A 230,686-nucleotide genomic window follows, 5' to 3' on the forward strand; every position below is an offset into this window, starting at 1 on the left:
TTGCAAGCGATTCCGCGGCCTGCGCTTGTGTAGGAGAGCCCCGTCCGCTCCGCCAAATAAAACGCCCCATTCGAAAGAATGGGGCGTTTTTGTTTGTACTCGGTATTCACCATGCAACGATTGCTGCTCAGGTTGAATGACAAATTTACGCGACACTCCCCAAATAAATGTGAGTTTCATGTATTTTTTCTCTATGGAAATGTTTAAACTAAGCCTGAATTTGCAGTTTCTCAAAAAACAGGAGACCGGCACACGCCGGGGCAGACATGTGTTTGAGGGAACCCGGTCCGCTTTGTGCGGGCCGAGGAAGAAGGGCGTGAGCCGCTCCCCAACGATGTGAGAAGAACCCAAGAGATGGTCAGGCGGATTCGCAAGGTCGTGCAGTGTCATGGACAAACAGGGAAAGCGTGACGACGCGGGGTGATGTCGTCCGGCCTGGGCCTGCACGTAGGCATCTAATGGGATCTACAAGGGGGTAGCGATGAAGCTCGCCAATTTCAACATTGGCGTCCGCCTGGGCGGCGCATTTGCAATAGTCTTGCTGCTGATCGTGGTCACGGCCATGGTCGGCGTCAGGAACCAGTCTTCCAACAATGCTGAAATCAACAGCATCGTCAACGAGAAATACCAGCTCATCGCCTTGAGCAACCAGATCAAGAACAATGGCTACAAGGCCAACGCAGTGCTCTCCAACATCCTGCTGGCCACCACGCCGGAGGCATCGGCCCGGTACATGGATGACTATGCCGGCTTGCGCCGTGCCAACACCGAAGCTTACAAGAAGCTGGAAGGTCTGCTCGATTCCGACAAGACCAAGGCCCTCTATGCAGAACAGACCAAGGCCCGTTCGGCCTATGGGGTGACCGTCCGCAAGTTCTTCGAGCTGATGAAGACCGGCGAGCGCGCCGAGGCCACTACCTTGTACCAGGGCGACATGTCGCGCCTGCAGGTGGATTACTTCGTCATGGTCGACAAGATGGTCAACTCGCTGGCACAGGAAATGGTGGACGATTCCGCGCAGGCCGCTGAAGACGGTCAGCTTGCCGTGATCCAGATGCTCGTGCTGGCAGCCGTGGCCGTGGTGGTGGCCTCGGTGATCGGCGTGCTCATCACGCGCTCCATCACCGCTCCCGTGCGCCACGCCGTCGTACTGGCCGAAGCCGTGGCTCAGGGCGACCTGTCCTACCGCCTCGATGCCGCGGGCAAGGACGAAATCAGTCGTCTGCTGCAGGCGCTGCAGCACATGAGCGATAACCTGCATGACACCGTCTCCAACGTACGCAATGGCACCTCGGCCATCGACATGGCCGCGCGCGAACTGGCACAGGGCAATCTGAGCCTGTCGGATCGCACCGAGCAGCAGGCCAGCTCGCTGGAAGAAACCGCCTCGGCCATGGAGCAACTGACCTCGGCGGTGCGCCAGAATGCCGACAACGCCCGCCAGGCCAGCGAGCTGGCCGTCTCGGCCTCCGACGTGGCAGTGCGGGGCGGGGCATCGGTGGAGCAGGTGGTCAACATCATGAGCGCCATCAGCACCTCCTCCGGCAAGATCGCCGACATCATCACGGTCATCGACGGCATTGCCTTCCAGACCAACCTGCTGGCGCTGAACGCCGCGGTGGAAGCGGCCCGCGCCGGTGAGCACGGACGCGGTTTTGCCGTCGTGGCCAGCGAAGTGCGTGGTCTGGCCCAGCGCAGCGCGGTGGCCGCCAAGGAAATCAAGTCGCTCATCGAGGGATCGGTCGGCCACGTCAAGGCCGGCAGCACCATCGTCGAACAGACCGTGGAGACCATCGATGAAGTCATCGCCAGCATCAAGCACGCCACCGACCTGATCACCGATATCAGCGCCTCCAGCAAGGAGCAGAGCGAGGGCATCGAGCAGATCAACCAGGCCATCAGCCAGATGGACCAGATGACCCAGGAAAACTCGGCCCTGGTGGAGCAGAACGCCGCCGCCTCCAAGGCCCTGCAATCGCAGGCCGAACAGCTGTCGGCACTGATGGGGCGCTTCCGTCTGAGCGAATTGCTGGCCCATGCCTACGCCACGCCACCGCGCAATGGTCCGCGCGAAAAGATCATTCAGCCCGAGCTGTCCCTGATCCAGGGCTGATGCCTCAGCCGGGCGGCGCACCCGCCGCCTGATCCCGGTTCCGCGAGGAGACCGCGCCCGCTTCATCACTGCGGGTGCGACAAGAACAAAGCGTCCCACCATGAACAGCTGCCGCACCAGGCCATCAAGCGCCTGGCAGTCGGCTGGCGGGGGAGGGCGCGCGTCCGTCGCGCGTGTCGTCATCGCCTGCGGGGCGTTGCGCGCGGCCTGCCCACGTCCTTGCCCAGAAAGGTTCGCCATGACGCTCCACCACTCTCCCGCCGCCGCCGAGCAGTTGTCCGATCCGCGCCAGGCCCTGGCCCACGCGCGCATTCACTCCTTCATCGAGGCCTATCGCAACGAAGGCTATCGGATTGCCGACATCGATCCCCTGGGCACGCTCTCCGTGCCCGAAATCCCCGCCTTGCTGCCACAAAGTCATGATCTGAAGGATGAGGACCTGGCCCTGGCCCAACACCGCTTTCTGGATGGGCTGGGTCTGACCAATGTGAAGGAATTGACGCATTTTCTGAGTCGGCTCTATTGCGGACCGCTCGGGCTGGACGCCAGTGGCGTGCGCGATGAAGCGCGCCGCCAGTGGCTCTTCGCCCGGCTGGCCACACGCGACCCCGGTGCCGAGCCGGGAGCCCAGGAGCGTGCCGCCGTGCTGGCCCGGCTGGCTGCTGCGCAGCAGTGGGAGCACTATCTGCAGCAAGACTATCCGCAGGCCAAGCGTTTTTCCCTGGAGGGTTGCGAAGCCCTGCTGGTGTTGATGGATGCCCTGGTCGAACGCAGCAGCTTCTATCAGCTGGAGCGATTGTTCCTGGCCATGCCGCATCGCGGCCGCCTCAATCTGCTGGTGAACCTGATGCAGATGCCGGCCGCCGACATCGTGGCCTACTTTGATGCCAGCCGCACCACGCAAGCGGCAGCTGAGGCCGTGGACCTGCCCTACCACCTCGGTGCCGAGACCGTCCGCGCCACTGCCCATGGCCCCCTGGGCCTGTTCATGGCCCACAATCCCTCGCACCTGGAGAGCGCCTATCCCGTCCTGCTGGGCATGGTGCGCGGCTATCGCGCAGCGCATCCGCAATCGGCCATGCCAGCCTCGGTGGTGATCCATGGTGACGCCGCCTTCTGCGGCCAGGGCGTGGTGATGGAGTCGCTCAAGCTGGCCCAGCATCCCGGCTACACCGTGGGCGGTACGGTGCATGTGATCGTCAACAACCAGATCGGTTTTACCACGCCCAATCCGCTCGATCCCCTCAATCATGGCTATTGCACCGACATCGCCCGCATCGTCGGCGCGCCGGTACTGCACGTCAATGCCGACCAGCCGGAGGCGGTGTTGCGGGCGGCGCGCATGGCCTTTGACTATCGCATGCAGTTCGGCGCCGATGTGGTGATCGACCTGGTCGGCTATCGCCGCTGGGGTCATGCCGAACAGGACACCGCAACCGTGACCCAGCCCCTGCTGCACGGTTTCATCGACAAGCATCCGCCCGTCACGCAGCTCTATGCCCAGGCCGGCTGGCCGGGTTCGGAGGAGGGGGCGGCGTTGCTGGCAGCCAGCAGCCAGCAGGCCCTGGCGGGGTTCCGCGGCAGCCGTGCGTCGGCTCCGGCAAGCGCTCGGAGCGCAGCCGCCTTGGCCGGCAAGCCCGCGGCGCCAGACCTGCAGCGCCTGCGCCAGTTCGTCGAACGCATGACGCGCCTGCCCGAAGACTTTGCCACCCATCCCGCCATCACGCGACTGATCGGCCAGTGGCAGGACTGCGTCAGTACGCCCGATCAGCCCTGCAGCTGGAACTTTGCCGAGAACATGGCCTATGCCTCCTTGCTGTGGGAAGGGCGGGGCCTGCGCATTTCGGGCATGGATGTGCAGCGCGGCACCTTCATGCAGCGCCACGCCGTGTGGCATGCGATCGATGCCGCGCAAGGCGTGCAGCAGGCTTTCTGGCCGCTGCGCCAGGTGGCCGCGCCCGGCACCGCGCTGGAGGTGATCAATTCGCCGCTCAGTGAAGAAGCCGTACTGGGATTCGAATACGGCTTCAGCGTCCAGGCCGCTGCCGGTAATGGCGCTGGCGCCCTGGTGATCTGGGAGGCCCAGTTCGGTGACTTCGTCAATGGCGCCCAGATCATGATTGACCAGTACATCAGCTCAGGCCGCGGCAAATGGGGCTACCCCTCGGCATTGACCGTGCTGCTGCCGCATGGCTATGAGGGCGTGGGACCGGAGCACTCGACCGCTTATCTGAGCCGCATGCTGCTGCTGTGCGCTCAACAGAACCTGCGCGTGGCCTGTCCGGCCAGCTCGGCGCAGTGGTTCCACCTGCTGCGCGAGCAGGCGCTGCAGGCAGACTGTCCACTGGTCGTCTTCACGCCCAAGTCGGTGCTGCATGGCCAGGCGGGTTCGCAGTCGCCGTTGTCGGCGCTGTTGCAGGGCGGCTTCCAGACGCTGATGCCCGACGCCGAGGCACTGCCGGAAGAACAGGTGCGGCGGGTGGTCCTGTGCAGCGGCAAGGTGTATTACGACCTGGTCGATGGACGGACCCGTGCCGGCGATGTGCGGACCGCCTTGCTGACCGTGGAGCAGCTGCATCCCTTCCCGCAGGACAGGCTGGCTGAGGTGTTGCGCAGCTATCCGAACCTGGAGGAAGTGATCTGGGTGCAGGAGGAAGAACGCAAGCAGGGTGCCTGGCTGTGCGTGCGCGATGCCATCGAAGCATCCTTGCCGGCACAGGCAGGACTGCGGGCGGTGACCCGCCCTGATACCGATTCGGGACCGACCGCCTCCAAGACCCGTCATTACGCCCAGCAAGCGGCGCTGGTAGAGGCCGTCTTCCCGGTGTAGGTCGCGGAACTTGCGCCCGCAGAACGAAAAAAAACGGTGTACTTCATCCTGAAGTACACCGCCCACCCCCTCCGGTTTCCCCGGTATCCGTCACAGCTGACGTTGTAGTCCTTACCTTGGCGCATGGTCAAGCTGCAGTGCAATGGCGGCGGCATGATCCTTGGGTCAAAAGCGCGTCATGCCGGCCTGTCGGCCATTCATTCCATCATTTCTTCATTTCTTCATTCATCCGTTCAGTACGTCAGCGTCACGGTCACGGTATCCGAATAGGAACCGGCCAGCGGCGTCTGGGCTGCCGGGATCTGGCCATAGACGGTCAGCGTCTGGGTCAGGCCGGAACCGGTGCCGGTCAGGGTATCGGTGCCAATGGTCGAACCCCAGTTGTTGCTGCGGGCCGAGTCGCGGTACAGCGCATAGTTCAGGGTGCCGCCGCCGGCTGCGCTCATCTTGCGGTTGCTCACCGTGGAGCCGGTGCCGGTGCCGGCATCCAGGCCGACGTTGTAGGCAGTGCCGTTGGTGCACAGCACGGTAATGGTGCCGGTCTGGTTCACCACGCTCTGGGTGTAGGCGCCGAAGGCGATGGCCGAACCAACCACGGTGCAGGCGGCGACCACTGAAGCGCTGATGGTCAGCGTGCCGCTGGCCGTGGCAGCAAAGGAGGTGGGTGCGCTCGAGGCCAGCACCACGGCGGCGATGGAAGCGGCGACGAAACGATTTTGCTTGATGAAGAACATGCTGTTTCTCCTTGTCTGGCTGCCCCGTCCTCGCCCCTTGCAAGAACTTCCCTGTGCAGCGTTGGTATGGAGACACTTTAATTTCTCAGGCCCGTCACCGGCATCCGGCGATTCCCTAGCCCCCCGTCCTTTGGTGTCAGGGAAAACCTGAATCGCAACGAGAACGCCTCTCAAGCTCATCCGTACCACCCGGCGGCGCGCTCAATAGGTGATGAGCACCGTCAAGGTATCCAGATAACTGCCTGCCTTGACGTTCTGGCTGCCGGGCACGCGCCCGTAGACGGTATAGCTCCTGCTCACCGGCGCCAGCAACTGCAGCAGGTATCCATCCGTGATGAAACCGGTGCCGGAGGAGCCATCCCCCCACACCTGGGTGCGCGCGGCATCGAGATAGGTCTGGTAGTTCAGGCTGTTGGTGCCGCTGAGCATCTTGCGCTGCGCATAGGCGCCGCTGCTGCCGGCGCTGAGCTTGACGGTATAGGCGATCAGCAGCGAAACGGTGGCCTGGCAGGTCACGGTGATGCTGCCGCTGTTGTCGATGTGGTTGCTCGACTGCGGGTCATAGAGCCCGAAGGACACCGGATTGGACGCCGCCGAGCACAGCTGCTGCGCCTGTGCCGGCAGGCAGCCGGTGACGATGGCCAGCGCCATGACGGCCAGGGGCAGGGGATGGATCTGGTTCTTCATGTGCTCTCCATGATGCGGGCCGCCCTTCAACGGCAGATCACGACTTCATTGCGCATGCCGCCGTCACTGCGCGCCGGCGGCGTCAGCGTGGCCTGGCAGCGCGCGCCCGAGGGCAACAGCACATCCAGCGTGTTGACCGGCCCGAGCTCCTGCAGATAGCTCACGCCGTCGTAACCGACCGGTGCCTGCAGGCCGCTTTCGCGCACGCGGATGGACGATCCCAGGGGAATGAATTCACCCTTTGCATCCTTGAGGATGAGGGTCACATCGGAGGCGCGCCGGGCATTGAAATGCAGCACCACGCCCGCGCGGTCACGCGGCCGCACGTATTGTTCGGACTGGTCCAGTTGCAGCGTCAGCGGCAGGTCCAGCACGTCCACCGAAATCTTGTTGACGTCATAGGCACGCAGGTCGGTGAGCAGCAATTGCCCCTTGTCGTCGGTACGGCCGACGTAGCGGTTTTCGTTGTAGATGCCCACGTTCTTGACGCCGCTGGTATCGACTACCGCAAAGCTGTCATCGATCCAGTCGGTAGCAAAGGCGCTGCCGTCCATGAAGGCCAGGGCACCGCGCGCACCCAGACGCTCACTGGAGACCTGGGCCGATTGCGAGGCTGCCGCGCTCAGGCTGCCATAACGACTCTTGTAGTTGAGCTGGCCGATGCGCTGGCGATAGCTGCCCTCGGTATCCTGCAGTTGCCAGCCGAGGTCGCCGATGGCCACCGTCGAACGGCTCGCCTGCAGCGTGCTGGTACGCTGGCCATTGTTGTTGCTCACGCTGCCACCGGCCACATCCCGTCCGCCGAAGGGGATGATCAGGCCGATGGTGGCGCCATAGCCGCTGTTGCGGAAGTCCCGGTACGCCGTCAGATAGAGGTTGCTACTGCTGCCCACGGACTTGAACCAGGTCAGGGTGACGGTCTCGCTGTCGGCCAGGCTGCTGGTGCCGAGGTCCGTGAAGAGCAGCGGACTCTTGCTGCGCGCATAGGCCAGGCTCAGTGAGCCGTAGTCACGCAGGTTCAGGCCCAGCGTGGCCAGCGTGGCGCTGCGCGCGACCGGGGCGCCCTGCAGTGCGCCGATATCCTGGTAGCCGCGGGTGGACTGGGTGCGCGACAGTGACAGGCTTACCGGATCGGCGTTGCGCTCGATGGCCAGCGACACCTGCTGACCCGAACTGGCCTGGCTGCTGCTGGCCGCCAGCGAACTGGCCAGCACCGCCCGGTTGCCCAGGTTGAAGACGGCGCCGCCACCGGCCAGCCCGAGTTGGCGCATGGCTTCGGCATGGCCTTCCAGCGTGAGCCAGTCGCTCATGCCATGGCGTGCCGTGCCGGAGAGCGCGAACTGGCCGTAGTCGTTGCTGCGCAGGCCGTAGTTGCGGCGCACCCAGCCACCCTCGGCCGAATAGGAAGACAGGCCCGGTTTCAACAGCCGGTCGGTGGCGTAGAAGTTGATGGTACGGAAGGTCTGGCGCCCCAGTTCATCGGTGACGGCCACGGCGATCTGCCCGGCGCCGCTGGCAATGGGCGGCTGGCGGATCTCGAAGGGGCCGGGGGGGACCGGCTGCGAGAGCTGGCGTACGCCGTTGACGAACAGGTCGACGGTGGAGGGCACCACCGTCTCGCCGCCCAGCGATGGCGTCGGGAAGCGCACCAGGTCCGGCCGCAGGTTGAAATCCGAAGCGTACTGGAAGCCGCCCAGGCGCACCGAGCGGCTCCACGCAAGACTGCCATTGATGACGTCGCCCAGGCGATAGCGCGTGAGCGTGGCCGGGTCCGAATAGGTATAGGTCGATTCCAGCCGCGCCGATACGCCGCCGCTGTTGCCGGCATAGCCCAGGCCGGTGGAACTGAAGACACTGCTGCCGGAGAACCAGCGGGCATCGAACAGCCCGCCCAGTGCATGCTGGTTCTGGCTGCTGGAGGCCAGCAGGTCGTAGTTCAGCACCAGCCCGCGCCCGCCCGGTGACAGGGGGACCTTGCTGGTGATGCTGGCGGCGTCGATGTCGGTGGTATTCATGAAACGGGCTGGAACCGTCAGGTTGATCCTGGCGCCGGCCTCGTCGAGGTCGACCGCCGTGGCAATGGCGCGCAGGGCGATGAGCTCTTCATCGGCGCCATCGACCCGCAGCCTGAGGCTGCGCAACTCCGCCGCCGTGGCATAGAGCGCCTGCTGGCGTCGCGTGAACTGCGCCACCAGGCTGGTGCCCCGGCCATTGATGGAAACCTCCAGCAAGAGGATCTCGTCCCCCGGCTCGGCCGCCCGTGCCAGCGCCACCATGGCCATGAGCAAGACCAGAGTGAGGCAGAGCAAGCAGCGTGCCGCGCGAATCAAGGCACCACGGTGAGTTCGGCCTCAATCGGCCCGGCATCGCTGCTGGCAGTCAGCTTGACTCGGCTGCCCACGGCAAGCGGGGTGTCGTTTTCGATCAGGTATTGCCGGGTGATGCCGGCCAGGGTATAGGGATTGCCGCCGGCCGGGGCACTCAGCTTCTTGCCATTGGGCAGCGTCAGCGCCAGGTCCAGCAGGCGCGCGCGCCGGTTGCCGCTGTTCTCGACCTGCAAGCGCAAGGGCTTGCCGGCGCGCAGCTGGTATTGCAACTGGGCCTTGGGCGGCGTCACCGGTGCGATGAACACCGGCATGGAAATGCGGAACTTGAAATTGATGGTGGCACCCTCGGTCGCCGAGGGGATTTCATCGATCAGCAGACGATAGGCGATCTCGCTGGGCGCGGCAGGCTGTTTGGCCACCACCCGGATCACCTGTGAAGCACCGGGCGCCAGGTTGAACACCGGCGGACTGATGATCAGGTTTTGCGTGGGCTGCAGCTCATCCTTGCTGTCGGCCTGCTGCCAGTCGTAGGCGCGCAGTTGCAGCGAAACGTTGTGACTGTCGTTGTTGACGATCTTGATCACGCCAGCCGTACGCGAGGACGAGAGCTCCAGCACCACCGGGGCAATTTCGAAATTGGAGGCCTGGGCCATCGGCCATCCCCCCGCCAGTGTCAGGCAGGCCAGCGCAGTCGTACGCACCAGCCGCCCCCCTATGGATGCTGAACTCGTCACGCCAGGACATCTCCACTCTGGTTGTCAGATCGTTGTCAGTTTTTTGCTAGATTAAAACGAAACAGGACAACAAGTGTGAAGAAAGTTGCAAGTGAGCCACACAATGTGATCAATAATCAAGAAAATATTTGCTCAACAGTAACCGTCAGGCGCCGGCGCAGAGCACTTGCCCAAGAAAAATGGCGCACTCTCCGGCAAGAGAGTGCGCCAAGGCATGTCGGTACCGGGCGCTGCGCGCCCGCCCTCAGGGTCAGTAGGACAGAGTAATGGCCACGACGTCGCTGTAGCTGCCGGCACGAGCGGTCTGCCCGCTCGGGATGTAGCCATAGACCGGGATGTTCTGGGTGCTGCCATTGCCCACGCCAGCCACGGTATCGCTGCCGTTGCTGTTGCCCCAGGAACGGGTGCGTGCGGCGTCCTGATACAGACCATAGTTGAGCGTATTGACGCCATCGGTCGTGCTCAGCTTGCGCGTGGCCACATTGGCACCGCTTCCGGTCCCGGCATCCAGGCTGACGGTATAGCTGGTGCCATTGGAGCAGGCCACGCCGATCTGCGCGTTCTGCTGCAGCGCGCTGGCGGCATAGGTCCCGAAGGGCAGGGCGGCGCTCTGCACCACGCATTGCGAGGGCACGATGGCCGAAACGTCGAGGTTGCCAGTGGCAGAGACAGCCAGCGCATCCAGGTTGGCGCAGCACAGCAGGCCGGCCGCCAGTAACAGGGAATGGGAATTTTTCATCAGAAGACGCGCCGTCAAAGCTCAGGAAAAGACCCTGAAAAAACAGGTAAACATCGGAATCTATTATAGAATTAATTCGAATAAACAATCGGAAAATGCCGGATGCCGATGCAGGATGCGCTTCTCCTGCTGCATCCCCGCAACAGCGTTTTCCATGAATTCGAAGAATTTGGTTCCATTTGCTGACAGAAAGAAAACAGTTGATATCGGATTGCCATCACACCGATATCGGGACAGGCAGCAAGGAGAAACTTCGGCAGCCCCATTCAAGCCCTGGCGCAGACAGGGGGGCGGGCAGCCGGGGGGGAATGCCGAGGTCGCATCAGGCGGCGTTGGCATGCGCGGTTCCCGTCAATGCAGATGTGTGAAAAACCGTGCAGCCTTGCTTCATGCACGCCGCTTTCGGGCCGATGGTCGGGTAACCGGCTGTCAAGCCGGAAGCGTGACTGGCAGACCAATGAAACGTGAACCATGCCGATAACTAGACAAAGCGGACTGGCGCGCGCCAGCACCGGCATTTTCTTCCTGCTGGCCCTGCTGCTGTCGCTGGGGGTAGCTGCATTTTCCTACCACAGCGTGCGCGATTTCGAGCAGCACGCCGTGTGGCTGCAGCATAGCCACCAGGTGATCAACAAGCTGGAACAAACCAATTCCACCGTACGCGACGTGGTCAGCAATTCGCGCGGATTCGCGCTGTCGGGCCGGGAAGAATATCGCGACGGCTTCGATACCGGCCAACGCCAGATCACCGTATTGCTGCAGGAGTTGCGTGAGCTGCTGAGCGACAACCCGCAGCAGACGCGCCTGCTGCGGCAGACCGAAGAGCTGGTGCAGCAGCGTCTGCAGTTGTCGCGCCAGTTGATGGCATTGAGCCCCGAGCAGGGGCGCATCCGCGTGCTTGAGGGCAAGGCGCTGAGCGATCATATCCGCCAGGGCTTCGAGCAGATGAAGGGCAACGAGAACGCGCTGCTGGCCACGCGCGCGCGTGACACCGCGATGAGCGCGAATCTGACCATCTTCATGGTCATCAGCGGCAGCCTGCTGAGCATGGCGCTGCTGCTGCTGGTCTATCGCAAGCTGCGCAAGGAAATGGCGCGGCGGGTGGAAGCCCAGCAGCGCGCCCAGGCCTATTCGGACGAGATCGAGGACCTCTACAACAACGCGCCCTGCGGCTATCACTCGGTGGACGAGAGCGACAAGGTCATCATCAAGATCAACGATACCGAACTCAAATGGCTGGGCTATACGCGCGAACAGGTGGTCGGCCGCATGACCCAGGCCGACCTGCTGACCCCGGCCAGCGCCCGGCGTTATGCCCAGGAGCTGCATCCGCAGTTCCTGCTCAAGCGCGAGATCAGCGGCATCGACCTCAATTTCCGGCGTGCCGATGGCAGTGAATTCACTGCATTGGTGAACGCCACGGCCATCCCCAGTCGCGACAACAGCAAGCTCATCAGCCGCACCGTCATCTATGACATCTCCGAGCGCAAGCGCGCCGAGGAAGAGATCGAGGCCCTCAATGCCGACCTGGAACGCCAGGCCCAGCATCTGCACAACGTGAACAAGGAACTGGAGAGCTTTTCCTATTCGGTCTCGCACGACTTGCGCGCGCCCCTGCGCGCCATCTCCGGTTATGCCATGATCCTGGAAGAGGATTACGCCCATGCCATCGACGAGAAGGGACGCGAGCAATTGCAGGTGATCCGGCGCAACGTGCGCAAGATGGATGCGCTGATCAATGACCTGCTCAAGCTGGCCAAGTCCACCACCGGTGAACTGACCTTGCAGCGCTTCTCGATGGAGGAACTGGTGGGTCAGGTGGTGGCCGGTCTGCAGCAGGAAAACCCCGGCGTGATCTTCGAGGTGGCGCATCTGGAAGGCGCCGTGGCCAATCGCGGCCTGATTGCCCAGGTATGGGAAAACCTGCTTGCCAACGCCGTGAAGTTCAGCAGCCGCAGCGAACAGCCGCGCGTGCGCGTGACCATGCAGGCCGATGCCGAAGAATACGTCTACGGTGTGCACGACAACGGCGTCGGCTTTGACATGCGCTATGCCCACAAGCTCTTTGGCACCTTCCAGCGCCTGCACCGCCAGGAGGAATATGCCGGCACCGGCATCGGCCTGGCGCTGGTGCAGCGCATCGTGGTGCGCCACACCGGCCGGGTATGGGCCGAGAGCAAGCCCAGGGAAGGTGCCAGCTTCTACTTTGCGCTGCCACGCAAGGGGGTGGTCCCCAGCCTGGGCGAGTCGCGTCGCTCTTCCGACGAAAATTGAGGAGGTCAACTCCGTGAGCCAGATTGAGAGACAGGTCCCATGAGCATTCCCCTGCGCGTACTGTTCGTCGAAGACATGGAAGAAGACGCCGTGCTGATGGTGCGCGAGTTGAAGCGCGGCGGCTTCGATCCGGCCTGGGAACGGGTCGACGACGAACAGGCCCTGTTGGCGGCGCTGCAGGCGCAGCGCTGGGACATCGTCATCTCGGATTATTCCATGCCCATGTTCTCGGGCGTGGAAGCCTTGAAGCTGGTCAAGGCCCACAACGACCAGACGCCCTTCATCATCGTCTCCGGCGTGATCGGCGAACAGACGGCGGTGGAAGTGATGAAGGCCGGCGCCCAGGATTACTTCTTGAAAAGCGCCATCGCCCGCCTGCCGCACGCGGTTGACCGCGAGCTGCGCGACGCCCAGGCGCGGCGCAAGCAACGCGCCAGCGCCCAGGCCCTGCGCGAGATGCAGGCGCGCTTCAATGCCTTCATGAACGCGGCCCCCATGCCGACCTGGATCAAGGATGCGCAGCTGCGCTACAGCTACGTCAACCCGGCGCAATCGGCTTTCTACGGCATGACCCCGCATGACATGGATGGCATGACCGATGCCGAGCTGATGACCACGGGCGGTGCCGAAGCCTCGCGCGAATACGACCGCAAGGTGCTCGAAGAAAAGTGCGAGCTGCACACCCAGGAAACCGTGTTCGACCATAACCACAACGCCCGCATCCTCGATGTGGTGCGCTTCCCGATCAGCGGCGAAGGCAAGGGTGACATGGTGGCCGGTCTGGCCATCGACGTTACCGAGCGCGAGCAGTCGCGCCGCGAGCTGGAGCTGGCGATCCAGCGCCAGCAACTGCTGTCCTCGCGCGTGATCGAGGTGCAGGAGCGCGAACGCCAGCACCTGGCGCGCGGCCTGCATGATGACGTCGGCCAGTCGCTCACCGCCCTGAAGATCAACCTGGAAACCATCAAGAAGACCGGTTCTCTGGAAGGCCCCTCGCTGCAGAACGGCATCGACATCGTCACCGCCGTGCTGGCCCAGGTGCGCAGCCTGTCGCTGGACCTGCGCCCGCCGCAGCTGGACAACCTGGGACTGATCGCGGCCCTGCGTTCCTACGTGGAGCAGAAGTCCAAGCTGGCCAACGTGCATGGCTGGTTCGAGAGCAGCGGCCATGACGGAGAATTGCACCACGACATCGAGAACACCGCCTTTCGCATCGTGCAGGAAGCGGTCACCAACATCCTGCGCCATGCGAAGTGCCAGAACATCTGGGTCAAGATCGACCGCCAGCAGGATCAGGTCTATCTGAGCATCCGCGATGACGGCCGTGGTTTTGACATCGAGCGTGCGCGCAGCAACGCCATTTCCGGCACCAGTTTCGGCCTGCTCAACATGGAAGAGCGGGCGGTGCTGGTAGGCGGCTCCATGGATATCACTTCGGCGCCCGGCGCAGGGACGGAAATCGTCATGCACCTGCCGGTCGCCCCCATCGTCAGGAGGATGTAAATGCTTACTCGAATCATGCTGGCCGACGACCACGCCCTGGTGCGCAGCGGCATCAAGGCCCTGCTCACCGCCATGCCGGGCGTGGAGGTGGTAGGTGAGGCCTCCGATGGCGCCGAGGTCATCGAGATGATCCCGCAATTGAAACCCGACCTGGTGCTGCTGGACATCGCCATGAAAGGCATGAACGGCCTGGAAGCGCTGCGCCGCCTGCGGGGCGAGTACCCGACCATCCGCTTCCTGATGCTGTCCATGTATGGCAGCGAGGAATACGTGATGCAGGCCTTGAATGCCGGGGCCAACGGCTATCTCTTCAAGGATTCGGCCGCCACCGAGCTGGAAAAAGCCCTGTATGAAGTAAAACACGGTCGCCAGTATCTGGATTCGCACATCTCGCGCGAGGCGCTGGATAACTATATGAAGCGTGTTGCACAAAACGGTACGCCCGTCGAAGTGCTGACCCCGCGCCAGCGCGAAATCCTGCAGTTGATCGCCGAAGGCAACAATACCAAGGAGATCGCCTACCAGTTGAACGTCAGCGCCAAGACCATCGAGACCCACCGGGCGCAGCTGATGGAGCGCCTGGACATCCGCGACGTGCCCGGCCTGGTGCGCTATGCCATCCGCACCGGGATTGCCACTCCGGACAAGTGACAAAAGCCTTGAGTGAAGAGATATTCACATTCAGGAAAATTCTGAGTTTTTTTGAAAATGCCTGTGCAATAATCCCCTGACAGTACGGGAATCGGCGTCGGTACTGGTGTGAAGCAGAGCGCCGATGCTGGAACGAAGCCGCAGGGCAGCTGCCGCAGTCACCTTGACTGGTCGGCGTTGCCTCCGGGGATGGGCGGGGCAGGCGGCAACGCGATGCAGGATGACTGTGATGTGGTCATCCAGACAAGAACGGTTCCAGCGTGACATTTATTGAAGAAAGCGATCCATCCATGGATATCGAGCAATATGACATCATCCTCGTCGACGACAGCCCGGAAGTGGCGGAGTTGACACGCCTGGCGCTGGGCAGCCGCAAGCTGGCCGACAAGCTGACCTGGTTTGCCGATGCGGAGCTGGCCGAGGAATTCTTCTTCCAGGGGGAATACGCCAATCGCCGCGACCTGCACCCCTACCTGATCCTGCTGGACCTGAACCTGCCGCTGATGAGCGGGCACGATTTCCTGAAGATCATCAAGTCCAATGCCGCCACCTCGCACATTCCGGTGGTGATGTTTTCTTCTTCGGACGACCAGCGCGACATCAACCAGAGCTATGAACTGGGCGCCAATGGTTACGTTGTCAAATCCACGGACCCCAAGGAGTTCATGGGGACGGTGGCCGATACCGGCATTTACTGGCGCAACCGCAATCGTCCGGCGCGCGGGGATGAGGCGGCCACGCCCTGAGCGGCGCGATACGCCCACGAAAAAGCGCGGCCTGGCCGCGCTTTTTTCATGTCTTCATGCCCCGTGCCCGGGGATGCGTTTCACCCCGGAAATTGCCGCAGACCTTCCAGGTCATTGATGGTGATGCTGCCATAGTCGACCTTCAGCAGGCCCGCCTTTTCCAGCACTTGCAGGGCCTGGTTGGCGCGTTGGCGCGAGGTGCCGGAGAGGTTGCCGACTTCCTCCTGCGAGATTTGCAGATTCAGGCCGATGCCCGGATTCAGATAGGGATTGAACAGCGCCGCCAGGCAGCGCGCCACGCGGGCATCCGGCTCCAGCATGCGGTCGTATTCCACCAGCGAAATGAACAGCGCCAGACGCTCGTTCAATTGCGTGACCAGGAAGCGGTTGAAGGGGATGCTGTTGTCCAGCAGCCAGATGTAGGTGGCCTTGGGCATGTACAGCAATTCGCTCTCGCGCAAAGCCACCACGTCATACCTGCGCGGTTCGTCCTTGAGCAGCGAACCCTCGCCCAGCCAGCCGCCGTTGGCCATGCCCGCAAAAGAGACGGTCTTGCCCTCGGGCGAGACACTGCTCATCTTCAGCAAGCCTTCATGTACGCCGATCCAGTGCGCCACCGGATCGCCCTTGCGGCAGACGTAACCGCCGGCCGGGATCTTGCGGCTGACTACCTCCGCCTCGACCCGGGCCAGCTGTTCTTCGGTCAGCGCCTGCGCCCAGATGCTCTTGGACAGCATGCGTCGAATTGATGTCTCCATGATGATGCGTCGCAATATCGAAAGTTTTGTCAATTGTCGGTGAGATGACATCCACTGGCAACCACTCAAACTACTATCATCGCAAAAAAGGCCCTGACCAAAAGGTCTGGCCAAACAAAGAGACAGGACGGCTGGCATGCCAGACATCATGACTGCGGCAGTAAGAGCAGCGTAAGCCTGGCAGCACAGACTGATCCCACACCGGATTCGTATCCTCATGCAATCCCATGAAGGAAACGGATCTTTCGAACCTGCACAAGAAGGTGGGAAATGGTGGAGACGAGACAAGACAAGCAAGCCGCGACCTTTCCGCGGCTGTTGCAGGCACATGCCCAACGACGCCCCGAACGGGCGGCCTTCCGCGAGAAGGATCTGGGCATCTGGCAGACCACGACCTGGCGCCAGGTGGCCGAGGAGGTGCGCAGCTTTGCCTGTGGCCTGGCCGCATTGGGTTTCAAGCGCGGCATGAGCCTGGCCATCATCGGCAACAACTGCCCGCGCCTGTACTGGGCCATGAGCGCGGCCCAGGCGCTGGGTGGCATGCCGGTGCCGCTGTATCAGGATGCGCCTGCGGCTGACATGGCCTACGTGCTGGCCGATGCCAACGTCGACTTCGTCATGGCCGAAGATCAGGAGCAGGTCGACAAGGTCTTCGAGATCAAGGAAAACCTGCCCCGCATTGCCCACGTCATCTATGACGACGAGCGCGGCATGCGCAACTACCATCAGCCCGAGCTGCTGTCCTTTGCCCGCGTGCAGGAACTGGGCCGTGCCTACGAACATGCGCATCCGGGATTCTTCGAGCAGGAGGTGGCGGCGGGCTCGCCCGATGACGTGGCCATCATCCTCTACACCTCCGGCACCACCGGCAAGCCCAAGGGCGTGTGCCACTCGCATCGGGCCATGATCACCACCGCTACCACGCTGGTGGAATTCGATCATCTCGACGAGAACGACGACATCCTCTGCTATCTGCCGCTGGCCTGGGTCGGAGACTTCCTGTATTCCTTCGCGCAGCAGCACGTGGCCGGCTTCTGCCTGAATTGCCCGGAGTCGCCCAACACGGTCATGAGCGACCTGCGCGAGATCGGCCCGACGTATTACTTTGCACCGCCGCGCGTCTACGAAAACATCCTCACGCAAGTGATGATCCGCATCGAGGATGCCGGCTGGATCAAACGCAAGATGTTCCATGGCTTCATGAAGGTGGCGCGCCGGGTCGGCATGCGCATCCTTGATGGCAAGCCGGGCGTGTCGCTGGCAGACCGCCTGCAATACGCCATCGGCAACCTGCTGGTCTACGGGCCGCTCAAGAACGTGCTGGGCATGTCGCGCCTGCGCGTGGCCTATACCGGCGGCGAGGCCATCGGTCCGGACCTGTTCGACTTCTATCGCTCGCTGGGCATCAACCTCAAACAACTCTACGGCATGACCGAGACCTGCGTGACGGTCTGCATGCAGCCCTCCGGTGACGTCAAGCTCGATAGCGTGGGCCGTCCCATGAAGGGCGTGGAAGTGCGCATCGATGCCAACGGTGAAGTACTGGTGCGCTCGCCGGGCCTGATGAAGGAATATTTCAAGCGGCCCGATGCCACCGCCGAAGCCATCGACCAGGACGGCTACTTCCATACGGGAGATGCAGGTTTCTTCGACAGCGACGGCCACCTCAAGATCATCGACCGCGCCAAGGATGTCGGCAAGATGGCAAGCGGCAGCATGTTCGCGCCCAAGTACATCGAGAACAAGCTGAAGTTCTTCCCCTTCATCAAGGAAGCGGTGGCCTTCGGCAGCGGTCGCCAGCAGTGCATGGCCTTCATCAACATCGACATGGATGCCGTGGGCAACTGGGCCGAGCGTCGCAACCTGCCCTACAGCGGCTACACCGACCTGGCCGCCAACCCGGCGGTCTACGAGCTGGTGCGCGAGTGCGTGGAAAAGGTCAATGCAGACCTGGTGGCGGACCCCTTGCTGGCCGATTCGCAGATCCATCGCTTCCTGATCCTGCACAAGGAACTGGATCCCGACGACGAGGAGCTCACCCGTACCCGCAAGGTCCGGCGCGGCTTCATCGCCGACAAGTACGCAGTGCTCATCGAGGCGCTCTACGCAGGCCACGCGTCGCAGTACATTGAGACCCAGGTCAAGTTCGAGGATGGTCGCCAGGGCATGATTTCGGCCGACCTCAGAATCGCCGACGCCAGGACCTACCAGACGCTGCAAAGCGCCGCCTGAGCCGCCCGCAGTCCCGTCCCGGAGGCGTCATCGCATCCGGCTTGCAGCGTAGCCCGACCAGACCACCGCTGAATGAACACCACCATGAAACGACACCTGAGTTCCGAAATTCTGCCTGCGGGCCTGCCGCCGGTGGCCAGCCCCGATGACCAAGCCCCGGTGGTGGCCGCCAATGGCCGCCGCATCGGCGAGGTGATCCTCGATCTGCAGAACATCTCGCTGTCCTTCGGTGGCGTCAAGGCGCTCACCGATATTTCCTTCAACGTGCGTGAGCATGAGATCCGCGCCATCATCGGTCCCAATGGCGCCGGCAAGAGTTCGATGATCAACGTCATCAACGGCGTCTACCATCCGCAGAAGGGCAGCATCCTCTATCGCGGCCAGCCCCGCCTGGGCATGCACCCCAGCAGCATCGCGCGCCAGGGCATCGCCCGCACCTTCCAGAACATTGCGCTCTTCAAGGGCATGACGGTACTGGACAACATCATGACCGGCCGCAACACCAAGATGCGTTCCGGCCTGCTCTCCAACGCCCTGTGGTGGGGGGCGGCCCGCAACGAGGAAATCGAACATCGGCGCAAAGTCGAAGAAGTGATCGATTTCCTCGAAATTCAGCACATCCGCAAGACGCCCGTGGGGCGCCTGCCTTACGGCCTGCAAAAGCGTGTGGAACTGGCGCGCGCACTGGCGGCCGAGCCGCACATGCTGCTGCTGGACGAACCCATGGCCGGCATGAACGTGGAAGAAAAACAGGACATGTGCCGCTTCATCCTCGATGTCAATGACCAGTTCGGTACCACCATCGTGCTCATCGAACACGACATGGGCGTGGTCATGGATATCTCGGATCGTGTGGTGGTACTGGATTACGGCAAGAAGATCGGTGATGGCACGCCCGATGAAGTGATGTGCAATGAAGACGTGATCAAGGCATACCTCGGGACTTCGCACTGAGCGCTGCAAGCCCCGGAACATCTTCATCTTCAAACGATATAAACAATATAAACAATAAAAACAACAAGACGGCAGGCAAGGAGACGACATGCAATTCTTCCTCGAAGTCACCCTGAGCGGATTGCTCTCGGGGCTGATGTATTCTCTGGTGGCGCTGGGCTTCGTGCTGATCTACAAGGCATCCGGCGTATTCAATTTTGCCCAGGGCGCGATGGTGTATTTCGCCGCGCTGGCGGTGGTGGGGCTGATGGAGAAGGGCATGCCGATGTGGGCCGCCATCATCGGCGCCTTCGCGGTCATGATCCTGGTGGGGTTGGCGACTGAACGCTTCGTGCTGCGCAAGCTGGTGAACCAGCCGCCGATCACCTTGTTCATGGCCACCATCGGTCTGACTTTTTTCCTGGAGGGCCTGGGCCCCTTGCTCTTCGGCAGCGAGGTGCGGCCCATCGATCTGGGCATCGTCGATGAACCGATCCAGTCGGTGATGGACAGCATGGGGATCGGCATTTCCAAATTTGACCTCTTCGCTTCCGGCATGGTGGTGGCCTTGGTGGCGGCGCTGGCGCTGTTCTTCCAGAAGACCAAGGTCGGTCGCGCTCTGCGTGCGGTGGCCGACGATCACCAGGCGGCGCTGTCTCTGGGCATCCCGCTGCAGCACATCTGGGCCGTGGTGTGGGGCGTGGCCGGGTTCGTGGCCCTGATTGCAGGTCTGCTGTGGGGTTCGCGCAATGGCGTGCAGTTCGCCCTGACCATGACGGCCTTGAAGGCGCTGCCGGTGCTGATCCTGGGGGGCTTCACGTCGATCCCGGGTGCCATTGTCGGCGGCCTCATCATCGGCGCCTCCGAGAAGCTGGCCGAGATCTACATCCCGCCGGTCATGCAGGACGCCTTCGGCGGCAACTTCGGTGGTATCGAAGGCTGGTTCCCGTATGTGTTTGCGCTGCTGTTCCTGCTGGTGCGCCCGGAAGGATTGTTCGGCGAGCGGCATATCGACCGTGTATGACAAAACGCTGATTCCAATGTTGGCGATATGTCGCCACAGGTGCCATGCAGGAACAAGGAGAACATGATGCTGTACCGTGAAGCCGGACAATTCAAGACAAGCTACATCGCCGACAGTCAGATCTTCCCGATCCGCCAGGATCGCATCCTCTTTACGCTCTTCATGGTGTTCGCCTTCGTGGGCGTGCCGCTGTTGGGCAATGAATACTGGTTCTCGGCCATCCTGGTGCCGTTCCTGGTGTTTGCGCTGGCCGCACTCGGTCTGAACGTGCTGACCGGTTACGCCGGTCAGCTCTCGCTGGGGTCGGCGGCCTTCATGGCGGTGGGGGCGTACGCGGCCTACAATTTTCAACTGCGGGTGGAAGGCATTCCCATCGTCGCCACGCTGCTGCTCTCGGGTGGCTGTGCCGCGCTGGTGGGTGTGCTGTTCGGGCTGCCGTCGCTGCGCATCAAGGGTTTCTATCTGGCCGTGGCCACGCTGGCGGCGCAGTTCTTCGTGGTGTGGGCGCTGACCAAGTTTCCCTGGTTCTCCAACAATTCCTCCTCGGGCGTGATCAGCACCCCCAAGATCGATTTCTTCGGCATCGCCATCGACAGTCCGGTACGCAAGTATCTCTTCGTGCTGGGCGTGGTGAGCGTACTGGCGCTGGTGGCCAAGAACCTGGTGCGCTCCTCCACCGGGCGCGCCTGGATGGCAGTGCGCGACATGGACGTGGCCGCCGAAGTGATCGGCATCCCCTTGATGCGTACCAAGCTGACCGCCTTCGCAGTGAGCTCCTTCTACTGCGGCGTGGCCGGTGCCCTGTATGCGTTCTGCTACCTGGGCTCGGTGGAACCGGACGGCTTCTCGCTGGACCTGTCCTTCCGCATCCTCTTCATGATCATCATCGGCGGCGTGGGCAGCATCCTCGGTTCCTTCCTGGGGTCGGCCTTCATCCTTCTGCTGCCGATCTTCCTGGACAACGCGCTGCCGCCGCTGGCAGCCCTGTTGCACCTGCCCTTCACCAATGCCACCGTGTCGCACATCCAGATGATGATGTTCGGTGCCCTGATCATCTTCTTCCTGATCGTCGAGCCGCACGGGCTGGCACGACTGTGGCAGATCGCCAAGGAAAAACTGCGCCTGTGGCCGTTCCCGCACTAGGCGCACAAGCAGCAACGAGGTAGGTGGAGGCCGGGATGCCGGCGTCCGATAAAAGTCGGCAACGACAACAACAAGGAGACGAGACCATGAAGAGCATCAAGCATCTGCGGCAACTGGTGGTAGCCACCGCCTGCGCCGCCAGCCTGCTGTCGGCAGCAGTGCCGGCGCTGGCACAGAGCAGTGACCAGTTCATCGCCATCCCCAGCTACCGGGTCGGCCCGTATGGTACCAACGGCCAGTCGTATTACGGCGGCTATGTCGATTACCTCAACTACGTCAACCTCAAGGAAGGCGGCATCAACGGTGTCAAGCTGTCCTGGGAAGAGTGCGAGACCGAGTACAACAACGCCAAGGGCGTGGAGTGCTACGAGCGCATGAAGAACAAGAATACCGTCACCCACGGCACCGCCATCAACCCCATGGCCACCGGCATTTCCTACGCGCTCATCGACAAGACCGCCGAGGACAAGGTGCCGCTGGTGATGATCGGCTATGGCCGTACCGATGCGGTGGATGGTTCGGTGTTCCCCTATGCTTTCCCGCTGGTGACGACCTACCAGATGCAGGTCTCGGCCATCGTCAAGTATCTGACCGGCAAGAACAATGGTTCGCTGGCGGGCAAGAAGATCGTGTTCCTGTATCACGATTCGGCCTATGGCAAGGAACCCATCGTGGCCTTGCAGGCGGAGGCTTCCATCGGCAAGTTCAAGCTGGTGGAGATCCCGGTGGCCCACCCCGGCAATGAACAGGGCGCGCAATGGCTGCGCATCCGCCAGGAAAACCCGGACTACGTGATCTTCTGGGGCTGGGGCGTGATGAACCAGACGGCGCTGAAGGCGGCGCAGAAGGTCGGCTATCCGCGTGACAAGATCATCGGTTCCTGGTGGGCCGGCTCGGAAGAAGACACCATCCCCGCCGGCGAGGCCGCCAAGGGTTACCTGTCGGCCACCTGGAACGTGGCCGGCAAGGATGTGCCGGTCATTGCCGATATCGACAAGGTGGTCTATGGCGCGGGCCGCGGCAACATGCAGGACAAGAACAAGCTCGGTTCCATCCTCTACAACCGTGGCGTCTCGGCCGCCATTGCCACCGTGGAAGCGGTGCGCACGGCCCAGGACAAATATGGCAAGGGAAAGGTCATGAGTGGCGAGCAGGTGCGCTGGGGCTTTGAAAACCTCAACATCACCGATGCCCGCCTGAAGGCTCTGGGCGCCACCGGGCTGCTGCCGGAGATCAAGACCTCCTGCGAGAACCATGAGGGATCGGGCAAGATCAAGATCCAGCAATGGGATGGCAGCAAGTGGGTGCTGGTGTCGGACTGGATCGAGGGCAACAAGAACCTGATCCACCCCTTGTTCAAGGCATCGGCTGCGAAATACGCAAAAGAAAAAGGCATCACTCCTGCCTGCATGAAGTAGGCGCTTGCGCCGGCGGTTTTGCACGTCTCCCACGGCCGCCGGTGCTTTTTTGGGAATGCGAACGACCATGAATGCCACACCGATCCAGACCAGTGCCGCTCCCTCTGCCGCCCCGGCAGCGGTAGCCAAGGCGCTGGCCATCAACAACATCGAAGTGATCTATGACCACGTGATCCTGGTCTTGAAGGGCGTCTCGCTGGACGTGCCCGAAGGCAAGATCGTGGCACTGCTGGGCGCCAATGGCGCAGGCAAGAGCACGACCCTGAAGGCCATTTCCAACCTGCTGCACGCCGAACGCGGCGACGTCACCAAGGGCAGCATCGAGTTTCGCGGCGAGCGGGTGGACCGCATGACGCCCAATGACCTGGTCAGGCGCGGCGTGATCCAGGTGATGGAAGGTCGGCATTGCTTCGGCCACCTGACGGTGGAAGAAAACCTGCTGACCGGTGCCTACACGCGCGGCATCAGCCACTCCGAAGTGAAGCACGAACTGGAAAAGATTTACGACTATTTCCCGCGCCTGAAGGTGCGCCGCAAATCGCAGTCCGGCTATACCTCGGGCGGCGAACAGCAGATGACCGCGATCGGGCGCGCCATGATGGCCAAGCCTTCGATGATCCTGCTGGACGAACCCTCGATGGGCCTGGCGCCGCAGATCGTCGAGGAGATCTTCGAGATCGTCAAGGACCTGAACAGCAAGGAGCGGGTCTCCTTCCTGCTGGCCGAGCAGAACACCATGGTCGCGCTGCGCTATGCCGATTTCGGCTACATCCTCGAAAACGGCCGCGTGGTCATGGAAGGCGCGGCCAGCGAGCTGGCCGATAACGAGGACGTCAAGGAGTTCTATCTCGGCGTCTCCGGAGGCGGTCGCAAGAATTTCCGCGACATGAAGTTCTATCGGCGCCGCAAGCGCTGGTTGGCCTGAGGGAGGGCATCATGTCCGATCCCAGGCAGGGTGTGGCCGAGCTGGACGCGCTGGAACGGCGTGATCCGCAACAGCGTGAAGAACAGTTGATGCGTGCGTTGCCGCAGCTGGTGGCACGGGCGCAGGGCGCGCCGGGCTGGGCGCGCATCCTTGCGGGGGTGGATGCGGCGGCCATCGGCTCGCGCGCGGCCCTGGCGCAATTGCCGGTGACCCGCAAATCCGATCTGAAGGAATTGCAGACGCGTGAGAGTCCCTTCGGCGGCTTGAATACCACGCCCGCGCGGCAACTGCGGCGGCTCTTCGTCTCGCCCGGTCCGATCTTCGATCCGGAAGGCCAGGGCGCCGACTGGTGGCGCTTTGCCAGCCCGATGAAGGCGCTGGGCTTGCAGGCCGGGCATATCCTGCAAAACTGCTTTGCCTATCACTTCACGCCGGCTGCCTTCATGGTCGAGGGCGCGGCGGCCAGGCTGGGCTGTGCGGTGATCCCGGCCGGTATCGGCCAGACCGAATTGCAGGTCAATGCGATGGCGGCCTTGAAGCCCGATGCCTATGTGGGCACGCCCTCGTTCCTCAAGATCATCATCGAGAAGGCACAGGAGATGGGCGCGGATATCTCCAGCGTGCGGCGCGCGCTGGTCAGCGCCGAAGCGCTGCCGCCGTCGCTGCGCAGCTGGTTCCATGAACACGGCGTGCCGCAGGTGCTGCAGCTGTATGCCTCTGCCGACATCGGCAACATCGCCTACGAAACCATGAGTGAGGGCAGGGTGCATCCCGGCATGGTGCTGGATGAATCGCTGATCCTGGAAATCGTGCGGCCCGGCACGGGCGACCCCGTGGCTGAGGGCGAGGTTGGCGAGGTGGTGGTGACTTCCTTCAATCCCGACTATCCGCTCATCCGCTTCGGTACCGGCGATCTCTCGGCGGTCGTGCCGGGGGCGTCTCCGTGCGGGCGTACCAATACCCGCATCAAGGGCTGGATGGGACGGGCCGACCAGACGACCAAGGTGCGTGGCATGTTCGTGCATCCTTCGCAGGTGGCCGACGTCTTGCGCCGCCATGGCGATGTCTTGCGGGCGCGGCTGGTGGTCTCGGGCGAGATGGCCAATGACGTCATGACCCTGCATTGCGAAGTGGGTGACCCGGAAGATCCGGCCATCGACGTCTCTGCACTGGCCGGCAGCTTGCGCGAGGTGACCAAGCTCAGAGGCGAAGTGCTGCTGGTGGCGCCGGGCAGTCTGCCCAATGACGGCAAGGTCATTGAAGATGCGCGGAAATACGAATAAGTGAAGTAACTTGCAGAGGATCGAAGGTACAGGGCGATTTGCGCTTGTGCAGGTGAAGCTTCGCGCATAAAATCGGTAACGGAACATTGGTTCCAACGTCGCTCGGACGGTTCCGGGCGCTGACGTGAAAGACCTCCATGACGCAATCCGCCGATTCGCGCGATCCCTCGCGCACGCCTGCTGTTACTTCTTCACCTGCCACTTCCCCGGACGCCTTCCCGGTCAGCTTCCCGCGCATTGACCGGCTGCCGCCCTACGTCTTCAACATCACCGCCGAACTGAAGATGGCTGCCCGCCGTCGTGGCGAGGACATCATCGACATGTCCATGGGCAACCCGGATGGCGCCACGCCACCGCACATCGTCGAGAAGCTGGTGGAAGTCGCGCAGCGGCCCGATACGCACGGCTATTCCTCCTCCAAGGGTATTCCGCGCCTGCGCCGCGCCATTGCACACTGGTATCGCAGCCGCTACGAAGTCGATTTCGATCCCGACAGCGAAGCCATCGTCACCATCGGTTCCAAGGAAGGCCTGGCGCACCTGATGCTGGCCACCCTCGACAAGGGGGATACCGTGCTGGTACCCAATCCCAGCTACCCCATCCACATCTATGGCGCGGTGATCGCCGGCGCCAACATCCGCTCGGTGCGCATGAGCCCGGGCGTGGATTTCTTCGACGAGCTGGAACGTGCGGTGCGCGAGAGCTATCCCAAGCCCAAGATGATGATCCTGGGCTTTCCCTCCAATCCGACCGCGCAATGCGTGGAACTGGAATTCTTCGAGCGCGTGGTCAAGCTGGCGCGCGAACACCAGATCCTGGTGGTGCATGACCTGGCCTATGCCGACATCACCTTCGATGGCTGGAAAGCGCCGTCCATCATGCAGGTGCCGGGTGCGCGGGAGGTTGCAGTGGAATTCTTCACGCTCTCCAAGAGCTACAACATGGCCGGCTGGCGGATTGGTTTCATGGTCGGCAATGCCCGGCTGGTGGCGGCGCTGGCGCGCATCAAGAGCTATCACGACTATGGCAGCTTCACGCCCGTGCAGGTGGCGGCCATTGCGGCCCTGGAGGGCGATCAGTCCTGCGTGGAGGAAATCCGCGCCAATTACGAAAAGCGCCGCAATGTCCTGGTCAAGGGCCTGCACGAGGCCGGCTGGATGGTCGATATTCCCAAGGCCTCGATGTACATCTGGGCGCGCATCCCGGAACCGTATCGCTCCTTCGGCTCGCTGGAGTTCGCGCGCATCCTGCTGGAACAGGCCAAGGTCTGCGTCTCGCCCGGCATCGGTTTCGGTGAGTACGGCGACGAGTATGTGCGCTTCGCCCTGATCGAGAATGAATCGCGCATCCGCCAGGCCATTCGCGGGATCAAGACCATGTTCAAGAACGCCAAGGGCGGCTGACCCGGGGCCTGCCGGTGTAAAGACCGGAACCGTGCCGGTGGGGCCGCTGTCGTACAAAAATATTCACCCTCTGATTATTTTATATGATGAAAAAAATAATATTCGCCAGCCTGGTGGCGCTTGGTTCGTCCGCGGCTGTGCTGCCGCTTGCCCAGGCGCAGGTGTCGGTCAACATCAACATCGGTGCACCGCCGCCGCCGCGCGCCGAACCGCTCCCGCCGCCGCGTCATGGTTATGTGTGGGCACCCGGCTTCTGGGATTGGGATGGTCATCGCCACATCTGGCGCGAAGGCCACTGGGTGCGCGAGCGCCCCGGCTATGTGTATGCCGCGCCCGTATGGCGTCAGGGGCCGCGCGGATGGGAGCTCGATCGCGGCGGCTGGCGCGGCGGTCCGCCACCGGGTCACGGGCCGCGTCACCATCGTGATGATGACGACCACCGTGGTCCGGGACGCGGACACGACTGCCCGCCGGGTCATGAGCGCAAGGGGGAGTGCTGAAATGCTGATGCAGCCTGCATGAACTGAAGTGATGAAACGAAACGGCCGCAACGTCTTCACGTTGCGGCCGTTTTCGTTGGCGGGCCGCGCGAAAGCAGACGGAATCAGGTCTTGTCCATCAGCGCGGAGACCGCAAAGGAGACGATGCCGGCGGTGACGCAGATGACAGCCAGGCGGTAATGCGGAATCAGCTTGCCGATCCAGGGCAGCAGGAAGTACAGGACGATGGCGATCAGGATGCTGGTCAGAAGTCTTTTCATTGTCGTGGCGGGAGGTTGAACGCTGGTCGCTATGATAGTGCGATTTGTTGGGGGCTCCTAGTCAAGGATTGCCTGCAGTCGTGCAAGCGCATCATCAATCACGAAGTCAGGGGCCGTCTCGATCTTCTTGGCACGCCTGGCTTCGAGGTCCAGCATGCGGATCTGATTCACCAGCGCTGCGCCCTGCGTCTTGGTGCCGGCGCCACTCAGGGGGACGGCAAATCCGGCGTGCCTGGCAAAATCGCCGCCCTGGGTAATGGGGGCGACCAGAACGGTGCCCATGACGTTGAACACCGCCGTGGACAGAATCAGCACAGGGCGACTCTCGCCGCGCTGTTCCCGACCTGAGGCCGGTTCCAAGTTGACGACCACAATGTCGCCACGCTCGAACTTGACACGTCTTACCATGTTTCACGGCCCACTGGTTTGAGCTTGTTCCAGGCGGCCATGTCGGCAGGTTCCGGCGCGCTGGTATCACATTGTTTGACCAGATCGGCCAGCGCATAGGCATGACGCTTCGGTTTCAGCAAAGCCCCTTCGGGACGAATGTCCACGCAGAGCTTGTCGCCCAGCTTCACATTGAGCAGGCTCAGAAATTCGGTCGACAAGCGTACCGCCGCGCTGTTACCCCATTTTTGGATCGAGAGTTCCATATGTACCTCCGTAATGTAGATACATTGTATAAACGTGGATTGTACGGGTCAAGCATTGTGCAGCTGTGTTCGGCGTTGGTTTTTCAGTTGCATTTGAGGTTGGACTGCGCACATGCCGCATCTTGCCTGGACGGCGCGGTGGCCGGTGCAGTGCTTGCTGCCCCGGTCGCCCCCGGCAGCGGTGTGGCACCGGGCGGCAGCTTGTCGTCGACCTGCTCGTTCTGGCGGCCACCGCCGTGGGCATTGAAGAAGTTGATGACGGTGCGCGAGGTGTCCAGGTTCTGCGAGGACTTGCCGCCATTGACGATGGGCACCACGCCGCCCGGCCAGGCATGGCCGCCGCCCTTGACCTCGTAGAGCACCACGGCTTGCGGGTCGGTCTTGCTGGCGTAGGTGTACTGGCGAATGGTGGTGCCGTCGTTGGCGGTGTCGGGGATGTCGGTCACGGTCGGTCGTGGATTGGCACCATCGGCCTTGATGAAGGCTTCGATGCTGCGCGCCACCGAGATGCGCGGCAGCTGCGAGACTTCCTGCTTGCCGATACCCCCCAGGAAGGGGATGAAGGGGTCGTCGCTGCCGTGGATATGCAGCAGCGGCATGGGAGCCTTGACCGTCTCGGGCGGCACGTCCAGCACCGCGCTGACCACCGCCACCGCCCGGAACAGTTCGGGCGCTTCGGCAGCCATGCGATAGGCCATCATGCCGCCGTTGGAGACGCCCACCAGATAGACGCGCCGCGGATCGGCCAGGCCATCCTTGACCAGCTTGTCGATCAGGGCGCGCAGGAAGGCGACGTCATCCACCTTGTGCATCTGCGCATAGCCGCAGCAGCCGCCCGAATTCCAGGTGCGCGCATCAATGGCCAGCCCGGTGCCGTTGGGATACACGATCATGTAGCCGGCGGCTTCGGCGATCTCGGTCAGCCCGGTGGCGCGCGCCATGAGCGAGCCGCTGGAGCCACTGGCATGCAGCGCGATGATCAGAGGTTGCGGCTCACCGGGCGCGGCACGTTCGGAAAAATACGCGCGCGAGAGATTGCCGACGCGGATCGTCTTCAGGGACAGGTCAACCGCGTGTGCCGGTGTGGACGCCAGTACGGCAAGGCCGCACAGCGCCGCCAGCAGGCGGCGGCGCAAGGGCCGGACACGAACATTCGGGGGCAGGAGACTACGGTAGCTCATGACGGGCGGGATGCGTTTGCAGGGATGGGCGCCATGTTAACGCGCAGCGCGTGCTGCCGCAAAGTGATTTACACCCTGCGCCACCCGCAACAGGCGCCCAGCGCGGATCGATCAGTCGCGCGCGGGAATGTTGAGCCCGCGCACCACCGCCGGCCGTGCCACGAAAGCTTGCAGTGCCCGTGCCACATGGGGGAAGTCCTGGAAGCCGACCAGCTCGGCGGCCTCATAGAAGCCGATCAGGTTGCGGATCCACGGGAAGGTGGCGATGTCGGCGATCGAATAGGCATCGCCACCCAGCCACTGGCTTTGTGCCAGACGCCGGTCCATCACGCCCAGCAGACGTTTGGTTTCGTTGACGTAACGGTCGCGCGGACGCTTGTCTTCGTACTCCTTGCCGGCGAAGCGGTGGAAGAAGCCCAGCTGGCCGAACATCGGACCTACGCCGCCCATCTGGAACATCACCCACTGGATCACCTGGTAGCGCGCGGCGGCATCGGCGGGCAGAAACTGGCCGGTCTTCTCGGCCAGGTAGAGCAGGATGGCCCCCGATTCGAACAGCGGCAGCGCTGCACCACTGGGGCCATTGGGATCGATGATGGCGGGGATCTTGTTGTTCGGGTTCAGCGACAGGAACTCCGGTGACATCTGGTCATTGGTCTCGAAGCTCACCAGGTGGGCTTCGTAGGGCAGGCCGGTTTCTTCCAGCATGATCGAGACCTTCACGCCATTGGGCGTGGGCAGCGAATACAGCTGGATGCGCTCGGGGTGCTGGGCCGGCCATTTTTGATTGATGGCGAAGGCGGACAAAGCGTGACTCATGAGATCGGACTCCTAGGCAACGGATATGAGGGGGTCGCGGTCCTGGGCGAATTTCTCGAAGGCATCGACCGTCACGGGCCGGCAGAAGTAATAGCCCTGGTAGGCATGGCAGCCGGCATCGGCCAGGAAGGAGCGCTGGGCATCGGTTTCCACACCCTCGGCGATCACCCCCAGCCCCAGGCTCTGGGCCAGGTTGACGATGGTCTTGGCTATCGAGGCGTCGTTGGGATCGATCAGGACATCGCGCACGAAAGACTGGTCGATTTTAAGCTGATTCAGCGGCAGCCGCTTGAGGTAGGACAGGGACGAATAACCGGTGCCGAAATCGTCCAGCGAAAACTCTACGCCGTAAGCCTTCAAGGCAAACATCTTCTGGATGATGTCTTCCACGTTGTCCACCAGCAGGCTTTCGGTGAGCTCCAGCTTGAGGCGGCGCGGATTGGCGCCGGTGCGCTCGATGATGTCCAGCACGGTCTGCACGAAATCGGCCTCGCGCAATTGCGGCGCGCTGACGTTGACGGCAATGCTGAGCTCGGCCATGCGCGGCCGCTTGGCCCAGACGGCCAGCTGCTTGCAGGCGGTTTCCAGCACCCAGTTGCCCAGCGAGAGGATCAGTCCGGTTTCTTCGGCCAGCGGGATGAAGTCGCCCGGGGGCACCATGCCGCGCTGCGGATGCTGCCAGCGTACCAGTACTTCGGCACCGGTCACGCGACCACCCTCGACCACCTGCGGCTGGTAGTGCAGCAGCAGCTGCTCCCCTTCAATGGCCTTGCGCAGGCCGGCTTCCAGGGTGGCGCGTTCCAGCACGGCGGTCTGCATGGCCGGGTCGAAGAAGCGCAGCGCATTGCGGCCGGTTTCCTTGGCCTTGTACATGGCCAGGTCGGCCTGCTTCATCAGTTCATCCACCGAGGTCGCCCGCCCCAGGAAAACGGTGGCGCCGATGCTGGCAGTGGTGCGATATTCGACGTCGTCCAGCTGGTAGGTGGCGCCCAGCGCGGCGAGGATCTTCTCGCCGATGGCGCGGGTCTGGGTGGCGGCTTCCTGCTGGGTATCGCTCAAGGATTCGAGCACCACCACGAATTCATCACCGCCCACCCGCGCCACCGTATCGTTTTCACGCACGTTGGCCAGCAGGCGCTGGGCCACCTGTTTCAACAGGGTGTCGCCCTTCTCATGGCCGACGGTATCGTTGAGGGTCTTGAAGTGATCCAGGTCGATGAACAGCAGCGCGCCGCAGGTGCGGGTGCGCAGCGACAGTGCGATGGCCTGCTTGAGGCGGTCCAGCAGCAGGGTGCGGTTGGGCAGGCGGGTCAGGGCGTCGAAGAAGGCCAGCTCGCGGATGCGTTCCTCGGCCAGCTTGCGGTCGCTGATGTCGTGATGGGTGCTGACGTAGTGGGTGACCTGGTTGTCCTTGTTCTTGACCGCCGAGATGGTCAGCCACTCGGGATAGACCTCGCCGTTCTTGCGACGGTCCCAGATCTCACCCTGCCATTTGCCGAAGCGGCGGATGCTCTCGCGCATCTCCTGGAAGAAGGCCGGACCATGGCGGTCCGAGCGCAGCAGCTTGGGATGCTTGCCGACAATTTCCTCGGCGGTGTAGCCGGTGATCTCGGTGAAGGCCTTGTTCACGCGCAGGATCTTGCTGTTGGCGTCGGTGATGAGCATGCCCTCGCGCGAATCGAAGGCTACTGCCGAGATGCGCAGTTCGGCTTCGATCTGCTTGCGCTCGGTGATGTCGCGCGCACTGGTGCGGAATCCCGTGAAGCTGCCCTGGGCATCGGCAATTGGCGCCGACGACAGCGACAGCCAGAACACCGTGCCATCCTTGCGTACGCAGCGGAATTCCACGTCCTCGCGCTTCTGGCCATCCATGCAGCGCGCCAGCTCGGCGCGTATGCGGTGCTCGTCGTCGGGATGGACGATGCTGCCGATGAAGTCCGGCATGCTCAGGCATTGTTCCACGGTATAGCCGGTGTAGTCGCGCACGGCATGATTGATCCAGCGCGGGCGGCCATCGCGGCCCCACCAGACTTCCCAGTTGACGGTGCAGTCGGCGATGGCGCGGAACTGTTCCTCGCTGGCGCGCAGTTCCGCCGTCATCTTCTCGGCCAGACGCACGGCGCGCTTGCGGCTGGACATCATCAGCCAGGCCAGCAGGGCCAGCGTGATGCTCAAGCCGATGCCGGTGGCAGCGATGAGCTGCTCGGCATTGCGCCCGAACTGGGTGGTGAAGGCGTCGGTGGTGCTGATGGAGAGGGTCCAGTTGTGATTGGCCACCACCAGATATTCATCGGCCTGCAGGCGTGGGCGGTGCAGCGGGGCGCTGGCCAGCGGCGAGCGGTAGAGCAGGTCCTGCGGGTCCCGCGTGACGCCGTCGAAGAGCATGAAGGCGATGGTGCGGCTGCTCTCGCCGTACAGACTGGCGATCACATCGCTCATGCGGAAGACCGCATGCACCCAGCCGATCAGGCTGGCGCGCCGCTCGGCGATGGTGGACTGCGGCTGGCCGCGCTCGTACAGCGGCAGGTACATCATGAAGGCCGGTGTGGCCGGCCCTTCACCGGCCAGTTCGATCTTGCCGGAGACGGTCGCCATGCCGGAGTCGCGCGCCTTTTCCATGGCCGCGCGTCGCACCGGATCGGACCACTGGTCGTTGCCGAAGGGGAGACGGTTGCGGCCCACGTAGGGCTCGCGCAGGATGGTCGGGGCATAGGCCGGGCGAGCTCCCGCCGGGCGGATCTTGTAGTCCGCCAAGCCCTGGCGCGCCATGCGGGCCAGATGGGCATCGAGTTGCCGGGCCGGCACCCACTCCTCGATGGAGATGGCCTGGATGCCGGAAAAATTGGCGTCCAGGTTGAGCGCCTCGACATAGTCGCGGAACTGGTTGCGGTCGATGTTGCCGGTGGCCGAGATCAGACCCTGCACCCCATGCAGCATCTGTTCGTAGGAAGCCATGCGCTGCTCGATGCGGCTGACGGTCTCGCGCAGCACCGAGGCGAACTGGGTATGGACCTCCTTGGCGGCGGCGTCGCGTTCGTGGTCCCAGGCGGTCCAGGTGACGCCCAATCCTGTGGCCAGGATGATCAGGGGCAGCAGGATCTGGCGTATCCAGTTCACGGCTTGCTCTGGAATTGGACCATGGCTGCCGCCAGTTCCGCATTGAAGTACTTGCGGAAGATGCGCAGCACCGTACCATCGGCCAGCATGCCATTGACCAGGGCGCGCCATTTTTCCTGCTCGGCGGGGGGCAGGGCCTGGCGCGACATGATCAATCCATGCAGCACCGAGGGATCCTCGAAGCTGATGATGGTGGTGGCCTCGCGAATGCGCTTTTCTCCCACCACCGGATAATCGAAGGGCTCCATGATCATGCCCTGGATGCGATTCTGCAGCAGCGCCTCATAGAGCGGCTCCAGCCCGCCGGCCAGGGTGACGCGATTGGCGGCGGCCAGTTCGTCCACCACACGGTTGGCGTTGCTGCTGTAGCGGAAGCCACGGATGACGCCAAGCTGGAAACGCTCGCTGCGGGCGATATCGGCCAGCTGGGTGATGCCGGCATCCTTGCGCACCAGCAGGTAGTACTTGTTGCTGAAGTACCAGGCGAAGGAGGCGAATCTGTCGCGCTCGGCATTGGTGATGCCGGAGAGGCTGAAGTCCAGCGCGCCTGACTCGATCAACTGCCAGATGCGCGCACGCGACATGAGACTGACGTTGACCTTGCAGCCGCTGCGGCGGATCAGCTCATCGGCAAAATCCTTGTCGATCCCCGTATCGGTGGCCGCAGAATAGAGCAGGCCGTGATCGTGCAGGGCCAGCGTGTAGGCTCGTGAACAATCGGGACCGGCCGCCGTGGAAGAACCGGCGACATCGGCAGCGTGGGAAGGGGAAGCCGCCAGCAGGGCCGCAAACAGGGTGGCCGCGTTCGCACAGGCACGCACTGCGCGATTGCGAAAGAATCGACTGAAAATACTGGCCCCCATGAATACGCCACACCGTGGACGCCGTCTTGCGCTCCTGAGGCGATGCCGCCTCCGGTGCACTGCCGTGTCGTCCTTCCCTGAAATCACCGCATCTGAAACGGTGCCCTGATCTGTTGTTCTGTGTCTGCCGCCCGTGGAGGCGGTGGTGTCATCACCTGCTCTGCTCACATGCGGGACACGTCAGCAAGAACGGGGCTGCACCAAACGCCGAGCGATGTTACCCGAGCAGATTCCATTGCGCAACAGAATGCGTCGCGGCCTGCAAGGGCCGGCTGCACGGGGCCGCGCGGCGTGTGCACGGGAGTGGAAAAAAGCAGTGGCCAGGGTGCACGCAGGGGCCGTCATGCGCACAAAAAAACCGGTATTTCCCAAGTGGAAACACCGGTTTCTTCTTCCTGCGGCGAACCGCCGATCATGCGCGCGCGGGGGCTCAGATGAACATGCCGCCCGAGACTTCCACCCGCTGGGCATTGATCCATCCGTTGTCCGGACGCAGCAGGGAGGCCACCGCCGCGCCGATGTCATCGGGCACGCCGACCCGGCCCAGTGCGGTCTGGCTGGCGACAAAGGCGTTGAGCTCGGCATTGTCGCGCACGCGGCCTCCGCCGAAATCGGTCTCGATGGCGCCCGGTGCCACGGTATTGACGGCAATGCCGCGCGCGCCGAATTCCTTGGCCATGTAGCGCGTCATCACTTCCACGCCACCCTTCATGGCGGCATAGGCAGCGTAGCCCGGCAGGGTGAAGCGTGCCAGCCCGCTGGAGATGTTGATGATGCGGCCACCATCGGCCAGCAGTGGCAGCAGCGCCTGGGTCAGAAAGAACGGCCCCTTGAGATGCACCTTGTAGAGCGCGTCGAAGTCCGCTTCGCTGGTCTCGGCGATCGGGCCATAGATGCCCATGCCGCCGTTGTTGATCAGATAGTTGAACTGGCGGACCTGCCAGACCCGGTACAGTGCATCGGACACTTGTTGTGCGAAGGCCGTAACACTTGCGCTGTCGGCCAAGTCCAGCTGCAAGGCCACCGCCGGTACACCGAGGGCTTCGATTTCTGACACTGCGGCATCGGCAGCAGTACGGTTGCCGACATAGGTCAGGAGGATGCCCACGCCTTCGCGGGCCAGGTGCAGGGCGGTGTTCTTGCCCAGGCCCCGGCTGCCGCCGGTGATCAGGGCGATGCGGGGAGAAGTGGGGGTGGAAGCAGGTTGGGCGTTCATGTCGGGCTCCTTGGTTGTTGAGGAGCTCAGTATATTGAGAAGAAATTTAAGAATAAATTTAGGATTTACTATTAGACTTTTCAGAATTGAATAATAATCAGGCGAGCACATGAACCAGTTGGATACCCTCAAGATCTTCCAGCGCGTGGCCGAACTGGCCAGCTTCAGCGGTGCGGCGCGCCAGCTCGGGCTGCCCAACGCCAGCGTGTCGCTGGCCGTACAGCAACTGGAGCAGATGCTGGGTACGCGCCTGCTCCAGCGCACCACGCGGCGCGTGCAGCTGACCGCCGATGGCGAGGCCTTCTACCGGCGCAGTCAGGAACTGCTGGATGAATTCGAATCCTTGCGCGGCATGTTTCGGGCAGGCGGTCAGCCTTTGAGCGGCAAGTTGCGGGTCGACATGTCCAGCGCCATGGCGCGCGAAGTGGTGCTGCCGGCCTTGCCGGGCTTCCTGGCGCAGCATCCGCAACTGGAGATCGAACTCTCGGCCAGTGACCGCCGGGTGGACCTGGTGGCGGAGGGATTTGATTGCGTGCTGCGTACCGGCACGCTGGATGACTCCTCACTGGTGGCGCGGCCCATCGGCCACCTGGTGCAGATCAACTGCGCCAGCGCCGCCTATCTGAAACGCCACGGCACGCCGCGTACGCTGGAGGATCTGGCGCAGCACCAGCTGGTGCATTACCGGCAGGTGCTGGGCGGACGTTCGCCCGGATGGGAGTGGTTCGATGGCCGCCAGACGCACACCCTGTCCATGGCCGGCAGCGTCACGGTCAATGGCACGGAGACCTATTACGCCGCCTGTCAGGCCGGCCTGGGACTGATCCAGTTGCCGCTGGTGGGCGCGCAGAAACGCAAGATGCTCGACGGCGGCAAGCTGGTGGAAGTGCTGCCGCAATATCGACCGGCCCCCATGCCGGTCACGATCCTGTACGCCAGCCGGCGTCACGTACCGGCGCGGCTGGCGGAGTTCATGGACTGGCTGCATGCGCTGATCTTTCCGCTCACGCAGGAGGGCGGTCTCACACGCTGAGCAGCCCGCTCAGGCCAGCATGGTCTGTCCGACCGGATCGATGGTGACGGTGCCGCGTCCGATCTCGATGACGCGGCCGCCGACCTGGATTGCGCCCCCGGCATCGACCGCAAGATGCAGGCGTGACGGACGGTCCACGGCCGCACCCTGATCGATGGCGTAGCGCGCCGGCAGCGTTGCGCCGGTCGCGATGAGCCAGCCACCCAGGTTGGCGCAGGCCGAGCCGGTGCCTGGATCCTCGGCCACGCCACCGCCCTGCTTGGTGAAGAAGTAGCGTGCCAGCACCTGATCCGGGGCGGCCTCATCGAAGGCGAAGACATAGGCCGTCTTGCGTCCCAGACTGCTCGCCGGCCAGCGTTCCAGCAGGCCGCTGTCGGGGCGGGCGCGGCGCACTGCCGCAGTGGAACGCAGGGGAATGAGGAACTGGTCGGCGCCGGTATCGACCCACATCGGATCAGCGGCCAGGTCGCCCGCCTCCAGCGCCAGCAGCGCCGCCACCTCGGCACGCGACAGGGGCGAGGGCGCCGTGCGCGCGCCACCGGGGCAGGGCGCGGTAAAGGTCCAGACATCGCCACGGGCGGTGACGGGCACCACGCCGGCCTTGAATTCCAGGGTCAGGGCATCGCCGCAGCCGCGCAGCTCGCGCACCACCTGCGCCGTACCCAGCGTGGGATGGCCGGCAAAGGGCATCTCGTAACCGGTGGTGAAGATGCGCACCTGCGCCTCGGCAACCGTGGAGGGGAAGATGAAGGTCGTCTCCGACAGGTTGAATTGCAGGGCCAGTGCCAGCATGGTGGCCTCATCGAGGCCGCGCGCGTCTTCGAACACGCACAGGGGATTGCCGCCGAAGGTCGATTCGGCGAAGACGTTGAGCAGGCGGTAAGCGTAGGTGGCAGGCATGAGGGTCTCGCAGCAAGGTCAGGGAACCTGCGCCAAAGCGCAAGCAGGAAGGCCGATTGTAGCGATGGCCTTCGCTGCGAGACAGGTACAGTTCACTCGTCTACGGCAATACAGTCACGGCCCAACTGTTTGGCGCGGTACAGGCGGCGGTCGGCCTGTTCCAGGAAGGCAATGCGCTGGTCCATCGGCGAAGGCACGATGGTGGTCACGCCCAGACTGATGGTGATGTGCGGGGAGACCTGCGACTTGGCGTGCGGCAGGGCGGCCTCATTGATCAGCGTGCGGCAGCGCTGGGCGACCTGCAGGGCCGCCTTTTCATCGCACTCGGGCAGGATCAGCACGAATTCCTCGCCGCCATAGCGGGCAAAGAAGTCACGGCTGCGGGTGGCGCTCTGGCTGAGCAGTTGCGCGACCTGCTTGAGACAGTCGTCGCCACGGATGTGGCCGTAATGGTCGTTGTACTGCTTGAAGTAATCAATGTCGAGCATGATCAGCGACAGCGGCGCGCGCGTGCTGACCGCATTGGCCCATTCCACTTCCAGCGCCGAATCGAACATGCGGCGGTTGGCCACGTTGGTCAGACCGTCGCGGTAGGACAGCGCTTCCAGCTCCTTCTGCAATTCGATCAGGCGTGCCTCGGTCTTCTTGCGCTCGGTGATGTCGAACATGAAGCCGATCAGCGAATTGGGGCTGCCATCGGGATTGCGCACGACATGCACCACGTCGCGGATCCAGACGTGCTCGCCATCGCGGGTCAGGGCGCGGTAGTCGGCCTCGTGATCGGCGCCGGCCTTGGATTGCGAGATGCAGAAATTGACCACCGCCTCGCGGTCTTCGGCGTGGATGCGCATGGCCCAGTCGTCGGCCGTCCTCCAGCTCTCCGGCGTCCAGCCCAGCAGTTGCTCGATCTGCGGGCCGATGTAGGCGAACTGCATGGTGCTCCAGTCGATTTTCCAGGGAATCGCCTTGGTCGATTCCAGCAGGGTTTTGTAGACGGCGCTGTCGGGTTCCATCTGTTCTTGGGTGGGATTGCTCATGGCTCTCTGTGGCGGCTTCGTTGTGCTGTTGTTGTCGAGGGGAAATGCTGCAGCGATGCAGTGCAAAAAATTTGCCGGTTAGCATAACGCGACTTGCTGTCAGGAAGATGAAAAACCGGTCGAAATCCGCCTCACGCGCCCCAAAGATTGTCATGAGGCAATGCGGTGGTGCAGGAAGGCGGTAGCGAAAACGGGTTATCGTTTTTTCTTATACCCCTATCCTCATTCGGTATTTCCGGATTCCGCGGACCTGCGGATAGACTTCAGTCACAGCAGTTTTCGAGACGGAGATTGTTGTGTGGACCGCTACCACGGTCGATGTGTCTGGCAGTGATGTGCCGTACCCGGTGCTGTAATGGCAGACGCTATCTGAAACAAAAATTTTGGAGACAAGCAATGCAATTCCGTTCGGCAGCTGAGCCTGCCGCAGCGGCGACGCCAACCGTAGAAGGCGTTCGCGACTGCGCACAGGCTGTGACCCCAGTGAGCGCTCACTCGCCGGTCCTCGACCAGACACCCGGCACCCCCGCGACTGACGGCTTGCATACCGTCACCGCACACTTGACTGACCGGACAGACAACCGTACCGGACCAGTGACAGACACTTCCGGACTGGCCCCTGTCAGTCTGGACGACAAATACACCGCCACCGAAGGCGCCATCTATCTCTCCGGCATTCAGGCGCTGGTGCGCCTGCCGATGCTGCAGCAGATCCGCGACCGCGCGGCGGGCCTCAACACGGCCGGTTTCATTTCCGGCTATCGCGGCTCGCCCCTGGGCGGACTGGACGAAGCCCTCTGGCACGCCCAGCCGCACCTGGCCGCGCACCGCGTGAAGTTCCAGCCCGGCGTGAACGAAGACATGGCCGCCACCGCCGTCTGGGGCACGCAGCAGGTCAAGCTGATCGGTCCTTCCGACTATGACGGCGTCTATGCCATGTGGTACGGCAAGGGGCCCGGCGTGGACCGCTGCGGTGATGTGTTGAAGCACATGAACCACGCCGGCACCTCCGCCCAGGGCGGCGTGCTGCTGGTGGCCGGGGATGATCACGGGGCCTATTCCTCAACCCTGCCGCACCAGTCAGACCACATCTTCTCGGCCTCGATGATCCCGATGCTCTATCCCTGCAACGTGCAGGAGTATCTCGATCTGGGCCTGCATGGCTGGGCCATGTCGCGTTATTCCGGCTGCGTGGTGGGGTTCAAGGCGCTGGCCGACACCGTCGAGTCCAGTGCCTCGGTGGATGCCGATCCCTTCCGCGTCGAGATCCGTCTGCCGACCGATTTCGTCATGCCTGCGGGCGGCCTCAATGCACGGCTTTCCACCGATACCCTGGGCGTGCAGGCGCGCAAGCAGGAAGCGCTGATGCAGGATTACAAGATCTATGCCGCGCTGGCCTACGCGCGGGCCAACAAACTCAACCGCGTGATGATCGATAGCCCGCGCGCGCGGCTGGGCATCATCGCCTCCGGCAAGTCCTATCTCGACGTGCTGGAAGCCTTGTCCGAGCTGGGTATCGACGAAGCCTTCGCCGCCGACATCGGTTTGCGCCTGTTCAAGGTCTCGATGCCCTGGCCGCTGGAGCCGGAGGGCGTGCGCGAGTTCGCGCAGGGCCTCGACGAGATCCTGGTGGTCGAAGAAAAGCGCCAGATGGTCGAATACCAGTTGAAGGAGCAGCTCTACAACTGGCGCGACGACGTGCGTCCGCGCGTGATCGGCAAGTTCGACGAGAAGGGTGAGTGGGTCGCGCCGCGCGGCGAATGGCTGCTGACGTCCAAGGCCGATTTCTCGGTGGCCCAGATCGCGCGCGTGATCGCTGCACGTATCGCGCGCTTCCATACCAGTGACCTGATCAAGGCGCGCCTGGCCTTCCTCGATGCCAAGGATGCGGTACTGACCAAGGCCGTCAACACGCCGCCGCGCCCGGCCTGGTATTGCTCGGGCTGTCCGCACAATACCTCCACCCGCGTGCCTGAAGGCAGCTTCGCGCTGGCCGGTATCGGCTGCCACGTGATGGCTACCGCCATCTATCCGGAATTCAACAAGCTGACCACCCACATGGGCGGCGAGGGCGCGCCCTGGATCGGGCAGGCGCCATTCTCCAAGGTGCCGCACGTGTTCGCCAACCTCGGCGATGGCACCTATTTCCATTCGGGCTATCTCGCCATTCGCGCCGCCGTTGCCGCCAAGGTCAACATGACCTACAAGATCCTGTACAACGATGCCGTGGCCATGACCGGTGGACAGCCGGTCGATGGCACCGTGTCGGTACCGATGATCGCGCAGCAGATGGCTGCCGAAGGCGTGCAGCGCATTGCCCTGGTCTCGGAGGACATCAGCCGTTACGCCGACCGCAGTGGCCTGCCGCAGGCAGTGAGCCTGCACGACCGCAAGGACATGGATGCCGTGCAGCGCGAGCTGCGCGAGATTCCAGGCGTGAGCGTCATCATCTACGACCAGACCTGCGCCGCCGAAAAGCGCCGCCGCCGCAAGAAAGGCGAATTTCCCGATCCCAACGAACGGCTCTTCATCAATGCGGCCGTGTGCGAGGGCTGCGGCGATTGCGGCGTGCAGTCCAACTGCACCTCGATCCTGCCGCTGGAGACCGAACTGGGCCGCAAGCGCGTCATCGACCAGTCTTCCTGCAACAAGGATTATTCCTGCGTGAAGGGCTTCTGTCCCAGTTTTGTCACCGTGACTGGCGGCCAGTTGAAGAAGTCGCGCACCGGCGTCCACAAGAAGGGCGCGCCCGATGATTTCGGTGCGCTGCCCGAACCGGCCATTCCTTCCTGCGAGACGCCCTTCAACATCCTCATCAACGGCATCGGTGGCACCGGGGTCATCACCATCGGCGCACTCATGGGCATGGCCGCGCATCTGGAAGGCAAGGGCGCGTCGGTGCTGGACATGACCGGCATGTCGCAGAAGAACGGTTCGGTCACCTCGCACGTGCGCATTGCTGCCCGGCGCGATGCCATCCGTGCCCAGCGCATCGCCACCGGCGAGGCCGACCTGGTGCTGGGCTGCGACATGCTGACTGCCGGCGCCTTCGATGCCATTTCCAAGATGCGCCCTGGCCGGACGCGGGCGGTGGTCAACCTGCATCAACAGCCGCCCGGACAATTCGCCAGGAACCCGGACTGGCAGTTCCCCGTCGAGGAAGTCAAGGCGCTGATCCTGGAATCGGTCGACCAGCAGGCCGACTTCATCGATGCGACGCGCCTGGCCACGGCCTTGATGGGCGACGCCATCGCCACCAATCTCTTCATGTTGGGCTATGCCTGGCAGCGCGGTGAACTGCCCTTGAGCGAAGCCGCGCTGCTGCGTGCGATCGAACTCAATGGCGTAGCGGTCGAGGCCAACCAGACCGCCTTCCGCTGGGGCCGCCGTGCCGCCGTTGACCTGCGCCGCGTGGAGCAGATCGCGCTGCCGGCCCAGCCGGTGGTGGTGCATCTGCCGCAGTCGCCGGACCAACTGATCAAGCGCCGCGTGGCCTTGCTGACCGAGTATCAGGATGCGTCTTACGCCGCCCGGTTCATGGAAGTGGTCGAAGCCGTGCGCGCCGCCGAAGCGCCACTGGGCAGCGACAAGCTGACTCTGGCCGTGGCCCGCAATCTCTCGCGCCTGATGGCTTACAAGGACGAATACGAGGTGGCGCGGCTCTATACCAACGGCCAGTTCCAGAAAGAACTGGCGCAGCAGTTCGAGGGCGACTTCACGCTCAGCTTCAATCTGGCCCCGCCGATCTTCGCGCGCAAGGATGGACAGGGCCAACCGATCAAGGCCCGCTATGGCAGCTGGATGATGAGCGCCTTGCGGCTGCTGGCCCGCTGCAAGGGCTTGCGCGGCGGCTTCTTCGATGTCTTTGGACGTACCGAAGAGCGCCGCATGGAGCGCGCGCTGATCGTGCAGTATCGCCAGATGATGCTGGACCTGCTGCCCAAGCTGACCTCCACCAACCTGCCTGTGGCCATCGCCCTGGCACAGTTGCCGGAACAGGTGCGCGGCTTCGGTCACGTCAAGCAGCAGGCCGTGCTCGCGATGCAGGCACGCCAGACCACGTTGCTGGCCGACTTCGCCCAGGCCGCCCAGGTACAGGGCGTGAGGCCGGCTGCGGCCTGAGCGAGCGGCCAATGTCGCGCCGGTGACAACTGCCCGGCGCGAATTCCATTAAGCTAAGGCCCGAGGCGGCATGCCACCCTGCGCCCGCCCGCACGGCCTGGATAAAACAATGAACAGGAGACAAGCATGGATTTTGAACTCAACGAGGACCAGCTGGCCTTCCAGCAAAGTGCGCGCGACTTCGCTGCCCGTGCGATGGCACCTTTTGCGGCCAAGTGGGACGAAGAAGCGCATTTCCCGCTGGACGTGATCGCCAAGGCAGGCGAGCTGGGCTTCTGCGGACTCTATACGCCCGAAGAAGTCGGCGGCCTGGGCCTCTCGCGCCTGGATGCCACCATCGTCTTCGAGGAACTGGCGCATGCCTGTACCTCGACGGCAGCCTATCTCACCATCCACAACATGGTCAGCTGGATGGTCGCCACCTGGGGCCATGCGGAACTGAAGGAGGAGTGGTGCGAGCAGCTGGCAGCCGGCCAGAAGATCGGCTCCTATTGCCTCACCGAGCCCGGTTCCGGGTCGGACGCGGCCTCGCTCAAGACCACGGCACGCCGGGTCGACGACTTTTATCTCATCAACGGTTCCAAGGCCTTCATCTCGGGGGCGGGCAGTACCGACCTGCTGGTGGTGATGGCCCGCACCGGCGGCCCCGGTGCGCGCGGCGTCTCGGCCATCGCAGTGCCGGGTGACACCCCCGGCATCAGCTACGGCAAGAAGGAAAGCAAGATGGGCTGGAACAGCCAGCCCACCCGCACCATCAGCTTCGACAACGTCAAGGTGCCGGTGAGCCACCTGCTGGGCGAGGAAGGCGAGGGTTTCGTCTTCGCCATGAAGGGGCTCGATGGCGGGCGCATCAACATTGCCACCTGCTCGGTGGGGGCGGCGCAGGCGGCGCTGGACGCGGCCCACGCCTACATGAAGGAGCGCAAGCAATTCGGCCGTCCGATTGCCGACTTCCAGGCGCTGCAATTCAAGCTGGCCGACATGCAGACCGAGCTGGTGGCCGCGCGCCAGATGGTGCGGCTGGCGGCCACCAAGCTCGATGCCGGCTCGCCCGAGGCGACCACCTATTGCGCCATGGCCAAGCGGCTGGCGACCGATCTGGGCTTCCGCGTCTGCAATGAGGCGCTGCAACTGCACGGCGGCTATGGCTATATCCGCGAATATCCGCTGGAACGCTATTTCCGTGACGTGCGGGTGCACCAGATTCTGGAAGGCACCAATGAAATCATGCGCGTGATCATCTCGCGCAACCTGCTCGGCCGCGACACGCTGGACGACATCCGCTGAACCATCCCGAGGAAACGCATGAGCACCTACACCAATCTGAAGCTGGAAAAATGCGGCCACACCGCCGTGCTGACCCTGTCCAATCCGCCCGCCAATACCTGGACCCGCGAGGCCCTGGCCGATCTCACCCGGCTGGTCAAGGACCTCAACGCCGACCGCGAGATCTACACCCTGGTCGTGACCGGTGAGGGCGAGAAGTTCTTTTCCGCCGGCGCCGACCTCAAGCTCTTCGCCGATGGCGACAAGGCCATGGCGCGCGAGATGGCGCGCCGTTTCGGGGAAGCCTTCGAGACCTTGTCGGGCTTCCGGGGCGTCTCGATTGCGGCCATCAATGGCTACGCCATGGGCGGTGGCCTGGAGTGCGCCCTGGCCTGCGACATCCGCATCGCCGAAGAGCAGGCACAGATGGCCTTGCCGGAAGCCGCCGTGGGCTTGCTGCCCTGCGCGGGCGGCACGCAGAACCTGCCCTGGCTGGTCGGTGAAGGCTGGGCCAAGCGCATGATCCTGTGCGGAGAACGCGTCAATGCCGACACCGCCCTGCGCATCGGCCTGGTGGAAGAGGTGGTGCCCAAGGGCCAGGCGCGCGAACGTGCGCTGGCGCTGGCCTTGCAGGCCGAGAAGCAGAGTCCGTCGTCGGTGGCGGCCAGCAAGCAGTTGATCCAGGGCGCGCGTCACAATCCGCTGGGCACCCTCCTGCAGACCGAGCGTGAACTCTTCGTTGATCTCTTCGATACGCAGGATCAGAAGGAGGGCGTCAATGCCTTCCTCGAAAAGCGCGCACCGAGCTGGAAAAACGCCTGAACAGTTCGGCACATGGCCTGACGTTTTCTGCGCCATGACTCCAATATTGGCCGCTGGTCTTCGCAAAGCTCATCTGACGCCGCAGCGCTGCATGCTCTGCGGCGTTTTATGTTTTTGTGTTAACGTGACTGGCTTCGTCGTCACGTCCGCCTGCGCCCATGCCCATCCTCTACCGTACCGACCTTCGCCTGACCGCCGATCAATTCATCGACATTCTTTCCCGCACCTCGCTGGGCCCGCGCCGTCCGTTGGAGGACCGCGACTGCATGCAGGCCATGGTGACCCATGCCAGCCTGATGGCCACCGCCTGGGATGGTGATCTGCTGGTCGGTGTGGCGCGCTGCGTGACCGATTTCGTCTATGCCTGCTACATGTCGGAACTGGCCGTGGATGAGCAATACCAGCGCCAGGGCATCGGCAAGGAACTCATCCGTGCCGCCCGCAGCCGCCTCGGGCCGCGCTGCCGCCTGCGCCTGCTGGCCGCCCCCGATGCGAGCGACTACTACGGTCATATCGGCTTCGCCCACAGCCCCCGCTGCTGGGAGCTGACGCCGGGAAGTGAACTTAAATAACGCTATAAATCATTTATAAAGATTAACCATGATCGAGATTCAAGCTTATCGTCCGGAACACGCACAGGGCGTGGTCGATGTCATCCTGCCGATCCAGCAGGAAGAGTTCGGCATTCCCATCACCCTGGAGGGGCAGCCCGACCTGAAGGATATTGCCGGTTTTTACCAGAAGGGCCATGGCAATTTCTGGGTCGCGCTCGATGGTGGCAAGGTGGTGGGCACCATCTCCCTGCTCGATATCGGCAACGCCCAGGTGGCACTGCGCAAGATGTTCGTGGCGGCCAGCCATCGCGGCAAGGAGCATGGTACGGCCGCGCGCCTGCTGGACGGAGCCATCGCCTGGGCGCGCGCGCAGGGCGTGCGTCAGATTTTGCTGGGCACCACCGACAAGTTCCTGGCGGCGCATCGCTTCTACGAGAAAAACGGTTTCCGGCTCATCGAGAAGAGCACGCTGCCGCCTGCCTTCCCGGTGATGGTGGTCGATTCCCGCTTCTACGCACTGGACTGCTGAAGCGCTTGGGACTTCACAGCCGGCGCTGGCTGTCGACCCCGAAGTAGAACCATTCATTGCCCGGCAGGGCGCGCGGGTTGGGGAAGACGATGTAGCCGTCGCCCGGCGCCAGCACCGCCTGGCCGCCGTGCCGGTGGCCGATCAACTGACCCTGGTGTACGCGGTCAAAGCTGGACCATTCCCGGGTGAAGCGGTCCTCGGCATGTTCCATGTCGATCACGTCCACCAGGCGGATCAGCTGGATGTCGGCCAGCGGCGGTTGCAGGGGCACATCGATCATGCCGTGCAGGGCCAGTGTCTGGAGGATGGCGTGATAGGCGACTTGCGGCGCTTGCGGATCATCGTGCTGGCCACATTCCAGGGTCACGCCGTATAAACCCTTGCTGCGCGCGTATTCGGTGGTGCCCACGCCATACTGGCGGTCCAGCAGGTCGGGAGAAACCGCATGGCCTTGCTGGCGGCGGCGCTCCACCCCGCGCACATAGGCGCCCATCCATCCTTCCACCACGCGCTGGCAGCCCAGGTGCGCCACCATGCGCGCTTCGGCGGCCTCATGCGCAAAGGGTTCGACCTCGCCGCCATTGTCTTCCGGGCCGAGCATCGCAAAGGGCATGCCGCCGGTATGGAAGGAATGCAGGTCGAGCAGGATCTCGTGTTCATCGATCCACGGACAGAGCACGTTGCAGAGCTGGTCCTCGAAGTTGGCGGGGGCCGGGTGCGGGCGCAGGTTACGGTTCAGGTTGCGGTCGCCCTGGCGTTGCTGCTTTTGGTAGGCCAGCGGATTGGTCACCGGCACCAGCGTCAGCAGGCCGCGCTGCAGGCGCAGTTGCCCGCTGTCGAGTTCGTGCTGCAGGCGGGCGATGGCCTGGGTACCGCAGGTTTCATTGCCGTGCACGGCACCGAGGACCAGCATGCGCGGGCCGGGGGCGAAGGCCGCATATTGCAGCCTGCGCAGGGAAGAGGGAAGGGAATCGGACGTCATCGGGTGGCACACAGAGGAAGCGCAAAGGGCAACGATACCCCGGTTCGGGCGGCGCTGCCAGTCGCAGCGGCCCGGCATCAGCGCAGCGGCTCCTGCCAGCCAGGCGTGGCAGCGGTCGCCACGGCATCGTGCGCATGCAGGCTCTCAAAGTGCGACACGCGTACCGAGCACGCGGCAAAGCGCGCTTCCAGCGCCTGTTGCAGGCGGCGTGCCGCATCTTCCACGTACATCAGATTGGCGCCGTTGGCCAGAGCGAAGGCTTGTTCGTCAGCGCGTCGCACCGCGGTCTGCACGGCCGTGCCCAGTGCTGCTTCGGCGGTATCGATCAATGCCACCAGCGGGAACTGCGCGGCATCGCCGCCGACCGCAATGCTCAGCTCGGCCTGACTGCGCTGGCTGTGCGGCGTGGCCACACTCGCATGGCGCGCGAGCCAGCCCAGCGCGACCTCGCGACCGATGAGCTCCTGCTGCGCGAAGTCAGCGGCAAAGGCATCCTGCAAGGCCTGTCGCGATAGCGCTGCCGAGCAGGGGCAAGTGGAAGAATAGGCGACGCTCACCTTCAGGCGGATATCGAGCGTGTCATCGCGCAATTGCGCTGACAGGCTGACCGGATAGCTCTTCCAGCCCGTCAGATCCGGCGTGACCAGCGCGGCCCGCTGCTGCAGCAAGGCGAAGTCCAGTCGCAGCAACGCGGCACGTGACTGGCAATCGGTGTGGCTCTCCCGCATCTGCCGCAGCAGCGCACGCACGGCGGCGGGCGTCAGACCTGATCGTTGCGCGAAGGCATCCAGCAGCAGGTACAGTCGCGACATGTGGATGCCCTTGGCCTGCGGATCGGGCAGGTCCACCGCGACCTCGGCGCTGGCGGGCAAGCGTGTGCCGTCTTCCAGCCGCAACGGCAGGGCGATGCCGCACATGCCCACCCAATGCAGGGGCAGGGCGATGCTGGCGGGTTCATCACGGGCGACGTCGGGCAGGGGACTACGTTGATGGACCAGGGCCATGCCGATCACTCCCAGGCGGGGAAGGGATCGCTCATGCGCGCCCAGCCCATCGGCCCTTGCGCCATCTCGGCATCGGTGAGCAGGCAGGCTTCGAGCTTGGTGGTCAATGCCGCCTGATCCATGTCCATGCCGATCAAGACCAACTCCTGGCGCGCATCGCCGACATTGTCATCCCACTGTTCCAGGATGAAATCGATGGATTCCTGATCCTGCGGCCACTTCTCGCGCGGTACGGCGGCCCACCATTTGCCGGCCAGTCCGTGACGGCAGACGGCACCGGCCTGCGACCACGAACCCGCATGGGCCGGGCGTGTAGCGAGCCAGAAGAATCCCTTGGAGCGCACCACGCCGGGCCATTCGCTATTGATCAGATCGAAGAAGCGCTGCGCATTCATGGGCCGGCGTGCGCGCCAGGCGAAGCTGGTGATGCCGTACTGTTCGCTCTCCGGGATGTGTTCGCCGCGCAGTTCCTGTAGCCAGCCGGGGGCCTGGCTGGCCTGTTCGAAATCGAACAGGCCGGTGTTCAACACCTGGTCCAGCGCGACCTTGCCGAACTGCGCGGTGACGATGCGCGCACGCGGATTGAGCTTGTGCAAGATGGCGTGCAGCCGCTCCAGGTCCAGCGGCGAGACCAGATCCAGCTTGTTGAGCACGATCACATCGCAGAATTCGATCTGCTCGATGAGCAGGTCGACCACGGTACGGCTGTCTTCCTCGCCCATTGATTCACCACGCTCCTGCAGGCTGTCCTGGGAGCTGTAGTCCTTGAGGAAATTGAAGGCATCGACCACCGTGACCATGGTGTCCAGCCGCGCCACATCGGACAGGCTGGCACCCTCGTCATCGGTGAACGTGAAGGTCTCGGCCACCGGCAAGGGTTCGGAGATGCCGGTCGACTCGATCACCAACTGATCGAAACGGCGTTCGCGCGCCAGCTTGCGCACTTCCATCAAGAGATCTTCGCGCAGGGTGCAGCAGATGCAGCCATTGCTCATCTCCACCAGCTTTTCTTCCGTACGCGAGAGATCGGCGCCGCCATCGCGCACCAGGGCCGCATCGATGTTGACTTCCGACATGTCATTGACGATCACCGCCACGCGGCGGCCTTCGCGGTTGTGCAGGATGTGGTTGAGCAGAGTGGTCTTGCCGGCACCGAGGAAGCCGGAAAGCACCGTCACGGGAAGCCGGCGGTCGCCGGGCTGGCGTTGGGGGGAGGTCATGGGAGTGTGGAATCAGGGCAAGGGTGGACGGGGAAAGTCGCCGTCTGCGAATGGGCTAAAACGGCATGAATGCAACTGAGTTGCGAATATCTCATAAATGCAACCATGTTGCAAATAGGGGCGGCATGCCGCATTGCGTAGTCGGGGGATGGCGGCGTGCCGGCTGCCGGTAGGAAAACCGCGCTTGTGCTAGCATTGCGCCTCGCAACAAGGAGGTTTCATCACATGTCCCAGATCTTCCCGTACAGGGGAAACGCCGTCATCCCGGAGATCAAGAAGCTCGACAACGGCAAATTCATGGCTTGCTTCGTGATTCACGAAGGCAAGGATGGCAGTGGCAAGCTGCGTTACCAGCGCAAGGCGCCCACCAATGAATTCGATACCGAAGACGAGGCGATCGCCTACATCCTCGATTTTTCGGGCGACTGGATCGACGAAAATCCCATGTGATCCCCACCGGACGCCGTCTTCGCGGCGCTGCAGGGCACAGGCAAGAAGAGCCGCACGGATCCCTCCGTCGGCTCTTTTGCATTGGCGCTGCGACAAATTGTCACATTCGCAGGGGCCACCGCAGGGCCTACAATCGCGACCCTGTTCTCCTGATCCATGTCGATGGCACCCGCCATCCTCTCCGCCATGACCACCACCTCCCCGCCCGCCACCGCTGCCAGCCCGACCGCCCGTACGGCCACTGCGACACCCTCGGCCCTGCATGCGGTGCTGTTGCGCCTGCACTTCTACATCGGTCTGTTCGTCGGTCCTTTCGTGCTGGTGGCGGCGCTGACCGGCACACTCTACGTACTGACCCCGCAGATCGAATCGCATCTCTATGCCACCCAGCTCTACAACCAGAGCTCGGGCCAGGCCAGGCCGCTGGCCGAGCAGGTGGCCGCCGCGCAGGCATTCCTGGGGCCGCAGGCGCGGCTGTTCGCGGTGCGACCGGCCAGGGCCGCCGGATGGAATACCCGTGTGATGTTCAGCCAGTCCGGTCTGGGCGATTCGGAGAGCCGGGCCATCTTCGTCGATCCGGTGAGCCTGCAGGTCAAGGGCGACCTGGTCGTCTATGGCACCAGTGGCGTGCTGCCGCTGCGGACCACGCTGGATTACCTGCACCGCAACCTGATGCTGGGCGAGCTGGGCCGCAACTACAGCGAACTGGCCGCTTCCTGGCTGTGGCTGGCTGCGCTGGGCGGAGTGTGGTTGTGGTGGCGCGGTCGGCGGCGGCGTACCGGCGCCCCAGCGCGCGTAGCGCGACCGCTGAACGTGCGCCGCATCCATACGCTGGTGGGCTTGTGGATCGTGCTCGGACTGGTGTTTTTCTCGGCCACCGGACTGACCTGGTCACGCTGGGCCGGTGAGCGCGTGGGCCAGATGCGTACCCAACTGGGCTGGATCACGCCATCGGTGTCGACGCAGTTGCAGCCTGGCGCAGCGGCCATGTTCATGGGTGAGCACGCCGATCACATGGGCGCGCATGGCATGCCGATGCCGATGCCCGAGGCCGGTGACCCGGCCCGCTTCGACATGGTGCAGCAGATTGCCCGCGCCGGCGGCATCGACGCGGCCGATATCGAGATTCGTCCGCCACGTGCGGCTCACCAGGCCTGGGTGGTGCGCGAGGTGGATCGCTCCTGGCCGACCCAGGTGGATACGGTGGCCATCGATGCGGATCGCATGGCCATCACCAGCCGGGCCGATTTTGCGGATTTCCCGTTGATCGCCAAGCTGATCCGCTGGGGGGTGGATGCGCACATGGGCGTACTGTTCGGCGTCGCGAACCAGATCCTGATGGCGCTCTTCGGGGTGGCCCTGACCGGCTTGATCGTGTTGGGCTACATGATGTGGTGGCGTCGCCGCCCGGCCGCGGGCGCCAGCCTGGCGCCCTTGATCCAGGCCGTGATGCGGCTGGCGCCGGTGCAGCGTGCAACGCTGGCGGTGCTGGCGCTGTTGCTGGGATGGAGCCTGCCACTGATGGGCGCAAGCTTGTTGCTGTTCCTGCTGGTGGATGTGATCCGTTATACCCGCGCTGGCCGCGCTACGGTCTGATCATTCACCGCGCTGGCCGTCGGCGCTCTGCTCGAACCACTCACTGCCGCGTTGCACGAAGGTCTGCGATGCGGCCAGCGCAAAACTCTTCACTTCGGGCTGCCAGCCCAGTCGATGCACCACGATCTGGTGTGCCTCCACCTGCAGCACGTTGAAGGAATTGCTCTCGCCGCGGCCACGGGTGGAGGTGGCCGTGCCCGCCTGCACCACCAGGGCCGAATAACCGGGGATGTGATAACGCCCGGCGCTGCTGACGGCCGAACTGGTATGCACGTGACCGGCCAGCAGCAGGTCGGCCCCGCACAGCGCGAAGGCGCGCATGGCCGGTACCGCCTGGCCGACCAGGCCGTGATGCTGCGGGCCCGGCGGCAGGTCGAAGGGGTGGTGGGTGACGATGATCTTGACCAGGTGATCGCCCACCGCGGCCAGCTCGCGCCGCGCCAGTTCGATCTGGCGATCATTGACGCGGCCATCCTGGATGGTCAGTGAGCGGGCGGTGTTGATGCCGACCACGGCGATTTCATCATCGACATAGCGCGGCTGCAGATCGGCGGTGATGTGGCGCTTGTACTTGCGCAGCGGCTGCATCAGGCGTGCGGCCACGTTGAAGAGCGGCACGTCATGATTGCCCGGCACCACCAGCCGGGGGAGCGGCAGGGCATCCAGAAACTGCCTGGCCTGCTTGAACTGGCTGCTGCGTGCGCGCTGGGTCAGGTCGCCGGAGACCACCACCAGGTCTGGCTGCAACTCATGCACCTGGGCAATCAGGGGTTCGATGATCTCGGGATCGGTGCGTCCGAAATGCAGGTCCGACAGATGGATGAGGGTGCGCATCAGTTCTCCCCCAGCAATTTGTCGAGCAGTCCGGGTGGGCTGTCGTTGCCGGTTTCCGGCACCGCGGCCTGCGGCACGATCACCGTCAGCGAGGCCGGACGGATGCGGTAGTGCAGCGGGGTCTGCATCAGATTGACTTCGCCATCGGTGGCCACGCGCATGCGCTTTTTATGGGTCTCGATGTGGATCTCGCTGCAGGTCAGCACGTCGAAGTCCTGCGCTTGCTGCAGGCGACCGAACAGCGCATGCAGGGCCAAGCGCAGCAGGCCCCAGCGTCCGGTGCGGTGGCAGACGTAAAGACTCAGTTGGCCCTCGGTGAGGGTGGAGCGCTTGCCGATGTCCAGGCCGCTCATCAGGTATTCGTTGTTGCCGATGAAGACGAAGGGCGTGCGTCGCCAATGTTCCTTGCCATCGATGGACAGACGCACCCGCAGGAAGGGGTAGCGCCGCAGCGCCCCCATGGCGGCCCAGGTGAAGGCCAGCCATTTTCCCCGGCCCAGGCGCGCCTGCTGCTTCTCGCGTTCGCGCACGATGTCGGGATAGAGACCCAGGCTGGAATTGTTGATGAAGGGCGCGCCATTGACCTCGCCGCTGTCGACCTTGAGCCTGCGCCCGGTGGCGATGTTGGCGATGGCCTCGTCCAGCGTCAGCGGGATGTTGAGGTCCTTGGCGAAGTGATTCAGCGTGCCCAGCGGCAACACGCCCAGCGCACTCTGGCAGTGCGGATCGGCCAGCAGGGTCGAGGCCACCGCATTGACGCTGCCATCGCCACCGCCCACGGCGACTACGGCGATCTTGTCACGCACGGCAGTGCGCGCAGTCTGGAGCATGTCTTCGCCGCTGCGTGCCAGATGCACCACGGCGTGCAGGCCATGACGTGCAAATGCCTCGGTGATATGGGTCGCCAGTTCCTCGGCGTGGCCGCCCCCGGCGCGGGCGTTGATGGCGGCTACCACGTCAGGGCGGCGTGCCGGGTCGGGGTGGCCATGGCGGGCGGGCAATGCCTGGGTCGTGTCTTGTTCTGTCATCCGCTGGGAGTGGGAATGTGGTTTCAGAGCCTGTTGGAGCGCGGCTGCGCGCAATAGTGCCGCTGCCATGTGAACACCACGGTCGTCCACAGTGCGAACCAGGCTGTTCCCAGCAGCATCGCACCCAGCACGTCGCTCAGGAAATGCGCGCCCAGGTAGACCCGGCTGAAGGCGGTCAGCGCCACCAGCAGCAGGGCTGCGCCAATGACGGCGGCCTGCACGCCGCGCTCGCCGGTCTTCAGGCGTGCGCCGATGGCCGCCGTCACGCCCGGCTGGTTGAGCAGGTAGGCGGCCAGCATGGCGTAGAGCAGGGTGGCACCGATGGTGTGTCCACTGGGAAAGCTGTAGCTGTGCGACACCAGGATGGGGTCCTCAAAGCGGGGACGCAGGCGCGCGAAGATGTGCTTGAGCGTGAAATTGCACAGCATGCCGCCGGGCAGCACCAGCAGCAGGTCGGTAACCCAGGCCCAGCGCTGTTTGCGGACCATGTGCCAGAGCAGAAGTCCCCCCATGAGCAGCACGTCGATGGTGCCGTGCAGATGCGTATAGCCGAGCACCAGTTCGGTCAAGGGGGAGAAGGCATGCTGGTTGAACCAGTCTGCCAGTTGCTGATCCAGGCGCGTGAGTTCCCCCTTGCTGCTGACCTCATAGGCGATCAGCGCAAACAGCATGGCCGTGGCCAGCACGGCCATCAGGCCCGTGGTGAGCGGCAGTCCGAGGTGGTGGTCACGCGCCATGCGGGCGCGCAGGAAACGCTGGAGGGAAGGAGCGGAAGAAGAGTGTCGTTCTGTCATCCGGCCATTCTAACCTCAGCCCCCCGTGCCCCGGCAAGGGGCCGGGGTGGTGCCGGTCAGATCAGGCGCAGGGATCGTTGCCCAGCGCGATGGCGCGCAGAGCCGCCAGATCGCACAGCTCGACATCGCGGTGGTTGACCTCGATCACGCCGGTCTTCTTGAAGTTGGTCAAGAGCCGGCTCACGCTCTCCACGGCCAGGCCCAGGTAGTTGCCGATTTCCTCGCGGGTCATGCGCAACTGGAAGCGGGTCGAGGAATAGCCCCGGCTGGCATAGCGGGACGACAGATTGAGCATGAAGGCGGCCATCTTCTGCTGGGCGGTCATGCTGCCCAGGGTCAGCATGACGCGTTGCTCGCGCGAAATCTCCAGGCTCATCATGCGGTGAAACTGACGCAGCAGGGTGGGCATGTCGCGGAACAATTCTTCCAGGCGCGTAAAGGGAATTTCGCAGACTTCGCTGTCTTCCAGTGCCACGGCTTCGCACAGGTGGTGGCCTGCGCCGATGGCATCCATGCCCAGCAGTTCGCCGGCCATCTGGAAGCCGGTAATCTGCTGGCCGCCATTGGTATTGCCCTGGAAGGTCTTGAAATGCCCCAGGCGAATGGCATAGAGCATGTCGAACTTGTCATTGAGGCGGTACAGGCTCTCATCGCGTTTGACCTTGCGGCGGCGGTTGATGACCTGCTCCAGTCGCTGCATGTCGCCCTGGTCCAGTCCCATCGGCAGGCACAACTGGTGCATGCTGCAGGCCGAGCAACTGGCGCGCAGCGCGTGCAGGGTGAGCGGAGGCGGCGACTGGATGGGCGTGTGGGCAGGTAGGCTGGACATAAGCGTTGGATTTTCCTCTATGTTGTGGCGGCGTCGGCTGGCCAGGGTTTGGCGTGATGATATGTGATTGCGCCACATTGTCATGCAGCTGCGCAGCTATTTTTTCCCTACTTTTACCACAGTTCTTGCCTGCAAAACGCATCTGCAGGGCGAGCAACCGAAACTTTCATCGTTTCCGCCATTGACTTGTTTTTTGGTTACGCCAGTCATCGATTGCTTCACTTCACCATTGTCAGCACGGCGCGAAACTGCGGATGTTCGCTTTCGCGCAGCCATTCATAGGCCACCATTTCCAGTGTCACCGGGGTGGCACCGGCCGCGCGCAGGCGGTCGAAGGCGGCATCACGGTCCTGCGCACGGCGTGACGCGCAGGCGTCCAGCAGAGGCAGGACGCGGTAGCCCTGTTGCAGCAGTGACAGCGCAGTCTGCAGCACGCAGATGTGGGCTTCGCAGCCGGCCACGATGATCTCCCGTACCACCGGGGGAATGATCGGCAGCAAGCCGTCCGCGCAGGCGTCGAAATGCTGCTTGGACAGGGTCTGGTCGCACAGGCGGGCGATCTCCGGATGGTTGGGGCCCAGCTTCGCGGGCATCTGTTCGGTGGCAAGTACCGGTACCCCCAGCAGCCGGGCGATACTGGCCATGCGCACCAGCTGCGCCAGCATGGCCCGGCCTTCGTGGAGGGCAGGCAAAAGTCTTTCCTGGGGGTCGATCACCAGCAGGGCCGATTGATGGGCATGGATCAGCATGGAAATCCTGTCATGTGGGGTTGGCAGAAATTGACGGTCTTGTGTCATTGACGCCAAACGGGTGGGAATCCGACAATTTTTCCATCATTGACCCTCCGGAGCAAATCCATGCTTTCCTCCTTGTCTGCCGCAGCGCGCGATGGCCGCCGCAACGCCGCCGTGCTGGCCGTGTGCCAGGGCCTGTTCACCTGCGCCATCTCGATCGACCTGACCCTGACCGCGCTGACCGGCTGGCAACTGGCCCCGGACAAGGCGCTGGCGACCCTGCCGTTTGCCCTCATCACGGTGGCCGGGGCGGTGGTGACCTGGTTTGCCGCCTTCCTGATCCAGCGCCTGGGACGTCGCTTGTCCTTCGTGCTGGGGGCAGCCAGTTGCTGTATCGGCGGGCTGATTTCGGTGTGGTCGGTCTGGCATGCGCAGTTCTGGACCTTCTGCGTGGGGACGGCGCTGGTGGGGGTATTTCAGGCCTTTGCGCAGTATTACCGGCTGGCCGCTGCCGATGCTGTCGAGGAGAGCGCCAAGAGCCGCGCCATTTCGACGGTACTGGCCGGCGGCGTGATCGCGGCCCTGATCGGTCCGGCCCTGGCGGCCTGGAGCAAGGACTGGTTTGCGGCAGCGTTGTTTGCCGGTGCCTATCTGGTGGTGGCGGGCATGGGACTGTTGTCGGCGCTGGTGCTGCTGCTGTTCTATCGCGACCAGGCCGGGCCGGTGGCGGTGACCTCAGCGGAGGACCTGACCCCGGCGCGGCCGCTGTCGGCCATTGTGCGGACGCCGATCTTCATGGCCTCGGTCGCCAACAACGTGGCGGGCTCGATGGTGATGATGTTCATCATGACCGCGGCACCCCTGGCGGCGGTGGCCTGCCACCATGGCATCGACGACGGCGCGGCCATCATCCAGTGGCATCTGGTGGGCATGTACGCGCCGTCCTTCTTTGCCGCACGCCTGATCCAGCGCATGGGCCTGGGCTCCGTGCTGCTGGCAGGACTGGGCATGAACCTCGGCTGCGCCCTCATCGCCATGTTCTCGACCACGCTGCCAGCCTTCTACGTGGCCTTGCTGCTGCTGGGGATAGGCTGGAATTTCATGTTCGTCGGCGGGACCACGCTGCTGGCGCAGTCCTATGCTCCCTCCGAGCGTGCCAAGACCCAGGGCCTGGCCGAGCTCATGCGCTATGCCGCCACTGCGCTGGCCACGCTGGGTGCCGGTCCCTTGCTGGCCCGCTTCGGCTGGGAGACGCTCAATACCGCCATCCTGCCGGTGCTGCTGCTGTCGGCCCTGGTCACCTTGCGCTGGATGTGGTCCCGACGTGCCGTACCTACGGCACTCACGGCGGGTCTGCGCTAACATCGGAGCATGAATGCCATGACCCCTGAGCTTACGCCCATGCCGTCTCCGCACCCTGTGCGCAACGTGGTCGTGCTCGCCTATGACGGCATGAATCTGCTGGACCTTTCCGGTCCCATGCAGGTGCTGGCCACCACCAACCGCCTGCAGGGTGGCGAGATTTATCGCCTGCACGTGGCCTCGGCCGGAGGGGGCGCGATCCTCACCAGCGCCGGCCTGCCGGTGCTCACGCATCCTCTGTCCTCGCTGGATGGCTTGCTGATGGCTGATGGTCTGCATACCCTCATCTCTCCCGGGGGCAGCGTGGGCGAGCGTTTCAGCATCGATACCGCCCTGGTCGCGTGGATACGCCAGGCCGCGCCGCGCGCGCAACGCGTCTGTTCAGTCTGCACCGGTGCGTTCCACCTGGCCGAGGCGGGTGTACTGGATGGCCTGCGCGTGACTACGCACTGGGCTTCGGTCCAGGAACTGCAGCATCGCTATCCGGCGCTGCAGGTCGATGGCGAGCCGATCTATATCCGTCAGGGGCGGATCTGGACCTCGGCGGGGGTGACGGCCGGCATCGACTTGACATTGGCACTGGTGGAACAGGATCTTGGCCATGCCGCTGCCATTGCGACGGCACGGCAACTGGTGATGTTCATCAAGCGTCCGGGCGGTCAATCGCAGTTCAGCACCTCGCTGGCCTCGCAGGCCGCCGGGGCGGGACGCTTTGCCGAGCTGCATGCCTGGATCGCCGGCAATCTGGAAGGGGATCTGCGCGTAGAGAACCTGGCGCGTCAGGCCAACATGAGTCCGCGCACTTTTGCCCGTCTGTATGTGGCCGAGACCGGCCGTACGCCGGCACGCACGGTGGAGTTGATGCGCCTGGAGGCGGCACGCCGGGCGCTCGAGGAAACCCGCCTGCCGCTCAAGCGCATCGCCAGCCAGTCCGGCTATGGGGAGGAACAGAACCTGCGCCGGGTGTTCCTGCGCCAGCTGGGCGTGAGTCCGGGGCAGTACCGAGAGCGCTTTGCGGCAGCATGATTCCTGCGGCTGCGCACGCCCCGGCTGATCATCCAGACATGCAGCGGCATTACCAGGAACCGTGTTTGCAGGACGCAATACAGGCAGTCGCAGCAGGTTCCGCTACGTCGTGCAGGGGCTGCTCGGCAGCGTGGACATGCAGTCTGAGACCGGCGCCCAGGATCGACAGCAGCAACAGCATCCGCTCCACGCTGACGGCCCCCGGATTGCCTTCGATCTCGGCGATACGCGCCTGGCTCACGCCCACGCGCGCACCCAGTTGTGCCTGGGTCATGCCCTGCTGCTTGCGCAGGGCGCGCAGATGCTCGCGCAACTGGGTCGACAGACTGATCGGAAAATCGTTGACCATGGAGACTCCCTCAAGACAAAGATGTGGCAGGGGTGGCACTGAGGTCGGATTTCCTGAGGCGTGGCTGCCGAGGAAAATATAGGGTGAATACAATAAACCGCAATATAAGAATAGTCTTGTTTTTTGTATTTATCGGTACAACCCGATAAATTCTATTTATCGTCTTTGGCTTGTATTTCGTGCTGCGGCTTGTTGTCGGGAGACAAGGCAGTCAGTGCCGCCAGCGAATCCAGCCACCACGACAGCGCCGGACCGGCCGGATGGTCGGGCTTGTAGACGCACTGGATGGGCAGTTCGGTCCCTTGGGGCGGGTGATGGATGGTACTGATGCTGACCAGCCGTCCATTGTCCAGATCGCTGCTCACCACATGCAGCGGCATGTTGCCCCAGCCCATGCCGGCCCGCAACAGGGCGTGCTTGGTACCGAGATCGCTCATGCGCCAGGTCAGCCGTGAATGTACCGAGAAATCCTGGCGCGCCGTCAGTTCGCTGCGGTCGGACAGCACCAATTGGGTTTGCTGTTGCAGCAGCTTTTCGGAAATGCGTCCCTTCACCTTGGCCAGCGGATGGTCCGGCGCGACCACCGCCACCAGCTGCACGCTGGGCAGGGTAATGCGCAGCAGGTTGGGCGGCGTGGTCGGCAGGGTCCCGAGGATGCCCAGCATCGAACGTCCATCGATGACGCGTTCGGCCACGGCGCCCAGGGCCTCCACCTCCAGTCGCACCGTCACCGCCGGGAAAGCCTGGCGAAAGCGCTGCAGCAGGTCCACCAGGCAATCGGTGGGAAAGAACACATCCACCGCCAGCGACACTTCAAGCTCCTGCCCGCGTGCGTAGGAACTGGCCCGCACCTGCAGCGAATCGACATGATCCAGCACTTGCCGCGCATCGGCCAGCAGAGCCGCCCCCGGACTGGTCAGCTGCGGCCGGTAGCCGCTGCGGTCAAACAGCAGTACCCCGAGCTGCTCTTCCAGCGTGGCGATGGCATAGCTGACGGCCGACTGCGCCCGCGACAGCTTGCGCGCCGCAGCCAGGAAACTGCCGCTGTCGGCCACCTGCACGAAAACCCGCAACTGATCCAGCGACAGACGTTCAATATTCATGGGGCTCCCGCCATGGTATGGAGTGACGAAGTGCTCACTATATCTAAAATTTAGATAATGATTATAAAAAGATAATCAGTTTTATCGGAAGCCGAAGTTGCCTATTCTGTCGTCACTGGCTGCAGCGAAGGCCGTAACGGGCGCAGCATGAAGCGAGGAGCCGGTTCGATGATTGGCATCGGCCAACATCGGGCAATATCAGGCAACATCGGGCAACAACAAGATTGAAGGCAGTACGGCATTACAACTCAAACACAAGGTCGTTCACCCAACACTACAGAGGCTTACCATGATCACGCACTACAACACCTTCCGCATTGGCCGCGTTCTGCTGGCTTCCCTGTTCGTCATTTCGGGCATCTTCAAGATTGTCGGCTTTGCCGGCACCGTCGCCTACTTTGGCAGTCTGGGACTGCCGGTCCCGACCCTGGCCGTGCTGGTCACCATCCTGGTGGAAGTCGGCGGTGGTCTGCTGCTGATGACCGGGCGTGGTTTGCGCCCCGTGTCGCTGGTGATCGCGCTCTTTACCGTCGGTGCGACGCTCTCGGCCCACCATTTCTGGACGATGGAAGGCGCAGCTGCCCAAGGTCAGATGATTCACTTCCTCAAGAACGTGGCCCTGATCGGCGCGCTGCTGCTGGTGTCCTCGATCGACCCGCAAGCCCGGCCGGAAGAAAGCCGTTGAGCCTGACGGCGCAGCGTTGCACCCATCACCAATGATTGACCGGTCCGCCCCCACGAAGGGCGGGCTTCCCAAGGAGAAACAAGCATGAGCACCCCCTACACCCGTCAGATCGAACGCCTGGTCAATGGCATCCCTACCCAGGATGGCGCCGGCGTGAGCCTTACCCGCGTGCTGACCCACGACCTGCAACGTCGCCTGGACCCGTTCCTGATGCTGGACGCCTTCCACTCCGACGAGCCCAGCGATTACCTGGCCGGTTTCCCCGACCATCCGCATCGCGGCTTTGAAACCGTGACCTACATGCTGGCCGGTCGCATGCGCCACCGCGACAATGCCGGTAACGAAGGCTTGCTGGAGCCGGGTGGCATGCAGTGGATGACGGCCGGTCGCGGCCTGGTCCACTCCGAGTTGCCGGAACAGGAAAACGGCCTCATGAGTGGTTTCCAGCTGTGGGTGAACCTGGCGGGCAAGGACAAGATGACCGATCCCGGCTATCAGGACATCCCGGCGGCGGGCATTCCCGAGACCGAGCCGCAGCCGGGCGTGAAGGTACGCGTATTGGCCGGCAGTGCCTTTGGTGTGGCCGGAGCGATCCATCGGGAGACCACCGAGCCGCTCTACCTGGACCTGAAGCTGGAAGCCGGCGTGACGCTGGATCTGCCGATCCCGGCCACGCACAATGCCTTCCTCTACGTTCATGAAGGCAAGCTGGCCGTGGGTGCTCAAGGGAGCGAGACCCGTGCCGCCGAGGCCGGGCGCATGGCGGTGCTGTCCAACGTGGCCGGGGCGGCCGGGGTGACGGTGCGCGCCGAGCAGGCCAGCCACTTCCTGCTCATTGCCGGCAAGCCCCTGAATGAGCCAATCGCACAGTGGGGTCCGTTCGTGATGAATACCCGCGAACAGGTGGAAGCGGCCATCGACGATTTTCGCGCCGGTCGCTTCTGAATTCATCCATCCCTACATCTACATTCCAACCCCGGCAGGCGGGTCTCAAGCAGAGCCCGCCGCCCCAGGAGAGCACCATGAGCAATATTGTTCACCAGATCCACGGCCTGACCCGCGACATCGGTTTCCCGGTCCGTCGCCTGCTACCCGCGGCGGCTGCACGTACGGTCGGTCCCTTCGTCTTTTTCGATCATATGGGGCCGGTGGAATTCGATGCCGGCACGACCGAGGGCGATGTCCGTCCGCACCCGCACATTGGCCTGGCCACCGTCACCTATCTGTTCTCCGGCGCCATGATGCACCGTGACAGCCTGGGCGTGGTCCAGCGCATCACCCCGGGAGCCGTCAACTGGATGGCCTCGGGACGGGGAATCGTCCACTCCGAGCGCATTCCCGACGATATCCGCGCGCAGAAGGTGCCCGTGCACGGGCTGCAGATGTGGGTAGCGCTGCCGGCCGGGCAGGAGGACAGTGAGCCGCTGTTCCGTCATTACGCCTCGCAGGACATGCCTGAAGCCCAGGTCGGCGGCGCCCGGCTGCATGTGCTGGCCGGTTCGGCCTTCGGTGTGAACTCGCCGGTCATCACGGCCAGTCCGACGCTGTATGTGGCCGGCAGCACCACGCAGGGCGGTGAGCTGGAGATCGCCCCGGAGGTGCAGGAACGTGCGGTCTACGTGGTCAAGGGTGAGGTGATGCTGGATGGCGAGCGCATGGAGCCGGGCACGCTGGCCATTCTGGCGCCGGGTGCGGTCGTGGCCTTGAAGGCGGTGGGAGAGACGGTCTTCATGATCCTGGGCGGGGCCCCGCTGGATGGGCCGCGCTTCGTGTGGTGGAACTTCGTGGCCACCTCGCGGGAGAAGATCGAAGCGGCCAAGCAGGCGTGGAGTGGCCGTGACAAGCGCGTGTTCCCGGATATTCCGGGAGAGACCGAGTGGATTCCGTTGCCGGCGCATTGAACGCATCTGGTCGCCCATCCGAACTGCGTCAGGCAGGGCTCAAAACAACACCGCCTGGCCAATTGCTGCGGTAGGCGGTGTTGGGAACAGACATGTCGGCCAGCAGAGGCCGGTCGATCAGATCAAGCCGATGATGCGCCCCATCTCGGTGATGTAGGGGCTGTCCTTCAAGACCTGGTTTTCCAGGCTGTCGGCAGCGCGGCGCAGGGATTGCCAGGTGTCGCCGACTTCGCCGGCATGCGGCTGCGGCTGGCTCAGGTGTTGCCGCAGGCGGGCGATGTCATCGCGCAACTGGTCGGCTTCGGTGCTGCCGGCGGGCAATTTCTGCAATTCCGCCTCGAACTGGCCGACCATGTCCAGCAGGCGCTGGTGGTCGAACGCTGGGGTTTGCATGGGCTCGCTCATGGATTCTCCTTCGGTGATGGACCGGCTCCATCATAGGCGCATTGCGCCCGGGCCGGCAAAAAAAGGCGCCGGGGTTTGCCCGGCATCAAGTTCTGCCATTTGGCCGCAGGCACAGGCGGGAAGTTCCGGCAGCGCTGCGATGGCGCCATGCTTTGTTACACTGGCGGCTGTTTTGGCGCGCCGCTTCCTGCGTCGCCCTCGCTGACCCCTGATTCATGACCTTACACGACGATACCCCACCTTTCATCAGCTGGACCTCCGGCGCTACCCCACAGCGGCTGCGCTGGCACTCGGAGGCCGGCAATGCGCCGCCCCGTCGGGTTGTCGAGGCCGATGACCAGATCGCCGCCGACGCGGCCTACAAGCTGGCCTGCGAGGGTACCGGCCTGCTCTGGCGCGGCGACTTCCAGAACGCGCGACAACTGCTGCAAGCCCTGGGGCGCCGGGTCGACCGCGCCCGCGAGCGCAGCCAGGCCAAAAGCAAGGCCAGACCGGCTAGCCCGGACAGCCCGGCACAAGCCTTCCATCATCATCGTCAGATGCAGGCGCAGCGCGCACGCATCCTGGGCATGTTGCTCATTCCGGTCGATCCCGGCTTCGTGGTGCCGCTGCGCCGCGCGCCGGCGCTGCAGGCGGCCTGCAGCGAAGCCTACGGCACGGCGCTGCAGGGCGAGTCGTTTGCGGTCTCGTTGCGCGAGCTGCAGGGCTTGATCGGTGCCCATGAGTGGCGCAAGAAGGGGGTCGAGATCGGCGCTCTGGGAGGGCGCATCCACCCCTGGTATGGCGTGTTCTCCCCGGTACGGGGCGAATACGTGGAGCTGGTGGCCCAAGCCCCTTTACCCTCGACCGAACTGGCCTTCGATATCGGCGTGGGCAGTGGCGTACTTTGCGCCGTGCTGGCCCGGCGCGGCGTGCGCAAGATCGTCGCCACCGACATGGACCCCCGTGCCCTGGCTTGTGCCCGCGAGAACCTGCAGGCACTGGGCGTACTGCCCCAGGTGACGCTGCAAGAAGCCGACCTGTTCCCGCCCGGCCGCGCCCCGTTGATCGTCTGCAATCCGCCCTGGCTACCGGCGCGGCCCAGTTCACCCATCGAGCACGCGGTCTATGATCCGGACAGTCGCATGCTGCTGGGCTATCTCAATGGCCTGGCCGAGCACCTGACACCGCAGGGCGAAGGCTGGCTCATCATGTCCGACTTCGCCGAACACCTGGGTTTGCGCGCGCCCGGCATGCTGGAGGAGGCCATCACCCGGGCCGGTCTGGAGGTGGTGGCACGGCACGACATCAAGCCGCGCCACGGCAAGGCGATTGACCGTGAGGACCCCCTGCACGCAGCGCGCAGCAAGGAAACCACCAGCCTGTACCGCCTGCGCACCCGCGCGAGCGCCTGAACCGATCTGAATCCAGCGAGGCAGACACCACCCATGAACCACTCGATCCGATTGCTGCCGCTGCTGCTGGGCGTGCTGATGCTGCCGGCCAGCGCCCAGGTCACCACGCGCGATCTCGGCGGACACTATGGTCCGCAGCAGGGTGTGCCCGTTCCGGTGCCGGTCCCTGTACCGGTCCCGGATGCGCTGAACCGCAATGCACCGCTGAGCGAGCCCATCACGACCTCCGGCAATAGTTGCGTCTGCCAGGTGGCCGAGACCGGCGGCAGCGCCTGCATGATCTTCCTGCGCACCAATGCGGCCGACTGGATCGCCCGCAATGCGCCGCAGACACCCTTGCGTTCCTCGGCCAGCGGCCGCTACTACGATGCGTCCTTCGCCCTGGCGGCCAGTGCCTGCGCGGCGCGCAAGGTGGCGCCGGGCAGCGTGAAGCTGCATTGGCTGGATCGCCGCAACGCGATCCTGGAGTGGAAATAGCACATCGGTCCGGCCATCACATCAGGCCGCTTCCGTCCAGGCAGGAAACTCCAGCACGACGGCAAAATGCCCGTCGGGCAGATAGTCGAAGCGCATCTCGCCGCCATGGGCACGCATCACTTCTTCCACGATGGACAAGCCCAGGCTGGCCCCCATGCGGTTATCCCCGCGCGGGGCAAAGGGCTTGCGCAATCGTTCCCAGTCCTTGGCGGCAATGCCCGGACCATCATCGATGAAGCTGAGGCGGTGCTGCCGGCCATCGCTGTCCAGGCGCACGTGCAACAGTCCCGGCGCGCCGTATTGCAGGGCATTGTCGAGGATGTTCTTGATGGCCTCGCCCAGCGCAATGGGATCGCCCTGGATCAGACAGGGCAGGGGTGGGACGTCCAGCGCCAGATCGGGCGGCGTACGCGAGCGGTTCGAGAGCACCTCCGTCATCTGTGAACGCACCAGTTCGGCCAGCGCGATGCGCTCCTGCAAGCGATTGTCATTGCGATGCTGGACCATGGCGTGATTGATGAGCTGGTTGACCAGCGCACCCAGGTTGCGCGTGCGTTCGCGCAACTGCGCCAGGTGACGCTGGCGCTTGTCCTCGCTGGATTCGGTGGCCAGCAGTTCCATCTGCGCCACCAGTGCCGTGACGGGCGTGCGCAGCTGGTGCGCGGCATCCCCGATGACGCGACGCATGGTGGCGCGGTGGACCACCAGTCGCTCCATGAAGGCATTGATGGCCGAGACCAGCGCATGGGTCTCGGCCGGCACGGTTAACGACAGAGGTGAAAGATCGTTCAGGTCCCGTTCGCGGATGGCCGCCTCGATGCGCTTGAGGGGCGCCAGTGCCTGATACAGGGTGAACATTGCTGCCAGAATCGTGAGCGCGCTCATGACCACGATCACCACCAGTGCCTTGCCGCCCAGGCTCTGGGCAAAGGACATGCGCGCATTGTTGGTCTGCGCCAGCACGATCACGGCCCAGGGATGGGGACTGTCGACCGGCATGCGGCGACCGATGATGGCCATGCGCACCGGTGTGCCCAGATAGTCGCCATCGCGCAGCAGCGGGCCTTGCTCCAGCTCGTTCCAGGGGATCTCCGGGCGGAATTCGCCGTCGCCTGCGATCACCCGGCCGTGCGGATCGAAGACCGCATAGATGGCATGGTCGCCCGTGCCCAGCATGGACAGCGCCGCCAGCGGCACATCGACGTTGACCTCGCCATGGTCGTACCAGGTGTTCTCGGCGATCTGCAAGGCACTGCCGGCCAGGATGCGGTCATAGGCCTGGCGCGCAGCCAGCTGGGTCGAGATCCAGATGGCGATGAGCAGCACCACGGCACTGACCAGCAGCACCGCGCCCACCCGCACCACCAGCCGCGTATAGAGCGAACGTCCGACAAGGACGTGCGGGGAACGGCCGTGCATCAGTGCAGGGCACCGGCCGGGTTGGATACCGCCGCCTCTGCCAGCGCCGGCGCCTGCGGCACCAGCTGATAGCCCAGCCCGCGCAGGGTGCGGATCTCGAAGGCGGCACCGGCCAGTTTCTTGCGCAGACGCGCCACGTATTGCTCGACCGTATTGGCGTTGGGCGTATCGTCGACCGTGAAGAGCCGGTCCATCAGTTCATCCTTGTTGAAGATGCGCCCGGGTCGCGCGGCGATGATCTCCAGCAGCGTCACTTCGCGCCGGGTCAGGTCGATGGGCTGGCCATCCAGGGTGGCGGTGCGGCTCTTGCGGTCGATGCACAGGTTGGCGCAGTGCAGCAGGTTGGTCGACTCGCCACCGCTTCTGCGCAAGAGCACCCGGATGCGCGCCTCCAGTTCGCGAAAATCGAAAGGCTTGACCAGGTAATCGTCCGCACCCAGATCGAGCGCGCGGACCCGTTCTTCGATTTCTCCGCAGGCGGTCAGCATCAGCACCGGCGTGTGCTGGCCACGGGCGCGCAACTGCTCCAGCAGGGTGAAGCCATCGGTCTGGGGCAGCATCACGTCCAGGATCAGCAGGTCGAAGGCTTCGCCCAGGCGGCGCGCGGCGTGGCCGCCGTGGCTTTCCCATTCCACGGTGTGGCCGATGCGGGTCAGGTGGGAAACGATGGCCTCGGCCACGTCGGCAGTGTCTTCGACCAGCAGGATGCGCATGGGGATCTCCATTGTCATTTTCCGATGCCGCAGCTGTTGCGCGCTGCTTGGGCAGGGCGCCATTGTATGCCCGAACCGGCTGACAAAAACAGACGTCAGGATTTAGTCAGATTCGTTACAGCTTGGCGGCCTAGCATCCACTCCAACATAAATCCTATAAATCATTTGGAGACCTGCATGAGCGACCCTGCCCAAGGTGCGTCGGCCCTCGACCCATCGCGTCCGCTGCTGGAAATCGACCGCGTCACCCTGCAATACAAGACCACCGATTCGCTGGTCACCGCCACCCGCAATGTCAGTTTCAACGTCCATCCGGGCGACCGCTACATCCTGCTGGGCCCGTCGGGCTGCGGCAAGTCCACGCTGTTGAAGGCCATCGGCGGTTATCTGCAACCGACCTCGGGCGCGATCCGTCTCAAGGGGCGGGAAGTCCATGAGCCGGGTCCGGACCGCATGATGGTGTTCCAGGAATTCGACCAGCTGCTGCCCTGGAAGACGGTGCGCCAGAACGTGGAGTTCGCGCTGCACGCCAGTGGCCGCCTGCAAGGAAAGGCCGCCGCCGAGCGCGCCGAGTATTACATCGGCAAGGTCGGCCTGGCCAAGTTCATCGACAGCTATCCGCACATGCTCTCCGGCGGCATGAAGCAGCGTGTCTCGATTGCCCGTGGCATGGCCATGGAGCCGGACGTGCTGCTCATGGACGAACCCTTCGCCGCCTTGGACGCACTGACCCGCCGCAAGATGCAGGACGAACTGCTGCGCCTGTGGGATGACACCCAGTTCACGGTGCTCTTCGTGACCCATTCGATTGAAGAAGCCATCCGCGTGGGGACCCGCATCCTCTTGCTCACACCCCATCCCGGCCAGGTCCGCGCCGAACTCAACAGCATTGCGCCGAGCCAGTTGGGAACGGCCGCCCAGGCCGAGCTGGAAACCCGCATCAACGACATGCTGTTCGCCCACCACTGAGCCGCGCCGGAGACCTCATCATGCAAACCAATCTGCCCTTCGTCCGCCCGGAAATCCTGGTGGACCCCAATCCCGACGCCGCTGCCGAAGTACAGCGTCCGCTGTCGGCCTTCGAATCGCTCTACCGCATGGGCTGGCTGCGCAAGACCGTGATCCTGCTGGTACTGGCCCTGATCTGGGAAGTCTATGGCCGCTGGCTGGACAATGCCTTGCTCTTCCCCAGCTTCAGCGAGACGGTGCAAGCCTTCTTCGCCGGCATCGGCAGCGGCGTGCTGCTGCAACGTGCGGCGGTGTCCATGCAGACCCTGCTGGTCGGCTACGGCCTGGGCATCCTGCTGGCCGGGCTGTTGACCACGGTCGCCATCAGTTCGCGCATCGGCAATGACCTGCTGGAAACCCTGACCTCGATGTTCAACCCGCTGCCGGCCATCGCGCTGTTGCCGCTGGCGCTGATCTGGTTCGGACTGGGCACCGGCAGCATCATCTTCGTGCTGGTGCATTCGGTGCTGTGGGCGGTCGCGCTCAATACCCATGGCGGCTTCCGCGCGGTATCCAATACGCTGCGCATGGTCGGCCAGAACTATGGCCTGCGCCGCTTCTCGCTGGTGAAATCGATCCTGATTCCGGCGGCATTTCCCAGTATCCTCACCGGCCTGAAAGTGGGCTGGGCCTTCGCCTGGCGCACGCTGATCGCCGCCGAGCTGGTCTTTGGCGTATCCTCCGGCGCCGGTGGCCTGGGCTGGTACATCTTCGAGAACCGCAACCAGCTGGAAACGGCCAACGTGTTCTCGGGCCTGTTCTTCGTCATCATCATCGGCCTGGTGGTGGAGAACCTGATCTTTGCCCAGATCGAGAAGCGCACCATCCGTCGTTGGGGCATGCAGCACTGAGCCGGGTGGATCTTGTCTGCATACAAGATCCACGCAAGCCATACATCAACAAGCAACGATCCATACAAGACCGAACCACTGAACAACTTCAGGAGACAAGCATGCAACGCTACACACGACGTACTTTCACCAGCCTCATGATGGCCAGCGCTCTGGTCCTGTCCGGGGTGTCCGGCACCGCCCATGCCGAAGCGCAGGAGGTGCGGATCTCGCACGGCTACGGACTGCTGTACCTGCCCTTGATGGTCATCCGTGACCAGAACCTGCTGGAGAAGCACGCCAAGGCGATGGGCTTGGGCGATGTGAAAACCAAGTGGGTGCTGCTCGATGGCGGCAACGTCATCAACGACGCCATGCTGGCCGGCAACCTCGATATCGCCGGTACCGGTGCGCCGGGCTTTGTGACGCTGTGGTCCAAGGCGCACGGGATTCCGCGTTCGGAAGTGGTGGGCCTGGGTGCACTGTCGACCGCACCGCTCTGGCTCAATACCAACAACCCCAACGTCAAGTCATTGAAGGACTTCACGCCCAAGGACAAGATCGCCATTCCCGGCATCAAGACTTCGCTGTCGGCGGTGCTGTTGCAGATGGCGGCGGCCAAGACTTTCGGTATCGAGAACTACGCCAAGCTCGATCCGCTGACGGTGAGCCTGTCACATCCGGAAGCGATGGCGTCGCTGGTCTCGGGCAAGACCGAGATCACGGCCCACTTCACTTCGCCGCCGTTCTCCTACCAGGAGGGCAAGACACCGGGCATCACCCGCGTATTGAATTCGACCGACGTGCTGGGCCATATCACCATCGATGTGGTCTTCGCCCTGAAATCCTTCACCGACAAGAATCCCAAGCTGACCCAGGCCTTCATGGCGGCACAGGAAGAGGCCAATGCCTACATCGCCAAGAACCGCAAGGGTGCGGCCGAGACCTTCCTGCGCGTGTCCAAGCTGAAACTGCCTCAGGAAGAAGTGGAACAGATGCTGGCCGACCCCGGCACCGAGTTCACCAGCACGCCGGTGGACGTCATGCAGTACGTGGTCTTCATGGGCAAGGCCGGTACCATCAAGACCAAGCCGGCCAGCTGGCAGGAAATGTTCGTGCCGGCCTTCAAGGACCGCAAGGGCAGCTGATCCGGCGGCAGCCTGCGCTGCATGACAGTCCGATAGTCCGACAGCCCGGCAGCACATCCATTTTCTTCCCGTCAGCGGGGAGGGACTGGACGTCCTGCCGGGCTGCGCGTATGTTCGCAGTCTCCGTCTTCCTGCGCAAACGCCACCCATGCCATCGCCGCACATCCGTTTCCGTTGTGATCCCGCCCTGGCGGAGCTGTTGCCGCGTCCGCGCCTGGCGCGCGAGATGATCCCGGAGTGGATCCGCAGCATGCCGGCCAAGGCTTTCTCCCCCTTGCATGACCGCGAGATTCGTACCGTCAAGCAATGCCCGCCCTTCATCGATGCCATGGCACATGGCGTCATGATCCTGCTGCCTTGTGATGTGCACGTGGACAAGGGCCAGTTCCGCTGGGACTGGGAAGCCCCGCCCACGACGGTAGAAGGGCATCCGCGCGCACCGCTGAGTTTTCATCCACCAGCCCAGGTGACGGGCTCGCCCTTCGAACAGGGTGATGCGCTGGTCCTCAAGTTCAACAGTTTCTGGACCATCGAGCTCGAACCCGGCTGGTCGCTCTTCGCGACCCATCCGGTGAACCGGCATGACCTGCCGTTCCGCTTGTTGTCCGGGCTGGTGGATGCGGATCATTTCCATGACGCCGGGATCAATTTCCCGGCGCTCTGGACCGCTGCGGATTTTGTCGGCGTGCTGCCCAAGGGGACGCCCGTGGCGCAATGTATGGCGGTGCCGCGCGAACGGCCCGAACTGCAATTCGATATTCTGCAGGGCGACAGTGCCAGCCGCTACAGCCACACCGTGGCCGAGGTGCTGGCCAGTCCCAACGTCTATCGCAAGCGGTATCGCCAGCGCAAGTGAAGGCTCACTGCCGTCCGGGCAGGATGGTCGGGGTGGCGCGCGGCAAGGTGCGCGGGTAATCCTGGCTGAAGTGCAGGCCCCGGCTTTCCTTGCGCATCAAGGCGCTGGAGACTATCAGCTGTGCCACGTCCACCAGGTTGCGCAATTCCAGCAGATCGCGCGAGATACGGAAGTTGGCATAGTACTCGTCGATCTCTTCCTTGAGCAGGCGGATGCGGTGCTGTGCGCGCTCCAGGCGCTTGTCGGTGCGTACGATGCTGACGTAATTCCACATGAAGCGGCGCAGTTCGTCCCAGTTGTGGGCGATCACCACTTCCTCGTCGGCATCGCTGACGCGGCTCTCATCCCACTGTGGCACGTCGGCGATGCGCCAGACACCGGCTGACAATTCCCGTTCGATATCGGCCGCAGCGGCGCGGCCCAGCACCAGACATTCCAGCAGCGAGTTGCTGGCCAGACGGTTGGCGCCGTGCAGGCCGGTGCAGGCCGTCTCGCCCACCGCGTACAGGCCCGGCAGGTCGGTGCGCCCGGCCATGTCGGTGACCACCCCGCCGCAGGTATAGTGCGCCGCCGGGACCACCGGAATCGGCTGGCGCGTGATGTCGATGCCGAACTCCAGGCAGCGCGCCTGGATGGTCGGGAAATGCTCGGCGATGAAGGCCGGACTCTGGTGACTGATGTCGAGGTCGACGTGGTCCAGTCCGCGTTTCTTCATCTCGAAGTCGATGGCGCGCGCCACGATGTCGCGCGGGGCCAGTTCGGCGCGCTCGTCATGGTCTGGCATGAAGCGCTGGCCTGCCAGCGCACCGGCCGAGGCGGGCAGCTTGAGCAGCGCGCCTTCGCCCCGCAGGGCCTCGCTGATGAGGAAGGATTTGGCGTAAGGGTGGTACAGGCAGGTCGGATGGAACTGGATGAATTCCATATTGGCCACCCGGCAGCCGGCCCGCCAGGCCATGGCGATGCCGTCACCGGTGGCCGAATCCGGGTTGGAGGTGTACAGGTAAACCTTGCCGGCCCCGCCCGTGGCCAGCACCGTACGTCCTGCCGCGATGGCCAGCACGTGGCCGCTGACAGAATCCTGCACATGCACGCCCAGGCAGCGTGGTTCGGCCCCGGGATCAAGCTTGCCGGCGTGGATCAGGTCGATGGCGCAGTGATGTTCCAGCAGGGTGATGTTGGGGTGGGCGCGCACGCGCTGCTCCAGCGTCACCTGAACGGCGTGGCCGGTGGCATCGGCGGCGTGGATGATGCGGCGCTGGCTGTGACCGCCTTCGCGGGTGAGGTGATAGCCCAGTTCGGCGCTGTCGTCGCGGGTGAAGGGCACACCCTGGGCGATGAGCCACTCGATGGCCTGGCGACCCTGTTCGACGATGGTGCGCGTGGCGCCTTCATCGCACAGGCCGGCCCCGGCCACCAGCGTGTCGGCGATGTGCTGGGCATGACTGTCGCCCGAATCGAGCACGGCCGCGATGCCGCCCTGTGCCCAGTTGCTGGCTCCGTCCAGCAGTTCGCCCTTGGAAACGACCACCACCTGATATTTTTCAGCCAGATGGAGAGCGACGGAAAGACCGGCCAGACCGCTGCCGAGGATGACGACATCACACTTCATGATCGTGAGCAAAGCTGCTGTAGTGGAGGGAGGCGATGATTATAACCAGTCGCGGCCAGCGTGCTGTCGTATATCGTTTATATCGTTTCCGGAGCCCGGCAGGCACTGCGCCCGGGCCAAAACAAAACGGGCCCCGATCTGCATCGGAGCCCGTTCATGGGGTTCTGCTCAGCGCAGCATCACTGCGCAACGACCGGCTTGACCTTGGCCGCAGCCTGCTTGGCGCGGATGCGAGCGGTTTCCACGCTGTCCCCGGAGGCCAGGGCCACGCCCATGCGGCGGCGGGCGAAGGATTCCGGCTTGCCGAACAGGCGGATGTCGGCGCCGGGGATGCGCAGCGCATCGGCCACGCCGTCGAAGGCGATGCCGCGGGCATCGTGCTGGCCGTAGATCACGGCGGAGGCACCGGGACTGCGCAGAGCGGTATTGACCGGCAGGCCGAGGATGGCCTTGGCATGCAGTTCGAATTCGCTCTGCACCTGGCTGACCATGGTGACCATGCCGGTGTCATGCGGACGCGGGCTCACTTCGGAGAACCAGACCATGTCGCCCTTGACGAACAGCTCCACCCCGAACAGGCCCAGGCCGCCCAGGTTTTCGGTGACCTTGCGGGCGATGTCGCGGGCCTTTTCCAGAGCTGCGGTGGGCATCGGGTGCGGCTGCCAGGATTCGACATAGTCACCCTTGACCTGCACGTGGCCGATGGGATCGCAGAAGCTGGTGATGGTGTCGCCGTTTTCGTTGAGCGAGCGCACCGTCAGCAGGGTGATTTCATAGTCGAAGTCGATGAAGCCTTCCACGATCACGCGGCCGGAATCGACACGGCCACCGGCGGCAGCGTAATTCCACGCGGCTTCGATTTCTTCCGGACCGTCGATCTTGGACTGGCCCTTGCCGGATGAGGACATGACCGGCTTGATCACGCACGGGAAGCCGATCTGGTCGATGGCTGCCTTGAGTTCTTCCAGGCTGTCGGCAAAGCGGTAGGGCGAGGTGGCCAGACCCAGGGTTTCACCGGCCAGGCGGCGGATGCCTTCGCGGTTCATGGTCAGCCAGGCGGCGCGCGCAGTCGGAATGACGTGGGCGCGGCCGGCTTCTTCCAGCTTGACCAGGGTTTCGGTGGCAATGGCCTCGATCTCGGGGACGATCAGGTCGGGCTGTTCCTGCTCGATCAGCGCAGCCAGGGCGGCGCCGTCGGTCATGTTGATGACGTGGGCACGATGGGCGACCTGCTGGCCGGGCGCGTTTTCATAGCGGTCCACGGCAATGACTTCCACGCCCAGGCGTTGCAGGGCGATGATGACTTCCTTGCCGAGTTCGCCGGAGCCCAGCAGCATGACTTTGGTGGCGGAAGGGGACAGCGGAGTACCGAGTCGGATTGCTTTTTTCATATCGGGGGGAGTGTGTCAGCGGGGGGCGCTGATGCAGTGCGAGAATGAATCACGGGCGGACGATACCAAATCTTGCACGGTTTGGACAGTCGCAATGTACGTACTTTCGGGATGGAGAATTGGCTAAAAAATTCCTATTTTTCTCTCGGGCAACGATTCGGGGCCCTCGGGGCGGTTTATATCGAATAACGTCGGTCTTCATTCTCTTTTTTGCGCCGAATCACCCCCTATTCAGCATTCTCCTGTTGGATGAGAAGCTTTTCGGGGGCAGCGTTTTCCTCTGGCAACACCACCAGGACATTTTTGATGGAAAGGAGAGATTCAAATGACTAGAATGAATGCACTGATATCAAATCGGAGTAATGCTGTCATGGCTACGCTGACTGTCCGTAATCTTCCCGATGAAGTACATCGCGCCTTGCGGGTGCGTGCTGCCCAGCATGGGCGCAGCACCGAGGCAGAAATCCGCGAAATCTTGACCCTGGCCGTCAGACCCGGCGGCCAATTGCGACTGGGAGATGCGCTGGTCGACATGAATCGCGCGCTGGGCGTCACCAACGAAGATGTCGAGGCGCTGGAGCAGATGCGTGAGCGTCGCCCTGCACAGCCGATGAGGTTCAAATGATCGTGCTTGATACCAACGTCGTCTCCGAAGCCATGAAGCCGGAGATACATCCCGGCGTACACGCCTGGCTCAACGCACAGGTCCCGCAGACGCTTTACCTGACCAGCATCACGATTGCCGAAATGGGCTTCGGTATTGCCAGCCTTCCTGCTGGTCGCCGTCAGGATGTGCTGGCGCGTCGTTTTGAAGGCATCCTGCGCCTGTTCAAGGACAGAATCCTCCCGTTTGATACCGATGCAGCCCGCGCTCACGCCGAGTTGGCCGTCAAGGCCAGGCGGGCGGGCAGGGGTTTTCCCACGCCCGACGGTTACATCGCCGCCATCGCGGCATCTTGCGACTTCAGCGTGGCTTCCCGTGACGTGTCTGCCTATGCAGCAGCCGCTTTGCCGGTCATCAATCCGTGGGAACACTGACGCCGCTTCGCTTCTCAGGGCAGCAATTCCATCTGCAGCATCACCCCCGACAACGCCTTCCCATGCGCATCCAGCGCCAGTGAGCGGGTAACCCCGCCACCCAGCGCCCGCTGCATCACGAAGTTGAGCGCGCCCAGATGCGGCAGCGCGTGGCGCATCACCTCACCATGGACCACCCCGGCAAAATGCGCGCGCACGCGTTCGGCCGTCAGGGTGCGCTCCAGCAGCGCATAGTCCTCCTGCCGATAGGCGATCACGGAGATATTCGAAATGTCGCCCTTGTCCCCGGCACGTGAATGAGCAATCTCTCTGAGCAGCATCTCAGGCCTCCTCGATGAAAACGGATGGATGTACCAGCGTGCGCGGCAGCAGCAGCGACAGCACGGCGATGACTTCGCGGGCCGACTTGGTGGCACCGCCGCCACCGGCCGGGCCGTTGGTATAAAGCGTCTCGACTTCGTTGCCGATGCGGATCGCCTCTTTCATGCTGGCCGTGCGGCCGGTCACGCGCAGGCGGACTTCCTGGGGCTCGGGTGCATGCGCCGACATCTGCTCACCGGCGATGGCATTGATGCCGATCAGGTCCATGCGCAGTTCTTCGGTCTGCGCGCCCGTGAGCGCCAGCCGCTCGCGTACGATCTCGCCGGCCAGTTGCGCACGCGCTCGCGCGCCAGGGCCGGCATAGGAGATCTGGCCTTCGCCGATGAAGCTGTCGCGGTAACCCAGCGTGGTCTTGAGTGTCTGCGGTCGCGCACGCCCACGGCCGCCGGTGACGGCCACGCGGTCCGGCCCGACTTCTTCGATGTGGACTTGCGAGAAATCAGCAATCACGTCGGGCGTGATGTAGGCACCCGGATCATGGATCTCGTAGAGCAATTGCTCCTTGCAGGTGCGTGCCGTGACCTGGCCACCGGAACCCGCCACCTTGGTGATGACGGCACTGCCATCGGCCTTCACTTCGCCGATGGGGAAGCCCAGCCTTGCAAGACCGGCCACATCCTTCTTGCCGGGATCGGCAAAGTAGCCGCCGGTGATCTGTCCTGCGCATTCCAGCAGATGGCCGACGAGCGTGCCCTGGCCGAGCCGGTCCCAGTCATCGGCAGCCCAGCCGAACTCGTGCACCATCGGCGCCAGCACCAGCGCCGGGTCGGCCACGCGCCCGGTGATGATGACCTGGGCGCCGCCCTGCAGCGCTTCCACGATGGGTGCGATGCCCAGATAGGCATTGGCCGAAATGAGGCGCGTACCGAGAGCCGCGACCGGCTGGCCATTGTCCTCGATACGCCATGCTCCCTGCTGCACGGCCTCCAGTACATCGTCGCCGACCACGGCGGCCACCTTCAGCCCAGCCAGTCCGGATGCGCGCGCGATCTCGCGCACCCGCTGCGCCGCAGCCAGCGGATTGGCCGCGCCCATGTTGGTGATGATGCGCACGCCCCGCGTGGCACAGGTCTTCAGGACCGCGTGCATGCGCTCTTCCAGCAGCGGGTCATAGCCTCTGGCCGGGTCGGCCAGTCGGGCCTGCTGGCCGATGGCGATGGTGCGTTCGGCCAGGCATTCGAAGATCAGGTAATCCAGCTGGCCACGCTCGGCCAGTTCGGCGGCCGGTTCGATGCGATCGCCCGAATAGCCGGCACCGGCGCCGATGCGCACGGTGCGCTGTGGATCGTGGGTCATGTACTTCTCCAGAACAGGGGGTTGCGCTTGCCCTTGCCCCCGCTCAGAACAGCGGGAACAATCCCAGCACCACGCAGGCGATGGTCATCACCACGGAAGCGCCGAAGAGGAAAGGGATGGTGTATTTCTGATGGTCTGCCAGTTCGATGCCGGCCAGGCCGCACACCAGGAAGGTGGCGGGCGTGAGCGGACTGACCGGGAAACCCGTGGTCATCTGGCCCAGCAACGCCGCCTGGGCGACCTGGATGGTCGGCACGCCCAGCATGTGACTGACCTCGGCGATCACCGGCAGCACACCGAAGTAGAAGGAATCCGGGTCGAACAGCAGCGACAGCGGCATCGACAACAACCCCAGGGCCACCGGGATATGGCTGGCCATCTCGGGCGGTACCAGGCCCACGGCCGTCTTGGCCATGGCCGAGAGCATGCCGGACTTGGTCATGATGCCGGTGAACACGCCCGCCGCAAACAGGATGCTGGCCATCAGCAGGGCGGCCTTGGCGTGGGCATCGATGCGCTCGCGCTGCATGGCCACGTCACGGTAGTTGATCATCAGGGCCAGCACCACGCCGATCATGAACATGACCACCGGATCGACCTTGCCGCTGATCATCACGCCCAGCACGAATACCGTCAGGACGATATTGGCCCAGAAATTCTGCGGGCGGCGGATCTTCAGTTGCGCTTCGCTCAGTTCATGCTGCTGCACGAAGCCCACGCTGGCTCCCTTGCCCAGCCCGAGGCGGCGCTCCTCCTTCAGGCCCAGCAGATACGCGGCGATGAAGACGAAGGCCAGTCCGACCAGCTGGACCGGCACCAGAGGCGTGAAGATGTCCGATACCGGGATATGCAGTGCGGCCGAGGCACGGATCATCGGCCCGGTCCACGGCAGGAAATTCACGCCCGCGGCCAGCGAGGCCACGCAGGCCAGGATGCGCTTGTCGATGCCCAGCCGCGTGTACAGCGGCAGCATGGCGGGGATGGTGATGAGGAAGGTCACCGCACCCGATCCATCCAGGTGGATCAGCAAGGCCAGCAGTGCGGTACCGGGAACGATGCGGGTGGGGCGGCTACCCACGGTCTTGAGGATGCGGCTGATGATGGGGTCCAGCATGCCGGCATCGGTCACGATGCCGAAGAACAGGATGGCAAAGACGAACATTCCCGCCACCGGTGCAATGGCGGTGACGCCCTGAACGATGAACTTGGAAGTCTGCAAGCCGAAGCCGCCGATCAGGGCGGCCATGATGGGAATGGCGATCAGCGCCACCAGCGGCGACATCCTCTTGGTGAGGATGGCGGTGAACAAGGATACGATCGTGACAAAGCCGAGCAGGGCCAACATGCGTGTCTCCGTTTTTTGGTGTGATGTTCTTGTCGTGTCAGCACATCCGGCCCGGTGTGTCGTTTTGCTTTTCTGTTTCAGTCTCCGTACCGGATTCCGTACAGGGGGGCGAGATGTGAGCAGGGCGAGTGTAGGTGGCGGCCGATTTTGTTGTAAAGTCGCTTTTTTCGATTGATTGACCGGATTTTCAGCATAATCCGGCGACCTCCATCTCATGCAAGCCAACCTTTCCACGCGCCTGCTGCAAGCCTTCCTGGCTCTGGCCGAGTGCCGGCACTTCGGTCATGCGGCCGAGCGCTGCCACCTCTCGCAGTCAGCCTTCAGCGCCATGATCCAGAAACTGGAGAGCGCCACCGGCGCGCGCCTGTTCGAGCGTGATACGCGCAACGTGAGCCTCACGCCCGAAGGTGAAGTCTTCGTCCAGGTGGCCCGCCAGCTGGTGGCGGACATGCAGGCGGCGCTGGCGGACATGAATGATTATGTCGCCCGGCGCAAGGGCAGGGTGGCCATTGCGGCCCTGCCGTCGTTGGCGGCGGGCTGGCTGCCGCCGGTGCTGGCAGCCTACCGGCAGCGCCATCCGGGTGTCACGGTGGAATTGTTCGATGCCATTTCGGACCAGTGCCTGGAGCTGCTGCGGCATGGCAAGGCCGACATCGCCCTGACCGCGCCGGGTCCCGATCTGCTGGAGTTCAGTACCCAGCCGTTGTGTGCCGATCCGTTCTATCTGGTGTGTCGCAAGGACCATCCGCTGGCCGGGAAGCGACGCATCAAGGTGGCGCAACTGGCCGGTTGCGAGATGATCCACCTGGCGCGCTCGACCAGCGTACGCCAGCACCTGGAGGCGGTGCTGCGACCTGGTGGCGTGATCCACACCGGGCTGGAGGTGGAGCACCTGGCCACGCTGGCGGCCTTGATAGAAAGCGGGCTGGGCGTGAGCGTGGTGCCGGAGCTGACGCTGTTCCAGTTCCGTCTGCCCAACCTGGTCGCCATTGCCGTGGATGCGCCGGAGCTGGTGCGGCCACTGCTGATCGTCACGCCCAAGGAGCGCAGCCTGTCCATTGCCGCGCAAGGTCTGCTGGAGCTGGTCGAGGCCAAGGCGCGCGCCGAAGCGGGCAGTCCTGTGCGCAGGCGCCGGAACATCGCATAATGGCAGGCCCCGAGCTGCTCTGCTTGCCTGATATCCACCACGCCACTTTCATGCCCGCACACGCAGCCCTTCAATGGATCGTCGATGAAGACCGGCTCTTCACCGACATGGCCGATTCTCCTGACAATCCTTGTACCGCCTGCGGCGGTTGCTGCGCGCACTTTCGCGTGTCCTTCTACTGCGGCGAGCTCAGTGACGGGCTCGGTGGCATGGTACCGGTGGAGCTGACCAGCAAGGTCAATGCCACGCTGGCCTGCATGAAGGGCACCGAGCACGTGGACTGATCCCTCAAGGGCTGATGGCTTGCTTGCACAATGCCGCCAGGGCATCACCCAGCGACTCCGGACGTCCTTCGAAGAGCCGGCGCAAGGCTTGCGGATCGGCCAGTTGCGCATACAGCGCACGGCGCGCCGAATAGTCCGTGGCCATGCGTACGGCGGCCAGGATGTAGTCATCCAGCGTGGCCGCGATGGTCCAGTCGGGCAGCCCGACGCGGCGGAACAGTCCTTCGTCGATATGTTCGAAGACTTCCGGCCCGGTCTTGCAGACGCCCGGCAGTCCGACCGTGAAGGCATCGATGATGCCGTTGGTATTGCCGAAGGGCAGGGGCGAGAGGAACATGTCGCACTGGTTGAAGATCGACAGGTACTGCTGGTAGGGCTGGTGCGCATAGACCTGCGCCGACGGAATGTAGCGCAGGATCAGGCGCTGCAGCTGCGGATAGAGCAGGCCCTGCGCCTGGCCCACCAGGAAATGCAGTCGCACCTGGCGCGCGGCCCCGCCCTCTGCCTGCGCGGACAATTCCACGATGCGCTGGCACGCCATCAGGAAGCGCGGATTGAGTTTCATGGTAGTGGCTGCAATGGCCACATTGACCACCGTCTGGTCGCGTCGGTCCATGCGCGGTACGGCAAAGGGGATGGCCGTGGGACGGTAGGGCTGGCCATCGGCGGGCAGGCGCAAGAGCTTTTCGCTGAAGCAGGCCGGGTCGCCGACGAAATCCTCTTCCACGCTGATGTAGTCGATGCGCGAGGAATGCGTCGTGGCCGGGTGGCCGAGCGCGGCCACCTGCAAGGGCGCTAGCCGCAGATTGGCCGCGAACATGGTGATGGGGAACATGCCCACGCTGGGCATGTAGAACACGCATGGTCGACGCGCCTGTGCAGTCTCGCGCACGGTGCGCAGACTGGACACCAGGTCGCCGGGCTGCTCCAGCGTGATGAATTCATCGAAGACGGCGCGACCCAGTTCGTCGGTATTGGCCGCGTAGCCCAGGGCAATCACGTGGAAATGGCGGCGTGCCGCCTCCAGCGTCTTGGAGTGGGTACGGTAGATCGAGTGTCCGCCGGAAAACCACTCCAGCAAGACCAGCATGACCGGCTTGCCATTGACGCGCCCGCCACCGTCCTGCGCCAGATCATGCAGGCCGTCGGCAGCGAGCTTGCCGAGCAGCAGCTGGTTGATGGCGCCCTTGATGCGATGGCGCTGCGGCAGGTCGGCGTAGCTGCAGTGCATGTAGACGTCATGCAGCACGGCAACCGGCAGCCCGTCCAGGGAATCCAGTTCATGCAGTCGTTCGGGCAGCCAGTGCAGCAGGGCCTCGCGCTTGGAATGCGCCGCCGGCGTACCGAGAAAGCGCGGCGACATCAATGCCAGGAACAGCGCGGCGGCCAGCGGTTTGTTCTGGACCCAGAGCGCTTCCACATCGAGCGGCAATTCCGATTCGGGGGAGTACAGCAGACAGAATTTCACCAGGTCCAGCGGCTTGACCTCGAATACCGCCGATTGCGGACCGCCGAAATTGAGCGAGCGCAGGATGTGATCGGCATTGATGAAGTGACTCGCCCCGAATAGCGCCGCCAGCCAGCGCTGGAACTGGATGAGCTGGCCGAAACCGTTGGGACTGAGGTGAAAGCCGGGATCCGACAGCAGTGCCGAGATGGCGCCGGTAAGGCGCGCCAGTGTGTGCTGTTCCAGTTCGGCCTGGGTCACCGCCGGCGAGACCTGCAAGGAAAACCTGCCGGCCAGTTGCCCGTACTGCCGATCGATCAGTTGCAGCAGGCGCACCAGTTCCTGTGCGGCGGGCTCCCGCTGGCGTGCGTAGCAGAGGTACTCGAATTTTTCCAGGGAGAAAATGTCGTCTTGGCTGGCCGTCATCGGGGGCTCATTCGGGTGGTCAGTGGCGCAGACGGCATTGTGCCGTCTTCGGCGCCGTGCCGCCAGCAAGATCGTCGCGGCCCGAGGACTGGCTCAATGCCGGGTGCGCGCCTGCACCATGGCCGACGGCGTCTGCCCGAACAGCTTCTTGTAGTCGCAGGAGAACTGGCTGAAGTTGGCGAAGCCCCAGGCGGCAGCGATGTCGCCGATGCTGCCGACGGCCTGGCTGCCATCGCCCGCGCACAGGGCGCGGCGCACCCCGTTCAGGCGCAGCGAGCGCAGATAGCTCATGGGGCTCATGCCCAGCACATCCTCGAAGCAGTATTGCAGCGTGCGGCGACTGACGTGGACGGCCTCGCACAGCATGGGGACGGTCACCGGACTGTCCTGATGCGCCATCGCGAACTCGCGCGCATCGTTGACGATACGGCGGCGGCGCAGAAAGCTGGCACCGGCTTGCGCCTCGATCTCGCCCTCGTCCAGCATGGCCAGCAAGGCTACCAGCACGGCTTCCTGGCGCAGTTGCAGGGCGGCATGGGCGTGGGCGCCGCTGGCCTGGCCCGCCAGGGCGAGCAGGGCAGCGATCTGCTGGCGGCAATCTTCCAGACCCTGATGCCCGACCTTGAGCAGTTCGGCCCGGTGCAGGCGGTTCCAGTCCGGCTGACAGCCCAGCCGTGCGGCACTCGATTGCAGGGCGTCGCGTTGTACCACGATGCCGTAGATTTCATGGGCATCCGGCGTGACCAGTTCGAATTCGCAGGCACCCGGACGGGTCATCACCACATCCTCACCCACCTGGCGGCCATTGATGCGCATGCCGCTGGTGCGCACCTCGATACCGAACCACAAGGCATCGGGCCATACCTGGCAGGACTGGCGCACGGCACGGCTGCTGGCCTCGCGGAAAATCTGCAGACCGCTGCTCTGCCACTCCTGCAGCACGCCTTCAAAGCGACCGCAGGTGATCTGGTCGTAGCGTTGTTCCCAGTCCGTCAGGTTGTGCGCATGCTCATCCACATCGCGCGCAACGGCGGTGCGCAATGCCCGCTGGCTGTGCGTGGCAGGTGTGTCAGGCTGGGACAGTGAGAGCGCGGACATGGGCAGACTCCTTGATCGACCGGCGGCTCGCAAGCCGCGCAGGTTTGCCGAATTTCGATAACGCCGCCGAAATCGCCGTTGCTATATTGGGTCGGCAGGGCAGCGTATTGCGCCAGATCAAGCAAGCACCATGCCCGCCAGTCCTATCACAGGGGTCGCCACGCAGCGGCCCGTCCTTCGCGCCAACGGGAGAATCCGATGAATGCAAGCTCTTCAGGGCAGGGCCATACCCTCAAGCCCGTCCTGTCCACCCTGCAGCTCTGGGCCATTGCGGTCGGGCTGGTGATTTCCGGCGAATACTTTGGCTGGAGCTATGGCTGGGCCAGCGCCGGCACGCTGGGCTTCACGGTCACGGCCCTGTTCATTGCGGCCATGTATGCCACTTTCATCTTCAGCTTTACCGAACTGACTACTTCCATTCCCCATGCGGGTGGGCCGTTCGCCTACAGCAAGCGCGCCTTCGGGCCGGTGGGCGGCTACCTGGCGGGCGCGGCCACGCTCATCGAATTCGTCTTTGCGCCACCGGCCATCGCCCTGGCCATCGGCGCCTACCTCAATGTGCAGTTCCCCGATATCGATCCCAAGCTGGCGGCGCTGGGCGCGTATCTGGTGTTCATGACGCTCAATATCGTCGGGGTGCAGATTGCGGCCACCTTTGAGCTCTTCGTGACGCTGCTGGCGATCTTCGAATTGCTGGTCTTCATGGGGGTGGTGGCGCCTGGTTTCTCGCTGATCAATTTCACCAAGGGCGGCTGGTCGGGCAGTGACAGCTTCAGCCTGGCGGCGGTGCCAGGCATGTTCGCGGCGATCCCGTTTGCGATCTGGTTCTTCCTCGCCATCGAAGGCGTGGCCATGGCCGCCGAAGAAGCCAAGGACCCCAGGCGCTCCATTCCCATCGCCTACATCACCGGCATCCTCACGCTGGTGGTGCTGGCCATCGGCGTGATGCTCTTCGCTGGCGGGGCCGGCGACTGGACCAAGCTGGCCAATATCAATGATCCGCTGCCGCAGGCCATGAAACTGATCGTGGGCGGCAACAGCAACTGGTTGCACATGCTGGTGTGGCTGGGCCTGTTCGGGTTGGTGGCGTCGTTCCACGGCATCATCCTGGGCTACTCGCGCCAGATCTTTGCGCTGGCCCGCGAAGGCTATCTGCCTGCGTATTTCTCCAGGATCCATCCGCGCTTCAAGACGCCGCACCGCGCCATCCTGGCTGGCGGGGTGGTGGGCATCGCCGCCATCTACAGCGACGAGCTCATCAAGATCGGCGGCCAGACGCTCACCGCCAATATCGTCACCATGTCGGTGTTCGGTGCGATCCTGATGTACATCCTGTCGATGCTGTCGCTGTTGCGCCTGCGCCGCACCGAGCCTGGCCTGGAGCGGCCTTTCCGGGCGCCGCTGTATCCCTACTTCCCGGCCTTTGCATTGTTCGGTGCGCTGGTCTGCATGGCCACCATGATCTACTACAATCCGCTGATCTTCGGCATCTTCGTGGCGCTGATGGCACTGGGATATGTGTGCTACCTTGCATCGGCGCGTCATCGTTCGGGACGTGGCCTGCCGGCTTGAGGCGGGCACATGTGACAGCGCGCTTTTTCAGGGAGCAACCGATCATGTCGACACCTCGTTTTCGCCACAGCGCGGGGAGCACCAGCTACGCATTTCGTGATCTGAAGGAGCTCATGGCCAAGGCCAGCCCGGCGCGCTCAGGCGACTTGCTGGCCGGTGTGGCCGCTGCCAGTGCCGAGGAGCGCGCCATCGCACAGATGGCGCTGGCCGAGCTGCCGCTGAAGACCTTCCTCCAGGAGCCGCTGATTCCCTACGAAGACGATGAGGTCACCCGCCTCATCCTCGACAGTCATGACCGCGCAGCGTTTGCAGCGATTGCCCACCTGACCGTGGGCGACCTGCGCAACTGGCTGCTGGCCGACGACACCGACAGCACCGTACTGGCAGCGGTCGCCCCCGGTGTCACGCCGGAGATGGCGGCTGCCGTCTCCAAGATCATGCGCAATCAGGATCTGATCCTGGTGGCCAAGAAATGCCGTGTGGTCACGGCCTTTCGCAATACCATCGGCCTGCCCGGCCGCTTGTCCACGCGCCTGCAGCCCAATCACCCTACCGATGACGCCAGCGGCATTGCCGCCAGCATGCTCGATGGCCTGCTGTATGGCAACGGCGATGCGGTCATCGGTATCAATCCCGCCACGGACAACGTGCCGCAGGTGGTCAAGCTGGTCGGGATGATGGCCGAGGTGATCGCGCGCTACGAAATCCCCACGCAATCCTGCGTGCTGACCCACGTCACCAACACGATTGCGGCCATCGAGCGCGGCGCGCCGGTGGACCTGGTGTTCCAGTCGATTGCCGGGACCGAGGCAGCCAATCGCGGCTTCGGTATCGACCTGGCCATCCTGGCTGAGGCGCGTGCGGCGGCGCTGTCCCTGCAACGTGGCACCGTGGGTGACAACGTCATGTATTTCGAAACCGGTCAGGGCAGTGCGCTGTCGGCCAATGCCCATCATGGCGTCGATCAGCAGACCTGCGAAGCACGCGCCTATGCGGTGGCGCGGGCGTTCAAGCCGCTGCTGGTCAATACGGTAGTGGGTTTCATCGGGCCGGAATATCTTTATGACGGCAAGCAGATCATCCGTGCCGGACTGGAAGACCATTTCTGCGCCAAGCTGCTGGGCCTGCCCATGGGCTGCGATGTCTGCTACACCAACCACGCCGAGGCCGACCAGAACGACATGGATGTGCTCCTGACCCTGCTGGGCGTGGCAGGCTGCACCTTCATCATGGGCATTCCCGGTTCGGATGACATCATGCTCAACTATCAGACCACTTCCTTCCACGATGCCTTGTATGCCAGGCGGGTACTGGGTTCGCGTCCGGCTCCCGAATTCGAGGCGTGGCTGCAGCGGATGCAGATATTCAATGCGGGCGGCCAGGAGCAGGCATTCCGCCTGCATGCCGACATGCCGCCCGGTTTTCGCGATACCTTGCTGCGCCTTCAATGACCATGGACGACCACGAGCTTTCACCGCATGGTGCAGAAAACGTCAGCCCCGGTGCAGAAAACGTCACGGCCAATCCGTGGGAAGCCCTGCGCCGTTTTACCGCTGCACGCATCGCCCTGGGACGCAGTGGCGTCAGCCTGCCAACCGCGCCGCAGCTGGCTTTCCAGTTGGCCCATGCGCAGGCACGCGATGCCGTGCATCTGCCGCTGGACGTGGCTGGACTGAAGGATCAGTTGCAGCAACAAGGGATCTGCGCCGCCCAGGCTATCCCGGATGTACAGAGTGCGGCCGCCGATCGGCTGATGTACCTGCAGCGGCCGGACTTCGGGCGCAAGCTGTCGGAAAGTTCGCGCCAGCAGTTGCTTGAACGTTTCGGCACCGCGCCGCAGCGGCGCTTCGATGTGGGCTTCGTCATCGCTGATGGCTTGTCGGCGCTGGCCATCGTACGCAATGCCGCCCCTTTCCTGGCCCAGGTAATGCAGCGCATCGCGTCCGAAGGATGGTCGATGGCGCCACCGGTGATCGTGCAGCAGGGGCGGGTCGCGGTGGCTGACGAGATTGGTGAATTGCTGGGCGTGAAGCTGGTGGTGATCCTGATCGGCGAGCGACCGGGCTTGAGTTCGCCTGACAGCATGGGGCTCTATCTGACCTGGATGCCCTCGCGCGGGCTCACCGACGCCAGCCGCAACTGCATCTCCAATGTGCGGCCGGAAGGTCTGCCGTACGCCGAGGCGGCCTACAAGCTGCATTACCTGATGGCGCAGGCGCATGAGCGTGGCTTGTCGGGCGTGGCCTTGAAGGATGAGACGGCCAGTGCGGCAGAGGAACTGGATGTGCGGCGCAATTTCCTGCTGGGAGGCGATTGAGCCGGTAACTTCTGCTCGATACAGCGTTAACGGAAAAGGCCGCGAATCTGCATTCGCGGCCTTTTCGTTTTGCTGCCGGGGAGGTCGGATCATCCCTCCCGGCAACGATCAACGGCTTACAGCGATTCCAGCGCCTGGTTCAGCGTGGCGCTCGGACGCATCACGGCGAAGGTCTTTTCGCGATCCGGCAGGTAGTAGCCGCCGATGTCGACTTCCTTGCCCTGCACCGAGTTGAGCTCTTCGACGATCTTCTGCTCGTTCTCGGCCAGTGCCTTGGCCAGCGGTGCGAACTGCTTGGCCAGCTCGGCGTCGTCCTTCTGCGCGGCCAGTTCCTGGGCCCAGTACAGGGCCAGGTAGAAGTGGCTGCCACGGTTGTCCAGCTCACCGGTCTTGGGCGAGGGCGACTTGTTGTTGTCCAGCAGCTTGCCGGTGGCAGCATCCAGGGTCTTGGCCAGGATCTTGGCGCGGGCGTTGCCGGTCTTGATGCCGACGTCTTCGATGGACACCGCCAGGGCCAGGAATTCACCCAGCGAATCCCAGCGCAGGTGGTTTTCACCGACCAGCTGTTGCACGTGCTTGGGGGCCGAGCCGCCGGCACCGGTTTCGAACATGCCGCCACCGGCCATCAGCGGGACGATCGACAGCATCTTGGCCGAGGTGCCCAGTTCCATGATGGGGAACAGGTCGGTCAGGTAGTCGCGCAGGATGTTGCCGGTCACCGAGATGGTGTCCAGGCCGCGAATGACGCGTTCCAGGGTGTAACGCATGGCGCGCACTTGCGACATGATCTGGATGTCGGCACCGGTCAGGTCGTGATCCTTCAGGTAGGTGTTGACCTTCTTGATCAGTTCGGCTTCGTGCGGACGGTACGGATCCAGCCAGAACACGGCCGGCATGCCGGACAGGCGGGCGCGGGTCACGGCCAGCTTGACCCAGTCACGGACCGCTGCGTCCTTGACCTGGCACATGCGCCAGATGTCGCCTTCTTCCACGTTCTGCTCCAGCAGCACCTGGCCGTCCAGGGTGACGATGCGGGCCACGCCGGCCTGGGCGATTTCGAAGGTCTTGTCGTGCGAACCGTATTCTTCGGCCTTCTGGGCCATCAGGCCGACGTTGGGCACGGTACCCATGGTGGTCGGGTCGAAGGCGCCGTTGGTCTTGCAGAAGTTGATGATTTCCTGGTAGATGCGGGCGAAGGTCGATTCCGGCAGCAGAGCCTTGGTGTCTTCGGTCTTGCCGGCGGCGTTCCACATCTTGCCGCCTGCGCGGATCATGGCCGGCATGGAGGCGTCGACGATCACGTCGTTGGGGGCGTGCAGGTTGGTGATGCCCTTGGCGGAGTCCACCATGGCCAGGCGCGGGCGCTTGGCTTCATCGGCCTTCAGGTCGGCCAGCACTTCGGCCTTCTTGTCTTCGGGCAGGGTGTTGATCTTTTCGTAGACACCGGACATGCCGTTGTTCGGGTTCACGCCGATCTCGGCGAACAGCTTGGCGTGCTTGGTGAAGGTGTCCTTGTAGTAGGTGCGCACGGCGTGGCCGAAGACGATCGGGTGCGAGACCTTCATCATGGTGGCCTTGACGTGCACCGACAGCAGCAGGTCGGTGTCGAAGGCGTCCTGCATCTGCTCTTCGTAGTAGGCACAGAGGGCCTGCTTGCTCATGAACATGCTGTCGATGATTTCACCGGCTTGCAGCGAGATCTTCGGCTTCAGGACGATGGTTTCGCCGGACTTGGTGACCAGGTCCATCTTGACGTCCACGGCCTTGTCCAGGGTCAGGCTCTTTTCGCCGGCGTAGAAGTCGCCGCCGTGCATGTGCGCCACGTGGGTACGCGAGGCCATGGACCACTTGGCCATCGAGTGCGGGTGCTTGCGGGCGTAGTTCTTGACGGCGTTGGGCGCGCGGCGATCCGAGTTGCCTTCGCGCAGGACCGGGTTGACGGCGCTGCCGGTGACCTTGGCGTAACGCTTTTGCAGGGCCTTTTCTTCTTCGGTGGTCGGGTTTTCCGGGTAGTCCGGCAGCTTGTAGCCGCGCGATTGCAGTTCGCGGATGGCGGCTTGCAGTTGCAGGATCGAGGCGCTGATGTTGGGCAGCTTGATGATGTTGGCTTCCGGGCTCTGGGTCAGTGCGCCCAGTGCGGCCAGGTTGTCGGGGACTTTCTGCTCATCGGTGAGGTACTCGGGGAATTCAGCCAGGATACGCGCAGCCACCGAAATATCGCTTTCGACGACGTCGATGCCGGCCGCGGCGGTGAACTTCTTGACGATGGGCAAGAGCGAGTGGGTCGCCAGATAGGGTGCCTCGTCGGTCAGCGTATAGATGATGGTCGGGTTGCCAGTAGTCACGATGATGTCCTTGCGTTGGTGTGTTGATGTGCTTTGGTGCGATCCCCGCAGCGCCGGATGGTCCGCCCTGACTCTGTCGGCCTGGGCTGGCGCCACCTCCTTGTCGGCTGTGCTGCGCGGAAATTCGTCTCCCGGGGCGGCATGGCTGGCGTACTGCTGCCAGAGAGCCGCGGCAAAAAACAGCGGTAGTTTACTCCTAAGCGGGGCGAAATGCTTCAACTCTTATATAAGACTTGAAGAAATTTTTGCTTTTGACTCGATTCCTTCTCTGCTTTTATTCATCTCCCCCTGGCTCTGCTATTGTCATGCGTTCACTTTTTTCTATCGTCCGGCAATTTGCCGTACAATGCCAATCAAGGAGGAATTCATGATGCCTGCCGTTTCAACTGCGCGGCTTGAAGCCCGAATCAGTCCCGAATTGCAGCAATTGCTCAAGCGCGCCGCCGAGATCGAAGGGCGGACGTTGACGGATTTCGTTGTCGCGGCGGTCCAGGACGCGGCGCAACGAGCCATTGAGCAGGCAGAAGTGATCCGCTTGTCGCTGGAAGACCAGCAGCGCTTCGCCGATGCTCTTCTGTCGCCGCCGCCACCGTCGGCCGCATTGCGACGCGCCATGGTGCGTCATGACAAACTGCTGCGCAGCGAAGAATGACGCGCCCGCCGTTTCTGGTGACGGCGCTCGATATCGCATCTCACGACCGTAGTCGCTTTGAATCCGGTTCGCCTGCATTGAATCGCTACCTGCGCGAACAGGTGACGCAGGATATTCGCCGCCGTGTCGCTGCATGCTTCGTGGCGGTGGACGATGAGCAGCGCGTGGCAGGCTTCTACACGCTGGCCAGTGCCAGCGTTCCGCTGGCGGGACTGTCTGACGCGCTGCGCCGCAAGTTGCCGCGCTATGGCGCCATCCCTGCCATCCGTCTGGGACGCCTGGCAGTGGACCGTGAATTCAAAGGTCGCGGCCTCGGGGGCGCCTTGTTGGTCAATGCCTTGTATCGCGCCATCGCCGCCGAGATACCGGGCGCAGTCATGGTAGTTGATGCCAAAGACGCACAGGCAGCGGCCTTCTACCGGCATCATGGTTTCGTCGCCTTTCAGGATGTGCCGCTGACACTGTTCCTGCCGTTGACATCGGTCCGCCAAGTGTGAGTCCGTGTTTCTGCATCACCATAAAAAAGGGCCGCAACGCTGCGGCCCATCCCAATAGCTAGTACAAGAATCAGTCTCAGGCCGTCACCGCCTGCGGTGCCGCCTTGTTGCGGTACAGGATCAGGGTCGCAATCAGCCCGCACACGGCGGCTGCGCTCATCCAGATGCCCGGGGCGGCCTTGTCGCCGGTGGCCTGGATCAGACCCGTCGCAATGGCCGGGGTGAACCCGCCGAAGACGGCGGTGGCCAGGCTGTAGGCCAGCGAGAATCCTGCGGTGCGCACGTCGGCCGGCATCACTTCGGTCAGCGCCACCACCATCGCACCGTTGTAGCTGGCGTACAGGAAGGACAGCCACAGTTCGACCATCAGCATCTTGGCAAAGCTGGCGTCATGGACCAGCCAGTTCACGGCCGGGTAGGCGGTCAGGATGGTCAGGACGGTAAAGGTCACCAGGATGGGGCGACGGCCGATACGATCCGACAGCGCGCCCATGATGGGCAGCCAGATGAAGTTGGACAGACCCACGCACAAGGTCACGATCAGGCTGGACTCGGTGGACAGCATCAGGACCTTCTTGCCGAAGGTCGGGGTGTAGACCGTGATCAGGTAGAACGACACGGTCGTCATCGACACCAGCATCATGCCGGCGATCACCAGCTTCCAGTTCTCGATCATGGAGCGGAAGATCTGGCCGGTGCTGGGGCGGTGCTTGCGGCGCATGAACTCTTCGGTCTCCTGCAGCGAGCGGCGGATCACGAACAGCACCGGCACGATCAGGCAGCCGATGAAGAAGGGAACGCGCCAGCCCCAGTCACCGACCTGGGCCGGCGTGAGCGTGGTCGAGAGCAGGTAGCCGATGCCGGCCGCCACGATGATGGCCACCTGCTGGCTGCCCGACTGCCAGCTCACATAGAAGCCCTTGTTGCCGGGCGTGGCCATTTCGGCCAGGTAGACCGACACGCCGCCCAGTTCCACGCCGGCCGAGAAGCCTTGCAGCAGGCGGCCGATGAGCACCAGCATGGGGGCCAGCGCGCCGATGGTGGCGTAGGACGGGACAAAGGCGATGAGCATGGTGCCCAGCGCCATCAGGGCCAGGGTCACGATCAGGCCCTGGCGGCGGCCGACACGGTCCACATAGGCGCCCAGGATGATGGCGCCCAGCGGACGCATCAGGAAGCCGGCGCCGAAGGTCATGAAGGTCAGCATCAGCGAGGCAAAATCGTTGCCGCTGGGGAAGAAGGCCCTGGAGATATGCGTAGCGTAGAATCCGAACAGGAAGAAATCGAACATTTCCATGAAATTGCCGCTGGTCACGCGCAGCACCGTGGAAAACTTCGAGGGTGAAGAAGTGGATGTCGTCATGAGATGTGCCTCGTTATCTGTTGGGCGGACCGTGTTGATTCCGGTCTTGCGCCTGTCTCGTACTGCCCTGCGGCAGCCTGTGTCAGGATCTTTTTTAGTGGGAACAGCTATTGCGCCGGCGATTCTATGCCTGAAAGCGGCCCGTAGGACCGGCTTGCTGCACTGCGTATGCAAATATCGGTTTTTTCGATAGCTGGATGAAAGCTTCAGGCGCCATTTCTCTCACAAAACGCCCTGGGCAGGACAAACTGCGCTGCATCAAGGTGATGTCCGCCGGACTATGGTGCAATGCGGCAAAGCGCCATGATCCCGAACCCGGCTCGCACAGTACATCCATGAAAGGTCCCCATGAAAACCGCCGTCTACAGCGCCCGTCGTTACGACCAGACTCTGCTCTCAAGCGCCAATGCCGCCTGTGGTGCCGGACATGAACTGATCTTCCTGCAGGATCGTCTGGACAGCACGACTGCACAACTGGCCAGTGGCTGCGAGGCCGTGGCGGCCTTCGTCAATGACGACCTGGGGGCCGCCGTGCTGGAGCGGCTGGCCGGGCTGGGCGTGCGTTTCATCACCACGCGTTCTACCGGCTTCAATCACATCGATACCCAGGCGGCCCGTCGGCTGGGCATCACTGTGGCGCGGGTAGCGGATTACTCGCCGTATTCGGTGGCCGAGTTTGCCGTGGGCCTGCTGCTGGCAGTCAATCGCAAGATCGCACGTGCCAGCCTGCGTACGCGGGAAGGCAATTTCGAGCTGGAAGGCTTGATGGGCTTCGACCTGCACGGCAAGACCGTGGGGGTGATCGGGACCGGCAAGATCGGCGCGCTGTTCGCCCGCATCATGGCCGGTTTCGGCTGCACCGTGCTGGGCAGCGACCTGCATCACAATCCGGACTTCGAGGCGCCGGGCGGGCGTTACGTGAGCCGCGATGAACTCTTCGCCGCCAGTGACGTGATCTCGCTGCATTGCCCCCTCACCGAATCGACCCGCTACCTGGTCAATGCCGACAGCCTGGCGCTTGCCAAGCCCGGCTGCATCCTGGTCAATACCAGCCGCGGCGCCCTGGTGGATACGGAAGCTGCCATTGCTGCCTTGAAGAGCGGCCGCTTGCGCGGCTTGGCTATCGATGTCTATGAGCAGGAAGCCAGCCTGTTCTTCCAGGACCTGTCCTCGACCATCATTACCGACGACGTCATCCAGCGGCTGGTGTCCTTTCCCAACGTGATCGTCACCGGCCACCAGGCCTTCTTCACCGAAGAAGCCATCGGCCAGATCATGCAGACCACGATCGACAACCTCAGCGGTTTTGCCGCCGGGACCGACCTGGGTGAGCGGCGGGTGGCCTGATCAGGCGCTTGGGTGGTGGGGGTCGAAGAGCGTCCCCAACTGGTCACCGATGCGGGGACGCAAGTACGCGTACACGCGCCGGATGATGTGCTCGGCGTCATCGGCACCATAGGTCTGCGTCAATTGCCGCTGCATGTCGAAATGCAGGTAGAGCAGGCCGCGCAGGCTCTGGAAGGCGGTCGGATGATACTGGCCGCATACCTGTTCATTGTTGTCCAGCACCCGGTTGAGCACGCCGGGATCGAACAGGCGCACCTGGCAGATGACGGCGCAGCGGACGATTTCCATGTCCAGCGCTTCCAGTTCCTGGGTCAGTTCATCGGGGGTATGGCGCTCGGCGCTCAGCTTTTCGCTCATGACTGTCTTTCGGCGGAGGAGGGGGAGCGCCCAGCATAGCATTTGCTGCATCGCGGAAAACATGTCGAAGATCAATCCTGGTGGGATTGGCCTGGGTTGCCCCTGTCAATTCTGCAAATGACTTCACTTGCCGCAGAGGGAGGATACTGTCGCCCGGAGTCCGGCGGGGGCACATGCCGCCCCCGCTCCATTGGCCGCCGGTCTGGCGTGCCAGGGTCATTCCAGCGCTGCCGCCGGTCCGAAAAATTCATATCGGCTCTGCGCCGCCGGTACGCCCAGCGCGCCCAGTGCAGCCTTGATGGCCTTCATGAACGGCTTGGGACCGACGAAGTAGGCATCCACATCGCGCGTGGCCGGCAGCCATTGCTGCAGCAGCGCTGCATCGATGAAGCCGGTGGCATACGGTGCCGGGTCGCCCGCCCGCGCCCGCTCATAGCAGAAATGCGCCCGCAACTGCGGATGCCGCGCGGCCAGCTCTTCCACCTGGCGGCGGAAGGCATGCACGCCGCCGTGGCGCGCCGCGTGGATGAAATGCACCGGACGACCAGTCGGCAGGGCCGCTGTCAGCATGGTCATCATCGGCGTAACGCCCACGCCGCCGCTGATGAGCACCAGTGGCTTGTCACTGGCGCTGAGCGTGAAGTCGCCGGCGGGCGGGAACAGTTCCACCACCGACCCCACATGGATCTGGTCATGCAGCTGGCGCGAGACCTTGCCTTCGGGTTCGCGCTTGACGCTGATCCGGTACTGCAGCGGCTGGCCGTGCTGACGCAGCGGTGCCGACAGCGAATACTGGCGTCGCTGCTCCAGTCCGTCGACCACCATGCGCAGGCCGATGTACTGGCCCGGCTCGAAGTCCATCAGCGCACCACCATCCTGCGGCACGAAGTAGAAGGAGGTGATCTCCTCGCTCTCGGCCACCTTGCGCGTGACGACGAAATTGCGCGCCCCGCGCCAGCCACCGGGTGCGGCCGCCTTGGCATCGTATTGCTGGCGTTCGGCGCCGATCAGAATGTCGGCCAGCTGGCCATAGGCGGCGGCCCAGGCGTCGATGACGGCATCGGTGGCGATTTCCGCACCCAGCACTTCGCGGATGGCGCGCAGCAGGCAGTCGCCCACCATCGGGTAGTGCTCCGGCAGCACCTGCACGGCCACATGCTTGTTGATGATCTGCGCGGCCAGTGGGCCCAGTTCCTCCAGGCGGTCGATGTGGCGGGCGTACATCAGCACGCCGTTGGCCAGCGCCCGCGGCTGGTCGCCGCTGGCCTGGTGCGCACGGTTGAATAGCGGGTGGACCTGCGGATAGTCGCGCATGAGCATCTTGTAGAAATGCGTGGTCAGCGCCTCGCCCCCCGATTCGAGCAGGGGAACGGTGGATTTGACGATGGCGAGTTGGGCATCGGTAAGCATGCTGAACCTTTCAGGAGAGTGGGGAAGGGGCCGGAATAGCCGGTTCCCTCTCCTTGTTACAAGACGCGTGCCACCGCATGAATCCAATGAAATCAATGACTTGCTGATTGATGAGGTAGTAATGACCTGTGTCATAATGACTTTTTATTCTTTCGCTGGTAGTCGATATGATCTCAAAAGTGCTGCTGGACGCCTTGTTGCCCCTGGTGGCCGACCTCTCGCGCCAGATCGATGATCGTGAGCGCTATCGCCGCCTGCTGCAGACCTTGCGCACGCTCTTTCCCTGCGATGCGGCTGCGCTGCTGCGGCTGGAGGGTGAGATGCTGGTGCCGCTGGCCATCGACGGACTGGCCAGTGACACGCTGGGACGACGTTTCCGCATTGCCGACCATCCGCGCTTCGGCGTCTTGCTGGCCAATGCCGCGCCGACACGCTTTCCTGCCGATTCGACTCTGCCGGACCCTTACGATGGCCTGGTCGACGGCTTGAACGATGCCCATTCGGGCGCGCTGGAAGTGCATGACTGCATGGGGTGCGCGCTGTCCGTCAATGGTCGCCCCTGGGGCCTGGTCACGCTCGATGCGCTGGGGGCGGGACGTTTCGACCAGGTGGACATGGCCTCGCTGCAAGCCTTTGCGGCACTGGCGGCGGCGACAGTCAACGTGGCCGAACGCATCGACGATCTGGCGCAAGCCGGGGAACAGGCACGCCAGCGCGCCGAAGCCTACCGGCTGGGGCTGGAGGAGAGCCAGGGCAAGCGCGAACTGATCGGACAGAGTCCCGCCCGGAAGCAACTGCTGGACGAGATCCGCATGGCCGCGCCCAGCGACATGACCGTGCTGGTCAGCGGTGAGACCGGCACCGGCAAGGAGCTGGTGGCGCACGCCCTGCATGCCGCTTCGCCGCGCGCCCACAAGCCCATGATCAGCCTGAACTGTGCCGCCTTGCCCGACACCTTGGTGGAGAGCGAATTGTTCGGCCACGTGCGCGGCGCCTTTTCCGGCGCGGTGGCGGATCGACGGGGCAAGTTCGAGATGGCCGATGGCGGCACCTTGTTCCTGGATGAAGTCGGGGAACTGCCGCTGGCGGTGCAGGCCAAGCTGTTGCGGGTGCTGCAGAGCGGGCAGTTGCAGCGGGTGGGCTCGGACCGCGAACACCGCGTGGACGTTCGGCTGATCGCGGCCACCAATCGCGATCTGTCCGAGGAGGTCAAACGCGGCCATTTCCGGGCTGATTTCTATCATCGTCTTTCGGTCTTTCCGATTCGCGTACCGCCCTTGCGCGAGCGCGGACGTGACGTGCTGCTGCTGGCGGGCTATTTCCTGGAACAGAACCGGGCGCGCCTGGGCCTGGCCAGCCTGCGCCTGTCCGCCGACGCCCAGCGCGCCTTGCTGGAGTACCCCTGGCCCGGCAACATCCGCGAACTGGAGCACCTGATTGGCCGCAGCGCCCTGCGCGCCCTGGCCGCGCAAGCGCGGCGGCCGAACATCCTCACGCTGGAGGCGACCTCACTCGAACTGGATCAGGCACGCACGGCAGCGCCGCCGCAGCAAAGCGCGTCGGAGCAGGATGATCCGGGTCCTCCGGTGCCGAACCTGCGGTCCGCGGTGGAGCGCTTCGAGCGCAAGCTGGTGGCCGACAGCCTGCAGCGCCATGGCGGCAACCTGGCCGCCAGCGCGCGCGAACTGGGCCTGGACCGGGCCAACCTGAACCGCCTGGCCAGGCGCCTGGGCCTGCGCTAGCCGTGGGACGGCGGTTTCCGGGCGATATGAAGAAAAAGAAAAGAAAACGGCCGGAATCCTTCAGGGCCGGGACCCTTCCTGATTCCGGCCGCAATGGCCATGAAGCTTCGTGTCAAAAACCGCGAAGCCCGGGACGACATCAGAGCTACGACATCAGACCTGTTGGTGCTCCACGTCCAGTTCTGCCAGCTGGCCGCGAATGCGGATGGCCGTCAGGTTGCGGGCCGCTGCGGCATCGTCGTTGACGTGCTGCAGGTCTTCGGGCGGGGCGCTGACGACCTTCACGGGTGCGCTTGCAGGGTCGGTGCCGGTAATGCCGGGGTTGAGTTGCGACATGATGATCTCCAAGGGATGAAAATCTCGTGCAGGCCCGCCGGTGGCAATGCAGGGCGGGCGGGACTGCCCTGCGCGATATCAGGGATATGAACGTTTTGGCAATCCGAATGATGCAATATTAGCCGTTTTGGTTGCGCTGCAACAGGTAGTGAGCAGCTTAATTTTTTGCAGGAAGTCGCGCAATGTTGAAGCCTGGCAATCCTCGTGGGTCGACGCCTGAGTCCGGGGCCGGGCGGTCGCTGCCACGGATGAGGGATACAGGGGCGCAATGACGACGGGCTGCACATAGCGAGGTTCAATTTGCGCCTCCGTCCCCGGCTCACTAACATGAAGCTTCCTTGCGCCTGACGTAAGCAATGAGGGTTCGGGACGCACTTCCTGCTTGCCGTCTTGGTGGTGCTCGCTGCGAAACGATTTAAATTATTTAAAGTATTTAAATGGTTTAAATCGTTTATATAGTTTGGATGCTTCAAAGCGTTCATGCCGCCCGAATCATTGCGCCGTTTCACCAGCTCATCTGGCAACGCAGTGCCAATGCAGCGTTGCCAGCTCTTCCGTGATCGACCACCGCAAGCCGCCAGCAAGATCCCGGCGCAGCGCGTCAACGCAGGCGCGCATGAGGGATTTTTCGCCGCGCTGCAACAGTAGGATTCATCCTACGCCATCTCAGGCCGCTGTCCGATAGTGAGCGGATCTGCCGATCCGTATAACGTCAATCATCGGCGCTCAACAGACTGTCCAGTCCAACATCAACAAGAAGGACATGTTTTCGCCCCGGCCACCGGATCAAGCCACGGCCGGGACGACAAACCATGCGATGCGACGAGCCAAGGGTGCTTTCCATCTCAGGTGCTTTCACACATTAGGGGTCCATCTTGCAAGCTCGAGTTCTGTTAGTCAGCTCAGAGGCCGTACCGCTCGTCAAGACCGGTGGCCTGGCCGACGTGATGACGGCGCTGGCCGTATCGCTGCGCAAAGTCGGTATCGATGCCAGCATCCTCATGCCCGCCTATCCGGAGGCGGTGCGCAACCTTGGCGACACGGTACAGATCGGTTTGAAGCACGGTCTGCCCGGTGGCGCCGGCCGCCTCTTGCGCGGCACCATCCCCGGCACCGAGGTGCCGGCGCTGTTGCTGGATACGGCGCGTTTTCGCCAGCGTGGCGCCAATCCCTACGTCGATAGTGATGGCGTCGAGTTCAGCGACAACGCCCTGTGCTTCGCCGATCTGTCGCATGCGGCCGTGGCCATCTGCGCCGGCGAAACCAGTCTGCCGGTGCCGCACGTGGTGCATGCCAACGACTGGCATGCCGGCCTGATTCCCTGCCTGCTCAAGCTGCGCGGGCTGGATCACATCGGCACCATGCTGACCATCCACAATCTCGCCTTCCAGGGCAATTTTGCGCTGGAATCGGCCGAGCAGATCGGCATCCCCCAGCATCTCCTGACCGGCGACGGCGTCGAATACTGGGGCAAGCTGTCCTTCCTCAAGGCCGGCATCCGCTTCTCGGACTGCGTCTCCACCGTCAGCAAGAACTACGCCGAAGAGATCATGACCCCGCGCTTCGGCTGCGGCATGGACGGCATCCTGTCCTTCCGCAAGCTGGACCTGCGCGCCATCCCCAATGCCATCGATGCCGCGCTGTGGAATCCCGCTGATGATCCGCTCATTGCCCGCAACTTCAGCATCGGCAACATGAAGGGCAAGGCCGCCTGCAAGCGCGACCTGCAAAAGCTCTTCGGCCTGCCGGTTGATCCCTTCGCCCCGGTGATGGGTCTGGGCTCGCGGATCTCGCACCAGAAGATGGCCGATGTGGTGATCGAGGCACTGCCCGGCATCATGGCGCGCCATCCGCGCCTGCAGGTGGTGATCCTGGGGTGTGGCGACCATGATTACGAAGCGGCCTTCCTCGATCTGGCCGAGCACTATCGCGGTCGCATCGCCGTGCATATCGGCTATGACGAGCGTCGTGCCCACGCCCTGCACGCCGGCAGCGACATGCTGCTGCACCCGACCCGTTTCGAGCCTTTCGGCCTCACGCCCCTGTATGCGATGCGTTACGGCGCCATCCCCATCGGCTCGCGTGTGGGCGGGCTGGTCGATACCGTCCGCGATGCCGACCTCGACCCGCAGCGCGCCACCGGCGTGCTCTTCGAAGGCGAGACCGCAGTCGACATGCAGCATGCCGTGGCACGTGCCTTCGCCCTCTACGGTGACACGGAGCGCTGGCAGAGCGTGCAGCGCAATGCCATGAGCATCGACTGCGACTGGGCCGGACCCACCCGCGCCTATCTCGATGCCTATGCCCACGTGGCCGACATGGCGGTGCGTCCGCTGTTCGCTCCACGTCCGCTGGCCGTCGAACGGCCCGCCGCACAGGCCCATGCTCAGCATGAGCGCGCGGTCAGCCCGGCTGCCGCCATCGCTGCGGCACTGGCGGGGGCGGTGGGCGTACCGGTGTCAGTGGCCGCTGCCTGAGCGACGCTTGCGGGGCCCGCTGAGCTCTGGGCCCTGGCGACATTCCGATCTGATCCTCACTCGGTCCACGTGGGCCGGGCAGGGGAAGCGTTTGCCGGCGCGCCGCTCCAACGCGCCGGTTTTTGATTTCGCTTTTTTGCGTTATTTCGATCAACCCGATAACAACAACAGGAGTGTGCATGTCCGGCATGTCTGTCACGGCGTACAGGGCTTCCACGGAGTCCATGGAAGATGTTTCCGACGCCAGCTCGGCGCAACCGTCTTCGCCCTCTCATTGCACCGGTTTCCCGGAGCAAACTGCCTTGTCCCTTTCCTTTGAAGAACAGGGCCTGCTCCAGGCCCTGCTGGCAGGGCGTCTGGCGCAGCCCTTCAGCCTGCTGGGCCCGCGCTATGGGCGCCAGCCCGGCGGCGTGTCGTCCCTTCGCGCCTTCCACCCCGGTGCCGCCGCAGTGCGGGTGCGCTGCCGCCACAGTGGCGTGTTGCTGGGCGAGTTGCAGCAATTCCAGCTGCACGGGCAAGCCAGCGGTTTCTTCAGCGGCGTGGTCACCGGGCTGGACCAGCGGCGCCATGCAGTGCCTTATACGCTGGAGGTAGACTGGCCGATCCCCGACGGCAGCCGCAGCGTGCAAGCGACCGAGGATCCTTATGCCTTCGGCCTGCTGCTTGGTGAGCTCGACCTGCACCTGCTGCAGGAGGGGCGGCATCGTCAGCTGGCCGATTGCCTGGGTGCGCGCCCGATGGAGATCGATGGCGTACCCGGTACCCGCTTTGCGGTGTGGGCCCCCAATGCCGAGCGCGTCTCGGTGGTGGGCGACTTCAACCAGTGGGATGGCCGCCGCCATGTCATGCGCCTGCGCCACGAGCCGGGCGTGTGGGAGCTGTTCATTCCGCGCATCGGTCCCGGCGACGTCTACAAGTACGAGATCGTCGGGCGCGACGGCGTGTTGCTGCCGCTCAAGGCCGATCCGGTGGCGCGCGCGACCGAAGCCCCGCCGGCCACTGCCTCGGTGGTGGCCGACGCTCGTCCTTATCTCTGGCAGGATCAGCAGTGGATGGCCGAGCGTGCACAGCGCCAGTCGCGCTCGGCGCCGATGTCCATCTACGAGCTCCATCCCGCTTCCTGGCGCCGCGTGCCGGAACAGGCCCATCGCAACCTGAGCTGGGATGAGCTGGCCGATCAGCTGATCCCCTATGTGCTGGAGATGGGCTTTACCCATATCGAACTCATGCCGGTGATGGAGCATCCCTTCGGCGGCTCCTGGGGCTACCAGCCCATCAGCATGTTTGCGCCCAGCGCGCGCTTCGGCAAGCCGGAGCGCTTCGCCGCCTTCGTCGACCGTTGCCACCAGGCCGGCATCGGCGTGCTGCTGGACTGGGTGCCGGCGCATTTCCCGAGTGACCAGCATGGGCTGGCGCAATTCGACGGCACCGCGCTCTACGAGCACGCCGATCCGCGCGAGGGCTTCCACCAGGATTGGAACACGCTGATCTTCAATCTCGGCCGCAATGAAGTGCGCGGCTTCCTGATCGCCAGCGCCCTGGAGTGGATTGAGCATTTCCACGTCGACGGTCTGCGTGTGGATGCGGTGGCCTCGATGCTCTATCGCGATTACAGCCGCAAGTCCGGCCAGTGGGTGCCCAACGTTCACGGTGGCCGCGAGAACCTGGAGGCCGTGGCCTTCCTGCGCGAGCTCAATACCGTGGTGGCGCAGCGCTGCCCCGGTGTGCTGATGATCGCCGAGGAATCCACCTCCTGGCCCGGCGTGACCGCCGAGGTCAAGGACCAGGCCGATCATCACGGCCTGGGCTTCAGCTACAAGTGGAACATGGGCTGGATGAACGACACCCTGCGCTACATGGAACATGACCCGCTGTTCCGGCGTTATCACCATCACGACATGACATTCGGTCTGCTGTATGGATTCTCCGAAAACTTCATCTTGCCGATATCGCACGATGAGGTGGTCCACGGCAAGCGCGCGCTGTTGAACAAGATGCCGGGCGATGAATGGCGCCGCTTTGCCAACGTGCGCGCCTATTTCGGCTTCATGTGGAGCCATCCCGGCAAGAAGCTGCTGTTCATGGGCAGCGAGTTCGGCCAGCCCGATGAGTTCGACCATGACAAGTCGCCCTACTGGCATCTGCTGGATGAACACGGCGGCCATCCTGCCGGGCACCGCCAGTTGCGCCAGCTGGTCAGCGATCTCAATCATCTCTATCGCAGCGAACCGGCCCTGCACCAGCGCGACTGTCGCACCGATGGCTTCTCGTGGGCGGTGGGCGACGACAGCGTCAACAGCGTGCTGGCGTATTTCCGCTATGCCGATGAAGGTCCGCCGGTGCTCATCGTGGTCAACCTGACGCCGGTGCCGCGCACCCGCTACCGCATCGGCGTGCCGCCCGCTGCACCCGGCCGCAACGGGGTCTGGCGCGAAGTGCTCAACACCGATGCCGCCGTCTATGGCGGCAGCAACAGCGGCAACCTGGGCCAGGTGCAAGTGCAGGACGTCGGCTGGCATGGCCACCCGACTTCCATCGAGCTGAACCTGCCTCCGCTGTCCACCCTGATCCTGCGCAGAGAGTCCTGATAATGAGCGTCGCCTTTCCTGATCGCCTGATGCCAGGCCTGCCTTACCCCCTGGGCGCCAGCTCCGATGGCCTGGGGGTCAACTTCGCGGTGTTCTCGGCCAACGCCACCCGCATGGATCTGTGCCTGTTCGACCCGTCCGGCAAGCGCGAATTGAAGCGCATCACCCTGCCCGAATGCACCGATGAAGTGTGGCACGGCTATCTGCCCGGTGCCGCCCCCGGACTGGTCTATGGTTTCCGCGCCCACGGTCCCTACGAGCCCAACAAGGGCCATCGTTTCAACCCCAACAAGCTGCTGCTGGACCCCTATGCCAGGCGCCTGGTCGGCCAGGTGCGCTGGACCGATGCGCTCTATGGCTACCGCCTGCACTCGGCACGCGCCGATCTGTCCTTTGATCGCCGCGACAGCGCCGCCGCCATGCCCAAGGCCATGGTCACCGATGATGCCTTCGTGTGGGAACATGATCGCCTGCCGCAAGTGCCCTGGAACAAGACCGTGATCTACGAAGCCCACGTCAAGGGGATTTCCAGGATGCGCGAGGATCTGCTGCCGCATGAGCGCGGCACCTTCGCCGCCTTGTCCGATCCGGCCTTCATCGACCACCTGCTGCGCCTGGGCGTGACCACGCTGGAACTCATGCCGGTGCATGCCTTCCTGCAAGACAGCTTCCTGATCGAACGTGGTCTCTCCAATTACTGGGGCTACAGCACACTGGCCTATTTCGCGCCGGAACCGTCCTACCTCTCCATGGGCGACCCCAATGAACTGCGCATGGCAGTGCGCCGCCTGCACAGCGCCGGTATCGAGGTGATCCTCGACGTGGTCTACAACCACAGCAGCTGCGGCAGCGAACTGGGGCCCACACTGTCCTTCCGTGGCCTGGACAATGCCAGCTACTTCCGCCTGCTGCCGGGCCAGGAGCGTTACCACATCAACGATACCGGCTGTGGCAACACGCTGAACCTGTCGCACCCGCGCGTGCTGCAGATGGTCATGGATTCGCTGCGCTACTGGGCGCAGTCCTTCCATATCGATGGCTTCCGTTTCGACCTGGGTTCCACACTGGGGCGCGAGGCGCACGGTTTCGACCCGGGTTCGGGTTTCTTCGATGCCTTGTTGCAGGACCCGGTGCTGTCGAAGCTCAAGCTCATCTCCGAACCCTGGGACATCGGTCCCGGCGGCTACCAGCTCGGCAAGCACCCGGCCCGTTTCGGCGAATGGAACGACAAGTTCCGCGACGACATGCGCAAGTTCTGGAAGGGCGACGAAGCCATGCGCGGTGGTTTCGCCCAGCGCATGCTGGGTTCGGCTGAACTGTTCGAACACAACCGCCGCAAGCCCTGGGCCAGCGTCAACTTCATCGCCTCGCATGACGGATTCACCCTGCGTGACCTGGTCAGCTACAACGGCAAGCATAACGAGGCCAACGGCGAGAACAACAACGACGGCCACAACGACAACGCCAGCTACAACTGGGGTGCCGAAGGCGCTACCGATGATCCCGCCATCCAGGCCACACGCGCCTGTGTGCAGCGTTCCATGCTGGCCTCCACGCTGCTGGCGCAAGGCACCCCCATGCTGCTGGCCGGTGACGAATTCCATCGCAGCCAGGGCGGCAACAACAACGCCTACTGCCAGGACAACGAGATCTCCTGGATCAACTGGGAACAGGCCCGTTCACCCGAGGGCGCGGCGCTGACCGCCTTCGTCGGCCGGGTGGCCGCCATCCGGCGCGACTTCGAGGTGCTGCGCGCCAGCGACTTCCTGCACGGCAAGCAGACCGTGGCCGATGGTCTGCCGGATGTGGCGTGGTTCGACGAGGCGGCGCAACCGGTCTCCAGCGAGGACTGGAACAATCCGGTGGCGCGCGCCATCACCCTGCAACTGGCGGGCAAGCGCGTGGAGCCGCACAAGCAGCTGAGTTCGCGTCTGCATGACGCGGCCGGCACCGGTGCGGACGGAGCAGGCGAGGCACAGGACGTGGCGCCGGATGTGCTGATGATTTTCGTCAATGCCGGGCACGAGCCGATCGAATTCCACTTCCCGCGCACCCAAGGCGAGTACTTCCTCCTGCTCGACAGTGCCCGGCCGACCGGCATGCCGGAAGGAGAGGGCGCCCGGCTCAAGACGGCGGGCAGTGCGAGCGTGCAGGTGCAGGCCCATACCCTGCAGGTCTTTGCCAACCGGCCCTTGCACCTGTCATCGGCCATCTATCCACTGGCGGCCAATGAGTGGATCAAACGCAATGAATGGGGAGAACGCGCATGAGTGCTCGCTTTTCCGTGAGGCTGCCGTTTGGCGCCCAGGTCACTGGCCCCGGCCAGGTTCGTTTCCGCGTCTGGGCACCGGGTGCCGAGGCGGTCGCCGTGGAGATCATCGGACGGGGCCGTGTGCCGATGAGGTCGGAAGATCCAGCCGCCCCGGCGTGGTATGTGCTGGAGACCGAATGCGATCCGGGCACCCTGTATCGCTACGTGTTCCAGACCCGCGAGCAGGGTGAGGTGGTGGCGCCGGACCCGGCTTCGCGCGGGCAGGCAGGAGATGTCTTCGATCCCAGCGTGGTGGTGGATGCGCAAGCCTTCCTCTGGCAGCATCCGAACTGGCAGGGCCGTCCGTGGGAAGAGACCGTGCTCTACGAACTGCATCCGGGCGCGCTGGGCGGCTTTGCCGGTATCCAGCAACGTCTGGCCGAACTGGCCGAGCTGGGCATCACGGCCATCGAACTGATGCCGGTGGCGGAATTCCCCGGTGCCCACAACTGGGGCTACGACGGTGTGCTGCCTTTCGCACCGGATGCCAGCTATGGCACCCCGGACCAGCTCAAGGCCCTGATCGATACCGCCCACGGGCTGGGCATGATGGTGTTCCTTGATGTGGTCTACAACCACTTCGGTCCGGATGGCAATTACCTGCACAGCTATGCCCCGGAATTCTTCCGCCATGACATGAATACGCTATGGGGCGCGACCATCGATTTCCGCCGCCCCGAGGTGGCCGATTTCTTCACCCGGAACGCGCTCTACTGGCTACAGGAATACCGTTTCGACGGTTTGCGCCTGGATGCCGTGCATGCCATCTGCGAACCGGACTGGCTGGTGAATCTGGGCCAGCGCATCCGCGCCGAAATCGGCAGCGAGCGTCACGTGCATCTGGTGCTGGAGCACGATGGCAATGCCGCCCACCTGCTGGGCCATACCGCCGCCGTGCAAGTCGAGGCGGACCTGGCCGAGATCGGGCAGGTGCGCGAGCGTTCCACTCATGTCTACGATGCGCAGTGGAATGACGATGCGCACCACGTCCTGCACGTGCTGCTCACCGGTGAAGACAGCGGCTACTACGCCGCCTATGCCGAGGCGCCTGCCGAGAAACTGGCGCGCTGTCTGCAACAGGGTTTTGTCTACCAGGGCGAGGTCTCGCCCTATTCTGGGGAGCCGCGCGGCGAACCCAGTGCGGACCTGCCGCCGACGGCCTTTGTCAATTTCCTGCAGAACCACGACCAGATCGGCAACCGCGCCTTTGGTGAGCGACTCACCGTGCTGGCCCATCCGCTGGCGCTGCACGCCGCGCAGGCGCTGATCCTGCTGGCACCGCAGGTGCCAATGCTGTTCATGGGCGAGGAATTCTGCGCGGTGCAGCCCTTCCTGTATTTCACCAGCCATCGCGATGAAGAGCTGGTGAGGGCCGTGCGTGAAGGGCGCCGACGCGAGTTCGCACGCTTCCCGCAATTCGCCGATCCCGCATTGCTGGAGCAGATTCCGGACCCCAACAGTTTTGCCACCTTCGTCTCTTCCATCCCGGAGCCGGGCCCGGCGCCCGGTTCGGCGGCCTGTCTGCGTCGTGTGGCCGAACTGCTGCACATCCGCAAGCTGCATATTGCCCCCTATCTGCGCGGCGCCAGGGCGCTGGAGGCCCGCGCCATCGGTCCAAAGGCGGTCCATGCCCGCTGGCAGCTGGCCAATGGCAGCGTCCTCAACATCACCGTCAATCTCGATGAAGCCGCGCTGCCACAGGCCCTGGACCAGTTGAGCCAGCCGGCTGGCGCCGATGTGCTCTTCGACAGTGGCGGCGCACTGGCGGCGCTGGCCGCTGGCAGCTTCCCAGGGCATGCCATCCTGGTACTGCGAGAGCCGCCGGGTGCTGCCACCGCACCCGGGAGCACAGCATGAACGCCGCCCTTGGCCAGCATGCCGACGCGCTCGTGGCACCGACCGCGGCTGCGCCCTTGTACAAGCAGACCACGCTTGAAAACGATTTATATCGTTTGGCTGAGCGTGCCGGCATCGCGATCCACTGGATCGATGCCTATGACCAGCCGCAGGTCGTCGCCGACGAGGCCTTGCAGGCCATCCTGGAAGCGCTGGGCCTGCCCTGCGCCACGTCCGGGGATTGCCATGACAGCCTGGCGCTGCTGGACCGCGAGCACGCCGTCGGTTACCTGCCGCCCTTGCTCACGGGCGTGCAGCACCAGCCTGTCCCGCTGCCTGCGCATTCGCGCCTGCACGGACTGTCCTGCCGCGTCGAGCTGGACAACGGCGCGCGCCTGACCTTGCTGATTTCGTCCGATCTGAACGCGCCGCCGACCCTGCCGCCCATCCACGTGCCCGGCTATCACCGACTGCTGGTGGCGGGGCATATCCTGACCCTGGCCATCGCACCACCGCGCTGCTACAGCATTGCCGACGCGCTGGCAGAGCAGGGCCGCGAGCGCGGCTGGGCGCTGGCCGCGCAAGTCTATGCTTTGCGCACCGACAGTCTCAAGCCGGCGCGCAAGGTCTATGGTGATGGCGGTATCGGCCACTTCGGCGCGCTGGCGGCACTGGCGCCGATGGCCGCGCAATACGGGGCCGCTGCGCTGGCGATGTCGCCGCTGCATGCGATGTTTGCTGCCGATCCCGGCCGCAGCAGTCCGTATTCGCCGTCCAGCCGCTTGTTTCTCAATCCTTTCCTGATCGATCCGGCTGGCATCCTCGGTGCCGACGCCCAGGCTCAGGTGCTGGCCGAAGGCGGGTCGGAAATGATTTCCGCCCACCAGCGCCTGCAACAATCCACGCTGATCGACTGGGCGCGCGCCGGTGCCCATCGCATGACCCTGCTGCGTCGCCTGTATGCCCTGTTTCGTACCGAACATGCGGGCGATGTGAAGCAACAGGCGGCCTTTGCCGCCTTCCAGCTCGAAGGCGGCGCCGCATTGCGCGCCCACGCCTTGTTTGAAGCCTACAGCCATCATCTGAGCAGCCAGGGCATGCCCGGCTGCTGCGACTGGCGAGCGTGGGGCGAGGCTGGCCGCCATCCCGATACGCCGGAAATGCAGGACTTTGCGGCCGGGCATGCCGGCGAGATTGATTTCCACCTGTTCCTGCAATGGCAGGCCGCGCGCCAGTTGGCACAGGCCCAGGAGAGCGCGCGCCAGGCCGGCATGGCCATCGGTCTGATCGCCGACCTGGCCGTCGGTGCCGACAACGGCGGCAGCCAGGCCTGGAGCCATCAGGACGAGATCGCAGCGGGACTGACCGTGGGTGCCCCGCCGGATCGTCTGGCCCCGCAAGGGCAGAACTGGGGGCTGGGCGCTTTCTCGCCGCTGGCCCTGCGCCGGTCCGGCTACCGCGCCTACCTGTCCATGCTGCGCGCCACGTTTGCGCAGGGCGGGGGAGTGCGCATCGACCATGTGCTGGGCCTGAACCGCTTGTGGTTGGTGCCGCAGGGTTGCCATGCCGATGCGGGGGCCTATGTATCTTTCCCGCAGCAGGACATGTTGCGCCTGATTGCGCTGGAGTCGTGGCGTCATCGCACCGTGGTCATCGGCGAGGACCTCGGCACGGTGCCGCCCGGTTTCGATACCGTGCTCGATGCGGCCGGCGTGTCCGGTATCCGTGTGCTCTGGTTCCAGCGCGACCAGCAGGCTTTCCTCCCGCCATCGGCCTGGTCGCCCCAGGCCATTGCGGTGACGACGACGCATGATCTGCCGACCGTGGCCGGTTGGTGGTCTGCTGCCGATCTGGCCTGGCGCGATCACCTGGGCCAGCTCGAGCAGGGCTTGCCGGCTGCCCGCCAGCAGCGCTACCACGAGCGCAGCCAGCTCTGGCAGGCCCTGGTGCAGCAGGGCCTGGCCAGCGGGCCGCTGCCGGAAGTGGCGTGCACCGTGTCCGCAGGCGATGCCGGGTCCGGCTTGCCGGAAGTGCCGCAGGAGTGCGCCATCGCCGTCGATGCGGCACTGGAATATGTGGCAGCCACCCCGGCGCCGCTGGCCGTGGTGCCGGTGGAAGACATTCTCGGCCTGAGCCAGCAACCCAACCTGCCCGGCATGACCGAGCCCCACCCCAACTGGCGTCGTCGCCTGCCCGAGGACATGCCGCAGCTGTTTTGCGCCTATGCCGCCAGGGCCAGGCTGGAGCGCCTGCGCCGTGTGCGCGGCAGTATCGCCAAGGAGATCTGATGGCAGCCCCTTCCTTATCGCCGGACCGCGCCGCGCGCCGCAGCATCCCGCGCGCCACGGCACGGCTGCAGTTGCACCGCGATTTCCGCTTCGAGCATGCCGCCCGGACGGTGGACTATTACCACCGCCTGGGCATCAGCCACCTCTACCTCTCGCCCATTCTGGTGGCGCGCCCCGGTTCGACCCACGGCTACGACGTGGTCGACCCCACTCGCATCAATCCCGAACTGGGCGGCCAGGCCGGACTGCTGCAACTGCACCAGCGCCTGCGCGCGCAGGGAATGGGGCTGGTGGTCGACATCGTGCCCAACCACATGGCGGTGGGCCATCACAATGCCTGGTGGCAGGACGTCCTGCGCTGGGGCCGCCACAGCCGCCACGCCGAATGGTTCGATATCCAATGGGACAGCTCCGACCCGGCACTCGATGGCAAGGTGTTGCTGCCTTTCCTCGGCCAGCCCTATGCCGAAGCGCTGGAAGCGGGCGAGCTGATCCTGCGTCTGGACGCCGATCAGGGCCAATTGCAGGTGGCCCACCATGAGCACATTTTCCCGCTCGCGCCGACTGACCATGCCGTCGTGCTGGAGACGGCCGGCAGTACGCGCCTGGGCGAGGTGATCGCGGCCTTCGCCGCCATCGATCCCGCGCATCCGGACAAGGATGGCCATGCCGCAGCCGCCCGCGAGCAACTGCGCCAGCTGGCTGCCGACCCCGATGTCATGGCCGACATCGATGCCGCGCTCGGCGCCTTTTCGGCGGGTCAGCCGCATGGGCGCAGTGCCCTGCATCAGTTGCTGGAGCGCCAGCACTATCGTCTGGCCTGCTGGCGCAATGCCGCCGACGAGATCAACTGGCGCCGCTTCTTTGAAGTGAGCGAACTGGCGGGCATGCGGGTGGAGCGCGAAGACGTCTTCGAGGCCATGCACGCCGAGATCTTCCGTCTCTACGCCGAGGGCATCATCGATGGCCTGCGACTGGACCATATCGACGGCCTCACCGACCCGGGTCGCTATTGCCTGAAGTTGCGCCAGCGTCTGCGCGCGCTGCGGCCCGACCACGAGCCGTATCTGATCGCCGAAAAGATCCTGGCGGGAGACGAGACCCTGCCAGCGGGCTGGCAACTCGACGGCACCACCGGCTATGAATTCATGGAGCAGTGCGCTGCCGTCCTCCATGATGGCGAAGGCGAGCCGATACTCGATGAACTCTGGCGCGACATCGTCGGCGACATGCCGGCCACGGCCGATCAACTGCAAAGTCACGGACCGGGCGAGCTGTACCATTTCCCGAGCATGGTGCAGGAGGCGCGGCGCAGCTTCCTGGCACGCAACTTTGCCGCAGAATTCAATGCGCTCACGCTGTGCCTGCACCAGCTTGCCCGCAGCGCCACACAGACTCGCGACCTGACGCTGATGTCCATCCGCCGGGCGGTGGCCGAGCTGCTGGTGCATTTTCCGGTGTACCGCACCTATGCCAACGAGCAGGGCATGCCGGCGCAGCAGCGCGAACTGCTGGCCAGTACGGCTCAGAAGGCCGCCACGACCCTGCATGCAGCCGATCATGCCACGTTGCACGTGGTGGAAGGCTGGCTGGGCGGTGACCTCCTGCTCGACAGCCGCCATGCCCATCGCCGCGCCTTGCAGCTGCGCGCCATCGCCCGCTTCCAGCAACTGACTCCGCCGCTGACGGCCAAGTCGATGGAGGACACGGCCTTCTACCGCTATGGCCGTTTGGTCTCGCGCAATGAAGTAGGGGCCGAACCGGCCCGTCTGGCCATGTCGGTCTCGCACTTTCATCAGCTGGCGGCACGACGCGCCCGGCAGATGCCGGGCAGTCTCCTGGCCACCGCGACGCACGACCACAAGCGTGGCGAGGATGCCCGCATGCGCCTGGCGGCCCTCTCCGAGATCGCCGAGGAGTGGTCCACCGTGCTGCGCCACTGGCACCAGCTCAACGCGCCCATCGCGGCCGCCACGTCAGGCCAGCAAGGCGGCATTGATGCGGTCGATGAGTGCATGCTGTACCAGACCCTGGTGGGCGTCTGGCCGGACGGCATGCGCGTCGGCGATGACGACCTGATTGCCTTGGGCGAGCTGGCCGAGCGGGTCGTCGCCTGGCAGCGCAAGGCCCTGCGCGAAGCCAAGCGCCGCAGCGACTGGGTGGTGCCGCAGAGTGAATACGAGGCGGCCTGCGAGCGCTTTACGCGGGCATTGCTGTGTGATCCGGGGCTGGATCCGCGCCATCATCCTTTCCTCACCGAGCTGGAGGATTTCGTTCGTCGCCTGGCGCCCTTGGGGACTGTCAACAGCTTGTCCCAGACCATGCTCAAACTGACCTCGCCGGGCGTGCCCGATTTCTACCAGGGTAGTGAGCTGTGGGACCTGACCATGGTCGATCCGGACAACCGTCGGGCGGTGGATTTCGCACTGCGTGAGCGGCGGCTGGCCGATGCCATCAGCCGGCCGGTTTCATTGCGCCAATGGCAGAGCGGCAGCGCCAAGCAGCAATTGATTCATGCGGTGCTGCAGTACCGGCGCGAGCATGCGGACCTGTTCGCTGACGGCCATTACCTGCCGCTGGCCACGCATGGCAAGCTGGCGCGCCATGTGATCGCCTTTGCCCGGCTGCTGCCGGGACAACAGGAAGGCGAGAGCGACTGGCAGGCGACAGTGGTGCTCTGTACGCGCCTGGCGGCCCATCTGCTGTCCTTCGAGGGGCGCCGCGAAGAAGCCTTGCCGCTGGTGTCTGCCGAGGCTTGGGGGGATACCCGCATTGCGCTCCCGCAAGCACTGTCCCACACAGGGAGTACGCTGCGCCGCTGGCGCAGCGTACTCACCAGTGGCGAGGGCGAACTGAGCGAATGTGCCATGCCGGATGGGGAACGCGGCGGCAGCATCGCCGTAGCCGATATCCTGGGTAGTCTACCGGTGGAATTGCTGACGCTCAGTCTCAGTTGAGGGGGAGGTGACGCAGTGCTCTGACGGCTTGCTGTTCGGGGGGCTTCCTTTTTTCCTACACGCGAATATCCCGCCGTCCGATGTCATGTCAGTGCAGCGTCCCACTACCATGACGCGAGCCCGGCATGTCCGCCGGATCCGCCATGTTGTACAAGGAGTTTGCACATGACCAAGCTGCCCGCCACCGATCTGCAGCTGCCGCTGTTTACCTATGGCCAGCGCGAGTCGCTGACCGAGAAGAGCGCCTGGATCGCCCTGCAGGAACACCATCAATACAGCGCCCGCCACTTCCGGCTGGAGCGCCTGTTCGCCGCCGATGACAAGCGCGGCGAGAGCCTGGTGGCCGAAGCCGCCGGCATCTACCTCGACTATTCCAAGAACCTGGTCACCAGCCAGACCATGACCCTGCTCATGAACCTGGCCCGCCAGTGCGGACTGCAGGACCGCATCGAGGCCATGTTCCGGGGTGAGCGCATCAACGCCACCGAGCAGCGCTCGGTCCTGCATACGGCCCTGCGCATGCCGGCCAGCGCCCGGCTGATGGTGGAGGGCGAGGAGGTGATCGCCCAGGTGCAGCAGGTGCTGTCCCGTATGGAGAACTTCGCTCAACAAGTCCGCAGCGGCCAGTGGACCGGTCATACGGGCCGTCGCATCCGCCATGTGGTCAACATCGGCATCGGCGGCTCCGACCTCGGCCCGATGATGGCCTGCGAGGCCTTGCGCCCCTATGCGCAATCGGACCTGTCCCTTCACTTCCTCTCCGACGTGGATGGGGCCGCGCTGCTTGAGACCGTGCGCAGCCTGCCCGCCGAGCAGACGCTCTTCATCGTCTGCTCCAAAACCTTCACTACGCTCGAAACCACCACCAATGCGCGTGCCGCGCGTGACTGGCTGGTCCGGCAATTGGGCGAGCCTGCCGCCGTGGCCCGTCATTTCGTCGGCGTCACCACCAACATCGAAGAGGCCAGCCGCTTTGGCATCGACCCGCAGAACATGTTCGGCTTCTGGGACTGGGTCGGCGGACGCTATTCCATGACCAGTGCCATCGGCCTGTCCACCATGATCGCCATCGGCCCCGCGCAATTCCGCGAGATGCTGGCCGGCTTTCATGCCATGGACGAACACTTCCGCACGGCACCGCTGGAGGCCAATCTGCCGGTCATTCTCGGCATGCTCACGGTGTGGTACACCAATTTCTTCGGTGCGGCCAGTCAGGCAGTGCTGCCCTACAGTCAGTATCTCAAGCGCCTGCCAGCCTACCTGCAGCAACTGACCATGGAGAGCAATGGCAAGCAGGTCACCCTGCAGGGTGATGCCGTGGATTACCAGACCTCGCCCGTGTACTGGGGCGACAATGGCATCAACGGTCAGCATTCGTTCTACCAGATGCTGCATCAGGGTACGCAGATGGTGCCCTGCGATTTCATCGGCTTGTGCCAGCCGCAGGAAGCGCTGGGCCAGCATCACGCCCTGCTCATGGCCAACATGTTTGCCCAGAGCGAGGCGCTGGCCTTTGGCAGGAACGCGCAGCGGGTACGCGAGGAGGGCGGGCCCGAGGCCCTGACGCCGCATCGCGTCTTCCCTGGCAACCGTCCGAGCAACAGCATGCTGCTCGACAAGCTCACCCCGTATAGCCTCGGCACGCTGGTGGCCTTGTATGAACACAGCGTGTTCACTCAGGGCGTGATCTGGAATATCGATTCCTTCGACCAGTGGGGGGTGGAGCTGGGCAAGCAGTTGGCCCGGCGTACCGCGCGCGAGTTGCTCGATCCCTCCGAACCTCTGCACCATGACAGTTCCACCAACGCCCTGATTCGCCTCTACCGCGCCCGCCAGGGGGCGGATGCAGGTGCAGCCGGGGCGGCATAAGCCGTCGCGCCCCCAAGGTCTGGCATCCCCCGTCCCGACAGCACGTTGCCGGGCTTGTGTATGGTCCTTGCCAGGGTCTGCACGCGCGGGCATAGTGTGAGTTTATAATCGCACGTAACAAGCGATTACCCTGAAAGTACGCGCCAGGTCCGCAGCTCTTCCGGCAACAGGACCGCGCAGTCAGGGGTGTGCGCAGGACAGAACAACAAGGAAATGTCGAAGGGGGCGCACTGCAGGTCAGGCCCGTTGCGCTCCGAGCTACCCACCCATGTGCGTGGAGCGCTCGGGGACGTGACGGCGCTTGATCGATGGCTTTGCACCGTAACAATGATCATGAAGCGGGCGAACGCACATGAGATTGCTGACCAAGGGCTTGTTGATCGTTGCCATACCAAGCCTGTTTGAAGTGCTGCTGCTGGGGGCGCTGTTCAAGTCACAGGCCGATGCCGAGGACGCCGAGCGCTTGGCTTCGCACTCCCTGCAGGTGATGAACAAGGCCGCCGAGCTGCGTGAGCCCATGCTGCTGGAGGCCGCGCGCATCCGCAATGCGGTCCTGCTGGACCAGCCCGATACGCTCAGCCGGGGCGACCTGTGGGCCGACATCGAGGTCAGGGCTGGCGAACTGGCGCGCCTGGTGGCGGACAACCCCGTGCAGGGCGATACCCTGCGCGCGGTGCACGAATCCATCGCACGCTACCGTGCTTGGGACGACAGTGCCCGCCAGCGCCTGATGCGAGGCCAGCGCGATGATCTGATCCGCCAGTTGCGTGATGAGCAGGGACCGCACCGGCTCTCCGAATTTCTCGTTCTGCTGGGCAACTTCATGTCCGAAGAGCGGCGTCTGGGGGCCGCGCGCCAGCAGCGCCTGCAGGAGGCACGCCATTCGCAGACCTGGCTGCTGGTTCTGGCAGTGCTGGGATCCATCGTCACGGCCGCCCTGGCTTCGCTGGCTTTCACGCGCAGCATCGGCAGTCGTATCGAGGTATTGACCGCCAATGCCCGCCAACTGGCCGATGGTCAGCCACTGGCTGCGCGCGTGGGCGGCAATGATGAAATCTGCCTGCTTGACGATGCCCTGCATCGCAGTCACGAACGCCTCACCGAAGCCGCCCGCCAGGCCCAGGGGTATCGCGAGGAACTGGAACAGCGCGCCCGCGAGCTGGCCGACGTCAACAGCGACCTGCGCCAGCAGACCCAGGACAACGAGATGTTCATCTACAGCGTCTCGCATGACCTGCGTTCGCCGCTGGTCAACCTGCAGGGCTTCAGCAAGGAAATCGGCCATGCCACGCGTGAGCTGCTGGACGAAGTGGATCGCCTGACCTTGCCCGAGCCGGACCGGCAGCGCCTGCGCGCGCTTGTCGAGGACGACCTCCAGGCATCGCTGCGCTTCATCCAGAATGCAGTGACACGCTCGTCGGGCATCATCGATGCCATGTTGCGACTCTCGCGCGCAGGGCGGGTGGAATACCAGCCGGTCATGCTGGACATGCACGCCATCGTCCAGCGCATCGTCGCGGCGATGAGCGGCAGCATTCGTACCAAGTCAGCCCGGGTGGACATCGAGCCCGATCTGCCTCCGGCCTATGGCGATCCGACTTCGGTAGAGCAGGTATTGGGCAACCTGGTCGGCAATGCCGTCAATTACCTGGATCCGTCCCGCCCCGGTCACATCATCATCGGCCACGTGCCGCAGCCCGACAGCGTGGTGGCGGCTCCCAGCCTGGTGACCTATTTCGTGCGCGACAACGGGCTGGGGATTCCCGCGGCCTACATGGACAAGATGTTCATCGCTTTCCAGCGTCTGCACGGCAATGCCGCCAAGGGCGAGGGCATCGGACTGGCACTGGTCAAGCGAGTGGTGGAACGGCATGGCGGGCGCATCTGGGTGGAATCGGTCGAGGGCCAGGGCAGTTGTTTCTATGTCGCCTTGCCGGCTCGTCCGCCGGTGTCTTGAAGGTGGTGCGGACAAACACGGATTACGCAACGGACAAGGGGAAAACAAGATGGCCACAGAGCAGAGCGTCAACATCATCCTGGTCGAAGACGACGACGGCCATGCGGTACTGGTCGAGAAGAACCTGCGGCGCGCCGGACTGGTCAACGGTTTCCAGCGCCTGCGCGATGGCCAGGAAGCGCTGGATTTCTTCTTTGGCGGCGATCTGGCTCGCGCCGACCTGCAGCAGGTGGTGGTACTGCTGGATGTGAACATGCCACGCGTCAATGGCGTGGAGGTGCTGCGACGCATGAAGCAGGCAGCGGCCACCGCGGCCATTCCGGTCATCATGCTCACCACCACGGATGATCCGCGTGAAATCGCGCACTGCTATGACGTGGGCTGCAATGTCTACATCACCAAGCCGGTCGAATACGATGACTTCATCGAAGCCGTGCGCCGCCTGGGCTTCTTCCTGCAGGTGGTCAAGTTGCCGGTGCCGGGTGCGGTGGTGCGTGAACCTGAGTCACGATGACGATCACAAGCGCGCACGTGCTGGTACTGGAGGATGACGAAGGCTTGCTGGCGCTGGCCAGCCGGGTCCTCCAGAAGCAGGGCTACCGCGTCACTGCGGTGGCCGATGCCGAGTCCGCCCAGGCGGCCGTGCAGCAGGCTGTTCCTGACCTGCTCATCGTGGACTACCAGCTGCAGGCCCCTGACAGCGGTCTGGACTTCTTTCGCAGTCTGCGTGCGGCGGGGAAGGATATTCCGACCATCATGGTCTCGGGCTTTTCGGACGAATTGCACATCATCGAAGCCTGGCGGGCAGGCGTGGCCGATGTGCTGCCCAAGACCAGCGATTATCTCGACCACCTGCCGCAGATCGTGCAGCGCGTACTGGCGCAGCAAAGGCAGGCGCAAGCGGCAGGGCAAGCCCGGGACGGAGTGCAGCAGCTGCAACAGTTGCAGCAGGAGTGCGCAATGCTGCGAGCCTCGGTAGCCTCCGACCGCGCGGAAATCGAACGCCTGCGCAGCGCACACGAAACCTTCCTTGCTACGCTCTCACACGAACTGCGCACGCCCCTCAATGCCATCCTCGGCTGGACCGGCTATCTGCTGCATCACGCTGCCGATCCCGCCACGGTGCAGAAGGGCGTGCAGGTGATCGACCGCAATGCCAGGCTGCAATCACTGTGGGTGGAAGAACTGCTCGATAGCAACCGGATCCTGTTGGGCACGGTGCCGCTGGCGACTGCGCCGGTGCACCTGGCCGAGCTGATCCGCGATGCCATCGCGGCTGCCGAGGGCCCCGCGGCGGACAAGCAGATCGCCTTGCGCGCCGAGTCGGCGGCAGTGACCGTGCTGGGGGATGTCGGGCGCTTGCGGCAAGTGCTGGGCCGGCTGCTGATGAATGCCATCCGCTTCACGCCGCCCCAGGGGCGGGTGTTGCTGTGCCTGCACCGCAGGGAGCATGCAATCGAACTGGAGATACGCGATAGCGGCCGGGGGCTGACACCGGCCGAGCTGGAGAGCCTGTTTCCGTCGGCGCCCGAGAGTGGCGCGATCCGGGGTGATATGGTCGCATCAACAGCAGCCCCGGGACTGGCCGTGGCAGGCCGACTGGTGGCGCTGCACGGGGGGCGTCTGCGTGCTGCCAGCGCCGGTCCCGGACAGGGGGCCAGTTTTTTTGTGAGCCTGCCGCTGGCTTAGGGGTTGTTCACGTTAAATCTCGCGCAGATTGAATGTGAACAGGCCCTGGCCCTACACAATGGGCAGAGTGACCGTGAAGGTGATGATGTGGTTGTCGCAGTGGACGACGATCTTGCCGCCATGGCCGCTGATGATTTCGCTGACGATGTACAGGCCCAGGCCCAGGCCGCGGGCATTGCGCTGGTTGCCCATCGACTCCTTCTTGTAGGGCTTGAACATGTGCTCGCGCACGGCACCCGGGATCGCCGGGCCATGATTGGAGACCGAAATGGTCAGCATGTCGTCGCGACGAAACACGATCAGGGTCGAGGGCTTGCCGATCTCGCCATGATGGCGCGTGTTCGACAGCAGGTTGGAGACCACCTGGCTGATGCGGTCGCCATCGACCTCGATTTCGCCGCAATCTTCCGCTTCGAGGATGATCTCGTTGTCGGGGTAGGCCATGCGCGCTTCGCTGACGATTTCGGTGACCATCTTGCACACGTCCACCGGGCGGCGCTGGATATCCAGCCCCATGCCGCTTTGCAGGCGACTGATGTCGAGCACCTGGGAGATCAGGCGGTGCATGCGGCTCGATGAGGAGGAGATGCGCTTGCTCAGGTTGGAGCTTGAAGGCGAATGCTCGCGCACCTCGATCATGCGCGCGGCCATCATGATGGCCTGCAGCGGATCGCGCAGGTCATGGCCCAGCGTGGCCAGCAGGGTCTCGCGGGCGCGCTTGATCATGTTTTCGTTGGACAGCGCCACTTCCTGGAAGTCCAGGCGCAACTGGCTGGCGATTTCGGTTTCGGTCTTTTCCCAGGGCAGGCTCTTGCCGCGTACGGTTTCCTTCCAGACGGCGAAGGAGCCGCGTGGCGTCAGCCGGGGTCCCAGTGGGCCGATGCTGTATTTCTTTTCAGGATTGCCGCCCCAGCGCACGTCTTCCACCTGCTCGGTACGGAACCAGAAGGCATAGCCGTCCTGCTCACGATAGAAGCGCACCGCCAGCACACCGCAGATATCGCCCAGTGCTCCCTTGAGTGCCGGTACGTCGGCGCCCAGCGCACTGGTGGAAAAATAATCGCCCGGCTCGTTTTCGTTGAGCCAGTTGATGAGGGCGTTGACGCCTTCCCGCGTAGGGGCCTTGCCAAATACCTGGGTCTTGCGATCCAGAGTAATGGCACCGCCATGGGCATTCATCAGTCGCAGGAAGCCCTCATGATCGGCGGCCAGGGCCAGCACGATGTCTTCCCGGTCGGTGACCTGGGCCACGATCTGGCGGCGCAGGTCGGCGCTGTACTCCAGGGCGCGGGCACGCTCGCCGTTGAGATTGCGTTCCACCAGCGCGCTGACGAATTGCGAGAGCAACTGACACGACATGCGTACCGCGTGCGGTACCAGGTGCGGACTCATGTGGTGGCAGGCGATCAGGCCCCACAGCCGTTCGCCGATCACGATCGACAGGCTCATGGAAGCACCCACGCCCATGTTGCCGAGGTACTCGACATGCACGGGCGAGACGCTGCGCAACATGCTGTGGCTCAGGTCCAGCGCACGGCCGGTGAGCGGGTTGTGGTCCGGTTCCAGCGCCACGGTGGGCGCGCTCACGTCGGCGATCAGGCGGATCGGATTGATCACGTACAGACGCCGCGCCTGGGCCGGAATGTCGCTGGCCGGATAGCGCTGGCCGAGGAAGGGTTCGAGGTCCTCGCGCTTGTGTTCGGCGATGACTTCGCCACTGTCGTCATGCAGGAAGCGGTAGGCCATCACGCGGTCGAAGCCGGTGATGCGGGCGATCTCGTCCACGGCCAGGGTCAGCAGATCTTCCACGCCGGGTTGGCGCTGGATGCGCTGGATGGCCTGGTGCGCGGCCAGGGCAAACGCCTCCAGCGACAGCGCATCCGAGGGACGTTGTTCGAATTCGGCGATGAGCACGCCCTCGGACTTGTGGGTGACCAGGTCGAAGGCCCCGGAATCCAGGGTGATCATGCGAGAGTCGACATAGCCCTGCCGGTCTTGCAGCGCCGACTGAATCACTGCACGGGCCGCGGCATTGAGGTGCTCTGCCGCCAGCGGCTGTCCGACCTCGGGCAGCTCGCCCAGCAGTGCAGCAGCATTGGCACTGCGCGTGGCCAGCCGGCCCTCGGGCGTGAAGCACAGGAGGGCGCCATGGTTCTGGATGGAACCGGGAATGTGGATCGGTTCCTGATCACAATTGCTCAGATCGACCGGTCGCCGGCGGCTTGCGTGATACGGATTGCTCATGCACTGCTTTCTCGATGCTGCAGCAGCAGGGCATCGAACTGCCGGCGCATCGATGATCGATGGTTGCGCCAGCAAGTTGGAGGGGGAGAAGAGAGCGGCATCCGGGAGACCCGTGTCTCCGGTCCGGTAGCCAAGGGCTGCGGCGGAGAATGATGCCCATTCTTGGCTTCGGGAAAGCCTGATTATAGGCGTCATCGCAAGCCCGCGCGCAGGCGGCATGACAATTAATTCGTCGCCTCACCCGCCGGGCGATCCGTCCAGTCTCGTGAGGGGGAGAGCTCTTTCGCTTTGTCCTACAAATCAATCGGGCGCCGTCCGATAGGACTCATCCGTAACCTGGTTCTAAGATCACCAAAACTCGCAGAAACAACGCGGCACCATTGGACTCGTCGCTGGATGGAGCAGCCGTCTTGGATGCCGCATGGGAAAAGAAAGCCCGGTCCTGCGCTGTCATCGAGCCGAAACGACAATTCATGCGCGCGTCCGCTGCATCAAGCTCTTCCAGTTTGGCGCCACGCGGCTAAAATGAAGTGTCATCAGAAGGTGCAGACAGCATGGCGACCTGGCGTACATCAGGGAGCGAACACCCCATGCTGTCGATGAAACACAGGGAAGAAACCGATCGCGGCGTCGGCCAGACGACGCGCCCGGTCGGTCAGTGGCAATGCGAACGCCTGCACGTGCGGGCCCGACGCAGTGCCGCACAGGACAAGCTGACGTTGCAACCAGCCTGGCGCAAGCGGTCCGCGCCGGATCTTTGAGCAGGGTAGCCTCATGGACAAGTCTGATTCCACCCATCCTTACGATCCTCTGATCGCCATTGCACAAGGCGACTGGAGCGCATATCGCGACCATATCGCCGCGCAGTCCCAGGCGGACGCCGAACCGCCGCCGGCCTGTCCCGAGCCCGCACAGGACAGCGCAGGACCGCCGTTGCACGGCGAGGAGGACATCCTGGCTTACCGGCGCCGCTGTGCCCGTGCCTACATCGGCATGAACGGGCGCCTGGGCGGGCGGGCCTATCGCGCCAATGAACCGGTGATCCTGACTCAGGAAGCGGTGCAGGAGCTGGCCGAACTGAACCGCCTGCTGCGCGAGGAACGGGCGCAGAAAAAGAAGAGCCGCTCAGACAGCTGAATCACACCTCGCCAGTCACATGCAGGCTTTGCGCAAAAGCACCCTGTGCAAGGACATGGGCGTGTAGGTGCGTGGCGCAATTTCGTGTAGGAAAACAGGAAGTCTGCGCTCGCGCTTGTGCCGAGCGGGGTTGCGGCCGACGGCTGGTTTGCCGTCGGTTGAGAGCGCCTCCGGAAGCGGCATGGGCTTCCCGTATAATCATCGGCGGCACGCAGCAGGTGCGGCGGGCGTTCGCGCCCCTCGGCAAGCGCCTGCTCCAAGCGGATGCGAACAACAATGAAGGGACCCGCGGGAGGATGACGGCGCAAGTCCGTCTTTCCCGCTCGACCGACCTCGGTGCTCAAAGCTAGGCTTAAAGGTAAGTTTCACGACATGGCAGACATTTCTTGGTTGCGCGGCACAGGCCTGGCCGCGCAGATCGTCACGGCAACCGATTGGACGGCAAGTCCCCTGGGAGCGCCGGCGCAATGGTCCCCGACCTTGCGTACCTCGCTCAACATCGCACTGCACTCGCCGCTGCCCAGTCTGCTGGTGTGGGGTGCGGCACGCCAGATGCTCTACAACGACGCGTTCGCCGCCTGCATCGGAGCGGCCCATCCGGCGGCTTTCGGTACGCGCCTGAGTCAGTCGCCGCTCTGGCGTGGCGCGGCACGTCTGTGCGAGGCGGCGATTGGCGCGGCCTTCAATGGCCAGCAACAGCAGCTGCCGCGCGTGTCGCTGTTTGCCGATGCCAGCCCGACAGACGGTGGGGCCGGCCAATGGGATCTGTCCTGCCTGCCGGTGTGGGAAGACGCTGCGGAGGGTGAGCCGGCGCAGGTGGCCGGCGTGTTCTGTACGCTTGTGCGCGCCGCGGGCCTGGATACCGCACTGGCGCACACCGACATGTTGCGCGACCTGATGGAGCAATCGCCCAGTTTCAAGGCGATCGTGCGTGGTCCGCAGCACGTGTTCGAACGTGTCAATGGTGCCTACTTCAAGTTGTTCGGCGATCGCCCGGTGCTGGGCCTGCCGGCGCGGCAAGCGCTGCCGGAATTGCTGGACGAAAATCTTTACGAACTGCTGGACCGTGTCTACCAGACCGGCCAGACCTATACCGAACGCGGCGCACGTCTGTTCTTGCGACGCGAGCACCAGAGCGGCTTTGCGGGTGCGGTGCTGGACTTCGTGTTTCAGCCCATCAAGGGTGCCGATGGCCGGGTAGCCGGCATATTCATCGAGGGCAACGATGTCACCGAACGCTTCGTGGCCGAAGAGCGCCTGCGCATCGTCGATCGTGCTGGCGGGATCGGCATCTTCGAGTGGTTCCCGGTTTCCGGCAAGCTGGCGGTCTCGGACCGTTTCCGCCGACTGTGGGGCCTGCCTGCCGAGGGCGAAGTGACTTCGCAGCAACTGGTGGACATGATCGACGAGGAGTTCCACCCCAATCTCGGTACTTCTCGCATCAAGGAGGGCGGACCGCGCAATCCGCTCGAATACACCGAGTACCACATCACCCGCCCCGACGGCGAGCAGCGCTGGCTGGCGCGCAAGGGCGAGGTGGTGGAGGATGATCCACGTACCGGTTCACGCTATGTCGGGGTGGTCTTCGACGTCACTTCGCGCAAGCTCGTGGAGCAGGCACTGGCCGCTTCCGAAGCCAGCGTGCGCGCCAACAACGCCTTCGTGCGGCAATTGCTGGACTCGACCGACCAGGGCTTCTTCTCCATCGACCGCGATGGCATCGTCACGCTCTGCAATGCCGCCTTCCTGCAATTGCTGGGCTATGCCGGCGAGAAGGATGTGCTGGGGCGTTCCATCCATGAGGTGATCCTGACTGCGGCTGACGACGGCACTGGCACGCGCGGCCAATGCGCCGTGCTCAAGGCCGCGCGAGAAGGGCTCGCGGCCCATGTGGAGAGCGAGGATTTCCTGCGTGTCGATGGCAGCAGTTTCCCGGTGCAGTACCAGGCCCATCCGGTATGGCAGGATGGCCAGCTGCAGGGAGCGCTCTGCACCTTCGTCGACCTGACCGAACGACGACGCGGACTGCAGGCCCTGTCATGGAGCGAGAACCGTCTCACTGCCATCTTCAACCAGGCCTCGGTGTGCTTCTCGGAGCTGGACCTGGAAGGCCGCTATCTGCGCGTGAACCAGGCACTGTGCCGTATGCTCGGACGCACCGAGGCCGAGATGCTGCAGATGACCCTGGCCGACGTCACCCATCCTGACGATGTGCCGATGAACATGACTCTGTTCAATCGCTGCATTACCGACGGTAGTTCCTTCACCCTGGAAAAGCGCTACCTGCGTCCGGATGGCAGTTCGTTCTGGGTCTCCAGCGACATCAGTCGCATCGTCGATGGCGAGGGCAGGCCGCAGGCCATGATCGCGGTGTCGACCGACATCACTGAACGCCGCCGTGCGGAAGACGCGTTGCGCGAACTCAACGATACGCTGGAGCAGCGTGTGGTCGAGGAAATCGTTGAGCGCAGTCGCGCCGAAGCGGCGTTGCGCCAGATGCAGAAGATGGAAGCGGTCGGTCAGCTCACCGGCGGTGTGGCGCATGACTTCAACAACGTATTGCAGATCATCGGCGGCAACCTGCAATTGCTGCAGACCGATCCGCGCCTGGACGACCGCAGCCGTCAGCGTGTGCGCACGGCCATCGGCGCGGTTGATCGCGGTGCCAAGCTGTCCTCGCAACTGCTGGCGTTCGCCCGCCGCCAGCCGCTGCAGCCACGCAGCATCAACCTGGAGCGGGTGGTGCAGAACATGGATGATCTGCTGCGCCGTGCCGTGGGTGAAAACATCGAGATTTCCACCGTCATTACGCATGACCTGTGGAACACCATGCTCGACCCCAACCAGGTCGAGAACCTCATCATCAACACCGCCATCAATTCGCGCGATGCGATGCCCAATGGCGGACGGCTCACCCTGCAGATCGACAACGTGCAGCTGAGTGATCCGGCCTTCCTCTCGCAGGCGGACCTGCAGCCGGGCGATTACGTGGAGCTGCAGATTTCCGACAATGGCGCCGGCATGTCGCCCGAGGTACGTGAGCGCGCCTTCGAACCTTTCTTCACGACCAAGCGCGAAGGCGAGGGCACCGGGCTGGGCCTGTCGATGGCCTATGGCTTCGTCAAGCAGAGCAGGGGCCACATCAGCCTGCACAGTGAAGCGGGCAAGGGCACCACGATCCGCATCTACTTCCCGCGCTGCATCGATCAGGAAGTGCTGATCGACGACAACCGCGACATGGAGGTGCGCGGTGGTGACGAGACCATCCTGGTCGTTGAGGATGATCCCAATCTGCAGCTGACGGTGATCGATACCCTGTCCTCGCTGGGCTACCGGGTGCTCAAGGCCGACAATGGCGAGCGTGCCCTGGCCATCCTGCAGAGCGGCATTGCGGTGGACCTGATGTTTACCGATGTGGTCATGCCGGGCAGTGTCCCCGTGACCGAACTGGCACGTCAGGCGCGGCAGCTGTTGCCGGAGATCGAGATTCTGTTTACGTCCGGCTATCCGCGCGATGCCATTGTGCATGAAGGACGCCTGGATGCGGGGGTGGAGCTGCTTTCCAAGCCGTATCGCATCAACCAGCTGGCCCAGCGCATCCGGCAGATGCTCTCCAGCCGGGCCCATCGCATCGAGCTGGCCCAGCTCACGCGCGAGCGCGACCAGGCCAATGCCAGCGCCAGCCTGCATGTGCTTCCGGTGGGGGATCCCCAGCGCCAGCCCGAGGGACAGGACGCGCATTTCGAACAGGCCGACGCCGGGAGCGCCGCTGCCGCGACGGCGACACCTGCGACACCTGAGCCGACGGCGGCCTCTTCCAACGGATTGCGTCTGCTGGTGGTGGAAGACAACATCGATTCCCAGCAACTGGTGTGTGAATTGCTGGAGACGCTGGGCCACCAGGCACGCGGCGTGATCAGTGCGGAAGATGCGCAGCAGGCCCTGGACGAGCAGAGTTTCGATGTGCTCTTCACTGACGTCAATCTGCCGGGCATGTCCGGGGTGGACCTGGCCAGGCATGCCCTGGAGCGGTTTCCGGAAATGTCGGTGATCTTCGCTTCCGGCTACGGCACCATGGTGGCGCGCAACGTCGGCTTTGCCTCGCACTCCCTGCCCAAACCTTACGATATCGATCAGTTGCAGGAGATCCTCAGCAGGATTGCCATGGCCTGAGGAGGGCGGGGCGGTCGCAGACACCGTCCCGGCTTCCCCTGCGGCCGCAGACCGGACTGCTGAGCCATTCCGTTTCCGGTGTCATGATGGTTTCCTTGGATAGAAATTTTTCCTGACCAGACGGCGCGACTTCTCCAGCGCCGCGAGCAGTTCCGCGGGAGTCACCGGGGTGGGTGGCCAGCGCGGATCATGCGCGAGGATGCCAATCAACTCAAGGACATCGGCAACGTTGGTCGAACATGAATTGTCGAGAATGCTGTAGCTGCTCCGGGTGCCATTGCTTTGAAGGATCAGTTGCCTGTCCAGTGCCACTCTTCGTTTGAGCTCGACGTCCAGCATCTGCTTTTCCTTTGCCGATAACCAAAGGACGAGGCCAACACTGTCGCGATAGCTTTGTCCTCTGATGCTCAGGATTTTGAGAGCCTTCTCGAGTTTGCCACCATTCATGTACACGGTTTTGCTCATGACCAGGTATTCGTCATGCGCGCGCAAGTAGACGGTTCCATCAATCATGATCGCCGCATGACCCCACTGCTCCCCACTGCCGGGCAGTCGTGTGTCGCCAATGATGACCTCGATGAACTCCCTGTTCACGGTGACGACCTTCTCGCCGACATCGGTCATCGGCGTCAGCGTCCGGGTAGCGACCTTGCGCAAGGTCTTGCCGGTCCTGGGCGAGCGCAGCGGGTTATCCATCTTCAGCCCTCCAGATAAATATCCACCTCCCACCGCTGCGCCGCCGTTGCAGTCATGTGGGTGCGGCCATGCGCGTCGGTGAGGCCGAACTGCGGCGCTCCGCCGGCGATCGACAAGGCATATTCGGCATGGGCAATCGGGTTGCCGTGCTGGTCGCGCAGGAGGTAACGATCGCCATAGCGGGTCTGTGCGGCCTGCGCCGTCGCCGTGAACTCGTCCGCCGTGACCTGCCGCTGGGTCGCCTGCAGCACGGCGCCGCATGAGGTCATCATCCCTTCCACCGCCACCTGACGCCCCAGATAGCGGAACTGCTCCGCGCCCTCGACAATGCTGAACACGCTGCGACATTGCGGGCAATAACCGCGATGCCCCACGCCGGCCATGGGCTTGCCAAACAGCGTGAAGTTGGAAAAGCCTTCCTGCACGATGCCGCCGTGAGAAGTGGGATCGCCTTGGCGGATGATGGCTCTGGCCATGTGCTGCTCCTCTTCATGGTTGAAACAGCACGAAGGTAAGCCGAGTTGCGCGCTTGTTGCTTATAAGCTGAAAGAGATCAAGCGGAGTCCGAAGTTATTCCAAAGACTCTTCTCATTATTTCGAGACAGCGAAGCGGGCAAGGGTGAAGACTTGTCAGGAAACTTTCTTTTTTCCGTCATATTGCTTAAAATAAATAAGAACTATTATCGTTCGCATTAAAGTTAATCAATATGAAGAGGAAACCCTTGATCCAGTCGTCGCTGCGCGCTCGTCCCCGCGCCATGTATCGCGCCTTGCGCCCGGTTTTCATCAGCATGGCGCTGGCCGGCGCGCCTGCACTGGCGGTGGCGCAGGCGGTACAGACCGGCGCTGCCGACAGCGATGCCAATGACGCTGGCAGCGCGCAGTTGCCGACCGTGACCGTCTCCGCCACTGGCACAGGCGAGCCAACGCAGCACCTGCAAAGCCAGTCCAGCGCGGGTGCATTGGGATCGCGTTCGCTGCTGGAGACACCTTTCTCCGTCACCAGCATCACCGCTTCCGACCTGGCCGACAAGCAGGTCAACAAGCTTGGCGACCTGTTCTACAACGAGGCTTCGGTCAGCGACAACAGCGGTGGTTACAGTGCCTGGGCCTCCTACATCACCATTCGCGGCCTCCCTGCCGACTGGCAGAATTCCTTCCGCATCGATGGCAAGCCTTTCCTCGGCTATGGCATCACCTTGCCCTACGATCACTTCGAGCGGGTCGACCTGCTCAAGGGCTCGGCCGGCTTCATGTATGGATTCGGCTCGCCGGGCGGGGTACTCAACTACGTCACCAAGAAACCGACTGACACCCCCGTGCGCAGCGTCTCGGTGGGCTACACCAGCAACAGCATCTTGAGCGAGCACATCGACCTGGGCGGGCGCTTCGGCAACGACAACATGTTCGGTTATCGCCTCAACGTCACGCATGACCAGGGCCAGACCTTCAATGATGGCCACCTGCGCCGCAACTCGGCCTCGCTGGCGCTGGACGGACGCCTGACGCGCGACCTGACCTGGGATTTCCAGGCCATCTGGCAGAACAGCAATTCCACCGACCAGACGCCATCCTTCGTGACCAGCAGCCTGAGCGGCAGCGCGCTGCCCTCGGTAGTGAGCGGCAGCGACAAGACCCTGGCCGGCCCCGGCCAGCATCTGGACACCAACTTCCAGTTCTACCAGACCGGGTTGACCTATCGGCTCAACGCCGACTGGAAGGCCAACCTGAGTTACAGCCACAGCACGGCCAAGCGCTTCCGCAATGAAGACATCGCCATGCTCTCGGATGCGGCAGGCAACTATGCCGACTGGCGTTCCGACAGCCGCGAGGGCCATACCTTCGACCAGTGGCAGGCCATGCTGGAGGGCAATGCCCGCACCGGCGGCATCGACCATCAGCTGGTGCTGGGGGCGTCATGGCAGAAGCAGGTCAATGATTATTCGATCAGTTCGGTGTACCAGCAGATCGGCAGCGGCAATCTGTATGTGCCCAATACCAATGCCTACTACAGCAGCACCGGCCTGCAGACCTATCACAACGCCATCATCAGCCAGCAGGCGATCTTTGCCAGCGATACGCTGAACTTCTCGGAACGCTGGTCACTGCTGGCCGGTGGCCGCTACAACCAGTTCAAGCAGGACAACTTCACCACCGCCGGTGCACTCAGTTCGCGTTACGACAAGTCGGCCCTGACGCCGACAGTCGCCCTCATGTTCAAGCCCGAGCGCAATACCACCCTCTACACCAGCTATGTGGAATCGCTGGAGCAGGGCGGTGTCCCCGGCGTGACCAACACCAACTACGGCAGCCAGCTGAAGCCGCTCAAGAGCAAGCAATATGAGGTCGGCGCCAAGACCGATCAGCAGAACTGGAGCGCCACCGCCGCGCTGTTCCGCATCGAGCGGGCTTCCGAATACACGCTCAATGGCGCGCTGGTGCAGGATGGTCAGTCCAACTACCAGGGCCTGGAGCTGGGCGCGGCCTATCGCCCGACGGCACGGTGGCTGGTCGCAGGCAGCCTGATGCTGCTCGATGCCAAGTACGACCAGGGCAATACCTACAACGGCAACCGTGTGGCCGGTGCACCGCGCAATATGGCCACGGCCCGGGTGTCCTACCTGGTGCCGCAGGTGGCCGGCCTGAAGCTGTCGGCCGATGCCAAGTTCACCGGCAGCACCATGGTGCGTGCAGCCAATGACATTGAACTGGCCAGTTACACCCTGTTCAATCTGGGTGCCAGCTACACCACGCGCATCGGGCAGCACGACACGACCTTCCGGGCGTCCGTCAACAATCTGCTGGACAAGCGCTACTGGCAATACCAGTACGAGAACTACATCAAGCCGGGTGACCCGCGTACCTTCAGCGTGTCGGCCAAGGTCGATTTCTGACCCGGTCATGGTCGCCTTCCGAGCAGCCCCTGAATCACTCCGCCCTCTAGCCAGGTAAGTCAGCCCATGCGTGCAATTCTCGTCCTCCTCCATCGCTGGTTCGGCCTGGCCGTGGCCGTGTTCCTGTTCATCGCCGGCGTGACCGGCGCGGTGATCTCCTGGGATCACGAACTGGATGCCTGGCTCAATCCGCAACTGTTCCATGCCCGCAGCGCCGACCGCCCCGACGCCGGGCCGCCGTTGCCTGGCCTGGAACTGGCACGGCGCGTGGAAGCTGCCGAGCCCGCCTTGCGCGTGACCTATGTGCTCACCGAGGCCGAACCCGGTCACACCATCAGCATGATGGTCGAGCCACGCCTGGATCCGGCTACCGGCAAGCTGCCGGTGCTGGATTACAACCAGATCGCGGTCGATCCGGTCACCGGCGACATACAGGGGCGCCGCATGTGGGGCGCGATCTCGCTGGCGCGGGAAAACCTGCTGCCCTTCCTCTACAAGCTGCACTACACGATGCACCTGCCGGACGTGGGCGGCATCGAGACCGGCATCTGGCTCATGGGCATCATCGGCATCGTGTGGACACTGGATTGCTTCATTGCGCTCTATCTGTCTTTCCCCAACTGGCGCAGCTGGCGCAAGTCGCTGGCCTTCCGCTGGCGCGAGGGCGGGCACAAGCTCAATTTCGATCTGCATCGCTCGGGCGGTGTCTGGATCTGGGGCTTGCTGCTGGTACTGGCGGTGACCTCGGTGTCGATGAACCTGGAGCGCCAGGTCATGCGTCCCCTCCTGCAGAGCGTTTCCACGCTGAGCGCCGGCCCCTTCGATACGCGCACCCCGATCGCGCCCGACAAGGTGCCGGAGCCGCGTATTTCACGCGAACAGGTCGTGGCCCTGGGGCGCGCGCAAGGACAGAAGCTGGGGCTGACCGAGCCGGTCGGCGGGGTCTTCTATTCGGGCATGTTTGGCGTCTATGGGGTAGGTTTCTTCCAGCCTGGCAACGACCATGGCGATGTCGGGTTGGGCAATGCCTGGCTGTATTTCGATGCCATGAGCGGTGCCTATGAAGGCGGCAAGATTCCCGGTCGCGGCAGTGCCGGCGATATCTTCCTGCAGGCCCAGTTCCCGCTGCATTCGGGCCGCATTCTCGGGTTGACCGGACGCGTGCTGATTTCCTTGATGGGCGTGCTGGTGGCAATGCTGTCAGTGACTGGCGTGATCATCTGGGTGCGCAAGCGCCGTGCGCGCCTGCAACAGCGTGATCGTCTGGCCGCCCAAAAGACACCGGCCCGCGAGGGGCCGGTGGTGCAAGCGCGCTGACTCAGCGCAGGTCATGCTGATGGTGTCAGTGCGCCATCAGCACCGGCAGCGTCATGGTTTTGAGGATGGTCAGCGTCACGCCGCCCAGCAGCACTTCGCGGAAGCGGGTGTGACCGTAACCGCCCATGACCAGCAGGTCGGAACCCTTGTCGGCCGCCAGCGAGAGCAGGGCATTGCCGATATCGAGCGTGGTCTGTTCCTGCGCCACTTCCACCTTCACGCCATGGCGCGCCAGGTAGAGCGCGATGTCGGCGCCGGGCTGCTCACCGTGTGTGCCCAGGCGCTTGTCGGAATTGAAGAGCACCACCGTGACGTTGTCGGCCTGCCGCAGCAAGGGCAGGGCGGCGGTGATGGCGCGGGTCGATTCCATGCTGCCGTCCCAGGCGATGAGTGCATTCTTGCCCACCTGCCTGAATTCACCCGCGCTGGGGATGATCAGTACCGGACGCGGTGAATTGAGCATGACGTATTCGGGCAGGTCGGTGAGGAAGCTTTCGTCGGCATCATCGAGGTCGGCCTGGCTGACCACCACCAGGTCGGCATAGCGCGCCTGCAGAGCCAGACCGCCTTCGGCATCGTCATCGACGAAGCGCTTTTCGCAGGAGGGCACGCCGACGCTGTTGGCGATCTTGTCGAAGTTTTCCAGCGCAGCCAGGGCACGGTCGCGGAAACCATCCATCTGCGCCGCAACGTAGGCGGCGCCTTCCATGGTGATGAAGCTGGAGATGCCGCTGACGGCACTGCCGATCAGGTGCGCCTGCTGTGCGCGGGCCAGTTCGGCGGCAATGCGGATGCGCTGGGCGGCGTGACGCGACTGGTCGACATGGACCAGGATGGACTTGTAGCTCATGGTGGCTCCTCGGAGATTCGTGGGGGAAGGCATCCGCGGCGGAATGCCATGTCTTCAGAGTAGGCCGGACATGGGCAGGCGTCCAGCGCAAATCCGGGGCTGCTTGACGCATGTCAATGGCGTTTCGGCGCGATTGTATGGAAGCATCGTTGGCATGTTTCCATACAAGCACGCCCATTGCGGTATGCTAGTCGGCTTTCGCAACCAGCCTGTCGATCCGGGACTTTTCATGCCATCCATCTTCCACCTGGCCTATCACGTGCGCGACCTCGACCAGGCGCGCCGCTTTTATTGCGATCTGCTGGGCTGCGCCGAAGGGCGCAGCACCGACACCTGGGTCGACATTGACTTCTTCGGTCACCAGCTCTCGCTGCACCTGGGCGAACCCTTTGCCGTGAGCAACACCGGTCATGTCGGTCATCACCTGGTGCCCATGCCGCATCTGGGCGTGATCCTGCCATTGGATCAATGGCAGCAACTGGCCGACCGTCTTGCCGCCAGCGGCGCGCTCCAGTTCGTGCTGGCACCGCAGATCCGCTTTGCCGGCGAGCCAGGCGAGCAGGCCACGATGTTCTTCCTGGATCCCTCGGGCAACCCCATCGAAGTCAAAGGCTTCCGCGATCTGGCCACGGTGTACGCCAAATGAGCGCGGTCACGCCCATTGCCTTCGTCAGCCAGGGCGATGCCGCCTCGGTAGCCGCCTGGTTGCAGTGCTTGCGCGCGGCCATGCCGGAAGAAGAGATCCTGGCCTTTGGCGACCTGGATGAAACGCGACGTGCGCAATGCCGCGTGGCCATCGTCGCCAATCCCGATCCGGCGCAACTGAAACTGCTGCCGCAATTGCAGTGGGTCCATAGCGTCTGGGCCGGGGTGGAGCGGCTGGTGGCCGATCTCGATCAGAGCGGTCTGCAGATCACGCGTCTGGTCGATCCCCGGCTGGCTGCCACCATGGCCGAAGCGGTACTGGCCTGGACCCTCTACCTGCACCGCGACATGCCGTATTACGCCCGCCAGCAGCAGGCGCGGCAATGGCAGCCGCTGGACTACGTGCTGCCGGAGCAGCGTCGCGTGGGCATCCTCGGGCTCGGTGCCCTGGGTGAAGCGGCAGCAGCGGCCCTGCGCCAGGCGCGCTTTCCGGTGACGGGCTGGAGTCGCAGTGCGCGCAGCATACCGGGTATGCAGACCTGTAGCGGGATGGAGGGACTGGCACAGATGCTGGCACAGACCGACATTCTGGTCTGCCTGTTGCCACTGACGACCCAGACACGCGGTTTGCTGGATGCCGCGCGGCTGGCGCTGTTGCCACCGGATGCACAGCTCATCAATTTCGCGCGCGGACCCATCATCGATGATGCCGCCCTGCATCAGGCACTGGATGCGGGGCAGTTGCGGCATGCGGTGCTGGACGTCTTTGCGACTGAACCATTGCCGGCTGACGCCTGGCCGTGGTCGCATCCTGCGGTGACGGTACTGCCGCATTGTTCTGCTCCGACCGATTCGGGGACGGCCTCGTCCATCGTGGCGGCCAATATCCGCCATTACCGCAAGACCGGCGAGATCCTCGCCAATGTGGATCTGAAGCGCGGCTATTGAGGCCATCGGGTGCCTCAGTGGCGCGCGATGGTAAAGCCGATGCTGTTGTACCCGCCACGGCTGCTGGCGAAGGTCCGTCCACCGTGCATGCGCGCCACCGCCTTGACGATGGCCAGGCCCAGGCCGTGGCCGTGGCTGCCGTTGATGTCCTGGCGCGCGCTGTCGACACGATAGAAGCGGTCGAACAGGCGCGGCAGGTGTTGCTCGTCGATGGCCGCGCCGGGATTGGTGACGGCCACACGCACCATGTCTTCGCCGCTGGCGATGTCAATGCGCAACTGCGCACCTTGCGGCGAATGCTGGATGGCGTTCTGGATCAGGTTGGTCAGGGCGCGCTTGAAAAGCGCGGTTTCCATGGTGGCCGTGGCCTCCAGGTCGCCCGCCACCGTGATGGCCATGCCGGTGTCATCGAGCACGAATTCGAAGAAATCCACCGTCTTCTGCACCGCCTCGGCCACCCGCACCGGCACCCGTGCGGTGGCGGCTTCGCCCTGGTCGGAGCGCGCCAGGAACAGCATGTCGTTGACGATGGAGCGGATGCGGTCCAGCTCTTCCAGATTGGATTGCAGCACGTCCTTGAATTCCCCCGCACTGCGTTCGCGCGCCAGCGCGACCTGGGTCTGGCCGATCAGATTGGCCAGGGGCGTACGCAGTTCGTGGGCGACGTCGGCATTGAAGGCTTCAAGCTGCGTATAGGCCTGTTCGATGCGTTCCAGCGCGCCGTTGAAGGCATCGGCCAGGACCGACAACTCGTCCGGCAAGGCTTCCACCGGTATGCGCGCCGACAGCTTGCGCGGAGAGAAACTCTGGGCGCGGGCCGACATGCGGCGCAAAGGGGCCAGGCCGGCGCGCGCAATCCAGTAGCTGGAAATGACGGCCAGCACGATGCCCAGCAGTGAGGAAATGCTCGTGGCCAGAAGAAAAGTGCGCCGCATCTCGAAGTAGGGTGCACCGTCGACCCCGACCGTGACCCGGACTTCCGGGCGGTCCTCCAAGGCCGGCAGGGTGCGCGTCATGATGTGCAGCGGATAGGCCCGCCCCGGCAGGTGCAGCCGTCCGACCTCCTTGCCATCCACATGATTGATGGCCGCCGGGGACAGCCGCGTGAGATCGCCATAGGTGAATCGCGCATCCTCGCTGGCGATCCAGAAGAATACGTGCTGGTCCGCCTGCGACAGGGTGGACAGTTTCAGTTGTACGCGGCTCCAGCGTTCGGTAGTGCCGGCGCGTTCGATCTGGTAGCTGATGTCATTGAGGGTAGTGAACAGGGAATCGCGTTCATGGCGCAGCAGCTCGCCCTTGAGGACGGTGTAGAGCACCACGGCAGCCACGGCGAAGATGAGCAGTGCCGATACCGCCGACATGAGCACCAGGCGCGCCGTGATGGAGCGCTGCAGCGGCAGGCGGCGTTTGTTCCGGCGGGCCCCCTGCGGGATCGGCGTCTCACTCATCGTCGCTGTCACAGGTGGCGCGCGGCTCCAGCACGTAACCCATGCCGCGCACGGTATGCAGCAGCTTCTGTTCGAAGGGCGCGTCGATCTTGGCGCGCAGGCGCTTGATGGCGACTTCGACCACGTTGGTGTTGCTGTCGAAATTCATGTCCCAGACCAGTTCGGCAATGGCCGTCTTGGAGAGGATTTCCCCCTGGCGCCGTGCCATCACGGCCAGCAGGGCGAACTCCTTGGCGGTGAGGTCGATGCGCAGCCCGCCGCGGAAAGCCTTGCGCGAGATCAGGTCGATCTGCAGGTCGCCGATGCGCAGCTGCGGTGCTTCCTGGACACGTCCCCGGCGGGTCAGTGCCTGCAGACGGGCCAGCAGTTCGAGGAAGGAGAAGGGCTTGATGAGGTAGTCGTCGGCCCCCTCGTGCAAGCCCTTGATACGGTCTTCCACGCTGTCCCGTGCGGTCAGCATGATGACCGGCGTCTGCTTGACCGTGCGCAGCGAACGCAGCACGGCAAAGCCATCCAGGCCCGGCAGCATGACGTCCAGCACGATGACGTCATAGTCATGCTGGATCGCCAGGTGTTGTCCGTCGACCCCGTTGCCGGCCACATCGACCGCGCAACCCTGCTCGGTGAGGCCCTTGCAGAGGTACTCGGACATCTTTTGCTCATCTTCGACTATCAGGATCTTCATGCGCTCTCCACTGGCGGCGCCAGGAACATTCCCCGGCGCTCGCCCATGCCGGATTCTACCTTCCCGGCCGGACCTTGTTGATGACGCTGCTGCACAGGCTCAGTGCTCCTGTGCCAGGCGTGCCGCCTTGCGTTGCTGGCGCGCCTTCTTCTTGCGTTCGTACCAGTAGTGGGCGCGGTCCAGATAAAGGTAGACCACTGGCGTGGTGAAGAGCGTGAGCGCCTGCGACAGCACCAGCCCGCCCACCATCGCATAGCCCAGCGGACGACGCAGCTCGGAACCGGCACCATGGCCCAGCATCAGCGGCAGGCCCGAGAGCAGGGCACACATGGTGGTCATCATGATGGGGCGGAAGCGCAGCAGGCAGGCCTGGTAGATGGCTTCTTCCGGTTTCAGTCCCTGGCTGCGCTCGGCGGTGAGGGCGAAGTCGATCATCATGATGCCGTTCTTCTTGACGATGCCGATGAGGAGGATGATACCGATCAGGGCAATCACCGACAGGTCGTAGCCGCCTATCATCAGGATCAGCAGCGCCCCCACGCCCGCCGAGGGGAGGGTCGAGAGAATGGTCAGCGGATGGATGTAGCTCTCGTAGAGCAGGCCCAGCACGATGTAGACCGCAATGAGGGCGGCCGCGATCAGATAGGGTTGCGAGGCCAGCGAATCACCGAAAGCCTTGGCCGTACCCTGGAAGTTGCCCACCAGCGTTTGCGGCACGCCCATTTCGTCCTTGGTCTTCTGGATCACGTTGACCGCCTCGCCCAGCGACACGCCCTTGGCCAGGTTGAAGGAAATCGTCACTGCCGGGAACTGGCTCTGGTGGCTGATCGACAGGTAGGAGGTCTTGCTGGTATCGATCTTCACGAAGGTCGACAGCGGCACCTGCTGACCGGTCAGCGGCGAGGTCAGGTAGAGTTTGTCGAACAGTGAAGGATCCTTCTGCAGTTGCGGCGTGACCTCGAGAATGACGTGATAGCTGTTGATCTGGGTGAAGTATTGCGCCACCTGGCGCTGGCCGATGGCGTCATAGATGGTGGCATCGATCAGCGAGGGCGAGATGCCGAAGCTGGAGGCGCGCGCCCGGTCGATGGTGATGACGGCGGCGGCCGCCTGGTTCTGCTGGTCGGAAGCCACGTCGGTCAACTGCGGCAGGCGACGCAAACGCTCCAGCATGCGCGGCGCCCAGACGTTGAGTTCATCGAGGTCGGTATCGGTGACGGTGTATTGGTACTGGGTACGCGAAAGACGGCCACCGACGTTGATGTCCTGGCTGGCCTGCATGAACAGGTTCACTCCCTGGATCTTCGCGACCTGGGGACGCAGGCGCGCGATGATCTCGTCGGCATTGGTGGTGCGGCCTTCGTCCTTTGGCTTGAGCGCGATGAAGAATTGGCCGGTGTTGAAGGTGGTCGAGCCGGCACTCATGGCAAAGCCGAGCACGTCCGGATCACGGCGGACCACCTCGGCCACCTTCAGCAGGCGCTCGTGCATGGCCGCCGATGAGGTGTCCTGCGAGGATTCGGCAAAGCCGACGATGACGCCATTGTCCTGCTGAGGAAAGAAGCCCTTGGGGATGAAGATGAACAGCACCACCGTCAGCGCCACGGTAGCGATGAAGCTCATCAGGGTGATGAACTGGTGCCGCATCACCACGTCCAGCCCGCGTTTGTAGCCATTGAGCATGGCATCGAAGCCGCGCTCGAACCACTGGTACAGCTTGCCGTGCTGGTGACCATGTTCGTTCTTGAGGAAGCGCGAGCACAGCATGGGAGTCAGGGTGAGCGAGATGATGACCGAGACGGCGATGGTCAGCGTGACCGTGACCGCGAATTCGCGGAACAGCCGCCCCACGATGCCACCCATGAGCAAGAGAGGAATGAACACTGCCACCAGCGACACCGAGATCGAGATGATGGTGAAGCCGATCTCGCCGGCCCCCTTCAAGGCCGCCTCCAGCGGCGTCATGCCTTGTTCGACGTAGCGATAGATGTTTTCCAGCATGACGATGGCGTCATCCACCACGAAACCGACTGCAATGGTCAGGGCCATGAGCGAGAGGTTGTCCAGGCTGTAGCCGACCACATACATCACCCCGGCCGTGCCCATGATGGCCAGTGGCACCGTCACCGAGGGGATCAGGGTAGCGGCGACGTTGCGCAGGAACACGAAGATCACCATCACCACCAGCGCGATGGTCAGCACCAGGGTGAATTCCACATCCTGTACCGAGGCACGGATGGTCTGGGTGCGGTCGATCAGGGTATTGACGTGGATCGCCGCCGGAATGGCAGCGCGCAGGCGGGGCATGGCGGCCTTGATGCGGCCGACCGTCTCGATCACGTTGGCGCCGGGCTGCTTGGTGATGGCCAGCACGATGGAACGGCCATTGGTGATGGTGTGGTCGGCGGTATTGGCGGCCCCCGCGAAGGCCCAGGCGGCGATCTTGTTGTTTTCCGGGCCATCGACGGCTACGCCGATGTCCCTGACCCGGATCGGCGCGCCATTGCGCCAGGCCAGGACCATGTCATTCCATTGCTCGGCCTTGAGCAACTGGTCGTTGGTATAGACGGTAAAGGCCTGACGCGCACCATCGACGGTGCCCTTGGGCTGGTTGACGGTGGTGGTGGCGATGACGCCGCGCAGGTCTTCCAGGCTGATGCCCAGCGTGGCGATCTTGGCCGGATCGACCTGGATGCGCACGGCCGGTTTTTGCTGGCCGTTCACGTTGACCAGGCCGACACCGGAGATCTGCGAGATCTGCTGGGCCAGGATGTTGTCGGCGTAGTCGTTGACCACCGTCAGGGGCAGCGCATCGGACTGCACCGACATGATCATGATGGGCGAGTCGGCCGGGTTGATCTTGCGGAAGGTCGGCGGATTGGGCAGGTTCGAGGGCAATTGCCCGGTGGAGGCGTTGATGGCCGCCTGCACGTCCAGCGCGGCGGCATCGATGTTGCGGTTGAGATCGAACTGCAGCGTAATCTGGGTGGTCCCCAGGGTACTCTGCGAGGTCATCTGCGACAGGCCGGCGATGAGCGAGAACTGGCGCTCCAGCGGCTGCGCCACGTTGGAGGCCATGGTCTCGGGACTGCCTCCGGGCAATTGCGCCGTCACCTGGAGGGTCGGGAAGTCGACCTGCGGCAGCGGTGCCACCGGCAGCAGCGGCCAGACCGCAATCCCCACCAGCAGGAGGGCGATGGCCAGCAGCGTGGTGCCGATGGGGCGCTTGATGAAGGTGGCCGAGACGCTCACTTGGTGCTTCCTTTCGTCTGGGCACCGGACGACTGCGGCTTGCTTTCGACGATGCGGCTGCCGGGCTTGAGCTTGTACTGTCCGTCAATGACCACGCGCTGGTCAGCGCTCACGCCGCTGTCGGCGGCCAGGACGGCAATGCCGTCCTGGATACGGTCGACCTTGACCGGCTGCATGTCGGCCTTGTCGTCCTGGTCGATGGCATAGACGTAGGTGCCTTGCTGGTTGCGCTGGATGGCCGCTGCCGGGACCGTCAGGGCGTTGCCGTGGCTGTTCATCTGCAGGCGGGCATTGACGTACTGGCCTGGCCACAGCATGTGTTGGGCATTGTCGAAGCGCGCCTTCAGTTGCACGGTGCCGTTGCCGGTGTTGATCTGGTTGTCCAGCAGCACCAGTTTGCCGGTGGCCAGTATCTCCTGCGAATCGCGCGCATAGGCGATCACCCTGAGCGGCTGCTGGCTGCTGCGCTGAGCGCGATTGATGCCGACCACGGCGTCTTCCGGCAAGGTGAAGACCAGGGTGATGGGATCGATCTGGTTGATCACCACCAGCCCGTTGGCATCGCTGGCATGCACGATATTGCCCGGATCGACCAGACGTGCGCCGACGCGCCCCGAGATGGGCGCATGGATGGTGGTATAGCTCAGTTGCACCCGGGCATAGGCCACTTGCGCCTCATCGGTCTTGACCGCAGCTTCCAGCTGCGCCACCAGCGCCTTCTGCGTATCGAGCTGCTGCTGTGTCGCGGCATCCTGGCTGCGCAGGGTGGTATAGCGCTGCAGGTCCAGTCGCGCATTCATGAGGGTGGCGGCGTCCTTGGCGCGCTGCGCCTCGGCCTGGGCCAGCTGTGCCTGCAGGGCACGCGGGTCGATCCGGGCCAGCAGTTGTCCCTTCTTGACCTCGGCACCTTCCTGGAACCCGACCTGGTCCAGCTGGCCGTCGATGCGCGTCCTGACGACCACGCTCGCATTGGCGGTGACGGTGCCGACCCCGGCCAGGTAGAGCGGCAGATCGCGCTCCTGTACGCGGGCCAGCGAGACCGATACTGGCGGTGTTGCCTTGGCGGCCGGCTGGTCGGCGGCGCGGGCGCGCTGCAGGGTGATCCAGCCGCCAGCACCGGTGGTGAGGATGAGTGCCGTCGCCACGAAGAGGGCCAGGCGGGAGCGTTGCGCAGTCGGGGAAGTCTTGCGGGAGTTGGGTGAGGTGGTCATGCCGGAAACTCGTCCTGGAAAATGCACATGGGATTGGGAAGATGCAGCACGCCCGTCAGCGCGCCGCCATCGGTACCGGCACGCTGGCGGCAGCGGGCTGTCCGACCTGCCAGCCGCCGCCGGTCGCCTTGATCAGCGCGACGCTGGCCACCAGCTGGCGGCCCAGCAGGGTGACGGCATTGCGCTGATTGTTCAGGGACGTGGCCTGGGTGGTCACGACCGACAGGTAGGTGACGGTGCCGGCCTGGTACTGGCTCATGGCCAGCCGTTCGGCCAACTGCGCCGATTGCACCGCCTGGGCCTGGGCCGCGCTTTCCTGGTCCAGCACACGCAAGGTGGAGAGGTTGTCTTCCACGTCCTGCAGAGCGGCCAGGACCGTCTGCTTGTATTGCGCAGCGGCGGCGTCATAGGCGGCGACAGCGGCATCGTTGCGGGCACTGCGTGCGCCGCCATCGAAGAGGGTCTCGGCCAGCGCTGCGCCCAGCGACCAGACGCGGCCCGGGGTATTGAACAGATCGGCCAGGGAAGCGCTGTTGTAGCCCCCGCTGGTCGACAGGGTCAGGGTCGGGAAGTAGGCTGCACGCGCCACGCCGATGTTGGCATTGGCGGCGGCGGCCAGGCGTTCGGCATTGGCGATGTCGGGACGGCGTTCCAGCAGGTCCGAGGGCAGTCCTGCCGGGATCTGCGGCAGGCTGGCTTGCAGGTGCAGGGCGTTGGCATCCATGCCGCGGTCGCTGGCCGCGGCGGGCGGCAGCGGTGCCAGGCTGAAGGCGGCCGGGGCCTTGCCGATGAGCATGGCGATGGCGTGTTCCAGCTGGTTGCGGGTGGCGTCCAGATCGATCCATTGGGCTTGGGCAGCGCGCAGTTGTGTGTCGGCCTGGGCGACGTCGGAGCGCAGGGCGGTACCGGCTTCGTACTGATGCGTGGTCAGTTGCAGGGAGCGTGTATAGGCCGCCACGGTGCGGCGATACAAGTCTTTCTGCAGGTCGGTCACGCGCAGTTGCAGGTAGTTTTGCACCAGGGTCGCCTGAATTGCCAGGCGGGCAGCCGCGAGGCTGGCGGCACTGGCTTCGGCGCCGGCGTCACCGGCCTCGGCGCCACGGCGGATGCGGCCCCAGAGGTCGGCCTCCCACGAGGCGTTCAAGCCCACGGTATAGCTGTCGCCCAGGCGTTGTACGCCGTTGGTATTGGTCTGTGCGCGCGTGGCCCCGGCCTGCGCACCGATGGTCGGCCACAGGCTGGCCCGCGCCGCCGCAGCCGTGGCCTGGGCCTGGCGATACTGGGCCGCAGCCTGCTCGATGGTCTGGTTGGCGGCGTTGGCCTGACTGACCAGCTCATCGAGGACGGGGTCGCCATAGGCTTCCCACCAGCGCTGGCGATCATCGACCTGGCGCGGGGCGGCGACTTTCCAGGGGCCCTGTTCCTTGTAGGCCGCGGGCAGGTCGATGGCCGGGCGCACATAGTCGGGTCCGACCGCGCAGCCGCCCAGGAGCGCAGCCAGCACCAGTACCGTCATTGCCTTCTTGGCGCGGAAGGCGAAGTGTTGTGGAGGATGAGTGAAATGACGAAGACGGGCGCTGGCTGCGACGCGGCAAAACGGGACGACCATAGGGCTCACGATGATGGCTTGCGGATGAAGGACCGGCCGGCCTGGCGGCACCCCTCAGCGCCCAAGGCCGACCTCGGCTTACGGCGACAATGTAAGCGTTGACACTCAACGCGAGGCTGACATCAAGATGACAATTTTGTCAGCCAGAGCGCACACCGGTGCAGGCCGCGCCCCTGGCCCTGATATCCTGCCGGGATTGCTGAGCACTTTTCGAGGATATCCATGACCACATACTCCATTGCCCACGCCATGCTCCGCACGATCTGGAACGCGCTGGACGGCGCGCCCGATGCACTCGCCGCCGTGCGCCTGAGCGGCCAGGGTGACTTGCCCTCGGTGTTTGCGACCTCCGATCTGGCCCAGGCCTCGGTGGCCGCCGCCGGGCTGGCCCTGGCCGGACTGGTTCAGAGTGACGGTGCCGCGCCTGCGGAGGTGGTCTGTGACCGCCGCCTGGCGGCGATGTGGTTCAGTGGCAGCCTGCGCCCGCAGGGTTGGGCGCCGCCGCCCTTGTGGGATGCGGTGGCGGGGGACTATCGCGCCGCCGATGGCTGGATACGCCTGCACACCAACGCCAGCCATCATCGTGCGGCGGCACTGGCCGCGCTGGGGCTGGACGCCCGGCAGGCCACGCGCGAGGAAGTGGGGCAGGCCGTCGCGCGCTGGAAGGCGGGCGAACTGGAAACTGCGGTGGTAGCACAGGGAGGTTGCGCTGCTCAAATGCGCAGCCAGGCGCAGTGGGCGACCCATGCGCAAGGTGCGGCCGTCGCCGCAGAAGCGCTGGTTGCACGGCAAGGCGTCGAGGCCGCCGCGCAGCCATCGGGTTCCATCGATCCACGGCGACCCCTGGCGGGAGTGCGGGTACTGGATCTGACGCGGGTGCTGGCCGGGCCGACGGCCACGCGCTGGCTGGCCGGTTTCGGGGCCCAGGTGTTGCGCATCGACCCGGCCTGCTGGGAGGAGCCCGGGGTGGTCCCCGAGATGACCCTGGGCAAGCGCTGTGCCGGGCTCGATCTGCGCCAGCGTGCCGATCTGGCTTGCCTGGAGGATCTGTTGCGCCGGGCGGACGTGCTGGTACATGGCTATCGCGCCGATGCACTGGAACGCCTGGGCCTGGGCGTGCAGCGTCGGCGCGAGCTCAACCCCGCTCTGGTGGACGTGGCCTTGAACGCCTACGGCTGGAGTGGTCCGTGGGCGCAGCGGCGCGGTTTCGACAGCCTGGTGCAGATGAGCAGCGGCATTGCCGAGGCCGGCATGCGCGCCGCCGCCAGCGACAAGCCCGTGCCGCTGCCGGTACAGGCCCTGGATCACGCCACCGGCTATCTGATGGCCGCCGCCGCCGTACGCGGTCTGACGCTGCGCCGGATTGCCGGTGAAGGCAGCCAATACCGCCTGTCGCTGGCGCGCACCGCGCAGTTGCTGGCCGACCATCCCGCCGCCTCGGGGCTGGCCGGACTGGCACCGGAAACGCCAGTCGACCTGCATCCGCATCTGGAACAGACCGTCTGGGGCCCGGCCCGGCGCCTGCGCGCGCCGCTCAGCGTGGGCCAGGCCGAGATGGCCTGGGATCATCCGGCCTCGCCCTTGCGTTCGGCGCGGCCTGAGTGGCTCTGATTTCGTTTAACATGATGGCCTTGTGAATACGGGGCAGGCAGGCGGCATCATGACATCCACGCTCAAGGAACTGGTGGCAGGCAACAAGGGCCTGCTGGCCTTCATCGCGCTGATGGTGGTGTTTCGCAGTGCCATCGCCGACTACAACGTGGTACCCAGCGGTTCCATGCTGCCGACCGTGATGGTGGGGGACCGCATCCTGGTCGACAAGCTGGCCTACGACCTGCGCCTGCCGCTGACCCATATCAGTCTGTGGCGCCTGGGCGAGCCGCGACGCGGCGACATCGTCACCATCGATTCGCGGCAGGCCGGCGAATTGCTGCTCAAGCGTATCGTTGGCCTGCCTGGTGACGTGGTGGAACTGCGCGACAACGTGCTCTTCATCAATGGCCGGGCCGCCAGCTACGGTCCGGCCCACGCCCCTCCCGAAAGCGGTGACGGCATCGACCAGGCGCGCTACCGCGATGAAGAGATCGATGGCATGAACCACCTGGTACGTCTGTCCGCAGCGCATCCCAGCCTGCACAGCAGCTTCGGCCCGGTGGTGGTGCCGGCCGATCACTACATGATGCTGGGCGACAATCGCGACAACAGCATGGATTCCCGCTACTTCGGTTTCTTTGCCCGCAGCGAGCTGATGGGACGTACCCGTCGCATCGCCTTTTCCCTGGATGCCGACCACTTCTTCAAGCCGCGCCCGGATCGCTTCGCTCTTCGCCTGGATGCCGTGACCCGACCGCAGTGAGATTTCGGCGATTTTTTGTCACAATAATCTTCATTTTTTTGCTGTCAATCGCTCAAGTTGTCCAAAAGCATGCCGTTACCAGTGACGGAAAACATGCCTTTGTCATCTGGAGCACATCATTTCTCTCACCTTCATCTCCGATCCGGCCACCGGTCGCCGCAGGAATGCCGTCAGTCATGACGCCATCCTCGATGCCACTTATGTGATGCTCGAGGAGATCGGTTTCGACAAGCTCTCCCTGGAAGGAGTGGCGGCGCGCGCCGGCGTGGGCAAAGCCACCATTTATCGCTGGTGGCCCAACAAGAGCGCGCTGGCCATGGAAGCCCTGCTGCGTGCGGTGGAACCCCTGCCCGCGCTGGGCGACAGCGGTTCGACCCGCGACGACATCGAACAGCACATGCTGCAACTGTCCCAACTGTTGCGCGGCAAGTCCGGCCGGGTGGTGCGCGAGATGATTGCCCTGGCCCAGTTCGAGCCGGAAAGCCGCCGCATTTTCAATGACAACTACCTGGAGCCGCGCCGCCTGGCGCTGGTCAATGTACTGCGCCGTGGTGCCCAACGCGGCGAGTTCCGGGAGGATGCCGACCTCAACCTGGTCTTCGACCTGCTGTATGCCCCCGTACTGCAGCGCCTCCTGACTGGCAGTGCCGACATCGACGAGCGCCAGATTCAGTCCCAACTGAAGCTGGTCCTGGGCAGCATCGCGCTGTCCCAACCCCTTTTGACGTCTAGTAAAATTTCGAGCCAACAAGCGTAAATTTTGTTGAGCAGTCCCCTGATTGCACCTAGAATCCGAGACGAAACGTATCGTATTGGTTCTGGGTAAGTGAACTTTTGCGTCAAAAATCAGCGATTCCGGGCAGCCGGGAGACGCTGGAAGCGCCAGCAGACGGCGCCACACGACGATAAAAATCCATCTCTTCCTCCGCAGAGGGTGCGGAGGACAGCCCACGGGAAATGCGAGCCGCCTGCATGCCGGGCGTCCTGTTGCTTTCCATGCGCCGGTGCAGGCCGGCGCTTGACCAGTCTACGTTGATCCGAACAGACATCGCCGGCTTCCCGCCTCGGGAGGCCGGCACATGGTTGCCGCAGCGCATTTGGGCGTCGTCATGACGGCGCGGTGGCAACCCAGGGGCAGACCACACATGCAAGATATGCCAGTGCAAGGGGGAAACATGCACAGCAACGCAATGCAGCCATGCCGGGGCGGTGACGCCTCCGGGCAGGGAAAACTACGCTGTCGCCGCTATCGCACGATGCGGCGCTGGTGCCTGACCGGCTTTGTCGGCATTCCGCTGTTGCTGGGATTTCTCTGGTTGCAGTTCGCGGCCGCGCGCAACGGTGGCGAATTGTTCTATGCCGATCAGGTCTGCGACTGCCGCCAGGCGATATCGATGTGGGTGCGGGATTATGTCTGGACCCAGATGATCTGGTTGCCGGGCAACATGCTGTTCCTGCTGATCTGGATCGCGCTGGCGGTCAAGCTGTGGAACGGCAAGCGCAACCCTGGCTGAGAACCGAATCAACCGTCGATGTGCGCCACCAGCGGCAGATGATCGGACGCCACCCGTGCCAGTGCGGTGCGATGCACCTGCACCTGCAGCAGGCGCTGGCGCGGACTGATCCAGATGCGGTCCAGCGCCAACAGCGGCCAGCGCGAGGGGAAGGTGGGCGGTGCCGGAGCGGCTTCGAAGTGCGACACCAGCCAGCGCAGTGCGCGCCCCCACATGAACCATTCATTGACATCGCCCATCAGGATCACCGGTGCCTGGTCGGTATCGAAGGCCTGCAGCAGTCGTTTGATCTGGGCGCGCCGCTCGGCAGGCTTCAAGCCCAGATGGGTGGCGATCACCCGCAGCATGTGACCGTGGCAGTCGATATCGGCATCCAGCGCCCCGCGTGGTTCGCGACTGCCGAAGGAAAGGTCGATGCTCTCCTTGGCCAGGATGGGGTAGCGGCTCAGGACGGCATTGCCGTAACGGCGCTCGGCGCTTTGCAGGGTGGGGCCCTCGACCGCATGGAAACCGGTCTCTTCGCGCAGCAGCGCCAGCACATCCGGCTGCGAGCGGCCTCCCAGCGGTACCTCCTGCAGGGCCACCACATCGGCCCGGATTTCCTTGAGCACCCCGGCGATGCGTTGCGGCGCGAAGACGCCATCGGTACCGACGGCACCGTGGATGTTGTAGGTCGCCACGGTCAGCGGCCAGGGATCGCGCTCGCGCAGCGGCATATCCGCCGTGAGGACAAGCTCGGTATCGGCGTGCGGCGCAGAGTGGCCCGGCTCACGATGGGACAGGGTGCCGGTCGTCATCAGGCCTGCCTTGCCTCCACGCCATGCTCGGCATTGACGCGGGCGATGCCGTCATCGCTGGTCGATGGCGGCGGCGCACTGCGGCGCGCCGCCCTTGCGGAGGTGTTCGACGGTCTTGCCGCGCGCGGCTTGAGCAGCTTCTGCAGGCCAAAGGCCATGAGCATCAAGGCGGCAGTCACGCCGACCAGGATCAGCACTGTCTGCACACTGGGATGACGGATCGCTTCAGCCAGATTGTGCGAAAAGACCACCGTCAGGACGATGCCCGGCGCCATTCCGATCAAGGTGCCCAGCAGGTAATCTCGCAAGCCCAGATGAGATGCTCCCGCCACCACGTTGACCACGGTGAACGGGGCAATCGGCAGCAGTCGCACCACGGCCATGGCGGCGATGCCGCGCTGGGCAAAGCGGCGGCTGAGCTTGTTGATGCGCGGCCCCAGCATGTCACGCAGGGCATCGTGGCCCAGCCAGTGGCCGAGTCCGAAGCCCAGCAGAGCGCTCAGGCCCACACCCGCGGTGGCATAAAGGCCGCCGATGACGGGGCCGAACACCACCCCCGCCACGGCGATCAGGACGGTAATCGGCACCATCAGCATGCCCGCCACCACGAAAGCGGCAATCACGATGGCCGGCGTGAAGGGCATCTGGTCGACGCTGCGCGCCAGCGCAATGAGCGCGCTCAGGTTGATCCATTCGCGCAGCGGGGTGAAGCGCCAGGCCAGCGCAAAGATCACCAGCGCCACTGCCAGCACGCCCAGGCCGATCATCCGGCGCGGCACCGGCTTCCTGGCACTGCGCGGCACATAGGCATCGACAATCTCGTCGGGGCTGACAGGGCGCTCGGGATCGAAGACGGCGTTGTCCTGGGTCAAGGCGTCCAGTTCGGGAATCAGGCGCGGATCCATCGGCCGCAGCTCACGCCGGCCAGCCTGGCGCAACCTTGCAATCGCCGCGTGCAGGCCGTGCTCCTGCTGCATGGCGGCCCGCACGTCCTGCACTGAGCAGCCCAGATGTTCGGCCAGCAGACGATTGCGCATGAGGGCGATGGCGGTGCGGATCTGCTCCTCTTTGGCGGCATCGCCCTGTACCTCGATAGTGAGGCTGCATTCGGTATCGAAGGCCATGGAGCGATTGCTCATGTTGGCCGAACCCACCGAGAACAGGCGGTCATCCATGGCAAAGACCTTGCTGTGCACATTGAGGCAGCAGCCATCCTCCAGTCCGGGCAAGTGCGGGCAATACATCTGGTAGCGGGCGGCGGCATGCTCGCCCTGGTTTTCCAGTGCCGTCTTGAGGCGGTGGTGGATGCGCGCCCGCAGCGCGCCCATGGTGGCCTGCTCCAGCCAGCCGCTCTGGGTCTGGGGCGAGATCACGGCCACTTCCGGGCCTTGGGGTTCGCGCAGGCGTGCGCCGATGGCTTCGGACAGCACGTTCGAGGTGAAATACTGGTTTTCGAAGAAGAGGTGATGCCGTGCTCCCGCGATGGCATCCAGATACAGCTCACGGATTTCGAAGACGCCCGGGCGGTCCTCATAGGCCGGTTCGGTACGGGAGATGCCGATCTGCAGGTCGCACAGATCGGGCTCGACACCGTGTGGCCATGGATCGTCGGCAGGCAGGGCCGGCACCGTTGACCAGGACGTGCGCCGCTCGGCATAGCCGGCCAGGGCCCAGCGTCGGCGCGCCAGTTCACCCAGGGCGCGGGCGACATCGCCATCGGCCATGGCCTGGACATCATGGAAGGGAGCGTAGGGCTTGTCATCGGGATCGCGCCGCAGCGGGTTCTCGGGCAAGTGCTCGGGGGTATCCCAGCGGCAGCGCGTCAGGTCCAGTCCGCCCACGAAGGCCAGCCTGTCGTCGATCACCACGATCTTCTGGTGATGCGACGCTCCCACCGGGTGACGCGCGTCAGTGCGGAAGTGCAGGCGCTTGTTGCGCGCACGGCCGGGCTTGCGGGCCATCATCCATTCGCGTTCGAGCGCGTAGAGCATGGCGTAGTCCCAGTTCAGCACATGGATGTGCAGATCCGGCTGGCGTTCCACCAGTGCGTGCAGCAGGTCGCCCAGCTGCGGCGGCAAGCCGTCATCGGTGACACCGGGGACCAGCACGGTGCGGCTGTCGATGTCCCAGCCCAGGATGTAGACGCTGTGCCGCGCATTGAGCAAGGCCAGGCGCAAGGTACGGAAATAATCGGCCGCATCGATGAGCAGCTTGAACCGGTCCGCGTGCGCCAGCCGCCAGCAATTGCGGCCGGGTTGCAGCAGCCCGGCCGGCGAGCGGTCCTGGGCAGTAGGGATCTTGTCGCTCATGGTGTGCTGCTCCTCCATAGGGAAAGCGTGAGGGCGGCACGACGACGCGCACGGTGCCGCAAAAAGCTTCACCTTAGAATCTTCCTGCATCGCCGCCCATCGGACAGCCCCCCAAGCTGATGTAGGAAGATGCTGTCGCGCCGCGCCCGTCGGTGATCAAATGCGAGTTTCCCGATAGTGACGAAGATGTGAATTTTTGTTGTCACGCAGCAGTAATACTTGAGTGCAACAATGCGCCCCGCATCCAGACCGGCTGTTCATTCGTTCAGTTTCCAGGGAAGAAACTGAAGCAAATGATCAAACTTCACCGGTTCACCGCCACCTCAAGGGGAATTCCATGACCATCCGCATGCGTATCACGCTTTTGGTGATACTTACCTTCGTTGCTATCGCCGGTATTGGCGGCTATGCCATGATGCAGTCCCGCAGCAGCGCCCTCGAGGTACGCTCGGTCACGGAAGGCGTCATGCCCAGCGTGCTGGCGTCGGCCGACCTGATGGGCCAGTTGAAGGATGTGCAGCTGGCCGCGATGGTGATGGTCAACGAGACCGACAAGCAGCTGGTGGCCCAGGAAAACGACAAGCTTGCCGAGAAGAAGGCGGTGCTGGAGAAGGCCCTGGCGGCCCAGACCCGACAGGCTCAGGGCGTGGCCCAGCACGGCTTGATCGAGCAGGCCAGGGAGAGTCTGGACAATTACTTCGGCGCCATTGATACCACCGCCAAGTTCAAGCTGGCCGGCAAGAACGAGATCGCCCAGGCGCAGTTCTTCGGCGGCGTGATGCAGTACCAGACCGAGCTGGAAGGCATCGTCAACACCCTGCGCATCGAGAAGAACCGTTTCAAGGACAATGCGATCGCCTCGTTGAACGACAAGCTGGCGCAGACCACTACCACCATCAGCATCGTCACCGTGGTGGCGGTGTTGCTGCTGGGTGGCCTGGGCTTCCTGCTGTATCGCCAGATCACCGGGCCGATCAGCCGCATGGCGGCCATGATGGGCGAGATCGCCACCAGCCAGGACTTTACCCGTCGCCTGCCGGTACAGCGCATGGATGAAGTGGGGCACTCCATCGTTGCCTTCAACGGCATGGTCGAGAAGATCGAACTAGCCTCGGCCCAGGTGCGCCAGAAGACTGCCGACATGCAGGCCATGCTGCAGAACATCCCGCAGGGCATTCTGACCATCGTGGACGGCAACAAGGTGCATCCGGAGTATTCCGCCTTCCTCGAAACCGTCTTCGAGACCACCGACATCGCAGGCCGCGACGTGATGGAGCTGGTCTTCTCCAACACCAACCTGGGCGCCGATACCCTCTCGCAGATCGAAGCCATCGGTGGTGCCTGCATCGGTGAAGACCTGATGAATTTCACCTTCAACGAACACCTCATGGTCGGCGAAATCGAAAAGACCATGGCCGATGGCAGCGTGAAGATCCTCGATCTGTCCTGGTCGCCCATCACCGATGAAGAGGACAGGGTGATTCGCCTGATGCTGTGCGTACGCGACGTGACCGAGCTGCGCCAGCTGGCTGCCGAAGCCAACGAGCAGAAGCGCGAACTGGAAATGATCGGTGAAATCCTCGCCGTCGCGCCGGCCAAGTTTGCCGACTTCATCGGCAGCGCGCGCCGCTTCCTGGACGAGAACGAGCAGATCGTCCACCAGAACCCGGAAGCCACCGCCTTTGCCATCGCCAAACTGTTCCGCAACATGCACACCATCAAGGGCAACGGTCGTACCTATGGCCTGCTGCACCTGGCCAACGTCGTTCACCAGACCGAGCAACACTACGACGACCTGCGCCACGCCGACAGCGGCGCTGTCTGGAGTCAGGAAGCGCTGCTGCTGCAACTGGCGCAGGTGCGCGAGATCATCGACCGTTACGCCCGTATCAACGACGTGACCCTGGGTCGTGGTGCGGCTGCGGGTGTGGAAGCGGTGCTGCCGGGTTATGCGCGCCATGTCCTGACCATCGACCGCAAGCATATCCAGGACAGCCTGCTGCGTCTGGAAAACGTCAATACCGCCAACCTGCATGAACTGGTGGCCGTGCGCAACGATGTGCGCCGCACCCTGCGCCTGCTCGGTACCGAGACCATCGAGGAAATCCTGGCTCCGGTCATCGATTCGCTGCCGGCCCTGGCGGAGGATCTCGGCAAGGCGGCTCCGGTCGTGCTGATCGATGACAACGGCTACGTGGTCCACAGCTTCGCCTCGCCGCTGCTGCAGAACGTCTTCATGCACCTGATCCGCAATGCGGTCGATCATGGCCTGGAGACCGGTGAAGAACGCCTGGCCAAGGGCAAGCCGGAGGCCGGCACCATCAAGCTGGAGATGGGCGTGATGGACGACATGTTCCAGATGGCCCTGTCCGACGATGGTTGCGGACTGGCGCTGCACAAGGTGCGGCAGATCGGCATCGAGAAGCAGCTCATCACGGTGGACCAGGTGCTCACCGATGCCGAGATTGCACGGCTGATCCTGCAACCGGGCTTCTCCACCCGCAGCGAAGTGACCGAGGTCTCGGGACGCGGCGTGGGCATGGATGCGGTGTTGGACTTCGTGACCCGCGAACACGGCAGGATCGAGATCCGTTTCATGGATACCGAGGAAGGCGCAGCCTTCCGCACCTTCCAGATCATCGTCATGCTGCCCGAGAACGTGGCGGTGGAAGTCGACGGCATCGATGTCCCTTACCCCATGGCGGGGCAGGACGTGGCCGCACCGGTCGTGCTGCCGCAGGGCGGCGACGAGCAGGTGGCCTGAGCTTCCGGGCTGCGATCACGGACCATCATCAAGACAGCAGGAAAACCGATCCATGTTGCATTCTCTTCTCCTGGTGGCGCTGGGCGCCGTGCTGGCCGGTCTGCCGCTGGCCGGGCTGTGGTTGCGCCAGAAACGCCGTGCGCGCCAGCTCATCGATGCCGGCCAGCTCGAACGGGTGCGTGACCAGGCCCAGGCCACCCTGGCCGAGCAACAGCAGCAATGGGCCGCACATCAGCAGCAGCTGGAGCAGGATCGTCTGGCCGCCCAGCAGCACATGGCCGCGATGCGCCGCGAGAGCGAGGCCATGCTGGCCCGCCTGTCCAGCGCGCAGTCCGACCATGTCTCACGCGTGCGCCAGAGCTGCGACGAATCGCAAGACACCATCAGCAAGCTGCTGGGCCTGGTGCGCACCTTCGAGCGCTGGCACGACGACATGAACGAACTGATCGCTCACAATCGCGAGATGCACCGCAAGAACGACGAGTTCGCCCTGATCGTGAACCAGGTCATCATCGTGGCCCTCAATGCCTCCATCGAGGCGGCGCGCGCCGGGGTGCATGGTCGTGGCTTTGCCGTGGTGGCACAGGAAGTGCGTGATCTGGCGCAGCGTGCCGAGAAACTTTCCAAGAGCTATCGCGCCAACCTGTACCAGAACGACCTGATCACCACCACCACCTTCCAGGACCTGCAGGCCGGCGGCAAGATGATCATGGGCGCCGTCATCGGCCTGGACCTGATCAACAAGAAGACCCGCCAGGCCCTGGCTGAAGCCGCATGAGCGCCAACGACATGGACGAATTGCAGGCGGTGGCCGAGGTGGTGGGCGACGAACGCATCAGTGCCAGCGCCCGAGACGGCTTCGATAGCCTGCTGCTGCAGGCGCTGCGCAGCAGCCTGATACCTGCGGACACCAGCGCGGAGATCTCGGTGAGCGAGGATGCGGCCGATCTCACCGATCAGAAGATGGTGGTGCTGACCATCTCGTCTTACCTGTTCCGCCTGATGGTGATGTTCCACTTCAGGCCCGACGCCGGCACCCGTGCGCATTTTGCGCGGCTCACGCGAGCCGCCGCCAGCGAGATGGACGATCAGGCCCTGCTGGATGCCATCGCCGAATGCGGCAATCTTTGCTGCGGCATCTTCAACCGCGAGCTGGGGCGTTATTTTCCGCACCTGGGCATGTCCACGCCCAATGTGATTGATACCCGGTGTGTGGCTTATCTGCAAAAACTGAACTGTGCGCACGTACGGCATTTCGCCATCGACCTGCCCGAGGCGCCGCGCCAGCATGTCTCGCTGGCGGTCTGCGCCTACGACCGGCTGGACTTTGCCGTGGCAGCGGGCGAAGCGGGCGATGCCACGGGCGAACTGGAACTGTTCTGACCCATCAACGATTCGGGGTAATCTCATCACCATGGAAACCACTGCCAGCCTTGACGACGCCGTCACCAGCAAGATTCTGGTGCTCGATCGTGACGCCGATTGCTACGACACCATCAAATCCTTTTGTGATCGCCACAATCTGGTGGGCCTGAAGGCCCATGAGGAACACGTGATGGCGGTCCTGCGCAGCAACGTCGATCTGGGCGGCATCATGCTCTCGGAAAGTCTGGCCGGACTGGGCGGCACGGTGTCGGGCCTGGCCCGTCGTATTCGCGAGGTACGTCCGGAACTGCCGATCTTCCTGCGCCGTCGCCGCGAGAGCGCGGATAGTGACTTGTCCGATCGCGACAGCGAACTCTTCAGTGCCGTCTACCGCATCGAGGATATCGATGCGCTGGCACCGGCGGTGGCCTCGTCCATCTTCAGCCAACGCTATCCCAACGCGCTGGTGCGGGGCATTGCCGAGATCAGTCGCATGGTGCTGGAGAGCCAGTTCCCCGGCAAGCAGGTGGAGATCGAACAGCCTTACCTGGTGCGCGACCGCATCATCTTCGGCGAGGTGTTCACGCTCATCCCGCTGGAGAGCAGCTGGTGCCGTGGCTACATGATGCTGCAGGCTGAACAGAAGACGTTGCAGGCACTGGCCCCGGAGGAGTCGGGTGATTTCCGCCATCTCAACAATGCGCTGGGCGAACTGACCAATCTGATCTGGGGCTGGTTCAAGAACCGCTTCATCAACCAGGCCCCGCCCATCCATCAGTTGAGCCAGGTGCCGATCATCATCAATCATCAGCATCGTTACATTTCCTTCGGTTCCGAGGATGCGCAACTGTGCTTCAAGTATCTGCTGCGTCGTGATGACGGTGCGCCGCTGGTGCTGTTGCAGCGCTTCATCTTCAACCTGTCTTGGTCGCCGGAGGATTTCACCGAGAACCAGACCTCTGTCGAGGAACTGTTCGAATCCGGCGAACTGGAACTGTTCTGAAACCGGGCTGCCCGGCACTGATTTACCTTCCCCCCCAAAGCAAAGAGAGCATTCAAGATGGCACAAATCTTGGTAGTGGACGATTCGAGCACCGTGCGCGCCGAAGTCGGTGACTTCCTCAAGAAGAATGGCCTGGACGTCGCCCTGGCCGTGGACGGCCGCGATGGCCTGGCCAAGCTCAAGGGCGACCCGGCCATCAAGCTGGTGGTATCCGACGTGAACATGCCCAACATGGATGGGCTGACCATGGCCGAGAAGATCCGCAGCGAACTGGGCAATGCCAGCGTGAACATCATCATGCTGACCACCGAGAACTCGCCCATCATGAAGGAGCGCGGCAAGGCGGCCGGCATCAAGGGCTGGATCGTCAAGCCCTTCAAGGGGGAGGCAGTATTGCCGACCTTCAAGAAGCTGGTGGGCGTCTAAGCCTTGCCTGGCGGGCGATCAAGCCGGCTCCCTGCCGCAAGGGGCCGGCTTCATTTTTCTTCCAGCACCAATTCGAAGCAGATCAGGACCGGATTGCGACCGCGTGCGAGCACACCCTCACAGACCTCGCCTTGCGGATTGATGAGCCCGATGTCCAGCTGCCCGAGTCCCTCCCGGACTTCGCCCGAGCGAATCAGGATTTCGGTGGCGCGGTCCTCCAATACCCGTCCATCCGCGAATTCGGCGCCGATGATGCTGCCCACGCTGCCGCGCACGATGGCATGGTCGATGCCATGTGCTGCACAGGCGCGTTCGACGGCGATGGTCAGGTCCTGGTCCGGGCGGATGCGCGCCAGCACGACGCGTTTGCCGCTGCTCGCAGTGGGCCGGTCGCTGAGGCGGGTGGGGTAGAACAGGGTGAAATTGGTTTCAGGGTCGTAACGGGTCGCCATGGTGGCGTCGTGCAGTCCCCAGGCTTGCGCCGGTGTACTGGTCGCGACCATGGTCTTTTCCATCATCAGATGTCCGCCCTGGCGCTGGCCGTTGCGGCCGCGCCAGACGGCGTGACAATGCACGAAGGGCTCGCCGTCCTTGCGGCCCACGGTGGCGCAGGCGTATTCGATGACCGTGCCTTCCTCCATGGCATGCGGTGCACTGTAGAAGGCGGCATGCTGGTCATCCACCGCCAGCGCTGGCATGAGGAAGTGCAGGGCGGCAATCGGCAGGTTGGCAAAGCGCACGGTGCCGCCCTCCAGGCCTGCGCGCGCCAGGGGAATGCAGATGGCGTCCCGCAGGTTGAGGCCGGCTTCGAGGGTGAAATCAAGCTGCATCGCCGGACCCGCCAGCGCGACGATGCGCTGCGGGTCGGGCGTGCCGGGATGACGGACGGTGCGGGCGAAGGATGGTGCGACGACTGGCATGGGGTCTCCTGGTCAGCTGGCTGCGGGCGGTGCGGCTTTGGCGGGCCGTCTGGGCATATCGGGAGCAAGGATTATCGCGCGTTCGATGCAAGCATGCGGGTGAATGTTTTTAATCTTCCGGCATGACGGAAAAGTCTTGATCAAATAATGCGGACGATTGTTTGACGAGATTTGCAGCCTGGAACAGTTGCACCTCTGAAAGGGAACGCACGGGAAATCGGCATTTACCCTGACACCGTCCGTACACATCAGCTTCGAGCAGCAGTACGGATCGTAGCCGGGGCCATTACAGTCCCAGTACACTTTACTGTACAGTTCTGGCGCCGACATCCTCTCTCACAAGACCGGATGTCGGTCCTGGTCCAGGCTCACTGTTCGGTAACGCTCTCCTGCTCGCTCTCCGCCCGGCGGCGCGCCCGATAAGCCCCGATCTCCCCGATCTTCAAGCCCTCCGGCAGCCGCAGATACTTGCCTTGTCCCACTCGCTGCGCATGATAGATCCCGGTATGCCCTGAAAACAGGTATGCCACCACGCAAGCCAGCGCCGCAAACGGTCCGATCTCCGGACCGAACAGTTCGATGGCCATGATGGTAGAGGCAATCGGCGTGTTGGCCGCACCCGCAAAGACCGCCACGAAACCGATTCCCGCCAGCATCGAGAACGGCAGATGCAGCAGCGGCGCCATGGCATTGCCCAAGGTCGCGCCGATGTAGAAGAGTGGTGTGACTTCGCCACCCTTGAAGCCGCTGCCCAGCGAGGTCACCGTAAAGACCAGCTTGCCCAGAAAGTCCCAAGGGGCCAGCGGATGCTGGAAGGCTTCCACGATCACCGGGATACCCAGACCAATATAACGATGTGTGCCGATCGCCCAGACCGCCACCGCGACCACCGCGCCGCCGATGAAAGGCCGCAGCGGCGCATAGCTGACATGACGCTTCATGAAGGCCGACAGGCGGTGTGTGCTGTTGGCAAACACCATCCCCGCCAGCCCGAAGACCACGCCCGCCGCGATCACCGCTGCCACGCTCCAGAGCGCGACAGGCGCACTGCCGCTCATGAGGTAGTGCGTATGATGCACCCCCCAGGCCAGGCCGACCTGGTCGGCCGCGATGGCAGCGACGAAGCAGGGCAGGATGGCGTCATAGCGCATGCGGCCGATGGCCAGCACTTCCAGCCCGAAGAGCGCGCCTGCCATGGGGGTGCCAAACACCGAGGCAAAGCCGGCGCTGATGCCGGCCATCAAGAGAATGCGCCGGTCCTGGGTGCGCAGGCGCAGCAGGTGCGTGAGCTGGTCGGCCAGCGCGCCTCCCATTTGTACGGCCGTCCCCTCGCGGCCCACCGAGGCGCCGAAAAGATGCGACATCACGGTGCCAAACAGCACCAGCGGCGCCATCCGCAGCGGGATCACCTTGCGCGGATCGTGGATCTCATCGATGAGCAGGTTGTTGCCAGCTTCCACCGGCTTGCCGGTATGCAGATACAGCCAGCCCACGGCAAAGCCGCCCAGCGGCAGCAGCCAGATGATCCATGGATGGGCTTCCCGCCATTGGGTGGCATAGTCCAGCGCGAAGAGGAAGAAGGCCGAGGCCGATCCGGCCAGTACCGCGATCAGGCAGGCAATCAGACACCATTTGAGAATGTAAGGCAGCAGGTGCAGCTGTTCGGGGATATTTTGATTTTTCATGTAACCAGAGTGCTGAATGAACATCCTGGCACACGGAGCGTGGAGCGCGCGAAGCAGAAAGGCGAACGCCTACAGCCCCGGATTGCCAGGTCACTGTAGGCATCATCAGCCCCAACATGAAGTTGGTGGCGGTTGGAGGAGGAATGCCATCTCCTTGGCGGCGATAGTAGCAATTTTGCAGCTCATCGGCAACGGTACGTTGCTTGTTACCGACATGGTGTGGCGGTAATCATGCCCGCAAGGCCGCTTCCAGGTCACGCATGTGCAGCCAGAGGCGGCCGCTGGTGCCGGCCGTGAGGGCGTGGGCGATGCGTCCGAACCATTGCGGTTGCAGCCTGAGCGCCGTGCGGAAGGCTTGCAGGGCCTCGTCCATGCGATGGACTTCCTGCAGGGCCACGCCCAGGTTGAGGGCGGCATCGGCATAGTCGGGGCGCAATTGCAGCGCCCGGGCGAAGGCCTCGACGGCGGCGGCCGTCTCCTGCAGATCCTGCAGGGTCAGTCCCAGGTTGAACCAGGGTTCGGCCAGGTCCGCGCGCAGGCGGCACGCTTGGGTGAAGGCGGTGCGCGCGGCGGCCAGGTCTCCCAGTTCGCGCAGCGCACTGCCCAGGTTGAGGACGGCTTCCATCGCCTGCGGTGCCAGCGCCACGGCCTGGCGCAGGGCCGTGGCCGCTTGCGCATGACGGCCCAGGGCCGACAGGCTGGTGCCGAGATGGAAATGGGCCTGGCTCAGATCGGGCTGATGGTGCGCCGCCGTCTCGAAACAAGCTACGGCGCCTTCCGGATCGGCGTTGGCCAGCGCAATTCTCCCGGCGATGAGCAACGAGGGGACATGCTGCGGGCGCGGCGCCAGGCTCAGCAGGATATGTTGGCGCGCCTGTTCCAGCGCTTGACGGTTCAGCGCCAGCATGGCCAGCAGCTGATGCGCCGCGGGATGTTGGGGGGCCAGCGCCAGCACGGCATGGCTGGCCTGCTCGGCTTGCGCGAAATGCCCGGCATTGTAGTGCTGCAGGGCGCCAGCCAATAGCTGGTCCGGACTGGGCGACGGGGCTGGCATGGGAGCGCTGGGCAGTGGCCGGAAGGCGTCAGCCAGCGGCGCGTTCAACAATGACGTAATGCTTGCGGACCGGCTCGACCACCTCAAAGACACCCTTGAAGCCGGCCGGGATCACCATGGCATCCCCCGGGCCCGCCTCGGCAACCTTGCCCTGCTCATCGATGACGCGGCAGCGGCCCTCCAGCACGCAGAAATATTCATCCTTGTCGGGGGCGAAGGCGATACGCCAGCTGCCTTTTTCGCAGGCCCAGACGCCGGCGTTCATCTGGCCGCTGGCGCTGGTGAAGTAATTCCACGTGGTGCGCAGGGGATTGCCCTCCAGTCGGCGGTCTTCGCGGGGATGGTCGTATTCGGGCGTGGGCGCGGCAAGGCGAAACTGGGTGATGGCGGGTGTGGCGGACATGATCGGCAGGCGTGGCGGTAAAGGGTCGACGATGAGGTCAGCAGTGTAACAGCAGCAGACGCGTGGCCGATGAGGATCAAGGCGCTGAATCGGTCCGGGGAACCGCTATAATGACGCCCCTGACGCGGAAAAATGGGCTGCTATATCAGTCACCAGTCACTTGGTCACGCCTGCCGATGCAGGACGGTCCTATTTGATGATGCCCTGGCCGTGTCGTGTACATTCATCCCCGTGCGGCCCCGCGCCTGCCTTTCGTCTTTCCTATCGTGACTTACAGTATCAAAGAAATCTTCTATACCTTGCAAGGCGAGGGGGCGCATGCCGGTCGTCCGGCGGTGTTCTGCCGTTTTTCCGGCTGCAACCTGTGGACCGGTCGCGAGGAAGATCGCGCCCGCGCCATCTGCCAGTTCTGCGACACCGATTTCGTCGGCACCGATGGCGAGAATGGCGGCAAGTTCAAGTCGGCCAGCGAACTGGCCGACCGGATCAACAGCTTCTGGCCGGCCCGCCATGCCGCCAGCAAATACGTCGTCTTCACCGGGGGCGAGCCGCTGCTGCAACTGGATGCGGCCCTGATCGAGGCGATGCACGCGGTCGGCTTCGAGATCGCCATCGAGACCAATGGCACCATCGAGGTACCACCGGGGGTGGACTGGATCTGCGTCAGTCCGAAGATGGGCGCGGAATTGAAGGTCAGGCAGGGCAGCGAACTGAAGGTGGTGGTGCCGCAAGCCGGACAGCCGCTGGACGAGTATGAACAACTGGACTTCCGACATTTCCTGCTGCAACCCATGGATGGCCCGCAGGCGGCGGCCAATACCCGCCTGGCCATCGAGATGGTCAAGAACAACCCGAAGTGGAAGCTGAGCATCCAGACCCACAAGCTGCTCAATATTCCCTGAGCGATTTTTTGCTTTTTTCTTCATGCGGCTGCGCGCCGCATGATTACAATGGCTTTACCCCGCCCGCTGCACGGCTTGTGCGGCCGGCATCCTCGAAGAAACATTCATGCTGACCATTACCCGCAAACTCGAATTCGACGCCGGCCACCGCATTCCGGACCACAAGAGCCAGTGCCGCAACCTGCATGGCCACCGCTATACGCTGGAAATCACCCTGACCGGCGCGGTCATCGACATCGAGGGCAATTCCGACAATGGCATGATCATGGATTTTTCCGACATCAAGGCTCTGGCCAAGGAGCATCTGGTCGACGTCTGGGACCATGCCTTCCTGGTCCATGAAAAGGATGCGCCGGTGCGCGACTTCCTGGCCAGCCTGCCGGGCCACAAGACGGTCATCATCGGCAGCATCCCGACGGTGGAAAACCTGGCCCGCGAAGCCTTCGCCATACTCAAGGCGGCCTACAAGGACCGCTACGGCACCGGCCTGCATCTGCAAAAACTGGTGCTGCACGAAACGCCCAATTGCTGGGCCGAGATCACGGCGGATTGATGGACGGCGCCAGCAGCCCCTTGCCAGCGGTCATCACGGAGGCCGACCTGCGCCACATGCGCGCTGCGCTCGACCAGGCCAACCATGCCTGGGCGCTGGGCGAGGTGCCGGTGGGTGCGGTGGTGGTCAAGGACGGGGTGGTCATCGCCAGCGGCTTCAACCAGCCCATCGGCAAGCACGATCCGACCGCGCATGCCGAGATCATGGCGCTGCGTCGCGCAGCCGAAAAGCTGGGCAATTATCGTCTGCCTGGCTGTGAACTCTACGTGACGCTGGAGCCCTGCGTGATGTGTTCCGGCGCCATGATGCACGCGCGTCTGGCCCGCGTGGTCTATGGTGCGGCCGATCCCAAGACCGGCGCCTGCGGCTCGGTGGTGAACCTGTTCGAACAGGAGAAGCTGAACCATCATACCGAGCTGCTGGGCGGCGTGATGGCCGAGCAATGCGGTCAGTTATTGAAAGAATTTTTCGCCATGCGACGCGAACAGGTGAAGCAGCAACGGCTGCAGGAAGCCGCCGCGCAAGGCGATGCCCCCACATCAGGTGAACACGCATGAAGACTGCCTCTGCTGGTCGCGAATTGCTGGAAGAACTGGTGCCACCGGGCACCGGGGTGGCCGTCGTCGCCCCCTGCGGTCATGCCGGGCTTGATCCGACCGGCGTACAGCGTGGCGTGGCCTTGCTGGAGTCGCTGGGCTGCCGGGTACGCAACTTCTACGACCACGCCCGGCGTTACCAGCGCTTCGGCGCCAGCGATGAACGGCGTGCTGCGCAACTGATGGAGGCGGCGGCCGATCCGGACATCGACATCATCCTGGGCCTGCGCGGCTCCTATGGCATGAGCCGTATCCTGCCGGCGCTGGATATTGGCGCGCTGGCGGCCAGCGGCAAGCTGCTGGTGGGCTATAGCGATTTCACGGCCCTGCAGTGTTGCCTGTTGGCGCAATCCGGTCACGCCGGTTTCCAGGGGCCGATGCTGTGCGGGGACTTCGGTGCGGAGTCGCCCAACTGGGGCGCGCTGGCGACGCTGTGGCGTACCCTGAGCTCAGCGCAAGTGGTGGTGCGCAACTATGACGGGCAGGACGGTGCGGACCGGGCGCCCAATGGTGATCGCCGTACCGATCCCTTGAGCCCGGTCGTGCAGTGTGCGGGCAAGCTGTGGGGCGGCAATCTGGCAATGGTGGCGCATATGGTGGGCCATCCGCAGTTCCCGTCCCTCGAGGGCGGAATTCTGTTCCTTGAGGATGTGAATGAACATCCTTTCCGGGTGGAGCGCATGATCCTGCAGCTGGAGCAGGCCGGCGTGCTCGGTCGGCAGAAGGCCATCCTGCTGGGTGATTTCTCCGCCTACCGGCTCGCCGAGATCGACAACGGCTACGATTTCGGCGAAATGCTGGCCTACCTGCGCGGGCGCATCGCCACTCCCATCGTGACCGGCCTGCCGTTCGGTCATGTGCGCGACCTGGTGACGCTGCCGCTGGGCGCGCATGCGGTACTGGATGCCCGCGGTGCAGAAGGCTTCACCTTGACCTTGTCGGATTATCCGACGCTGGCCCGCCGTTGAGGTGCCCGGCGGACGCGCGGGCAGCCTTCGGCGCGACGGAAGGAAAGCTCACTTTTCGTTGATGTCGACCTTGACCGCGTCCTGTTCGACGGTGATCTTGCCCGGCTCGAAGGTCTTGCCGTTCATCTGCAACTGTTCCGGCTTGAAGGTGTAGAGCGCATAGTCGCGCAGGAACTGGTCGGCGGCGGCATTGCCCAGGGCCGTCAACTGCTGCGCATATTGCGGCGGCAAGTCAGTGCTGTCGACCTTGTCCACCTTCGGGCCGTCCAGACGCAGCGTGCGTGTGGACGGATCGTACTTGAAGGCGCTGCTCAGGGTCAGCACCGCGTTGACCGGGCGCTGCAGCAGCAGGGGATTGGCGATCTGGGCGTCGACCACGGTCTCCATGCGATTTTGTGCCGGCAACATGCCCAGGCGCGGGTTGCTCAGGGTGACATCGAAGATGTCCATGTAGCGCAGCTTGCGCGGAAATTGCGGCGCAATGGCGCTTTGCAGCTGCTGCTTGGAGACGGTGTATTCGCTGGTCCAGATGTTGTAGCCGGTATCGGCAGCGTGCGCCGATACCGGCGCAAAGACCAGCGTAGACAAGGCCAGGACGGCGGCTGCGGAAATGAGGGCTTGCTTCATGCTTGCTGTTTCCAGAGTGGCAAAGTGGATCAGAGCGCCCGTGATGGGCAAAAAATCCCGGGCAATTGTAAGCCGGTGCCGGTCGGCAAGCGCAGAAACATAGCATTTCAGCAAGTTTTGGCCGCCACCCCGGCCCGCAACGCAAGCCGCCACAGGCTTGCAGTGGTAAAATGCCCGGTTTCGCGCGCCGCCCCTTTGGCTTTGGTCGGCGCACGCAAGTTACATTTTTGAAAAGGTTTTCGCAGTGCTATCCACCGCAAACATCACCATGCAGTTCGGCGCCAAGCCGTTGTTCGAGAACATTTCCGTCAAGTTCGGCGATGGCAATCGCTACGGCCTGATCGGCGCCAATGGCTGCGGCAAATCCACCTTCATGAAGATTCTGGGCGGCGACCTGGAGCCGTCGGCCGGCAACGTCAGCCTGGACGTGAACGAGCGCCTGGGCAAATTGCGCCAGGACCAGTTTGCGTATGAAGAAATGCGCGTGCTGGACGTGGTCATGATGGGCCACGTCGAGATGTGGGCCGCGATGTCCGAGCGCGATGCCATCTACGCCAATCCGGATGCCACCGACGACGACTACATGAAGGCGGCCGATCTGGAAGCCAAGTTCGCCGAATACGACGGCTACACCGCCGAAGCGCGTGCCGGCGAGCTGCTGCTGGGCGTGGGCGTGCCCATCGAGCAGCACAATGGCCCGATGAGCAATGTCGCACCCGGCTGGAAGCTGCGCGTGTTGCTGGCGCAGGCCCTGTTCTCCAACCCGGACATCCTGCTGCTGGACGAACCGACCAACAACCTGGACATCAATACCATCCGCTGGCTGGAAGAAGTGCTCAACGAGCGCAATTCCACCATGATCATCATTTCCCACGATCGCCACTTCCTCAACCAGGTCTGCACCCACATGGCCGACATGGATTACGGCACCCTGAAGATCTATCCGGGCAATTACGACGACTACATGCTGGCGTCTTCGCAAGCGCGCGCCCAGCAACTGGCCGCCAATGCCAAGGCCAAGGAAAAGGTGGCCGAACTGCAGGACTTCGTGCGCCGCTTCTCGGCCAACAAGTCCAAGGCCCGCCAGGCGACCTCGCGCGCCAAGCAGATCGACAAGATCAAGGTGGAGGACATCAAGCCGTCTTCCCGCGTGAACCCGTTCGTGCGCTTCGAGGGCGAGAAGAAACTGCACCGCCTGGCCGTGGAAACTCAGGGCATCACCAAGACCTATGATCGTGACATCTTCAAGAACTTCAGCATCATGGTTGAAGCCGGCGAGAAGATCGCCATCATCGGTGCCAACGGCGCGGGTAAAACCACCCTGCTGCGCAGCATCGGCGGCGACGTTACCGGACTGCATCCCGATTCGGGCGAGGTGAAGTGGGCCGAGAACGCCAATGTCGGCTACATGCCGCAGGATCCGACCGAGGAATTCGCCGGTGGCGAGACCCTGACCGACTGGATGGGCAAGTGGACCCAGGAAGGCGACGATGACCAGGCCGTGCGCGGTATCCTGGGCCGTCTGCTGTTCTCCGGCGACGACGTGAAGAAGTCGGTGAAGGTGCTCTCCGGTGGCGAGAAGGGCCGCATGATGTACGGCAAGCTGATGCTGGGCCGCCACAACGTGCTGCTGATGGATGAACCGACCAACCACATGGATATGGAATCCATCGAGTCGCTCAACATCGCGCTGGAAAAGTACGCCGGCACGCTCATCTTCGTCTCGCACGACCGTGAATTCGTGTCCTCGCTGGCCACGCGCATCCTTGAAGTCAAGGATGGGCAGGTGATCGACTTCCAGGGCAGCTACGAAGACTACCTGGCCAGCCAGGGTATCGAATAATTTCCCCAACCGCATCAGCACCGTATTGTTGACCGCCATGCAAGCAACAGCAACCAAGGTCGTCGAGTTCGAGCGACCGCAAATGGAGACCGGCGGCAGTTGTACCGCCAATGCGTGGGCCAAGGTACCGGCCACGCCCAGCCCCGAGGAACGCGCGCAATTGAAAGCGCGCATCCGCCAGCTGCTCAAGGAGAAGCAGGCGGTGCTGGTGGCGCACTACTACGTCGATGGTGACCTGCAGGACCTGGCCGAGGAAACCGGCGGCTGCGTCTCCGATTCACTGGAAATGGCGCGTTTCGGCCGTGACCACGCCGCCCGGACCCTGGTGGTGGCCGGCGTGCGCTTCATGGGCGAGACGGCCAAGATCCTGAGCCCCGAAAAGCGCATCCTCATGCCCGACCTGGACGCGACCTGTTCACTGGACCTGGGTTGCCCGGCGGACGAATTCGCCGCTTTCTGCGACCAGCATCCGGACCGCACCGTGGTGGTCTACGCCAACACCAGCGCAGCGGTGAAGGCCCGCGCCGACTGGATGGTGACCTCCGGCATCGGCCTGGAAATCGTCCAGCACCTGCATGCGCAGGGCAAGAAGATCCTGTGGGCACCGGACAAGCACCTGGGTAGCTACATCCAGAAACAGACCGGCGCCGACATGCTGCTGTGGCAGGGTTCCTGCCTGGTGCATGACGAATTCAAGGGCGTGGAGCTGGAACTGATGCGCGCCGAGCATCCGGATGCTCTGGTGCTGGTGCACCCGGAATCGCCCGAAGCCGTGGTGGCGCAGGCCGACGTGATTGGCTCGACCTCCCAGTTGATCGCCGCCGTGCAGTCCTCCGACGCGCCGGCCTTCATCGTCGCCACCGACAACGGCATCCTGCACAAGATGCGCCTGGCGGCGCCCGGCAAGCGTTTCATCGATGCCCCGACGGCGGGCAACAGCGCTACCTGCAAGAGCTGCGCGCATTGCCCGTGGATGGCCATGAACGGTTTGCAGAATCTGCTGCACGTGCTGGAGACCGGTGCCAACGAGATCCATGTCGATCCTGCAGTAGGTAAAAAAGCCGTGCTCTGCATCGACCGCATGCTGGACTTCGCTGCCCGGCGCAAGGCCAAGGTTCGCCCCTCGGCGCGCCTTGAAGACGAACAGCAACTGTTTGCAGGAATCGGCCCCGCATGACTCTCCACGCTCTCAAGACTGCCTCGACGATTGCGGCCAGCAACCTGCGCAATCCCTTCGGGCCTTTCGATGCCGCGCTGCATGCGGCCTTCGATGCCAATGTCAACCAGGCCATCGCCGAAGATGTGGGTGATTGCGATTACACCGGCTTGCTGGTGCCCGAAAACGAATTCGTGAAAGCCCGCGTGATCGTGCGCGAAGCCGCGGTGCTATGCGGCGCACCCTGGTTCGAAGCCGTCATGACCCGGCTCGATCCGCGTCTGCAGGTGAGTTGGGCCTATGCCGAAGGCGAGCTGATGGCCGCCGACAGCGAAGTGTGCCGCATCGAAGGGCCGGCGCGCGCCTTGCTGACGGCCGAACGCGGCGCGCTCAATTTCCTGCAACTGCTTTCCGGTGTGGCCACGGCAACCCGGCGCTACGTGGAGGTGGTGCAGGGCACCCGGGCGGCCATCCTCGATACCCGCAAGACCTTGCCCGGGCTGCGCCTGGCACAGAAGTACGCGGTCCGCGTCGGCGGTGGAGAAAATCAGCGCCTGGCGCTGTATGACGGCATTCTCATCAAGGAAAACCACATCGCCGCAGCCGGTGGCATCACCGCTGCCGTAGCGGCCGCGCTGAAGCTCAACGCCGGAGTGAGCATCCAGGTCGAGGTGGAGAGCATTGCCGAGCTCGACGAAGCCTTGCAGGCGGGGGCCGAGTCCATCCTGCTGGACAACTTCTCGCTGGAGATGATGCGCGAGGCCGTCACCGTCAATGCCGGCCGGGCGCTGCTGGAGGCCTCCGGCGGCATCAACATGCAGACCGTGCGCGCCATTGCCGAGACTGGCGTGGACAGGATCTCCATCGGCAGCCTGACCAAGGATATCCAGGCGACCGATTTTTCTCTGCGCGTGATCGGCTGATTGCGCTCGCCTGGCGCTGCGAGCCCGCGCCAGGCTTCATTTTCCTGCGCCATCAAGTGCAGGAACGTATTGAGGTTTTCCCCTTCCAATGCCAGATGCCGGCGACAATTGTTCGCCGGCCATGACGATAAACAAAGGGGGAGCCATGAAAACCTTTCACTGCGACAACTGCGGCCTGCAAGTTTTCTTCGAAAACACCGTGTGCGGAAATTGCGGCTGGATGCTGGGTTATCAGCCCGAGTTGCAAGCCATTGGCAGCTTTTCGCTACTAGATCCGGAAGTGGCGCCGCCACAAGATGCCGAGCCCGAACCGGGTTCGGGCCGCTGGCGCAGCGTCAGGCCGGACAACGAGGGCAGGGTCTTCAAGCAGTGTCTCAACTACTGGCGCGAGAACATCTGCAACTGGATGCTCGATGAGCGCGAACCGCACGAGCTGTGCGCTTCCTGCCGCCTGACCCGCGTCATTCCCAATCTCGACGAAGGCAACAACCGCGTGTTGTGGAGCCGACTGGAGACGGCCAAGCGACGCCTGCTGCATTCTCTCTGGACCTTGCAATTGCAGCCGGTACCAAAGATGGAGGATGAAGAAGCCGGCCTGGCCTTCGAATTCCTGCAGGATCTGCCGCATGGCGAGCGGGTGCTGACCGGGCACGCCGATGGCGTCATCACCATCAACATCGCCGAAGCCGATCCCGCCTACCGCGAACAGGCGCGTGAGCAGATGGCCGAGCCGTATCGCACGCTGCTGGGACATTTCCGGCATGAGAGCGGCCACTATTATTTTGATCGCCTGGTGGTCCCGACAGCATGGCTGGAGCCTTTCCGCGCCAAATTCGGCGACGAGCGCCAGGATTATGGCGAGGCGTTGAAGACTCACTACCAAAACGGCCCACGTCCCGATTGGGAAGAAAACTTCGTCAGCGCCTATGCCAGCAGCCACCCCTGGGAAGACTGGGCGGAGACCTGGGCGCATTATCTTCATATGTTCGATACGCTGGAGACGGCCTACGCTTGCGGCGTGCAATTGCGGCCACGTCACGAAGGCGAGCAGAAGCTGGTCATCACGGCGCCGCCGGTAGCGGCTGGCTCCTTCGATGAGCTGGCCCGCGAGTGGTTTGCGCTGACCTATGTGCTCAACAGCCTGAATCGCAGCATCGGTATGCCCGATTCCTATCCCTTCACCTTGTCCACGCCGGTACTGGAAAAATTGCGCTTCGTGCATGAGGTGGTCAATGCGGGCGCACCTGACTGAGGCTCAAAGGATTTCGATTATTGCTCGTTGATTGAATGAGACGGGGAGTCATTCTCCGCCGAGCGACTCGAAGCGGCTCATCAATTCCAGCGGTAGTGCTGGCAAGGAGAGCTGCATGGGGCGTCCCTTCATCGTTGTCGGCGACAAGACCAGCCATGGTGGCACGGTCATTTCCGGCGATCAGACCTTTCTCGTTCATGGCAAGGCCGTCGCGCGTGTCGGCGACCTGACCACCTGTCCCAAGTGCAAAGGGACATTTCCCATCACATCCGGTGCGGGCGACATGAAGTCCATGGGCCAGGCACCGGCGCGCGACGGCGACCGGACGGCTTGTGGGGCCACGCTGATGGCGAGTCAGGGGGTGGCCACGCATTCGGAGGGGCAAACGGCTGGCCAGACCGCGCCCGCCGAGGATGCCGTTACGGCCCAGTCCCTCCGTGATCCAACGCTGGTTGCCTCGTGCCGCAGGCGGGGCGGGGGGCGTGGTGGCGGGTGAGGGAATCGAGAGGCGACGGGAAGAAGCAGATAAGACCAAAAATTCACCACTGGCCAAGGCCGAGGTGGATTCGGCGTCGCGGGACAAGTGCCGGGCTTGCCCGCCGCTGGCGGGGCATGAGATCACCAAGAATTTCAAGGAACACAAATCATGGATGGATTATCAGGCGCGCGTTACCGGCATGCGTGCCGGGCCGCTGTTTTTGACGGAGTGGAAGTACGAGGGTCGGGAGTTTGATGGATTCAAGGCGACCGAATGCTTGTTGATGGATGCAAAGGCTGGATATGACCAGTTTTTTGTCGCCCCGAATCAGTTCAAGTACCACTTCCAACGCGAAATCATGAGTGACATGGTTGAGAAGGCTCGAAAACAGCACGAAGTTGCGCTGCCTCGCCCGCCGGTGCAATTGAGATGGTACTTCCAAGAGCCCTTGTCTTTCCAATACATGGCACCCTTGATCGCCCAGATTTCTCCGACCATTCAAACCATTCACCTTCCCTGAATCCAGATCAAGCATCATGAAACCTTTTGACATGCAAATATTCTTGCCTGCTCCTGTCGTTGCACAGGACCTGATGCAACGAATGGGAACAATCCATGAATTTGTCCGGAACTTGGCTGAACAAGATGGGAATTTGCGACCACAGAACTGGTTATTGGCAACAGGCGATATGGAGGGGTCCTTCCGTTATCCTGCGTTCGATGGGGAAAAAGCTTCCTCGGCCCTGATTGCGGTTCATCGCGAGCGCTACCGAGGGGAGCCTGCTTCATCCTGCCGCCATGTGACGCTCTGGAATGGAGAAATGGAAGTGGGGCGTGGTGCCAGTATTGCATATCAGTTTAATCACGCTGATGGGGCACCGGAAATTATCTCTCTGTCCGTCCAGGATATGTCCGTCTGGACTGTGGCTACAGTGGTTGAAACTATTGAAATGGCAGTTCAGCTTTTTGCTCCTAAAGTACTGTTTGTCCAGCCTGCCCGGTATCGCCCGGTATTTCAAGACAAGCCTGGAGTCGGCTGGATGCTTTACCTGCCCCGGCAACTGTCGACCAGGCAAGTTCCCGAAGCTGCCCGACTGGAGCTTGTGCACGACGCTGCCGGCCAACTGATGGGCACGATCATCATCAGCGTCGCCGATACGATCTTCGACATCGATAACCCCGCTCACGTACGCCTCGCCCATGACATCGAGGTCAGGCTGACGGATCAGAACTTGCTGCCGCGCTACCCGGATCTGCTGATCTGACAGGAGGCTGGTGAATCGCCCAATAAAAAACCCGGAAGTTTCCTTCCGGGTTTTTCCTTCATCATGCCCGCAGTGATGAGCTGCTCAGTACGGTTCAGTCATCCCGCGCCTCCAGCGCCCTGTTCAGACTCAACGCTGCCAGCGAACCTACAGCGCCCGACAGCAGATAGAAGCTCACGTAAGCCATGCCGAAGTGCGCCGACAAGCCCAGCGCCACCAGTGGTGCGAAACCGGCGCCGACCAGCCAGGCCAGATCTGAAGTCAGGGCCGCGCCGGTATAGCGATAACGGGCCTTGAAATTGGCCGTCACGGCACCGGCCGCCTGGCCGTAGGACAAGCCCAGCAGGGCGAAACCGATCAGGATGAAGGCATTCTGGCCGGATTCGCCACCATTCATCAGCGTCGGCACGAAGGCCGACAGGATCGCGATCAGCAATGCCATCGAGCCCAGCGTGTTGCGGCGACCGAAACGGTCGGCGATCAGGCCCGAGACCACAATGCCCACCGCCATGATGAGGCCGCCCCAGATCTGGATCACCAGAAAGTCCACCGCTTCCCGCAGCGAATACAGCTTGATCCAGGACAGCGGAAACACCGTCACCAGATGGAACAGGGCATAGCTGGCCAGGGCAGCCAGGGCACCAATGATGATGTTGCGGCCCTGGGTGGTAGCGAGCTCAACCACGCCGGCCGGTTCCAGCTCACGCTCATCGAGCAGCTTGGCGTATTCCGGCGCCGAGACCAGGCGCAGGCGCGAGAACAATGCGACCACGTTGATGGCAAAGGCCACATAGAAGGGATAACGCCAGCCCCATTCCAGGAAATCGGCGGTGGTCAGGCTGGAAAGCATGTAGGCAAACAGGCTGGCCGCCACCACGAAACCCAGCGGGGCGCCCAACTGGCCCAGCGCAGCATACCAGCCGCGCTTGTTCGGCGGCGCGTTCATCGCCAGCAACGAGGGCAGACCGTCCCAGGCACCGCCCAACGCCACCCCTTGACCAACGCGCAAGAGCGAGAGCAAGATGATGGCCCACATGCCAATGTGTTCAAAAGTTGGCAACAAGGCAATGCCCGCAGTCGAAAAACCGAGCATGAACAGGGCCAGCGTCAGTTTCACCTCTCGTCCGAAGCGTTTTTGAATCGCCATGAAGATCGTGGTCCCGATGGGGCGGGCCAGGAAGGCGAAGGAAAAGATCACGAAGGAATAGAGCGTGCCTTCCAGTTTGGGCTCGTTGGGGAAGAAGACCTGCGGAAACACCAGCACCGAAGCCAGTGCATAAACGAAGAAGTCGAAGTATTCGGACGCTCGTCCGATCACCACGCCGACGGCGATCTCACCGGGTTCGATCGTGCCGTGTTCGTGGGAAGTGGAAGGATTGTTCGCTTGAGGCCGGAGTTGACCCGAACCCTGAGCATTGTGGATGCTGGTGCTTGCCATGGCTTTGTCTCCCACTGTTAGAGGTTTAGTCGCAGTACGTGCTACAAATCCCAACCTGGCAGGTGGCAAGTGACAGGGTGGGACAAAACGTCCAATCGCCAACACACTTTATTGGCGTTACATTACCACGCTCTGATACATACGACTGGAATTTTCCTTCATGGTTTCTCAAATCCTCCGTCGCGGATTGCTCCTGCTTCCTGCGCTTCTGTTGGCTGGGTGCAACACCGTCGTGATGAATCCTTCCGGCGACATCGCTAACCAGCAAGCACGCCTGATCGTCATCTCGACTGCGTTGATGCTGCTCATCATCGTTCCGGTGATCATCCTGACGCTGCTGTTTGCATGGCGTTATCGCAAGGGCAACACTTCCGCTCCCTACGAGCCGGACTGGGATCACTCGACCCGCCTGGAGCTGGTCATCTGGGGCGCGCCCCTGCTGATCATCATCGCCCTGGGCCTGCTGACCTGGATCACCACCCACACCCTGGACCCGTACCGTCCGCTCTCGCGCATTGACGCCGAGCGTCCGTTGTCGCCCCAGGTCAAGCCGCTGGTGGTGGAAGTCGTGGCGCTGGACTGGAAGTGGCTGTTCATCTATCCGGAGCAGGGCATCGCCACCGTCAACGAGCTGGCCGCACCGGTGGATACCCCGATCCAGTTCAAGATCACCGCCTCCAACGTGATGAACTCCTTCTACATCCCGGCACTGGCAGGTCAGATCTACGCCATGCCGAGCATGGAAACCAAACTGCACGCCGTGATCAACAAGGCCGGCGAATACGACGGTTTCTCGGCCAACTACAGCGGTGCCGGCTTCTCGCACATGCGCTTCAAGTTCCACGGCCTGGATCAGGCCGGCTTCGACGCCTGGGTCCAGAAAGCCAAGGCTTCGGCCGGCAAGCTGGACCGTGCCGAGTACATGAAACTGGAACAGCCGAGCGAACGTGAACCTGCCCGCCTCATCGGCAGTGTCGAGCCCGACCTGTTCCACGCCATCGTGAACCGCTGCGTGGCTGCCAACACGGTCTGCATGGACAAGATGATGGCCACCGACCTGAACGTGAAACCGGGCCAGCAAAAGGCCGAATGATTTCCTTGCCTGGTAGCCGTATCAGCGCAGCAGAATACCGCTGCGCCCCCATTTCCTTTTTCCCCGGGAAGTAAAGATGTCTGACAATTTTGACCTGATAAAGCTGATCTTCGGCCGTCTCAGTCTGGAAGCGATTCCATACCATGAGCCGATCCTGATTGGTACCTTCGCCATGGTGGCGCTGGGCGGCATAGTGGTACTGGGCCTGCTCACCAAATATCGCCTGTGGGGCATGCTGTGGCGCGACTGGTTCACCAGTATCGATCACAAGCGCATCGGCATCATGTACATCGTGCTGGCCATCGTCATGCTGCTGCGTGGCTTTGCCGACGCGCTGATGATGCGTGCGCAGCAGGCCATCGCGTTCGGCGACAATGCCGGCTTCCTGCCGCCGCACCACTATGACCAGGTGTTCACCGCCCACGGCGTGATCATGATCTTCTTCGTGGCCATGCCCCTGGTGACCGGTCTGATGAACTACGTCGTGCCCCTGCAGATCGGTGCGCGTGACGTGGCCTTCCCCTTCCTGAACAACTTCAGCTTCTGGATGACCACCTTCGGCGCAATGCTGGTGATGGCCTCGCTGTTCGTGGGCGAGTTCGCCCGCACCGGCTGGCTGGCCTACCCGCCGCTGTCGGGCATCCTCTACAGCCCCGACGTGGGGGTGGACTACTACATCTGGGCCTTGCAGGTGGCCGGGGTAGGGACACTGCTTTCCGGCATCAACCTGGTGGTGACCATCGTCAAGATGCGCGCCCCTGGCATGAACATGATGAAGATGCCGGTCTTCACCTGGACCTCGCTGTGCACCAACGTCCTGATCGTGGCGGCCTTCCCGGTGCTGACCGCCGTGCTGGCCATGCTGTCCCTGGACCGCGTCTTCGGCACCAACTTCTTCACCAACGACATGGGCGGCAACGCCATGATGTACGTGAACCTGATCTGGATCTGGGGCCACCCTGAGGTCTACATCCTGATCCTGCCGGCCTTCGGCGTGTTCTCGGAAATCGTCTCGACCTTCAGCGGCAAGCGCCTGTTCGGCTACACCTCGATGGTGTACGCGACGGTGGTGATCACCATCCTGTCCTACCTGGTGTGGCTGCACCACTTCTTCACCATGGGTTCGGGCGCCAGCGTGAACTCGTTCTTCGGCATCACCACGATGATCATCTCGATCCCGACCGGTGCCAAGATCTTCAACTGGCTCTTCACGATGTACCGTGGCCGTATCCGCTTCGAAGTGCCGATGCTGTGGACCATTGGTTTCATGGTCACCTTCGTCATCGGCGGCATGACCGGCGTGCTGCTGGCCGTTCCCCCGGCTGACTTCGTGCTGCACAACTCGCTGTTCCTGATCGCCCACTTCCACAACGTCATCATTGGCGGCGTGGTGTTCGGCATGTTTGCCGGCATCAACTTCTGGTTCCCGAAGGCCTTCGGCTTCAAGCTCAATGAGTTCTGGGGCAAGTGCTCGTTCTGGTTCTGGCTGGTCGGCTTCTACCTTGCCTTCATGCCGCTGTACGTGCTGGGCCTGATGGGTGTGACCCGCCGCATGAGTCACTTCGACGATCCGTCGCTGCAGATCTGGTTCGTGGTCGCTGCACTGGGTGCCGGCCTGATCGCCCTGGGCATCGGTTCCTTCATCATCCAGATCGCCGTCTCCATCCGCGACCGCAAGAAGCTGGCCGATGTGACCGGCGACCCGTGGAATGGCCGTACCCTGGAATGGTCGACCTCGTCGCCGCCGCCGGCCTACAACTTCGCCTTCACCCCGGTCGTGCATGACAACGACGCCTGGGCTGACATGAAGAAGAACCAGTATCAGCGTCCGCTGGGTGACTTCGTGGAAATCCACATGCCCAAGAACACCGGTGCCGGCTTCATCATCGCTGCACTGTCGGCCGTACTCGGTTTCACCCTGATCTGGCACATGTGGCTGCCGGCCGTGGCGATCTTCGTTGCACTGATCGCTGCCACCATCATCCACACCTTTAATTACAACCGCGACTACTACATCCCGGCCGACGAAGTCGTCCGTGTCGAAGCAGAGCGCACTCGTCTGTTGAATAGCCATGTCTGAAGCAATCAACCACACGGCCGACGCGACGCCAAGCTCGCGCTACTTCGTCCGCCATCATCATCCGGAGAACGGCACCCTGCTGGGCTTCTGGATCTACCTGATGAGCGATTGCCTGATCTTCGCCTGCCTGTTTGCGTGCTACGCAGTGCTCGGCCGCAACTATGCAGGCGGTCCGACCGGCGCCGAGCTGTTCGACCTGCCGCTGGTGGCGCTCAACACTGCGCTGCTGCTGCTGTCGTCGATCACCTACGGTTTCGCCATGCTGGCCATGCAGGCCAAGAAGCAGCAGAACACCATCATCTGGCTGGTCATCACGGGTCTGTTGGGTGCGGGCTTCATCTACTTCGAACTGTATGAGTTCCTGCACCTGATCCACGAAGGCGCCGGCCCGTCCCGCAGCGGCTTCCTGACCTCGTTCTTCGCGCTGGTCGGTACCCACGGTCTGCACGTCACCTTCGGCATCATCTGGCTGATCGTGCTGCTGTTCCAGATCAACAAGCATGGCCTGACCGAAGCCAACGGTCGCCGCCTGATGTGCCTGTCGATGTTCTGGCACTTCCTGGACGTGGTCTGGATCGGCGTCTTCACCTTTGTCTATCTGATGGGAGTCCTGCCATGAGCCGCGGCCACCAAGAACACCCGGCCCGTCCGATGGGCCAGCATGACGACCATGGCCACGGCCACGGTCATGGCGACCACGCCGCCCACGGCACGATGAAGGATTACGTCACCGGCTTCGTGCTGGCCGTGATCCTGACCGCGATCCCGTTCTGGATGGTGATGAACAAGACCATTTCCAGCTCGTCGACCCTGGGCATCGTGCTGCTGGCCTTCGCGGCCGTGCAGATCGTGGTGCACATCAAGTACTTCCTGCACATGAACGGCAAGTCCGAAGGTGGCTGGAACATGCTGGCGATGATCTTCACCGTCGTCATCGTGGTCATCGCGCTGTCCGGTTCGCTGTGGGTCATGTATCACCTGAACCACAACATGATGCCGACCATGTCGCCTGAAAACATGCCCACCGAAACGGTGCCGCAATCGATGCAAGGTATGCCGGGCATGCAGGACATGCAGCACGGCGCAGCCCAATCGAAATGAGCCCGACGCCAACCGATGGCGTGACGCAAGGCAAAGAAAGCGGGGCGGTGCAAGCCGCCCCGGTATCCCGCACAAAGGCCAGCTTGCTGCTGCTGACGCTTTTGGCGGGATTTTTCTTTCTGGTCTTCGCTGCGCTGGGAACCTGGCAGGTCTATCGCCTGCAATGGAAGCTGGACCTGATCGCCAAGGTCGATGCCCGCGTCCACGCCGCACCGGCGCCGCCGCCTGGTCCGCAGGAGTGGCCGAGCGTGAACGCCGAACGCGACGAGTACAAACGCGTGGTTCTCGCGGGCCGCTATCTGTACAGCAAGACAGTCGCCGTGCAGGCCAGTACTGACCTGGGCAGCGGCGCCTGGCTGCTCACCCCCTTGCAGATGGCCGATGGCAGCGTGGTGCTGATCAATCGCGGTTTCGTAGCGGTCTCGCCGCTCAAGCTGGCGGAAATGCAGCTGACCGATGCGCCTGCGGGACAAATGAACGAAGTGACCGGGCTCTTGCGCATGAGCGAGCAGGGCGGCGGCTTCCTGCGCAGCAATGACGCCGCGCAGAATCGCTGGTATTCACGCGATGTGAAGGCAATTGCGCAAGCGCGTGGCCTGTCGCTGGCGCAGGTGGCCCCTTACTTCGTCGATGCTGACAAGGCTTCCGCGCAAGCCAATGCCGCCGTGGCGCCGGATGCACAGAAACCGGTCGGTGGACTGACGGTGATTGCCTTCCACAACAGCCACCTGGTCTACGCCCTGACCTGGTATGCCCTGGCTCTCATGTCGCTGGCTGCAGGCTACTGGGTGATCCGCGACGAGCGCCGCTGGCGCCAGCGCATTCTGGATGCGCAAACCGGGCACTGAGTCATGACCGCCTCCGACACCGTCGCCAAGCGCAAGACGCTGCGCGAGCGCTGGCAGCGTCTGCGCCAGGGCGAGCAGAACCCGGCCGGCCACCAGAACATGCTGCTGCTGATCCAGCTGCGCTGGCTGGCGGTGCTGGGGCAGGTGTCCACCATCGCCTTCGTGGTGCTGGTATTCGACCTGCACCTGCCGCTGCCGCACATGCTGGAGGTGCTGTCCTGCCTGATCGCCTTCAATATCGCCAGCCACCTGCGCTGGCACGAGCGGCGCATCGCCACCAATGCTGAACTGTTTCTGGCCTTGCTGGTGGATGTAGCCGTACTGACCTTCCAGCTCTATCTCAGTGGCGGCATCACCAATCCCTTCGCCTTCCTGTATCTGATGCAGATCATCCTCTCGGCGGTGCTGCTCAAGCCCTGGTCGAGCTGGGCCATCGTCGGCGTGACCATGCTCTGCCTGGCCGGGCTGGCGCTGTTTTCCGAACCACTGCCGCTGCCGCCGGACCATAACGCCGGCCTCCTGAGCCTGTACGTCGAAGGAACGCTGATCTGCTTCCTGCTCAATGCCGGATTGATGGTCTTCTTCATCACCCGCATCAGCAGCAACCTGCGCGCCGGTGACGCCTTGCTGGCCGACCTGCGCCAGCGCGCCGCCGAGGAAGACCACATCGTGCGCATGGGCCTGCTGGCCTCGGGCGCTGCGCATGAGCTCGGTACGCCCCTGGCGACCGTCTCGGTGATCCTGGGCGACTGGAAACGCATGCCCGAGATCAGCCAGCGCGCCGACATGCTTGACGACATCGCCGAGATGGAAGCGCAGCTGCAGCGCTGCAAGTCCATCGTCAGCGGCGTGCTGTTGTCTGCTGGTGAGGCGCGGGGCGAATCCTCCATCAAGACCACGATCAATACTTTCCTCGACAGCGTGGCCGAGGACTGGCGCAAGACCCGTCCCGTCGAGATCTTCGAATACCGCAACCAGATCGGGCAGGATGTGCCGGTGGCCTTCGACTCGGCCATCAAGCAGATGCTGGGCAATGTGCTGGACAACGCCTTCGAGGTCTCGCCGCAATGGCTGGCCCTGGAAGTGCGGCGCGAAGGCGATCTGCTGCTCATGGAAGTGAGCGATCGCGGTCCCGGTTTCCCCGACTGGATGATCAATCAGATCGGCAAGCCCTACCAGTCCACCAAAGGCAAGCCTGGACGCGGCCTGGGCCTGTTCTTCGTGGTCAACGTTGCGCGCAAGCTGGGCGGTCGCGTTTGGGCCAGCAACCGTTCCGCCGGCGGCGCGCGCGTGACGCTGGAGCTGCCCCTGTCGGCCATCAGCCTCGAACCGCTGGAGCAGGCTGGTCCCGCCAGCGAAGCGCCGGACTATCCGACCGGCGCTTGAGCTGCCGCAAGCCGCCTCTGAAGCGGCTTTGACCGTGATCATTTCCTTTTTCTTCAGGAGCCGGCCATGTCCGGTGCCGTCTCGCCTTACAATACCGGCTTTGGCAAAGTAGAAAAATAGGGAATGACCATGTCGGCTGATCGCCTGCTGCTGATCATCGAGGACGACGCCGCCTTCGCACGCACCTTGGGACGCTCCTTCGAACGTCGCGGCTACACCGTCCTGCTGGCCGCCAGCCAGGAGGAAGCGGCCCTCCACCTGAAAGAACACAAGCCCGGCTATGCCGTGGTCGACCTCAAACTGGGCGGCAATGCCTCGGGCCTGGCCTGCGTGCAGATGCTGCACACCCACGACGAAAACATGCTCATCGTGGTCCTGACCGGCTTCGCCAGCATCACCACGGCGGTGGAAGCCATCAAGCTGGGCGCCTGCCAATACCTGGCCAAGCCCTCCAATACCGACGACATCGAAGCCGCCTTCGGCCACGTGGCCGGTGCTTCCGAGCTCGAACTGCCGGCGCGCGCCACCTCCATCAAGACCCTGGAATGGGAACGCATCCACGAGGTACTGGTGGAAACCGATTTCAACATCTCCGAAACCGCGCGCCGCCTCGGTATGCACCGCCGTACCCTGGCGCGCAAGCTGGAAAAACAGCGTGTGAAGTAATCTGCACATGCCGTCGGCAGCGGTTATCATTACGCCCGCCCCGCGCGGTGAAGCGGGCCGGGCACTTTCATCAGAGGGAAATGACGTGAACCATTTCAACTTCCAGCGCGGCCTGCTGTGGGCCTGCACCGCAGCCATCGTGAATCTTTCTGCCGGCACTGCCCGGGCCGAGGACACCATCAAGATCGGCGAGATCAACAGCTACAAGGCCCAACCGGCCTTCCTGGAGCCGTACCGCCGGGGCTGGGAGATGGCCCTCGATGAAGTCAATGCCGCCGGCGGCGTGCTGGGCAAGAAGCTGGAAGTGATCGCCCGCGACGACAACGGCAACCCCGGTGACTCGGTACGCGTGGCCGAAGAGCTGATGGCGCGCGAGCGCGTGGCGCTGCTGTTCGGCGGTTTTCTCTCCAATACCGGCCTGGCCCTGACCGATTACGCCAGGCAGCACAAGGTGTTCTTCCTCGCCGCCGAACCACTGACCGACAAGATCGTCTGGCAGAACGGCAACAAGTACACCTACCGCCTGCGTCCCTCGACGTACATGCTGGTGGCCTCGGTGGTCAAGGAGGCGGCCAAGCTGAAGAAGAAGCGCTGGGCCATCGTCTATCCCAACTATGAGTACGGGCAGTCCGCCGTGGCCAGCTTCAAGACCCTGATGAAGCAGGCCCAGCCGGATGTGGAATTCGTAGCCGAACAGGCCACGCCGCTGGGCAAGATCGATGCCGGCGCGGTCACCCAGGCACTGGCCGATGCCAAGCCGGATGCCATCTTCAATGCGCTGTTCGCGGCTGATCTGGGCAAGTTCGTCCGGGAAGGCAACACGCGCGGCCTGTTCGAGAAGGTGGACGTGGTGTCGCTGCTGACCGGCGAGCCGGAATACCTCGATCCGCTCAAGGGCGAAGCGCCGCAGAACTGGATCGTCACCGGCTATCCCTGGTACGCCATCAACACACCCGAACACAAGAAGTTCGTCGAGGCCTACCGCAAGAAATACAACGACTACCCCCGCAACGGGTCGCTGGTCGGCTACAGCGCCCTGATGTCCATCGCCGCCGGCATCAGGAAGGCCGGCAGTACCGATGCCGACAAGCTCTCCGCAGCCTTCTCGGGCCTCAAGGTGGACACACCGGTCGCCTCCATCGTCTATCGTCCGCAGGACCACCAGTCCACCCTGGGCGCCTTCGTCGGCCGCACCGGCATCAAGGACGGCAAGGGCATCATGACCAGCTTCAGCTATGTCGACGGCGCCAGCCTGCAGTTGCCCGATGCCGAGGTCAAGAAGCTGCGTCCGGCCGACTGATCCGCGCAGCAATCGTGTCCGCCTTCGTATCCTGCCCACGCTGAGGCCATGCGCTCATGACGCTTGCCAGTCTCACCGTCCAGCTGCTCAACGGCCTGGCCGATGCCTGCGCGATGTTTCTGGTGGCGGCGGGGCTGTCGCTGATCTTCGGCGTGACGCGCATCGTCAATTTTGCCCACGGCTCCTTCTACATGCTGGGGCTGTATGTGGCCTACAGCCTGGTGGACCGGCTGGGCAGCAGTGCGCCTGGTTTCTGGGGGGCGCTGCTGCTGGCTGCGCTGGTGGTGGCTGCGCTTGGGGCGCTGGTGGAAGTGCTGATCCTGCGCCGCATCTATCGCGCGCCGGAACTGTTCCAGCTGCTGGCCACCTTTGCCCTGGTACTCATCATCAAGGATGCGGCGCTCTGGCTATGGGGTCCGGAAGACCTCTTCGGCCCGCGCGCACCGGGCCTCTCGGGGGCCGTGCATCTGCTGGGACGCAGGCTGCCGCAATATGACCTGCTGCTCATCGTCATCGGCCCGCTGGTGTTCGCCCTCTTGTGGCTGCTGCTCAATCGTACGCGCTGGGGCACGCTCATCCGTGCTGCCACGCAGGACCGCGAGATGCTGGGCGCGCTGGGGGTGAACCAGGCCTGGTTGTTTACCGCCGTGTTCGCCTTGGGCTGCTTCCTGGCGGGGCTGGGTGGCGCGCTGCAAGGGCCGCGCATGCCGGCCAACCTGGCGCTGGATCTGGACACCATCGGCAACGCCTTCGTGGTGGTGGTAGTCGGCGGCATGGGCTCGCTTGGAGGCGCGTTCGCCGCCGCCTTGCTGATCGCCGAAGTCAAGGCGCTCTGCATTGCGCTGGGCAATGTCTCCTTGTTCGGACTGGAAGTCTCGCTCTCGCGACTCACGCTGGTGGTGGAATTCCTGGTCATGGCGGCGATCCTGGTGATGCGCCCGTGGGGCCTGTTCGGCAAGCCTTTGGCGCTGGTGCGCAATGGCGCCGGACATGATGCGCCGCTGCGCGCATCAGGCCGCCAGGCGCGCCTGGCGGGATGGGCCGCGCTACTGCTCTTGCTGGCACTGCCGCTGCTGGCTGCGCGCTTCCCCTATCTGCCGGTGCTGATGGTGGAAATCCTCATCGCCGTCCTCTTCGCAGCCAGTCTGCATTTCCTGATGGGGCCGGGTGGCATGGTGTCCTTCGGTCATGCCGCCTATTTCGGACTGGGCGCCTACGCTGCCGCACTGGTCACGCTCAAGCTGCAATGGCCGATGCCGCTGGCCATGCTCACGGGGGCGCTCACGGCAATGGCCGGGGCGCTGCTGTTCGGCTGGTTCTGCGTGCGCCTGTCGGGTGTCTATCTGGCCATGCTCACGCTGGCCTTCGCGCAGATCGTCTGGGCCGCCATCTTCCAGTGGGACGACCTGACCGGCGGCAGCAACGGGCTGGTCGGCATACGGCCCAGTGCAGCGCTGGCCTCGCCGCTGGCCTACTACTATCTGGCCCTGGGGTGTGCGGCGCTGGGTGTCTACCTGTTACGGCGCGCGATCCACGCGCCATTCGGCCTGGCCCTGCGTGCCGCACGCGATGCTGCCGTGCGCGCCGAATCACTGGGCATGGACGTACGCAGCCTGCAGTGGGGTGGCTTTGCCGTCGCCGGGCTGTTCTGCGGGCTGGCCGGGGTATTGTTCGCTTTTTCCAAGGGCAGCATCTCGCCCGAAGTGTCCAGTGTCGGACGCTCGGTCGATGGTCTGGTGATGGTCTTGCTGGGCGGCGTACAGAGCCTGCTTGGCCCGGTGCTGGGGGCGGCCCTGTTCACCTGGCTGCAGGATCTGGTGGCGCGCGAGACCGATTACTGGCGTGCCTTGCTGGGGGGCGTGATTCTGTTGCTGGTGTTGCTGTTCCCGGACGGTATCGCCGGGGCCTGGCAGCGCCTGCGCCGGCCGGTCAGGGAGGAGGGCACATGAGCCTGCTGCAAATCGACGGCCTGCGCAAATCCTTTGGCGGCGTTGCCGCGCTCGATGACCTGTCCTTCACGCTGCCGGCCGGCCAGATGCTGGCACTGATCGGCCCGAACGGCGCCGGCAAGTCCACCTGCTTCAATGTCATCAACGGCCAGTTGCGGCCCGATGGCGGGCGCGTACTGCTCGATGGTGCCGATATCGCCGGTCTGGATCCGCGCCGCATCTGGGCGCGCGGCGTGGGGCGTACCTTCCAGGTGTCGGCGGCTTTCGCTTCGCTCACGGTACTGGAGAACGTCCAGGCGGCCTTGCTCTCGCATCACCGTCGGCTGTGGCAGTTATGGCGTCCGGCGACCGCCTGCCTGCGCCAGGAAGCCATGCAGCTGCTGGAGCAGGTCGGCATGGCCGACCAGGCCGGGCGGGCCTGTGCTGTGCTGGCCTATGGCGACATCAAGCGGCTTGAGCTGGCCATGGCCCTGTCCAATGCGCCGCGCCTGCTGTTGATGGATGAGCCGACCGCCGGCATGGCCCCGCGCGAGCGTCAGGAACTGATGGCGCTGACGCGCCGCCTGGTCAGCGAGCGCGGCTTGTCGGTGCTCTTTACCGAGCACAGCATGGATGTGGTCTTCGCCTTCGCCGACCGCATCATCGTATTGGCGCGTGGTCAGCTGATCGCCCAGGGCGAGCCCGAAGCAGTCCGCCAGGATGCCCGCGTGCGCGACGTCTATTTCGGTTCCGGCGCCAGTTTCGGGAGTGCCGCATGAGCGCGCCTCTGCTGAGAGTGGAGGGCCTGCATGCGTTCTACGGACAGGCGCACATCCTCTTCGATCTTTCCCTGGAGGTGGGGCGGGGCGAGGTGCTCGCGCTCACCGGTCCCAATGGCGCGGGCAAATCCACCACGCTGAAGGCGTTGATGGGACTGCTGCAAGGCACGCAGGGCCGGGTCATGCTGGACGGACGTGACATCACCCGTCTGGCCCCCTACCAGCGCGCACGCCTGGGACTGGGTTTCGTACCCGAGGACAGGCGCATCTTCACCGAACTGAGCGTCCTGCAGAACCTGGAAACCGGCCGCCAGCCCCCGCGCCAGGGCGTGCCCAACTGGACCGTGCAGGCGCTGCTGGCACTGTTTCCCAACCTGGCCGCCATGCCGCATCGCCCCGGTGGGCGCATGAGCGGCGGCGAGCAACAGATGCTGACCATCGCGCGCACGCTGATGGGCAATCCCCAACTGCTGTTGCTGGACGAACCGTCCGAAGGGGTGGCCCCGGTCGTCGTCGAGCAGATGGCCAGGATGATCCTCGACCTGAAGCAGCGCGGCCTCTCCATCCTGTTGTGCGAACAGAATACGCACTTCGCAAACATGGTCAGCGACCGCAGCTGCGTGCTGGATCAAGGCCGCTTGTTGGTGTAGGAAAACGCCCGATGGCGGCAAGCTCATCCGTGCCAAAGTGGCCTGTGGCAAGGCCCGTAGGGGAGGGCCTGCAAGATGTAACAACGCATGTCCATCCTTGTTGCAAATCGCGGGGAACCGTTGAGGTGGCCCGTGTCCAAACTCCTGAACGCTGCTCGTTTCCTGTTTCCTCACTGCAATCGAGCCCAGCCCAACGGAGAAAAATACAATGCCCAACATCGCCAGGCACCCCACGGTGCATTGGCCTGCCGACGACTTCAATGATGCTGGAATACGCAACGACCACGCCAAGGTCGCGGTAGGCGATGACGCCAACGATATCTTCTTTGCCGCCGTCGAAATGACGCGCATGCCCATGATCGTGTCCGACCCCAACAAGCCGGACAACCCCATCATCTTCGTCAACAATGCCTTCATGAACATGACCGGCTACAGCCGTGCCGAAGTGGTGGGCAAGAACTGCCGCTTCCTGCAAGGACCGGAGACCGACCGTTCGGTGGTGGCCCAGGTCCGCCAGGCGGTGGCCGAGCGACGCGAGATGGCCACCGAACTGTTGAACTACCGCAAGAACGGCTCGACTTTCTGGAATGCCCTGTTCATTTCACCGGTCTATGATCAGCGCGGCGAGCTGAAGTATTTCTTCAGCTCCCAACTGGACATCAGCCGCCGCCGCGATGCCGAACAGGCGCTGGGCCAGGCGCGCAAGATGGAGGCGCTGGGCCAGCTGACCGGCGGTATTGCGCACGACTTCAACAACCTGCTGCAGGTCATCAGCGGTTACCTGGACATCATCAACCTGGCCCTGCGCAGCGATACACCTGACCTGAGCCGGGTCTCGCGCAGCGCCGACAGCATCCGCAAGGCCTCCGGCAAGGCCGCCATGCTGACCCAGCAACTGCTGGCCTTCGCCCGCAAGCAGAGGTTGGAGGGCCGCACCATCAACCTCAATTCCCTCACGGAAGGCTTTACCGACCTGGTGCAGCGAACCCTGGGCGGTGACATCGTGGTACGGACCCAGCTGACCCCGGGTCTCTGGAATTGCCGCCTCGACCCCACCCAGATGGAAGTGGCCCTGCTCAACGTGCTCATCAATGCGCGCGATGCGATGTCCGGCAAGGGAACGGTACGCATCCATACAAGCAATGAAGACCTCACTTCCGAAGATCGTGCGATCCAGCTCGGCGTCAAACCCGGTCTCTATGTCTGTATCGCGGTCACCGACAACGGTCCCGGCATCCCGGCCGACATCCTGCCGCGGGTGATGGACCCCTTCTTCACCACCAAGGAGGAAGGCAAGGGCACTGGCCTGGGCCTGTCGATGGTGTATGGATTCGTCAAGCAATCCGGCGGCTCGGTGCGGATTTCATCGAGCGTGCAGAGCGGCACGACGGTATCGATCTACTTCCCGGCCACGCAGGACCAGGTCGGCGGGGCATTTGAGTATGACAATCGTACGCACACCCAGGGAGGGCACGAGCACGTCCTGGTGGTGGACGACAGAATCGAAGTCGCCGAACTGGCTCAGGCCATGCTGGAGAGCCTGGGTTACCGCGTGACGATGGTCAATTCCCCTACGGAAGCGCTGCAGGTGTTGCGCGCCGAGCCCAAGGTGGATCTGCTGTTCACCGATCTCATCATGCCGGGCAGCATGAATGGCGTGGTGCTGGCGCGAGAAGCCCGGCGCATGGTACCTTCCATCAAAATATTATTAACTACCGGTTACGCCAGTGAATCGATAGAGCGGCATGGGGCCGACGGCGAGTTTCCCGTCATCGACAAGCCATACCGCCATGATGAGCTGGCCCGCAAGATCCGCATAGTCTTGGATGGCGCCACTGGCGTGAGCTGAAAAAAAGAATAACAAGTCGTCCGTACACGTGCCCTCACACGAAGGGGAGTCATCCCATGCAGTTGTGCACCGGCTCGATGCCAACGAGGTCGACGCCATCTATTCCGAGGAAGCCGTCAGCGAACTGGTGGAACTGTCCAACGCCATGGCCGAACTGGGCCTGGCGAGCTACCGCACCATCTACGACAAGCATGTCACGGCGGTGCGCAGCGGCGCCTCCAATGGGCTCAGGCTGGATCTGGCCAAGTAAGGCAGGCGGCTGCTTGCGCTGCCGTCATTGCCGGTGACCACGGCAATCGCCCCAGCAGCGGTGCCTGCAGGCGCTGCACCAGACTGTCTACCATGGCCTCGGCCCGATCTTCGCTCGCATCGATGTGGTTGGCGACCCAGCCAGCCAGGTGCAGGCCACAGGATCGTATCGTCAGTGCGCTGAGCAGGGCATGGTTGATGCAGCCCAGGCGGATGCCCACCACCAGCACTACCGGCAGTCGCAGCCGGGTCACCAGGTCGGCGCTGGTGAAATCCGCATTGAGTGGCACCATGAAGCCGCCCGCACCCTCCACGATCAACACATCGCAGGCCCGCTGCAATTGCGCATGACACCGTACAAGGTGTTCCAGCCCGATCTGCACGCCTTCTTCAGCGGCGGCGATGTGCGGTGCCGTGGCCTGCCGCAGCAGGTAGGGATTCACCAGTGAGTCGGGCAAAAGCACATTGGACGCCGCCTGCAAGGCCTGCACATCTTCATTGCACCAGAGACCTTCCTGCAGGAATGCCCCTGAGGCAACCGGCTTCATGCCTGCTGCGCGCAAGCCCCGTGCCGCCTGCAGATGGATCAGCGCCGCCGCCACCCGGGTCTTGCCCACGCCGGTATCGGTGCCGGTAACGAAATAGCTGCGGCCCGTCATGGGCGTGCCTGCTGCTTCATCGCGGCATCGAACGCCGCATGCAGGCGTTGGCCCAGCCACTGCGCCTGCGCCTCGTCCAGAATGTAGGGCGGCATCACATAGAGGGTCGTGCCGATCGGACGCACCAGCAGTTCACGTTGCGCGGCTTCTTCAGCGAGACAGCGTGAGAAGCGCGCAGCCAGGTCGGCCTCCCCGATGACGGCATCACAGGCCCAGATCATGCCGCGCTGGCGTACATGCCGCACCCGTGCATCCTGCGCCAGCGGTTGCAGCGCGCGCGCCAGCACCGGTGCGAAGCGGGCATTGCGTTCCAGCACCCGCTCCTGCGCAAAGAGGTCCAGCGTCGCCAGCGCCGCACGACAGGCCAGCGCATTGCCGGTATAGGAGTGCGAATGCAGGAAGCCGCGCCGCACGTCGTGATCGTAGAAGGCCGCGTAGATCGCATCGCTGGCCATCACCAGCGACAGTGGCAGGTAGCCGCCGCTGATGCCCTTGGACAGGCACAGCAGGTCCGGCCACACACCGGCCTGCTCGCAGGCGAAGAAGCTGCCGGTGCGGCCGCAGCCCACCGCGATCTCGTCGGCGATCAGGTGTGCGCCGTGGGCATCGCACAAGGCGCGCAGCCCGCGCAGGTAGTCCGGGTCATACATGACCATGCCTGCCGCGCATTGCACCAGCGGTTCGACGATGACGGCAGCGATGCGTCCGCGGCGTTCCTGCAGCAGCCTTTGCACATCAGCCAGGGCACGACGGCTGACATCGGCGGCACTTTCGCCAGGCGCCGCCTGCCGTGCATCGGGGGAGGCGGCGAGATGGGCCGGGCGCAGCAAGGCCTCATAGGCGGTACGGAACAAGGGGAGGTCGGTCACGCCCAGCGCGCCCACGGTTTCGCCGTGGTAGCTGCCGGCCAGGCAGATGAATTCATTCTTGTCGGCATGCCCGGCATTGCGCCAGGCATGCACGCTCATCTTCAGGGCGATCTCCACTGCCGAGGCACCATCCGAGGCGTAAAAACAGTGGCCCAGCGCCTGACCGGTCAGCGCGGCCAGCCGTTCCGACAGCTGCACCACGGGCTCATGCGTAAAGCCCGCCAGCATGGCATGTTCCAGCTGGCCCAACTGGTCGATCAGGGCAGCGTTGATGTAGGCGTTGGTATGTCCGAACAGATTGACCCACCACGAACTGATCGCATCCAGATAGCGCCGACCGTCCGTGTCGAAGAGCCACGGCCCGTGGCCACGAGCCAGCGCAATGGGCGGGACCTCTTCATGCCGGCGCATCTGGGTACACGGATGCCAGACGCTGCGCAGGCTGCGCGCGGCCAGGGGGCTGGTGTGCTGCATGTGTTGTCTCTCCTCAGGCCAGGGCGGTCAGCGCCGTTACCAGACGTGCGACGTCGGCCGATGTATGGAGGGCCGACAGGCTGATGCGCAGACGTGCCGTTCCCTTGGGTACCGTGGGGGGACAGATCGCCGGGACCCAGATCCCCTGCGCGCGCAGTGCGCTCGACATGGCGCGGGCCGCTGCGTTGTCTCCGATGATCAGCGGTTGTATCGCCGTAGCGGAGGGCAACAGCGTCCAGGGCAGACCGGCCAGGCCGCTGCGCAGTTGCGCGGCCAGTTCCTGCAGTCGCTGGCGGCGCCATTCATCCTGTGCAATCAGGCGCAGGCTGGCCGAGGTGGCCGCCGCCAGCGCGGGCGGATGGGCGGTGCTGAACATGTAGGTACGGGCGCGCTGCAAAATCCATGCAAGCACCCCGGCTTCACCTGCGACGAAGGCGCCGGCCACACCGGCGGCCTTGCCCAGGGTCCCCATGGTCAATACGTGCGGCGCGTGGACGCCGGCCAGGGCCAGGCTGCCGCGCCCCTGCGGCCCCAGCACACCCAGGCCGTGGGCATCATCGACCAGCAACCAGGCCGCGTGGCGGCCACAGACGGCCGCCAGTTCGGCCAGCGGTGCGAGGTCGCCATCCATGCTGAAGACGGCATCGGTCAGCACCAGCTTGCGTCCCGCCGTGCAGCGCGCCAGCACCTGCTCCAGGCGCTCCACGTCGTTGTGGGGAAACACCTTCAGGCTGGCCCCGGACAAGCGCGCCCCATCGATCAGCGAGGCGTGTGCCAGGCGGTCCACGATCACCGTATCGCCCTGGCCGACCAGCGCCGGGGTGACACCGAGATTGGCCATGTAGCCATTGGCGAAGAGCAGTGCCGAGGGCATGCCGACGAAGTCGGCCAGTTCGCTTTCCAGCACCTCATGGGCAAGACTGTGGCCGCTGATCAGCGGCGAGGCCGCCGCACCCAGGCCGTAGCGTTGCAGGGCCTGGGTAGCGGCGGCCAGCAGCGCGGGATGATTGGCCAGGCCCAGGTAATCATTGCTGCAGAAGGACAGCTCAGCGCGTCCATCGACCTGCAACAGCGCGCCCTGCGGACCATCGACCACGCGCCGCGTGCGCAGCAGGCCCTGGTCGGCGAGGGCGTCCAGCGCCGAGGTGAAATCTTGCATGGAGGACCTTTCAGAAACAAACAGACAAGCGATCCAGCGCCCGATAGGCGGCCTTGTCTTGCCAGACCGGCGCGGCCTGAGCCAGGGTCAGGGTGGGCAGGCGCTGCATCAGTGCAGTGAAGGCAATCTCCGCTTCCAGTTGCGTGAGGGCGGCACCCAGACAGACGTGCGGTCCCTGACCGAAGCACAGGTGCATGCCTTCATCGCGCCGGATATCGAAGCGCTGCGGGTCGCGGAAGCGCCGTGCATCGCGATTGGCCTGGCCGATGTGCAGGATGGCCAGTTGCCCGCGCCGCAGCGTCTGACCCGCCAGGGTGAGGTCCTGCAGCAGGCGGCGGCCGGTGTATTGCACCGGACTGTCATGGCGCAGCATCTCGCGCACGGCCAGGCGCAGGGCAGCGGCATCTGCTTGACTTGCCTGGAGCGCCGCCCATTGCTGCGGATGCTGCAGCAGGGCCAGCAAGCCATTGCCCAGCAGGTTGCGGGTGGTTTCATAGCCGGCCATGAACAGGGTGCAGCATTGCGCCAGCAGTTCGTTGCGGTTCAGTTGCCCGTCCGCATGGGCTAGCAGCAGCCCGCGCAGCAGACTGTCCGGCGGCAGCTCGGCGGGGTGTGCCAGTGTTTGTCCGAAGAATTCACAGAGATTCTGCATGGCCTGCTGCGCGGCCCCGGTCTGGCTCGCCTCGGGCGTGGGACTGCCGATGAAGGCGGCCAGATCGGCGGCCCAATCGATGAATTGCGTCGGCACACGCTCCGGCAAGCCCATCAGTCGGGCAATCACCAGTGCGGGCAAGGGGCGTGCGAAGCGCGCGATGAAATCGAATCCACTCGCTGCCTGCGGATCGGCCACGATGTCGTCGATCAGTCGATGCGCCAGTGCAGTGATGCTGGCGCGCCGGGCCAGCAGGTCGCCCGGCTTGAACCAAGGAGTGAGCACGCCGCGCAGGCGTCGATGAGCGCGTGCGTCGAGGAACAGCAGGGAGCGCGAGAACAGGCGCTTGAACTGCTGCCGCTGCGGGTCCTGCTTTTGCCCGGCGTTCTCGCCCCGGGTACTGTTGATCCAGCGTGCCGCGCGCCGCGCCGAGAAGCGCGGATCGCGCAATGCCCAAGCCACTTCCTCGTAACCGGTGATGACCCAGGCCCCGCCGCAATGGGCGCTGCTCCAATGCAGGCTCATCCGGCGGAGGCAGCGGCCGCCTGCAGTCCCAGGCGTTGCAGCAGATCAAGGTCGGCCGAGACCGGTGCATTGGCGGTGGTCAGCAACTTGGCCCCCAGGAAGATGGAATTGGCACCGGCGGCAAAACACCAGGCCTGGGTCGCCTCGCTCATGCTCTCGCGACCGGCCGACAGGCGGATCACCGCATGCGGCAGCGCGATGCGGGCCACGGCCACGGTGCGCACGAATTCGAATTCGTCCAGTGGCGCAACATCCTGCAGTGGTGTGCCGGCAATGGGGACCAGGTGGTTGATCGGCACCGATTGCGGCGGCACCGGCAGGCTGGCCAGCTGGGCAATCAGGCCGGCACGCTGGGCGCGTGTCTCGCCCATGCCGATGATGCCGCCGCAGCACACGTTCAGACCGGCTTCCTGCACGCGCTGCAAGGTGTCCAGCCGATCCTGGTAGCTGCGGGTGGAGATGACCTGGCCATAGAAATCCGGGGCGGTGTCGAGGTTGTGGTTGTAGTAGTCCAGCCCGGCCTGCTTGAGCGCCTCGGCCTGGGTCTGTTCCAGCATGCCCAGGGTCATGCAGGTTTCCAGTCCCAGCGCGCGGACCTGGCTGACCATCTCGGTGAGGGCGGCCATGTCGCGCTGCTTCGGATTGCGCCAGGCCGCGCCCATGCAGAAGCGCGTGGCGCCCTGGGTGCGCGCAGCCCGGGCCGCCTGGACCACGTCATCCACGTCCATCAACTTGCCCGCCGGGACGCCTGCCTCCTTGTGATGGGCCGACTGCGCGCAGTAGCCGCAGTCCTCGGCGCAGCCGCCGGTCTTGATCGACAGCAGGCTCGACAACTGGACTTCATTGGGCCGGTGGTGCTCGCGGTGTACGGTCTGTGCGCGGTACAGCAGGTTCAGGAAAGGCAGTTCGAACAATTGCGCAATGGCGCCGCCGTCGACCGTGGTCGGCGCGCGGTACCAACGCAGGGGCGCACTGGCGGGTGCGGCGGTGGGGGAAGGGCACTGGCTCATCGATAAAATCCGGTCCGTGGATAAAAGGCATAGAATTGCGTTCCGGCGGATTCTAACTTCGCTCAAATTCGTTCAACAATTTCTTTTTTAATAGATTATCTATAAAAATATGGTGCATCATTCCGAGCATCCGAGCACCGTGGAACGCATCGCCGAGGTGCTGCGCACACGCATCATTCGAGGTGAAATCGCAGGCGGGGCGGCGCTTCGGCAGGACCATGTAGCCCAGGAATTTCAGTCCAGCCACGTGCCGGTGAGGGAGGCTTTTCGCCAGCTGGAAGCACAGGGACTGGTGCTCACCTTGCCCCGTCGCGGGGTGCGCGTAACGCAGGTGGACCGGGCCGCCGTGAAGGAAAATGCCGAGATGCGCGGCTCGCTGGAAATCCTGGCGCTGCGGCACAGCGCCCGCAAGTTCGGTTCCGAGCACATCGCCCGCCTGGAACAGGCGCAGCAGGCTTGCGCCGAGGCGGCCTCCCTGATCGAATGGGACGCGGCCAACAACCTGTTTCATGACATCCTCTCCAGCGAGTGCGGCATGCCGCGCCTGCTGGCGGTGCTCAAGCAACTGCAGCTGACCAATTCGCGCTACCTGTTCTCGACCGGATTCAAGCGCGGCTGGCAGCCACGCTCCGATCACGATCACCGTCTCATCATCGACGCCTTGCGCGATCGCAAGACCGACCGCGCCGTGCAACTGCTGAGCATGCACATCGGCACCATGGAACGGGTTGGTTTCGTGGCCGCTTAGGCGGCAGGCACGGCGTGCCAGGCCTTAGCACAAAGGGAAGTCACGATGTATGGATTTTTGACGTCCATACATCCATACTAGACGACCGCCCCGCAGGAACGACCTGCTGGCACACTCGTTCATCCCAGGAGCCGCATGGCCAGACCGGAACCCCCACACGCCGCAGGGCATACTCTGCACTGGATTTCCCGCTTTACGGCCGGAGGTGGCCCGCGTTACCTGCAGATCGTCGGCTTCATGGAGCAGGCCATCTCGGAGGAGCGCCTCAAGCCCGGTGACCGCCTGCCGCCGCAACGGGTGCTGGCCGAACGCCTGCAGGTCGATCTGACCACGGTCACCCGCGCCTACGGTGAGGCGCGCCGCCGCCATCTGCTGGAGGCGCGCGGTGCGGCCGGCAGCTTCGTGGCTGCGCCCAAGGTGGATTTGAGTCAGGTGATCGACCTCTCCATGAACATTCCGCCACCCCCGGCCGGCATCGACCTGGACGACCTGTTGCGCCAGGGGGTCTCGCAGGTGCTGATGCACAGCGATATCGATCTGCTCATGACCTACCACCTGGGTGGCGGCAGCAGTGCCGACCGGGCGGCCGGGGCACTGTGGCTGCAGGACATGCTGGGCGCGCTCGATGAGAGTCGGGTGCTGGCCTGTCCGGGGGCGCAATCGGCACTGGCCGCCTTGCTGCTCTCGCAGACCCGGCCGGGCGAGACCATCCTGGCCGAGCCGCTGACCTATCCCGGCCTGCTGGCCGCCGCTGCGCAATTGGGGCGCAACGTGGTCGCCGTCGATGTGGATCACGAGGGCATGCGTCCCGATCTGCTCACTACCATGGCGCGCAGGCATGGCGCCCGCCTGGTGTACCTGAACCCGACCCTGCAGAACCCGACCACCCAGACCATGCCCGCTGCACGCCGTGCCGAGATCGCGGCCGTGGCCACGCGCATGGATTTGCGCATCATCGAGGATGATCCCTATTGGCGCTTTGCCGCCAACGCGCCCAGGCCGCTGGCGCACTATGCGCCCCGGCACGTGTTCTATGTCTCCACACTGGCCAAGTGCCTCTTGCCTGGGCTGCGCACCGCCTATCTGGTCACGCCCCAGGGACAGTCACAGGAGGAGGTGCTGGCGGCACTGCGCTCCTTCGTGCTGATGTCCACGCCGCTGACCACGGCACTCTCGACCCAATGGATACACGACGGCACCGCCGCCGCGCTGACCGCGGGCATCCGCCAGGAAGCCTGGGCCCGCCGGGAGCTGGCCTTGCGCACCCTCGGTGATGCAAGCCTGGCCGACAGCGGCGGCATCCACCTCTGGAAAGCCTTGCCAGAGCGCTGGAAGGGACAGGATTTCGTGGTCAAGGCCAGGGAGGCCGGGCTCAATGTAGTGGCTCAAGACAGCTTCGAGGTCGCTACCCAGCGCTCGCGTTCCGGTCTTGGACCGCACATCCGGATCTCGCTGGGGCGTTCACGCAGCCGCTTCGAACTGGTCCACGCATTGCGGCGGCTGATGGAGCTGGCCCATCGCCGCAGTGTGCGTGAAGTGGTGGTGTAGCGTCGTGACGAAGACGTGCGGCTAGGCAGGCAATGCGCTGGCGGTATGGTCACGCGCGGCGGCCAGGATCTCGCCGACGGCTTCGTCTTCGGAGTGGGCAGCCAGCGGCAGGGAGCCTCGGCTGATTTCTGCACGATCCTTCAGGATCGCGTAGGAAGCTTTCCAGCGGCCCTCGCTGTCATCGGCCTGATAGACCAGCAGGTAACCGTCGAATTCGATTTTCTTCATATGAGCTTCTCGCCAGGGCAAGGGGAGCATGCGCACCATGCTCGGTGCTGCCCAGTATGCCCGTGCCGTGCCGCCCCGCCTGTCATCCCTCATCGCTATCGCGTGTAGGACAAGTGCGCAATCGCATGTCGCCCGTGGCCAGTTGCTACTGCTGTTGCTATTGCGACTGCACCGGTGCCAGCAGGCCGTTGACGGCATCGCTGACGATCAGTCCCGGCAGCGAAGCACGGTCATTGCTGACGATGACGGTGTCCTTTTCCACGTCGCCCGGCAGGGCCAGCTGTGCGATGTAGCGGCAATCGGCACTGCAGGTGTAGCGCAAGACGGTCTGGCCGCGCACGGCTTCGAGGATGTACTGCCCGTTCTCCATGCCGTAATAGCGCACGGCCACCAGCGGCTGTGTCTCGGCTGCCTGGGGATCGCGATAGAAATACTGGCCGCGCTCGACTCGCGCATAGTGCGGCCAGGGCATGCTGCCTTGCGGTGCCAGTTGCTCGATCTGGCGCGTGTCCAGCCCCAGCCTCAGGGCTTCTGCCGCCGCCGGCGCACTTGTGGTGGCGCCTGGCGGCACGGCTGCCAGGGCGGGCGCGGGCGATCCGGCCGGTGACCTGGGTGGCGTGGCCGACAGCGCCACGGGTGATGCAGCCGGCGCCGCCTGGGCCTGCAGTTCGGCCTGGCGGCGCTGATACCAGGCCAGCAGGCAGTCGCGGTCACGGCAATTCTGTTCGCGCCAGCGCCATTGCGCATCGCTGGCCGTCCGGAAGGCGCGCACATCGGTGGCAGCCTGGCGGGCGCGCCGATAGGTACGGCCCAGTTGGTCATCCAGGGCCGACAGTTCGGGGTCGCGGCAGATGGTCTTCTCGTTGGCCGACCCGGCCTTGCTGCAATCGAAGCTGGCGGCGCGGGCCGGCGAGAGTTCAAGTGCACCCAACAGGCTGGCGCTGCCGAGCAGGAGGACGAGGGGCAGGGATTTCATGGCGAGACTCTCCGTATTGCGGGAACGTGATGGGCGCCAGCATCGCACCGCCTGCCAAGGCTCAAAACGTGGAGAAGAAACGGAATTTTTTAAAAATCTTTGCAGCTGAAAAAGCGTGTTGGGGATTCTTCACAATTGCTCTGCCCCATGGGTGCGCAAGGATGCTCACATCCAAGTAGAATCCCGTCTCCATCGCATGTATCCGCAACCGCCGGTGACCGACGCAGCCACTCCCACGACTTCTTCTGCCTTGCGCCCCGGCGAGCGCGCAGGTTTCCTGCTGTCCCGGCATTGGCGCGATACGCCGGCCGGGGTGGAGATCGAGCTGTGGCTGGCCACCGACGACGGTCCGCAATGCCTGCGCCTGCCGCCGCAGATGGCGGTAGCCTTCGTGCCGCAGGAGCATGCCGAACGGGTGCGGGCACACATCGTCAACGAACCCGATATGGAACTGCGCACGCTGGCGCATTTGAAGGATCTCAGTCAGCGTCCTGTGCTGGGTCTCTATGCGCGCCAGTACCGCAAGCTGCTGAAGATGGAGAAGGCTCTGATCGCCGCCGGCATCAGCGTCTACGAAGCCGACATCCGTCCGCCCGAACGCTACCTGATGGAGCGCTTCATCAATGCCCCCGTGGCCTTCCAGGGTGTGGACGATGGCCACGGCGTGCTGGTGGAGGGACGCATTCGTACCTTGCCGGGTTATCGCCCGCCCCTGAAACTGGCCTCACTGGATATCGAAACCAGCTGGCAGGGTGAGCTCTACAGCATCGCCATCGAAGGATGCGGCCAGCGCAGCGTCTTTGCGTTGGGGCCGCCCAGTGGTGCGGTGGCGGCGGTGAACTTCGATCTGCAGTTCTGCCAGAGTCGCAAGGAACTCATCGACTGCCTCAACACCTGGATCGCGCGCCATGATCCGGATGCGCTGATCGGCTGGAACCTGGTGCAGTTCGACCTCAACGTGCTGCAAAAGCAGGCGCAGAAATACCAGACCCGGCTACGTCTGGGTCGTGCCGGGCGCGTGCTGGAGTGGCGCGAACACGGCATGCGCGCCAATCATCTGCTGGTCAATGCGCCGGGCCGCCTGGTGATCGACGGCATCGAAAGTCTGCGTGGGGCCTTCTGGAATTTTTCCTCCTTCAGCCTGGAGAACGTGGCGCAAGCCCTGCTGGGCGAAGGCAAGGCCATCGCCACGCCCTATGAACGCATGGACGAGATCGATCGCATGTTCAACGAGGACAAGGCAGCCCTGGCGACCTACAACCTCAAGGATTGCGAGCTGGTCACGCGCATCTTCGAGCAGACCGACATCCTTTCCTTCCTGCTCGAACGCGCCAGCGTCACCGGGTTGCAGGCGGACCGCAGCGGCGGCTCGGTGGCGGCATTCACGCATCTCTATTTGCCGCACATGCACCGCAAGGGATATGTCGCCCCCAACCTGGGCGATGCCGAGGCGCTGGCCAGTCCGGGCGGCTTCGTCATGGAGTCGCGCGCGGGCTTGTACGACTCGGTGATCGTGCTGGACTACAAGAGCCTGTATCCCAGCATCATCCGCAGTTTCCTGATCGATCCGGTGGGGCTGGTCGATGGCACCTTGAATGAACCCGACAGCGCGACCGTACCCGGCTACAACGGTGCGCGCTTCTCGCGCCACAGTCACAGTCTTCCCGCCATCATCGCGCAGATATGGGAGGCTCGCGAGGCTGCCAAGGCCCAGGGCAACAAGCCGCTACAGCAGGCGCTGAAGATCATCATGAATTCCTTCTACGGCGTGCTGGGCTCGACCGGTTGCCGCTTCTTCGATTCGCGCCTGGCTTCGTCGATCACACGGCGCGGGCACGAGATCATGCACCGCACGCGCGAGCTCATCGAGGAGGCCGGTTACGAGGTCATCTATGGGGATACCGACTCCACCTTCGTCTGGCTGCGGCAGCCTCATGACGACGCCAGGGCGCGCGAGATCGGATTGCAGCTGACTGCACGCATCAACGCGTGGTGGCGACATCACCTGGCCGAGCAATACCAGCTGGAAAGCGCACTGGAACTGCAGTTCGAGGTGCATTACCAGCGTTTCCTGATGCCGCACGTGCGCGGTGCCGACACCGGCAGCAAGAAGCGCTATGCCGGTTACGTGCGCACGGCCGAGGGCCAGGACAAGGTCACCTACAAGGGGCTGGAAACGGTGCGTACAGACTGGTCGCCACTGGCGCAGCGCTTCCAGCAGGAACTGTATCTGCGCATCTTCCGGGGCGAGCCCTACCGCGACTTCATCAGCGGCTATGTGGCCGACCTGCTGGCCGGGCGGCTGGATGCGTTGCTGGTCTATCGCAAGCGGCTGCGCCGCCAGCTCGACCATTACGAGAAGAACGTGCCGCCCCATGTGCGCGCAGCGCGCATGGCCGATCAGGTCAACGAGGAGGGCGGACGACCGCTGCAATACCAGCAGGGTGGCTGGATCAACTACGTCATGACCACGGCGGGACCGGAGCCGCTGGAAAAACGTCGTGCCGCCATCGACCATGGGCACTACCTGGAGCGTCAGCTGGCACCGGTGGCCGACGCCATCCTGGTGTTCGTGGGCGATAGTTTCGCGGCAGTTACCTCGCCGCAGCGGGAGTTGTTTTGATGTGCCGGGGCCAATGACAAAGGGCCGGATTCATCGAATCCAGCCCTTGGCCGACCTGCGGGCATACGGCGATTGTTTACGCCAGCGCCATGACTGTATTCACGCTTCAGCGGTAATGCGAATCCTGCTCGTGCGGCGCCCGGCGTACATGGCGCACGCGCACCGGTACCGGCTGCGGTCCTGTCTTGCCATACACCTTCTGCCACAGCACCAGCCCGAACGCCAGACCGCCCGCCAGCAGGTAGACGGCATAGAAGGCGGCGAGATAGCTACCGTAGTGCAGCAGGGTCTGGATGATGGCCATGGGGTCCTCCGTGGAATGAATCAATGTCGATGGCCCCATCGTATTGCACCTGCCGGGATGCCGATATCAGGGTTTTTCTGATGGGCGCACCTGCAACGATGCCGGGGCCGGGGCCGGGGCCGTCTGCAGGTGCTGCAGCAGCTTGCCGATCATGGCGATCACGGTCAGCCCGACGATGCAGAAGAATACCGCCAGCGGCGTGAGACTCTGGATGGAGACGAATCCGGCCAGCCCCATCATGCCCGAGGACACCAGCAGCAGCGCGAAACCCAGGATGGCGCTGGTGAGCCCGGCAATGTGCGGGAAGATCGAATTGCCCTTGGCCATGAGCGTGGGATACATGGCCCCGGCGCAGAAAGCCATCACCAGCACCGGCGAGATGAGCGTCCAGACCTGCAGTCCCACGGTCAGGCCCAGTGCCAGCATGGCGAAGGCCGCCGCCGTCATCACGCGCGCGCCGATGCGCAGGCGCTGTTCCGCCGTGGGCAGGCGGCGATGGTGGATACGGTTGGAAATGCCTCCCAGGAAATACATCATCCCGATGGCCAGTGCCAGGTAGCCGAAGAAGGTCGGTGGCTGGTGCAAGGTATTTTGCACCATGAAGGGCCCGACGATATTGAACACCAGCAGGATGCTGTAGCACAGCCCCTGGGCCAGGAAGCAGCTCTGGAACACCGGGCTGGCCAGGACCATGCGCGCATTCTTGAGCAACGTGACCGGATGCAGCTGTACCGGCTGCTCCAGCGTTTCGCGGTAGCGCCACAGGATGGCCCACATCGCCAATGAATAGATCAACAGGAACACCAGGCAGGAACGCCAGCCGAACGCTTCCTGCAGGTGCGCCCCGATCACCGGCGCAATGATCGGGGCCAGGCCCCAGGCAATGGCCATGTAGGTATAGGCATGTACCAGCGCCTGTCCGGCGAAGGAATCGGTGATGATGGCCTTGGCCAGCAGGTTGGTGGCAGCGATGCCGAAGCCCTGCAGCACCCGCGCCGCGACAAAGGTCTCCAGGTTGGGGGCGGCCAGCGACAGCACGCAGCCCAGTGTGAACAGGCCCAGGCCCAGCATCAGGATGCGCTTGCGCCCATAGGCATCGGCCAGCGGCCCGAATACCAGTTGGCCGAAGGCATAGGCGATCAGATAACCCGTCACGCTGGTCTGGATGGCCTGAGCCGAAGTGGCATAGTCGATGGCCATTTCCGGCAGGGCCGGTACGTACAGGTCGATGGCCAGCTGACCCGCCGAGGCAAAGGCGCAGATCAGGAACAGCAGGAAACGCGGATGATTGGCAGGACGCGATGCAACGGGGTTCATGGGAAGACAGTCTGCAGGGCAAAGTCCGCTATTGTGAACCTGGATGCAGTTTTCTGCTGGCGCTCATCCAATCGTGAACGCAGCGTCACTCATAAGATGAAAATGTTCTGATCTTTTTGTCATGAACCAAGATAGTTTTAGAGAGAAATTCAAATTTATTCGATAAAAAAAACGAACGAATTCTAGATTCATCGAGCATCTCTGCGGGATTCCTCCCAAACCGAAGCACCGCAAGTATCGTCCGCCTGCCGGTCGGCGAAGCACTGCCCAAAAGGCTTTGCCCGCTGCGCCCGGCTTTTTTTCGGACGAACAGGGAGGGGAAGATGTCGATCTATAAACGGTTTTCAATCAGGCAGATCCTGCTGACGCTCACCGTCATCATCGCGGCGCTGATGGTCACGCTGATGGTGGTGGCCATGGCCGAGGCGCAGGCCGGGCGGGAACTCAACCAGGCCCATATGCGGCGCCATGTCTCGCAGCAGCTGGCGGCGGAATTGCGCCAGAGCTCGGATGATCTCACGCGCCTGGCGCGCACCTACGTGGTCACCGGCAATGCGGAGTATGAGCGCCAGTATCACGCCATCCTGGATATTCGCGACGGCAAGCGCCCACGCCCCGAGCATTACGAGCGTATCTACTGGGATCTGGTGGCTGCCGACGGCCAGCCGCCCCGTCCCGACAGCAACGTGACGGCCTCGCTAGCCGCGCTGATGCAGCAAGCCGGTTTCACGCAGGCGGAGATGGACAAGCTGCTCGAAGCCAAGCGCAATTCCGATACCCTGGTCGCTACCGAGACCCGGGCCATGGACATCGTCCAGGGACATTACCAGGGCCGCCCGGGCACTGACCTGCTGCTGGCCGAGCCGGACCTGGCGATGGCTCGCAAGATCATGCACGACCACGCCTATCACGTGGAAAAGGCGCGCATCATGCGCCCGATTGACGAATTCCTGACCATGCTGGAGACGCGCACGGAGCAGGAGATCGCTCAGGCCAGCCAGCGCGCCGAATCCCTCAGTGCCCTGACCACCTTCGTGGCGGGCATGGTGCTGATGGTACTGGCGGTGAGCCTGGCCAGCCTGTACCGCCTCATTGCCGGGCCGCTCAGTCAGGCCGCCGATGTGGCCACGCGGGTCGCCAAGGGCGACCTGTGCGGGCACATCGAGGTCGAGTTCAAGGGCGAGGCCGGCCAGTTGCTGGCCTCGTTGCAGCACATGCAGCAGGGCTTGATCCACATCGTGCGCCAGGTGCGTCATGGTGCCAGGGTCATGCGCGGATCGGCCGGGGATATTGCCGACGGCGCCCTTGACCTGGCCACGCGCTCGGAGCAGCAGGCTTGCTCGCTGGAGCAAACCGCGGCGGCCATGGAACAGTTGAGTTCGACCGCACAGCAGAGCGCTGCGCACGCCCAGCGCGCAAGCGCCCTGGCCGATTCGGCAGCACGGGTGGCCGCCGCCGGGGGCGCCGCCGTCGAGCAGGTGGTGCTCAAGATGGGAGCCATCCAGGCCGCTGCCGGCCGTATCGTCGAGATCATCGGGGTGATCGACGGCATCGCCTTCCAGACCAATCTGCTGGCCCTGAACGCGGCCGTGGAGGCAGCCCATGCCGGTGAGCAGGGCCGTGGCTTCAGCGTGGTCGCCAGCGAGGTGCGGGTGCTGGCACAGCGCTCGTCGGCCGCCGCCCAGGAGATCAAGGACCTGATCGTGGCCTCGGTGGCGCAGATCGAAGAAGGAAGCCAGCGTGCCCAGGCGGCCGGCCTGACCATGCAGGAAGTGGTCACGCAGGTGGGTTGCGTGAACCAGGTCATTGCCGAGATCGCCAGCGTGAGCATGCAGCAGTCGGCCGGCATGGTGCAGGTGACCGAGGCCGTCAGCGCCATGGATCAGGTCACGCAACACAATGTGGCGCTGGTCCAGCAGTCCTCGGCGGCCGCCGAAGCGATGCGTCTGGCCACTGAACGCATGGCCGAACTGGTGGGGTCGTTCCGGCTGGATCATGGCGAATTCCATGACGGCGATGGCATGGTCATCGACATGGCCGCCTGAGGCGAGCCGCGATGCTGCGCCCGGCCCCGCCATGACGCACCTCAGTAGTCAGTAGCGGGCATCGGCCGGCTTCTTGTCCCGGGGCCAGTCCTTGACCTTGGGTGCGAAATCAGGACGTGGCTGGTGCGTGAAGAACTCGGCCACATCCACCGCCTCCTGGTCCGACAGCCCGCCCTGACCCAGCGGAAAGCGATCATGCAGGGCGATGGGCATATTTTGTTTGACGAAAGCGGCAGCCGTGTAGGTACGTGCCATGCCGGCACCGATGTTGAAGGACTGCTCGCCCCACAGGGCAGGGTAGATCCACTGGCCGGCCTGGCTGCGCAGCCCTTCGCCCTGTGCCCCATGACAGGCAGCGCACTGGGCGCGGTAGATGTGCTCGCCATTGACGGGATCGGGTTTCAGCGTCCGGTCGATTTTGCCGATGCCGCGTCCCGGCACCTTCTGGCCGGGCTGGGTATCGCGACGCATCCATTCGATATAAGCCAGCATGGCCTTCATGTCTTCCGATCCCGGTGGCAGGGGCTTGCCGTTCATGGAACGTTGGAAGCAGCCATTGACGCGGTCTTCCAGTGTGATGATCCGTCCGGCCCGCGCCGCATAGCTGGGGAAAGCGGCCGCTACCCCCACATAAGGCGAACCGCCGCCGACCGTACCGGCATTGAGATGGCAACTGGCGCAGTTCAGTCCGTTACCCACGTGCTGCGGCAGCATTCGCCTGGTCTCGATGTTGATGCGGGCTCCGTTGACCAACTGGGCCGCATTGTTCTCCTTGAGCATGTCGGCCAGGCGCGGGGCGTCGAAGCGTGGACCGCCCCGTTTTTCCTGATCCGCGCCAAGCTGCGCGCGCAGTCCGGCGACCTGCTGTGCGCTGATGCGGGTGTCTTGGCGTCGGCCCCAGCTGGCCCGCACGAAGTTGATGATCTCGGCAATCTCGTCATCGCCCAGCTCGGCAAAGGCAGGCATGCTCCATACCCGCGGCTGGCCATGTGTGCGGGCGGTGCGCCACCCGGTGAGCATGATGTGGATCAGCGAGGACGGCTCATCGCTCCGCACGGTCGGATTTCCGGCCAGCGGAGGGAACAGCGCTGGTACTCCATTGCCGTCGCTGCGATGACAAGACACGCAGAACTGCACATAGCCCAACCCGCCACGCGAGGTGTACAGGTCAGCGGGGACGGTACCGGCGACCTCCATGGCCGGCGTGGCCGCGCCAGCGGCACGGGATGGGGAGGGCAGGCTGGCCAGATAGCTGCCCACGGCGAGCAGATCCTCGTTGGTCAGGTATTGCGTGCTCTGCTGGATCACATCGACCATGTTGCCCGCCACCGTCCCGTGGCGGTTGCTGCCGGTCCTGAGCAGTCGGGCCAGGTCCTCCGGTTGCCATTTTCCGCGCAGGTCGAGGGCGCGCCAGTGTTCCACCGTCTCACCGGAAAGGAACAGCGAGCCATTGCTGCCGGCCTCGCTCATGGTCTTTTCCTGGAAGCCGACGCCGCGTGGCGTATGGCAGGCGCCGCAGTGACCGGGGCCCTGGACGATGTAAGCGCCGCGATTCCATTGCGCCGAGCGCGAGGGGTCCGGCTGGAAGACGCTGCGTTGCAGGAAGGCCATGTTCCACAGCGCCATGCCCCAGCGCTGGTTGAAGGGGAAAGACATCTCCAGCGGCTGGTTGGCTTGCCTGACCGGCTTGACCCCTTGCATGAGATAGACGTACAGATCGCGCATGTCCGCTTCGGTCATCTTCGCGTAGGACGGATAGGGCATGGCCGGATAGAGATGGTGTCCGTCCGCCGTGACGCCTTCACGCATGGCGCGGTCGAACTGCGGGAAGCTGTATTGGCCGATTCCGGTCTGGCGATCCGGGGTGATGTTGGTGGAGTACAGCTTGCCGAAGGGAGTTTCAAGCGCCAGGCCACCGGCCATGGGCTTGCTTTTGTCGCTGGTGTGGCAGGCCGCGCAGTCACCCAGCCGGGCGATGTAGCGACCGCGCAAGACCTGTTCACGGGTGCTGGCGTCGAGGGCGTCACTGAAGTCGGCAGGAAGCTCATCCGGCACGGCGGGCGGGATCGCTGCGCCAGGCGGCGCAACTGCCGGCGGGGCGGCAGCGGCCAGGGGCGAGGTCAGGGTGCAGCACAGCGTGAGCCACGCAAGCAAGAGCGCGGACTGTCGGGCAAGGGCAAGACGAAGCGTTGACATGATGGGTCCTGATCGTTTTTGTCGAGAGGGGATGCCACCATTTAAACCTTGCTCCACAGTCACTTTGACGCGATGATCGGACCCTGCTTGATCTTGCGCAAAGAGCGTTGGCGAGGCACCTGTCAGATTTTTGATGGCCTTCACAAACAGGCCGGGACATGAAAAAACGCCAGCCGGAATGTCCGGATGGCGTTGTCGTCAGAGCAGGGGCAGCAGCAGCTGCCCGCGTCAGGCGAGCGCTACTTGCGCGCTGAACGCAAGGACATCCGCTGCAGGATCGGCATGCGATCGAACAGCTGATGCCACAGTGCGCCCAGCACATGCAGCCCGACCAGGAAATAGACCGCATTGCCCATGAACTCGTGCACTTCCTTGATGGGACCGCGCACGGCCATGTCCTTGGCCAGGATCACCGGCAGCGTCATGCCGAAGAAGACCACATCGCGCCCACCGGCCTGGGTGAACAGGATGCCGGTAATGGGCAGGCCGATCATCACCGCATACAGCAGCAGGTGCACGGCCTGCGCACCGAGTTGCTGCAGGCGCGGCAGCGGCAGCTCCGCTGGCACGCCCAGCGTCTTGCGCGCGATCAGGCGCACCACGACCAGGATCAGTACCAACTGGCCTGCGTGCATGTGCACGGTGCGCAGCAGGTCGCGCAGGGGATCGCTCTTGGGGATGTCATCGCGATATTCGATGGTGGCCAGCGCCACCACGAACAGCAGGAACATCAGCCAGTGCAGCGCGGCGTAGAGGGGGTGATAACGGGTGCCTTGCCCGAGTGCATCATCGGTATTGTTCATCTGGGTTCCCATGGAAAAAAATGTTCCCAATGGTAAGTCAGGAAACTTGGATCAGCATTAGCCTGGCGCAATATTTTTTGACCAATGCTGACCATCGCCCCGTCATTGCCCCGCAACTTGTATGGATCAGATCACGCATCCAGCCATACATGCTCGGCGAAGGAATACCCCATCATGCCGCCCAGCGGAATCGGCGAGAGTCCCTTAAGCTTGCTGCTGTACCCGTCCAGGCTGGCGAGGAACATGGGAATGCCGATCCCGGCCTGCTCATGAATGAGGGTCTGCATGTCTCCATACATCTGCTTGCGCTTGCCGATATCGATCTCGGCGCGCGCAGCCGTCAGCAACTGGTCGAACTGCTCGCTCTTGAAACGCGACTCGTTCCAGGCGGCCTGGGACTGGAAGAACTGCGTGAGCAGTACGTCGGCGCTCGGGCGCGGATTGACGTTGCCGAATCCGACCGGATTGCTGAGCCATTGGTTGGCCCAGTAGCCTTCGGGCGGCATGCGCTTCAATTCCAGTTCCAGGCCGATGCGCTGCGCGGTCTGCTGCAGCACCGTGGCGATATCGACGGAATACATGGCCGCCACCGAGCAGACCATGGGCACCTTGCCGGTCACGCCCGATTTCTGCAGGTGGTACTTGGCCTTGTCCAGGTCCATCTGGCGTTGTGGCAGGCCGGCCAGATAAAAGCGGTTGGTCGGATCGATGGGCTGATCGTTGCCCAGCACGGCGTGGCCGCGGGCGATGTTCTTGCGCATCACCTCGCGGTCCATCAAATACTTCATGGCCAGCACGAAGTCGGGGTTGCTGCCGGGGCCGATGTCCTTGCGCAGGATCAGGTCGGTGTAGGCGCCGGACTGGGTTTCCAGCACCGCAAAGCCGGAGCTGCCCTTGATCCGCTCGATGGTGCGCGGATTGAGGTTGGCCACCAGGTCGAGTCCGCCCGAGAGCAGGGCGTTGACGCGTGCATTCTCGTCGCCGATGCCGACCAGTTCGATCTCGTCCAGATAGGGCTTGCCAGGCTTCCAGTAGTTGTCGTTGCGCACGACCACGGAGCGGATGCCCGGACTGAATTCCTTGAGCTTGTAGGGGCCGGTACCGATGCCGGTGCTGAAGTCGGTCGTGCCGGCCTTGACGATGTGGAAGTGGAAGGTACCGACGATGACCGGCAGGTCGGCATTGGGTGCAACCAGGGTGACGGTGACTTCGTTGGGCCCGCTCTCCTTGACGCTGTCGATCTGGTCGGCCAGGGTCTTGGCCTTGGACGCCGTGGCCGGGTCCTTGTGGCGCATGAGCGAGAACACCACGTCGGCCGGCGTGAGCGGCTTGCCGTCATGGAAGGTAACGCCACGGCGCAGCTTGAACACCCAGACCTTGGCATCCTTGCTGCTGAACGACTCGGCCAGGGCCGGTTGCGGCGTCAGACTGGCATCCAGCGAGGTCAGACCGTTGTAGAGCATGGTGCCACGCGAGTAATCGGTCTTGTTGGCCTGCTTGGCCGGGTCCAGCGTGTCGCTGACCGAGGCGGTGTCGCTGCCCACGCGCAGCTTGCCGCCGCGACGCGGAGTCTGGGCGTAGGCGCTGGCGGCGCTGGTCGCCAGGCTGCCGGCCAGTGCGGCCTGCATGCCGCCGGCCATGAGCACCTTGAGAATATCGCGGCGGCTGGCGCCACGCTTGAGGCAATCCATCACACCGGCGGTAGCGTTGGCCAGCAGAGTGAGATCGTGTTTGTTCTTGCCGTTGTCGTCCATGTTGCAGCTCCCTGTGTGGTTGAGGCGTGAGAAGACAGGCGGACCGGGGGGGGATGGCCGGTCCGGACTTGGATGAACTGATGCAAGCTGGCGCCGCGCAGCGCCAGTCAGGGCGGGCTGTACGGCCCGCCGGGAGGTGGGCGGATCGCGCGATCCGCCCTGCGTCACTGACCTGCTTCTACCGCATCGGCCAGTTGGGCCAGCGTGTGGAAGTGGTAATCCGGTACCGTATGTTCGGAGGCGATGGTGCCGCCCGAACTGGGCTTGCCGTGACGGCGCTCGATCCAGCAGGTGGTGATGCCCAGGCGTTTGGACACGCCGATGTCGTGATACTGGCTTTGCGCCACATGCAGGTTGTCGGCCTGGCGATACCCCCATTGACCTTCGAAGCGGCCGCGTGCGTAGGCGAAATATTGCGGGTCGGGTTTTTCGCAGAGCGCGTCGTCGCAGCTGAGCAGCAGGTCGAAGGGCTCGCCCAGGGTGCGCGCGAAGTGCTGCAGGGCCCAGGTCTGGGCGTTGGTCATGGTGACCAGCTTGAAGTGCTTGCGCAGACGCTGCAGGGCCTCGACCGAGTCCGGGAACGCCGGCCAGTTGGCCACCGAGTCACGCAGACCGCGAGCCAGCGCGGGCGTATCGGGCAGGCCCAGGCCAGGGGCGATGACATGCCAGCAGCGTTCCAGGTCATCCGGATACCAGCCTGTGTTGCCGTCACTGCGGGCGGCGCGATAGGCTGCCAGGAAATCCTCATCCGAGATCTTGCTCTCGGGGACAGCCTTGCGCAGATAGGCGAGCATGCCGCCTTCGAAATCGATGAGGGTACCGACGACGTCAAACGTGAGTACCTTGAAATCCTTCAGAGGCATGTCTTGCTCCAGAAAAAGGGAATGACGATGAGAGTGGAGGCATAGCCACGAATGAGAGCGCTTGAGCTATTGCTTCAAGAATACGGGCGCGCGCGCCAGCACCGGATGCAAAGTAGGCTGGTCAAACCGCACAGAATTTTTTTCTGGACGGCTGCCACAGCATGCTGTGGCATGCCTTCTCCAGCGTTGCCGCAGGACGGGAATGCGCTTCTGCAGGTTCTCATCACGAGGCCGCCAGTACGCCCCGCTCGATCTGGTCGCGTTCAATGGATTCGAACAGGGCCTTGAAATTGCCCTCGCCGAAGCCGTCATCCCCCTTGCGCTGGATGAATTCGAAGAACACCGGACCCAGCAAGGTCTTGGAGAAGATCTGCAGCAGCAGGCGGCGTTGTCCGCCTTCGCTGCTGCCATCGAGCAGGATGCCGCGCGACTGCAGTTCGGTCACCGGTTCGCCATGGCCGGGCAGGCGGCCTTCGAGCATCTGGTAGTAGGTCGCCGGGGGCGCGCTCATCAGCGGCAGGCCGGCGGCTTTCAACTGGTCCAGAGTGCCGATGAGGTCATCGGTGGACAGGGCGATATGCTGGATGCCCTCGCCATTGAACTGCATCAGGAATTCCTCGATCTGGCCTGCGCCCTTGGAAGATTCCTCATTGAGCGGAATGCGGATCTTGCCGTCGGGTGCCGTCATGGCCTTGGAGGTCAGGCCGGTGTATTCACCCTTGATGTCGAAATAGCGTATCTCGCGGAAGTTGAACAGTTTCTCGTAGAAGCCCGCCCAGTAAGCCATGCGGCCGCGATAGACATTGTGGGTGAGGTGATCGATTTCCTTGAGGCCGACGCCCTTGGGCTGGTGCTCCACATCCTCGATGAAGGTGAAATCGATGTCGTAGATGGATTTTCCTTCCTCGAAGCGGTCGATCAGGTATAGCGGTGCACCACCGATACCCTTGATGGCCGGCAGGCGCAGTTCCATCGGGCCGGTGGGCATGTCCACCGGCTGCGCGCCCAGCGAGAGCGCGCGGGCATAGGCGTAGTGCGAATCCTTGACCCGGAAGGCCATACCGCAGGCGCTGGGGCCGTGCTCGCTGGCGAAATAGGCCGCAGCGCTGCCGGGTTCGCTATTGAGAATGAAGTTGATACCACCCTGGCGGTACAGGCTCACTGCCTTGGAGCGGTGGGTGGCGACCTTGGTGAATCCCATCATGGAAAACACCTGGTGCAGCACGGTCGGATCGGGGGCGGCGAATTCAACGAACTCGAAACCCATCAACTGCATGGGATTGTCAAACAGGTCGGGCATGGTCTTCTCCTTGGGCAAGACAGGATCGATGGCTGGCGGATGCGCAGGCTGCGCGTGACCGGCCGCAAGCGGCGACTGGCCGCTGCGGTGAGTCAGGTTGGCATGGGGAAGGCCGGGCTCAGGCGGCCTCGGTCATTCAGTGCCGGGTATCGGACAGGAACTTCTGCGCGCGCGGATGCTGCGGGCGGTGGAAGAAATCCTCGGGCGTGGCGCGCTCCAGTACCTGACCGGCATCGATGAACCAGACGCGATCGGCCACCTCACGGGCAAAGCCCATCTCGTGCGTGACGCAGACCATGGTCATGCCCTGGCGGGCCAGGTCCTTCATCACGGCCAGCACTTCGCCGACCATTTCCGGATCCAGCGCACTGGTCGGTTCATCAAACAGGATCAGCGGCGGTTCCATGGCCAGCGTGCGGGCAATGGCGACACGTTGCTGCTGGCCACCGGAGAGTTCAGTCGGGAAGGCCTGTGCCTTGTGTGCCAGGCCGACCCGTTCCAGCAGGGCATGGGCGCGCTCGCGCGCTTGGGCGCGGGGCATGCCGCGCACGGTGGTTGGCGCCATCATGACGTTCTCCAGCACGCTGCGGTGAGGGAACAGGTTGAACTGCTGGAACACGAAGCCGATCCCGGCACGCAGGGCATTGATGTCGCGTCCCGGTTCGTGCACATCCTGATCGGCCACGCGGATGCTGCCGCGGTCGATTTCTTCCAGTCGATTGACGGTGCGGATCAGGGTCGACTTGCCGGACCCGGACGGCCCGCATACCACCACCACTTCACCGGTGGCGACCTTTTCCGAAATCCCCTTGAGCACAGGCGTATTGCCATAGGATTTGTGGACGTCGATGAATTCAAGCATGGTCATTCCTCAGGCAGGACGGCTGCGGCGGGTACGGGCGATGCGCTGTTCGAGCGCGGCCACGGCACGGCTCAGGGCGAAGCACACCACGAAATAGGTCATCGCCAGCAGGGCATACACTTCAAACGGTTTGGTCAGCAGCTGGCTGTTGACCTGATAGGCGGCGTTGGTCAGTTCATCGACCCCGATCACGTAGGCCAGAGAGGTGTTCTTTACCACCACCACGAACTGGTTCATCATGCTGGGAATCATGTTGAACAGCGCCTGAGGCAGGATCACCTTGCGCAGCGTGGTCCAGTAACCCATGCCCAGCGTGCGCGCCGCTTCGGTCTGGCCACGCGGCAGGGCCTCAATGCCGGCCTTGACGATCTCACCCAGATAGGCGCTTTCGTAGATCACCAGCGCCACCAGCATCACCAGGCTGGCATTGATGCTCTTGCCGAACAGCATCGGAACGGCGAAATACGACCAGAACACCAGTAACAGCAGGGGCAAACCGCGCACCGTGTTGGCATACAGGCCGGCCAGCCGTGCCACCAGCCGTATCGGCGAAGTGCGACCGATGCCGACCAGCACCGCCAGCGGAAAGGACAGCAGCAGGGCGGCGGCGGCCAGAATGAGGGTCATGGCCAGTCCGCCCAGCGGGCCGTGCGGATATTCGCCGATCAGCAGGATCAGCCCATAGTCGTGCAGGATATCGAGCATGTCAGTTCCTCGCGCTGTTCAAGCGACGGCTGGCGTAGGCACCGGCCCCCATGATGAGCCACGACAGCAGCACATACACCACCGAGACCATCAGGAAGGCTTCAAAGGTGCGATAGGTCTCGTTCTCGATCTGGCGCGTGGCGTGCATCACGTCAGCTACGCCCACGGTCATGGCCAGGCTGGTGGCCTTGAACAGGGCCAGGGTCTGGTTCACCAGCGGCGGCAGGGCAGCACGCAGCGCCTGCGGCAGCAGGATGTGCTGCAGCGTCTGGCGGTACGACATGCCCAGCGAACGCGCTGCCTCCACCTGCCCGCGCGGCAGCGAACGCAGGCCGCTGCGCAGGTCCTCGCTCATGTAGGCTGCCGCGTAGAGCGTAAGCGCGATGCAGGAGAAGAAGAACTCGCCGTCGTGGTGGTTGATCCAGCGCTGCACCTCGCGCGGCAGCAGCTGCGGCATGCCGAAATACCACACGAAGATTTGCACCAGGCCAGGCACATTGCGGTGATACTCGACGAACAAGGCCACCAGGGCCTGCCCCAGCCTGCTGCTGGTGCTGCGCACGGCAGTCAGCAGCGAGGCCAGCAGCATGGCCAGGATCCAGCTGGTCACGAACAGCTTTACCGTCACCAGCAAACCATGCGCAAGCAGGCTCTGGTAATCCGGATTGGCCAGCAACAGGTCTTTCATGGGCTCCCCTCGGTCCTCATTCTGGTGGCTTGGCGCTTATTGGGCAAAGGCCGAGATGGGCGTGAGTTTCTTCTCGCGGGCAAAGGCGAAGCGCGTGTTGGGCCCGTACCACTTGTTCCAGATGGAATCGATCTCGCCAGCCTTTTCCATCTCTTCCAGCGACTTGTTGACCGCCGCCAGCAGGGCCGGCTCATCCTTCTTCACGCCCAGCGCGGTCGGCTCCCAGGCCAGAGCATCGTTGATGTAGGTGGCCTGCCCCTTGGATTCGACCAGGTAGCGCAGACCGGCGGTCTCGGAGGTGGAGAAGCCGTCCACCTTGTCCTGCATGAAGGCCAGGAAGGCGGATGGTCCATCCTGGTAGGTCACGATCTCGGTCTTGGGCAGGCCGCGACGGGCGTAGATTTCCGTGGTGGCGCTCTTGACCGCACTCACGCGCAACCCCGCCAGCTTGGCAAAGCTGTCGATATTGGCCGATTTCTTCACCATCACCCGGATCGGCACCTGATAGTGAGCCGAGCTGAAGGCAATCTGCTGTGCACGTTCCTTCGTATAGCCCAGGGCAGCCGACACCACGTCCACCCGTCCCACGCTCAGTTCGGGGATACGCTGCTCGATGGAGAGCCCCTTGTGTTCCATCTTCAGCCCCATGTGCTGGGCCAGGGCCTTGCAGATATCCACGTCGAAACCAACGATCTGGCGCGTCTGCGGATCCTGGTAGCCCAGCGGTTCGGTGCTGGTCAGGGTGCCGCAGACCAGGGTGCCGCGTGCCTTCATGTCGGCCAACTGGTCGGCATGAACGGCGGGCACGGCGGCCAGGCAGGCGGCCGAAACGGAAAACGCGAACAGGGTCTTGCGCAGTACGGAATGGGTGGTCATGGTGAGGCTCCTCGTTTTTGTGGTGGGGTGGACAAAAGGGCGTTGCAAGTCGTGGGTCAGGATCCGGCCGGGCGTTGCGTGACTGCATGCAAATCCCGTGCCGTGGAGAAATGCCCGGCCAGTCGGCTGCGCTCACCGGCGACCAGCGCAGCGCGCAGCTCGGCCAGCGAAGCGCTGAAGCGATCAATCTCGGCCAGCAGGGGGCCAGCGTTATGCACGGCAATGTCGGCCCAGAGTGCCGGATCTGAGGATCCCAGCCGGGTAAATCCGGTAAAGCCAGTGCCGCGATAGTCCAGCCACTGCCGCGCCAGAGGTTGCTGCGCCAGGCTGTGCAGGTAGGCATAGCTGAGCAGCTGGGGCAGATGACTCAGGCTGGCATAGATGGCGTCGTGCTCGTCGGCCGCCATGCGTGCCGTACGCGCGCCCAGCCGCTGCCAGAATTCCTCGATACGGGCCAGCGCGGCCGGTGGCGTGGCGGCATCCGGGGTGAGGATGCAGAGCTTGTCCTGCAGCAGATCGGCATCGGCCGACACCCAGCCGTGGCTGGCCTTGCCGGCGATGGGGTGACAGGGAATGAAGCGCGCCAGCGCGGCGCTGCTGCCATCTTGTTGCAGGGCCTGCAGGACCGGTCCCTTGACGCTGGCTACATCGATGCCCAGTGCGCGGCCGGCCGTGATATCGCGCCGGTGTACCCGCAGGTAGTCCAGCAGCACGCCCACAGGCTGGCACAGGATCACCAGGTCATGGTCGCGAAAGAAGTGTTCGGGACTGGCCGCGACCAGGTCGGCAAAGCCCGCTTCGCATACCTGCTCGGCCAGGGCGCGGTCGATGTCGAACACGGTCACGCGGCCCTGGTAGCCGTCGGCCCGCAGCGCCTTGAGGATGGAGCCGCCGATGAGACCCACGCCGCACAGGGCAATGCGCTCGAAGGGAAGGGACTGGCGTGTGGATGAGGTCAGCATGGGGCAAAGTATCAGATAGACATTCCATAATCACCAATGCCAAAATATCCAGACTCCATAACATCAGGTTAGACCCATGAATTTGCGCCAGATCGAAGTTTTTCGTGCCGTGATGCGGGCCGGCACCTTGTCTGGTGCGGCCGAGGTACTGCATGTCTCGCAGCCCGCGGTGAGCCGGCTGATCCGCTATCTGGAGAGCAAGCTGCAGGTGGCGCTGTTCGAGCGCAGTGGCGGGCGCCTGCATCCCACGCCCGAGGCGATGGCCCTGATGCGCGAGATCGACAGTGCCTGGCGCAGCATCGACCGCGTGAAGATGTATGCCGAGCAGCTGCGGCACGGCGTCTCCGACACCCTGCGCATCTGTACCAATCTGAGCCCGGCACTGGATCTGCTACCGCGCGCCGTTGCCGAGCTCAAGCGCCGCATGCCGGGCCTGCACATCGCGATGGAGATCGCCACGCAGACCCAGATCACCGAGCAGTTGTTGACCGGAGAGTGCGACATCGGCGTGGCGGCCTTTGTCCAGCACCGTCATCCGGCGCTCACGCATCACCTGATCGGCGAGGGCAACGTGCTGTGCGTGATGGCGGCGGACCATCCGCTGGCCATGCGCACACAGCTCAAGCTGGAAGAGATCCAGGCCTATGACGTCATCTCGTTCGGGACCGAAACAGCGCATGGCAAGGTGGTGGAGGCCTTGCTGGGCAGCAGCGAGGCGCTACGCAAGGCCACGGTGGATGTCCGTTATGCCTATATCGCCTGCAGTGTGGCCGTGCATGGCTGGGGCATTGCCCTGGTGGATGACCTGACGGTGGCGGGCTTCAAGGATCCGCGGCTGGTGGCGGTCCCGTTGGCGCAGTCGGTGCGTTACGGGGCCTACGCCATGAGCAGTGCCGAGCGTCCACCGTCTGCCGGTGGACGCGAGATAGTGAACCTGTTGCAGCTCTACTGGAAAGAGGCTTGCCGGACGATGAATGCACAGACCATGGCGCAGTGAATCGTCAAGAGCAAGTCTGCGCGAGCGCAGCACCAGGCGGCATTGCCAGTGCAGTTGGCAAGGCGGCGGGGACACGGTGTCACGGCGCAGGAAAGACCGCACTTGTCGGTGTTGAAATCAGGAAACGCCTGATGGCGCTGCGGCGGGGCGAGCCCTATCTTGGTTTGCACAACAAGGAGGGAGACATGTGTACCAATGCCATGAGCATCGCGCGGCGCCATCTGTGCATCATCGTGCGGCTGTGCGAGATGTCCGAACAGGAGGAACCGATCGGCGAACTGGTGCGTGCCACCGTACGCAATTGCCTGCTGGCCATGCAGACAGCGGGAACCGAGCCCATCGAGGCCGCCGAGATCATCGAGCAATTGCTGCAGCATGAACTGGCAGCGCTGCCTACGGAGCGAGCGAAATGTCGCCAGGTGCTGGAAGCGGCACACCTGCACGCCGAATACCTGACCATGGCCGAGCGGCGAGCGACCCATTGAGCGGGGTGGTGTGCGAGTCCGCGCTCATCCCGATGAGCCGACCATTCAGATAGGCAATGGCCGGCTTGCCACTACATCAGGCGTGCGTATCGATCATTGTGCCGAGCGTGCCGGACATCGGCTTGGCCTTTTCTACTTCACCTGGCCGACTGTTGTCATTATCTCCGTCACTGTCGGTCTTGCTGGCGCTTTGACGCGGATTGGCCGCCACAACATTGTTGTAAAAGCTGCTGGAGAGACTGCTGATCGCTGAAGTCATGGATGGCTCCTTGGGGTGATGGATGTTGCCAGACAATAATTCTGGCAGCTTGAGCTTATTGTTCGAGACTTAGCCAGGCCTTAGCCGCCCGGATATCCGCAGTCCGGTTTCTGCCGCAATACCTTCCTGTCTCATGTCGGCCCAGTCCGTGCTCAGTCCGGGCTAAGTTTTCCTGGCTACATTTCCCCTGTCCACCAAATCTTCCTGCTCATTTTGCAATGCGCCGCGTGTTGTGGTTGTCGCAAGCCATCATCAAGCCGACCGTCCATCATGGTTCATTGCCAGCGCTCCATCATGGAAAATATCAATAACATTGTCTTCTTGTGGTTGAATGCCTCCGCGCATCCCAGTCTGATTGCCGTCGACCTGGCCACGGTGCTCGCAGAATTCCAAATCTGGATCGTTCCGATCGTGATTGCCGTGATCTGGTTGCGCGGCCACGAGCCTCAGCGCCGAACCATGCTTGTCGCGACCGCAGCCGGCCTGATCGCATTGTCCGCCAATCAGCTCATCGGCATGGTCTGGTGGCATCCTCGTCCTTTCATGATCGGACTGGGACACACACTGATCCCGCATGCCGCCGACTCTTCTTTTCCCAGCGATCATCTGTCACTGTGGTGGGCGGTGGCGTTCAGTTTCCTGCTTGCCCCTTCGTTGAGACTTTCCGGGATTATCCTCTGCATTTTTGGTTTGCCATTGGCCTGGGCACGTATCTATCTCGGCGTGCACTTCCCCTTCGATATGGCGGGGGCCGCCATCGTGGCGATGCTCAGCGCAATCCTCGTGCACCGCCTTCCTGCCTGGTGTCTTGATGTCACTTACCGGGTGACGATCCGCATCCACTGCCGTCTTCTCTCCAGGTTCATCGCCAATGGATGGGTTCGTGGCACCAGCTAAGTGAGAGCTAAGTTCAACGGTTCAGACTTCTCAACATTAAATTTCTGTCAGGAGAGCGACATGATCATGCCCAATGTCGAACATCCCAAGCACTGGCTGAACAAGGTTCCCGAAATCGGTTTGTCGTTCTGGATCATCAAGATCATGTCGACTACGGTAGGTGAGACCGGGGCGGATTTTCTCGCATTCCATGTTGGATGGGGCCAGGCAATCACCAGCGCGATCATGGCAAGCATCCTTGCAGTCGTTCTTTTTGCCCAGTTGAAGACTCGCCGGCATATCCCCTGGCTCTATTGGATGAGCGTGATACTGGTCAGCATCGTGGGCACTCAGATTACCGATCTCTTGACTGATAACCTGGGCATCAGCCTTTATGTCAGTACCAGTGTCTTCTCTCTGTTGCTCGCCGTGATCTTCTTCGTGTGGTATCGCGTCGAGCACAGCCTGTCCATTCACCATATCGTGTCACGTCGCAGAGAGCTTTTCTATTGGGCCGCCATTCTGTGCACTTTTGCTCTGGGCACTGCCGCTGGCGACCTGGCAACAGAAGCATTGGGCCTGGGATTCGCATGGGGTGCGCTGATCTTCGGCACGCTGATCGCTATCACCTACCTCGCCTGGCGCCGGGGTGGCAATGCGGTCGCCAGCTTCTGGATTGGCTATATCTTGACACGACCTTTCGGTGCAGCGCTGGGCGATCTGCTGACCCAGAACAAGGCGGACGGTGGCTTGGGAATGGGAACGATGTGGATCAGTGCGTTGTTTCTGGCGGTCATCATCATGCTGGTCGCCGCCGCACAGGTTGGCACCAGCAGGCAGCGATCAGCCTGAACATCTGCGGGCGATCAAACTTTGGCTCGACGAACTGCTGCGTCTACGATCAATTTCGAAGGAAGATAGATGAAAACATATTCTGAAAATGTCTTGGCAAAAGTGCCCGAAGTGACTCTGGGATTCTGGCTCATCAAGATCGCAGCGACCACGCTTGGCGAGACCGGAGGTGACGCGGCCTCCATGTCGATGAACCTCGGCTATCTGACCAGTACGGGCATCTTCGCTGCACTCTTCCTGATCGCTGTGGCGTACCAGATCAAGTCCAAAACTTTCCATCCCTTGATCTATTGGACCACGATTATCGCCACCACCACCGTTGGTACCACGCTGGCTGATTTTGCGGATCGCTCCTTGGGGATCGGTTACGCCGGTGGCACGACCTTGTTGTCCGCGCTTTTGCTGGCGTCCCTGTTGCTTTGGAAGCGCATGCTTGGCTCTGTTTCCGTGAACACGGTAAGCAGCCCGCGAGCAGAAATGTTCTACTGGATGACCATCATGTTTTCGCAGACATTGGGCACGGCACTCGGGGACTGGACGGCCGATAGCGCAGGACTGGGTTATACCGGTGCGGCTGCGGTTTTCGGTGGACTGCTCGTTTTGTTGGTGTTGGCCTACTACGGAACAAAAATCTCCCGCACCCTGCTATTCTGGGCGGCGTTCATTCTGACGCGTCCACTGGGCGCCGTGGTGGGCGACTTTCTCGACAAACCGCTGAGTGCCGGTGGCCTGGCCCTGAGCCGCTACGGTGCGTCCATCGCGTTGCTGGCGTTCATGCTGTGCGCCATGCTGGTGTTCCGGCAGAGGGCGGCAACGGCAGCACATTGACACCATTCCAACGGAGGCAACATGCGGGTACTGCTGGTCGAAGACGACGCAATGATTGGCGAGGCGATCCAGGCCGCTTTGAAGGATGCGTCGTACGCGGTGGACTGGGTCAAGGACGGACAGATTGCCATCACCACCATCACCAGCCAGCATTACGACATTGCCCTGCTGGACCTGGGATTGCCAGGCAGAGACGGGTTGGATGTGCTCAGAAGCATACGCGCGAAGAACATCCCGATTCCCTTGCTGATCATCACGGCGCGCGACGGGCTTGATGATCGGCTGCAAGGACTGGATGGCGGCGCAGACGACTACGTCCTCAAGCCCTTCCAGATGGCCGAGCTGCTGGCCCGCATGCGCGCGGTCCTGAGGCGTAAAGGGGGATTGGCTTCTCCTTTGCTCACCAATGGACTGGTGTCACTTGACCCGGTCAGCAAGGAGGCAAGTCTGCCAGAGGGAGGCGCGACGCAATTGTCCAACCGAGAGTTCGCTCTGCTCCACGCATTGCTGATACGTCCGGGAGCAATTCTGTCGCGCAGCGAATTGGAAGACAGAATCTATGGCTGGAACGAGGAAGTCGAAAGCAACGCGGTCGAGTATTTGATCCACGCCTTGCGCAGAAAGCTTGGCAGCGACATCATCAAAAACGTCAGGGGGGTAGGATGGATGGTCTCAAAAGGCGGCTGAACGAATCGGTTCAGCTGAAGCTATCCGTCACACTTTGCATGGCGATACTGGCCGTAGCCGTTGTGGCAGGGGTGTTTTCATTCGCCTCCGCGCTGGATGAAGCGCACGAGTTGCAGGACGATGTGCTTCGTCAGATCGCACATCTGATGGAACGCCAGCGACTTTCGCCTGGCTCTCCCGTGCCGGAGGTCAGTTTCGCTTCGTCGAACGAAGAGTCTCGCGTCATCGTTCAACATCTTGGCTATGCCGCCAGCAAAGCCGAAGTGGCTGCTGAAGAAGCACTCCCTCTGCCGTCCAACCTGACCGATGGCCTGCACAATCTTGACGCTGCGGGAGAGAATTTCCGCGTGCTGGTTCAGACCATGCCGGGTGGAGAACGCATCGCCGTTGCACAAGAGTCCGATTTTCGCGATGAAATCGCCAGAGACGGTGCCTTGAGGACCGTCATGCCCTTCCTGCTCCTGATGCCGGTCCTGCTGCTGATCGTCGCCGATCTGATCCGGAAAATGTTCCGTCCCATCGCGGCATTATCCAGGGAAGTGGACCAGCGCCAGGATGAGCAATTGCATCCGGTACAGACCAGTCACTTCCCTGTTGAAGTAAGACCGTTTGCGGTGGCCATCAACCGACTGCTGGGTCGGGTCGAGCAATCGATGGCGTCGCAGCGGCGCTTTGTTGCGGACGCCGCACATGAACTGCGCTCCCCCATGACGGCCATCTCTCTGCAGGCGGAAAGGTTGGCGCAAGCCGACATGCCGGAGCAGGCGCGGCAACGCTTGCACGCATTACGTGATGGAATCGACAGAGGTCGCAATCTTCTCAATCAGCTGCTGGACCTGGCAAAGGCTCAGTCGTCCGTGTCGGTGGTCGATACACCCGTCTCCGTCCAATCCGTTTATCGTCGGGTGTTGGAGGAGCTCATGCCATTGGCCGAGTCCAAGCAGATCGATATCGGCGTGGATGGTCAGCGAGATGCTCATCTGATGGTAAGCGAACTCGATCTGTTTTCGCTCCTCAGAAATCTTGTTGATAACGCCGTGCGGTATACGCCGAATGGGGGCAAGGTGGATCTTTCAATCGAATTTGACGATAAAAACGTGGCCTTGATTGTTGAAGATAGCGGGCCAGGTATCCCTGTGATCGAGCGGGCGCGAATCTTCGAGGCGTTCCACCGGTTGCTGGGTAGCGATCAGGTCGGCTCCGGCCTGGGCCTGTCCATCGTCAAGGCCATCGCAGACAGGCTGGGCGCGAGCATCACGCTGGGCTTCAGTGACGAGTCAAGTCAAACTGGACTGCGCGTGGTGGTCAACATCCCGAATCAATGAGTGCGTCAAACAGAAGTCCAAATCAGTGAAATCCAAGGAGCCATCATGTCCAACAGTGTTCAAGAACAATATTCACCCATCGCCAAGTTTTTCCATTGGATCACGGTACTGCTCATCATCGCCCAGTGCACCATAGGCTGGACCATGCCAGATGTGGACGATCTGCAATCGCCCGAAGGATTGGTCAGTCTGCACATCTCGGTAGGATTGCTGATTCTCCTGGTCATGCTGGCCAGACTGATCTGGCGCCTGATCAGTCCGGCGCCCAAACCGCTCCATACGCGTGTGACGCTCACCGTGGTTGTCGCCAAGCTCGTGCATGGCGGACTCTACCTTCTTCTGGCCATCTCACCCATCCTGGGCTGGATGAACGCTGCAGAGCGAGGCTGGAACCTGTCCTTCTTCGGTTTGATGCAGTTGCCCGCCATCTTCCCGGCAAATTCCGATCTGCTGGCCACGATCGGAGATTGGCATATTGCCTCGGTCTGGGCGCTGTTGGCCTTGATTGGCCTGCATGTCTGCGGTGCGCTCTATCATCAACTTGTCGTTAAAGATGGAACTCTCTCGCGCATGCTTCCATTGAGCAAGCGGTAATCGTCAGCTTGTCCGCCCTGCAGGGCGTCGGTTTGCGCCCGGGTTCAAGCCTCAACAGACGTCTTCAAACTGCTCGGCCGGCATCGGACGTCCGAACAGGTAGCCCTGATAGCGCGTGCAACCCAGTGCCGCCAGGAACTGTTGCTGCTCGCGGGTTTCCACGCCTTCGGCAATCACTTCCAGGCCCAGGGCATCGGCCAGCGTGATGATGCTCTTGGCAATGGCCACGTCGCTGGGCGCAAACAACAGTTCGCGTACGAACGACTGATCGATCTTGAGCTGGTCGATGGGCAGGCGCTTGACCAGAGACAACGAGGAATAGCCCGTCCCGAAGTCGTCCAGTGACAAGGCCAGGCCATGCTGCTTGAGTTCCATCATCTTCTCGATGGTGGACTGAACATCGTCGACCATGGCTGATTCGGTCAACTCCAGCTTGAGATGACAGGGGTCGGCGCCGGTCGCCTTGATCGTTTCCAGCATGCACTGCACGAAGTCGGGCTGGCGTACCTGTACTGCGCTGACGTTGACTGCGATCACCACGGGCTGACGACGACTGTCGCGATTCCAGCGGACAGATTGCCGACAGGCCTGCTGGAAGACCCAGTGGCCCAGCGGCAGGATCAGTCCCGATGACTCGGCTACCGGAATGAAGATGGCCGGTGAGACGCTGCCCCGGAAGGGGCTGTTCCAGCGCGCCAGGGCTTCCACGCCGATCAGATTGCCGGCCTGGTCGCGCTGCGGCTGGTAATGCAGCAGGAATTCGCTGCTGCCGATGGCGCGCCGCAGATCGCTCTCCAGGCCCGTACGGAAATGCAGCGCATGCTCCATGGCCTGGTCAAACAGGCAGCAGGTATTGCGTCCTTTCTGCTTGGCCGCGTACATGGCCAGGTCTCCCTGGCGCAGCAGGTCTTCGACGCTGGCGCCTTGTTCCAGCATCAGTGCTACACCGACCGAGCAGGTTGCGAAATGGCTGAGCCCGTTCAGATCGAATCGCTGCTCCATGGCTGCGACGATGCGCTGGGCAAATCCGGTGGCGGTCTCCTCGATGATTGCCTGCGTCGCCGCTGGCTGCTGTTGCAACACCACGAACTCATCTCCACCCAGGCGCGCCACCAGGGCGCCTGCAGCCAGTTCCTGCAGACGTGCGGCAATCTGGCACAGCAGACGATCGCCGATCGAATGCCCCAGCGCATCGTTGAGGTCCTTGAAGTTGTCGATGTCGATAAAGAACAGGGCCGCCTGATGTCCCAGGCCGCTGGCGGCGGCGATTCTGTCGAGCAACAGGCGTCGGTTGGGCAGCCCGGTGAGAGGGTCATAGAAGGCCAGTTGGCGGGTCTCCTCCTGCAGGCGTTTCTGGTCGCTGATGTCGACCTGGGTGCCGACATAGTGCGTAATGCGTCCGCTCGGATCGGCAACGGCAGTCAGCGTCACCACCGCGTAGAAGGATTCGCCATTGCTGCGCCAGACGCGCAGCTCTCCCTGCCACTTGCCGTCGCGCTGGACCAGTGCCCATAGTCGTGCGCGGAAATCCTCATGGTCTTCTTCGCGCTGGCACGGCGGCATGCCTGAGGCGGGTACCTCGTGCTGCTGGTAGCCGGTCAGTGCAGTAAAGGCGGCATTGGCATCGAGCACCTTGCGGTTGGCGTCCATCACCCAGATCGCCTCGGAGGAGTGGAAGGCCGCTGCCGCGATGCGCAGCGAGGTTTCGCTCTGCTGCAATCGGGCCGTGCGCCGGGCCACTTCGCGCCGCAGATAGGCCGCGATGCCCAGGGTGCCCAGCAATAGCGCCAGTGCGCCACACAGCAGCCACCAGACATAGCCAGGCAGGGTGGTATTGCCGCGCCCCCATTTGCGCAGGATCTTGAAATAGATGGAATCGGGATCGCCCTGCCACTGGCTGAGCGCACGGTCGACCGCAGCCAGAATCTCGGGGGGCTGCTGTCTGGCGCTCACGAAGAACAGCTTCACCGGCTGGAATACGATGTTGGTATCGGCCAGGTGATAGCGGTCGACCAGCATGTCACCGACCTGCTGGCTGGCCACGAGGCCATCGATCTCGCCCGCTGCCGCCATCCTGAACCCGTCCTCGATGCTGTGCAGCGCGACCAGCTGGACCTTGATGCCGGAGTTGTCCATCAGGTTGCGGAAATAATTGGACTGCACCGAGTTTTCCAGCAGGCCTATCCGCTTGTCCTTGAGATCGAAGATGGAGTTGATCGCCACCGAGCGGTTGCGATAGAGAATGGACCAGCTGTAGAGCGCCGGAACGGTCGAAAAACGCATCAGTTTTTCGCGCTCCTCGGTCCATGCCACGTCAGGCAACAGGTCGATCTGGCCGTTCTCCACCTGCTGCAGGCAGGCCTGCCACTCACAGGGGACGAAGCGCAGTTGCCAGTGCTCGCGCTCGGCGATGAGTCGGATCAGATCAATGTGCAGTCCGCTGGCCGTGCCTTCGCCATCGAAGAAGATTTTTGGGGGATTCTGGTAAACCCCGACCGTGAGTACCTTGCCCGGTTCAGGTGGCTGCGCCTGTGCGGCAAGCCAAACACCGCAGCCGACCAGCAAGGCCAGCCCCACCAGCGCTGCCCGGCTGCGCAGAGCTACATGCAGCCAGCGCGCCGCTTGCCACGCGCGGTGGCATGGCGGCCGGTCTCGATGGCCGCCGGTCTGACTCTCCCCCGTCGCAGCCGGAATGGGTGCTGGATGCTTCATGCTGCCTGCGCCTGTCCCTGATTTGGTTTTTTGTCTACTTTATAGAACATCCAGCCAAATGGAAACCCTCATCGGAGCAGGGTATTGCGACCTGTCATGGGTGCTGCTTCCGCGTGGTATCCAGACATTCGCCCTACCTCGAAAGACTTCCGCCACTACTCGCCCCTGGAGATGTATTTCCGAAGGGAAACAGGAGTTGGAAGCAACTTCCCTTACCTGGGGTTGATCTGACTAGCACGTGTCCTCCAATCCGGCTCATGATGCCATGCACCATGGAGAGACCCAGGCCTGTTCCCTTGCCGATGTCCTTGGTGGTGAAGAAAGGATCGAACAGGCGTGACATGTGCTGAGAGAGGATGCCGCGTCCGGTATCACGCACTTCGAGCGCCAGATACATTCCGGAAAACCGCTGCTGAGCGAGGGCGCAGACCTGGTTGGTGATTTCCACCCGGTGCAGGATCATGTCGATGCGGCCCTGACCTTCGATGGCATCGCGCGCATTGATGATCAGGTTGACGAGCACCTGATTGAGTTCACCTGGATCCATCTTGATCGGCTCGGCATCTTCGATGCTGATCTGCAATTCGATGCTGGAGGGGATGGATTGGCTCAACATGGAGCAGGCTTCCCTGACGACATCGTCCACAGCGATCAGGCGGGCCTCGTCGCTGGGCTCGCTACGCGCGAAGATCAGCAGCCGTCGAACCAGATCGCGTGCGCGCTCGCTGGAGGCAATGATCTCGGCCAGATAACGTCCCAGCTTCGAGTGTTTGTCCACGACATGCCGCTCCAGTGCCAGGTTGGCATAGCCGAGGATGGCAGTGAGCATATTGTTGAAATCGTGGGCGATGCCGCCGGTCAGTTGCCCCAGAGCCTGGACCTTCTGCGATTGCTGCAGTTGTCTCTCCAGTTCCCCCTTGGCCTTTTGTGACTGTTCAAACTGCTGGCCGGATCGAACAATGCCTCGCACCAGGAGTCCGCCCAGCCCAGCGGCGAATACCAATCCGGCGCCCATCGACAGTAAAGAAATCTGCCAAAGTATGTTGAAGCGGGCTAGCGCCTTCTCGTATTCGGCATTGGCGCTGTCTAGCTGTAGTCGCGCCAGAGTGTGAAGATGGGTCCGATAACGCGCCGAGAGCGGAATCATCACATCGAGCTCGATCTTGCGGATTGCATCGTAATCGGCGGACTTCAATGCAGTCAGGGCTGGAATGAATCCGGCTTCCCGAAAACGCTGAAGATCCGAGCGGAACTCCTCCGCCAGAGCGGCTTCCTCCGGTGGTAGCGGCGTACTGAAATATTCAGCCAGGAGACGATCGACCGAAGAGAGGCTTTCCTCGGCATCCTTGAGATAAACGGCAGTGAACTCCGGTGTGCGGATGTTGCGCCCGATCGAGATGATCAGCCATGTTCGCTGCATCAAGCGCTGGATTTCAGCCAACTTCCACATGGGAACCGTGCGCTGCTCATACACCCGCTTGAGTGAATCATTTGCCTGATGCACACCGGCCAGCCCAATGACTCCTACCAGTAGCAGCAGCGAACTCAACAATGCCACGAGAAGGGTCAGACGACGCGAGATGGAACGTAACATCATGTGTGCAGTCCTTCCTGCGTCGCGCTCATTGGGCGGATTCCGCAGGCAAGTGGTGACTAAGCAGATCGGCAATCGCCTTGAGCAGCTCAGGTGCGGAGACCGGCTTTATGAAGAGGCGGTCGATTTGATAGCGGTCCAGGTCCTTGCTGTCAATCCCTTCGCCGAAGCCCGTACAGATGATCACGGGCAGCCCGGGCCGCAGTTCGCGCGCATGGCTGGTCAATTGCAAGCCGGTCAGGCCGGGCATGGTCTGGTCACTGATGAGCAATTCAATACGCTGGTGATTGCTGCGCAAGGCGCTCAATGCGATCAGGGGATCATTGAAGAGCCTCACCTCATATCCACTGTCATCGAGCAATTCACCCAAAAAACCGGCAACCGCGCGTTCATCATCGACAACCCAGATGGCCTGGCCGTTGCCCGGGCGTGCGCGTTTCTCGCCGATCACAGCCAGGGTGACCTCTTCGCTTCCATGTACCAATGGGAACAAGAGCTGAAACAGACTGCCACGCCCTGGCTGGGACGAGACGATTGCATGGCCACCACATTTCTGCAGAATTCCCTGAACCACCGACAAACCCAGCCCGGTTCCCCTGCCGACTTCCTTGGTAGTGAAAAAGGGATCGAACAGACTTCCTAGGTGCTCGTCTGCGATACCGCTGCCGTTGTCGCCAACCTCGATACAGGTGTATTGGCCGAACAGGCGTTCGTGGGTAATGGCGCACACCTGTCCTTTCATCTTGCAGCCACGCACACGGATATCAATCCTGCCCTGGCCGGCAATGGCATCACGTGCATTGATGATCAGGTTGACCAGGACCTGGTTGAGCTCGCCCGCCTCCATGAGGATCGAGCGCTCTTCGTCACTGCGGCAACTGAGCTGGATGCTGGTGGGAATCGACGGTCGCAGCATGGCTATGACTTCTTGCACTACCTGGGACACGGAAATTACTCGCATCGGACCAACAGGCTGGGTACGCGCGAAGGTCATCATCTTGGCGATCAAATCACGGGCACGCTCACTGGCAGTGACGATCTCGCGCAGGTAAAGGGCAAGTTTGGACTCCTTGTCCTGCGCGAAACGACTCAGCGCAAGATTGGCATAACCCAGGACCGAAGCGAGGATATTGTTGAAATCATGAGCAATGCCGCCGGTGAGCTGTCCGAGTGCCTGGATCTTCTGAGCATGTTGCAACTGGCGCTCCAGATCCTGTTTGGCCATGCTGTGCTGCTCGTGCTCGCTCATGTCGCGGCAAAACACATAGCAATGCAGGGATTGCGGATCGTAGGCCACGGACATGTCCAGAGGAAGAATACTGCCGTCCTTGCGGATGTGGCGGCAGGAAAAGCGTGCATGGCCGTTTTGTACCGCTAGCGCCAGATAACGGCGGATATTTTCCTGCTCAGGCACGCTGGCGAGATCGTAGACGCTCATGTTCAGCAATTCATCCTGAGAGTAGCCGGTCATGCGCGCAAAGGCGCCGTTGCTCTCCAGAAACTTCCCGTCCGCACGAGATAGCCAGTAGCCATCAAGGGCGGTCTGCAAGACGCGCTGATGGCGCGCCTGTGTCTGGACGTTGCGGGTGATGTTTTCCGAGACAGCGACGTAACCTTCCAGCGCACCAACATCACTTCGGATCGGAGTGACCGTGCGATCCAGATAGAGATGCTCCTGATCCTTGTGGAGATGGACCAGATCACGCCACACTTCTCCGTTGACCAGGGCCTGTTTCATCTTGCGTCGTTCGTCCGGATCGGGTGTGAGCACCGGATCGAACAGCGACATGCTCTCATCATGGGCTCCCGGACATAGGGCGATTGCAGCGCGATTGCGCCAGCGGATGATGCCGTGGATATCGGTGACGCAGACCGGCGTAGCCGTCGATGCCAGTGCCAGGGACCGCACACGCAAGGCTTCATTGACTTCACGCAGCGCCTGCGTCTGCTGCGACAGGATTTCGTAGGGCTTGCGCACGCTCAGCAGGAACATCGCCCGGAACACCATCCAATAGGAAACGATCTTGTACAGATGGCCAACCATATTCTGCATGTCGTTAGCGACCAGATAGTTGGCGAAGAACAGTTCGCCCACGGCCGACAGGGAAGCAGCTCCGAACATGATGGCGTAGTAAGCCTCGCCGCTGGAGCGGGCGAGCACGTAGAAACGCCAGGCAGCAACTGCAAAGACGCTGACCAGAACGACTTCCGCACTGCTCTTGAGCAAGGTGGTCCCGTGTCCGCCAATGAAGAAATGCGGTACTAAGCGCTGATGGAACAGCACCATCCATGCCGTTGCCATGCTCGCACCGACAAACAGTAGCGCCAGAGCAATGCGATTGGTTCGCGAAATGGCCACATTCTTGCGGATGATGCAGCCGCTCAGAAGGCCCGCTGCGACCGTAGCCCGTGCCGCCAGCCAGAAGGAGATGCTTTTCTGCGAGTCATTGGTGGTGACGAAGTCAGGCATGCCGTTGATGGACATCATATGCAGAAAGTCCAGCATGCCCGCACTCAGCAGAGACAGCGAGATGATGACCAGCGACGTCGAAACGTGACGGGAGGGCGTGCTCCAGATGATGGCAAAAACCAGGAAGGAAATTAGTACCGAGATAAACTCCAGCACAGTATGAACCGGGACATATCCATCGATGGGCAGATGCACGTCTTCCAATGGCAGCATGACCGTAGCCAGATAGATCAGCAATGCCGTCACCAGCGCTTGCACTTGCGGCCGCAGACTGGCTCGACTGGCTTCCTGCGGTACATGCTCCTGCGCGGAATTCATGGCAATTCCCTGCGGCACCATTCGATCGCTCCCGTCGCCTGAATCTCTCCGAAGAGCCTGCATCCAAGGTCCTCCTGATTAGCCGGCGGAGGTTCGAGAAGCTCTGGCTGGTTCTCTGCGATTTCCAGGAACAAGCTTGTAATTTCGGGATCGCGCCAGCCGCGCTGCATTTCCTCTCGCATCGTCGCGATCACCTGTTCGCGCACCATTGCGGGCTTGTACGGACGGGCATGGGTTAGCGCATCATAGATATCAACGGTCTGGAAAATGCGTGCCAGCAAGGGGATGTCCCGCCCCGCCAGGGCATGGGGATAACCGGTGCCATCCCATCTTTCGTGATGGTGCAGGATGATCGGAGCGGTCAGACGCATACTCTTGAGTTCGCCGACGATGCAGGCCCCGATATGCACATGTTGCTGCATGAGCCGCCATTCCTCCTGCGTCAGCTTGCCCGGCTTGAGAAGGATGCTTTCGGGAATGCCCAGCTTGCCGATGTCGTGCAGCACGCCACCACGGCGCAGCGCCAGAAGTTCCTCAGCAGACAGACCCAGCGCCCGCCCCAGCACCACACTGGTGTGTGAAAGGCGGGTGCAGTGATCGCCCGTCGTGCCGTCCTTCGCTTCGACCATGCGCGCCAGCGAGAACAGAAGACTCTCAGCGCTGTCAAGCTGGTCAGTCAGGCGCTTCTGCGCCGCAGCTGCGTCGACCCTGGCGATCAGTTCCGCCGGATGGTAGGGCTTGCGTATGAAGTCCGTCGCCCCCACCCCCAAGCTGTCGGTAAGATTGGCAATGTCGTTGCTGCCGGTGACCATGAGTACCGGCAGCAAGGCCAGCCCCAGTTCCCCGCGAATACGTCGGCATGTCTCGTCGCCATCCATCCCGGGCATGCGCTTGTCTAGCAAGACTACATCTGTCTCATGATGACGTAGCCATTCCAGCGCCTCTGTACCGGATTCACATTCGCTGACTTGATAGCCTGGTGAGTCGAGCAGTTCTCTCTCCAGCTTGCGATGCTGGGTATCGTCATCGACGATGAGCACCCGGACCGGAGGATGAGCAGGAAGGGCAGAAGAGTTGGCTAACGACATTGCGACTCCTTGGTGTCAGTTGCCCAGGCCGATCGTTTGCAACAGGCGGTCGGTGTCCAGGGGCTTGGTAAAGCAACATTCAGCGCCGACGGCGAGCAGTTCCTGTTCGTCTTGAGGAGTCAGGTAGCCGCTCATGGCCAGCACCCTTATATCGGCATTACCTTCGACCTGCTTGATGCGGCGGCAGACCTCCGTTCCCTTCAGGCCGGGCATCATCAAGTCCAGCAACACCACGTCCGGCCGGAAGGTGTGAACCTTCTGTCCTGCTTCGAAACCGTCGAAGGCCGCCTCTACCACTGTCCTGCCGGAATCATCGCTGAACAGTTCCTTGAGAAATCCGACCAGAGTTCGATCATCGTCTACCACCAGGATACGAAGCGGGCCGGTATTTCCCTGGGGATTCCAGGCACGGGCAAAACGCTCGACCACTTCGGCACGATAGCGCCGATGCCCGCCGGGCGTGACCTCTGCTTCCAGCAGTCCTCTCTGAGCCCAGCCACGCACGGTGATGGGCGAAACCATCATGCGCCTGGCGACTTCGCTGGGCGTCATGTAGGTCTTTTCCTCTGTAATGTCTTCCATGCTTATTCATCCATTAAATCGATTTAATCGATTATCAACAGCTGCTGGATGTTTGTCCATAAAAGACCACCAGAATCAAGAATTGGATTAAATCGCTTAAATCGATTGACCGCGCGCCGATTTGAACTATATCATCGATTCAATCGATTTTAAACGATCAATCGAATTAGCTTCTCATGAAAGGGAAAAGGATGCACCAGACTCCGACCACGGCCAGTAGCAGTCTTGTGACGTCTTCAGTGTCCGAGTACCTGGCATTTGTGCTGGGCCAGGAGCATTACGGGATCGATGTGCAGAACGTGCAGGAAATCCGATCCTATGAGAGGCCCACCCAGTTGGCCGATTCGCCCGCATTCATCAAGGGCGTGATCAATTTGCGCGGCGTCATCGTACCGGTGGCTGATTTGCGGCTGCGCTTTCAGATCGAGGTTGCACGCTATGGCGCATTGACGGTGGTCATCATTCTCAACGTGAAAGGGCGCACGGTGGGGTTGGTGGTTGACGCCGTCTCGGAGGTCGTTGCGCTGTCGAGCGACGAGGTCAGGCCCATGCCCACCATGTCGGCCGCTGTCGGGGCAGCCTGTGTAAGGGGGGTGGGGACTGCCAATGGACGCATGCTCATGCTGGTCGATATCGACAAGCTGATGACGGAAATGGGAATGAATGGCCAGCACGCTTTAAGGGAAGCATCGCTGGCAACAGGCTGCACAACTTAGGCATGCTTTGTGGCCGCTACAACGTACTGAACTAAAAGGGGAAGACATGAACTTCAGCAACATGAAGGTGGGGGCCAGGCTGGCCTGCGGTTTTGCGGTGATCATCCTGACGGGACTGGGCGTGGCCATTTATGGTGCATGGCAGCTCGACCGGATCAAGGCCGAGGTCAACCGACTGGTTGAAGACAGGATCGTCAAAGTCGAGCATGTGAACCAGCTCAAGGACAATCTCAATTCGGTCGCGCGAATCACTCGCAATATCGTGCTGTTGAGAGAGGAAAAGGCCAAACGGGTCGAAATGGACCGCATCAAGCAGATCCGAAACAATAGCTCTGCCATCTTCAAACTGCTGGACCAGGTCGCCAGGGACGAGAAGGAGCGTACGGTTCTCAAGAACCTGGTCGGCTATCGGGTGGCCTATAACGAAGCGATCAACAAGGCGCTGGATCTGGCCATGGCAAGCAAGGAAGAGGAGGCGCGCGACATGTTGCTGGTCGAGACACGGCCGGCGCAGTTGGCCTACTTCAAGATACTGGACGAATTTATCGTCGTACAGAAGCGCGAAATGAATGAAAGCGGTGCGTTGGTGCGTGAGATCGCCCGTCGTACAGGTGTCCTGATGATCGTCATTGCCGTCCTCTCTGCGGCTGCCGCCGGGATCGTGGGATGGCGCATTACCCGTTCTTTGACGCGCCAGCTGGGCGGCGAGCCGGACTATGCTGCTGGCGTGATAAGGCAGATTGCCAACGGCAACCTGCAAGTAGATGTGGCCTTGCGCGGTGGCGACCAGTCCAGCATGCTAGCGGCCATGAGTGCCATGCGCGAGAGTCTGGCCGGTGTGGTGGGCATGGTACGACGCGGCGCCGACAGCGTGGCCGCCGCCAGCCTGCAGATCGCTCAGGGCAATCAAGACCTGAGCGGGCGCACCGAAATGCAGGCCAGTTCGCTGGAAGAGACCGCTGCCTCGATGGAGGAACTCAGCTCCACCGTCAAGCAAAATGCCGAGAACGCTCGCCAGGCCAACCAACTTGCCCTTAACGCATCCTCGGTGGCAGAAGAGGGAGGGGTAGTGGTGGCCCAGGTAGTCGATACCATGAAGGAAATCAGCGATAGCTCGCGCAAGATCGCCGATATCATCAGCGTCATCGACGGTATTGCCTTCCAGACCAATATCCTGGCGCTCAATGCTGCGGTGGAAGCAGCACGTGCCGGCGAGCAGGGCCGTGGCTTTGCGGTGGTCGCCAGTGAGGTACGCAGTCTGGCCGGCCGTAGCGCCGCAGCCGCTAAGGAGATCAAGGAGCTCATTACCCGCAGCGTCGAACGTGTCAGCCAGGGCAGCTCCTTGGTCGATCAGGCCGGCGCCACCATGCAAGAGGTAGTGGCCAGCGTGCGCCGCGTCACCGACATCATGAGTGAGATCAGCGCTGCCAGCGTCGAACAGAGTGCCGGGGTGGCGCAGGTGGGTGAAGCCGTGACGCAGATGGACGAAGCAACCCAGCAGAACGCCGCGCTGGTGGAAGAGATGGCTGCCGCTGGCGCCAGCCTGACCGATCAGGCACAGGCACTGGTGAAAGCGATGTCGGTGTTCTCGGTCGATGGCAGTGTCGCTGCGCCTGTGTTCTCGCATCATCGCGCTCCGAGCGTCCCATTGGTCGCGCTCGATGGCCGCCCTGTGCGCAACTTGCCGGCCAACTCTGGCACGGCTGCCGCCAAGAGCGGTGATGAATGGGAAAGTTTCTGAGTCTTGTCGCCCCGACCTACCTGACAGGAGCTCAATATGCGTATCAACATACCCGTCACCCAGCAGGGCTACAAGCTGACACCAGGTGAAATCCTGGTGTCGGTCACCGACCTCAGGGGGCGCATCACCTATTGCAATCCGCCCTTTATTGACGTCAGTGGTTTCAGTCGGGATGAATTGCTAGGGCAGCCGCATAACATCGTGCGCCATCCGGACATGCCTGGCGAAGCCTTCCGCGACATGTGGCTGACCATCCAGTCAGGCGCGCCGTGGTCGGGTCTGGTGAAGAACCGTCGCAAGAACGGCGACTATTACTGGGTGCGCGCCAACGCAACGCCGATGATGGACGGCCAGCGTATTACGGGTTATCTGTCGGTGCGTACCATGCCTTCAGACCTGGAGATTGCCGAGGCACAAGCTCTCTACCAGCGCATGCGCGATGAAGCCAGGAGCGGGCGCCGCATCCATACGCTGAGCGCCGGGACACTGGTCAAGCGATCGCCGACTGCGACGTTGGGCCGCCTGTTCAAGCCGAGCACACTGGCAAGACTCGCGCTGGCGCAGTTGGCTCCGCTGGCGTTGATGATTGCCAGCGGAGCCTTCGATCTGCCGATCCTGCCGGCGATCCTCGGCAGCGCACTGTGCTGTATCCTGGCGATTTACCTAACCTGGCGCCTCGCTCTCAAGCCCTTGCAGGCCGTGCTCAAGGATGTGAATCGTCTGGCATCGGGAGACTTCTCCCTGACGGTAAAGGTGAGAGACGGCGGTCAGCTCGGGCGTATCCAGCAGGGGCTGAACCAGATGGTACTCAACCTGCGCACGGTGGTCAGCGATGTACGCAAGGAAGTGCAAGGCCTGCGCAGCGCCGTAGCGGAGATCGCCCTCGGCAATCAGGACATGTCGGCCCGTACTGAATCGCAGGCCAGCAGCCTCGAACAGACCTCGTCAGCGATGCACGAGATTAATAGTACCGTCCAACAGAGCGCTGCCTCGGCCAGCTCCGGCGCTGACCTGGCCCGCGAGACCGCCGATATCGCCAACGTGAGCAACCAAGCTGTGTTGTCGATTGCCGCGACGATGGGCGATATCTCCCAGTCTTCCCACAAGATCGAAGAAATTACCCAGGTGATCGAAGGGGTCGCCTTCCAGACCAACATCCTGGCGCTTAACGCCGCCGTGGAGGCGGCTCGTGCCGGAGAAGCCGGACGTGGCTTCGCGGTGGTCGCAACAGAGGTGCGGGCACTGGCGCATCGTACCTCCCAGGCAGCGCGCGAAATCAAGACGCTCATCGGCGAATCGGTGGAACGCGTGAGCAAGGGTGAGGTGCAGACCCAGACCGCTCTGCAACGCATGCAGGAAGCGTTGGCCGCCGTTACTCAGGTGAGTGGCGCGCTCGATGAGATACGGCATTCCAGCCTGGAACAGAGCACTGGCATTGCCCAGGTCAATGACGCCATCGTGCAGATGGATTCGATCACCCAGCAGAATGCAGCCATGGTCGAAGAGCTTGCTTCCTCGGCACTGTCGCTACAGGCGAAGGTGGAAGCGGTCAGCAGTTCGATGCAGCTATTCCGATTGACTCGTGGCGAACAGACCCTGTGCCAGCTCGATGCAGTCAGCTTGCGGCGCGAGATGAAAGCCGGCAAGGACGTCGATGGCCGCATCCAGTCAGCAGCGGCATTGAGCGAAGGATGAGCGGCGAAGAGATGAAGCTGCTGCGAGCGCTGCATGAGTGGCGTGAGCATGGCGAGCACGCGATCCTTGTAACGGTGGTCAAGACCTGGCCACGTTCACCTTGGCCCGAAGGTAGCATGATGGTGATACGGGAAAACGGCACGACCGTAGGACAGGTCGCCGGCGGCTGTGTCGAGGCCGATCTGGTGGTGCGCTTCTTGGCCTGGAGGGAGGAGGCAGGCTTTGCTCCGGCCAAACCGGCGGTGGTACGCAAGCTCATCGAGGCTGCCGCTGGACGTGCATACGGGGTGCCGACGGACGCCGAGATCGTCGTCTTGCTGGAGTTCGATCCACATCCCTTGAATATCCGCGATATCGTCAAGGAACTCGAATGCCGCGAGTTGGTACTCAGACGCGTCTCTCGTAGAGATGGCAGCGTGACCAGCCAGCGCATGAACCGAGAGGCCCGCCTGATGCTCAGTCACGATGAGCTGGTACATCCGCTGGGACCGGTCTATCGCATGCTGCTCATAGGCGCGGGCCCGGTGGCTGAGGCATTGGCTACCCTGGCTAAGCTCAACGGTTTTGAGGTCACGCTGTGTGAGCCGCGAGGCGAATGTTTGCATGGATGGTCGGTGGGGGGGATCAAAGTGATTCACGAGATGCCGACCACCGCCATCGGACAGTTCGCTCCTGATGCGCGCAGCTGCGTCATGAGCGTCTCAGGCGACCCGCTCATTGATGAAGAAGCGACCCGTTGCGCATTGTATTGCGGCGCATTTCACGTTGGCGGTATCGCCGACCATAACCAGAGCAGCGACAGCGATACTCGACTGCGTCGGGAGACACCTCCGGCAGTAGCACTGCGTCTCATGGCCGAGATACTCTCGGCCATGAGTATGGTCGGCCAGTGAACGATGCCGTGTGTAAAGATTCGCGACTTTTCATGGGAAACTCCATGTATCCAGACGAAGTAAAGTACATGCTGGCCAAGCAGCACGCCTTGGAAATCATCGTTCAAGCACTCTGCTTGCACCTGGACGAAAATGAAGCCGCCGTTATCCTGGGGCATGTGCAGCGAATGACCAATCGTCTCGCTAATTTCAATTCGGACAATCCGCTCTCAGAGAGCGTATTCAAGCAGATCGCCGAAGAACTGATCATATTCCAGCGCCTCCTGATGGTTGACTGAGGAAAGGTTGGGTGTGGCCGGGCGCAGACCCGAAGTTCCTCCTCGCTCGCAGAGGGCAGCACGGCCTTCCCCTTTGCACTGATTTGCCAAAAATAAGCACATACCCCTCTTTCAATTGATAATGGTTCTTGTTACTATTTGAGACGTAATTAAAACTTAAAGTGACGACGTGCGCATTCAATGCCTGTGAATGTCATGGGCCAACCGTCGTGACCCCCGCTCAAGAAGCGAGCCGCAAAACAGACAGCCATAGCCTCGATCCGATGTTGTAGTGATCGACGGTCTCCAGCCATCCAATCAATCAAGTCACGCCCCGTGCCGCCACCTTGGCGCCGCGCAGGACCTGCCGCCAGGCAAAGGCCACGTCACTTCGGACGGATTGGTCCTGAACCGGGCCAGATGGTGCCAGGTGCACGTGCGTGATGTTGTAGAGGAAAAGCGCTATGTCTGACCAATCCGATCCGATGGACCTGCGCCTTCAGTTCATCGCTTGCCGCTCGCAGCTGCGTGACGCTGCTGCGAGAATTCTGGGATGTCGCCAACGAGCAGAGGATGTGGTGCAGGATGCCTGGTTCAAGATCGCCGAGTTGCCTGAAGAATTCTCCGCCCGTCATCCTAAGGCCTTCCTGCTCCAGGTCACCCGCAACCTCGCCATCGACCGCCAGCGCCGCATGGCCATGGAGTCCTTCATGTTCGCCGAGGAAGAGGAGGGCATGGATGTCATCTGCCACCAGGCAAGCCCGGAGGGCACAAGCATTTCGCGGCAGACCCTGGTGAGCGTCGCGAATGCCTTGTCGACTCTGCCGGAACGCACCCTGCGAGCCTTCGAACTGCATCGCCTGGAAGGCTATACCCAGCGCGAAGTAGCCGAGCACCTGGGCGTCTCCACCACGCTGGTGAACTTCATGATCCGCGACGCAATGCAATGCTGTCTCAAGCAAGCCGTCTGACACACCGTGGTTGTCCATGCCCGTGCGGATCTGAAAACGCTAAATTTATGGCCTCGTGATTCGTCAATATAAACAAGATTGATTCGCATTTGCATATTGCAATGTGAATAATTCATGTACAGGGCGAACGATCTGTGAAATGAACGTTCGCCGCGAATCAGGAAAGTTGAGACGAACGATGAGCTTCGACCGTGAAGATGGCGTATTCCGCGTGCTGGTCAACGAGGAAGAGCAGTATTGCCTCTGGCCCGACTACAAGAGCATCCCTGGTGGCTGGCGTGACGCCGGCGTCAGTGGCAGCAAGCAGGTCTGCCTGCAGCATATCGAAACGGTGTGGACCGACATGCGTCCGCGCAGTCTGCGCGAATTCATGCAGGGTCCGGGCCAGGCATGATCACACTGTTCTGCCTGCCCTGTGCCGGCGGCAGTGCCAGCATGTATTTTCCCTGGCAAGCCGCCTTGCAGGATGTAGCGCAACTGCAGGCCGTCGAGCTGCCCGGTCGCGGCCGTCGCATCCGCGAGCCGCTGCAGCAGGACTATGTCGTGCTGCTGGATCGACTGACCGATGAGTTGGCCGGCACGGCGGCGCCATCTTCCGGCTACGTGCTGTTTGGTCATAGCATGGGCGGCCTGCTGGCGCAGGGATTGGCGCGCAGCTTGCCGCAGCGCGGCTGGCCCGCGCCCCGCGCGTTGATGGTATCGGCCTGCGCAGCGCCGCTGGCGCGTGAGTGGGTGACGCCGGAGGATTCCGATGCCGCCCTCATCGCCGCCATGCGCCGCCAGGGTGGCACCCGTGAGGAGGTCTTCGACTGTCCCGAACTGCTGGAACTGGCGCTGCCCGTCTTGCGCGCCGATTACCGCGTATGCAGCAGTTTCCAGATGCAGCGTCCAGCCGATGAAATGGCTGACTTGCTCGATCTGCCGGTACATGTCTATGGCGGCATCGGCGACCCGTTGGGTAGTGCAGCGCTGCAGGCATGGCAGCGCGAAACACGGGGCGTCGTCACGCTGGACTGGTTCGACGGTGGTCACTTCTATCTGCAAGGCCAGCAGGACGCGCTGCTGGCCCGTTTGCGGCGTCATCTTCAGGCGCATGCCAATTCCTTGTCCCACGCCGATCATGCTGCAGCGCTTGCTCACGCCTGAGGGCGTTCCCGCGCAGATCGAACTGTGGCAGGTCGCCTTCGACCTGGGTCATGGTGATGACGCAAAGGATGCGCTTGTGCTGAGCCCGCAAGAGCAGGCCCATGCGCGTCGCTACCGCCGCCGCGACGATGCCCGGCGCTTTTGCTGCATGCGTGCCTGCCTGCGCCGCCTGCTGGGCGAGCGCCTGGACTGCGCTCCGCAAGCCGTGCCGCTGGTGCGCAACGCCTATGGCAAGCCGCTGCTGGGCGGGCCGGGCGGGCTGTCCTTCAATGTCTCGCATGCCGGTGACATCGGGCTGCTCGCCATGGCACCCGGTCTGGCGCTGGGCATTGACGTCGAATGCGGCATCGCTGCAGGGCTGCAAGAATTGAACGGTATGGCCAGGCAGGTACTGAGTCCGGATGAATGGGCCGCATTGCCAGCCCCGCTGGACGAAGTGCGCTTCCTGCGTCATTGGGTCGCCAAGGAAGCCGTGCTCAAGGCGCTGGGCCTGGGTATCGGTGAGCACCTGCAATCCATTCACCTCGATCTGGAGAGCCATCCGCGCTACCAGATCTTCCATCAGCAGTCGCAGTGGCCTGCACCCGCACGGCTGCATGCACGCGCCTTGTCCACCCGACCCGGCCATGCCGCCGCGCTGGCCTGGGTCGACGCCTGACCCCGGAGAATCCTCTTGAGCACCGCTATCACCGCCACCATCGATACGCCCTCCCAGATGCCGCTGACCTTCAGTCGTCATCCCCGCCCCGACGCCGGCAGGGACGCCCTGCCGGTGCTGCTGCAGCCGCTGCACCCCGGCCAGACGCTGGCGCAGGCACGGGATGCCTTGTCCGGTCAGATCGAGGTGCATCTGCGCAGTGTCGGCGGGGTACTGTTGCGCGGCTTCGAGGTGCCCGGCGTAGCCGACTTCCAGCAGTTCGCGGCCAGTTTCGGCGATCCGCTGTTGCGCTACGAATTCGCCTCCACAC

201 protein-coding genes and 1 riboswitch (1 of these 202 cut by a window edge) are annotated in these 230,686 nt (G+C 63.3%); of the genes, 117 read left to right on the forward strand and 84 right to left on the reverse strand.

Going from position 1 to position 230,686, the window contains the following annotated elements:
- Positions 1-180 (reverse strand): hypothetical protein (locus tag HNO82_RS22100; protein ID WP_217509856.1); only part of this gene is annotated, 180 nt, incomplete at its 3' end.
- A 301-nt stretch (positions 181-481) separates the two neighbouring features.
- Here HNO82_RS22100 and HNO82_RS08790 point away from each other — a divergent pair.
- Together HNO82_RS08790 and HNO82_RS08795 are read left to right on the forward strand one after the other, a co-directional pair.
- A complete protein-coding gene (locus tag HNO82_RS08790) occupies positions 482-2,113 on the forward strand; it encodes a methyl-accepting chemotaxis protein (protein WP_008329416.1) in 1,632 nt (543 codons plus the stop codon).
- 238 nt (positions 2,114-2,351) lie between these two features.
- Positions 2,352-4,943, forward strand: a complete 2,592-nt coding sequence (locus HNO82_RS08795) for a 2-oxoglutarate dehydrogenase E1 component (protein WP_175343430.1) — start codon at positions 2,352-2,354, stop codon at positions 4,941-4,943.
- Between the two features lie 233 nt (positions 4,944-5,176).
- On the opposite strand, the gene HNO82_RS08800 is transcribed toward HNO82_RS08795, so the two are convergent.
- The 5 genes from HNO82_RS08800 to HNO82_RS08820 form a co-directional block, all read right to left on the reverse strand.
- Positions 5,177-5,677 (reverse strand): Csu type fimbrial protein, encoded by a 501-nt coding sequence (locus HNO82_RS08800; RefSeq protein ID WP_008329413.1) that lies wholly within the window; start codon positions 5,675-5,677, stop codon positions 5,177-5,179.
- 201 nt (positions 5,678-5,878) lie between these two features.
- Entirely contained in the window at positions 5,879-6,364 is a 486-nt protein-coding gene (locus HNO82_RS08805; protein WP_175343431.1) for a Csu type fimbrial protein, read from the reverse strand.
- Between the two features lie 26 nt (positions 6,365-6,390).
- Complete coding sequence (locus HNO82_RS08810; RefSeq protein WP_175343432.1) at positions 6,391-8,673, reverse strand: fimbria/pilus outer membrane usher protein; 2,283 nt, start codon at positions 8,671-8,673, stop codon at positions 6,391-6,393.
- Between the two features lie 17 nt (positions 8,674-8,690).
- Positions 8,691-9,425 (reverse strand): fimbrial biogenesis chaperone, encoded by a 735-nt coding sequence (locus HNO82_RS08815; RefSeq protein WP_349627554.1) that lies wholly within the window; start codon positions 9,423-9,425, stop codon positions 8,691-8,693.
- Between the two features lie 250 nt (positions 9,426-9,675).
- A complete protein-coding gene (locus HNO82_RS08820) occupies positions 9,676-10,164 on the reverse strand; it encodes a Csu type fimbrial protein (protein WP_175343433.1) in 489 nt (162 codons plus the stop codon).
- A gap of 471 nt (positions 10,165-10,635) precedes the next feature.
- Between HNO82_RS08820 and HNO82_RS08825 the strand changes: the two genes are divergently transcribed.
- From HNO82_RS08825 to HNO82_RS08840, 4 genes are all read left to right on the forward strand, one after another.
- Entirely contained in the window at positions 10,636-12,438 is a 1,803-nt protein-coding gene (locus HNO82_RS08825; protein ID WP_175343434.1) for a sensor histidine kinase, read from the forward strand.
- A gap of 39 nt (positions 12,439-12,477) precedes the next feature.
- Positions 12,478-13,941, forward strand: coding sequence for a hybrid sensor histidine kinase/response regulator (locus tag HNO82_RS08830; protein WP_008329402.1), 1,464 nt, complete (start codon positions 12,478-12,480; stop codon positions 13,939-13,941).
- Positions 13,942-14,592 carry a response regulator gene (locus HNO82_RS08835; RefSeq protein ID WP_008329401.1) on the forward strand — a complete coding sequence of 217 codons (651 nt, stop codon included), beginning with the start codon at positions 13,942-13,944 and terminating at the stop codon, positions 14,590-14,592. It begins immediately after the preceding gene.
- Between the two features lie 290 nt (positions 14,593-14,882).
- Complete coding sequence (locus tag HNO82_RS08840; RefSeq protein WP_175343435.1) at positions 14,883-15,338, forward strand: response regulator; 456 nt, start codon at positions 14,883-14,885, stop codon at positions 15,336-15,338.
- Between the two features lie 80 nt (positions 15,339-15,418).
- Here HNO82_RS08840 and HNO82_RS08845 read toward each other — a convergent pair whose 3' ends face one another.
- The gene (locus HNO82_RS08845; RefSeq protein WP_008329393.1) at positions 15,419-16,096 is read right to left on the reverse strand and encodes a Crp/Fnr family transcriptional regulator; all 678 of its coding nucleotides are present in this window, start codon (positions 16,094-16,096) and stop codon (positions 15,419-15,421) included.
- Between the two features lie 270 nt (positions 16,097-16,366).
- Between HNO82_RS08845 and HNO82_RS08850 the strand changes: the two genes are divergently transcribed.
- The 9 genes from HNO82_RS08850 to HNO82_RS08890 all read left to right on the forward strand — a co-directional run bounded on the left by HNO82_RS08850 (position 16,367) and on the right by HNO82_RS08890 (position 26,957).
- Positions 16,367-18,328: an AMP-dependent synthetase/ligase gene (locus HNO82_RS08850; protein ID WP_175343436.1), complete on the forward strand. Its 1,962-nt coding sequence runs from the start codon at positions 16,367-16,369 to the stop codon at positions 18,326-18,328.
- A 72-nt stretch (positions 18,329-18,400) separates the two neighbouring features.
- The gene (locus HNO82_RS08855; RefSeq protein ID WP_175343437.1) at positions 18,401-19,282 is read left to right on the forward strand and encodes an ABC transporter ATP-binding protein; all 882 of its coding nucleotides are present in this window, start codon (positions 18,401-18,403) and stop codon (positions 19,280-19,282) included.
- An 88-nt stretch (positions 19,283-19,370) separates the two neighbouring features.
- Entirely contained in the window at positions 19,371-20,285 is a 915-nt protein-coding gene (locus tag HNO82_RS08860) for a branched-chain amino acid ABC transporter permease (protein ID WP_008329390.1), read from the forward strand.
- 66 nt (positions 20,286-20,351) lie between these two features.
- Entirely contained in the window at positions 20,352-21,428 is a 1,077-nt protein-coding gene (locus HNO82_RS08865) for a branched-chain amino acid ABC transporter permease (RefSeq protein WP_175343571.1), read from the forward strand.
- Positions 21,429-21,514: 86 nt separating this feature from the next.
- Positions 21,515-22,846 (forward strand): ABC transporter substrate-binding protein, encoded by a 1,332-nt coding sequence (locus tag HNO82_RS08870; RefSeq protein WP_008329385.1) that lies wholly within the window; start codon positions 21,515-21,517, stop codon positions 22,844-22,846.
- A gap of 67 nt (positions 22,847-22,913) precedes the next feature.
- The gene (locus tag HNO82_RS08875; protein ID WP_175343438.1) at positions 22,914-23,771 is read left to right on the forward strand and encodes an ABC transporter ATP-binding protein; all 858 of its coding nucleotides are present in this window, start codon (positions 22,914-22,916) and stop codon (positions 23,769-23,771) included.
- An 11-nt stretch (positions 23,772-23,782) separates the two neighbouring features.
- Positions 23,783-25,054: a phenylacetate--CoA ligase family protein gene (locus HNO82_RS08880; RefSeq protein ID WP_175343439.1), complete on the forward strand. Its 1,272-nt coding sequence runs from the start codon at positions 23,783-23,785 to the stop codon at positions 25,052-25,054.
- Between the two features lie 137 nt (positions 25,055-25,191).
- A complete protein-coding gene (gene alaC, locus HNO82_RS08885) occupies positions 25,192-26,457 on the forward strand; it encodes an alanine transaminase (protein WP_175343440.1) in 1,266 nt (421 codons plus the stop codon).
- A gap of 83 nt (positions 26,458-26,540) precedes the next feature.
- On the forward strand, positions 26,541-26,957 hold the full coding sequence (locus HNO82_RS08890; protein WP_488927017.1) for a YXWGXW repeat-containing protein: 417 nt from the start codon (positions 26,541-26,543) through the stop codon (positions 26,955-26,957).
- Positions 26,958-27,061: 104 nt separating this feature from the next.
- Here HNO82_RS08890 and HNO82_RS08895 read toward each other — a convergent pair whose 3' ends face one another.
- From HNO82_RS08895 to HNO82_RS08930, 8 genes are all read right to left on the reverse strand, one after another.
- A complete protein-coding gene (locus HNO82_RS08895) occupies positions 27,062-27,217 on the reverse strand; it encodes a hypothetical protein (protein ID WP_175343442.1) in 156 nt (51 codons plus the stop codon).
- 57 nt (positions 27,218-27,274) lie between these two features.
- Entirely contained in the window at positions 27,275-27,625 is a 351-nt protein-coding gene (locus HNO82_RS08900) for a type II toxin-antitoxin system ChpB family toxin (RefSeq protein WP_175343443.1), read from the reverse strand.
- Entirely contained in the window at positions 27,619-27,870 is a 252-nt protein-coding gene (locus HNO82_RS08905) for an AbrB/MazE/SpoVT family DNA-binding domain-containing protein (RefSeq protein WP_175343444.1), read from the reverse strand. The genes HNO82_RS08900 and HNO82_RS08905 overlap by 7 nt, the downstream gene beginning before the upstream one ends.
- A gap of 83 nt (positions 27,871-27,953) precedes the next feature.
- Positions 27,954-29,051 carry a CE1 family esterase gene (locus HNO82_RS08910; protein ID WP_249776965.1) on the reverse strand — a complete coding sequence of 366 codons (1,098 nt, stop codon included), beginning with the start codon at positions 29,049-29,051 and terminating at the stop codon, positions 27,954-27,956.
- A gap of 111 nt (positions 29,052-29,162) precedes the next feature.
- Complete coding sequence (locus tag HNO82_RS08915; RefSeq protein ID WP_175343445.1) at positions 29,163-29,870, reverse strand: glutathione S-transferase N-terminal domain-containing protein; 708 nt, start codon at positions 29,868-29,870, stop codon at positions 29,163-29,165.
- 12 nt (positions 29,871-29,882) lie between these two features.
- Positions 29,883-32,987 carry a bifunctional diguanylate cyclase/phosphodiesterase gene (locus tag HNO82_RS08920; RefSeq protein WP_175343446.1) on the reverse strand — a complete coding sequence of 1,035 codons (3,105 nt, stop codon included), beginning with the start codon at positions 32,985-32,987 and terminating at the stop codon, positions 29,883-29,885.
- Positions 32,984-33,850, reverse strand: a complete 867-nt coding sequence (locus HNO82_RS08925; RefSeq protein WP_175343447.1) for a substrate-binding periplasmic protein — start codon at positions 33,848-33,850, stop codon at positions 32,984-32,986. Before HNO82_RS08925 ends, HNO82_RS08920 begins: the two co-directional genes overlap by 4 nt.
- A gap of 430 nt (positions 33,851-34,280) precedes the next feature.
- Positions 34,281-35,066, reverse strand: coding sequence for an SDR family NAD(P)-dependent oxidoreductase (locus HNO82_RS08930; protein WP_175343448.1), 786 nt, complete (start codon positions 35,064-35,066; stop codon positions 34,281-34,283).
- A gap of 109 nt (positions 35,067-35,175) precedes the next feature.
- Between HNO82_RS08930 and HNO82_RS08935 the strand changes: the two genes are divergently transcribed.
- Complete coding sequence (locus tag HNO82_RS08935) at positions 35,176-36,099, forward strand: LysR family transcriptional regulator (RefSeq protein ID WP_175343449.1); 924 nt, start codon at positions 35,176-35,178, stop codon at positions 36,097-36,099.
- Between the two features lie 9 nt (positions 36,100-36,108).
- On the opposite strand, the gene HNO82_RS08940 is transcribed toward HNO82_RS08935, so the two are convergent.
- Positions 36,109-36,999 carry a PhzF family phenazine biosynthesis protein gene (locus HNO82_RS08940; protein WP_175343450.1) on the reverse strand — a complete coding sequence of 297 codons (891 nt, stop codon included), beginning with the start codon at positions 36,997-36,999 and terminating at the stop codon, positions 36,109-36,111.
- 92 nt (positions 37,000-37,091) lie between these two features.
- Complete coding sequence (locus HNO82_RS08945; RefSeq protein WP_249776966.1) at positions 37,092-38,036, reverse strand: GGDEF domain-containing protein; 945 nt, start codon at positions 38,034-38,036, stop codon at positions 37,092-37,094.
- Positions 38,037-38,576: 540 nt separating this feature from the next.
- Between HNO82_RS08945 and HNO82_RS08950 the strand changes: the two genes are divergently transcribed.
- From HNO82_RS08950 to HNO82_RS08970, 5 genes are all read left to right on the forward strand, one after another.
- The gene (locus HNO82_RS08950; RefSeq protein ID WP_502709271.1) at positions 38,577-42,158 is read left to right on the forward strand and encodes an indolepyruvate ferredoxin oxidoreductase family protein; all 3,582 of its coding nucleotides are present in this window, start codon (positions 38,577-38,579) and stop codon (positions 42,156-42,158) included.
- A 126-nt stretch (positions 42,159-42,284) separates the two neighbouring features.
- On the forward strand, positions 42,285-43,445 hold the full coding sequence (locus HNO82_RS08955) for an acyl-CoA dehydrogenase family protein (RefSeq protein WP_175343452.1): 1,161 nt from the start codon (positions 42,285-42,287) through the stop codon (positions 43,443-43,445).
- A gap of 18 nt (positions 43,446-43,463) precedes the next feature.
- Entirely contained in the window at positions 43,464-44,246 is a 783-nt protein-coding gene (locus HNO82_RS08960) for an enoyl-CoA hydratase (protein ID WP_008329356.1), read from the forward strand.
- 158 nt (positions 44,247-44,404) lie between these two features.
- Positions 44,405-44,818, forward strand: a complete 414-nt coding sequence (locus HNO82_RS08965) for a GNAT family N-acetyltransferase (protein ID WP_175343453.1) — start codon at positions 44,405-44,407, stop codon at positions 44,816-44,818.
- Between the two features lie 28 nt (positions 44,819-44,846).
- Positions 44,847-45,329, forward strand: coding sequence for a GNAT family N-acetyltransferase (locus tag HNO82_RS08970; protein WP_175343454.1), 483 nt, complete (start codon positions 44,847-44,849; stop codon positions 45,327-45,329).
- A gap of 13 nt (positions 45,330-45,342) precedes the next feature.
- Here the strand turns inward: HNO82_RS08970 and HNO82_RS08975 are convergent, their stop codons facing one another.
- From HNO82_RS08975 to zigA, 3 genes are all read right to left on the reverse strand, one after another.
- Positions 45,343-46,311, reverse strand: a complete 969-nt coding sequence (locus tag HNO82_RS08975) for a M14 family metallopeptidase (RefSeq protein WP_175343455.1) — start codon at positions 46,309-46,311, stop codon at positions 45,343-45,345.
- 77 nt (positions 46,312-46,388) lie between these two features.
- On the reverse strand, positions 46,389-47,315 hold the full coding sequence (gene folE2, locus HNO82_RS08980) for a GTP cyclohydrolase FolE2 (RefSeq protein WP_175343456.1): 927 nt from the start codon (positions 47,313-47,315) through the stop codon (positions 46,389-46,391).
- A 5-nt stretch (positions 47,316-47,320) separates the two neighbouring features.
- A complete protein-coding gene (gene zigA, locus HNO82_RS08985) occupies positions 47,321-48,535 on the reverse strand; it encodes a zinc metallochaperone GTPase ZigA (protein ID WP_175343457.1) in 1,215 nt (404 codons plus the stop codon).
- A gap of 225 nt (positions 48,536-48,760) precedes the next feature.
- Between zigA and HNO82_RS08990 the strand changes: the two genes are divergently transcribed.
- Entirely contained in the window at positions 48,761-48,985 is a 225-nt protein-coding gene (locus HNO82_RS08990) for a hypothetical protein (protein ID WP_008329347.1), read from the forward strand.
- 162 nt (positions 48,986-49,147) lie between these two features.
- Positions 49,148-50,581: a PepSY-associated TM helix domain-containing protein gene (locus HNO82_RS08995; protein ID WP_217509857.1), complete on the forward strand. Its 1,434-nt coding sequence runs from the start codon at positions 49,148-49,150 to the stop codon at positions 50,579-50,581.
- Here the strand turns inward: HNO82_RS08995 and HNO82_RS09000 are convergent, their stop codons facing one another.
- From HNO82_RS09000 to HNO82_RS09020, 5 genes are all read right to left on the reverse strand, one after another.
- Complete coding sequence (locus HNO82_RS09000) at positions 50,582-51,415, reverse strand: metallophosphoesterase family protein (RefSeq protein ID WP_175343458.1); 834 nt, start codon at positions 51,413-51,415, stop codon at positions 50,582-50,584.
- Positions 51,415-52,443 (reverse strand): diacylglycerol/lipid kinase family protein, encoded by a 1,029-nt coding sequence (locus HNO82_RS09005; protein WP_249776968.1) that lies wholly within the window; start codon positions 52,441-52,443, stop codon positions 51,415-51,417. Before HNO82_RS09005 ends, HNO82_RS09000 begins: the two co-directional genes overlap by 1 nt.
- A 23-nt stretch (positions 52,444-52,466) precedes the next feature.
- Entirely contained in the window at positions 52,467-53,237 is a 771-nt protein-coding gene (locus HNO82_RS09010; RefSeq protein WP_175343459.1) for a phosphatase PAP2 family protein, read from the reverse strand.
- 61 nt (positions 53,238-53,298) lie between these two features.
- Positions 53,299-54,066, reverse strand: coding sequence for a fumarate/nitrate reduction transcriptional regulator Fnr (gene fnr / locus HNO82_RS09015; RefSeq protein WP_008329332.1), 768 nt, complete (start codon positions 54,064-54,066; stop codon positions 53,299-53,301).
- Between the two features lie 218 nt (positions 54,067-54,284).
- The gene (locus tag HNO82_RS09020) at positions 54,285-54,815 is read right to left on the reverse strand and encodes an isochorismatase family protein (RefSeq protein ID WP_008329331.1); all 531 of its coding nucleotides are present in this window, start codon (positions 54,813-54,815) and stop codon (positions 54,285-54,287) included.
- Between the two features lie 108 nt (positions 54,816-54,923).
- Between HNO82_RS09020 and HNO82_RS09025 the strand changes: the two genes are divergently transcribed.
- The gene (locus HNO82_RS09025) at positions 54,924-56,162 is read left to right on the forward strand and encodes an MFS transporter (protein WP_175343460.1); all 1,239 of its coding nucleotides are present in this window, start codon (positions 54,924-54,926) and stop codon (positions 56,160-56,162) included.
- A 9-nt stretch (positions 56,163-56,171) separates the two neighbouring features.
- Positions 56,172-57,188: a GlxA family transcriptional regulator gene (locus HNO82_RS09030; RefSeq protein WP_502709269.1), complete on the forward strand. Its 1,017-nt coding sequence runs from the start codon at positions 56,172-56,174 to the stop codon at positions 57,186-57,188.
- 49 nt (positions 57,189-57,237) lie between these two features.
- Here HNO82_RS09030 and HNO82_RS09035 read toward each other — a convergent pair whose 3' ends face one another.
- Together HNO82_RS09035 and HNO82_RS09040 are read right to left on the reverse strand one after the other, a co-directional pair.
- Positions 57,238-57,537 carry a helix-turn-helix transcriptional regulator gene (locus tag HNO82_RS09035; protein ID WP_008329328.1) on the reverse strand — a complete coding sequence of 100 codons (300 nt, stop codon included), beginning with the start codon at positions 57,535-57,537 and terminating at the stop codon, positions 57,238-57,240.
- A gap of 152 nt (positions 57,538-57,689) precedes the next feature.
- Positions 57,690-58,640 carry a LysR family transcriptional regulator gene (locus HNO82_RS09040; protein ID WP_175343461.1) on the reverse strand — a complete coding sequence of 317 codons (951 nt, stop codon included), beginning with the start codon at positions 58,638-58,640 and terminating at the stop codon, positions 57,690-57,692.
- A gap of 289 nt (positions 58,641-58,929) precedes the next feature.
- Between HNO82_RS09040 and HNO82_RS09045 the strand changes: the two genes are divergently transcribed.
- The 3 genes from HNO82_RS09045 to HNO82_RS09055 all read left to right on the forward strand — a co-directional run bounded on the left by HNO82_RS09045 (position 58,930) and on the right by HNO82_RS09055 (position 61,226).
- Positions 58,930-59,325, forward strand: a complete 396-nt coding sequence (locus HNO82_RS09045) for a DoxX family protein (protein WP_008329316.1) — start codon at positions 58,930-58,932, stop codon at positions 59,323-59,325.
- A gap of 84 nt (positions 59,326-59,409) precedes the next feature.
- Entirely contained in the window at positions 59,410-60,270 is an 861-nt protein-coding gene (locus tag HNO82_RS09050) for a pirin family protein (protein WP_008329310.1), read from the forward strand.
- A gap of 77 nt (positions 60,271-60,347) precedes the next feature.
- Positions 60,348-61,226, forward strand: a complete 879-nt coding sequence (locus HNO82_RS09055) for a pirin family protein (RefSeq protein WP_175343462.1) — start codon at positions 60,348-60,350, stop codon at positions 61,224-61,226.
- Positions 61,227-61,343: 117 nt separating this feature from the next.
- Here the strand turns inward: HNO82_RS09055 and HNO82_RS09060 are convergent, their stop codons facing one another.
- Complete coding sequence (locus HNO82_RS09060) at positions 61,344-61,631, reverse strand: hypothetical protein (RefSeq protein ID WP_008329308.1); 288 nt, start codon at positions 61,629-61,631, stop codon at positions 61,344-61,346.
- Positions 61,632-61,846: 215 nt separating this feature from the next.
- Here HNO82_RS09060 and HNO82_RS09065 point away from each other — a divergent pair, with 215 nt between their 5' ends.
- Together HNO82_RS09065 and HNO82_RS09070 are read left to right on the forward strand one after the other, a co-directional pair.
- Positions 61,847-63,025, forward strand: coding sequence for a methyltransferase (locus HNO82_RS09065; protein ID WP_175343463.1), 1,179 nt, complete (start codon positions 61,847-61,849; stop codon positions 63,023-63,025).
- Between the two features lie 33 nt (positions 63,026-63,058).
- Positions 63,059-63,502, forward strand: coding sequence for a hypothetical protein (locus HNO82_RS09070; RefSeq protein WP_008329306.1), 444 nt, complete (start codon positions 63,059-63,061; stop codon positions 63,500-63,502).
- Between the two features lie 21 nt (positions 63,503-63,523).
- Here the strand turns inward: HNO82_RS09070 and HNO82_RS09075 are convergent, their stop codons facing one another.
- A complete protein-coding gene (locus tag HNO82_RS09075; RefSeq protein WP_175343464.1) occupies positions 63,524-64,921 on the reverse strand; it encodes a sensor histidine kinase in 1,398 nt (465 codons plus the stop codon).
- A complete protein-coding gene (locus HNO82_RS09080) occupies positions 64,921-65,634 on the reverse strand; it encodes a response regulator transcription factor (RefSeq protein WP_008329299.1) in 714 nt (237 codons plus the stop codon). The genes HNO82_RS09075 and HNO82_RS09080 overlap by 1 nt, the downstream gene beginning before the upstream one ends.
- A gap of 177 nt (positions 65,635-65,811) precedes the next feature.
- Between HNO82_RS09080 and HNO82_RS09085 the strand changes: the two genes are divergently transcribed.
- The 4 genes from HNO82_RS09085 to HNO82_RS09100 all read left to right on the forward strand — a co-directional run bounded on the left by HNO82_RS09085 (position 65,812) and on the right by HNO82_RS09100 (position 69,476).
- Positions 65,812-66,603, forward strand: a complete 792-nt coding sequence (locus HNO82_RS09085) for an ABC transporter ATP-binding protein (RefSeq protein WP_008329297.1) — start codon at positions 65,812-65,814, stop codon at positions 66,601-66,603.
- Positions 66,604-66,623: 20 nt separating this feature from the next.
- Positions 66,624-67,493: an ABC transporter permease gene (locus HNO82_RS09090; protein ID WP_008329296.1), complete on the forward strand. Its 870-nt coding sequence runs from the start codon at positions 66,624-66,626 to the stop codon at positions 67,491-67,493.
- A gap of 101 nt (positions 67,494-67,594) precedes the next feature.
- Positions 67,595-68,620 (forward strand): ABC transporter substrate-binding protein, encoded by a 1,026-nt coding sequence (locus tag HNO82_RS09095; protein ID WP_175343465.1) that lies wholly within the window; start codon positions 67,595-67,597, stop codon positions 68,618-68,620.
- 148 nt (positions 68,621-68,768) lie between these two features.
- A complete protein-coding gene (locus tag HNO82_RS09100; RefSeq protein ID WP_175343466.1) occupies positions 68,769-69,476 on the forward strand; it encodes a hypothetical protein in 708 nt (235 codons plus the stop codon).
- 4 nt (positions 69,477-69,480) lie between these two features.
- Here HNO82_RS09100 and nadB read toward each other — a convergent pair whose 3' ends face one another.
- The gene (nadB, locus tag HNO82_RS09105) at positions 69,481-71,085 is read right to left on the reverse strand and encodes an L-aspartate oxidase (protein ID WP_175343467.1); all 1,605 of its coding nucleotides are present in this window, start codon (positions 71,083-71,085) and stop codon (positions 69,481-69,483) included.
- Between the two features lie 179 nt (positions 71,086-71,264).
- Complete coding sequence (gene purT, locus HNO82_RS09110) at positions 71,265-72,476, reverse strand: formate-dependent phosphoribosylglycinamide formyltransferase (RefSeq protein ID WP_034350391.1); 1,212 nt, start codon at positions 72,474-72,476, stop codon at positions 71,265-71,267.
- A gap of 370 nt (positions 72,477-72,846) precedes the next feature.
- On the opposite strand from purT, the gene HNO82_RS09115 reads away from it, so the two are divergent.
- Both HNO82_RS09115 and HNO82_RS09120 read left to right on the forward strand, forming a co-directional pair.
- A complete protein-coding gene (locus tag HNO82_RS09115) occupies positions 72,847-73,101 on the forward strand; it encodes a FitA-like ribbon-helix-helix domain-containing protein (RefSeq protein WP_008329283.1) in 255 nt (84 codons plus the stop codon).
- A complete protein-coding gene (locus HNO82_RS09120) occupies positions 73,098-73,514 on the forward strand; it encodes a type II toxin-antitoxin system VapC family toxin (protein ID WP_175343468.1) in 417 nt (138 codons plus the stop codon). Before HNO82_RS09115 ends, HNO82_RS09120 begins: the two co-directional genes overlap by 4 nt.
- Before the next feature lie 14 nt (positions 73,515-73,528).
- Here the strand turns inward: HNO82_RS09120 and HNO82_RS09125 are convergent, their stop codons facing one another.
- From HNO82_RS09125 to HNO82_RS09135, 3 genes are read right to left on the reverse strand one after another with little or no spacing between them, the layout of a single operon-like run.
- Positions 73,529-73,834: an AtuA-related protein gene (locus HNO82_RS09125; RefSeq protein ID WP_175343469.1), complete on the reverse strand. Its 306-nt coding sequence runs from the start codon at positions 73,832-73,834 to the stop codon at positions 73,529-73,531.
- 1 nt (position 73,835) lies between these two features.
- The gene (locus HNO82_RS09130) at positions 73,836-75,191 is read right to left on the reverse strand and encodes an acyclic terpene utilization AtuA family protein (protein ID WP_175343470.1); all 1,356 of its coding nucleotides are present in this window, start codon (positions 75,189-75,191) and stop codon (positions 73,836-73,838) included.
- Positions 75,192-75,234: 43 nt separating this feature from the next.
- A complete protein-coding gene (locus tag HNO82_RS09135; RefSeq protein ID WP_008329279.1) occupies positions 75,235-76,536 on the reverse strand; it encodes a CitMHS family transporter in 1,302 nt (433 codons plus the stop codon).
- A gap of 214 nt (positions 76,537-76,750) precedes the next feature.
- Here HNO82_RS09135 and HNO82_RS09140 point away from each other — a divergent pair, with 214 nt between their 5' ends.
- Both HNO82_RS09140 and HNO82_RS09145 read left to right on the forward strand, forming a co-directional pair.
- A complete protein-coding gene (locus HNO82_RS09140) occupies positions 76,751-77,683 on the forward strand; it encodes a LysR family transcriptional regulator (RefSeq protein ID WP_175343471.1) in 933 nt (310 codons plus the stop codon).
- A gap of 50 nt (positions 77,684-77,733) precedes the next feature.
- Positions 77,734-77,967: a YkgJ family cysteine cluster protein gene (locus HNO82_RS09145; protein WP_488926997.1), complete on the forward strand. Its 234-nt coding sequence runs from the start codon at positions 77,734-77,736 to the stop codon at positions 77,965-77,967.
- Between the two features lie 4 nt (positions 77,968-77,971).
- On the opposite strand, the gene HNO82_RS09150 is transcribed toward HNO82_RS09145, so the two are convergent.
- Complete coding sequence (locus HNO82_RS09150) at positions 77,972-79,840, reverse strand: peptide transporter (RefSeq protein WP_175343472.1); 1,869 nt, start codon at positions 79,838-79,840, stop codon at positions 77,972-77,974.
- Positions 79,841-79,933: 93 nt separating this feature from the next.
- Positions 79,934-80,938, reverse strand: a complete 1,005-nt coding sequence (locus HNO82_RS09155; protein ID WP_008329276.1) for a helix-turn-helix domain-containing protein — start codon at positions 80,936-80,938, stop codon at positions 79,934-79,936.
- A gap of 198 nt (positions 80,939-81,136) precedes the next feature.
- Between HNO82_RS09155 and eat the strand changes: the two genes are divergently transcribed.
- The 3 genes from eat to eutC are packed head-to-tail and all read left to right on the forward strand — an operon-like array spanning position 81,137 to position 84,827.
- Positions 81,137-82,510, forward strand: coding sequence for an ethanolamine permease (gene eat / locus HNO82_RS09160; protein ID WP_175343473.1), 1,374 nt, complete (start codon positions 81,137-81,139; stop codon positions 82,508-82,510).
- A gap of 44 nt (positions 82,511-82,554) precedes the next feature.
- Entirely contained in the window at positions 82,555-83,961 is a 1,407-nt protein-coding gene (locus tag HNO82_RS09165; RefSeq protein ID WP_175343474.1) for an ethanolamine ammonia-lyase subunit EutB, read from the forward strand.
- A complete protein-coding gene (gene eutC, locus HNO82_RS09170) occupies positions 83,958-84,827 on the forward strand; it encodes an ethanolamine ammonia-lyase subunit EutC (protein ID WP_175343475.1) in 870 nt (289 codons plus the stop codon). The genes HNO82_RS09165 and eutC overlap by 4 nt, the downstream gene beginning before the upstream one ends.
- Before the next feature lie 116 nt (positions 84,828-84,943).
- On the opposite strand, the gene HNO82_RS09175 is transcribed toward eutC, so the two are convergent.
- Positions 84,944-87,172 (reverse strand): NADP-dependent isocitrate dehydrogenase, encoded by a 2,229-nt coding sequence (locus HNO82_RS09175; protein ID WP_175343476.1) that lies wholly within the window; start codon positions 87,170-87,172, stop codon positions 84,944-84,946.
- A 367-nt stretch (positions 87,173-87,539) separates the two neighbouring features.
- Here HNO82_RS09175 and HNO82_RS09180 point away from each other — a divergent pair, with 367 nt between their 5' ends.
- A complete protein-coding gene (locus tag HNO82_RS09180) occupies positions 87,540-87,824 on the forward strand; it encodes a type II toxin-antitoxin system TacA family antitoxin (RefSeq protein ID WP_008329267.1) in 285 nt (94 codons plus the stop codon).
- Positions 87,821-88,321: a GNAT family N-acetyltransferase gene (locus tag HNO82_RS09185; RefSeq protein ID WP_175343477.1), complete on the forward strand. Its 501-nt coding sequence runs from the start codon at positions 87,821-87,823 to the stop codon at positions 88,319-88,321. Before HNO82_RS09180 ends, HNO82_RS09185 begins: the two co-directional genes overlap by 4 nt.
- A 76-nt stretch (positions 88,322-88,397) precedes the next feature.
- Here HNO82_RS09185 and HNO82_RS09190 read toward each other — a convergent pair whose 3' ends face one another.
- Positions 88,398-89,684, reverse strand: coding sequence for an MFS transporter (locus HNO82_RS09190; RefSeq protein ID WP_008329259.1), 1,287 nt, complete (start codon positions 89,682-89,684; stop codon positions 88,398-88,400).
- A 348-nt stretch (positions 89,685-90,032) separates the two neighbouring features.
- Between HNO82_RS09190 and HNO82_RS09195 the strand changes: the two genes are divergently transcribed.
- Positions 90,033-91,031 (forward strand): 2-hydroxyacid dehydrogenase, encoded by a 999-nt coding sequence (locus tag HNO82_RS09195; RefSeq protein ID WP_175343478.1) that lies wholly within the window; start codon positions 90,033-90,035, stop codon positions 91,029-91,031.
- Here HNO82_RS09195 and HNO82_RS09200 read toward each other — a convergent pair whose 3' ends face one another.
- Together HNO82_RS09200 and hmpA are read right to left on the reverse strand one after the other, a co-directional pair.
- Positions 91,032-91,388: a hypothetical protein gene (locus HNO82_RS09200; protein WP_008329255.1), complete on the reverse strand. Its 357-nt coding sequence runs from the start codon at positions 91,386-91,388 to the stop codon at positions 91,032-91,034.
- A gap of 216 nt (positions 91,389-91,604) precedes the next feature.
- On the reverse strand, positions 91,605-92,798 hold the full coding sequence (gene hmpA / locus HNO82_RS09205) for an NO-inducible flavohemoprotein (protein WP_008329253.1): 1,194 nt from the start codon (positions 92,796-92,798) through the stop codon (positions 91,605-91,607).
- A gap of 167 nt (positions 92,799-92,965) precedes the next feature.
- On the opposite strand from hmpA, the gene norR reads away from it, so the two are divergent.
- Positions 92,966-94,540, forward strand: a complete 1,575-nt coding sequence (gene norR / locus HNO82_RS09210; protein WP_175343479.1) for a nitric oxide reductase transcriptional regulator NorR — start codon at positions 92,966-92,968, stop codon at positions 94,538-94,540.
- 153 nt (positions 94,541-94,693) lie between these two features.
- Here the strand turns inward: norR and HNO82_RS09215 are convergent, their stop codons facing one another.
- The gene (locus HNO82_RS09215; protein WP_175343480.1) at positions 94,694-94,876 is read right to left on the reverse strand and encodes a hypothetical protein; all 183 of its coding nucleotides are present in this window, start codon (positions 94,874-94,876) and stop codon (positions 94,694-94,696) included.
- 875 nt (positions 94,877-95,751) lie between these two features.
- Between HNO82_RS09215 and glgA the strand changes: the two genes are divergently transcribed.
- The 10 genes from glgA to HNO82_RS09265 all read left to right on the forward strand — a co-directional run bounded on the left by glgA (position 95,752) and on the right by HNO82_RS09265 (position 114,848).
- Entirely contained in the window at positions 95,752-97,353 is a 1,602-nt protein-coding gene (glgA, locus tag HNO82_RS09220) for a glycogen synthase GlgA (RefSeq protein WP_175343481.1), read from the forward strand.
- Between the two features lie 224 nt (positions 97,354-97,577).
- Positions 97,578-99,941, forward strand: coding sequence for a 1,4-alpha-glucan branching protein GlgB (glgB, locus tag HNO82_RS09225; protein ID WP_502709270.1), 2,364 nt, complete (start codon positions 97,578-97,580; stop codon positions 99,939-99,941).
- A 2-nt stretch (positions 99,942-99,943) separates the two neighbouring features.
- Entirely contained in the window at positions 99,944-102,211 is a 2,268-nt protein-coding gene (glgX, locus tag HNO82_RS09230) for a glycogen debranching protein GlgX (protein ID WP_175343483.1), read from the forward strand.
- Entirely contained in the window at positions 102,208-104,109 is a 1,902-nt protein-coding gene (gene treZ, locus HNO82_RS09235; RefSeq protein WP_175343484.1) for a malto-oligosyltrehalose trehalohydrolase, read from the forward strand. Before glgX ends, treZ begins: the two co-directional genes overlap by 4 nt.
- Positions 104,106-106,376 carry a 4-alpha-glucanotransferase gene (gene malQ, locus HNO82_RS09240; protein WP_175343485.1) on the forward strand — a complete coding sequence of 757 codons (2,271 nt, stop codon included), beginning with the start codon at positions 104,106-104,108 and terminating at the stop codon, positions 106,374-106,376. Before treZ ends, malQ begins: the two co-directional genes overlap by 4 nt.
- Complete coding sequence (treY, locus tag HNO82_RS09245; protein ID WP_175343486.1) at positions 106,376-109,333, forward strand: malto-oligosyltrehalose synthase; 2,958 nt, start codon at positions 106,376-106,378, stop codon at positions 109,331-109,333. The genes malQ and treY overlap by 1 nt, the downstream gene beginning before the upstream one ends.
- Positions 109,334-109,498: 165 nt before the next feature.
- Positions 109,499-111,202 carry a glucose-6-phosphate isomerase gene (pgi, locus tag HNO82_RS09250; protein WP_175343487.1) on the forward strand — a complete coding sequence of 568 codons (1,704 nt, stop codon included), beginning with the start codon at positions 109,499-109,501 and terminating at the stop codon, positions 111,200-111,202.
- Positions 111,203-111,554: 352 nt separating this feature from the next.
- Positions 111,555-113,159: a sensor histidine kinase gene (locus HNO82_RS09255; protein WP_175343488.1), complete on the forward strand. Its 1,605-nt coding sequence runs from the start codon at positions 111,555-111,557 to the stop codon at positions 113,157-113,159.
- 49 nt (positions 113,160-113,208) lie between these two features.
- Complete coding sequence (locus HNO82_RS09260; RefSeq protein ID WP_008329193.1) at positions 113,209-113,673, forward strand: response regulator; 465 nt, start codon at positions 113,209-113,211, stop codon at positions 113,671-113,673.
- Complete coding sequence (locus HNO82_RS09265; protein ID WP_175343489.1) at positions 113,670-114,848, forward strand: hybrid sensor histidine kinase/response regulator; 1,179 nt, start codon at positions 113,670-113,672, stop codon at positions 114,846-114,848. The genes HNO82_RS09260 and HNO82_RS09265 overlap by 4 nt, the downstream gene beginning before the upstream one ends.
- A 51-nt stretch (positions 114,849-114,899) precedes the next feature.
- On the opposite strand, the gene HNO82_RS09270 is transcribed toward HNO82_RS09265, so the two are convergent.
- Positions 114,900-117,092 carry an ATP-binding protein gene (locus HNO82_RS09270; protein WP_175343490.1) on the reverse strand — a complete coding sequence of 731 codons (2,193 nt, stop codon included), beginning with the start codon at positions 117,090-117,092 and terminating at the stop codon, positions 114,900-114,902.
- A 590-nt stretch (positions 117,093-117,682) separates the two neighbouring features.
- Here HNO82_RS09270 and HNO82_RS09275 point away from each other — a divergent pair.
- The 3 genes from HNO82_RS09275 to HNO82_RS09285 all read left to right on the forward strand — a co-directional run bounded on the left by HNO82_RS09275 (position 117,683) and on the right by HNO82_RS09285 (position 122,402).
- Positions 117,683-117,853: a hypothetical protein gene (locus tag HNO82_RS09275; protein WP_217509858.1), complete on the forward strand. Its 171-nt coding sequence runs from the start codon at positions 117,683-117,685 to the stop codon at positions 117,851-117,853.
- A 13-nt stretch (positions 117,854-117,866) separates the two neighbouring features.
- Positions 117,867-118,229, forward strand: a complete 363-nt coding sequence (locus HNO82_RS09280; RefSeq protein WP_175343492.1) for a hypothetical protein — start codon at positions 117,867-117,869, stop codon at positions 118,227-118,229.
- A 372-nt stretch (positions 118,230-118,601) separates the two neighbouring features.
- Positions 118,602-122,402 (forward strand): hybrid sensor histidine kinase/response regulator, encoded by a 3,801-nt coding sequence (locus HNO82_RS09285; RefSeq protein WP_175343493.1) that lies wholly within the window; start codon positions 118,602-118,604, stop codon positions 122,400-122,402.
- A gap of 81 nt (positions 122,403-122,483) precedes the next feature.
- Here HNO82_RS09285 and HNO82_RS09290 read toward each other — a convergent pair whose 3' ends face one another.
- Both HNO82_RS09290 and HNO82_RS09295 read right to left on the reverse strand, forming a co-directional pair.
- Positions 122,484-123,098: a hypothetical protein gene (locus tag HNO82_RS09290; protein WP_175343494.1), complete on the reverse strand. Its 615-nt coding sequence runs from the start codon at positions 123,096-123,098 to the stop codon at positions 122,484-122,486.
- 2 nt (positions 123,099-123,100) lie between these two features.
- A complete protein-coding gene (locus HNO82_RS09295) occupies positions 123,101-123,574 on the reverse strand; it encodes a PAAR domain-containing protein (RefSeq protein WP_175343495.1) in 474 nt (157 codons plus the stop codon).
- Positions 123,575-123,856: 282 nt separating this feature from the next.
- Between HNO82_RS09295 and HNO82_RS09300 the strand changes: the two genes are divergently transcribed.
- Entirely contained in the window at positions 123,857-125,992 is a 2,136-nt protein-coding gene (locus tag HNO82_RS09300; protein WP_502709272.1) for a TonB-dependent siderophore receptor, read from the forward strand.
- Positions 125,993-126,058: 66 nt separating this feature from the next.
- The gene (locus HNO82_RS09305) at positions 126,059-127,309 is read left to right on the forward strand and encodes a PepSY-associated TM helix domain-containing protein (RefSeq protein WP_175343497.1); all 1,251 of its coding nucleotides are present in this window, start codon (positions 126,059-126,061) and stop codon (positions 127,307-127,309) included.
- Positions 127,310-127,334: 25 nt separating this feature from the next.
- Here HNO82_RS09305 and HNO82_RS09310 read toward each other — a convergent pair whose 3' ends face one another.
- Positions 127,335-128,159, reverse strand: coding sequence for a universal stress protein (locus HNO82_RS09310; RefSeq protein ID WP_175343498.1), 825 nt, complete (start codon positions 128,157-128,159; stop codon positions 127,335-127,337).
- A gap of 229 nt (positions 128,160-128,388) precedes the next feature.
- On the opposite strand from HNO82_RS09310, the gene HNO82_RS09315 reads away from it, so the two are divergent.
- Positions 128,389-128,805 (forward strand): VOC family protein, encoded by a 417-nt coding sequence (locus HNO82_RS09315; protein ID WP_008329166.1) that lies wholly within the window; start codon positions 128,389-128,391, stop codon positions 128,803-128,805.
- Positions 128,802-129,752, forward strand: coding sequence for a 2-hydroxyacid dehydrogenase (locus HNO82_RS09320; RefSeq protein WP_175343499.1), 951 nt, complete (start codon positions 128,802-128,804; stop codon positions 129,750-129,752). Before HNO82_RS09315 ends, HNO82_RS09320 begins: the two co-directional genes overlap by 4 nt.
- Before the next feature lie 14 nt (positions 129,753-129,766).
- Here the strand turns inward: HNO82_RS09320 and HNO82_RS09325 are convergent, their stop codons facing one another.
- The 5 genes from HNO82_RS09325 to HNO82_RS09345 form a co-directional block, all read right to left on the reverse strand.
- The gene (locus tag HNO82_RS09325) at positions 129,767-131,203 is read right to left on the reverse strand and encodes a heavy metal sensor histidine kinase (RefSeq protein ID WP_175343500.1); all 1,437 of its coding nucleotides are present in this window, start codon (positions 131,201-131,203) and stop codon (positions 129,767-129,769) included.
- A complete protein-coding gene (locus tag HNO82_RS09330) occupies positions 131,196-131,888 on the reverse strand; it encodes a heavy metal response regulator transcription factor (protein WP_008329163.1) in 693 nt (230 codons plus the stop codon). The genes HNO82_RS09325 and HNO82_RS09330 overlap by 8 nt, the downstream gene beginning before the upstream one ends.
- Positions 131,889-131,987: 99 nt before the next feature.
- The gene (locus HNO82_RS09335; protein WP_175343501.1) at positions 131,988-135,140 is read right to left on the reverse strand and encodes an efflux RND transporter permease subunit; all 3,153 of its coding nucleotides are present in this window, start codon (positions 135,138-135,140) and stop codon (positions 131,988-131,990) included.
- Positions 135,137-136,351 carry an efflux RND transporter periplasmic adaptor subunit gene (locus HNO82_RS09340; protein ID WP_175343502.1) on the reverse strand — a complete coding sequence of 405 codons (1,215 nt, stop codon included), beginning with the start codon at positions 136,349-136,351 and terminating at the stop codon, positions 135,137-135,139. Before HNO82_RS09340 ends, HNO82_RS09335 begins: the two co-directional genes overlap by 4 nt.
- Before the next feature lie 55 nt (positions 136,352-136,406).
- Positions 136,407-137,867, reverse strand: a complete 1,461-nt coding sequence (locus HNO82_RS09345; protein ID WP_249776970.1) for an efflux transporter outer membrane subunit — start codon at positions 137,865-137,867, stop codon at positions 136,407-136,409.
- A 315-nt stretch (positions 137,868-138,182) separates the two neighbouring features.
- Between HNO82_RS09345 and HNO82_RS09350 the strand changes: the two genes are divergently transcribed.
- The 4 genes from HNO82_RS09350 to HNO82_RS09365 all read left to right on the forward strand — a co-directional run bounded on the left by HNO82_RS09350 (position 138,183) and on the right by HNO82_RS09365 (position 141,830).
- Entirely contained in the window at positions 138,183-139,571 is a 1,389-nt protein-coding gene (locus HNO82_RS09350; RefSeq protein ID WP_175343504.1) for a CoA transferase, read from the forward strand.
- A gap of 49 nt (positions 139,572-139,620) precedes the next feature.
- Positions 139,621-140,316, forward strand: coding sequence for a signal peptidase I (gene lepB / locus HNO82_RS09355; protein WP_175343505.1), 696 nt, complete (start codon positions 139,621-139,623; stop codon positions 140,314-140,316).
- Between the two features lie 184 nt (positions 140,317-140,500).
- A complete protein-coding gene (locus HNO82_RS09360; RefSeq protein WP_349627556.1) occupies positions 140,501-141,073 on the forward strand; it encodes a TetR/AcrR family transcriptional regulator in 573 nt (190 codons plus the stop codon).
- Between the two features lie 418 nt (positions 141,074-141,491).
- Entirely contained in the window at positions 141,492-141,830 is a 339-nt protein-coding gene (locus HNO82_RS09365; RefSeq protein ID WP_237713545.1) for a hypothetical protein, read from the forward strand.
- 8 nt (positions 141,831-141,838) lie between these two features.
- Here HNO82_RS09365 and HNO82_RS09370 read toward each other — a convergent pair whose 3' ends face one another.
- Both HNO82_RS09370 and HNO82_RS09375 read right to left on the reverse strand, forming a co-directional pair.
- The gene (locus tag HNO82_RS09370) at positions 141,839-142,627 is read right to left on the reverse strand and encodes an endonuclease/exonuclease/phosphatase family protein (RefSeq protein ID WP_175343506.1); all 789 of its coding nucleotides are present in this window, start codon (positions 142,625-142,627) and stop codon (positions 141,839-141,841) included.
- Positions 142,627-144,936, reverse strand: a complete 2,310-nt coding sequence (locus tag HNO82_RS09375; protein ID WP_175343507.1) for a VTT domain-containing protein — start codon at positions 144,934-144,936, stop codon at positions 142,627-142,629. The genes HNO82_RS09370 and HNO82_RS09375 overlap by 1 nt, the downstream gene beginning before the upstream one ends.
- 337 nt (positions 144,937-145,273) lie before the next feature.
- Between HNO82_RS09375 and HNO82_RS09380 the strand changes: the two genes are divergently transcribed.
- From HNO82_RS09380 to HNO82_RS09400, 5 genes are read left to right on the forward strand one after another with little or no spacing between them, the layout of a single operon-like run.
- Positions 145,274-147,700, forward strand: a complete 2,427-nt coding sequence (locus HNO82_RS09380; protein ID WP_175343508.1) for an ATP-binding protein — start codon at positions 145,274-145,276, stop codon at positions 147,698-147,700.
- A 52-nt stretch (positions 147,701-147,752) separates the two neighbouring features.
- On the forward strand, positions 147,753-148,478 hold the full coding sequence (locus HNO82_RS22360) for a methyl-accepting chemotaxis protein (RefSeq protein WP_175343509.1): 726 nt from the start codon (positions 147,753-147,755) through the stop codon (positions 148,476-148,478).
- Positions 148,475-149,083, forward strand: a complete 609-nt coding sequence (locus HNO82_RS09390) for a hypothetical protein (RefSeq protein WP_175343510.1) — start codon at positions 148,475-148,477, stop codon at positions 149,081-149,083. The genes HNO82_RS22360 and HNO82_RS09390 overlap by 4 nt, the downstream gene beginning before the upstream one ends.
- A gap of 31 nt (positions 149,084-149,114) precedes the next feature.
- A complete protein-coding gene (locus HNO82_RS09395) occupies positions 149,115-150,068 on the forward strand; it encodes a chemotaxis protein CheX (protein ID WP_175343511.1) in 954 nt (317 codons plus the stop codon).
- A 57-nt stretch (positions 150,069-150,125) separates the two neighbouring features.
- Entirely contained in the window at positions 150,126-150,494 is a 369-nt protein-coding gene (locus HNO82_RS09400; protein ID WP_008329138.1) for a response regulator, read from the forward strand.
- Positions 150,495-150,544: 50 nt separating this feature from the next.
- On the opposite strand, the gene HNO82_RS09405 is transcribed toward HNO82_RS09400, so the two are convergent.
- From HNO82_RS09405 to HNO82_RS09420, 4 genes are all read right to left on the reverse strand, one after another.
- Positions 150,545-151,414, reverse strand: coding sequence for a PCC domain-containing protein (locus HNO82_RS09405; RefSeq protein WP_175343512.1), 870 nt, complete (start codon positions 151,412-151,414; stop codon positions 150,545-150,547).
- A gap of 368 nt (positions 151,415-151,782) precedes the next feature.
- The gene (locus HNO82_RS09410) at positions 151,783-153,099 is read right to left on the reverse strand and encodes a voltage-gated chloride channel family protein (RefSeq protein ID WP_175343513.1); all 1,317 of its coding nucleotides are present in this window, start codon (positions 153,097-153,099) and stop codon (positions 151,783-151,785) included.
- A gap of 89 nt (positions 153,100-153,188) precedes the next feature.
- Positions 153,189-153,262, reverse strand: a riboswitch (Fluoride riboswitch).
- 66 nt (positions 153,263-153,328) lie between these two features.
- Positions 153,329-154,153 carry a tetratricopeptide repeat protein gene (locus HNO82_RS09415; RefSeq protein ID WP_175343514.1) on the reverse strand — a complete coding sequence of 275 codons (825 nt, stop codon included), beginning with the start codon at positions 154,151-154,153 and terminating at the stop codon, positions 153,329-153,331.
- Between the two features lie 28 nt (positions 154,154-154,181).
- Positions 154,182-154,556: a cupin domain-containing protein gene (locus HNO82_RS09420; RefSeq protein WP_008329124.1), complete on the reverse strand. Its 375-nt coding sequence runs from the start codon at positions 154,554-154,556 to the stop codon at positions 154,182-154,184.
- A 266-nt stretch (positions 154,557-154,822) separates the two neighbouring features.
- On the opposite strand from HNO82_RS09420, the gene queE reads away from it, so the two are divergent.
- The 4 genes from queE (at position 154,823) to ldcA (ending at position 157,575) form a co-directional block, all read left to right on the forward strand.
- Entirely contained in the window at positions 154,823-155,458 is a 636-nt protein-coding gene (gene queE / locus HNO82_RS09425; protein ID WP_175343515.1) for a 7-carboxy-7-deazaguanine synthase, read from the forward strand.
- A 106-nt stretch (positions 155,459-155,564) separates the two neighbouring features.
- Entirely contained in the window at positions 155,565-156,011 is a 447-nt protein-coding gene (gene queD / locus HNO82_RS09430; protein WP_008329122.1) for a 6-carboxytetrahydropterin synthase QueD, read from the forward strand.
- On the forward strand, positions 156,011-156,568 hold the full coding sequence (tadA, locus tag HNO82_RS09435) for a tRNA adenosine(34) deaminase TadA (protein WP_175343578.1): 558 nt from the start codon (positions 156,011-156,013) through the stop codon (positions 156,566-156,568). The genes queD and tadA overlap by 1 nt, the downstream gene beginning before the upstream one ends.
- Positions 156,565-157,575, forward strand: a complete 1,011-nt coding sequence (gene ldcA, locus HNO82_RS09440; protein ID WP_175343516.1) for a muramoyltetrapeptide carboxypeptidase — start codon at positions 156,565-156,567, stop codon at positions 157,573-157,575. Before tadA ends, ldcA begins: the two co-directional genes overlap by 4 nt.
- Before the next feature lie 48 nt (positions 157,576-157,623).
- Here ldcA and HNO82_RS09445 read toward each other — a convergent pair whose 3' ends face one another.
- Entirely contained in the window at positions 157,624-158,202 is a 579-nt protein-coding gene (locus tag HNO82_RS09445) for a DUF1439 domain-containing protein (RefSeq protein ID WP_175343517.1), read from the reverse strand.
- A gap of 244 nt (positions 158,203-158,446) precedes the next feature.
- On the opposite strand from HNO82_RS09445, the gene HNO82_RS09450 reads away from it, so the two are divergent.
- From HNO82_RS09450 to HNO82_RS09480, 7 genes are all read left to right on the forward strand, one after another.
- A complete protein-coding gene (locus HNO82_RS09450; RefSeq protein WP_175343518.1) occupies positions 158,447-160,045 on the forward strand; it encodes an ABC-F family ATPase in 1,599 nt (532 codons plus the stop codon).
- A 37-nt stretch (positions 160,046-160,082) separates the two neighbouring features.
- Positions 160,083-161,222, forward strand: a complete 1,140-nt coding sequence (gene nadA / locus HNO82_RS09455; RefSeq protein ID WP_175343519.1) for a quinolinate synthase NadA — start codon at positions 160,083-160,085, stop codon at positions 161,220-161,222.
- Complete coding sequence (gene nadC, locus HNO82_RS09460; protein ID WP_175343520.1) at positions 161,219-162,124, forward strand: carboxylating nicotinate-nucleotide diphosphorylase; 906 nt, start codon at positions 161,219-161,221, stop codon at positions 162,122-162,124. The genes nadA and nadC overlap by 4 nt, the downstream gene beginning before the upstream one ends.
- Positions 162,125-162,269: 145 nt before the next feature.
- Complete coding sequence (locus tag HNO82_RS09465; RefSeq protein WP_175343521.1) at positions 162,270-163,376, forward strand: zinc-binding metallopeptidase family protein; 1,107 nt, start codon at positions 162,270-162,272, stop codon at positions 163,374-163,376.
- A gap of 115 nt (positions 163,377-163,491) precedes the next feature.
- Positions 163,492-163,872 carry a PAAR domain-containing protein gene (locus HNO82_RS09470; protein WP_175343522.1) on the forward strand — a complete coding sequence of 127 codons (381 nt, stop codon included), beginning with the start codon at positions 163,492-163,494 and terminating at the stop codon, positions 163,870-163,872.
- Positions 163,814-164,374, forward strand: coding sequence for a Tox-REase-5 domain-containing protein (locus tag HNO82_RS09475; protein WP_349627555.1), 561 nt, complete (start codon positions 163,814-163,816; stop codon positions 164,372-164,374). Before HNO82_RS09470 ends, HNO82_RS09475 begins: the two co-directional genes overlap by 59 nt.
- Positions 164,375-164,390: 16 nt before the next feature.
- Positions 164,391-165,119 (forward strand): Imm52 family immunity protein, encoded by a 729-nt coding sequence (locus HNO82_RS09480; RefSeq protein WP_175343523.1) that lies wholly within the window; start codon positions 164,391-164,393, stop codon positions 165,117-165,119.
- Positions 165,120-165,213: 94 nt separating this feature from the next.
- Here HNO82_RS09480 and HNO82_RS09485 read toward each other — a convergent pair whose 3' ends face one another.
- Positions 165,214-166,557 (reverse strand): MFS transporter, encoded by a 1,344-nt coding sequence (locus tag HNO82_RS09485; RefSeq protein WP_008329105.1) that lies wholly within the window; start codon positions 166,555-166,557, stop codon positions 165,214-165,216.
- Between the two features lie 160 nt (positions 166,558-166,717).
- Between HNO82_RS09485 and cyoA the strand changes: the two genes are divergently transcribed.
- The 13 genes from cyoA (at position 166,718) to HNO82_RS09550 (ending at position 180,487) form a co-directional block, all read left to right on the forward strand.
- Entirely contained in the window at positions 166,718-167,650 is a 933-nt protein-coding gene (cyoA, locus tag HNO82_RS09490; protein WP_175343524.1) for a ubiquinol oxidase subunit II, read from the forward strand.
- A 76-nt stretch (positions 167,651-167,726) separates the two neighbouring features.
- Complete coding sequence (gene cyoB / locus HNO82_RS09495) at positions 167,727-169,730, forward strand: cytochrome o ubiquinol oxidase subunit I (RefSeq protein WP_008329103.1); 2,004 nt, start codon at positions 167,727-167,729, stop codon at positions 169,728-169,730.
- A complete protein-coding gene (gene cyoC, locus HNO82_RS09500) occupies positions 169,723-170,349 on the forward strand; it encodes a cytochrome o ubiquinol oxidase subunit III (protein WP_008329102.1) in 627 nt (208 codons plus the stop codon). The genes cyoB and cyoC overlap by 8 nt, the downstream gene beginning before the upstream one ends.
- The gene (gene cyoD / locus HNO82_RS09505) at positions 170,346-170,831 is read left to right on the forward strand and encodes a cytochrome o ubiquinol oxidase subunit IV (RefSeq protein ID WP_034350358.1); all 486 of its coding nucleotides are present in this window, start codon (positions 170,346-170,348) and stop codon (positions 170,829-170,831) included. Before cyoC ends, cyoD begins: the two co-directional genes overlap by 4 nt.
- The gene (locus HNO82_RS09510; protein WP_175343525.1) at positions 170,828-171,679 is read left to right on the forward strand and encodes an SURF1 family protein; all 852 of its coding nucleotides are present in this window, start codon (positions 170,828-170,830) and stop codon (positions 171,677-171,679) included. The genes cyoD and HNO82_RS09510 overlap by 4 nt, the downstream gene beginning before the upstream one ends.
- Before the next feature lie 3 nt (positions 171,680-171,682).
- Positions 171,683-173,065, forward strand: coding sequence for an ATP-binding protein (locus tag HNO82_RS09515; protein ID WP_175343526.1), 1,383 nt, complete (start codon positions 171,683-171,685; stop codon positions 173,063-173,065).
- 129 nt (positions 173,066-173,194) lie between these two features.
- Entirely contained in the window at positions 173,195-173,731 is a 537-nt protein-coding gene (locus tag HNO82_RS09520; RefSeq protein ID WP_008329097.1) for a response regulator transcription factor, read from the forward strand.
- A gap of 112 nt (positions 173,732-173,843) precedes the next feature.
- Positions 173,844-175,031 carry an ABC transporter substrate-binding protein gene (locus tag HNO82_RS09525; RefSeq protein WP_217509867.1) on the forward strand — a complete coding sequence of 396 codons (1,188 nt, stop codon included), beginning with the start codon at positions 173,844-173,846 and terminating at the stop codon, positions 175,029-175,031.
- A gap of 56 nt (positions 175,032-175,087) precedes the next feature.
- Positions 175,088-176,980, forward strand: a complete 1,893-nt coding sequence (locus tag HNO82_RS09530) for an ABC transporter permease (protein ID WP_175343528.1) — start codon at positions 175,088-175,090, stop codon at positions 176,978-176,980.
- Complete coding sequence (locus tag HNO82_RS09535) at positions 176,977-177,738, forward strand: ABC transporter ATP-binding protein (protein WP_175343529.1); 762 nt, start codon at positions 176,977-176,979, stop codon at positions 177,736-177,738. The genes HNO82_RS09530 and HNO82_RS09535 overlap by 4 nt, the downstream gene beginning before the upstream one ends.
- Positions 177,735-178,388, forward strand: coding sequence for an ABC transporter ATP-binding protein (locus tag HNO82_RS09540; protein ID WP_175343530.1), 654 nt, complete (start codon positions 177,735-177,737; stop codon positions 178,386-178,388). Before HNO82_RS09535 ends, HNO82_RS09540 begins: the two co-directional genes overlap by 4 nt.
- Positions 178,389-178,596: 208 nt before the next feature.
- Positions 178,597-180,237, forward strand: coding sequence for a histidine kinase famiy protein (locus HNO82_RS09545; protein ID WP_008329090.1), 1,641 nt, complete (start codon positions 178,597-178,599; stop codon positions 180,235-180,237).
- A gap of 28 nt (positions 180,238-180,265) precedes the next feature.
- A complete protein-coding gene (locus tag HNO82_RS09550) occupies positions 180,266-180,487 on the forward strand; it encodes a hypothetical protein (protein WP_217509868.1) in 222 nt (73 codons plus the stop codon).
- On the opposite strand, the gene bioD is transcribed toward HNO82_RS09550, so the two are convergent.
- The 5 genes from bioD to bioB are packed head-to-tail and all read right to left on the reverse strand — an operon-like array spanning position 180,465 to position 185,834.
- Entirely contained in the window at positions 180,465-181,145 is a 681-nt protein-coding gene (bioD, locus tag HNO82_RS09555; RefSeq protein WP_175343531.1) for a dethiobiotin synthase, read from the reverse strand. The genes HNO82_RS09550 and bioD overlap by 23 nt on opposite strands.
- Entirely contained in the window at positions 181,142-182,488 is a 1,347-nt protein-coding gene (gene bioA / locus HNO82_RS09560; protein WP_175343532.1) for an adenosylmethionine--8-amino-7-oxononanoate transaminase, read from the reverse strand. The genes bioD and bioA overlap by 4 nt, the downstream gene beginning before the upstream one ends.
- Before the next feature lie 13 nt (positions 182,489-182,501).
- A complete protein-coding gene (bioF, locus tag HNO82_RS09565) occupies positions 182,502-183,647 on the reverse strand; it encodes an 8-amino-7-oxononanoate synthase (RefSeq protein WP_175343533.1) in 1,146 nt (381 codons plus the stop codon).
- A 10-nt stretch (positions 183,648-183,657) separates the two neighbouring features.
- On the reverse strand, positions 183,658-184,824 hold the full coding sequence (locus HNO82_RS09570) for a cytochrome P450 (protein ID WP_175343534.1): 1,167 nt from the start codon (positions 184,822-184,824) through the stop codon (positions 183,658-183,660).
- Positions 184,821-185,834: a biotin synthase BioB gene (bioB, locus tag HNO82_RS09575; protein WP_175343535.1), complete on the reverse strand. Its 1,014-nt coding sequence runs from the start codon at positions 185,832-185,834 to the stop codon at positions 184,821-184,823. The genes HNO82_RS09570 and bioB overlap by 4 nt, the downstream gene beginning before the upstream one ends.
- Before the next feature lie 109 nt (positions 185,835-185,943).
- Between bioB and HNO82_RS09580 the strand changes: the two genes are divergently transcribed.
- Together HNO82_RS09580 and HNO82_RS09585 are read left to right on the forward strand one after the other, a co-directional pair.
- Positions 185,944-186,582: a GntR family transcriptional regulator gene (locus tag HNO82_RS09580; protein WP_008329077.1), complete on the forward strand. Its 639-nt coding sequence runs from the start codon at positions 185,944-185,946 to the stop codon at positions 186,580-186,582.
- Positions 186,583-186,717: 135 nt separating this feature from the next.
- Positions 186,718-188,130 (forward strand): aminotransferase-like domain-containing protein, encoded by a 1,413-nt coding sequence (locus HNO82_RS09585; protein ID WP_175343536.1) that lies wholly within the window; start codon positions 186,718-186,720, stop codon positions 188,128-188,130.
- 21 nt (positions 188,131-188,151) lie between these two features.
- Here HNO82_RS09585 and HNO82_RS09590 read toward each other — a convergent pair whose 3' ends face one another.
- Positions 188,152-188,358 (reverse strand): hypothetical protein, encoded by a 207-nt coding sequence (locus HNO82_RS09590; RefSeq protein ID WP_175343537.1) that lies wholly within the window; start codon positions 188,356-188,358, stop codon positions 188,152-188,154.
- Between the two features lie 157 nt (positions 188,359-188,515).
- Positions 188,516-189,334 (reverse strand): lysozyme inhibitor LprI family protein, encoded by an 819-nt coding sequence (locus HNO82_RS09595; RefSeq protein ID WP_175343538.1) that lies wholly within the window; start codon positions 189,332-189,334, stop codon positions 188,516-188,518.
- A 196-nt stretch (positions 189,335-189,530) separates the two neighbouring features.
- Here HNO82_RS09595 and HNO82_RS09600 point away from each other — a divergent pair, with 196 nt between their 5' ends.
- Positions 189,531-191,957, forward strand: coding sequence for a DNA polymerase II (locus HNO82_RS09600; RefSeq protein ID WP_175343539.1), 2,427 nt, complete (start codon positions 189,531-189,533; stop codon positions 191,955-191,957).
- A gap of 106 nt (positions 191,958-192,063) precedes the next feature.
- Here HNO82_RS09600 and HNO82_RS09605 read toward each other — a convergent pair whose 3' ends face one another.
- Both HNO82_RS09605 and HNO82_RS09610 read right to left on the reverse strand, forming a co-directional pair.
- Entirely contained in the window at positions 192,064-192,261 is a 198-nt protein-coding gene (locus HNO82_RS09605) for a hypothetical protein (protein ID WP_008329069.1), read from the reverse strand.
- 66 nt (positions 192,262-192,327) lie between these two features.
- The gene (locus HNO82_RS09610; protein ID WP_175343540.1) at positions 192,328-193,578 is read right to left on the reverse strand and encodes a multidrug effflux MFS transporter; all 1,251 of its coding nucleotides are present in this window, start codon (positions 193,576-193,578) and stop codon (positions 192,328-192,330) included.
- Positions 193,579-193,901: 323 nt separating this feature from the next.
- Between HNO82_RS09610 and HNO82_RS09615 the strand changes: the two genes are divergently transcribed.
- Positions 193,902-195,623, forward strand: coding sequence for a methyl-accepting chemotaxis protein (locus tag HNO82_RS09615; RefSeq protein WP_175343541.1), 1,722 nt, complete (start codon positions 193,902-193,904; stop codon positions 195,621-195,623).
- A 48-nt stretch (positions 195,624-195,671) separates the two neighbouring features.
- Here the strand turns inward: HNO82_RS09615 and HNO82_RS09620 are convergent, their stop codons facing one another.
- The 10 genes from HNO82_RS09620 to HNO82_RS09665 all read right to left on the reverse strand — a co-directional run bounded on the left by HNO82_RS09620 (position 195,672) and on the right by HNO82_RS09665 (position 206,632).
- Positions 195,672-197,819, reverse strand: coding sequence for a c-type cytochrome (locus tag HNO82_RS09620; RefSeq protein ID WP_249776973.1), 2,148 nt, complete (start codon positions 197,817-197,819; stop codon positions 195,672-195,674).
- Positions 197,820-198,058: 239 nt separating this feature from the next.
- A complete protein-coding gene (locus HNO82_RS09625) occupies positions 198,059-198,622 on the reverse strand; it encodes a cytochrome b (protein ID WP_175343542.1) in 564 nt (187 codons plus the stop codon).
- 131 nt (positions 198,623-198,753) lie between these two features.
- Entirely contained in the window at positions 198,754-200,376 is a 1,623-nt protein-coding gene (locus HNO82_RS09630; RefSeq protein ID WP_175343543.1) for an ABC transporter substrate-binding protein, read from the reverse strand.
- A 164-nt stretch (positions 200,377-200,540) separates the two neighbouring features.
- Positions 200,541-201,239 (reverse strand): HAD-IA family hydrolase, encoded by a 699-nt coding sequence (locus tag HNO82_RS09635; RefSeq protein WP_175343544.1) that lies wholly within the window; start codon positions 201,237-201,239, stop codon positions 200,541-200,543.
- A gap of 223 nt (positions 201,240-201,462) precedes the next feature.
- Positions 201,463-202,539, reverse strand: a complete 1,077-nt coding sequence (hppD, locus tag HNO82_RS09640) for a 4-hydroxyphenylpyruvate dioxygenase (protein ID WP_175343545.1) — start codon at positions 202,537-202,539, stop codon at positions 201,463-201,465.
- A gap of 136 nt (positions 202,540-202,675) precedes the next feature.
- Positions 202,676-203,401 (reverse strand): amino acid ABC transporter ATP-binding protein, encoded by a 726-nt coding sequence (locus HNO82_RS09645; RefSeq protein WP_175343546.1) that lies wholly within the window; start codon positions 203,399-203,401, stop codon positions 202,676-202,678.
- A gap of 9 nt (positions 203,402-203,410) precedes the next feature.
- On the reverse strand, positions 203,411-204,106 hold the full coding sequence (locus HNO82_RS09650; protein ID WP_175343547.1) for an amino acid ABC transporter permease: 696 nt from the start codon (positions 204,104-204,106) through the stop codon (positions 203,411-203,413).
- 1 nt (position 204,107) lies between these two features.
- Positions 204,108-204,794: an amino acid ABC transporter permease gene (locus HNO82_RS09655; RefSeq protein ID WP_175343548.1), complete on the reverse strand. Its 687-nt coding sequence runs from the start codon at positions 204,792-204,794 to the stop codon at positions 204,108-204,110.
- Between the two features lie 36 nt (positions 204,795-204,830).
- A complete protein-coding gene (locus tag HNO82_RS09660) occupies positions 204,831-205,670 on the reverse strand; it encodes an ABC transporter substrate-binding protein (RefSeq protein ID WP_175343549.1) in 840 nt (279 codons plus the stop codon).
- A 56-nt stretch (positions 205,671-205,726) separates the two neighbouring features.
- A complete protein-coding gene (locus tag HNO82_RS09665; protein ID WP_175343550.1) occupies positions 205,727-206,632 on the reverse strand; it encodes a prephenate dehydrogenase in 906 nt (301 codons plus the stop codon).
- Between the two features lie 76 nt (positions 206,633-206,708).
- Between HNO82_RS09665 and HNO82_RS09670 the strand changes: the two genes are divergently transcribed.
- Positions 206,709-207,629, forward strand: a complete 921-nt coding sequence (locus HNO82_RS09670; protein ID WP_175343551.1) for a LysR family transcriptional regulator — start codon at positions 206,709-206,711, stop codon at positions 207,627-207,629.
- 185 nt (positions 207,630-207,814) lie between these two features.
- Positions 207,815-208,114 carry a hypothetical protein gene (locus HNO82_RS09675; RefSeq protein WP_008329061.1) on the forward strand — a complete coding sequence of 100 codons (300 nt, stop codon included), beginning with the start codon at positions 207,815-207,817 and terminating at the stop codon, positions 208,112-208,114.
- Between the two features lie 76 nt (positions 208,115-208,190).
- Here HNO82_RS09675 and HNO82_RS09680 read toward each other — a convergent pair whose 3' ends face one another.
- Entirely contained in the window at positions 208,191-208,373 is a 183-nt protein-coding gene (locus HNO82_RS09680; protein ID WP_008329060.1) for a hypothetical protein, read from the reverse strand.
- A gap of 294 nt (positions 208,374-208,667) precedes the next feature.
- Here HNO82_RS09680 and HNO82_RS09685 point away from each other — a divergent pair, with 294 nt between their 5' ends.
- From HNO82_RS09685 to HNO82_RS09710, 6 genes are all read left to right on the forward strand, one after another.
- On the forward strand, positions 208,668-209,270 hold the full coding sequence (locus HNO82_RS09685; RefSeq protein WP_175343552.1) for an undecaprenyl-diphosphatase: 603 nt from the start codon (positions 208,668-208,670) through the stop codon (positions 209,268-209,270).
- Positions 209,271-209,330: 60 nt separating this feature from the next.
- Positions 209,331-210,101, forward strand: coding sequence for a COG4705 family protein (locus HNO82_RS09690; protein WP_175343553.1), 771 nt, complete (start codon positions 209,331-209,333; stop codon positions 210,099-210,101).
- A 69-nt stretch (positions 210,102-210,170) separates the two neighbouring features.
- Positions 210,171-210,929 carry a COG4705 family protein gene (locus tag HNO82_RS09695; RefSeq protein WP_175343554.1) on the forward strand — a complete coding sequence of 253 codons (759 nt, stop codon included), beginning with the start codon at positions 210,171-210,173 and terminating at the stop codon, positions 210,927-210,929.
- 21 nt (positions 210,930-210,950) lie between these two features.
- The gene (locus HNO82_RS09700) at positions 210,951-211,616 is read left to right on the forward strand and encodes a response regulator (protein ID WP_175343555.1); all 666 of its coding nucleotides are present in this window, start codon (positions 210,951-210,953) and stop codon (positions 211,614-211,616) included.
- Entirely contained in the window at positions 211,592-212,941 is a 1,350-nt protein-coding gene (locus tag HNO82_RS09705; protein WP_175343556.1) for a sensor histidine kinase, read from the forward strand. Before HNO82_RS09700 ends, HNO82_RS09705 begins: the two co-directional genes overlap by 25 nt.
- Positions 212,942-212,986: 45 nt before the next feature.
- Positions 212,987-213,535, forward strand: coding sequence for a cytochrome b (locus tag HNO82_RS09710; RefSeq protein WP_175343557.1), 549 nt, complete (start codon positions 212,987-212,989; stop codon positions 213,533-213,535).
- Positions 213,536-213,586: 51 nt separating this feature from the next.
- Here HNO82_RS09710 and HNO82_RS09715 read toward each other — a convergent pair whose 3' ends face one another.
- The 5 genes from HNO82_RS09715 to HNO82_RS09735 form a co-directional block, all read right to left on the reverse strand.
- Complete coding sequence (locus HNO82_RS09715; protein ID WP_249776974.1) at positions 213,587-216,247, reverse strand: EAL domain-containing protein; 2,661 nt, start codon at positions 216,245-216,247, stop codon at positions 213,587-213,589.
- Between the two features lie 133 nt (positions 216,248-216,380).
- A complete protein-coding gene (locus HNO82_RS09720; protein ID WP_175343558.1) occupies positions 216,381-217,844 on the reverse strand; it encodes a Tar ligand binding domain-containing protein in 1,464 nt (487 codons plus the stop codon).
- A gap of 25 nt (positions 217,845-217,869) precedes the next feature.
- Entirely contained in the window at positions 217,870-220,629 is a 2,760-nt protein-coding gene (locus HNO82_RS09725) for a hybrid sensor histidine kinase/response regulator (RefSeq protein WP_175343559.1), read from the reverse strand.
- Positions 220,626-221,717 carry a response regulator gene (locus HNO82_RS09730; protein ID WP_175343560.1) on the reverse strand — a complete coding sequence of 364 codons (1,092 nt, stop codon included), beginning with the start codon at positions 221,715-221,717 and terminating at the stop codon, positions 220,626-220,628. The genes HNO82_RS09725 and HNO82_RS09730 overlap by 4 nt, the downstream gene beginning before the upstream one ends.
- Before the next feature lie 15 nt (positions 221,718-221,732).
- Complete coding sequence (locus HNO82_RS09735) at positions 221,733-222,299, reverse strand: response regulator (RefSeq protein ID WP_175343561.1); 567 nt, start codon at positions 222,297-222,299, stop codon at positions 221,733-221,735.
- 191 nt (positions 222,300-222,490) lie between these two features.
- Between HNO82_RS09735 and HNO82_RS09740 the strand changes: the two genes are divergently transcribed.
- From HNO82_RS09740 to HNO82_RS09785, 10 genes are all read left to right on the forward strand, one after another.
- The gene (locus tag HNO82_RS09740; RefSeq protein WP_175343562.1) at positions 222,491-223,015 is read left to right on the forward strand and encodes a chemotaxis protein CheW; all 525 of its coding nucleotides are present in this window, start codon (positions 222,491-222,493) and stop codon (positions 223,013-223,015) included.
- Positions 223,016-223,061: 46 nt separating this feature from the next.
- The gene (locus HNO82_RS22365) at positions 223,062-224,756 is read left to right on the forward strand and encodes a methyl-accepting chemotaxis protein (RefSeq protein ID WP_175343563.1); all 1,695 of its coding nucleotides are present in this window, start codon (positions 223,062-223,064) and stop codon (positions 224,754-224,756) included.
- A gap of 36 nt (positions 224,757-224,792) precedes the next feature.
- The gene (locus HNO82_RS09750; protein ID WP_175343564.1) at positions 224,793-226,451 is read left to right on the forward strand and encodes a methyl-accepting chemotaxis protein; all 1,659 of its coding nucleotides are present in this window, start codon (positions 224,793-224,795) and stop codon (positions 226,449-226,451) included.
- Positions 226,448-227,344, forward strand: a complete 897-nt coding sequence (locus HNO82_RS09755) for an XdhC family protein (protein ID WP_175343565.1) — start codon at positions 226,448-226,450, stop codon at positions 227,342-227,344. The genes HNO82_RS09750 and HNO82_RS09755 overlap by 4 nt, the downstream gene beginning before the upstream one ends.
- Positions 227,345-227,388: 44 nt before the next feature.
- A complete protein-coding gene (locus HNO82_RS09760; protein WP_175343566.1) occupies positions 227,389-227,622 on the forward strand; it encodes a hypothetical protein in 234 nt (77 codons plus the stop codon).
- 443 nt (positions 227,623-228,065) lie between these two features.
- On the forward strand, positions 228,066-228,572 hold the full coding sequence (locus HNO82_RS09765) for an RNA polymerase factor sigma-70 (RefSeq protein ID WP_008329052.1): 507 nt from the start codon (positions 228,066-228,068) through the stop codon (positions 228,570-228,572).
- Positions 228,573-228,750: 178 nt separating this feature from the next.
- Positions 228,751-228,966 carry an MbtH family protein gene (locus HNO82_RS09770; RefSeq protein WP_008329051.1) on the forward strand — a complete coding sequence of 72 codons (216 nt, stop codon included), beginning with the start codon at positions 228,751-228,753 and terminating at the stop codon, positions 228,964-228,966.
- Entirely contained in the window at positions 228,963-229,718 is a 756-nt protein-coding gene (locus HNO82_RS09775; protein ID WP_175343567.1) for a thioesterase II family protein, read from the forward strand. Before HNO82_RS09770 ends, HNO82_RS09775 begins: the two co-directional genes overlap by 4 nt.
- Entirely contained in the window at positions 229,693-230,376 is a 684-nt protein-coding gene (locus HNO82_RS09780) for a 4'-phosphopantetheinyl transferase family protein (protein WP_175343568.1), read from the forward strand. The genes HNO82_RS09775 and HNO82_RS09780 overlap by 26 nt, the downstream gene beginning before the upstream one ends.
- 57 nt (positions 230,377-230,433) lie before the next feature.
- On the forward strand, positions 230,434-230,686 hold the 5' end (the start) of the coding sequence (locus tag HNO82_RS09785) for a TauD/TfdA family dioxygenase (RefSeq protein ID WP_175343582.1). Its footprint extends 722 nt past the window's final position; 253 of the gene's 975 nt are visible here — the first part of the coding sequence; its start codon is at positions 230,434-230,436; its stop codon lies beyond the right edge, outside the window.

The organism is Herbaspirillum sp. C9C3 (assembly GCF_013359625.1).
GTDB lineage: Bacteria > Pseudomonadota > Gammaproteobacteria > Burkholderiales > Burkholderiaceae_D > Herbaspirillum.

What these genes read in the sequence shown, in the direction of transcription:
- HNO82_RS08790 (WP_008329416.1), top strand. Translation starts at nt 482, where the DNA reads ATGAAGCTCGCCAATTTCAACATTGGCGTCCGCCTGGGCGGCGCATTT.
- HNO82_RS08795 (WP_175343430.1), top strand. Translation starts at nt 2,352, where the DNA reads ATGACGCTCCACCACTCTCCCGCCGCCGCCGAGCAGTTGTCCGATCCG.
- HNO82_RS08800 (WP_008329413.1), bottom strand. Translation starts at nt 5,677, where the DNA reads ATGTTCTTCATCAAGCAAAATCGTTTCGTCGCCGCTTCCATCGCCGCC.
- HNO82_RS08805 (WP_175343431.1), bottom strand. Translation starts at nt 6,364, where the DNA reads ATGAAGAACCAGATCCATCCCCTGCCCCTGGCCGTCATGGCGCTGGCC.
- HNO82_RS08820 (WP_175343433.1), bottom strand. Translation starts at nt 10,164, where the DNA reads ATGAAAAATTCCCATTCCCTGTTACTGGCGGCCGGCCTGCTGTGCTGC.
- HNO82_RS08825 (WP_175343434.1), top strand. Translation starts at nt 10,636, where the DNA reads ATGCCGATAACTAGACAAAGCGGACTGGCGCGCGCCAGCACCGGCATT.
- HNO82_RS08830 (WP_008329402.1), top strand. Translation starts at nt 12,478, where the DNA reads ATGAGCATTCCCCTGCGCGTACTGTTCGTCGAAGACATGGAAGAAGAC.
- HNO82_RS08835 (WP_008329401.1), top strand. Translation starts at nt 13,942, where the DNA reads ATGCTTACTCGAATCATGCTGGCCGACGACCACGCCCTGGTGCGCAGC.
- HNO82_RS08840 (WP_175343435.1), top strand. Translation starts at nt 14,883, where the DNA reads ATGGATATCGAGCAATATGACATCATCCTCGTCGACGACAGCCCGGAA.
- HNO82_RS08845 (WP_008329393.1), bottom strand. Translation starts at nt 16,096, where the DNA reads ATGGAGACATCAATTCGACGCATGCTGTCCAAGAGCATCTGGGCGCAG.
- HNO82_RS08850 (WP_175343436.1), top strand. Translation starts at nt 16,367, where the DNA reads ATGGTGGAGACGAGACAAGACAAGCAAGCCGCGACCTTTCCGCGGCTG.
- HNO82_RS08855 (WP_175343437.1), top strand. Translation starts at nt 18,401, where the DNA reads ATGAACACCACCATGAAACGACACCTGAGTTCCGAAATTCTGCCTGCG.
- HNO82_RS08860 (WP_008329390.1), top strand. Translation starts at nt 19,371, where the DNA reads ATGCAATTCTTCCTCGAAGTCACCCTGAGCGGATTGCTCTCGGGGCTG.
- HNO82_RS08865 (WP_175343571.1), top strand. Translation starts at nt 20,352, where the DNA reads ATGCTGTACCGTGAAGCCGGACAATTCAAGACAAGCTACATCGCCGAC.
- HNO82_RS08870 (WP_008329385.1), top strand. Translation starts at nt 21,515, where the DNA reads ATGAAGAGCATCAAGCATCTGCGGCAACTGGTGGTAGCCACCGCCTGC.
- HNO82_RS08875 (WP_175343438.1), top strand. Translation starts at nt 22,914, where the DNA reads ATGAATGCCACACCGATCCAGACCAGTGCCGCTCCCTCTGCCGCCCCG.
- HNO82_RS08880 (WP_175343439.1), top strand. Translation starts at nt 23,783, where the DNA reads ATGTCCGATCCCAGGCAGGGTGTGGCCGAGCTGGACGCGCTGGAACGG.
- alaC (WP_175343440.1), top strand. Translation starts at nt 25,192, where the DNA reads ATGACGCAATCCGCCGATTCGCGCGATCCCTCGCGCACGCCTGCTGTT.
- HNO82_RS08890 (WP_488927017.1), top strand. Translation starts at nt 26,541, where the DNA reads ATGATGAAAAAAATAATATTCGCCAGCCTGGTGGCGCTTGGTTCGTCC.
- HNO82_RS08895 (WP_175343442.1), bottom strand. Translation starts at nt 27,217, where the DNA reads ATGAAAAGACTTCTGACCAGCATCCTGATCGCCATCGTCCTGTACTTC.
- HNO82_RS08900 (WP_175343443.1), bottom strand. Translation starts at nt 27,625, where the DNA reads ATGGTAAGACGTGTCAAGTTCGAGCGTGGCGACATTGTGGTCGTCAAC.
- HNO82_RS08905 (WP_175343444.1), bottom strand. Translation starts at nt 27,870, where the DNA reads ATGGAACTCTCGATCCAAAAATGGGGTAACAGCGCGGCGGTACGCTTG.
- HNO82_RS08910 (WP_249776965.1), bottom strand. Translation starts at nt 29,051, where the DNA reads ATGAGCTACCGTAGTCTCCTGCCCCCGAATGTTCGTGTCCGGCCCTTG.
- HNO82_RS08915 (WP_175343445.1), bottom strand. Translation starts at nt 29,870, where the DNA reads ATGAGTCACGCTTTGTCCGCCTTCGCCATCAATCAAAAATGGCCGGCC.
- HNO82_RS08925 (WP_175343447.1), bottom strand. Translation starts at nt 33,850, where the DNA reads ATGGGGGCCAGTATTTTCAGTCGATTCTTTCGCAATCGCGCAGTGCGT.
- HNO82_RS08930 (WP_175343448.1), bottom strand. Translation starts at nt 35,066, where the DNA reads ATGAACGCCCAACCTGCTTCCACCCCCACTTCTCCCCGCATCGCCCTG.
- HNO82_RS08935 (WP_175343449.1), top strand. Translation starts at nt 35,176, where the DNA reads ATGAACCAGTTGGATACCCTCAAGATCTTCCAGCGCGTGGCCGAACTG.
- HNO82_RS08940 (WP_175343450.1), bottom strand. Translation starts at nt 36,999, where the DNA reads ATGCCTGCCACCTACGCTTACCGCCTGCTCAACGTCTTCGCCGAATCG.
- HNO82_RS08945 (WP_249776966.1), bottom strand. Translation starts at nt 38,036, where the DNA reads ATGAGCAATCCCACCCAAGAACAGATGGAACCCGACAGCGCCGTCTAC.
- HNO82_RS08955 (WP_175343452.1), top strand. Translation starts at nt 42,285, where the DNA reads ATGGATTTTGAACTCAACGAGGACCAGCTGGCCTTCCAGCAAAGTGCG.
- HNO82_RS08960 (WP_008329356.1), top strand. Translation starts at nt 43,464, where the DNA reads ATGAGCACCTACACCAATCTGAAGCTGGAAAAATGCGGCCACACCGCC.
- HNO82_RS08965 (WP_175343453.1), top strand. Translation starts at nt 44,405, where the DNA reads ATGCCCATCCTCTACCGTACCGACCTTCGCCTGACCGCCGATCAATTC.
- HNO82_RS08970 (WP_175343454.1), top strand. Translation starts at nt 44,847, where the DNA reads ATGATCGAGATTCAAGCTTATCGTCCGGAACACGCACAGGGCGTGGTC.
- HNO82_RS08975 (WP_175343455.1), bottom strand. Translation starts at nt 46,311, where the DNA reads ATGACGTCCGATTCCCTTCCCTCTTCCCTGCGCAGGCTGCAATATGCG.
- folE2 (WP_175343456.1), bottom strand. Translation starts at nt 47,315, where the DNA reads ATGGCCCTGGTCCATCAACGTAGTCCCCTGCCCGACGTCGCCCGTGAT.
- zigA (WP_175343457.1), bottom strand. Translation starts at nt 48,535, where the DNA reads ATGACCTCCCCCCAACGCCAGCCCGGCGACCGCCGGCTTCCCGTGACG.
- HNO82_RS08990 (WP_008329347.1), top strand. Translation starts at nt 48,761, where the DNA reads ATGTCCCAGATCTTCCCGTACAGGGGAAACGCCGTCATCCCGGAGATC.
- HNO82_RS08995 (WP_217509857.1), top strand. Translation starts at nt 49,148, where the DNA reads ATGGCACCCGCCATCCTCTCCGCCATGACCACCACCTCCCCGCCCGCC.
- HNO82_RS09000 (WP_175343458.1), bottom strand. Translation starts at nt 51,415, where the DNA reads ATGCGCACCCTCATCCATCTGTCGGACCTGCATTTCGGACGCACCGAT.
- HNO82_RS09005 (WP_249776968.1), bottom strand. Translation starts at nt 52,443, where the DNA reads ATGACAGAACAAGACACGACCCAGGCATTGCCCGCCCGCCATGGCCAC.
- HNO82_RS09010 (WP_175343459.1), bottom strand. Translation starts at nt 53,237, where the DNA reads ATGACAGAACGACACTCTTCTTCCGCTCCTTCCCTCCAGCGTTTCCTG.
- fnr (WP_008329332.1), bottom strand. Translation starts at nt 54,066, where the DNA reads ATGTCCAGCCTACCTGCCCACACGCCCATCCAGTCGCCGCCTCCGCTC.
- HNO82_RS09020 (WP_008329331.1), bottom strand. Translation starts at nt 54,815, where the DNA reads ATGCTGATCCATGCCCATCAATCGGCCCTGCTGGTGATCGACCCCCAG.
- HNO82_RS09025 (WP_175343460.1), top strand. Translation starts at nt 54,924, where the DNA reads ATGCTTTCCTCCTTGTCTGCCGCAGCGCGCGATGGCCGCCGCAACGCC.
- HNO82_RS09030 (WP_502709269.1), top strand. Translation starts at nt 56,172, where the DNA reads ATGAATGCCATGACCCCTGAGCTTACGCCCATGCCGTCTCCGCACCCT.
- HNO82_RS09035 (WP_008329328.1), bottom strand. Translation starts at nt 57,537, where the DNA reads ATGGTCAACGATTTTCCGATCAGTCTGTCGACCCAGTTGCGCGAGCAT.
- HNO82_RS09040 (WP_175343461.1), bottom strand. Translation starts at nt 58,640, where the DNA reads ATGAATATTGAACGTCTGTCGCTGGATCAGTTGCGGGTTTTCGTGCAG.
- HNO82_RS09045 (WP_008329316.1), top strand. Translation starts at nt 58,930, where the DNA reads ATGATCACGCACTACAACACCTTCCGCATTGGCCGCGTTCTGCTGGCT.
- HNO82_RS09050 (WP_008329310.1), top strand. Translation starts at nt 59,410, where the DNA reads ATGAGCACCCCCTACACCCGTCAGATCGAACGCCTGGTCAATGGCATC.
- HNO82_RS09055 (WP_175343462.1), top strand. Translation starts at nt 60,348, where the DNA reads ATGAGCAATATTGTTCACCAGATCCACGGCCTGACCCGCGACATCGGT.
- HNO82_RS09060 (WP_008329308.1), bottom strand. Translation starts at nt 61,631, where the DNA reads ATGAGCGAGCCCATGCAAACCCCAGCGTTCGACCACCAGCGCCTGCTG.
- HNO82_RS09065 (WP_175343463.1), top strand. Translation starts at nt 61,847, where the DNA reads ATGACCTTACACGACGATACCCCACCTTTCATCAGCTGGACCTCCGGC.
- HNO82_RS09070 (WP_008329306.1), top strand. Translation starts at nt 63,059, where the DNA reads ATGAACCACTCGATCCGATTGCTGCCGCTGCTGCTGGGCGTGCTGATG.
- HNO82_RS09075 (WP_175343464.1), bottom strand. Translation starts at nt 64,921, where the DNA reads ATGCACGGCCGTTCCCCGCACGTCCTTGTCGGACGTTCGCTCTATACG.
- HNO82_RS09080 (WP_008329299.1), bottom strand. Translation starts at nt 65,634, where the DNA reads ATGCGCATCCTGCTGGTCGAAGACACTGCCGACGTGGCCGAGGCCATC.
- HNO82_RS09085 (WP_008329297.1), top strand. Translation starts at nt 65,812, where the DNA reads ATGAGCGACCCTGCCCAAGGTGCGTCGGCCCTCGACCCATCGCGTCCG.
- HNO82_RS09090 (WP_008329296.1), top strand. Translation starts at nt 66,624, where the DNA reads ATGCAAACCAATCTGCCCTTCGTCCGCCCGGAAATCCTGGTGGACCCC.
- HNO82_RS09095 (WP_175343465.1), top strand. Translation starts at nt 67,595, where the DNA reads ATGCAACGCTACACACGACGTACTTTCACCAGCCTCATGATGGCCAGC.
- HNO82_RS09100 (WP_175343466.1), top strand. Translation starts at nt 68,769, where the DNA reads ATGCCATCGCCGCACATCCGTTTCCGTTGTGATCCCGCCCTGGCGGAG.
- nadB (WP_175343467.1), bottom strand. Translation starts at nt 71,085, where the DNA reads ATGAAGTGTGATGTCGTCATCCTCGGCAGCGGTCTGGCCGGTCTTTCC.
- purT (WP_034350391.1), bottom strand. Translation starts at nt 72,476, where the DNA reads ATGAAAAAAGCAATCCGACTCGGTACTCCGCTGTCCCCTTCCGCCACC.
- HNO82_RS09115 (WP_008329283.1), top strand. Translation starts at nt 72,847, where the DNA reads ATGGCTACGCTGACTGTCCGTAATCTTCCCGATGAAGTACATCGCGCC.
- HNO82_RS09120 (WP_175343468.1), top strand. Translation starts at nt 73,098, where the DNA reads ATGATCGTGCTTGATACCAACGTCGTCTCCGAAGCCATGAAGCCGGAG.
- HNO82_RS09125 (WP_175343469.1), bottom strand. Translation starts at nt 73,834, where the DNA reads ATGCTGCTCAGAGAGATTGCTCATTCACGTGCCGGGGACAAGGGCGAC.
- HNO82_RS09130 (WP_175343470.1), bottom strand. Translation starts at nt 75,191, where the DNA reads ATGACCCACGATCCACAGCGCACCGTGCGCATCGGCGCCGGTGCCGGC.
- HNO82_RS09135 (WP_008329279.1), bottom strand. Translation starts at nt 76,536, where the DNA reads ATGTTGGCCCTGCTCGGCTTTGTCACGATCGTATCCTTGTTCACCGCC.
- HNO82_RS09140 (WP_175343471.1), top strand. Translation starts at nt 76,751, where the DNA reads ATGCAAGCCAACCTTTCCACGCGCCTGCTGCAAGCCTTCCTGGCTCTG.
- HNO82_RS09145 (WP_488926997.1), top strand. Translation starts at nt 77,734, where the DNA reads ATGCCCGCACACGCAGCCCTTCAATGGATCGTCGATGAAGACCGGCTC.
- HNO82_RS09150 (WP_175343472.1), bottom strand. Translation starts at nt 79,840, where the DNA reads ATGACGGCCAGCCAAGACGACATTTTCTCCCTGGAAAAATTCGAGTAC.
- HNO82_RS09155 (WP_008329276.1), bottom strand. Translation starts at nt 80,938, where the DNA reads ATGTCCGCGCTCTCACTGTCCCAGCCTGACACACCTGCCACGCACAGC.
- eat (WP_175343473.1), top strand. Translation starts at nt 81,137, where the DNA reads ATGAATGCAAGCTCTTCAGGGCAGGGCCATACCCTCAAGCCCGTCCTG.
- HNO82_RS09165 (WP_175343474.1), top strand. Translation starts at nt 82,555, where the DNA reads ATGTCGACACCTCGTTTTCGCCACAGCGCGGGGAGCACCAGCTACGCA.
- eutC (WP_175343475.1), top strand. Translation starts at nt 83,958, where the DNA reads ATGACCATGGACGACCACGAGCTTTCACCGCATGGTGCAGAAAACGTC.
- HNO82_RS09180 (WP_008329267.1), top strand. Translation starts at nt 87,540, where the DNA reads ATGATGCCTGCCGTTTCAACTGCGCGGCTTGAAGCCCGAATCAGTCCC.
- HNO82_RS09185 (WP_175343477.1), top strand. Translation starts at nt 87,821, where the DNA reads ATGACGCGCCCGCCGTTTCTGGTGACGGCGCTCGATATCGCATCTCAC.
- HNO82_RS09190 (WP_008329259.1), bottom strand. Translation starts at nt 89,684, where the DNA reads ATGACGACATCCACTTCTTCACCCTCGAAGTTTTCCACGGTGCTGCGC.
- HNO82_RS09195 (WP_175343478.1), top strand. Translation starts at nt 90,033, where the DNA reads ATGAAAACCGCCGTCTACAGCGCCCGTCGTTACGACCAGACTCTGCTC.
- HNO82_RS09200 (WP_008329255.1), bottom strand. Translation starts at nt 91,388, where the DNA reads ATGAGCGAAAAGCTGAGCGCCGAGCGCCATACCCCCGATGAACTGACC.
- hmpA (WP_008329253.1), bottom strand. Translation starts at nt 92,798, where the DNA reads ATGCTTACCGATGCCCAACTCGCCATCGTCAAATCCACCGTTCCCCTG.
- norR (WP_175343479.1), top strand. Translation starts at nt 92,966, where the DNA reads ATGATCTCAAAAGTGCTGCTGGACGCCTTGTTGCCCCTGGTGGCCGAC.
- HNO82_RS09215 (WP_175343480.1), bottom strand. Translation starts at nt 94,876, where the DNA reads ATGTCGCAACTCAACCCCGGCATTACCGGCACCGACCCTGCAAGCGCA.
- glgB (WP_502709270.1), top strand. Translation starts at nt 97,578, where the DNA reads ATGGAAGATGTTTCCGACGCCAGCTCGGCGCAACCGTCTTCGCCCTCT.
- glgX (WP_175343483.1), top strand. Translation starts at nt 99,944, where the DNA reads ATGAGCGTCGCCTTTCCTGATCGCCTGATGCCAGGCCTGCCTTACCCC.
- treZ (WP_175343484.1), top strand. Translation starts at nt 102,208, where the DNA reads ATGAGTGCTCGCTTTTCCGTGAGGCTGCCGTTTGGCGCCCAGGTCACT.
- malQ (WP_175343485.1), top strand. Translation starts at nt 104,106, where the DNA reads ATGAACGCCGCCCTTGGCCAGCATGCCGACGCGCTCGTGGCACCGACC.
- treY (WP_175343486.1), top strand. Translation starts at nt 106,376, where the DNA reads ATGGCAGCCCCTTCCTTATCGCCGGACCGCGCCGCGCGCCGCAGCATC.
- pgi (WP_175343487.1), top strand. Translation starts at nt 109,499, where the DNA reads ATGACCAAGCTGCCCGCCACCGATCTGCAGCTGCCGCTGTTTACCTAT.
- HNO82_RS09255 (WP_175343488.1), top strand. Translation starts at nt 111,555, where the DNA reads ATGAGATTGCTGACCAAGGGCTTGTTGATCGTTGCCATACCAAGCCTG.
- HNO82_RS09260 (WP_008329193.1), top strand. Translation starts at nt 113,209, where the DNA reads ATGGCCACAGAGCAGAGCGTCAACATCATCCTGGTCGAAGACGACGAC.
- HNO82_RS09265 (WP_175343489.1), top strand. Translation starts at nt 113,670, where the DNA reads ATGACGATCACAAGCGCGCACGTGCTGGTACTGGAGGATGACGAAGGC.
- HNO82_RS09270 (WP_175343490.1), bottom strand. Translation starts at nt 117,092, where the DNA reads ATGAGCAATCCGTATCACGCAAGCCGCCGGCGACCGGTCGATCTGAGC.
- HNO82_RS09275 (WP_217509858.1), top strand. Translation starts at nt 117,683, where the DNA reads ATGCTGTCGATGAAACACAGGGAAGAAACCGATCGCGGCGTCGGCCAG.
- HNO82_RS09280 (WP_175343492.1), top strand. Translation starts at nt 117,867, where the DNA reads ATGGACAAGTCTGATTCCACCCATCCTTACGATCCTCTGATCGCCATT.
- HNO82_RS09285 (WP_175343493.1), top strand. Translation starts at nt 118,602, where the DNA reads ATGGCAGACATTTCTTGGTTGCGCGGCACAGGCCTGGCCGCGCAGATC.
- HNO82_RS09290 (WP_175343494.1), bottom strand. Translation starts at nt 123,098, where the DNA reads ATGGATAACCCGCTGCGCTCGCCCAGGACCGGCAAGACCTTGCGCAAG.
- HNO82_RS09295 (WP_175343495.1), bottom strand. Translation starts at nt 123,574, where the DNA reads ATGGCCAGAGCCATCATCCGCCAAGGCGATCCCACTTCTCACGGCGGC.
- HNO82_RS09300 (WP_502709272.1), top strand. Translation starts at nt 123,857, where the DNA reads ATGTATCGCGCCTTGCGCCCGGTTTTCATCAGCATGGCGCTGGCCGGC.
- HNO82_RS09305 (WP_175343497.1), top strand. Translation starts at nt 126,059, where the DNA reads ATGCGTGCAATTCTCGTCCTCCTCCATCGCTGGTTCGGCCTGGCCGTG.
- HNO82_RS09310 (WP_175343498.1), bottom strand. Translation starts at nt 128,159, where the DNA reads ATGAGCTACAAGTCCATCCTGGTCCATGTCGACCAGTCGCGTCACGCC.
- HNO82_RS09315 (WP_008329166.1), top strand. Translation starts at nt 128,389, where the DNA reads ATGCCATCCATCTTCCACCTGGCCTATCACGTGCGCGACCTCGACCAG.
- HNO82_RS09320 (WP_175343499.1), top strand. Translation starts at nt 128,802, where the DNA reads ATGAGCGCGGTCACGCCCATTGCCTTCGTCAGCCAGGGCGATGCCGCC.
- HNO82_RS09325 (WP_175343500.1), bottom strand. Translation starts at nt 131,203, where the DNA reads ATGAGTGAGACGCCGATCCCGCAGGGGGCCCGCCGGAACAAACGCCGC.
- HNO82_RS09330 (WP_008329163.1), bottom strand. Translation starts at nt 131,888, where the DNA reads ATGAAGATCCTGATAGTCGAAGATGAGCAAAAGATGTCCGAGTACCTC.
- HNO82_RS09340 (WP_175343502.1), bottom strand. Translation starts at nt 136,351, where the DNA reads ATGACCACCTCACCCAACTCCCGCAAGACTTCCCCGACTGCGCAACGC.
- HNO82_RS09345 (WP_249776970.1), bottom strand. Translation starts at nt 137,867, where the DNA reads ATGACGGTACTGGTGCTGGCTGCGCTCCTGGGCGGCTGCGCGGTCGGA.
- HNO82_RS09350 (WP_175343504.1), top strand. Translation starts at nt 138,183, where the DNA reads ATGACCACATACTCCATTGCCCACGCCATGCTCCGCACGATCTGGAAC.
- lepB (WP_175343505.1), top strand. Translation starts at nt 139,621, where the DNA reads ATGACATCCACGCTCAAGGAACTGGTGGCAGGCAACAAGGGCCTGCTG.
- HNO82_RS09365 (WP_237713545.1), top strand. Translation starts at nt 141,492, where the DNA reads ATGCACAGCAACGCAATGCAGCCATGCCGGGGCGGTGACGCCTCCGGG.
- HNO82_RS09370 (WP_175343506.1), bottom strand. Translation starts at nt 142,627, where the DNA reads ATGACGACCGGCACCCTGTCCCATCGTGAGCCGGGCCACTCTGCGCCG.
- HNO82_RS09375 (WP_175343507.1), bottom strand. Translation starts at nt 144,936, where the DNA reads ATGAGCGACAAGATCCCTACTGCCCAGGACCGCTCGCCGGCCGGGCTG.
- HNO82_RS09380 (WP_175343508.1), top strand. Translation starts at nt 145,274, where the DNA reads ATGACCATCCGCATGCGTATCACGCTTTTGGTGATACTTACCTTCGTT.
- HNO82_RS22360 (WP_175343509.1), top strand. Translation starts at nt 147,753, where the DNA reads ATGTTGCATTCTCTTCTCCTGGTGGCGCTGGGCGCCGTGCTGGCCGGT.
- HNO82_RS09390 (WP_175343510.1), top strand. Translation starts at nt 148,475, where the DNA reads ATGAGCGCCAACGACATGGACGAATTGCAGGCGGTGGCCGAGGTGGTG.
- HNO82_RS09395 (WP_175343511.1), top strand. Translation starts at nt 149,115, where the DNA reads ATGGAAACCACTGCCAGCCTTGACGACGCCGTCACCAGCAAGATTCTG.
- HNO82_RS09400 (WP_008329138.1), top strand. Translation starts at nt 150,126, where the DNA reads ATGGCACAAATCTTGGTAGTGGACGATTCGAGCACCGTGCGCGCCGAA.
- HNO82_RS09405 (WP_175343512.1), bottom strand. Translation starts at nt 151,414, where the DNA reads ATGCCAGTCGTCGCACCATCCTTCGCCCGCACCGTCCGTCATCCCGGC.
- HNO82_RS09410 (WP_175343513.1), bottom strand. Translation starts at nt 153,099, where the DNA reads ATGAAAAATCAAAATATCCCCGAACAGCTGCACCTGCTGCCTTACATT.
- HNO82_RS09415 (WP_175343514.1), bottom strand. Translation starts at nt 154,153, where the DNA reads ATGCCAGCCCCGTCGCCCAGTCCGGACCAGCTATTGGCTGGCGCCCTG.
- HNO82_RS09420 (WP_008329124.1), bottom strand. Translation starts at nt 154,556, where the DNA reads ATGTCCGCCACACCCGCCATCACCCAGTTTCGCCTTGCCGCGCCCACG.
- queD (WP_008329122.1), top strand. Translation starts at nt 155,565, where the DNA reads ATGCTGACCATTACCCGCAAACTCGAATTCGACGCCGGCCACCGCATT.
- tadA (WP_175343578.1), top strand. Translation starts at nt 156,011, where the DNA reads ATGGACGGCGCCAGCAGCCCCTTGCCAGCGGTCATCACGGAGGCCGAC.
- ldcA (WP_175343516.1), top strand. Translation starts at nt 156,565, where the DNA reads ATGAAGACTGCCTCTGCTGGTCGCGAATTGCTGGAAGAACTGGTGCCA.
- HNO82_RS09445 (WP_175343517.1), bottom strand. Translation starts at nt 158,202, where the DNA reads ATGAAGCAAGCCCTCATTTCCGCAGCCGCCGTCCTGGCCTTGTCTACG.
- nadA (WP_175343519.1), top strand. Translation starts at nt 160,083, where the DNA reads ATGCAAGCAACAGCAACCAAGGTCGTCGAGTTCGAGCGACCGCAAATG.
- nadC (WP_175343520.1), top strand. Translation starts at nt 161,219, where the DNA reads ATGACTCTCCACGCTCTCAAGACTGCCTCGACGATTGCGGCCAGCAAC.
- HNO82_RS09465 (WP_175343521.1), top strand. Translation starts at nt 162,270, where the DNA reads ATGAAAACCTTTCACTGCGACAACTGCGGCCTGCAAGTTTTCTTCGAA.
- HNO82_RS09470 (WP_175343522.1), top strand. Translation starts at nt 163,492, where the DNA reads ATGGGGCGTCCCTTCATCGTTGTCGGCGACAAGACCAGCCATGGTGGC.
- HNO82_RS09480 (WP_175343523.1), top strand. Translation starts at nt 164,391, where the DNA reads ATGAAACCTTTTGACATGCAAATATTCTTGCCTGCTCCTGTCGTTGCA.
- HNO82_RS09485 (WP_008329105.1), bottom strand. Translation starts at nt 166,557, where the DNA reads ATGGCAAGCACCAGCATCCACAATGCTCAGGGTTCGGGTCAACTCCGG.
- cyoA (WP_175343524.1), top strand. Translation starts at nt 166,718, where the DNA reads ATGGTTTCTCAAATCCTCCGTCGCGGATTGCTCCTGCTTCCTGCGCTT.
- cyoB (WP_008329103.1), top strand. Translation starts at nt 167,727, where the DNA reads ATGTCTGACAATTTTGACCTGATAAAGCTGATCTTCGGCCGTCTCAGT.
- cyoC (WP_008329102.1), top strand. Translation starts at nt 169,723, where the DNA reads ATGTCTGAAGCAATCAACCACACGGCCGACGCGACGCCAAGCTCGCGC.
- cyoD (WP_034350358.1), top strand. Translation starts at nt 170,346, where the DNA reads ATGAGCCGCGGCCACCAAGAACACCCGGCCCGTCCGATGGGCCAGCAT.
- HNO82_RS09510 (WP_175343525.1), top strand. Translation starts at nt 170,828, where the DNA reads ATGAGCCCGACGCCAACCGATGGCGTGACGCAAGGCAAAGAAAGCGGG.
- HNO82_RS09515 (WP_175343526.1), top strand. Translation starts at nt 171,683, where the DNA reads ATGACCGCCTCCGACACCGTCGCCAAGCGCAAGACGCTGCGCGAGCGC.
- HNO82_RS09520 (WP_008329097.1), top strand. Translation starts at nt 173,195, where the DNA reads ATGTCGGCTGATCGCCTGCTGCTGATCATCGAGGACGACGCCGCCTTC.
- HNO82_RS09530 (WP_175343528.1), top strand. Translation starts at nt 175,088, where the DNA reads ATGACGCTTGCCAGTCTCACCGTCCAGCTGCTCAACGGCCTGGCCGAT.
- HNO82_RS09535 (WP_175343529.1), top strand. Translation starts at nt 176,977, where the DNA reads ATGAGCCTGCTGCAAATCGACGGCCTGCGCAAATCCTTTGGCGGCGTT.
- HNO82_RS09540 (WP_175343530.1), top strand. Translation starts at nt 177,735, where the DNA reads ATGAGCGCGCCTCTGCTGAGAGTGGAGGGCCTGCATGCGTTCTACGGA.
- HNO82_RS09545 (WP_008329090.1), top strand. Translation starts at nt 178,597, where the DNA reads ATGCCCAACATCGCCAGGCACCCCACGGTGCATTGGCCTGCCGACGAC.
- bioD (WP_175343531.1), bottom strand. Translation starts at nt 181,145, where the DNA reads ATGACGGGCCGCAGCTATTTCGTTACCGGCACCGATACCGGCGTGGGC.
- bioA (WP_175343532.1), bottom strand. Translation starts at nt 182,488, where the DNA reads ATGCAGCACACCAGCCCCCTGGCCGCGCGCAGCCTGCGCAGCGTCTGG.
- bioF (WP_175343533.1), bottom strand. Translation starts at nt 183,647, where the DNA reads ATGCAAGATTTCACCTCGGCGCTGGACGCCCTCGCCGACCAGGGCCTG.
- HNO82_RS09570 (WP_175343534.1), bottom strand. Translation starts at nt 184,824, where the DNA reads ATGAGCCTGCATTGGAGCAGCGCCCATTGCGGCGGGGCCTGGGTCATC.
- bioB (WP_175343535.1), bottom strand. Translation starts at nt 185,834, where the DNA reads ATGAGCCAGTGCCCTTCCCCCACCGCCGCACCCGCCAGTGCGCCCCTG.
- HNO82_RS09580 (WP_008329077.1), top strand. Translation starts at nt 185,944, where the DNA reads ATGGTGCATCATTCCGAGCATCCGAGCACCGTGGAACGCATCGCCGAG.
- HNO82_RS09585 (WP_175343536.1), top strand. Translation starts at nt 186,718, where the DNA reads ATGGCCAGACCGGAACCCCCACACGCCGCAGGGCATACTCTGCACTGG.
- HNO82_RS09590 (WP_175343537.1), bottom strand. Translation starts at nt 188,358, where the DNA reads ATGAAGAAAATCGAATTCGACGGTTACCTGCTGGTCTATCAGGCCGAT.
- HNO82_RS09595 (WP_175343538.1), bottom strand. Translation starts at nt 189,334, where the DNA reads ATGAAATCCCTGCCCCTCGTCCTCCTGCTCGGCAGCGCCAGCCTGTTG.
- HNO82_RS09600 (WP_175343539.1), top strand. Translation starts at nt 189,531, where the DNA reads ATGTATCCGCAACCGCCGGTGACCGACGCAGCCACTCCCACGACTTCT.
- HNO82_RS09605 (WP_008329069.1), bottom strand. Translation starts at nt 192,261, where the DNA reads ATGGCCATCATCCAGACCCTGCTGCACTACGGTAGCTATCTCGCCGCC.
- HNO82_RS09610 (WP_175343540.1), bottom strand. Translation starts at nt 193,578, where the DNA reads ATGAACCCCGTTGCATCGCGTCCTGCCAATCATCCGCGTTTCCTGCTG.
- HNO82_RS09615 (WP_175343541.1), top strand. Translation starts at nt 193,902, where the DNA reads ATGTCGATCTATAAACGGTTTTCAATCAGGCAGATCCTGCTGACGCTC.
- HNO82_RS09620 (WP_249776973.1), bottom strand. Translation starts at nt 197,819, where the DNA reads ATGTCAACGCTTCGTCTTGCCCTTGCCCGACAGTCCGCGCTCTTGCTT.
- HNO82_RS09625 (WP_175343542.1), bottom strand. Translation starts at nt 198,622, where the DNA reads ATGAACAATACCGATGATGCACTCGGGCAAGGCACCCGTTATCACCCC.
- HNO82_RS09630 (WP_175343543.1), bottom strand. Translation starts at nt 200,376, where the DNA reads ATGGACGACAACGGCAAGAACAAACACGATCTCACTCTGCTGGCCAAC.
- HNO82_RS09635 (WP_175343544.1), bottom strand. Translation starts at nt 201,239, where the DNA reads ATGCCTCTGAAGGATTTCAAGGTACTCACGTTTGACGTCGTCGGTACC.
- hppD (WP_175343545.1), bottom strand. Translation starts at nt 202,539, where the DNA reads ATGCCCGACCTGTTTGACAATCCCATGCAGTTGATGGGTTTCGAGTTC.
- HNO82_RS09645 (WP_175343546.1), bottom strand. Translation starts at nt 203,401, where the DNA reads ATGCTTGAATTCATCGACGTCCACAAATCCTATGGCAATACGCCTGTG.
- HNO82_RS09650 (WP_175343547.1), bottom strand. Translation starts at nt 204,106, where the DNA reads ATGCTCGATATCCTGCACGACTATGGGCTGATCCTGCTGATCGGCGAA.
- HNO82_RS09655 (WP_175343548.1), bottom strand. Translation starts at nt 204,794, where the DNA reads ATGAAAGACCTGTTGCTGGCCAATCCGGATTACCAGAGCCTGCTTGCG.
- HNO82_RS09660 (WP_175343549.1), bottom strand. Translation starts at nt 205,670, where the DNA reads ATGACCACCCATTCCGTACTGCGCAAGACCCTGTTCGCGTTTTCCGTT.
- HNO82_RS09665 (WP_175343550.1), bottom strand. Translation starts at nt 206,632, where the DNA reads ATGCTGACCTCATCCACACGCCAGTCCCTTCCCTTCGAGCGCATTGCC.
- HNO82_RS09670 (WP_175343551.1), top strand. Translation starts at nt 206,709, where the DNA reads ATGAATTTGCGCCAGATCGAAGTTTTTCGTGCCGTGATGCGGGCCGGC.
- HNO82_RS09675 (WP_008329061.1), top strand. Translation starts at nt 207,815, where the DNA reads ATGTGTACCAATGCCATGAGCATCGCGCGGCGCCATCTGTGCATCATC.
- HNO82_RS09680 (WP_008329060.1), bottom strand. Translation starts at nt 208,373, where the DNA reads ATGACTTCAGCGATCAGCAGTCTCTCCAGCAGCTTTTACAACAATGTT.
- HNO82_RS09685 (WP_175343552.1), top strand. Translation starts at nt 208,668, where the DNA reads ATGGAAAATATCAATAACATTGTCTTCTTGTGGTTGAATGCCTCCGCG.
- HNO82_RS09690 (WP_175343553.1), top strand. Translation starts at nt 209,331, where the DNA reads ATGATCATGCCCAATGTCGAACATCCCAAGCACTGGCTGAACAAGGTT.
- HNO82_RS09695 (WP_175343554.1), top strand. Translation starts at nt 210,171, where the DNA reads ATGAAAACATATTCTGAAAATGTCTTGGCAAAAGTGCCCGAAGTGACT.
- HNO82_RS09700 (WP_175343555.1), top strand. Translation starts at nt 210,951, where the DNA reads ATGCGGGTACTGCTGGTCGAAGACGACGCAATGATTGGCGAGGCGATC.
- HNO82_RS09705 (WP_175343556.1), top strand. Translation starts at nt 211,592, where the DNA reads ATGGATGGTCTCAAAAGGCGGCTGAACGAATCGGTTCAGCTGAAGCTA.
- HNO82_RS09710 (WP_175343557.1), top strand. Translation starts at nt 212,987, where the DNA reads ATGTCCAACAGTGTTCAAGAACAATATTCACCCATCGCCAAGTTTTTC.
- HNO82_RS09715 (WP_249776974.1), bottom strand. Translation starts at nt 216,247, where the DNA reads ATGAAGCATCCAGCACCCATTCCGGCTGCGACGGGGGAGAGTCAGACC.
- HNO82_RS09720 (WP_175343558.1), bottom strand. Translation starts at nt 217,844, where the DNA reads ATGATGTTACGTTCCATCTCGCGTCGTCTGACCCTTCTCGTGGCATTG.
- HNO82_RS09725 (WP_175343559.1), bottom strand. Translation starts at nt 220,629, where the DNA reads ATGAATTCCGCGCAGGAGCATGTACCGCAGGAAGCCAGTCGAGCCAGT.
- HNO82_RS09730 (WP_175343560.1), bottom strand. Translation starts at nt 221,717, where the DNA reads ATGTCGTTAGCCAACTCTTCTGCCCTTCCTGCTCATCCTCCGGTCCGG.
- HNO82_RS09735 (WP_175343561.1), bottom strand. Translation starts at nt 222,299, where the DNA reads ATGGAAGACATTACAGAGGAAAAGACCTACATGACGCCCAGCGAAGTC.
- HNO82_RS09740 (WP_175343562.1), top strand. Translation starts at nt 222,491, where the DNA reads ATGCACCAGACTCCGACCACGGCCAGTAGCAGTCTTGTGACGTCTTCA.
- HNO82_RS22365 (WP_175343563.1), top strand. Translation starts at nt 223,062, where the DNA reads ATGAACTTCAGCAACATGAAGGTGGGGGCCAGGCTGGCCTGCGGTTTT.
- HNO82_RS09750 (WP_175343564.1), top strand. Translation starts at nt 224,793, where the DNA reads ATGCGTATCAACATACCCGTCACCCAGCAGGGCTACAAGCTGACACCA.
- HNO82_RS09755 (WP_175343565.1), top strand. Translation starts at nt 226,448, where the DNA reads ATGAGCGGCGAAGAGATGAAGCTGCTGCGAGCGCTGCATGAGTGGCGT.
- HNO82_RS09760 (WP_175343566.1), top strand. Translation starts at nt 227,389, where the DNA reads ATGTATCCAGACGAAGTAAAGTACATGCTGGCCAAGCAGCACGCCTTG.
- HNO82_RS09765 (WP_008329052.1), top strand. Translation starts at nt 228,066, where the DNA reads ATGTCTGACCAATCCGATCCGATGGACCTGCGCCTTCAGTTCATCGCT.
- HNO82_RS09770 (WP_008329051.1), top strand. Translation starts at nt 228,751, where the DNA reads ATGAGCTTCGACCGTGAAGATGGCGTATTCCGCGTGCTGGTCAACGAG.
- HNO82_RS09775 (WP_175343567.1), top strand. Translation starts at nt 228,963, where the DNA reads ATGATCACACTGTTCTGCCTGCCCTGTGCCGGCGGCAGTGCCAGCATG.
- HNO82_RS09780 (WP_175343568.1), top strand. Translation starts at nt 229,693, where the DNA reads ATGCTGCAGCGCTTGCTCACGCCTGAGGGCGTTCCCGCGCAGATCGAA.